The organism is Pseudomonas sp. GW822-FHT06D10 (assembly GCF_058799535.1).
In genome coordinates this window covers 456,814-679,328 of record NZ_JBXALN010000001.1, presented here as the reverse complement: position 1 = coordinate 679,328, position 222,515 = coordinate 456,814, and the positions used below count along the sequence as shown (strand labels likewise).

The 222,515-nt window shown below is 64.0% G+C and carries 213 protein-coding genes, 1 tRNA gene and 3 pseudogenes (1 of these 217 running past the window's edge); 116 read left to right on the top strand and 101 right to left on the bottom strand.

Translation table 11 applies throughout. From position 1 onward, the window contains the following. Positions 1-65, bottom strand: partial view of a CheR family methyltransferase gene (locus tag AC1RL5_RS03035; RefSeq protein ID WP_011061533.1) — the beginning only. Its footprint begins 751 nt before the window's first position; only the first 65 of its 816 coding nucleotides appear in the window; the start codon lies at positions 63-65; its stop codon lies beyond the left edge, outside the window. Then, complete coding sequence (locus AC1RL5_RS03030) at positions 65-3,559, bottom strand: response regulator (RefSeq protein WP_145711951.1); 3,495 nt, start codon at positions 3,557-3,559, stop codon at positions 65-67. Before AC1RL5_RS03030 ends, AC1RL5_RS03035 begins: the two co-directional genes overlap by 1 nt. A 256-nt stretch (positions 3,560-3,815) precedes the next feature. Here AC1RL5_RS03030 and AC1RL5_RS03025 point away from each other — a divergent pair, with 256 nt between their 5' ends. From AC1RL5_RS03025 to AC1RL5_RS02990, 8 genes are all read left to right on the top strand, one after another. Further along, positions 3,816-4,175: a response regulator gene (locus AC1RL5_RS03025; RefSeq protein ID WP_011061535.1), complete on the top strand. Its 360-nt coding sequence runs from the start codon at positions 3,816-3,818 to the stop codon at positions 4,173-4,175. An 83-nt stretch (positions 4,176-4,258) separates the two neighbouring features. Then, positions 4,259-5,557, top strand: coding sequence for a glycosyltransferase (locus AC1RL5_RS03020; RefSeq protein WP_072450217.1), 1,299 nt, complete (start codon positions 4,259-4,261; stop codon positions 5,555-5,557). A 243-nt stretch (positions 5,558-5,800) separates the two neighbouring features. Then, positions 5,801-6,706, top strand: coding sequence for an AraC family transcriptional regulator (locus AC1RL5_RS03015; RefSeq protein ID WP_072450216.1), 906 nt, complete (start codon positions 5,801-5,803; stop codon positions 6,704-6,706). 283 nt (positions 6,707-6,989) lie between these two features. Further along, complete coding sequence (gene efeU / locus AC1RL5_RS03010) at positions 6,990-7,838, top strand: iron uptake transporter permease EfeU (RefSeq protein WP_492588949.1); 849 nt, start codon at positions 6,990-6,992, stop codon at positions 7,836-7,838. A gap of 8 nt (positions 7,839-7,846) precedes the next feature. After that, complete coding sequence (gene efeO / locus AC1RL5_RS03005; protein WP_041118440.1) at positions 7,847-9,046, top strand: iron uptake system protein EfeO; 1,200 nt, start codon at positions 7,847-7,849, stop codon at positions 9,044-9,046. A 15-nt stretch (positions 9,047-9,061) separates the two neighbouring features. Next, complete coding sequence (gene efeB, locus AC1RL5_RS03000) at positions 9,062-10,372, top strand: iron uptake transporter deferrochelatase/peroxidase subunit (protein WP_011061540.1); 1,311 nt, start codon at positions 9,062-9,064, stop codon at positions 10,370-10,372. A 35-nt stretch (positions 10,373-10,407) separates the two neighbouring features. After that, entirely contained in the window at positions 10,408-11,232 is an 825-nt protein-coding gene (gene efeO / locus AC1RL5_RS02995; protein ID WP_011061541.1) for an iron uptake system protein EfeO, read from the top strand. Positions 11,233-11,417: 185 nt separating this feature from the next. After that, on the top strand, positions 11,418-12,623 hold the full coding sequence (locus tag AC1RL5_RS02990) for an MFS transporter (protein WP_053151872.1): 1,206 nt from the start codon (positions 11,418-11,420) through the stop codon (positions 12,621-12,623). Between the two features lie 212 nt (positions 12,624-12,835). On the opposite strand, the gene pssA is transcribed toward AC1RL5_RS02990, so the two are convergent. Further along, complete coding sequence (gene pssA, locus AC1RL5_RS02985; RefSeq protein ID WP_072450213.1) at positions 12,836-14,179, bottom strand: CDP-diacylglycerol--serine O-phosphatidyltransferase; 1,344 nt, start codon at positions 14,177-14,179, stop codon at positions 12,836-12,838. A gap of 275 nt (positions 14,180-14,454) precedes the next feature. On the opposite strand from pssA, the gene AC1RL5_RS02980 reads away from it, so the two are divergent. Both AC1RL5_RS02980 and AC1RL5_RS02975 read left to right on the top strand, forming a co-directional pair. Next, positions 14,455-15,018, top strand: coding sequence for a TetR/AcrR family transcriptional regulator (locus tag AC1RL5_RS02980; RefSeq protein ID WP_065364165.1), 564 nt, complete (start codon positions 14,455-14,457; stop codon positions 15,016-15,018). Positions 15,019-15,076: 58 nt separating this feature from the next. Beyond that, positions 15,077-15,556, top strand: a complete 480-nt coding sequence (locus AC1RL5_RS02975) for a nuclear transport factor 2 family protein (protein WP_011061545.1) — start codon at positions 15,077-15,079, stop codon at positions 15,554-15,556. 207 nt (positions 15,557-15,763) lie between these two features. On the opposite strand, the gene sfnG is transcribed toward AC1RL5_RS02975, so the two are convergent. Further along, positions 15,764-16,858, bottom strand: coding sequence for a dimethylsulfone monooxygenase SfnG (gene sfnG, locus AC1RL5_RS02970; protein WP_011061546.1), 1,095 nt, complete (start codon positions 16,856-16,858; stop codon positions 15,764-15,766). A 334-nt stretch (positions 16,859-17,192) separates the two neighbouring features. Here sfnG and AC1RL5_RS02965 point away from each other — a divergent pair, with 334 nt between their 5' ends. Further along, complete coding sequence (locus tag AC1RL5_RS02965) at positions 17,193-18,428, top strand: acyl-CoA dehydrogenase family protein (protein ID WP_011061547.1); 1,236 nt, start codon at positions 17,193-17,195, stop codon at positions 18,426-18,428. Positions 18,429-18,716: 288 nt separating this feature from the next. Next, on the top strand, positions 18,717-19,496 hold the full coding sequence (locus AC1RL5_RS02960) for a TSUP family transporter (RefSeq protein WP_011061548.1): 780 nt from the start codon (positions 18,717-18,719) through the stop codon (positions 19,494-19,496). On the opposite strand, the gene nudC is transcribed toward AC1RL5_RS02960, so the two are convergent. The 5 genes from nudC to AC1RL5_RS02935 form a co-directional block, all read right to left on the bottom strand. Then, a complete protein-coding gene (gene nudC / locus AC1RL5_RS02955) occupies positions 19,464-20,294 on the bottom strand; it encodes an NAD(+) diphosphatase (protein WP_492588950.1) in 831 nt (276 codons plus the stop codon). The two genes, AC1RL5_RS02960 and nudC, sit on opposite strands and share 33 nt — an antisense overlap. A gap of 6 nt (positions 20,295-20,300) precedes the next feature. Beyond that, positions 20,301-21,113, bottom strand: coding sequence for a crotonase/enoyl-CoA hydratase family protein (locus AC1RL5_RS02950; protein WP_492588951.1), 813 nt, complete (start codon positions 21,111-21,113; stop codon positions 20,301-20,303). Between the two features lie 198 nt (positions 21,114-21,311). Further along, positions 21,312-22,088 carry a class I SAM-dependent methyltransferase gene (locus AC1RL5_RS02945; protein WP_492588952.1) on the bottom strand — a complete coding sequence of 259 codons (777 nt, stop codon included), beginning with the start codon at positions 22,086-22,088 and terminating at the stop codon, positions 21,312-21,314. Between the two features lie 190 nt (positions 22,089-22,278). Beyond that, positions 22,279-23,583, bottom strand: coding sequence for an ATP-binding protein (locus tag AC1RL5_RS02940; RefSeq protein ID WP_011061551.1), 1,305 nt, complete (start codon positions 23,581-23,583; stop codon positions 22,279-22,281). A 4-nt stretch (positions 23,584-23,587) separates the two neighbouring features. Then, positions 23,588-24,289 (bottom strand): response regulator, encoded by a 702-nt coding sequence (locus AC1RL5_RS02935; protein ID WP_011061552.1) that lies wholly within the window; start codon positions 24,287-24,289, stop codon positions 23,588-23,590. 202 nt (positions 24,290-24,491) lie between these two features. Between AC1RL5_RS02935 and AC1RL5_RS02930 the strand changes: the two genes are divergently transcribed. Both AC1RL5_RS02930 and AC1RL5_RS02925 read left to right on the top strand, forming a co-directional pair. After that, complete coding sequence (locus tag AC1RL5_RS02930) at positions 24,492-25,646, top strand: efflux RND transporter periplasmic adaptor subunit (protein ID WP_011061553.1); 1,155 nt, start codon at positions 24,492-24,494, stop codon at positions 25,644-25,646. Positions 25,647-25,655: 9 nt separating this feature from the next. Beyond that, complete coding sequence (locus AC1RL5_RS02925) at positions 25,656-28,754, top strand: multidrug efflux RND transporter permease subunit (RefSeq protein ID WP_015635799.1); 3,099 nt, start codon at positions 25,656-25,658, stop codon at positions 28,752-28,754. Between the two features lie 60 nt (positions 28,755-28,814). On the opposite strand, the gene AC1RL5_RS02920 is transcribed toward AC1RL5_RS02925, so the two are convergent. From AC1RL5_RS02920 to AC1RL5_RS02885, 8 genes are all read right to left on the bottom strand, one after another. Continuing rightward, positions 28,815-29,075 carry a hypothetical protein gene (locus AC1RL5_RS02920; protein WP_072441682.1) on the bottom strand — a complete coding sequence of 87 codons (261 nt, stop codon included), beginning with the start codon at positions 29,073-29,075 and terminating at the stop codon, positions 28,815-28,817. Then, complete coding sequence (locus AC1RL5_RS02915; protein ID WP_041118455.1) at positions 29,072-29,251, bottom strand: hypothetical protein; 180 nt, start codon at positions 29,249-29,251, stop codon at positions 29,072-29,074. Before AC1RL5_RS02915 ends, AC1RL5_RS02920 begins: the two co-directional genes overlap by 4 nt. A gap of 112 nt (positions 29,252-29,363) precedes the next feature. Next, complete coding sequence (locus AC1RL5_RS02910) at positions 29,364-29,489, bottom strand: hypothetical protein (RefSeq protein ID WP_015635802.1); 126 nt, start codon at positions 29,487-29,489, stop codon at positions 29,364-29,366. A 196-nt stretch (positions 29,490-29,685) separates the two neighbouring features. After that, positions 29,686-29,865, bottom strand: coding sequence for a hypothetical protein (locus AC1RL5_RS02905; protein WP_492588953.1), 180 nt, complete (start codon positions 29,863-29,865; stop codon positions 29,686-29,688). A gap of 155 nt (positions 29,866-30,020) precedes the next feature. Further along, positions 30,021-31,199: a lactonase family protein gene (locus tag AC1RL5_RS02900; RefSeq protein WP_019094608.1), complete on the bottom strand. Its 1,179-nt coding sequence runs from the start codon at positions 31,197-31,199 to the stop codon at positions 30,021-30,023. Beyond that, on the bottom strand, positions 31,186-31,479 hold the full coding sequence (locus tag AC1RL5_RS02895) for a DUF5629 family protein (RefSeq protein ID WP_015635805.1): 294 nt from the start codon (positions 31,477-31,479) through the stop codon (positions 31,186-31,188). Before AC1RL5_RS02895 ends, AC1RL5_RS02900 begins: the two co-directional genes overlap by 14 nt. Positions 31,480-31,693: 214 nt before the next feature. Beyond that, positions 31,694-34,069, bottom strand: coding sequence for an efflux RND transporter permease subunit (locus AC1RL5_RS02890; RefSeq protein ID WP_011061561.1), 2,376 nt, complete (start codon positions 34,067-34,069; stop codon positions 31,694-31,696). A 32-nt stretch (positions 34,070-34,101) separates the two neighbouring features. Continuing rightward, entirely contained in the window at positions 34,102-35,151 is a 1,050-nt protein-coding gene (locus AC1RL5_RS02885) for a WD40/YVTN/BNR-like repeat-containing protein (RefSeq protein ID WP_011061562.1), read from the bottom strand. Between the two features lie 346 nt (positions 35,152-35,497). Here AC1RL5_RS02885 and AC1RL5_RS02880 point away from each other — a divergent pair, with 346 nt between their 5' ends. Further along, complete coding sequence (locus tag AC1RL5_RS02880) at positions 35,498-37,159, top strand: SulP family inorganic anion transporter (RefSeq protein WP_207239261.1); 1,662 nt, start codon at positions 35,498-35,500, stop codon at positions 37,157-37,159. A 152-nt stretch (positions 37,160-37,311) separates the two neighbouring features. Here the strand turns inward: AC1RL5_RS02880 and pepN are convergent, their stop codons facing one another. From pepN to AC1RL5_RS02850, 6 genes are read right to left on the bottom strand one after another with little or no spacing between them, the layout of a single operon-like run. Further along, entirely contained in the window at positions 37,312-39,969 is a 2,658-nt protein-coding gene (pepN, locus tag AC1RL5_RS02875; RefSeq protein ID WP_492588954.1) for an aminopeptidase N, read from the bottom strand. Between the two features lie 12 nt (positions 39,970-39,981). Beyond that, entirely contained in the window at positions 39,982-40,812 is an 831-nt protein-coding gene (locus tag AC1RL5_RS02870; protein ID WP_492588955.1) for a DUF2797 domain-containing protein, read from the bottom strand. Beyond that, positions 40,809-41,069 (bottom strand): YeaC family protein, encoded by a 261-nt coding sequence (locus AC1RL5_RS02865; RefSeq protein WP_011061566.1) that lies wholly within the window; start codon positions 41,067-41,069, stop codon positions 40,809-40,811. The genes AC1RL5_RS02870 and AC1RL5_RS02865 overlap by 4 nt, the downstream gene beginning before the upstream one ends. A 15-nt stretch (positions 41,070-41,084) precedes the next feature. Further along, positions 41,085-41,951: a rhomboid family intramembrane serine protease gene (locus AC1RL5_RS02860; protein ID WP_072450206.1), complete on the bottom strand. Its 867-nt coding sequence runs from the start codon at positions 41,949-41,951 to the stop codon at positions 41,085-41,087. Further along, positions 41,948-42,922: a metallophosphoesterase gene (locus AC1RL5_RS02855; RefSeq protein WP_169891843.1), complete on the bottom strand. Its 975-nt coding sequence runs from the start codon at positions 42,920-42,922 to the stop codon at positions 41,948-41,950. The genes AC1RL5_RS02860 and AC1RL5_RS02855 overlap by 4 nt, the downstream gene beginning before the upstream one ends. Next, positions 42,919-43,809, bottom strand: a complete 891-nt coding sequence (locus AC1RL5_RS02850) for an NAD(+) kinase (RefSeq protein ID WP_007920913.1) — start codon at positions 43,807-43,809, stop codon at positions 42,919-42,921. The genes AC1RL5_RS02855 and AC1RL5_RS02850 overlap by 4 nt, the downstream gene beginning before the upstream one ends. 162 nt (positions 43,810-43,971) lie before the next feature. Here AC1RL5_RS02850 and AC1RL5_RS02845 point away from each other — a divergent pair, with 162 nt between their 5' ends. Beyond that, a complete protein-coding gene (locus AC1RL5_RS02845; protein ID WP_015635810.1) occupies positions 43,972-44,925 on the top strand; it encodes a DUF1853 family protein in 954 nt (317 codons plus the stop codon). Between the two features lie 87 nt (positions 44,926-45,012). Here AC1RL5_RS02845 and AC1RL5_RS02840 read toward each other — a convergent pair whose 3' ends face one another. Together AC1RL5_RS02840 and AC1RL5_RS02835 are read right to left on the bottom strand one after the other, a co-directional pair. Next, entirely contained in the window at positions 45,013-46,299 is a 1,287-nt protein-coding gene (locus AC1RL5_RS02840) for an arsenic transporter (protein WP_492588956.1), read from the bottom strand. Between the two features lie 113 nt (positions 46,300-46,412). Further along, positions 46,413-46,970, bottom strand: coding sequence for an NADPH-dependent FMN reductase (locus tag AC1RL5_RS02835; protein WP_011061571.1), 558 nt, complete (start codon positions 46,968-46,970; stop codon positions 46,413-46,415). 228 nt (positions 46,971-47,198) lie between these two features. On the opposite strand from AC1RL5_RS02835, the gene AC1RL5_RS02830 reads away from it, so the two are divergent. Both AC1RL5_RS02830 and AC1RL5_RS02825 read left to right on the top strand, forming a co-directional pair. Then, positions 47,199-47,435, top strand: a complete 237-nt coding sequence (locus AC1RL5_RS02830; protein WP_011061572.1) for a hypothetical protein — start codon at positions 47,199-47,201, stop codon at positions 47,433-47,435. Between the two features lie 93 nt (positions 47,436-47,528). Continuing rightward, the gene (locus tag AC1RL5_RS02825) at positions 47,529-48,422 is read left to right on the top strand and encodes a LysR family transcriptional regulator (RefSeq protein ID WP_011061573.1); all 894 of its coding nucleotides are present in this window, start codon (positions 47,529-47,531) and stop codon (positions 48,420-48,422) included. Here AC1RL5_RS02825 and AC1RL5_RS02820 read toward each other — a convergent pair. The 3 genes from AC1RL5_RS02820 to dnaQ all read right to left on the bottom strand — a co-directional run bounded on the left by AC1RL5_RS02820 (position 48,419) and on the right by dnaQ (position 52,329). Continuing rightward, positions 48,419-49,006 carry a GNAT family N-acetyltransferase gene (locus tag AC1RL5_RS02820; RefSeq protein ID WP_015635812.1) on the bottom strand — a complete coding sequence of 196 codons (588 nt, stop codon included), beginning with the start codon at positions 49,004-49,006 and terminating at the stop codon, positions 48,419-48,421. The two genes, AC1RL5_RS02825 and AC1RL5_RS02820, sit on opposite strands and share 4 nt — an antisense overlap. A 14-nt stretch (positions 49,007-49,020) precedes the next feature. Continuing rightward, positions 49,021-51,276: an Orn/Lys/Arg family decarboxylase gene (locus AC1RL5_RS02815; protein WP_015635813.1), complete on the bottom strand. Its 2,256-nt coding sequence runs from the start codon at positions 51,274-51,276 to the stop codon at positions 49,021-49,023. A gap of 303 nt (positions 51,277-51,579) precedes the next feature. After that, on the bottom strand, positions 51,580-52,329 hold the full coding sequence (dnaQ, locus tag AC1RL5_RS02810) for a DNA polymerase III subunit epsilon (protein ID WP_015635815.1): 750 nt from the start codon (positions 52,327-52,329) through the stop codon (positions 51,580-51,582). 196 nt (positions 52,330-52,525) lie between these two features. Between dnaQ and AC1RL5_RS02805 the strand changes: the two genes are divergently transcribed. After that, on the top strand, positions 52,526-52,849 hold the full coding sequence (locus AC1RL5_RS02805; protein WP_492588957.1) for a DUF2388 domain-containing protein: 324 nt from the start codon (positions 52,526-52,528) through the stop codon (positions 52,847-52,849). 146 nt (positions 52,850-52,995) lie between these two features. Further along, positions 52,996-53,946, top strand: coding sequence for a glycerophosphodiester phosphodiesterase family protein (locus AC1RL5_RS02800; RefSeq protein ID WP_492588958.1), 951 nt, complete (start codon positions 52,996-52,998; stop codon positions 53,944-53,946). A 16-nt stretch (positions 53,947-53,962) separates the two neighbouring features. Here the strand turns inward: AC1RL5_RS02800 and rnhA are convergent, their stop codons facing one another. Both rnhA and AC1RL5_RS02790 read right to left on the bottom strand, forming a co-directional pair. Then, positions 53,963-54,415: a ribonuclease HI gene (rnhA, locus tag AC1RL5_RS02795; RefSeq protein ID WP_019092917.1), complete on the bottom strand. Its 453-nt coding sequence runs from the start codon at positions 54,413-54,415 to the stop codon at positions 53,963-53,965. Positions 54,416-54,524: 109 nt separating this feature from the next. Beyond that, positions 54,525-55,283 (bottom strand): methyltransferase domain-containing protein, encoded by a 759-nt coding sequence (locus AC1RL5_RS02790; protein ID WP_011061580.1) that lies wholly within the window; start codon positions 55,281-55,283, stop codon positions 54,525-54,527. Between the two features lie 65 nt (positions 55,284-55,348). Here AC1RL5_RS02790 and gloB point away from each other — a divergent pair, with 65 nt between their 5' ends. From gloB to AC1RL5_RS02745, 9 genes are all read left to right on the top strand, one after another. Further along, a complete protein-coding gene (gene gloB / locus AC1RL5_RS02785; RefSeq protein ID WP_093404038.1) occupies positions 55,349-56,116 on the top strand; it encodes a hydroxyacylglutathione hydrolase in 768 nt (255 codons plus the stop codon). A 99-nt stretch (positions 56,117-56,215) separates the two neighbouring features. Further along, positions 56,216-57,643, top strand: a complete 1,428-nt coding sequence (locus tag AC1RL5_RS02780) for a transglycosylase SLT domain-containing protein (RefSeq protein ID WP_011061582.1) — start codon at positions 56,216-56,218, stop codon at positions 57,641-57,643. Between the two features lie 171 nt (positions 57,644-57,814). Beyond that, on the top strand, positions 57,815-59,644 hold the full coding sequence (locus AC1RL5_RS02775; RefSeq protein ID WP_011061583.1) for an extracellular solute-binding protein: 1,830 nt from the start codon (positions 57,815-57,817) through the stop codon (positions 59,642-59,644). Continuing rightward, on the top strand, positions 59,641-61,494 hold the full coding sequence (locus tag AC1RL5_RS02770; RefSeq protein WP_492588959.1) for an extracellular solute-binding protein: 1,854 nt from the start codon (positions 59,641-59,643) through the stop codon (positions 61,492-61,494). The genes AC1RL5_RS02775 and AC1RL5_RS02770 overlap by 4 nt, the downstream gene beginning before the upstream one ends. A gap of 2 nt (positions 61,495-61,496) precedes the next feature. Next, positions 61,497-62,570 carry a microcin C ABC transporter permease YejB gene (locus AC1RL5_RS02765; protein WP_011061585.1) on the top strand — a complete coding sequence of 358 codons (1,074 nt, stop codon included), beginning with the start codon at positions 61,497-61,499 and terminating at the stop codon, positions 62,568-62,570. 1 nt (position 62,571) lies between these two features. Continuing rightward, positions 62,572-63,591, top strand: coding sequence for an ABC transporter permease (locus tag AC1RL5_RS02760; RefSeq protein WP_011061586.1), 1,020 nt, complete (start codon positions 62,572-62,574; stop codon positions 63,589-63,591). Position 63,592: 1 nt separating this feature from the next. Beyond that, positions 63,593-65,203: an ABC transporter ATP-binding protein gene (locus AC1RL5_RS02755; protein ID WP_011061587.1), complete on the top strand. Its 1,611-nt coding sequence runs from the start codon at positions 63,593-63,595 to the stop codon at positions 65,201-65,203. 22 nt (positions 65,204-65,225) lie between these two features. After that, complete coding sequence (gene fabI / locus AC1RL5_RS02750; RefSeq protein WP_015635823.1) at positions 65,226-66,020, top strand: enoyl-ACP reductase FabI; 795 nt, start codon at positions 65,226-65,228, stop codon at positions 66,018-66,020. 70 nt (positions 66,021-66,090) lie between these two features. Then, positions 66,091-66,966: a hypothetical protein gene (locus tag AC1RL5_RS02745; RefSeq protein WP_492588960.1), complete on the top strand. Its 876-nt coding sequence runs from the start codon at positions 66,091-66,093 to the stop codon at positions 66,964-66,966. 63 nt (positions 66,967-67,029) lie between these two features. Here the strand turns inward: AC1RL5_RS02745 and AC1RL5_RS02740 are convergent, their stop codons facing one another. The 3 genes from AC1RL5_RS02740 to AC1RL5_RS02730 form a co-directional block, all read right to left on the bottom strand. Next, the gene (locus tag AC1RL5_RS02740) at positions 67,030-67,998 is read right to left on the bottom strand and encodes a sensor domain-containing diguanylate cyclase (protein WP_072450199.1); all 969 of its coding nucleotides are present in this window, start codon (positions 67,996-67,998) and stop codon (positions 67,030-67,032) included. 98 nt (positions 67,999-68,096) lie between these two features. Next, a complete protein-coding gene (locus AC1RL5_RS02735; protein WP_492588961.1) occupies positions 68,097-69,269 on the bottom strand; it encodes an NnrS family protein in 1,173 nt (390 codons plus the stop codon). Further along, positions 69,256-69,513, bottom strand: coding sequence for a transmembrane sensor/regulator PpyR (locus AC1RL5_RS02730; RefSeq protein ID WP_065364180.1), 258 nt, complete (start codon positions 69,511-69,513; stop codon positions 69,256-69,258). The genes AC1RL5_RS02735 and AC1RL5_RS02730 overlap by 14 nt, the downstream gene beginning before the upstream one ends. 335 nt (positions 69,514-69,848) lie before the next feature. Between AC1RL5_RS02730 and AC1RL5_RS02725 the strand changes: the two genes are divergently transcribed. Further along, the gene (locus tag AC1RL5_RS02725; protein ID WP_492588962.1) at positions 69,849-72,293 is read left to right on the top strand and encodes a hypothetical protein; all 2,445 of its coding nucleotides are present in this window, start codon (positions 69,849-69,851) and stop codon (positions 72,291-72,293) included. 9 nt (positions 72,294-72,302) lie between these two features. Here the strand turns inward: AC1RL5_RS02725 and AC1RL5_RS02720 are convergent, their stop codons facing one another. Further along, positions 72,303-74,390 (bottom strand): EAL domain-containing protein, encoded by a 2,088-nt coding sequence (locus AC1RL5_RS02720; RefSeq protein ID WP_123577893.1) that lies wholly within the window; start codon positions 74,388-74,390, stop codon positions 72,303-72,305. 326 nt (positions 74,391-74,716) lie between these two features. Between AC1RL5_RS02720 and AC1RL5_RS02715 the strand changes: the two genes are divergently transcribed. From AC1RL5_RS02715 to AC1RL5_RS02695, 5 genes are all read left to right on the top strand, one after another. Continuing rightward, the gene (locus tag AC1RL5_RS02715) at positions 74,717-75,250 is read left to right on the top strand and encodes a sigma-70 family RNA polymerase sigma factor (RefSeq protein ID WP_072441648.1); all 534 of its coding nucleotides are present in this window, start codon (positions 74,717-74,719) and stop codon (positions 75,248-75,250) included. Positions 75,251-75,253: 3 nt separating this feature from the next. Then, positions 75,254-76,231 carry a FecR domain-containing protein gene (locus AC1RL5_RS02710; RefSeq protein ID WP_492588963.1) on the top strand — a complete coding sequence of 326 codons (978 nt, stop codon included), beginning with the start codon at positions 75,254-75,256 and terminating at the stop codon, positions 76,229-76,231. 98 nt (positions 76,232-76,329) lie between these two features. Continuing rightward, entirely contained in the window at positions 76,330-78,804 is a 2,475-nt protein-coding gene (locus AC1RL5_RS02705; protein WP_103407974.1) for a TonB-dependent siderophore receptor, read from the top strand. Between the two features lie 85 nt (positions 78,805-78,889). Then, positions 78,890-79,393: a VOC family protein gene (locus AC1RL5_RS02700; RefSeq protein ID WP_015635832.1), complete on the top strand. Its 504-nt coding sequence runs from the start codon at positions 78,890-78,892 to the stop codon at positions 79,391-79,393. 25 nt (positions 79,394-79,418) lie between these two features. Next, positions 79,419-80,297 (top strand): AraC family transcriptional regulator, encoded by an 879-nt coding sequence (locus tag AC1RL5_RS02695; protein ID WP_492588964.1) that lies wholly within the window; start codon positions 79,419-79,421, stop codon positions 80,295-80,297. Positions 80,298-80,310: 13 nt separating this feature from the next. On the opposite strand, the gene AC1RL5_RS02690 is transcribed toward AC1RL5_RS02695, so the two are convergent. From AC1RL5_RS02690 to AC1RL5_RS02680, 3 genes and pseudogenes are all read right to left on the bottom strand, one after another. Further along, positions 80,311-80,895: a LysE family translocator gene (locus AC1RL5_RS02690; protein WP_072450192.1), complete on the bottom strand. Its 585-nt coding sequence runs from the start codon at positions 80,893-80,895 to the stop codon at positions 80,311-80,313. 143 nt (positions 80,896-81,038) lie between these two features. Further along, on the bottom strand, positions 81,039-82,112 hold the full coding sequence (locus AC1RL5_RS02685) for a methyl-accepting chemotaxis protein (protein ID WP_419957112.1): 1,074 nt from the start codon (positions 82,110-82,112) through the stop codon (positions 81,039-81,041). 180 nt (positions 82,113-82,292) lie between these two features. After that, positions 82,293-82,604 (bottom strand): annotated as a pseudogene (locus tag AC1RL5_RS02680) (PAS domain-containing protein); the annotation flags it as partial. A 348-nt stretch (positions 82,605-82,952) separates the two neighbouring features. On the opposite strand from AC1RL5_RS02680, the gene AC1RL5_RS02675 reads away from it, so the two are divergent. Both AC1RL5_RS02675 and dapA read left to right on the top strand, forming a co-directional pair. Next, on the top strand, positions 82,953-83,492 hold the full coding sequence (locus AC1RL5_RS02675) for a GNAT family N-acetyltransferase (RefSeq protein ID WP_492588965.1): 540 nt from the start codon (positions 82,953-82,955) through the stop codon (positions 83,490-83,492). Between the two features lie 343 nt (positions 83,493-83,835). Further along, positions 83,836-84,684 carry a 4-hydroxy-tetrahydrodipicolinate synthase gene (gene dapA / locus AC1RL5_RS02670; protein WP_093403465.1) on the top strand — a complete coding sequence of 283 codons (849 nt, stop codon included), beginning with the start codon at positions 83,836-83,838 and terminating at the stop codon, positions 84,682-84,684. A gap of 114 nt (positions 84,685-84,798) precedes the next feature. Here the strand turns inward: dapA and AC1RL5_RS02665 are convergent, their stop codons facing one another. The 3 genes from AC1RL5_RS02665 to nosR all read right to left on the bottom strand — a co-directional run bounded on the left by AC1RL5_RS02665 (position 84,799) and on the right by nosR (position 87,723). Then, a complete protein-coding gene (locus tag AC1RL5_RS02665) occupies positions 84,799-85,455 on the bottom strand; it encodes a ribonuclease T2 family protein (protein ID WP_072450189.1) in 657 nt (218 codons plus the stop codon). 171 nt (positions 85,456-85,626) lie between these two features. Further along, on the bottom strand, positions 85,627-86,262 hold the full coding sequence (locus AC1RL5_RS02660) for a LysE family translocator (RefSeq protein ID WP_011061605.1): 636 nt from the start codon (positions 86,260-86,262) through the stop codon (positions 85,627-85,629). 129 nt (positions 86,263-86,391) lie between these two features. Continuing rightward, a complete protein-coding gene (gene nosR / locus AC1RL5_RS02655) occupies positions 86,392-87,723 on the bottom strand; it encodes a response regulator c-di-GMP phosphodiesterase, NosR family (RefSeq protein ID WP_072450187.1) in 1,332 nt (443 codons plus the stop codon). A 201-nt stretch (positions 87,724-87,924) separates the two neighbouring features. Between nosR and AC1RL5_RS02650 the strand changes: the two genes are divergently transcribed. Genes AC1RL5_RS02650 through AC1RL5_RS02630 form a run of 5 tightly spaced genes read left to right on the top strand, consistent with a single transcriptional unit; the run spans position 87,925 to position 95,512 of the window. Continuing rightward, entirely contained in the window at positions 87,925-89,850 is a 1,926-nt protein-coding gene (locus AC1RL5_RS02650) for a putative bifunctional diguanylate cyclase/phosphodiesterase (protein ID WP_492588966.1), read from the top strand. Beyond that, complete coding sequence (locus AC1RL5_RS02645) at positions 89,840-90,835, top strand: cytochrome-c peroxidase (protein ID WP_492588967.1); 996 nt, start codon at positions 89,840-89,842, stop codon at positions 90,833-90,835. Before AC1RL5_RS02650 ends, AC1RL5_RS02645 begins: the two co-directional genes overlap by 11 nt. Continuing rightward, positions 90,832-92,637 (top strand): DAHL domain-containing protein, encoded by a 1,806-nt coding sequence (locus AC1RL5_RS02640; protein WP_072450184.1) that lies wholly within the window; start codon positions 90,832-90,834, stop codon positions 92,635-92,637. The genes AC1RL5_RS02645 and AC1RL5_RS02640 overlap by 4 nt, the downstream gene beginning before the upstream one ends. Continuing rightward, positions 92,637-94,055: an ATP-binding protein gene (locus tag AC1RL5_RS02635; RefSeq protein WP_123577902.1), complete on the top strand. Its 1,419-nt coding sequence runs from the start codon at positions 92,637-92,639 to the stop codon at positions 94,053-94,055. The genes AC1RL5_RS02640 and AC1RL5_RS02635 overlap by 1 nt, the downstream gene beginning before the upstream one ends. 44 nt (positions 94,056-94,099) lie before the next feature. Beyond that, positions 94,100-95,512 (top strand): DUF2252 domain-containing protein, encoded by a 1,413-nt coding sequence (locus AC1RL5_RS02630; protein ID WP_072450182.1) that lies wholly within the window; start codon positions 94,100-94,102, stop codon positions 95,510-95,512. A 9-nt stretch (positions 95,513-95,521) separates the two neighbouring features. On the opposite strand, the gene AC1RL5_RS02625 is transcribed toward AC1RL5_RS02630, so the two are convergent. The 7 genes from AC1RL5_RS02625 to AC1RL5_RS02595 all read right to left on the bottom strand — a co-directional run bounded on the left by AC1RL5_RS02625 (position 95,522) and on the right by AC1RL5_RS02595 (position 104,046). Next, the gene (locus AC1RL5_RS02625) at positions 95,522-98,089 is read right to left on the bottom strand and encodes a bifunctional diguanylate cyclase/phosphodiesterase (RefSeq protein WP_492588968.1); all 2,568 of its coding nucleotides are present in this window, start codon (positions 98,087-98,089) and stop codon (positions 95,522-95,524) included. A 192-nt stretch (positions 98,090-98,281) separates the two neighbouring features. Then, positions 98,282-99,235, bottom strand: coding sequence for a GDP-mannose pyrophosphatase NudK (gene nudK / locus AC1RL5_RS02620; protein WP_492588969.1), 954 nt, complete (start codon positions 99,233-99,235; stop codon positions 98,282-98,284). Beyond that, on the bottom strand, positions 99,232-100,221 hold the full coding sequence (locus AC1RL5_RS02615; protein WP_492588970.1) for an SMI1/KNR4 family protein: 990 nt from the start codon (positions 100,219-100,221) through the stop codon (positions 99,232-99,234). Before AC1RL5_RS02615 ends, nudK begins: the two co-directional genes overlap by 4 nt. Positions 100,222-100,288: 67 nt before the next feature. Continuing rightward, complete coding sequence (locus AC1RL5_RS02610; RefSeq protein ID WP_011061615.1) at positions 100,289-100,600, bottom strand: AzlD domain-containing protein; 312 nt, start codon at positions 100,598-100,600, stop codon at positions 100,289-100,291. Continuing rightward, positions 100,600-101,298 carry an AzlC family ABC transporter permease gene (locus AC1RL5_RS02605; RefSeq protein WP_072450178.1) on the bottom strand — a complete coding sequence of 233 codons (699 nt, stop codon included), beginning with the start codon at positions 101,296-101,298 and terminating at the stop codon, positions 100,600-100,602. Before AC1RL5_RS02605 ends, AC1RL5_RS02610 begins: the two co-directional genes overlap by 1 nt. 243 nt (positions 101,299-101,541) lie before the next feature. Further along, positions 101,542-102,738 carry an enoyl-ACP reductase FabV gene (fabV, locus tag AC1RL5_RS02600; RefSeq protein WP_011061617.1) on the bottom strand — a complete coding sequence of 399 codons (1,197 nt, stop codon included), beginning with the start codon at positions 102,736-102,738 and terminating at the stop codon, positions 101,542-101,544. A 276-nt stretch (positions 102,739-103,014) separates the two neighbouring features. After that, positions 103,015-104,046 (bottom strand): lysozyme inhibitor LprI family protein, encoded by a 1,032-nt coding sequence (locus AC1RL5_RS02595; RefSeq protein WP_072450177.1) that lies wholly within the window; start codon positions 104,044-104,046, stop codon positions 103,015-103,017. Positions 104,047-104,231: 185 nt separating this feature from the next. On the opposite strand from AC1RL5_RS02595, the gene AC1RL5_RS02590 reads away from it, so the two are divergent. The 4 genes from AC1RL5_RS02590 (at position 104,232) to AC1RL5_RS02575 (ending at position 106,792) form a co-directional block, all read left to right on the top strand. Beyond that, a complete protein-coding gene (locus tag AC1RL5_RS02590) occupies positions 104,232-104,969 on the top strand; it encodes a substrate-binding periplasmic protein (protein WP_177190960.1) in 738 nt (245 codons plus the stop codon). A gap of 7 nt (positions 104,970-104,976) precedes the next feature. Then, positions 104,977-105,570: a hypothetical protein gene (locus AC1RL5_RS02585; RefSeq protein ID WP_072450175.1), complete on the top strand. Its 594-nt coding sequence runs from the start codon at positions 104,977-104,979 to the stop codon at positions 105,568-105,570. Between the two features lie 23 nt (positions 105,571-105,593). Next, positions 105,594-105,863, top strand: coding sequence for a hypothetical protein (locus AC1RL5_RS02580; protein WP_011061621.1), 270 nt, complete (start codon positions 105,594-105,596; stop codon positions 105,861-105,863). A gap of 116 nt (positions 105,864-105,979) precedes the next feature. Continuing rightward, the gene (locus tag AC1RL5_RS02575; RefSeq protein WP_015635853.1) at positions 105,980-106,792 is read left to right on the top strand and encodes a DeoR/GlpR family DNA-binding transcription regulator; all 813 of its coding nucleotides are present in this window, start codon (positions 105,980-105,982) and stop codon (positions 106,790-106,792) included. 76 nt (positions 106,793-106,868) lie between these two features. Here the strand turns inward: AC1RL5_RS02575 and AC1RL5_RS02570 are convergent, their stop codons facing one another. The 6 genes from AC1RL5_RS02570 to ltnD form a co-directional block, all read right to left on the bottom strand. Beyond that, positions 106,869-107,936, bottom strand: a complete 1,068-nt coding sequence (locus AC1RL5_RS02570; protein WP_072450174.1) for an alpha/beta fold hydrolase — start codon at positions 107,934-107,936, stop codon at positions 106,869-106,871. Positions 107,937-108,165: 229 nt separating this feature from the next. Continuing rightward, complete coding sequence (gene otnI / locus AC1RL5_RS02565; RefSeq protein WP_072450173.1) at positions 108,166-108,948, bottom strand: 2-oxo-tetronate isomerase; 783 nt, start codon at positions 108,946-108,948, stop codon at positions 108,166-108,168. Positions 108,949-108,969: 21 nt separating this feature from the next. Continuing rightward, the gene (locus AC1RL5_RS02560; RefSeq protein ID WP_011061625.1) at positions 108,970-110,433 is read right to left on the bottom strand and encodes a GntP family transporter; all 1,464 of its coding nucleotides are present in this window, start codon (positions 110,431-110,433) and stop codon (positions 108,970-108,972) included. Between the two features lie 186 nt (positions 110,434-110,619). Further along, complete coding sequence (otnC, locus tag AC1RL5_RS02555; protein ID WP_492588971.1) at positions 110,620-111,258, bottom strand: 3-oxo-tetronate 4-phosphate decarboxylase; 639 nt, start codon at positions 111,256-111,258, stop codon at positions 110,620-110,622. Next, the gene (gene otnK / locus AC1RL5_RS02550; protein ID WP_492588972.1) at positions 111,255-112,547 is read right to left on the bottom strand and encodes a 3-oxo-tetronate kinase; all 1,293 of its coding nucleotides are present in this window, start codon (positions 112,545-112,547) and stop codon (positions 111,255-111,257) included. Before otnK ends, otnC begins: the two co-directional genes overlap by 4 nt. 10 nt (positions 112,548-112,557) lie before the next feature. Further along, entirely contained in the window at positions 112,558-113,463 is a 906-nt protein-coding gene (ltnD, locus tag AC1RL5_RS02545) for an L-threonate dehydrogenase (protein ID WP_072450172.1), read from the bottom strand. A 546-nt stretch (positions 113,464-114,009) separates the two neighbouring features. On the opposite strand from ltnD, the gene AC1RL5_RS02540 reads away from it, so the two are divergent. The 7 genes from AC1RL5_RS02540 (at position 114,010) to AC1RL5_RS02510 (ending at position 121,313) form a co-directional block, all read left to right on the top strand. Beyond that, positions 114,010-114,360 (top strand): hypothetical protein, encoded by a 351-nt coding sequence (locus AC1RL5_RS02540; RefSeq protein ID WP_011061629.1) that lies wholly within the window; start codon positions 114,010-114,012, stop codon positions 114,358-114,360. A 410-nt stretch (positions 114,361-114,770) separates the two neighbouring features. Then, a complete protein-coding gene (locus tag AC1RL5_RS02535) occupies positions 114,771-115,061 on the top strand; it encodes a hypothetical protein (protein WP_072450171.1) in 291 nt (96 codons plus the stop codon). Positions 115,062-115,344: 283 nt separating this feature from the next. After that, entirely contained in the window at positions 115,345-118,056 is a 2,712-nt protein-coding gene (mgtA, locus tag AC1RL5_RS02530; protein WP_047287087.1) for a magnesium-translocating P-type ATPase, read from the top strand. Between the two features lie 124 nt (positions 118,057-118,180). Then, on the top strand, positions 118,181-118,381 hold the full coding sequence (locus AC1RL5_RS02525) for a hypothetical protein (RefSeq protein ID WP_019095481.1): 201 nt from the start codon (positions 118,181-118,183) through the stop codon (positions 118,379-118,381). 28 nt (positions 118,382-118,409) lie between these two features. Further along, entirely contained in the window at positions 118,410-120,113 is a 1,704-nt protein-coding gene (locus tag AC1RL5_RS02520; RefSeq protein ID WP_093403492.1) for a Na/Pi cotransporter family protein, read from the top strand. Beyond that, positions 120,101-120,451 carry a DUF2493 domain-containing protein gene (locus tag AC1RL5_RS02515; protein ID WP_492588973.1) on the top strand — a complete coding sequence of 117 codons (351 nt, stop codon included), beginning with the start codon at positions 120,101-120,103 and terminating at the stop codon, positions 120,449-120,451. Before AC1RL5_RS02520 ends, AC1RL5_RS02515 begins: the two co-directional genes overlap by 13 nt. A 76-nt stretch (positions 120,452-120,527) precedes the next feature. Then, positions 120,528-121,313 carry a PA4824 family protein gene (locus tag AC1RL5_RS02510; protein WP_065364195.1) on the top strand — a complete coding sequence of 262 codons (786 nt, stop codon included), beginning with the start codon at positions 120,528-120,530 and terminating at the stop codon, positions 121,311-121,313. A 101-nt stretch (positions 121,314-121,414) separates the two neighbouring features. Here AC1RL5_RS02510 and AC1RL5_RS02505 read toward each other — a convergent pair whose 3' ends face one another. From AC1RL5_RS02505 to AC1RL5_RS02495, 3 genes and pseudogenes are all read right to left on the bottom strand, one after another. After that, the gene (locus tag AC1RL5_RS02505; protein WP_492588974.1) at positions 121,415-122,593 is read right to left on the bottom strand and encodes a pyridoxal phosphate-dependent aminotransferase; all 1,179 of its coding nucleotides are present in this window, start codon (positions 122,591-122,593) and stop codon (positions 121,415-121,417) included. 84 nt (positions 122,594-122,677) lie between these two features. Continuing rightward, positions 122,678-123,541 (bottom strand): methyl-accepting chemotaxis protein, encoded by an 864-nt coding sequence (locus tag AC1RL5_RS02500; protein WP_370059506.1) that lies wholly within the window; start codon positions 123,539-123,541, stop codon positions 122,678-122,680. Next, a pseudogene (locus AC1RL5_RS02495) lies at positions 123,536-124,303 on the bottom strand (MCP four helix bundle domain-containing protein); the annotation flags it as partial. The gene AC1RL5_RS02500 and the pseudogene AC1RL5_RS02495, both read right to left, overlap by 6 nt. 380 nt (positions 124,304-124,683) lie before the next feature. Between AC1RL5_RS02495 and hpaB the strand changes: the two are divergent. The 6 genes from hpaB (at position 124,684) to AC1RL5_RS02465 (ending at position 131,488) form a co-directional block, all read left to right on the top strand. Further along, positions 124,684-126,246, top strand: a complete 1,563-nt coding sequence (gene hpaB / locus AC1RL5_RS02490; protein WP_015635861.1) for a 4-hydroxyphenylacetate 3-monooxygenase, oxygenase component — start codon at positions 124,684-124,686, stop codon at positions 126,244-126,246. 141 nt (positions 126,247-126,387) lie between these two features. Continuing rightward, complete coding sequence (gene hpaC, locus AC1RL5_RS02485) at positions 126,388-126,900, top strand: 4-hydroxyphenylacetate 3-monooxygenase, reductase component (protein WP_011061639.1); 513 nt, start codon at positions 126,388-126,390, stop codon at positions 126,898-126,900. Between the two features lie 203 nt (positions 126,901-127,103). Further along, positions 127,104-128,081, top strand: coding sequence for a helix-turn-helix transcriptional regulator (locus AC1RL5_RS02480; RefSeq protein WP_015635862.1), 978 nt, complete (start codon positions 127,104-127,106; stop codon positions 128,079-128,081). Between the two features lie 135 nt (positions 128,082-128,216). Beyond that, positions 128,217-129,089 (top strand): transporter, encoded by an 873-nt coding sequence (locus AC1RL5_RS02475; protein ID WP_015635863.1) that lies wholly within the window; start codon positions 128,217-128,219, stop codon positions 129,087-129,089. A 24-nt stretch (positions 129,090-129,113) separates the two neighbouring features. Then, entirely contained in the window at positions 129,114-130,277 is a 1,164-nt protein-coding gene (locus AC1RL5_RS02470) for an MFS transporter (RefSeq protein ID WP_492588975.1), read from the top strand. A gap of 89 nt (positions 130,278-130,366) precedes the next feature. Then, a complete protein-coding gene (locus tag AC1RL5_RS02465; RefSeq protein WP_492588976.1) occupies positions 130,367-131,488 on the top strand; it encodes a class II histone deacetylase in 1,122 nt (373 codons plus the stop codon). A 168-nt stretch (positions 131,489-131,656) separates the two neighbouring features. On the opposite strand, the gene AC1RL5_RS02460 is transcribed toward AC1RL5_RS02465, so the two are convergent. Further along, positions 131,657-132,703, bottom strand: coding sequence for a helix-turn-helix domain-containing protein (locus AC1RL5_RS02460; RefSeq protein WP_072450165.1), 1,047 nt, complete (start codon positions 132,701-132,703; stop codon positions 131,657-131,659). A gap of 326 nt (positions 132,704-133,029) precedes the next feature. Here AC1RL5_RS02460 and AC1RL5_RS02455 point away from each other — a divergent pair, with 326 nt between their 5' ends. The 5 genes from AC1RL5_RS02455 to AC1RL5_RS02435 are packed head-to-tail and all read left to right on the top strand — an operon-like array spanning position 133,030 to position 138,997. Continuing rightward, the gene (locus AC1RL5_RS02455; protein ID WP_011061645.1) at positions 133,030-133,563 is read left to right on the top strand and encodes a 2,4'-dihydroxyacetophenone dioxygenase family protein; all 534 of its coding nucleotides are present in this window, start codon (positions 133,030-133,032) and stop codon (positions 133,561-133,563) included. A 34-nt stretch (positions 133,564-133,597) separates the two neighbouring features. Next, positions 133,598-134,878 carry an MFS transporter gene (locus tag AC1RL5_RS02450; RefSeq protein WP_492588977.1) on the top strand — a complete coding sequence of 427 codons (1,281 nt, stop codon included), beginning with the start codon at positions 133,598-133,600 and terminating at the stop codon, positions 134,876-134,878. After that, entirely contained in the window at positions 134,878-135,942 is a 1,065-nt protein-coding gene (locus AC1RL5_RS02445) for a 2,3-butanediol dehydrogenase (RefSeq protein ID WP_145712217.1), read from the top strand. Before AC1RL5_RS02450 ends, AC1RL5_RS02445 begins: the two co-directional genes overlap by 1 nt. A gap of 56 nt (positions 135,943-135,998) precedes the next feature. After that, complete coding sequence (locus AC1RL5_RS02440; protein ID WP_103290953.1) at positions 135,999-137,300, top strand: carbohydrate porin; 1,302 nt, start codon at positions 135,999-136,001, stop codon at positions 137,298-137,300. A gap of 35 nt (positions 137,301-137,335) precedes the next feature. Next, a complete protein-coding gene (locus AC1RL5_RS02435) occupies positions 137,336-138,997 on the top strand; it encodes a GMC family oxidoreductase N-terminal domain-containing protein (protein ID WP_145711918.1) in 1,662 nt (553 codons plus the stop codon). A 9-nt stretch (positions 138,998-139,006) separates the two neighbouring features. Here the strand turns inward: AC1RL5_RS02435 and AC1RL5_RS02430 are convergent, their stop codons facing one another. Beyond that, positions 139,007-140,098, bottom strand: a complete 1,092-nt coding sequence (locus AC1RL5_RS02430; RefSeq protein WP_123577910.1) for a DUF1176 domain-containing protein — start codon at positions 140,096-140,098, stop codon at positions 139,007-139,009. A 114-nt stretch (positions 140,099-140,212) separates the two neighbouring features. Continuing rightward, positions 140,213-141,142 carry a 4-hydroxyphenylacetate catabolism regulatory protein HpaA gene (gene hpaA / locus AC1RL5_RS02425; RefSeq protein WP_011061651.1) on the bottom strand — a complete coding sequence of 310 codons (930 nt, stop codon included), beginning with the start codon at positions 141,140-141,142 and terminating at the stop codon, positions 140,213-140,215. Positions 141,143-141,340: 198 nt separating this feature from the next. Here hpaA and AC1RL5_RS02420 point away from each other — a divergent pair, with 198 nt between their 5' ends. From AC1RL5_RS02420 to hpaI, 8 genes are all read left to right on the top strand, one after another. Continuing rightward, a complete protein-coding gene (locus AC1RL5_RS02420; RefSeq protein ID WP_492588978.1) occupies positions 141,341-142,000 on the top strand; it encodes a fumarylacetoacetate hydrolase family protein in 660 nt (219 codons plus the stop codon). Between the two features lie 9 nt (positions 142,001-142,009). Further along, positions 142,010-142,810 (top strand): fumarylacetoacetate hydrolase family protein, encoded by an 801-nt coding sequence (locus AC1RL5_RS02415; RefSeq protein WP_019095470.1) that lies wholly within the window; start codon positions 142,010-142,012, stop codon positions 142,808-142,810. After that, a complete protein-coding gene (gene hpaE / locus AC1RL5_RS02410) occupies positions 142,811-144,271 on the top strand; it encodes a 5-carboxymethyl-2-hydroxymuconate semialdehyde dehydrogenase (RefSeq protein WP_015635872.1) in 1,461 nt (486 codons plus the stop codon). It abuts the gene before it with no gap. A 54-nt stretch (positions 144,272-144,325) separates the two neighbouring features. Further along, positions 144,326-145,183 (top strand): 3,4-dihydroxyphenylacetate 2,3-dioxygenase, encoded by an 858-nt coding sequence (gene hpaD, locus AC1RL5_RS02405; protein WP_210670963.1) that lies wholly within the window; start codon positions 144,326-144,328, stop codon positions 145,181-145,183. Positions 145,184-145,248: 65 nt separating this feature from the next. After that, positions 145,249-145,638, top strand: coding sequence for a 5-carboxymethyl-2-hydroxymuconate Delta-isomerase (locus AC1RL5_RS02400; protein WP_072450159.1), 390 nt, complete (start codon positions 145,249-145,251; stop codon positions 145,636-145,638). Between the two features lie 135 nt (positions 145,639-145,773). Beyond that, positions 145,774-147,081, top strand: a complete 1,308-nt coding sequence (locus AC1RL5_RS02395) for an MFS transporter (RefSeq protein WP_011061657.1) — start codon at positions 145,774-145,776, stop codon at positions 147,079-147,081. 2 nt (positions 147,082-147,083) lie between these two features. Beyond that, on the top strand, positions 147,084-147,887 hold the full coding sequence (gene hpaH / locus AC1RL5_RS02390) for a 2-oxo-hept-4-ene-1,7-dioate hydratase (protein ID WP_072450158.1): 804 nt from the start codon (positions 147,084-147,086) through the stop codon (positions 147,885-147,887). A gap of 10 nt (positions 147,888-147,897) precedes the next feature. Further along, a complete protein-coding gene (hpaI, locus tag AC1RL5_RS02385; protein ID WP_053158925.1) occupies positions 147,898-148,698 on the top strand; it encodes a 4-hydroxy-2-oxoheptanedioate aldolase in 801 nt (266 codons plus the stop codon). A 99-nt stretch (positions 148,699-148,797) separates the two neighbouring features. Here the strand turns inward: hpaI and AC1RL5_RS02380 are convergent, their stop codons facing one another. Continuing rightward, positions 148,798-149,937 carry a glycerate kinase gene (locus AC1RL5_RS02380; protein WP_041118529.1) on the bottom strand — a complete coding sequence of 380 codons (1,140 nt, stop codon included), beginning with the start codon at positions 149,935-149,937 and terminating at the stop codon, positions 148,798-148,800. Between the two features lie 307 nt (positions 149,938-150,244). Continuing rightward, positions 150,245-151,366, bottom strand: coding sequence for a sugar diacid recognition domain-containing protein (locus AC1RL5_RS02375; protein ID WP_011061661.1), 1,122 nt, complete (start codon positions 151,364-151,366; stop codon positions 150,245-150,247). 191 nt (positions 151,367-151,557) lie between these two features. Here AC1RL5_RS02375 and AC1RL5_RS02370 point away from each other — a divergent pair, with 191 nt between their 5' ends. After that, positions 151,558-152,868, top strand: coding sequence for an MFS transporter (locus AC1RL5_RS02370; RefSeq protein ID WP_011061662.1), 1,311 nt, complete (start codon positions 151,558-151,560; stop codon positions 152,866-152,868). A 78-nt stretch (positions 152,869-152,946) separates the two neighbouring features. Here the strand turns inward: AC1RL5_RS02370 and AC1RL5_RS02365 are convergent, their stop codons facing one another. Beyond that, entirely contained in the window at positions 152,947-153,357 is a 411-nt protein-coding gene (locus AC1RL5_RS02365) for a VOC family protein (protein WP_072450157.1), read from the bottom strand. Then, positions 153,354-154,085, bottom strand: coding sequence for an SDR family oxidoreductase (locus AC1RL5_RS02360; protein WP_072450156.1), 732 nt, complete (start codon positions 154,083-154,085; stop codon positions 153,354-153,356). Before AC1RL5_RS02360 ends, AC1RL5_RS02365 begins: the two co-directional genes overlap by 4 nt. A 100-nt stretch (positions 154,086-154,185) precedes the next feature. Here AC1RL5_RS02360 and AC1RL5_RS02355 point away from each other — a divergent pair, with 100 nt between their 5' ends. The 3 genes from AC1RL5_RS02355 to rarD all read left to right on the top strand — a co-directional run bounded on the left by AC1RL5_RS02355 (position 154,186) and on the right by rarD (position 157,412). Further along, positions 154,186-155,085 carry a LysR family transcriptional regulator gene (locus AC1RL5_RS02355; RefSeq protein WP_492588979.1) on the top strand — a complete coding sequence of 300 codons (900 nt, stop codon included), beginning with the start codon at positions 154,186-154,188 and terminating at the stop codon, positions 155,083-155,085. Between the two features lie 227 nt (positions 155,086-155,312). Next, the gene (locus AC1RL5_RS02350; protein WP_072450154.1) at positions 155,313-156,326 is read left to right on the top strand and encodes an aldo/keto reductase; all 1,014 of its coding nucleotides are present in this window, start codon (positions 155,313-155,315) and stop codon (positions 156,324-156,326) included. 204 nt (positions 156,327-156,530) lie between these two features. Then, positions 156,531-157,412: an EamA family transporter RarD gene (gene rarD, locus AC1RL5_RS02345; protein WP_015635880.1), complete on the top strand. Its 882-nt coding sequence runs from the start codon at positions 156,531-156,533 to the stop codon at positions 157,410-157,412. 48 nt (positions 157,413-157,460) lie between these two features. On the opposite strand, the gene hpaR is transcribed toward rarD, so the two are convergent. The 3 genes from hpaR to AC1RL5_RS02330 form a co-directional block, all read right to left on the bottom strand. Then, positions 157,461-157,883, bottom strand: coding sequence for a homoprotocatechuate degradation operon regulator HpaR (gene hpaR / locus AC1RL5_RS02340; protein ID WP_011061668.1), 423 nt, complete (start codon positions 157,881-157,883; stop codon positions 157,461-157,463). A 128-nt stretch (positions 157,884-158,011) separates the two neighbouring features. Continuing rightward, on the bottom strand, positions 158,012-159,088 hold the full coding sequence (gene hppD / locus AC1RL5_RS02335; protein ID WP_011061669.1) for a 4-hydroxyphenylpyruvate dioxygenase: 1,077 nt from the start codon (positions 159,086-159,088) through the stop codon (positions 158,012-158,014). Between the two features lie 251 nt (positions 159,089-159,339). After that, a complete protein-coding gene (locus AC1RL5_RS02330; protein WP_093403529.1) occupies positions 159,340-160,296 on the bottom strand; it encodes a DMT family transporter in 957 nt (318 codons plus the stop codon). Positions 160,297-160,381: 85 nt separating this feature from the next. Here AC1RL5_RS02330 and AC1RL5_RS02325 point away from each other — a divergent pair, with 85 nt between their 5' ends. The 3 genes from AC1RL5_RS02325 (at position 160,382) to AC1RL5_RS02315 (ending at position 163,490) form a co-directional block, all read left to right on the top strand. Then, positions 160,382-161,254 carry a LysR family transcriptional regulator gene (locus tag AC1RL5_RS02325; RefSeq protein WP_072450152.1) on the top strand — a complete coding sequence of 291 codons (873 nt, stop codon included), beginning with the start codon at positions 160,382-160,384 and terminating at the stop codon, positions 161,252-161,254. Between the two features lie 88 nt (positions 161,255-161,342). After that, entirely contained in the window at positions 161,343-162,881 is a 1,539-nt protein-coding gene (locus AC1RL5_RS02320) for an EAL domain-containing protein (protein ID WP_072450151.1), read from the top strand. Between the two features lie 243 nt (positions 162,882-163,124). Then, positions 163,125-163,490: a histone-like nucleoid-structuring protein, MvaT/MvaU family gene (locus AC1RL5_RS02315; RefSeq protein WP_015635884.1), complete on the top strand. Its 366-nt coding sequence runs from the start codon at positions 163,125-163,127 to the stop codon at positions 163,488-163,490. Between the two features lie 230 nt (positions 163,491-163,720). Here AC1RL5_RS02315 and AC1RL5_RS02310 read toward each other — a convergent pair whose 3' ends face one another. Further along, positions 163,721-164,248, bottom strand: a complete 528-nt coding sequence (locus tag AC1RL5_RS02310; protein WP_072450150.1) for a DUF4946 domain-containing protein — start codon at positions 164,246-164,248, stop codon at positions 163,721-163,723. A gap of 198 nt (positions 164,249-164,446) precedes the next feature. Between AC1RL5_RS02310 and gloA the strand changes: the two genes are divergently transcribed. Further along, positions 164,447-164,968 carry a lactoylglutathione lyase gene (gene gloA, locus AC1RL5_RS02305; protein WP_011061675.1) on the top strand — a complete coding sequence of 174 codons (522 nt, stop codon included), beginning with the start codon at positions 164,447-164,449 and terminating at the stop codon, positions 164,966-164,968. A 172-nt stretch (positions 164,969-165,140) separates the two neighbouring features. On the opposite strand, the gene ahpF is transcribed toward gloA, so the two are convergent. From ahpF to AC1RL5_RS02290, 3 genes are all read right to left on the bottom strand, one after another. After that, the gene (gene ahpF / locus AC1RL5_RS02300; protein WP_053158939.1) at positions 165,141-166,706 is read right to left on the bottom strand and encodes an alkyl hydroperoxide reductase subunit F; all 1,566 of its coding nucleotides are present in this window, start codon (positions 166,704-166,706) and stop codon (positions 165,141-165,143) included. A 124-nt stretch (positions 166,707-166,830) separates the two neighbouring features. After that, on the bottom strand, positions 166,831-167,394 hold the full coding sequence (gene ahpC / locus AC1RL5_RS02295) for an alkyl hydroperoxide reductase subunit C (RefSeq protein ID WP_011061677.1): 564 nt from the start codon (positions 167,392-167,394) through the stop codon (positions 166,831-166,833). Between the two features lie 151 nt (positions 167,395-167,545). Beyond that, on the bottom strand, positions 167,546-168,484 hold the full coding sequence (locus AC1RL5_RS02290; RefSeq protein ID WP_492588980.1) for a site-specific integrase: 939 nt from the start codon (positions 168,482-168,484) through the stop codon (positions 167,546-167,548). A 180-nt stretch (positions 168,485-168,664) separates the two neighbouring features. On the opposite strand from AC1RL5_RS02290, the gene AC1RL5_RS02285 reads away from it, so the two are divergent. Beyond that, positions 168,665-169,672 carry a DNA-binding protein gene (locus AC1RL5_RS02285; RefSeq protein ID WP_492588981.1) on the top strand — a complete coding sequence of 336 codons (1,008 nt, stop codon included), beginning with the start codon at positions 168,665-168,667 and terminating at the stop codon, positions 169,670-169,672. Here AC1RL5_RS02285 and gorA read toward each other — a convergent pair whose 3' ends face one another. Continuing rightward, a complete protein-coding gene (gene gorA, locus AC1RL5_RS02280) occupies positions 169,673-171,031 on the bottom strand; it encodes a glutathione-disulfide reductase (RefSeq protein ID WP_492588982.1) in 1,359 nt (452 codons plus the stop codon). 130 nt (positions 171,032-171,161) lie between these two features. After that, positions 171,162-172,001: a UTP--glucose-1-phosphate uridylyltransferase GalU gene (gene galU / locus AC1RL5_RS02275; RefSeq protein WP_011061681.1), complete on the bottom strand. Its 840-nt coding sequence runs from the start codon at positions 171,999-172,001 to the stop codon at positions 171,162-171,164. A 465-nt stretch (positions 172,002-172,466) separates the two neighbouring features. Here galU and AC1RL5_RS02270 point away from each other — a divergent pair, with 465 nt between their 5' ends. Beyond that, on the top strand, positions 172,467-172,748 hold the full coding sequence (locus tag AC1RL5_RS02270; protein ID WP_011061682.1) for a hypothetical protein: 282 nt from the start codon (positions 172,467-172,469) through the stop codon (positions 172,746-172,748). A 14-nt stretch (positions 172,749-172,762) separates the two neighbouring features. Here AC1RL5_RS02270 and AC1RL5_RS02265 read toward each other — a convergent pair whose 3' ends face one another. The 4 genes from AC1RL5_RS02265 to AC1RL5_RS02250 all read right to left on the bottom strand — a co-directional run bounded on the left by AC1RL5_RS02265 (position 172,763) and on the right by AC1RL5_RS02250 (position 175,279). Further along, positions 172,763-172,993, bottom strand: coding sequence for a hypothetical protein (locus tag AC1RL5_RS02265; protein WP_011061683.1), 231 nt, complete (start codon positions 172,991-172,993; stop codon positions 172,763-172,765). Positions 172,994-173,062: 69 nt separating this feature from the next. Further along, positions 173,063-173,914 (bottom strand): c-type cytochrome, encoded by an 852-nt coding sequence (locus AC1RL5_RS02260; RefSeq protein ID WP_373366096.1) that lies wholly within the window; start codon positions 173,912-173,914, stop codon positions 173,063-173,065. Positions 173,915-173,979: 65 nt separating this feature from the next. Then, positions 173,980-174,630 carry a c-type cytochrome gene (locus AC1RL5_RS02255; RefSeq protein ID WP_072450143.1) on the bottom strand — a complete coding sequence of 217 codons (651 nt, stop codon included), beginning with the start codon at positions 174,628-174,630 and terminating at the stop codon, positions 173,980-173,982. A 298-nt stretch (positions 174,631-174,928) separates the two neighbouring features. Beyond that, a complete protein-coding gene (locus AC1RL5_RS02250) occupies positions 174,929-175,279 on the bottom strand; it encodes a hypothetical protein (RefSeq protein ID WP_072450142.1) in 351 nt (116 codons plus the stop codon). A gap of 211 nt (positions 175,280-175,490) precedes the next feature. Here AC1RL5_RS02250 and AC1RL5_RS02245 point away from each other — a divergent pair, with 211 nt between their 5' ends. The 5 genes from AC1RL5_RS02245 (at position 175,491) to ada (ending at position 178,654) form a co-directional block, all read left to right on the top strand. Continuing rightward, the gene (locus AC1RL5_RS02245; protein ID WP_011061687.1) at positions 175,491-175,793 is read left to right on the top strand and encodes a DUF1883 domain-containing protein; all 303 of its coding nucleotides are present in this window, start codon (positions 175,491-175,493) and stop codon (positions 175,791-175,793) included. Positions 175,794-175,822: 29 nt separating this feature from the next. Beyond that, the gene (locus tag AC1RL5_RS02240; RefSeq protein WP_015635890.1) at positions 175,823-175,993 is read left to right on the top strand and encodes a hypothetical protein; all 171 of its coding nucleotides are present in this window, start codon (positions 175,823-175,825) and stop codon (positions 175,991-175,993) included. 103 nt (positions 175,994-176,096) lie between these two features. Beyond that, positions 176,097-176,813 (top strand): 2OG-Fe(II) oxygenase, encoded by a 717-nt coding sequence (locus tag AC1RL5_RS02235; protein ID WP_072450141.1) that lies wholly within the window; start codon positions 176,097-176,099, stop codon positions 176,811-176,813. Beyond that, complete coding sequence (gene alkB, locus AC1RL5_RS02230) at positions 176,803-177,483, top strand: DNA oxidative demethylase AlkB (protein ID WP_011061690.1); 681 nt, start codon at positions 176,803-176,805, stop codon at positions 177,481-177,483. The genes AC1RL5_RS02235 and alkB overlap by 11 nt, the downstream gene beginning before the upstream one ends. Positions 177,484-177,568: 85 nt before the next feature. Further along, a complete protein-coding gene (ada, locus tag AC1RL5_RS02225) occupies positions 177,569-178,654 on the top strand; it encodes a bifunctional DNA-binding transcriptional regulator/O6-methylguanine-DNA methyltransferase Ada (RefSeq protein ID WP_492588983.1) in 1,086 nt (361 codons plus the stop codon). Here the strand turns inward: ada and AC1RL5_RS02220 are convergent. Continuing rightward, complete coding sequence (locus tag AC1RL5_RS02220) at positions 178,606-179,094, bottom strand: GyrI-like domain-containing protein (RefSeq protein WP_072450138.1); 489 nt, start codon at positions 179,092-179,094, stop codon at positions 178,606-178,608. The genes ada and AC1RL5_RS02220 overlap by 49 nt on opposite strands. Before the next feature lie 214 nt (positions 179,095-179,308). Here AC1RL5_RS02220 and AC1RL5_RS02215 point away from each other — a divergent pair, with 214 nt between their 5' ends. From AC1RL5_RS02215 to AC1RL5_RS02185, 7 genes are all read left to right on the top strand, one after another. After that, a complete protein-coding gene (locus tag AC1RL5_RS02215) occupies positions 179,309-180,373 on the top strand; it encodes an NAD(P)H-dependent flavin oxidoreductase (protein ID WP_011061693.1) in 1,065 nt (354 codons plus the stop codon). Between the two features lie 174 nt (positions 180,374-180,547). Next, positions 180,548-181,315, top strand: a complete 768-nt coding sequence (gene modA / locus AC1RL5_RS02210) for a molybdate ABC transporter substrate-binding protein (RefSeq protein ID WP_011061694.1) — start codon at positions 180,548-180,550, stop codon at positions 181,313-181,315. Beyond that, positions 181,316-181,996 (top strand): molybdate ABC transporter permease subunit, encoded by a 681-nt coding sequence (modB, locus tag AC1RL5_RS02205; RefSeq protein ID WP_015635894.1) that lies wholly within the window; start codon positions 181,316-181,318, stop codon positions 181,994-181,996. A gap of 4 nt (positions 181,997-182,000) precedes the next feature. Beyond that, positions 182,001-183,083 carry a molybdenum ABC transporter ATP-binding protein gene (gene modC / locus AC1RL5_RS02200; protein ID WP_492588984.1) on the top strand — a complete coding sequence of 361 codons (1,083 nt, stop codon included), beginning with the start codon at positions 182,001-182,003 and terminating at the stop codon, positions 183,081-183,083. 80 nt (positions 183,084-183,163) lie between these two features. After that, entirely contained in the window at positions 183,164-184,201 is a 1,038-nt protein-coding gene (locus AC1RL5_RS02195; protein ID WP_015635896.1) for a DNA topoisomerase IB, read from the top strand. 178 nt (positions 184,202-184,379) lie between these two features. Beyond that, on the top strand, positions 184,380-186,020 hold the full coding sequence (locus AC1RL5_RS02190) for an ABC-F family ATP-binding cassette domain-containing protein (protein ID WP_492588985.1): 1,641 nt from the start codon (positions 184,380-184,382) through the stop codon (positions 186,018-186,020). Positions 186,021-186,108: 88 nt separating this feature from the next. Further along, complete coding sequence (locus AC1RL5_RS02185; protein ID WP_123577922.1) at positions 186,109-186,501, top strand: VOC family protein; 393 nt, start codon at positions 186,109-186,111, stop codon at positions 186,499-186,501. A 20-nt stretch (positions 186,502-186,521) separates the two neighbouring features. Here the strand turns inward: AC1RL5_RS02185 and AC1RL5_RS02180 are convergent, their stop codons facing one another. Both AC1RL5_RS02180 and AC1RL5_RS02175 read right to left on the bottom strand, forming a co-directional pair. Continuing rightward, positions 186,522-186,842, bottom strand: coding sequence for a YbjQ family protein (locus tag AC1RL5_RS02180; protein WP_011061700.1), 321 nt, complete (start codon positions 186,840-186,842; stop codon positions 186,522-186,524). Positions 186,843-186,965: 123 nt separating this feature from the next. After that, positions 186,966-187,124 (bottom strand): hypothetical protein, encoded by a 159-nt coding sequence (locus tag AC1RL5_RS02175; RefSeq protein WP_011061701.1) that lies wholly within the window; start codon positions 187,122-187,124, stop codon positions 186,966-186,968. A 179-nt stretch (positions 187,125-187,303) separates the two neighbouring features. Here AC1RL5_RS02175 and AC1RL5_RS02170 point away from each other — a divergent pair, with 179 nt between their 5' ends. After that, positions 187,304-187,588, top strand: coding sequence for a hypothetical protein (locus AC1RL5_RS02170; protein ID WP_015635899.1), 285 nt, complete (start codon positions 187,304-187,306; stop codon positions 187,586-187,588). A gap of 193 nt (positions 187,589-187,781) precedes the next feature. Here AC1RL5_RS02170 and AC1RL5_RS02165 read toward each other — a convergent pair whose 3' ends face one another. Next, complete coding sequence (locus tag AC1RL5_RS02165) at positions 187,782-188,168, bottom strand: MliC family protein (protein ID WP_047337039.1); 387 nt, start codon at positions 188,166-188,168, stop codon at positions 187,782-187,784. Between the two features lie 269 nt (positions 188,169-188,437). On the opposite strand from AC1RL5_RS02165, the pseudogene AC1RL5_RS02160 reads away from it, so the two are divergent. Continuing rightward, positions 188,438-188,954: pseudogene (locus AC1RL5_RS02160) on the top strand (polysaccharide lyase family 7 protein). A gap of 59 nt (positions 188,955-189,013) precedes the next feature. On the opposite strand, the gene AC1RL5_RS02155 reads toward AC1RL5_RS02160, so the two are convergent. Beyond that, positions 189,014-189,613, bottom strand: a complete 600-nt coding sequence (locus AC1RL5_RS02155; RefSeq protein ID WP_492588986.1) for a GNAT family N-acetyltransferase — start codon at positions 189,611-189,613, stop codon at positions 189,014-189,016. Positions 189,614-189,830: 217 nt separating this feature from the next. On the opposite strand from AC1RL5_RS02155, the gene AC1RL5_RS02150 reads away from it, so the two are divergent. Further along, a complete protein-coding gene (locus tag AC1RL5_RS02150) occupies positions 189,831-190,778 on the top strand; it encodes a hypothetical protein (protein ID WP_019094151.1) in 948 nt (315 codons plus the stop codon). Between the two features lie 71 nt (positions 190,779-190,849). Here AC1RL5_RS02150 and AC1RL5_RS02145 read toward each other — a convergent pair whose 3' ends face one another. From AC1RL5_RS02145 to AC1RL5_RS02120, 6 genes are all read right to left on the bottom strand, one after another. Next, a complete protein-coding gene (locus AC1RL5_RS02145) occupies positions 190,850-191,233 on the bottom strand; it encodes a c-type cytochrome (protein ID WP_093403553.1) in 384 nt (127 codons plus the stop codon). Between the two features lie 483 nt (positions 191,234-191,716). Then, a complete protein-coding gene (locus tag AC1RL5_RS02140; RefSeq protein ID WP_041774282.1) occupies positions 191,717-192,037 on the bottom strand; it encodes a hypothetical protein in 321 nt (106 codons plus the stop codon). A 265-nt stretch (positions 192,038-192,302) separates the two neighbouring features. After that, the gene (locus AC1RL5_RS02135) at positions 192,303-192,935 is read right to left on the bottom strand and encodes a hypothetical protein (protein ID WP_239692717.1); all 633 of its coding nucleotides are present in this window, start codon (positions 192,933-192,935) and stop codon (positions 192,303-192,305) included. A gap of 635 nt (positions 192,936-193,570) precedes the next feature. Continuing rightward, positions 193,571-193,657, bottom strand: a tRNA-Leu gene (locus AC1RL5_RS02130). A 356-nt stretch (positions 193,658-194,013) separates the two neighbouring features. Then, positions 194,014-194,214 (bottom strand): hypothetical protein, encoded by a 201-nt coding sequence (locus AC1RL5_RS02125; RefSeq protein ID WP_015635906.1) that lies wholly within the window; start codon positions 194,212-194,214, stop codon positions 194,014-194,016. A gap of 268 nt (positions 194,215-194,482) precedes the next feature. After that, positions 194,483-194,746 (bottom strand): DUF1652 domain-containing protein, encoded by a 264-nt coding sequence (locus AC1RL5_RS02120; protein ID WP_015635907.1) that lies wholly within the window; start codon positions 194,744-194,746, stop codon positions 194,483-194,485. 352 nt (positions 194,747-195,098) lie between these two features. Between AC1RL5_RS02120 and AC1RL5_RS02115 the strand changes: the two genes are divergently transcribed. Beyond that, on the top strand, positions 195,099-195,587 hold the full coding sequence (locus AC1RL5_RS02115; RefSeq protein WP_015635908.1) for a P-loop nucleotide/nucleoside kinase family protein: 489 nt from the start codon (positions 195,099-195,101) through the stop codon (positions 195,585-195,587). A gap of 608 nt (positions 195,588-196,195) precedes the next feature. Here the strand turns inward: AC1RL5_RS02115 and AC1RL5_RS02110 are convergent. After that, positions 196,196-196,804: an NAD(P)H-dependent oxidoreductase gene (locus AC1RL5_RS02110; protein ID WP_145711888.1), complete on the bottom strand. Its 609-nt coding sequence runs from the start codon at positions 196,802-196,804 to the stop codon at positions 196,196-196,198. A gap of 93 nt (positions 196,805-196,897) precedes the next feature. Between AC1RL5_RS02110 and AC1RL5_RS02105 the strand changes: the two genes are divergently transcribed. The 3 genes from AC1RL5_RS02105 to AC1RL5_RS02095 all read left to right on the top strand — a co-directional run bounded on the left by AC1RL5_RS02105 (position 196,898) and on the right by AC1RL5_RS02095 (position 198,960). Continuing rightward, on the top strand, positions 196,898-197,539 hold the full coding sequence (locus AC1RL5_RS02105) for a TetR/AcrR family transcriptional regulator (protein WP_072450128.1): 642 nt from the start codon (positions 196,898-196,900) through the stop codon (positions 197,537-197,539). Between the two features lie 54 nt (positions 197,540-197,593). Then, on the top strand, positions 197,594-198,130 hold the full coding sequence (locus AC1RL5_RS02100) for an HD domain-containing protein (protein ID WP_072450127.1): 537 nt from the start codon (positions 197,594-197,596) through the stop codon (positions 198,128-198,130). A gap of 95 nt (positions 198,131-198,225) precedes the next feature. Further along, positions 198,226-198,960, top strand: a complete 735-nt coding sequence (locus tag AC1RL5_RS02095; protein WP_072450126.1) for an HAD family hydrolase — start codon at positions 198,226-198,228, stop codon at positions 198,958-198,960. Positions 198,961-199,085: 125 nt separating this feature from the next. Here AC1RL5_RS02095 and AC1RL5_RS02090 read toward each other — a convergent pair whose 3' ends face one another. Then, positions 199,086-199,571: a winged helix-turn-helix transcriptional regulator gene (locus AC1RL5_RS02090; RefSeq protein ID WP_072450125.1), complete on the bottom strand. Its 486-nt coding sequence runs from the start codon at positions 199,569-199,571 to the stop codon at positions 199,086-199,088. 116 nt (positions 199,572-199,687) lie between these two features. Between AC1RL5_RS02090 and fabF the strand changes: the two genes are divergently transcribed. Beyond that, on the top strand, positions 199,688-200,956 hold the full coding sequence (gene fabF / locus AC1RL5_RS02085) for a beta-ketoacyl-ACP synthase II (protein WP_072450124.1): 1,269 nt from the start codon (positions 199,688-199,690) through the stop codon (positions 200,954-200,956). 64 nt (positions 200,957-201,020) lie between these two features. Here fabF and AC1RL5_RS02080 read toward each other — a convergent pair whose 3' ends face one another. The 3 genes from AC1RL5_RS02080 to AC1RL5_RS02070 all read right to left on the bottom strand — a co-directional run bounded on the left by AC1RL5_RS02080 (position 201,021) and on the right by AC1RL5_RS02070 (position 202,427). Further along, positions 201,021-201,488 carry an anti-virulence regulator CigR family protein gene (locus AC1RL5_RS02080; RefSeq protein WP_492588987.1) on the bottom strand — a complete coding sequence of 156 codons (468 nt, stop codon included), beginning with the start codon at positions 201,486-201,488 and terminating at the stop codon, positions 201,021-201,023. Between the two features lie 132 nt (positions 201,489-201,620). After that, a complete protein-coding gene (locus tag AC1RL5_RS02075; RefSeq protein WP_011061717.1) occupies positions 201,621-201,854 on the bottom strand; it encodes a YceK/YidQ family lipoprotein in 234 nt (77 codons plus the stop codon). Positions 201,855-201,923: 69 nt separating this feature from the next. Then, entirely contained in the window at positions 201,924-202,427 is a 504-nt protein-coding gene (locus AC1RL5_RS02070; protein WP_492588988.1) for a hypothetical protein, read from the bottom strand. A 196-nt stretch (positions 202,428-202,623) separates the two neighbouring features. Here AC1RL5_RS02070 and AC1RL5_RS02065 point away from each other — a divergent pair, with 196 nt between their 5' ends. Both AC1RL5_RS02065 and AC1RL5_RS02060 read left to right on the top strand, forming a co-directional pair. Beyond that, complete coding sequence (locus AC1RL5_RS02065) at positions 202,624-202,869, top strand: hypothetical protein (protein WP_011061719.1); 246 nt, start codon at positions 202,624-202,626, stop codon at positions 202,867-202,869. A gap of 105 nt (positions 202,870-202,974) precedes the next feature. Continuing rightward, complete coding sequence (locus AC1RL5_RS02060; RefSeq protein ID WP_492588989.1) at positions 202,975-203,616, top strand: hypothetical protein; 642 nt, start codon at positions 202,975-202,977, stop codon at positions 203,614-203,616. A 134-nt stretch (positions 203,617-203,750) separates the two neighbouring features. Here the strand turns inward: AC1RL5_RS02060 and AC1RL5_RS02055 are convergent, their stop codons facing one another. Next, complete coding sequence (locus AC1RL5_RS02055) at positions 203,751-204,719, bottom strand: threonine ammonia-lyase (RefSeq protein WP_492588990.1); 969 nt, start codon at positions 204,717-204,719, stop codon at positions 203,751-203,753. A 227-nt stretch (positions 204,720-204,946) separates the two neighbouring features. On the opposite strand from AC1RL5_RS02055, the gene AC1RL5_RS02050 reads away from it, so the two are divergent. Beyond that, a complete protein-coding gene (locus AC1RL5_RS02050; protein WP_072450120.1) occupies positions 204,947-205,420 on the top strand; it encodes a hypothetical protein in 474 nt (157 codons plus the stop codon). 90 nt (positions 205,421-205,510) lie between these two features. Here AC1RL5_RS02050 and AC1RL5_RS02045 read toward each other — a convergent pair whose 3' ends face one another. Continuing rightward, positions 205,511-205,648, bottom strand: a complete 138-nt coding sequence (locus AC1RL5_RS02045; RefSeq protein WP_011061723.1) for a PA0050 family protein — start codon at positions 205,646-205,648, stop codon at positions 205,511-205,513. A gap of 61 nt (positions 205,649-205,709) precedes the next feature. After that, the gene (locus AC1RL5_RS02040; RefSeq protein WP_003083582.1) at positions 205,710-205,850 is read right to left on the bottom strand and encodes a PA0050 family protein; all 141 of its coding nucleotides are present in this window, start codon (positions 205,848-205,850) and stop codon (positions 205,710-205,712) included. Between the two features lie 291 nt (positions 205,851-206,141). On the opposite strand from AC1RL5_RS02040, the gene AC1RL5_RS02035 reads away from it, so the two are divergent. The 6 genes from AC1RL5_RS02035 (at position 206,142) to AC1RL5_RS02010 (ending at position 210,600) form a co-directional block, all read left to right on the top strand. Then, a complete protein-coding gene (locus tag AC1RL5_RS02035) occupies positions 206,142-206,615 on the top strand; it encodes a hypothetical protein (RefSeq protein ID WP_015635918.1) in 474 nt (157 codons plus the stop codon). 120 nt (positions 206,616-206,735) lie between these two features. Beyond that, a complete protein-coding gene (locus AC1RL5_RS02030; protein ID WP_072450119.1) occupies positions 206,736-206,897 on the top strand; it encodes a DUF2986 domain-containing protein in 162 nt (53 codons plus the stop codon). Positions 206,898-207,340: 443 nt separating this feature from the next. Further along, entirely contained in the window at positions 207,341-207,904 is a 564-nt protein-coding gene (locus tag AC1RL5_RS02025) for a hypothetical protein (protein WP_011061726.1), read from the top strand. Between the two features lie 25 nt (positions 207,905-207,929). Next, the gene (locus AC1RL5_RS02020) at positions 207,930-208,325 is read left to right on the top strand and encodes a hypothetical protein (RefSeq protein ID WP_011061727.1); all 396 of its coding nucleotides are present in this window, start codon (positions 207,930-207,932) and stop codon (positions 208,323-208,325) included. A 531-nt stretch (positions 208,326-208,856) separates the two neighbouring features. Then, entirely contained in the window at positions 208,857-209,543 is a 687-nt protein-coding gene (locus AC1RL5_RS02015; protein ID WP_492588991.1) for a class I SAM-dependent methyltransferase, read from the top strand. Positions 209,544-209,550: 7 nt separating this feature from the next. Beyond that, on the top strand, positions 209,551-210,600 hold the full coding sequence (locus AC1RL5_RS02010) for a hypothetical protein (protein WP_093403572.1): 1,050 nt from the start codon (positions 209,551-209,553) through the stop codon (positions 210,598-210,600). 260 nt (positions 210,601-210,860) lie between these two features. Here the strand turns inward: AC1RL5_RS02010 and AC1RL5_RS02005 are convergent, their stop codons facing one another. Together AC1RL5_RS02005 and AC1RL5_RS02000 are read right to left on the bottom strand one after the other, a co-directional pair. Next, positions 210,861-212,354 (bottom strand): DUF1254 domain-containing protein, encoded by a 1,494-nt coding sequence (locus tag AC1RL5_RS02005; RefSeq protein WP_093403576.1) that lies wholly within the window; start codon positions 212,352-212,354, stop codon positions 210,861-210,863. Positions 212,355-212,389: 35 nt separating this feature from the next. Then, on the bottom strand, positions 212,390-213,844 hold the full coding sequence (locus AC1RL5_RS02000) for a DUF1254 domain-containing protein (RefSeq protein WP_065364231.1): 1,455 nt from the start codon (positions 213,842-213,844) through the stop codon (positions 212,390-212,392). Positions 213,845-214,171: 327 nt separating this feature from the next. On the opposite strand from AC1RL5_RS02000, the gene AC1RL5_RS01995 reads away from it, so the two are divergent. Both AC1RL5_RS01995 and AC1RL5_RS01990 read left to right on the top strand, forming a co-directional pair. Then, on the top strand, positions 214,172-215,215 hold the full coding sequence (locus AC1RL5_RS01995; protein ID WP_011061732.1) for a hypothetical protein: 1,044 nt from the start codon (positions 214,172-214,174) through the stop codon (positions 215,213-215,215). A gap of 154 nt (positions 215,216-215,369) precedes the next feature. After that, positions 215,370-215,750, top strand: a complete 381-nt coding sequence (locus AC1RL5_RS01990) for a hypothetical protein (protein WP_011061733.1) — start codon at positions 215,370-215,372, stop codon at positions 215,748-215,750. A 27-nt stretch (positions 215,751-215,777) separates the two neighbouring features. On the opposite strand, the gene AC1RL5_RS01985 is transcribed toward AC1RL5_RS01990, so the two are convergent. Together AC1RL5_RS01985 and AC1RL5_RS01980 are read right to left on the bottom strand one after the other, a co-directional pair. Continuing rightward, positions 215,778-217,010: an NADH:flavin oxidoreductase/NADH oxidase family protein gene (locus AC1RL5_RS01985; RefSeq protein WP_072450116.1), complete on the bottom strand. Its 1,233-nt coding sequence runs from the start codon at positions 217,008-217,010 to the stop codon at positions 215,778-215,780. Between the two features lie 89 nt (positions 217,011-217,099). After that, the gene (locus tag AC1RL5_RS01980; RefSeq protein WP_492588992.1) at positions 217,100-218,179 is read right to left on the bottom strand and encodes a saccharopine dehydrogenase family protein; all 1,080 of its coding nucleotides are present in this window, start codon (positions 218,177-218,179) and stop codon (positions 217,100-217,102) included. A 194-nt stretch (positions 218,180-218,373) separates the two neighbouring features. On the opposite strand from AC1RL5_RS01980, the gene AC1RL5_RS01975 reads away from it, so the two are divergent. Continuing rightward, positions 218,374-219,204, top strand: coding sequence for a type 1 glutamine amidotransferase domain-containing protein (locus tag AC1RL5_RS01975; RefSeq protein WP_377706295.1), 831 nt, complete (start codon positions 218,374-218,376; stop codon positions 219,202-219,204). A gap of 88 nt (positions 219,205-219,292) precedes the next feature. After that, positions 219,293-220,219 (top strand): acetoacetate decarboxylase (ADC), encoded by a 927-nt coding sequence (locus AC1RL5_RS01970; protein WP_492588993.1) that lies wholly within the window; start codon positions 219,293-219,295, stop codon positions 220,217-220,219. Between the two features lie 15 nt (positions 220,220-220,234). Here the strand turns inward: AC1RL5_RS01970 and AC1RL5_RS01965 are convergent, their stop codons facing one another. Beyond that, positions 220,235-220,714: a MerR family transcriptional regulator gene (locus AC1RL5_RS01965; protein WP_019092743.1), complete on the bottom strand. Its 480-nt coding sequence runs from the start codon at positions 220,712-220,714 to the stop codon at positions 220,235-220,237. A 235-nt stretch (positions 220,715-220,949) separates the two neighbouring features. On the opposite strand from AC1RL5_RS01965, the gene AC1RL5_RS01960 reads away from it, so the two are divergent. Beyond that, complete coding sequence (locus tag AC1RL5_RS01960) at positions 220,950-221,780, top strand: alpha/beta fold hydrolase (protein WP_492588994.1); 831 nt, start codon at positions 220,950-220,952, stop codon at positions 221,778-221,780. 286 nt (positions 221,781-222,066) lie between these two features. Here AC1RL5_RS01960 and AC1RL5_RS01955 read toward each other — a convergent pair whose 3' ends face one another. Next, positions 222,067-222,426, bottom strand: a complete 360-nt coding sequence (locus AC1RL5_RS01955) for a hypothetical protein (protein ID WP_125063882.1) — start codon at positions 222,424-222,426, stop codon at positions 222,067-222,069. Positions 222,427-222,515 lie beyond the last annotated feature (89 nt).

Here is a 222,515-nt window from a genome sequence, read left to right as displayed (position 1 = left end):
TAGCTGTACTTGAGGTAAATAGCTTCGATCAGCAAACGCAGTTCGATCTCGGTATTACGCTCCACTAAATTCTTTCCATCTTGGGTAGCCACACACGGATAAGGGAAAACAGCCGGTCCAGGTCAATGGGCTTGGCCAGGTAATCGTTGGAGCCGGCCTGCAGGCAGCGCTCCTGGTCATCCTTCATGGCCTTGGCGGTGACCGCGATGATCGGCAGCTTGCGCCAGCGCGGGTCCTTGCGGATCTGCACCGTGGCTTCGAAACCGTCCATCTCCGGCATCATCACGTCCATCAGCACCAGGTCGATATCCTCGACCTCATTGAGCCTGGCAATGGCTTCATGGCCGTTACGGCCGATCACCACTACCGCGCCCTTGTGTTCCAGGGCGCTGGTCAGGGCAAAGATGTTGCGCACGTCATCATCCACCAGGAGGATCTTGCGGCCCTCGAAGACCTTGTCGCGGCTGCGAGCGGTCTTGAGCATCTTCTGCCGTTCATGGGACAGCTGGGATTCGACTTTGTGCAGAAAAAGCGTCACTTCATCCAGCAGGCGCTCCGGCGAGCGCGCCCCCTTGATGATGATCGAGCGCGAATACTTGCGCAGCTCGGCCTCTTCATCCCGGGTCAGGTTGCGCCCGGTGTAGACGATCACCGGCGGGAAGGAGCAGATATCCTCGGTGGACATGCGCTTGAGCAGGTCGTTACCGAGCATGTCCGGCAGCTTGAGGTCGATGACCATGCAGTCGTAGACGTTCTCGCGCAGCAGGTCCAGAGCCTCCTGGGCCAGGCCCACGGCGGTGATCTCGATGTCATCGTCGCCGATCAACCGGGCAATGCTGTCGCGTTGCAGGTCGTCGTCCTCCACCAGCAGCACGCGCTTGACCTTCTGCGTCAGCTTGGCTTCCAGGCGGGCGAAGACATCCTTGAGCTCCTCGCGGGTGGTGGGTTTCACCGCATAGCCCACGGCGCCCATGTGCATGGCCGCTTCCACCCGGTCTTCCACCGAAATCACGTGCACCGGGATGTGCCGGGTCTGGGCGTTCTCCTTGAGGCGCTGCAACACGGTCAGGCCGGAGTGGTCCGGCAGGCGCATGTCCAGCAGGATGGCGTCCGGGATGAACTGGGCAGCCAGGCTGTAGCCTTCGTCGGCGCCGTGGGCCACCAGGCAGTGGTAACCCAGCTCGTGGGCCAGGTCGAAGAGGATGTGGGCAAAGTTCGCCTCGTCTTCCACCACCAGGATGCAACGACTGCTGAACGGCGCCTTGTCGCGGTCATCGGCGAAGCGCGGAATGTCCGCCCCCGGGGCCTCGGCCACCGGCTGCGGCAGGCTGGCAGGCTGAGGCGCGGCCACGGGCGCGACTGGGGCCGGCGGCGCCACCAGCGGCTCGGCGGCCTCCTGGTACTGCTCTGGCAGCACCAGGGTGAAGATACTGCCGCGGCCGGGTTCGCTGCTGACGCTGATGGAGCCGCCGAGCAGGGTCGCCAGATCCCGGGAGATCGACAGCCCCAGGCCGGTGCCGCCATAACGCCGGTTGGTGGTGCCGTCGGCCTGGCGGAAGGCCTCGAAGATGCTTTGCTGCTGATCCTGGGCAATGCCGATCCCCGAATCCTGCACCGCAAAGGCGATACCGGCCCCCGGCTGAGCGGACACCGTGAGGCTCACCTGGCCCTTCTCGGTGAACTTGACCGCATTGGACAGCAGGTTCTTGAGAATCTGCTCGACCCGCTGGCGGTCGGTGAACAGCATCTGCGGCGCTCCCGGTTGCAGCTCCACCTTGAATTCCAGGCCCTTGTCCTGGGTCAGCGGCTGGAACAGGCTGCGCAACCCGTCCACCAGGCGCGGCACGCTGGCGTTCTCCGGGCGCACTTCGAGCTTGCCGGCCTCGACCTTGGAGATGTCGAGGATGTCGTTGATCAGGTTCAGCAGGTCATTGCCCGCGGAATAGATCGACTCGGCGAACTTGACCTGCTCGGGGCTGAGGTTTTCCTGGGGGTTTTCCGCCAGCAGCTTGGCCAGGATCAGCGAGCTGTTGAGCGGCGTGCGCAGCTCGTGGGACATGTTGGCAAGGAACTCGGACTTGTACTTGCTGGAGCGCTGCAACTCTTCGGCGCGCTCCTCGAGCTGGGTCTGGGCCTCGTTGAGCTCGTTGTTCTTGCGGTCCATGGCGTCGCGCTGATCGGCCAGGATCTGCGCCTGCTCCGCCAGTTGCTCGTTGGTCTGCTCCAGCTCCACCTGCTGGGTTTCCAGGTGCACCTGGGATTCCTTGAGGATCCGCGACTGCTCTTCCAGCTCCTCGTTGGCGGTCTTGAGCTCTTCTTGCTGCACTTGCAGCTCTTCATTGAGCTGCTGGGTCTCGGCCAGCACTTCCTGCAGGCGCTGGCGATAACGCGCGGCCTCGATGGAGGTGCCGATATTGCCGGCGATCAGTTCCAGCAACTCGACGTCGCGCTCGCTCAAGGCCCGCAGGAAGCCCAGCTCGATCACCCCGTTGACCCGATCGTCGTCACGGGTCGGCACCACCAGCACGCTGCGCGGCGAACCATCGCCCAGGCCGGAGCTGACCTTGAAGTAATCGGCGGGCACCTCGTCCAGACGGATCAGACGCTTGTGCTGCGCGGCCTGCCCCACCAGCCCTTCGTCACTGTACAGCGACTGTTCCTGGGTTTCCTGTTCCCGGGAGAAGCCATAGGACGCCACGCGCCTGAGGCCACCGTGCTCCTCACGCACATAGAGCGCCGCCACCGGTGTGCCCAGGTACTGAGCGCAGAATTGCAGGATGTTGCGCCCCAGCAAATTAAGGCTCAGCTGGCCGAGCATCTGCTCGGCCAGTTCGGTCTGGCCGTTGCGCAGCCAGGCCTGCTGTTCCAGGCGCCGGGCGCTCTTTTCCTGGGCTTCGAGGTTGTCGCTGTAGCTCTTGGACAGTGCCAGCAGGTCACGACGGCCGATGTAGGCCAGCAGCGCGCTGATGCCTACCACGAACAGCAGGTACAGCACCACGCTGAAAATGGTGGTGCGGGTAACGTTCTCGTTACGCTCCAGGCGCAACTGCTGCTCCATGGCCACCGCGTCGTCGTATTCCTTGCGGATCTCGTCAGTCAGGCGCTTGCCACGCCCGGCCTGCACCGCGCCGCGGTAATCACCACTCTGGCGACGCAGGTCGATCATGCCCTGGGCAAAGTTGTTCCACTCCATCTGCAGGGCTTCCAGGCGCTTGAGCCGGTCCACCTGCTGCGGGTTGTCCGCCACCAGTTCCTGCAAGCTGCGCAGTTCGCTGACGATACGCGGCTTGGCCACTTCGTAGGGGTCCAGAAAGTGCTCGTCGCCAGTGATCAGGAAGCCGCGCATGCCGGTTTCCAGGTCGATGGTCAGGCGCGCCGACTCGTTGAGGTTGTTGATCACTCGATCAGTGTGCTGCACCCACTGGATGACCGAGAGCAGGTAGGTGATCAGGGACACGAAAAAAACCGCGCTGAGTACACCGACACCCAGCGGCAGGCTGATGTTGCGGGTCAGCAGCTTGCGGAAACTCTGTTCATCAACCGAGGACGGACGAATCATTTGATGGGCCTTGGCGCTGGTGAAAAAAAACGAAGTTTGCCCCACATTCAGCCAGGACAGCTATTTTTTATAACCAAGGTAGCGCTCGCTTGCGATTTGTCCTGCCGTGGGACAAAGGAAGCGGTTATTCTTGCCGACGCTTGTACAAGGGGAATTTTTTGTACAGCTTCGGGAACTTGTGGCAAGCCGGCACTTACTGATGCACAGGGCTGCCTGCCGCACTGCCCCGCCGAATTCATTTCTTGAGAGTGTCCCTATGCCCGCCAGCGCCTCCACCATCCTAGTCGTCGAAGACGATGCCATCGTGCGCATGCTGATTGTCGATGTCCTTGAAGAACTGGAGTTCAGCGTGCTGGAGGCCGACGGCAGCGAAGCGGCCCTGAGCCTGCTGGAGGACGCCGGGCAACATATCGACCTGCTGATGACCGATGTCGGCCTGCCCGGGATGAACGGCCGCGAGCTGGCGGAGCGTGCCCGCACCCTGCGGCCGCAGTTGCCGGTGCTGTTCGCCAGTGGTTACGCCGAGTCCATCGAGGTGCCGGCCGGCATGTCGGTCATCGGCAAGCCGTTCTCCATCGACCAACTGCGCGACAAGGTGCGCAGCATTCTCGGCTGAGGGCAGGCAGCCTGCTCGGGCGCTGGCGCGCTGTGGTTTAATGGCGGCCTTTTTTGCCCCCCGCCTGCCAGGAATGCCCGCTCATGAGTCCCACCGCCGCAACCAAAGTCCTGATCATTGGTTACGTCTGGCCCGAACCCCGCTCCTCCGCCGCCGGCGGGCACATGATGCAGATACTCCAGAGCTTCCTCGAACAGGGCTGGGAGCTGACCTTCAGCAGCCCGGCCAACGAGGGCGAACACAAGGAAGACCTGACGGCCCTGGGCATTCGTGAATGCCCGATCGAACTCAACAACGCCAGCTTTGACCGTTTCGTCGCCGAGCTGGCACCGGACATCGTGCTGTTCGACCAGTTCATGATGGAGGAACAGTTCGGCTGGCGGGTGGAGCAGCATTGCCCGAATGCCCTGCGGGTGCTGGAGACCTCCGACCTGCAATGCCTGCGTCATGCCCGGCACCAGCGCCTCAAGGATGTTCTCAAGGAGGGCACCGAGGAAGACGACTTCAGCCCGCTGTTCGCCCAGGCGCCGGAGCAGGAATTCCAGCACATGGCCGTCACCGACCTGGCCAAGCGCGAGATCGCCGCCATCTATCGCTGCGACCTGAGCCTGATGATCTCCGAGGTGGAACTCGAGCTGCTGGTGCAGCAGTTCCACTTGCCGCCGGCCCTGCTGCACTGGTGCCCGCTGATGCTCGAGCAACTGCCGCAGGGCTTTGCTCCCTTCGAGCAGCGGGCGCACTTGCTGAGCATCGGCAACTTTCGCCATGCGCCGAACTGGGACGCCGTGCTGTGGATGAAGAACCGCGTATGGCCGCTGATCCGCCAGCAATTGCCCGGCGCGCAATTGCACCTGTACGGCGCCTACACCCCGCCCAAGGCCGCGGCGCTGCACAACCCGGCCCAGGGCTTTCACATCATGAACTGGGCCGAGGATGCGCTGCAGGTGATGAGTGCAGCGCGGATCTGCCTGGCGCCCCTGCGTTTCGGCGCAGGGATCAAGGGCAAGCTGCTCGATGCCATGCTTTGCGGCACGCCCAGCGTCACCACCCCGGTGGGCAGCGAATCCATGTCCCAGGACGGCCTGCCATGGCCGGGGGCGGTGGCTGAATCCGCCAGTGGCCTGGCGGCGGCCGCGGTGCGCCTCTATCAGGACCGGCAGTTGTGGGAGCGGGCCCAGGCGGATGGCCGGCAGTTGCTCGAAGCGCGCTACCGCCAGCAAGTCCACGGCCCGGCGCTGATCCAGCGCCTGCAACACTGCCGCCAGCACCTGGAGCAACTGCGCCGGGACAACTTCACTGGCGCCATGCTGCGTCACCACCATCACAAGAGCACCCAGTACATGGCGCAGTGGATCGAAGCGAAAAACCGCCCGGCCTCCTGACCTTTCTTCGCTGACGCACTACCGGCGGTGCGCTTGCCGGCGAACAGGCCCTGGGATTTGCGCCGAACGTGAGGCCGCCTTCGCTGGCAAGCCAGCTCCTGCAGTTGGCGTGATATCGGCGGTGTTCTTGTAGGAGCCGGCTTGCCGGCGAACAGGGCGCCAACCCTGAGCACGCCTTCTCTGGTGCGCGAGCGGGCCACGAGGCATTATCAGCCGGGCCTACAACAAGAACAGGCCCGCGCCATGAGCCGACCCGGCAAGATCACCGACCCCTCCTATGAGTTGATGGACGACCACAACGGCCTGTCCATCATCTATCGCCAGCACGGCTTCCCCTGCCCTCTGGTGCGCTGGCATTTCCACAAGGAATACGAGCTGCACCTGATAGTCGCCAGCTCCGGCAAGGTGTTCATCGGCGACTACATCGGCAACTTCTACCCGCAGACGCTATTTCTCACTGGCCCCAACCTGCCCCACAACTGGATCAGCCAGGTGGCCGAGGACGAAGTGGTGGCCAAGCGCGACATGCTGGTGAACTTCACCGATGAGCTGTTCGACAGTGGCAGCCAGGTGTTCGCCGAGTTGAAGAACCTCAGCCCGCTGCTGGATCGGGCGCAGTACGGCATCGAGTTCCGCTGCCCGCAAACCATCGCCCAGGCCCTGCCACTGATGCAGCGCATCGCCGACTCCAGCGGCATCACCCGCCTTGGCCACTTCCTCATCCTCATGGAGCTGCTGGCGGCCTGCGACGACTACCAGTTGCTGTCCGGCGCCACCAGCGTGCAACTGGCGGACGAACACAGCGTCGACCGCACCAACCGCGCGGTGGACTACATCTTTGCCCACTACGCCCGGGAGTTGCCCCTGGAGGAAGTGGCCGACTACCTGGGCATGAAGCCCAGCTATTTTTCCCGGGTGTTCAAGCAGGCCACCGGGCGCTGCTTCGTCGAGTTCGTCAACCGGCTGCGCATCAGCAAGTCCTGTGAACTGCTGGCCGACGGCGACAAACCGGTGACCGACGTGTGCTTCGAGTCGGGCTTCAACAACATTTCCAACTTCAACCGGCGCTTCCAGCAGCTCAAGGGCATGACCCCCTCCCACTACCGTCGCCTGGCGGTGCAACGCCTGACCGAACAGAACCTCGGCTAAGGACCCACGCTCGGCGCAGGGCTCAAGGGCTTCTTCGCCGGCAAGCCGGCTCCTACAAAAGCCCCCCACCAATATCACGCCAGCTGTAGGAGCTGGCTTGCCAGCGAAAGCGCCCCCACGCCGGGCGCCAGGAACAATCGCCCCCCAGAGCCAACAAACCGGTCCAGGCTTGGTAAACGAGACCCGTTCAGCTTCCGTTCAGCAGTTGTCAATAATCTTCATTTAGCAATGAGTATCATTATGTTACAAATTACCCCCTAGCCTATTTGCCCACCGGTGCTGAATGCTCGTTCCATTTCTGATCATGTTGCGCGAAGGGATTGAAGCCGCGCTTATCGTTGGCATCATCGCCAGCTACCTGAAACAGACTGGCCGTGGCCAGTGGATGCCCGCCGTGTGGATCGGGGTTTTCCTCGCCGCGGCCCTGGCCCTGCTGGTGGGCGGCGGCCTGGAACTGATGAGCGCCGAATTCCCGCAGAAGCAGCAGGAACTCTTCGAAGGCATCGTCGGCCTGGTGGCCGTCGGCATCCTCAGTTCCATGGTGTTCTGGATGCGCAAGGTGGCGCGTTCGATCAAACATTCCCTGCATGCCTCCCTGGACCACGCCCTGGCCGGCTCCAAGCACCAGATCACGGCGCTGATCGCCATGGTGTTCTTCGCCGTGGCCCGCGAAGGCCTGGAAACCGTGTTCTTCCTGCTGGCGGTGTTCCAGCAGAGCGAAGGCCCGGGCGCGCCCATAGGCGCCCTGCTGGGCCTGATCTCAGCGATCATCGTCGGCTTCCTGATCTACACCGGCAGCATGCGCCTGAACCTTGGCGCCTTCTTTCGCTGGACCGGGCTGTTCATCCTGGTGGTGGCCGCCGGCATCCTCGCCAATTCGGTGCAGGCCCTGCATGAAGCCGGGGTCTGGAACCACCTGCAGGCCGTACTCTTCGACTTCAGCGCCAGCCTGCCCATGGATGGCCCGGTGGGTTCGGTACTGGCTGGCATGTTCGGCTACCAGGACGCCCCCACCATCAGCACCCTTGGCGCCTATGTGCTGTACCTGGCCGTGACCCTGGTGCTGTTCTTCCTGCCCGGCGGCGCCCCAGCCAAGGCGCCCGGCTCAACGTCTTCCGCTTCCAGTCAGTAAGGCTCCCCATGACCCAGCAAGCCTCTCCCCAGGCCTCGCCTCCCCGCGCTCTGCGCTGGGCGGTTGCCGGTTCGGTGATCGTCATGATCGCCGCCGGCGGGCTGTTCTACTACGCCTCGCAACTGGCCGCCAGCAAGCGCCAGGCCCACCAGGGCGAGATCACCGTGACCATCCACCCCAAGAGTTGTGAACCCAACGCGCTGACAGTCCCGGCCGGGCGCGCCAGCTTCCGCATCGTCAACCGTTCGGATCGCGCCGTGGAATGGGAAATTCTCGACGGCGTGCTGGTGGTGGAGGAACGGGAAAACATCGCCCCGGGCCTGAGCCAGGTGATCAACGCCAACCTGCAGCCAGGGGACTACGCCATCACCTGCGGGCTTTTGAGCAACCCCCGCGGCACCCTGCACGTGACCCCGACCGCCGAGTCCGACGCCCAGGCCAAGGCGCGGCCATCGATGGTGGCCTTTATCGGCCCGCTGTCGGAGTTCCGGGTCTACCTCAGCACCCAGGGCAGTGCCCTGGTCAAGGCAGTGAACGCCTTGCAGCAGGCCATAGACGCCGGCGACCTGAAACAGGCCCAGGCGCTGTACCTGCCGGCCCGCGCAGCCTATCAGCGCCTGGCCCCGGCGGCCCAGCGCCTGGCCGAGCTGGACAACACCATCAACGCCCGTGCCGATTATTTCGAACAGCGCGAACAGGATCCGGGCTTCAGCGGTTTCCACCGCCTGGAATACGGCCTGTTCCAGAAAAATGACCTGGCAGGCCTGGCTCCCGTAGCTCAGCGCCTGTCCAGCGACGTGGTCAGCCTCAAGGAACAGTTGCTGGCCCAGACCCTGCCACCGGAGCAATTGGTGAGCATCGTCGCGCGCAACATGCGCAGCCTGGCCGACCTGCGGGCCAGCAGCGGTGAAGAAGAACGCTACAGCCACAGCGACCTCAACGGCTTTGCCGCCAACCTGGAAACCACGCGCAAGGTCATCGACCTGCTGCGGCCGCTGCTGGCCAAGTCCGCGGCCCAATTGCTGCCCCAGGTGGACAGCGCCGCCGATGCCCTGGCCACTCGCCTGGCCAGCCTGCGCGACGGCTTCGGCTATGTGGCCTACGACCAGGTCGACGCCCGGCAGCGCAAAGAGATCGCCGACAAAGCCAAGGCCCTGGCCGACGCCCTCGACGCTATTGATCCCGCACTTGGCCTTTCCGGCCTGTAACAAGACGAGTTTTCAATGAACGATTCAGATCAGCCCAATCCGTCTTTTTCCGCCCAGCGTCGGCGCGTGCTGCTGGGCATGGGCGCCGCCGGCGTGGCCCTGGCCGGCAGCAGCCTGAGTTGCCCGGCCATGGCCGCCGCGCCCGCCCAGGTCACCGAAGCCCCCAGCAGCGACAAGACCCAGGACCGCCACGACTTCCATGGCCAGCATCAGAGCGGCATCGTCACCCCGCGCCCGGCCGCGGGCATGCTGGTGTCCTTCGATGTGCTGGCCAGCGACCGCGACGACCTGGAGCGGCTGTTTCGCACCCTCGACCAACGCATTGCCTTTCTCATGCGCGGTGGCCCGGTGGCCCAGGTGGACCCGAAGCTGCCGCCCCTGGATTCCGGCATCCTCGGCCCGGTGGTGACCCCGGACAACCTGACCATCACCGTCTCGGTGGGCGAATCGCTGTTCGACGAGCGCTTCGGCCTGGAGGCGGCCAAACCCAAGCGCCTGATCCGCATGGTGGGCTTCCCCAACGATGCCCTGGAGCCCGCCTGCTGCCACGGCGACCTGAGCCTGCAGTTCTGCTCCAACACCGCCGACACCAACATCCACGCCCTGCGCGACATCGTGAAGAACCTGCCCGACCTGCTGCTGGTGCGCTGGAAACAGGAAGGCAGCGTACCGCCCCAGGCCCCGGCCAAGCCCGGCGAGCCGGCGCAGAGTGCGCGCAATTTCCTGGGCTTTCGCGATGGCTCGGCCAACCCCGACTCCAACGACCCGAAGGCCATGCAGCAGATCGTCTGGGTCCAGCCCGGCAGTGACGAACCGGCCTGGGCGGCCCATGGCAGCTACCAGGCAGTGCGGATCATCCGCAACTTCGTCGAACGCTGGGACCGCACCCCGCTGCAGGAGCAGGAAAGCATCATCGGCCGGATCAAGACCAGTGGCGCGCCCATGGACGGCCAGAAGGAAAGCCAGGTGCCCGACTACGCCCGGGACCCCCATGGCAAGGTCACCAAGCTCGACGCCCACATCCGCCTGGCCAACCCGCGCACTGCCCAGAGCCAGCAGAACCTGATCCTGCGCCGGCCGTTCAACTACTCCAATGGGGTCAACAAGAACGGCCAGCTGGACATGGGCCTGCTGTTCATCTGCTACCAGGCCGACCTGGAGAAAGGCTTCATCGCCGTACAGACCCGTCTGAACGGCGAACCCCTGGAGGAGTACCTCAAGCCCACTGGCGGCGGTTACTTCTTCACCTTGCCGGGGGTCACCGGCGAAGAGGATTTCATCGGGCGTTCGCTGCTCGATGCCACCCGGCCTAAAAGCACTGCCTGACCCCCATGACACAACAACCCCCACGGAAAAGTCCCATGAAAAAGTCGCCTCTCGCTGTGTTGCTGACCCTTGGCTTGCTTCACGCGCCGCTTTCGGCGTTCGCCGCAACTGCGCCCCTGGAGCTGGTGGGGCCGATCTCCGACTACAAGATCTACGTCACCGAGCAGCTCGACGAACTGGCCAGCCACACCCAGCAGTTCACCGATGCGGTGAAAAAGGGCGACCTGGCCGCCGCCAAGAAGCTCTACGCGCCGACCCGGGTCTACTACGAGTCGATCGAACCGATCGCCGAGCTCTTCAGTGACCTGGATGCGTCCATCGACTCCCGGGTCGACGACCACGAGAAAGGCGTCAAGGCCGAAGACTTCACCGGCTTCCACCGCCTGGAATACTCGCTGTTCTCGGAAAACAGCACCGAAGGCCTGGGCGAGCTGGCCGACGGCCTGAACAAGGACGTCAAGGACCTGCAGACCCGCGTCGCCGGCCTGACCTTCCCGCCGGAAAAAGTCGTGGGTGGCGCCGCCGCGCTGCTGGAAGAAGTGGCCGCAACCAAGATCTCCGGTGAAGAAGACCGCTACAGCCATACCGACCTCTACGACTTCCAGGGCAACATCGACGGGGCGAAGAAAATCGTCGACCTGTTCCGTCCGCAGATCGAGAAGCAGGACAAGGCCTTTGTCGCCAAGGTGGACAAGAACTTCGCCACGGTGAACAAGATCCTGGCCAAGTACAAAACCCCTGACGGCGGCTTCATGACCTACGACAAGGTCAAGGAAAACGACCGCAAGGCCCTGGTAGGCCCGGTCAATACCCTGGCCGAAGACCTCTCCACCCTGCGCGGCAAACTGGGCCTGAACTGAGCCCGGAACCCAACACGCCATCCTCCCTGTAGGAGCTGGCTTGCCAGCGAAAGCGGGCCCAGGGCACAACCCCCGCCTCAAGGCCCTCTTCGCCGGCAACATCATCACGAATGCAGATAAGCCTGGGCTGTGACACGTTATCCCGTTAACGTTCACGGCCCATCGACTTTCATGGAAGACCCTTCATGCCTCGCTCCACAGCCGCCAGCGCGCCGCTGACCGTCAGACCCTTCTCGCTGGTTCCACTGATGGCCGCCTATATGGCCTGCACCATGTCGATGATGGCCTTCGTCTCGCTGATCGGCCCGATCTCCCGGGCCCTGCACCTGGAAACCTGGCACGCCGGCGCGGCCGTCACTGTTTCCGGGGTGATCTGGATGCTCCTGGCACGCCCCTGGGGCCAGGCCAGCGACCGCTTCGGCCGGCGCCGGGTGCTGCTGCTGGGCACCGCCGGCTTCACCCTCGCCTACTGGGCCTTGTGCCTGTTCATCGACCTGTCGCTGCAGTCGCTGCCCAGCGTCGCCATGGCCTTTCTCGGCCTGATGCTCGGCCGCGGCCTGATCGGCGCCTTCTACGCGGCGATCCCGGTGGGCGGCTTCGCCCTGATCGCCGATAACGTCGAGCCTCAGCACCGCGCCCGTGCCATGGCCACCCTGGGCGCCGCCAACGCCGTGGGCCTGGTGGTGGGCCCGGCGGTGGCCGCGCTGCTGGCGCGCTACAGCCTGAGCCTGCCGTTCTACGCCATGGCGGTGCTGCCGTTGCTGGCATTCCTGGTGCTGCGCTACCAACTGCCGCGCCAGGAACTGCACCTGGCCCAGGCCCCGACCCGGGTACGCCTGGGCGACCCGCGACTGCGCCGGCCCATGGTGGTGGCCTTTGTCGCCATGCTCTGTGTGTCGGTGGCCCAGATCACCGTCAGCTTCTATGCCCTGGACCGGCTGCACATGAGCCCCGCCGATGCCGCCCAGACGGCCGGGGTGGCCCTGGCCATGGTCGGCGTGGCGCTGATCTGCGCGCAGTTGGTGGTGCGCAAGCTGGAATGGCCGCCGCTGCGGATGATCCGCTACGGCGCCCTGCTGTCCGCGCTGGGTTATGCCGGCAGCATGCTGGTGGACAGCGCCTGGGGCTTGTGGCTGGCGTTCTTTGTATCGGCGGCAGGCATGGGTGGGGTGTTTCCGTCGTTCTCGGCCCTGGCGGCGAATGCCGTAGAGGCCTCGGAACAGGGCGCGACTGCCGGCAGCATCGGCGCCGCCCAGGGCCTGGGCGTGGTCATCGGGCCCATGGCCGGCAGCCTGATCTACGCCATCGAACCGCGCCTGCCCTACCTGCTGGCGGCGGTGCTGCTGGTACTGATCGCGATCTGGCCCGCCCCGCAGCCCAAAGACCTGTAGCCGCTGCTGCAGGCTGCGAACGGCTGCAAATCAGACGCCGCTCTTGAGGTTGCTGAAGGCCCTGCGGACCTTTGCGCAGCCTCGCAGGCTCGGCAGCGGCTACAGGTACTGCGCTGCTTTTGTAGCCGCTGCTGCAGGCTGCGAACGGCTGCGAAGCAGACGCCGCTCTTGAGATTGCTGAAGGTCCTGTGGACCTCGGCAGCGGCTACGGGTTAAAGCATGCGGTAGAGCAAGCGCTCGATGCGCACGCGGCTGACCCGGCGCAGGAACTTGCTCACGGCCTCGGGATAGTCCACCAGGCTGTCCAGGTACTGAAAGTGCTCGATGCGGCGGGTGTGGCGATAGATCTCGGCCTGTTCGGCGTTGCGCGCCTGCAGCAGCTCGCCCTTGGGGTCGTCCAGCAACAGGGCGTTTTCCAGGTCCAGGCGGAAGGCCCGCGGGTTGAGGTTGTTGCCGGTGAGCAAGGTATAGCGCTCATCGACCCACATGCCCTTGAGGTGGTAGGTGTTGTCGCCGTCACGCCACAGGTGCAGGTTCAACTGGCCGTTGTCGATCACTTTCTGATGCCGCTTGGCAAAACGCCGCAGGCTGATCTCATACAGATAAGGCAGCGCCGCGATCACCTTGAACGGCTCGCTGGGGGGGATATAGAAGTCGTTGGCGGTCTTGTCGCCGACGATGATGTCGATCTTCACCCCGCGCTCCAGGGCCCGGTTGATCTCCCGGGTCACCGGCAGCGGCAGGTTGAAATACGGGGTGCAGATGGTCAGCTGGCGCTGGGCGCCGGCAATCAGCTCGCAGATCACCCGGTTCAACGGATTGCCCTTGCCCACCCCGAGCAACGGGCTGACCGACAGCCCGCTCTTGTCCAGGCCACCGGCAGTGGTGTCGTAGGTGGCGTGCTTGAGGCGGCTGCGCAGATCGCCGATGTCGTTGCGCAGGCTGCGGGTGGTGGGCAGGTTCGGCAGATCCAGGCGGTGCACTGCCCGTGACTCCACCAGGCCGTGCTGCACCAGGTGGTGCATGGAGTCGGCCAGCGCCTGGTTGTGCAGCAGGTGGTAACGGTCGAAGCGGTACTTGTCGAACTTGTGCAGGTACACGTTGTTCAGGCTGGCGCCGCTGTAAAGCACGCAGTCGTCGATGACGAAACCCTTGAGGTGCAGCACCCCGAACAGCTCGCGGGTCTGTACCGGCACGCCGTAGATCGGCACCTCGCTGGCGTGAGTGCGGGTCATCTGCTGGTACCAGGCCGAGTTGCCCGGCTGCTTGCCGGCACCGATCAGGCCGCGCTGGGCCCGCAACCAGTCCACCACGACCACCACTTCCAGCTCGGGGCGGGCGGCCTTGGCGGCGTGCAGGGCATCGAGGATTTCCTGGCCGGCTTCATCCTGTTGCAGGTACAGCGCGACGATATAGATGCGCCGGCGGGCCTGGGCAATCTGCTCCAGCAGCGTGCGGCGAAACTGCGCAGCGCCGGTCAACGTGGTGAAAGCCTCGGCGGCCAGTGGGAAGCTGCGCAGCTTGGGCAGCAGGGAACGTTTGAAAAGCGACGGCATTAGGGCTCGCAGTGGCTCAAATCCAAAGAGCGCAAGAGCTTACACCATGGACCGGCCGGAGTCCCCTGCCTGGCATGTATAACGCCCTCCCTCAGCAAAGCACCCGCCCGCTGTGCGCAGGAGCCGGCTTGCCGGCGAATGGCCCCCCAAGCCCTGCACAAGGCGCAATGACACCTTCGCTGGCAAGCCAGCGCCTACAAAGGGTAATGGCCAGCTTCGAAGAAAAACAAAAAATGTAATTGACCAAGGAGAACGATCGTTCTACTGTTCGCCACATGAACGAAAACATGCACTCTGAAACCCGAGACATCATCCTCGATGTCACCGAGAAACTGATCTACCAGAACGGCATTGCCGCCACCGGCATGGATCTTCTGGTGAAGACCGCCGGCGTCTCGCGCAAGAGCGTCTACCGCTATTTCACCAACAAGGACGAGTTGGTGGTGGCCGCCCTGGAGCGTCGCGATCAGCGCTGGATGCACTGGTTCTGCAGCGCGGTGAACCAGGCCGCGACCCCGGCCCTGCGCCTGCTGGCGCTGTTCGACGTGCTCAAGGACTGGTTCGCAACCCCCGGTTTTCGCGGCTGCGCCTTTATCAACACCAGTGGCGAAACCGGCGACCCGCAAGACCCGGTGCGCCAAGTAGCAAAACGGCACAAGCAGAACCTGCTCGACTACGTGACCGAGCTTTGCCAGGAACATGGCGTGCAACATCCTGAGGAACTGGCAGCGCAACTGCTGATCCTGATCGATGGCGCCATTACCGTTGCCCTTGTGATGGGCAATCACAGTGCTGCTGATAATGCGCAATGCATGGCGCGAAAGTTATTGGACCTCTGATTGTTTTACACAAGAGCAGCTTCTTTGTTTGAACAGCAACTTTCATTGGAGACAGATCATGTCGTCTAACGCTCAAGTGCGCCCGCCCCTTCCGCCTTTCACTCGCGAGTCGGCGATTGAAAAGATCCGCCTGGCCGAAGATGGCTGGAACTCCCGGGACCCGGAGCGGGTATCCCTGGCCTATACCCTGGATACCCAATGGCGCAACCGCGCCGAGTTCGCCCACAACCGCGAAGAGGCCAAGGCGTTCCTGACCCGCAAATGGGCCAAGGAACTGGATTACCGCCTGATCAAGGAACTGTGGGCCTTTACCGACAACCGTATTGCCGTGCGCTACGCCTACGAATGGCACGACGACTCGGGCAACTGGTTCCGTTCCTACGGCAACGAAAACTGGGAGTTTGACGAACAGGGTTTGATGGCCCGGCGCTTTGCCTGCATCAACGACATGCCGATCAAGGCCCAGGAGCGCAAGTTCCACTGGCCCCTGGGCCGCCGGCCCGACGATCACCCGGGCCTGAGCGAACTGGGCCTGTAATCACCACCGCCTCTGCCCTTGTAGGAGCTGGCTTGCCAGCGAAAGCGCCCTCCAAGCCCGGCACAAGGCTGCGAGACCCGTTCGCCGGCAAGCCGGCTCCTACGAAAAAACACACCACCTCTGCCCCTGTAGGAGCTGGCTTGCCAGCGAAAGCGCCCTCAAGCCCGGTACAAGGCTGCGAGGCCCATTCGCCGGCAAGGGGCGGCTTCAGGCGGCAGCTTCCTGTTCCTTGGACCGCGCCCGAGCCTCCAGCTCGCGTACCAGGGGCAGCACGCGCTGGCCGAAATACTCCACCTCTTCCTGGAAATGCAGGAACCCGGCCAGTACCAGGTCCACCCCCACCGCCTTCAACTCCACGATGCGCTGGGCAATCTGCTGTGGCGTGCCGATCAGGTTGGTCTTGAACCCGTCGTTGTACTGCACCAGGTCCTCGAAACTCGACTTGGCCCAGTTGCCCTCGCCTTCGGGGGACGCCTTGCCGGCCTGCCGGGCGGCGTCACCGAAGGCATTCACCGCCTCCGGGTCGGCCTGATCGATGATTTGCTGCAACACCGCCCGCGCCTCCTCCTCGGTGTCCCGGGCGATCACGAAGGCGTTCACTCCGATCTTCACCGAGTGCTGGTTGGCCGCGGCCTTGGCGCGGATGTCATCGACCTGGGCCTTGATCCCCTCGACACTGTTGCCGTTGGTGAAGTACCAGTCCGAAACCCGGGCCGCCATGTCCCGGGCAGCCCGCGAGCTGCCACCCTGGAAGATCTCCGGCTGGCCCAGGGGCTTGGGCTTGAGGCTGTAGTGGTCGAAGCGATAGAAATCGCCCCTGAAGGTGAAGGCATCCTGGCTCCAGACCCCGCGCAGGCAGCGAATGAATTCCTCGGACCGGCGATAGCGCTCGTCGTGCTCCAGCCAATGCTCGCCAATGGCCTGGAACTCACCCTTGAACCAACCGCTGACGATGTTCACCGCAATACGGCCATTGGTCAGTTGGTCGATGGTCGCCAGTTGCTTGGCCGCCAGGGCCGGCTGCCAGGGCCCGGGCAGGATCGCCGCAATCACCTTGAGCTTGTCGGTGGCCGCCAGCAGTGCGTGGCTGAAAGCCACCGACTCGTGCTGGTACTCGGCGCCATAGCCAGCGGTGAAGCGGATCTGGGTCAGGGCGTATTCGAAGCCGGCCTGCTCGGCGATCTGCGCCAGCTTGCGGTTGTAGTCGATGCCCCAATGGGTGCGTTGCTCGATCTTGCTGACCACCAGCCCACCGCTGACGTTGGGCACCCAGTAGGCAAATTTCACGGCTTGCTGACTCATGGTTCGGTCCTCGGGACTTGGGAAAGTACCCCGGAGCAGAGCAGCAAGCGTGCCAGGGCCTGAAAGCCCTCGGCGCGTAGGCCGCCAGACGCCGTGTGGAGCCTCAAGCACGCCCTCTCCCGGGCAATGGCTGAGGCTCGCTGCCTGCGGCGGCGCGGGACCGGCCAACCCTGGAAACGGGCTGTTTTGTTGATGAACTGTTGGCGGAGCAACAGTTGCAGGCGCTCTGCCGGAGCCCTTGCCCCGGCAAACCGGCGTTTGCGGCTTCGGCATGGTGTGTGCAATCGGCCTGGACCCTGCAGCGCTTTTTTCTGCCGAACCCAGGAGCTACACCATGACTGAACACCAGGTAATCAATCCGCTGTCCGTGGGGGTCGACTACGAGACCCTGGCCGCAGGCTTTCGCCCGATCTTCCAGCGCATCGCCAGTGGCGCGGTGGAACGGGAACAGCAACGCAAATTGCCCTACGAGCCCATCCAGTGGCTCAAGGAATCCGGATTCGGCGCGGTACGGGTGCCGCTGGAATATGGCGGTGGCGGCGCTTCCCTGCCCCAGCTGTTCCAGCTGCTGATCGAGCTGGCCGAGGCCGACGCCAACGTGCCCCAGGCCCTGCGCGGGCACTTTGCCTTTGTCGAGGATCGGCTCAATGCCACGCCCGGGCCGGGCCGGGACCTGTGGTTCAAGCGCTTTGTCGAAGGCGATATCGTCGGCTGCGCCTGGACCGAAATCGGTGCCGTGGACATCGGCCAGGTCATCACCAAAGTCTCTCCAGATGGCGAAAAATGGCGCCTCAACGGCGAAAAGTTCTACAGCACCGGAAGCATTTTCTCCGACTGGATCGATGTCTATGCCCAGCGCACGGACACCGGCGGCGACGTGATTGCCGCGGTGCGCACCCGCCAGCCGGGCATCGAGCAGAGCGACGATTGGGACGGCTTCGGCCAGCGCACCACCGGCAGCGGCACCTCGCGCTTCCAGGACGCTGAAGTGGACGCCGAGAACATCATCGACTTCGCAACCCGCTTCAAATACCAGACTGCTTTCTACCAGCTGGTGCTGCTGGCGACCCTGGCCGGCATCGGCCGCGCGGCGCTACGTGATGTGGCCCACGAAGTGCGGGTGCGCAAGCGCATCTACAGCCACGGCAACGCGCCCCAGGCCAGCGCCGATGCCCAGGTGCAGCAGGTGGTGGGCGAGATCGCGGCCCTGGTGTATGCCGCCGAAGCCGCCGCCCTGCGTGCTGCAGCCCCTGCGCAACAGGCCTACCTGGCGCGCTTTGCCGGGGATCCGGCCCAGGAGCGCGCGGCCAATGTGGCGGCGGAAATCGAATCGGCCACGGCCCAGGTGGTGGTCACCGAACTGGTCCAGCGCGCCACCAGCGAGCTGTTCAATGCCCTGGGGGCTTCGGACATTCGCCAGGGCAAGGCCCTGGACCGGCACTGGCGCAATGCGCGCACCGTGTCTTCGCACAACCCGGTGATCTACAAGGCGCGGATCGTCGGCGACTGGAAGATCAACGGCAGCGAGCCACCCTTTGTCTGGCAGATTGGCAACGGCCCCCAGCGCTAACCTCAGGCACCGCCCCCCGTAGGAGCTGGCTTGCCAGCGAAGGCGTCATCCAGGCGAGCGCTCGGCCCAGCGGCCTCTTCGCCGGCAAGCCGGCTCCTGCAGCGAAATCTCGGCGCACCGCCCCGTAGGAGCTGGCTTGCCAGCGAAGGCGTTATCCAGGCGGGCGCTCGGTTCAGGGAGAGGCATCCGACCAAGGTCGAGGCGGTCGCGCGGCGGGCTGGGTTGCAGGTAATATGGCGGACTTTCGCGCAGCCCCCTTTGCGCTTCTCGCCGAAATAAGCCGACCCCATGCCCTTTGAACTCAGCGTAGACCTGACCACCCTCGCCATTCTCGCCCTCGTGGCCTTCATCGCCGGTTTCATCGACGCCATTGCCGGCGGCGGCGGCCTGCTCACCACCCCGGCCCTGCTCACCGCCGGCCTGCCGCCGCACCTGGTGCTGGGCACCAACAAACTCAGCTCGACCTTCGGCTCGGCCACCGCCAGCTTCACCTTCTATCGGCGCAAGCTGTTCCACCCCAGGCAGTGGACCCACGCCATTGTCGGCACCCTGGTGGGCGCCCTGACCGGGGCCATCGTCGCTCACTACCTGCCGGCGGAATGGCTGAACAAGATGCTGCCGGTGATCGTCTTCGCCTGCGGCCTGTACCTGCTGTTCGGCGGCACGCCCAAGGCGCCACTGGACAGCGACGCACCGATCAAGAAGAAGTGGCAATCGAGCCAGGGCTTCAGCCTGGGCTTCTATGACGGCGTAGCCGGCCCCGGCACCGGGGCGTTCTGGACCGTGAGCAGCCTGCTACTCTACCCCATCGACCTGGTCAAGGCCAGCGGCGTGGCCCGCAGCATGAACTTCGTCAGCAACATCGCGGCGCTGTCGGTGTTCGTGTTTTCCGGGCAGGTGGACTGGATCATCGGCCTGTGCATGGGTCTGTCGGTGATGGTCGGGGCCTTCTTCGGCGCACGCACCGCCATCAGCGGTGGTGCCAAGTTCATTCGCCCGGTGTTCATCACCGTGGTCCTCGGGCTGACCGTGCGCCTAGCCTGGCAGCACTGGTTCAGCGTGGCCTAGGCGGCGCGCCACATAGAGATCGATCAGGTAGCGGGCAATCGAGCGCGAGGCCGGCAACGGCGGTAGCGCATGGACGCTGAACCACTGGGCGTCCTCGATCTCGTCTTCCTGGGGAATGATCTCGCCGCCGGCGTATTCGGCGTGAAAGCCCAGCATCATCGAATGGGGGAACGGCCAGCATTGGCTGCCCACGTACTGAATGTTCCTGACTTCGATGCTCACCTCTTCGCGCACCTCGCGAATCAGGCAGTCCTCCGCCGACTCGCCCGGCTCGGCAAAGCCTGCCAGGGTGCTGTAGACCCCGGTGACGAAGCGCGGCGAACGAGCCAGGAGGATTTCGTCACCGCGGGTGATCAGCACGATCATGCTCGGTGAAATGCGCGGGTAGCTGCGCAGGTCGCAAGGCTGGCAATACATCGCCCGCTCCCCCGGCACCTGGGCCATGGGCCGCCCGCAACTGCCGCAGTACCGGTGCTCCCGGGCCCAGGTGCCGATCTGCGCGGCATAGCCCAGGACCTTGTACAGGGTGTGATCGCCCTCCAGCATGAAGGCCCGCAGGCCTTTCCAGCCGCAGCCCGGCACTTCGGCGCGGGCGCTCAGTTCCAGCAGGTACACCGGCTCGCCATCGAGATGGCCGATGCCGTGTTCCGCCAGCAGCGGCAGGTCCTGGCCCTTGAGCCAGCGCCGGGGGAACAGCGCGCCGTTGTCGTCATAGAGAAAGCCGTCCGGGCCGCGGGCCACGGCCCAGCCGCCGGGAAGGTCGGTGTTGAGTACTGCGGTGGTCCAGCGTTCAATCATCGTCAATCAATCCAGAAATTCGGGTTTCTGTTTGCTCATGTGGGCGGCGATGGCCACGCGCAAGTCGTTGGACTGCAACATGGCAGCGTTCCAGGTGGCGACATATTCCAGGCCGTCATCAATACGGTGGTCACGCATGTAGCTGAGCATTTCCTTGGTGCCGCTGACCGCGATCGGCGACTTGGCAGCGATCTCCCGGGCAATTCCCATGACCCCGTCCAGCAGGCTTGCGGCATCGCTGTAGGTCCGGTTAACCAGGCCAATGCTGCGTGCTTCATCGGCACCGAAGGTGCGCCCAGTGTAGGCCAGCTCGCGCAGCATGCCGTCGCCGATGATACGTGGCAAACGTTGCAGTGTGCCGACATCCGCAGCCATGCCGATATCGATTTCCTTGATCGAGAATTGCGCATCGTCCGCGGCGTAACGCATGTCGCAGGCGCTGATCAGGTCGATGGCGCCCCCCAGGCAATAGCCCTGGATCGCCGCCAGCACTGGCTTGCGGCAGTTGTCCACGGCGTTGAACGAGGCTTGCAGCTGGAAGATCTTGCGCCGCAGCAGGCGCGCGTTGCGGCCCACATCCTTGCCCAGTTCGTTGGCCACCCCGGCCAGCATCATCAGGTCGATGCCCGAAGAGAAATGCTTGCCGGCACCGCTGAGCACCACCACGCGCACTGCGTCGGTGTCGTCGATCCATCGGAAGATCTCGACGATCTCACTCCAGAACGCGGCGTTCATGGCGTTGATCTTTTCCGGGCGGTTGATCTGCACATGGGCGATGTTGTCAGCAAGTTCGACGCGAAAGGCTTGGTATTCGGACATGGCAGTGATCCTTTACTGGGCAGAAAATGAGGGCCGAACTATAGCAAGTGGCGGCGGCGGGCCGTAAGGCAGCGCATCGGCCAAAAGCGGGACTGGCCACCGCCCCTGCAGGCGCCGGCTTGCCGGCGAAGAGGCCCCTGAATAACGCCTTCGCTGGCAAGCCAGCGCCTACATGGGGGCGATGTGGGGGTGATGAGCTCAGACTTGCCGGGTGCAATAGAAGGCGGCGGTCGTGTAAGGCACGGTGACCTGGGCCTTGCCCCGCAGCTGCGGCTCGCTGTCGATCAGGGCGGCGATCTGCCGGTCCACGGCCTCGCGCTCGGCCTGGGGCAAGGCGGCGATGAAGCTGGTGGAGCGCACACGGTTGAAGATCACGTCCTCCGGCGTGCCGCTGTGGCCCTGGGTGAAATGCTGTTCCTGCAGAGGCCCGAAACCCGGGTGGGGAAAGGCCTGGCGCCAGGCACCGGTGTAATAGCGCGGGGTATCGGCCTGCAAGGCATTGACGATGGCGTCCAGGCGCGCCACCCAGGGCACCCGGGCATCCCGCAGGTTCCACACCAGGGCCAGCTTGCCGCCGGGCTTGAGCACGCGATGGATTTCCTCCAGTGCCGCGCGGTGGGCAAACCAGTGAAAGGCCTGGGCACAGACCAGCACATCCACCGAGGCATCCTTGAGCGGCAGCGCCTCGGCGCTGCCCTCCAGCACCTGGGCCTCGGGCTGGGCCGCCGCCAGCCTGGCGCGCATTTGCTCGACTGGCTCCACCGCGATCACCTGGGCCCCGGTGGCCAGCAAGCGGCCGGTGAACTTCCCGGTGCCAGCGCCCAGGTCCACCACCACTCTGCCCGGCCCGAGGCCCAGCGTCTCCCGCAGCCAGGGCTCAAGGGCTGGCGGATAGTCCGGCCGGCCCCGCACATAGGTATCGGCGGCCTGTTGGTAGCCGTCGGCCGCAGCATGATGAATCGCCTGATCGTTCATGGATGAACCTCCTCATTGCGGGTGAGTACGAACAGGATAAACCGTGCCCGACAACAGGCAGCATGAAACTCCTGTCAGTTGCACCCCCGCCGCAGGAGCAGGCTACAGGAGCTGGCGTGCCAGCGAAGGCGTTATCCGCAGGGGCACTCGGCTCAGGGGCCTCTTCGCCGCCAAGCCGGCTCCTACGGATTCAGGCCCTGGGCGGGGGCGGCAGGCTCAGGCGAAAACGCGCGCCGCCCAGGGGCGAGGCTTCCACGGTCAGGGTGCCGTCCTGGGCTTCCAGGGCCCGGCGGCTGATGGCCAGGCCCAGGCCGAAGCCGCCGGTGGCGCGGTCGCGGCTGCGGTCCAGGCGGTAGAACGGCTCGAACACCCGCTCGCGCTCGTCGTCGGGAATGCCGATGCCGTCATCGTCGACCCAGATCTCGCAGCCGTCGTCGCTGACCAGCACCCCCACCTGGATGCGCTTCTCGCAATAACGGGTGGCATTGCGCAGCAGGTTCTGCAAGGCCCGGGCGGTCAGCCGCGGGTCCAGGGTGAAACGTTCCAAGGCACCGTGCAGCAGAACGTCGATGACGATATCCGACTCCAGCTCATCGTCGACACTGCCCAGGATGCTGTCGATGAACTCGTCCAGGGACACCTCGATCTGCTCCGGCAGGCACGCCGGGTTCTGCAGGCGGCTGTAGGACAGCAGCTCCAGTACCAGTTCATCCAGTTCGCGAATGTGCGCCACCAGCCCTTGCAGGCGCTCGCGGCTGGCCGCCGGCAAATCGTCGGAGAGCGCCAGGGCCAGGCCGAAATCCAGCCGGGTCAGGGGCGTGCGCAGTTCGTGGGACACCGCGTTGAGCAGGTCACGCTGCTGGTTCAGGAGTTTTTCGATATCCCCGGCCATGGTGTCGAAGACATTGGCCAGGCTGCCGATGTTGGAACTGGCGGGCAGCTGGGTGCGCTCGCCCAGATGGCCCTTGCCGAAGCGTTCGGCGGTGCGCTTGAGGCGCTCCAGGTCACGCCAGTGCGGGCGCACCCAGAGCAGCAGGCAGGCCAGCAGCACGGCGACGATCAGGACATTGATGCTCCAGTACAGCAGGTTGACGTCCAGCGGGTCCGGCGGCACCACCAGCTTCACCGCCAGTTGTTCATCCAGCGGCGACACCGCCAGGGTGCGCCAGCCCCAATCGCCCAGGCGCACCACTTTCTCGCCGCGTTGCAGGCGCTCACGCTCGTAATCGCTGAAATCCGGGTCGTCGATGCGCACCAGGGCTACCTGCAGCGGGTGGAACTCCTCGTCCATTTCCTTGACCAGGGTCGGCCACTGCTGCGCCGGCAAGGCGCGGAACTGCTTGACGATCAGGCTCTGCAGGCCCCGGGACTGGTCCAGGTTGTAGTCCAGGAAACGCTCGTGGAAAACCTTGATCACCAGGTCCGGGATCAGGTAGATCGCGGCGCTGAAGGCAATGATGGTGATCAGGTACAGACGGACCAGGATGCGCAGCATGGAATCAGCATTCCCACTCGGAACGGCTGAACAGGTAACCCTTGCCCCACACGGTCTTGATCTTGCGCGCCTCGCCGGCGTGATCATCGAATTTGCGCCGCAGCTTGGAGATCGCCACGTCCACCGAACGATCGGTGCCGTTGAACTCGATGCCCCGCAGGCGCTGCAGGATCTGGTCGCGGCTCAGCACTTCACCGGCGTGCCGGGCCAGCACCACCAGCAGGTTGTACTCGCCGCTGGACAGCTCCACCAACTGCTCGCGCCAGGTCACGGTGCGCTCCGACAGGTCGATGCACAGATTGCCCATGAGGATCTGGTCGCTGGCGCTCTGCGGCTCGCTGAGGCTGCTGCGGCGCAACAGGGTACGGACCCGGGCCAGTAGCACTCGCGGTTCGCAAGGTTTTGTCACATAGTCGTCGGCGCCCATTTCCAGACCCAGCACCTGATCATGGCTATCATCCCGCGCGGTCAGCATCAGGATCGGCAGGGTCGCCGAGTCGGCGCGCAACAGGCGGCAGACTTGCAGGCCATCCAGGCCCGGCAGCATCAGGTCGAGGATCACCAGGTCCGGGGGGCTGGCCTTGGCCCGCTCCCGCACCTGGTCACCACGGCTGATCACGCTGACCTGATAGCCATTGCGTTCCAGGTAGCTGGCGATCAGTTCGGACAGCGCGGTGTCGTCTTCGACAAGAAGAATATTGGGCATGGAGAGCGATCTTTATTGAAGAAATACAGAATACCGGCGTTCTTTATAAGGCACCGGGCAAAACCAGCAAGGCGCCAAGGATATACAACCCTGGCCGCACCGGTGCGCAGGCTTCACACTTTTTCACACAGCACCTACACAGCTTCACAGCGGGCCTTGACCCATGCCCTTAGCATGCCGAGGTCATTATTGGGGTATCAGCATGTCGAATAAACTCTTTGCGCCATTCTGCCTGGTCGTTCTGGCAGCGGCGCTGAGCGCGTGTGGCAAGACCGAAGGCGAGCAGACGCCGCCACCGGCCAAGGTACGAATCGAAACCGTACAGAGCCAGGCCCTGTCCATCACCAGCGAACTGAGCGGGCGCATCGCCGCGCCACGGATCGCCGAAGTCCGCGCCCGGGTGGCCGGGGTGGTGCTGCAACGGACCTTCCGCGAAGGCTCCGACGTCAAGCAGGGCGAGGTCTTGTTCCGCATCGACCCGGCCCCGTTCAAGGCTGACCTGGACAGCGCCCAGGCCAGCTTGCGCAAGGCCGAGGCCACCGCCTTTCAGGCGCAGTTGCAGGAGCAGCGCTATTCCAAGCTCGTCGCCGACCAGGCCATCAGCGGCCAGGAATACGACAATGCCCGGGCTGCGGCACGCCAGGCCAGCGCCGACGTCGCCGCCAACCAGGCCGCGGTGCAGCGGGCCAAGCTCAACCTCGGCTATGCCACCGTCACCGCGCCGATTTCCGGCCGGGTCGGCCGCGCCCTGGTCACCGAAGGCGCCCTGGTGGGCCAGAACGAGACCACGCCGCTGGCGCTGATCCAGCAACTGGACCCGATCCACGCCGACCTGACCCAGTCCACCCGTGAACTCAACGACCTGCGCCGGGCCTTCCGCGCCGGCCAGTTGCAGCAGGTGGGCAAGGACCAGGCCAAGGCGACCCTGATCCAGGACGACGGCAGCCTCTACCCGCTGCCGGGCAAGCTGTTGTTCGCCGATATCAGCGTTGACCCGAGTACCGGGCAGATCATCCTGCGCAGCGAGTTCCCCAACCCGGACCTCGACCTGCTGCCCGGCAGTTTCGTGCGCGTGCGCCTGGAACAGGCAGTCAACCAGCAAGGCATCAGCGTGCCGCAGCGGGCCATCCAGCGCGACAGCGCCGGCATCGCCCAGGTGCTGCTGGTGGATGCGCAAAACAACGTGGTGCAGCACCCGGTGCAACTGGGTGGAGTGCAGAACGATCGCTGGATCGTCACCGAGGGCCTCAAGCCCGGTGACCGGGTGATTGTCGAAGGCCTGCAACACGCCCGCCCCGGCGAGCCGGTGGAAATCGACGCCAGCCCCCTTGCGCACGTCCAGAACCCTGGCCAGTAGGTAGTACACATGCCGCAATTCTTTATTGACCGCCCGGTATTTGCCTGGGTGGTCGCCTTCTTCATCCTGTTGGCCGGTGCCCTGGCGATCCCCCAACTGCCGGTGGCGCAATACCCCACCGTGGCCCCGCCGCAGATCGAGATCTACGCCGCCTACCCGGGCGCCTCGGCGCAGACCCTGGACGAATCGGTGGTCAGCCTGATCGAGCAGGAGCTCAACGGTGCCGACCACCTGCTGTACTTCTCGTCCCAGAGCAGCCTCGGCAGCGCCACCATCACCGCCACCTTCCAGCCGGGTACCAACCCGGAACTGGCCCAGGTGGACGTGCAGAACCGTCTCAAGGCGGTGGAGCCGCGCCTGCCCCAGGCGGTGACCCAGCAGGGCCTGCAGGTGGAGAAAGTTTCCGCCGGCTTCCTCTTGCTGATCACCCTGACCTCCAGTGACGGCCGCCTGAACGATGTCGCCCTCAGCGACTACCTGGCGCGCAACGTGATGAACGAGATCCGCCGCCTCGATGGCGTCGGCAAGGCCCAATTGTACGGTGCCGAGCGGGCCATGCGGATCTGGCTCGACCCGCAGAAGCTGATCGGTTTCAACCTGACCCCGGCCGACGTCAACGCCGCGGTGGCGGCGCAGAACGCCCAGGTTCCGGCCGGCAGCATCGGCGACCTGCCCAACCCCGCCAGCCAGGAAATCACCGCGACCATCCTGGTCAAGGGCCAGCTTTCCAGCCCTGAAGAGTTTGCCGATATCGTCCTGCGGGCCAACCCCGACGGCTCCACGGTACGCATCGGCGATGTGGCCCGGGTGGAAGTCGGCAGCCAGGAATACCAGTACGGCACCCGCCTGAACGGCAAGCCGTCCACCGCGGTGGGCGTGCAGTTGTCCCCCGGGGCCAACGCGTTGAATACCGCGACCTTGATCCGCGCCAAGATGGACGAGCTGTCGCGCTATTTCCCGGCCGGCGTGGAATACAAGATCCCCTACGACACCTCGCCCTTCGTCAAGGTCTCGATCACCAAGGTGCTCTACACCCTGGCCGAAGCCATGGTGCTGGTGTTCCTGGTGATGTTCCTGTTCCTGCAGAACATCCGCTACACCCTGATCCCCACCCTGGTGGTGCCCGTGGCCCTGATGGGCACCTTCGCCACCATGCTGGCCCTGGGGTTCTCGATCAACGTGCTGACCATGTTCGGCATGGTGCTGGCCATCGGCATCCTGGTGGACGATGCCATCGTGGTGGTGGAGAACGTCGAGCGGATCATGGCCTCCGAAGGCCTGTCGCCCAAGGAAGCCACGCGCAAGGCGATGCAGCAGATCACCGGGGCCATCATCGGCATCACCCTGGTGCTGGTGGCGGTGTTCATCCCCATGGCCTTCATGCCCGGCTCGGTGGGGGTGATCTACCAGCAGTTCTCGCTGTCCATGGCCACCTCGATCCTGTTCTCGGCGTTCCTCGCCCTGACCCTGACCCCGGCCCTGTGCGCCACCCTGCTCAAGCCCATCGCGGCGGGCGAACACCATGAACGCACGGGGTTCTTCGGCTGGTTCAACCGGCGCTTCGAACGCCTGAGCGACAGCTATCAGGGCGGCGTGACCTATGCCCTCAAGCGTACCGGCCGCTACCTGCTGATCTACCTGGCGCTGCTGGCGATCATGGCGCTGCTGTTCAGCCGCCTGCCCTCCTCCTTCCTGCCCGTGGAGGACCAGGGCTACACCATCACCGACATCCAGCTGCCACCTGGTGCCAGCCAGAACCGCACGATCAAGGTGGTGGAGCAGATCGAAGCGCACAACGCCAGCGAACCGGGAGTCGGCGACAGCACCATCATTCTCGGCTTCAGCTTCTCGGGTAACGGGCAGAACGCCGCGCTGGCCTTCACCACGCTCAAGGACTGGTCGCAACGGGGCAGCGAGGATTCGGCGATGTCCATCGCCGACCGCGCCAACGCCGCCCTTGGCGCGATCAAGGATGCCGTGGTGTACGCCGTGCTGCCGCCGCCGATCGATGGCCTGGGCACCTCCAGCGGCTTCGAGTTCCGCCTGCAGGACCGTGGCGGCGTCGGCCACGCGGCCCTGATGCAGGCCCGGGACGAGCTGCTCAAGGCCACGGAAAAGAGCCCGATCCTGGCCAACGTCCGGGAAAGTGCCCTGGCCGAAGCGCCGCAGGTGCAACTGGAGGTCGACCGCAAGCAGGCCAACGCCCTGGGCGTGTCCTTTGCCGATATCGGCAGCCTGCTGTCCACCGCCCTGGGGTCGTCCTACGTCAACGACTTCCCCAACCAGGGGCGGATGCAGCGGGTGGTGATCCAGGCCGAAGGCGACCAGCGCAGCCAGGTCGAAGACTTGCTGCGCCTGAACGTGCGCAACAGCGCCGGCAAGATGGTGCCGCTGTCGGCCTTCGTCCGCGCCAGCTGGAGCCTGGGCCCGGCGCAACTGACCCGCTACAACGGCTACCCGGCCATTGCCGTCTCCGGCGAGCCGGCCCCTGGCCACAGTACCGGTGAAGCCATGCAGGAAATCGAACGGCTGGTGGCGCAGTTGCCCACCGGGCTGGGCCTGGAATGGACCGGCCTGTCACTCCAGGAACGGCTGTCCGGCAGCCAGGCGCCGATGCTGCTGGGCCTGTCGCTGCTGATCGTGTTCCTGTGCCTGGCGGCGCTCTACGAGAGCTGGTCGATTCCCACCTCGGTGCTGCTGGTGGTGCCCCTGGGGGTACTGGGCGCAGTGCTTGCGGTGAGCCTGCGCGGCATGCCCAACGACGTGTTCTTCAAGGTCGGCCTGATCACCATCATCGGCCTGTCGGCGAAGAACGCGATCCTGATCATCGAGTTCGCCAAGAGCCTGTACGACGAAGGCCACGACCTGATCGATGCCACGGTGCAGGCTGCACGCCTGCGCCTGCGCCCCATCGTCATGACCTCGCTGGCGTTCATCCTCGGGGTGGTGCCCCTGGCCATCGCCACCGGCGCCAGCTCCGCCAGCCAGCAGGCGATCGGTACCGGGGTGATCGGCGGCATGATCACCGCAACCCTGGCAGTGATCTTCGTGCCGGTGTTCTTCGTGGTGGTGATGAAACTGGTGAAACGCGGTTCGTCCAAGGACTGACATCGCTGCATGGGGCCCCGGTTCCGGGGCCCCTTCTTCTCTTGCCCGCCTCTTCTCGTCTCAGGCCGCCATGGCCGGGCATACCCGTGCCTGTGGGCAATCCAGGGCGAAAGGCCCGGGAAAGGCCGCAGCGGATTTGCCCGGTGGATTGCCCGCCAGCAGCGCCGGAACCTTGGCCGCCTGGCTGTGATGGGCGATCTGGTGATTGCATTCGATGGCCCGCGCCAATGCTCCGGCCGAGCCCTGGCCCAGCCCCAGCAGGCTGGTGCCATTGGTGAAGAACGCGAGGAAGGCGGTGATCATCAGACGGCGCCCTTTCATGGCCGTCTCCCCGCTTCGGCATGGAGTACCGGGCCCTGGCCGCTTGCCGCGCCGGAATCAATCAACGCAGCGCTCGGCAGGCCCGCAGCCAGGCTGGCCCAGAGCATCAGAAGCAGATAAAGCCCCAGCGCCAGGTAGGCGCCGTGCTTGGCGGAACTGAGGATCGAACGGGCCATGGTGATCTCCTGAGGCGTTTTCGTGCCCAGAGGATCTATCAATCAAACGCCAGTAAAAAGACGTTTATATCCATAGCCATCATCAATTTTCTTGATGCTTTAAACTCGCGTCTCAGTCCTGCAACAGGCTGGTCAGACGCTCGCGGGAAGTCTCCGGCTCGCCTTCGACAGGCTGGGCAGAGGACAGGATGGGGGTGGAGTAGAGCAACAGCAGAACCACGGTCAGACGCATCACCATGCTATCGATCCTTGCTCGGGAAAGAGTCAATAATTCAGCGTCAAATTTAAACACATGGCTATATGACACTACCAAGCAAAATTTGCCTGGCGGGAAGAATAAGTCGCAAACAGGTGATGCAGGAGCGACATCACTGCTTCAGTGACTTCGCTCCTGCATACCTTGGGTTTGCTGCTTGCGGGGTGATCCGGAGCGCTCATTGCTGGGCTTTGTGATCCAGGGCGGCGTAGAAGTTGGCGCTTTGTTGCAGGTACTTCTGGGTGTAGGTGTTGGTGTTGGATTTCTTCTGGCTGATTTCCACGCTGGCGCTGGCAGGCAGTGCCACGGTGGCGGAAATGGCGGAGGCTGCGATCACGGAGAAGAGATTGAAGTTCATGGCGGTAACCCTCGTATTCAGTTGGCTTGCTTGCCCGTGTGGGCCGTGAAGCAAACTTACTCCCGAGGGTTGGCGGGAAAAAATTCTTTGCGGCAGTAGCCATTATCAGCGTCGTTAATAGAAGGAGTCAGGCCCCGGATGCCGGGGCCTGCGGTCTATTGACGCACCAGGAATTTGATATCGCTTGGGGAATCGAACGGCAGTTTCTGCACGGTCTTGCCCAGGAAACCGGTCTTGGCGTCGCGCTCGATCACCACGATCTCGTTGCTTTTCTGGTTGCCGATCAGCACATAGCGGTTGCTCGGGTCGAGGCTGAACTCCCGTGGGTGATCACCTTCCACCGAACGCCGCTGGATTTCCTTGAGCTGGCCATTGGCCGGGTCGATGGCAAATACCAGCAACTGGTTGGCGGTGCCCCGGTTGCTGACATACAGGTACTGGCCGTCCTTGGAAGCATGCAAGGCCGCGGCGGCCTTTTTCTCCTTGGAGCCGTTGGCCGCCAGGTCGAGCATCTGACGCTGAGTCAGCTTGCCGTCCTGGTAGTCGAACACCGCCAGTTGAGCGCTCATTTCCATGGTCAGGTAGGCATGCTTGCCATCGGCGCTGAACAGCAGGTGCCGCGGGCCGCTGCCCGGCGGCAGCTGGACGAAGGCCGGATCGGCCGGGCTCAGCGGGTGTTCCGCATTGGCCTTGGGGTCATAGCGATAGACGAAGATCTTGTCCGCACCCAGGTCGTTGGCGAACAGGAACTTGCCGTCCGGGGACGGCACCGACGAATGCACGTGGGCCGATTGCTGGCGCTCGGGGTCGACCCGGCTGGCCGGATGACTGGTGAGCTGCACCACCGGCGACAAATGACCGTCATCGCTGACCGGCACCACCGCCAGGCTGCCGCCCGGATCCACATCCACCGAATAGTTGCTGACGAACAGGTAGTTGCCGTCGGCACTCAGGCTGGAATGGGTGGGCTCGTTACCCTGGCTCTGCACCTGGTTGATCAGGCTCAGTTGATGGGTTTTCGGCGCCAGGCTGTAGCTGCTGACACGACCGATGGGGTCGGCCTGCCCCGGGCTGTTCTCATTCACCGCGAAGACGAACTTGAGGTCCTTGGACAAGGTCAGCCAGGACGGGTTGGAGCTCTTCACCACCTGCAGCGGCTTGGGGTCGATCTGCCCGGTGCGCTCATTGAATTGCAGGCGGTACAGACCCTGGCTCTGGCCCTGGGTATAGGACCCCACCAGCAGCTCATGGGTTTCGGTGGCCGGCGCGGCCTGGACCGCCATGGCACCGACACTGCCGGCCATCAGCAGGGGCCAGAAATTACGCATCTTCATGTTCACCTTCCTCTTCGTCGCGGGCACTGAACGCGCTCATGCACACCAGGCGGTGCTCACCGGAGTCGCCTGCCAGGGTCCAGCTCTGCAAGTCCTGGTCGAAGGTCGCGGCCTGGACCTGGGCCAGGGTAAAGCTCCAGCGCTTGGCCGCGCGGCCGTCCATGCACTCGATCAGCAGGCGCTGCTCGTCGAGGGTGAAATCGAAAGCGTGCAGGCCGTCGATTTCCAGCATGTCGCAGGCTTCAAGGGCGCAGAGCAAGGTGTCGGTAGCAGCGGTCATAGCGATCAATCATCAGATGGAAAGGCGCAATGATAGCTGATTGGCGCTGCCGGGTTGGGCCAGCATTGCGCCGCGCAAGCGGCTGCCCCGGATACATCCTCCGACAGGCACTGCCGGGGCCGCCCGGTTCTTCAGCACCACCTGCTTTCCCCTCGGAACACCGGGCATGAAAAAGCCGCACCCGAGGGTGCGGCTGAGTACTCATGCAACGGGATCAGTGGGCGAACAGCGAGTTGCCCTTCTGCCCCGCCAACTTCTCCGGCTTGATCAGGAACCGCGCCAGGGCCGGCAGCAGCCACAGGGCACCGAACATGTTCCACAGCAGCATGAAGGTCAGCATCAGGCCCATGTCGGCCTGGAACTTGATGGCCGAGAAGATCCAGGTGCACACGCCGATGGCCAGGCACAGACCGGTGAACAGCACGGCCTTGCCGGTGGAGCGCAGGGTCTGGTAGTAGGCCTCCTGCAGCGGCAGGCCGGCCCGCAGGAAGCTCTCCAGGCGGCTGTAGATATAGATGCCGTAGTCCACGCCGATGCCCACCCCCAGCGCCACCACCGGCAGGGTCGCCACCTTGACCCCGATGCCCATGAAGGCCATCAGCGCGTTGCCCAGCACCGACGTCAGCACCAGTGGCAGGACGATGCACAGGGTCGCCGCCCAGGAGCGGAAGGTGATCATGCACATGCCGGCCACGCAGATGTAGACCAGGATCAGGATGGTCAGCTCGGACTCCTTGATCACCTCGTTGGTCGCGGCCTCGATCCCGGCGTTGCCGGCAGCGAGAATGAACTCCAGGCCGTCCTTGTTGTGCTGCGTGGCGAACTCCTGCACCGCATGCACCGCGCGATCCAGGGTCGCGGCCTTGTGGTCGTTGAGGAACACCAGCACCGGCGCCAGGGAGCAGTTGTTGTTGTACAGGCCGTCGGCCCGGGCAATGGAGTTGTTCAGCACGTCAGGGTTGCGCGACAGGGTTTCCCACTTCAGGTTGCCCTCGTTCATGCCCTTGATCATCTGCTTGGAGACGGTCACCAGGGAAATCGCCGACTGCACGCCCTCGGTGTTCTGCATCTTCCACATCAATTCGTCGATCGGCGCCATGGCCTCATAGCGCGAGCAACCTTCGGCCGCGGTCTTGACCATCACCACCAGCACGTCGGAACTGGTGGAGTAGTTGCTGATGATGAAGTTGTTGTCCTTGTTGTAGCGCGAGTCGGGACGCAGCTCCGGGGCGCCCTGGTCGAGGTCGCCGATCTTCAGGTTCTGGCTGTACCAGAGGCCGCCGGCAAAGGCCACCAGGGCCAGGGCGATGGAAATCGGCGCGACTTTGGGGCTGGCAAAGTTAGACAGCAGGCGCCAGAACGGATGCTCGCGGGAAGCGTCCTTCTTGCTGCGTTCGATGGCGCGCTTACTGATGCCGACGTAGGAAATCGCCACCGGCAGCAGGATCAGGTTGGTGAACACGATCACCGCCACACCGATGGAGGCACCGATGGCCAGCTCGCGGATCACCCCGATATCGATGATCAGCAAGGTGATGAAGCCCACGGCGTCGGCGAGGATCGCGATCATCCCCGGCAGGAACAGCTGGCGGAAGGTGCGCCGCGCCGCGGTCAGGGCATTGTCGGCATCACTGGACTGCAAGGCGATGCCGTTGATCTTCTGCACCCCGTGGGAAATGCCGATGGCGAAGATCAGGAACGGCACCAGCATTGAATACGGGTCCAGGCCAAAACCGAAGGCGTGCATCAGGCCCAGTTGCCAGACCACCGCCACCAGGGTGGTGATCAACACCGCGATGGTGCTGCGGATGCACCAGGTGAACCAGTACAGCAGCACCAGGGTGATGATGAAGGCCACGCCGAAGAACATCACCACCATGATCAGGCCGTCGATCAGGTCGCCGACCTTCTTGGCGAAGCCGACGATGTGGATCTTCACATTGGGGTTCTGCGCCTCGAACTTGTCGCGGATCTTCTCTTCCAACTGGTGGGAGAATTTCTGATAGTCCAGGGCCAGCAGCTTGCCCTGGTCCTGCGGGTCCGGGTAGGACTCCAGCAGCGGGATATCAACGATGCTGGACTTGAAGTCGTTGGCCACCAGGCGCCCGACCTGGCCGGACTTGAGCACGTTGTTGCGCAGCTGTTCGAGGCTGTCGGCCGAACCGTTGTAGCTCTGGGGAATCACCTCGCCGCCGGCGAAGCCCTCTTCGGTCACTTCGGTCCAGCGCACGCTGGGGCTCCACAGCGACTTGAGCCCGGAGCGATCGACGCCGGAGATGTAGAACACCTCGTCGTTGATCTGCCGCAGGGTTTCCATGTAGTCCTTGGTGAAGATGTCGCCGTCGCGGGCCTCCACCGAGATGCGCACGGTGTTGCCCAGGTTCGCCAGGTCGTTGCGGTGCTCCATCATCCGCTCGATGAACGGGTGCTTGAGCGGGATCATCTTCTCGAAGCTGGTGGACGGCCGGATCAGGGTCGCCTGCCAGAACAGGAAAGCGCTGACCAGCAAGCAGATGAAGATCACTGCCGGGCGGTTATTGAAAATCAGGCGCTCAAGAAAGTTCGCCTTGTCCTGGTGATGACTGCTCATGGAATTCCCCACCTTCTTATTATGTGCCCGGCTTATTGGCCGAGTTCAGCGCCCGTTGCTGCAGAAACCCGTACACCGCCCTGCCCGGCCAGGATCAGGTCGCCGTTGCCGGCAGCGGTGACCGCCGACAGCGAGATGCGGTCCGCACGGTTGAATACGCTGAAGGTCTGGCCGTGGTCGGTGCTGCGGATCACGCTGCCGCCGTTGCCGACGATCACCAGCGAGCCATCGTCCAGCAAGGTCGCCCCCGACAGGCCGAACTCCAGGGCGCCACGGGCGGCGTTCAACTCCACCTGTTCCCAGGTGCTGCCAAAATCCGTGGAGCGGTAGAGATTGCCGCGCAGGCCATAGACCAGCAGAGTGGCCGGCTGGCCGGTGCCGATCACGCCGAACAAGGAGCCTTCATAGGGGCCTTCGAGGCGCTCCCAGGTCTGCCCGTCATCGGCGGAGCGGAACATGCTGCCCTGCTCACCGACAATGAACAGCCCCGAATCCTTGACCTGGGCAATGGCGTTGAGGTGGAACTGGTCCTCGTTGTCGAGGCGGTCGCTGACGTCCTCCCAATGCTGGCCGCCATCGCTGGTTTCCAGCAGGGCCCCGTAGGCGCCCACGGCGTAGCCGGTCTGGGTGTCCTTGAACCATACATCGAGCAAGGGTGCCTCGCGCTTGAGGTCCTGGAACTGCCGGGTCCAGGTGGCACCGCCGTCGCTGCTGGCCAGGACCTGAGCATCGTGGCCCACCGCCCAGCCGCGCTTATCATCGACGAAGTACACCGCCGTCAGCAGTTGCCGGGTCGGCACCTTGGCCTGGACCCAGGTCTGGCCCTGGTCGTCGGAATAGAGAATGTGCCCGCGATCGCCCACCGCCACCAGGCGCTTGCCGGCGTGGACCACATCGAGCATCAGGCTTTTCGCCGCCTTGGGCGATTCGATGGAATAGACAGAATCCGCTGCAGTGGCAGCGGCCAGGACTGGCGTCGACAGCGTCACGACGCCCAACAGCGAGAGCGCTGTAGCCAACAGTGCGAACGTGCGCAGCGCCGGCGGGCGGCCAACAACCACACCCATGACAGGCTCACTCATAGACCATTCCCCCATTATTATTGTCAGGTCATTCAACCTCTCAGGGCGCCTTGAGGGGGCTGCGCAGGCCTGGGCGATCATGACGATCGTCCTGGAAACTGCAATCTAGAGCCCCTTCGGCTGCGGGCTATCCTATCGGGCTTTGGAAAGGTCTGACAATCGACGCCACGTTATCTTTTGTTAACCATCAGCCCCTGCCGAAACCCTGCATGATCGGCCATTCGCAAGACTGATGGATGTGTCTAGGCCGCGTCTGCGCGACAGTGGGACAAAGCCTGATCCAGGACAGGAGCCGACACTCCCCGGCCGGGGCTATGATGAGCCGGACAGACTTCAGGACAGAGCCATGATTGCCATACGCGAGGCGTGGAAAGCCGGATTGCTGGGACGTGCACACTGGGGCCGCAACCTGGTGTCCGGGGTGATTGTCGCAGTGGTGGCGCTGCCCCTGGCCATGGCCTTCGCCATCGCCTCCGGGGTCAAGCCCGAACAGGGCATCTACACCGCCATCGTCGGCGGCCTGCTGGTGTCGCTGTTCGGCGGCAGCCGGGTGCAGATCGCCGGGCCCACCGGGGCCTTTATCGTGATCCTTGCCGGGGTCACCGCCCAATACGGGGTCGGCGGCCTGCAACTGGCGACCCTGATGGCCGGGTTGATCCTGTTCCTGCTGGGCATCAGCCGCCTGGGCGCCCTGATCAAGTTCATCCCGGACCCGGTGATCCTGGGTTTCACCGCCGGTATCGGGGTAATCATCTGGGTCAGCCAGTGGAAGGATTTCTTCGGCCTGCCCGCGGTCGGCGGCGAGCACTTTCATCAGAAACTCTGGCACCTGCTGCAAGCCCTGCCCCAACTGCACCTGACCACCACCCTGCTGGCCCTGCTGAGCCTGGCGCTGCTGCTATGGGTGCCGCGCATCCCCCAGCTCAAGCGTTTGCCGGCCCCCCTGCTGGCCATGACCCTGGCCACGGCCTTGCAGTCGCTGTTCCAGTTCCAGGGCGTGGCCACCATTGGCAGTGCCTTCGGTGGCATTCCCCAGGGCTTGCCGGCGTTGCAGTTTCCAGAGGTCAGCCTGCCGCAGGTCCTGGACCTGATCGGCCCGGCCTTCGCCATCGCCATGCTCGGGGCCATCGAATCGCTGCTGTCGGCGGTGGTGGCCGATGGCATGGCTGGCACCCGCCATGACTCCAACCAGGAACTGATGGGCCAGGGCATCGCCAACCTGGTCACCCCGCTGTTCGGCGGTTTCGCCGCCACCGGCGCCATTGCCCGTACCGCCACCAATATCCGCAACGGCGGCAGCAGCCCGCTGGCGGGTATCGTCCATGCCCTGGTGCTGCTGCTGATCATCCTGTTCCTGGCGCCGCTGGCAGCGAACATTCCGCTGTGCGCCCTGGCGGCGATCCTGTTCGTGGTGGCCTACAACATGAGCGAGCTGCACCACTTCAAGCGCATGCTGCAACGGGCCCCCCGGGCCGATGTGGCGATCCTGCTGTGCACCTTTGTGCTGACCGTGTTCAGCGACCTGGTGATCGCGGTGAACATCGGCGTGGTCCTGGCCATGCTGCATTTTCTGCGGCGCATGGCCTCCTCGGTGGAAGTGCAACAAGTGGTGGAACAGGATCTGCAGCAGGAACTGCACCGCAGTGGCCAGCAGCACCTGCCACCGGGCGTACTGATCTACACCATCGAAGGGCCGTTGTTCTTTGGCGCCGCGGAGACCTTCGAACGGGCCCTGGCCCAGACCCACAGCGACCCGCAGGTGCTGATCATCCGCCTCAAGCATGTGCCGTTCATGGACATTACCGGGCTGCAGACCCTGGAAGAAGTGATAGGCCAGCTGCACAAGCGCGCGATTGTGGTGAAGCTGTGCGAAGCCAACCTCAAGGTGCACGGCAAGCTGGAGCGGGTCGGCATCCTGCACGCCATCGGCGCGCAGAACTATCACCGCGACTTGAGCGAAGCGCTACAGAGCCAAATCCCCCCTGCCTCGCCACCACCGCTCGCGTAGGAGCTGGCTTGCCAGCGAAGGCAATGCCGAGGGCGGTACAAGGCTTGAGGGCCTCTTCGCCGGCAAGCCGGCTCCTACGGGGGGATATGCGGTGGCTTGGGTCCGTAGGAGCTGGCTTGCCAGCGAAGGCGATGCCGGGGGCGATACAAGCCTCAGGCGAGGCTTTTGCTCACCACCTCGAACACATCGCTGGACAGCTCGCCGGAGGCGCGGATGCGCTCCAGTTCGCCTTTCATCAGTGCCTGGCGGGCACTGTCGTATTTGCGCCAGCGAGTCAGCGGCGCCAGTTGCCGCGAGGCAATCTGCGGGTTGAAGCCGTTGAGCTGGATCACCAGGTCCGCCAGGAAGCGATAGCCCGAACCATCGGCGGCGTGGAAGTTGATCAGGTTCTGCCCGGCAAACGCCCCCACCAGCGCCCGCACCTTGTTCGGGTTCTTGATGTTGAACGCCGGGTGCTGCATCAGTGCCTTGACCCGCTCCAGGCCACCAGGCAACGGGCTGCCGGCCTGCACGCTGAACCATTGGTCCATGACCAGGGCGTTGTCCTTGAAGTTCTCGGCGAATACTTCTAGGGCCTTGGCCTTCTCGGCCTCGAACGGCGAGTTGACCAGGACCGCCAGGGCGGTCAGGCGCTCGGTCATGTTGTCGGCGCTGTCGAACTGTTCGATGGCCGCAGCCAGTACCTCGGGCTTGTGGGTCAGCATCAGGTACGACAGGGCGATGTTCTGCAGCGCGCGACGGGCAAAATGCTCGGACTCGGCCACATAGGCGGTGGCCTTGGACACCTGCCGATTGGCCTGATAGCGCTTCCACAGGGCATCGAACAGACTGTCAGCCAGTTGCTGACGGGCAAACTCGCGAGCCGCGTGGATCGCCTCGACATCCGCCACTTCGCTGATCTCGGTGAGGTAGGCCTCGCCCGGCAGGGACAGCATTTCGGCGACCATGGCCTGATCCAGGCTGTCATCGGCGAGCACAGTGCCCAGGGCAGCCACCAGACGTTCGTCCATCGCCAGCGCCCGGCCCTGTTGGTGCTGGGCGATCAGTTCCTGCAACACCTGCACCGACAACTGCTGGCCGGCGTCCCAGCGGTTGAAACCGTCGCTGTCGTGCTGCATGAGGAACATCAGCTGGTCACGGTTGTAGGGGAAGCTCAGCTTCACCGGCGCCGAGAAACCCCGCAGCAGCGAGGGCAGCGGATGTTCGGCGATGTCGACGAAGGTAAAGGTCTGCTCGGCCTCGGTCACCGACAACACGCGGGACGAGCCCTGGGCGGCGGCTTCACCAGCCAGGCGCAAGGCCATGTCGGCACCGGTGCTATCGAGCAGGCCCAGGGCCACCGGAATCACGAACGGCAGTTTCTCGACCTTGTCCGGGGTTTGCGGGCAGCTCTGGTGGAAGGTCAGGCTGTAGGTTTTCGCCGCTGCGTCGTAGGACTCGCTGACCGCCAGCCGCGGCGTACCGGCCTGGCTGTACCAGCGCTTGAACTGGGTCAGATCGACGCCGTTGGCGTCTTCCATGGCCTTGACGAATTCGTCGCAGGTCACGGCCTGGCCGTCATGGCGCTCAAAGTACAGGTCGCTGCCCTTGCGGAAGCCTTCGGCGCCGAGCAAGGTGTGGATCATGCCGACAACTTCCGAACCCTTTTCGTACACGGTCAGGGTGTAGAAGTTGGAGATCTCGATAAAGCTTTCCGGACGCACGGCGTGGGCCATGGGGCCGGCGTCTTCGGCGAACTGATGGGTCCGCAGGTACGCCACGTCCTGGATGCGCTTGACCGTGGCCGAGTTCATGTCCGCGGAGAAACCGGCGTCGCGGAACACTGTGAAGCCTTCCTTGAGCGACAGCTGGAACCAGTCGCGGCAGGTCACCCGGTTGCCCGACCAGTTATGGAAGTATTCGTGGGCAACGATGGCCTCGACCCGCTGGTGCGCGGCGTCGGTGGCGGTTTCGGCACGGGCCAGCACGGCGCTGGAGTTGAAGATGTTCAGGCCCTTGTTTTCCATGGCGCCCATGTTGAAGTCGTTGACCGCGACGATCATGAAGATGTCCAGGTCGTACTCGCGGCCATAGGTCTCTTCGTCCCAGCGCATGGACTTCTTGAGGCTGTTCATCGCGTGCTGGCACTTGTCGATGTTTTCCGGCTCGACATAGATGCGCAGCGCCACGTCGCGACCGCTCTGGGTGCGGAAGCTGTCTTCCACGCACCACAGGTCTCCGGCCACCAGGGCGAACAGGTAGGCCGGTTTCATGAACGGGTCTTCCCAGGTCGCCCAGTGCCGGCCGTCTTCTCCCGGGCCGCTGGCGATCGGGTTGCCGTTGGACAGCAGCACCGGGTAGCTGTGCTGCTCGGCGACCACGGTGGTGGTGAACTTGCTCATCACGTCCGGGCGGTCGAGGTAATAGGTGATCTTGCGAAAGCCCTCGGCCTCGCACTGGGTGCAGAACATGCCGCTGGACTTGTACAGGCCTTCCAGGGCGGTGTTGCTTTCCGGGTGGATGCGCACGCTGGTGTCCAGGGTGAAACTGGCGCTGGTGGGGTGCAGGGTCAGGTGGCTGTCGTCCAGCTGGTAGTCGTCAGCACTCAGCGGCTGATCGGCGAGGCTTACCGACAGCAGTTCCAGTTGCTGGCCGTCCAGCACCAGGGGCGGCAGGCCGGCGCCCCGGGCCGGGTTGCGACGCATCACCAGCTGCGCATGGACCAGGCTGTGGTCCTCGAACAACTCGAAGGTCAGGTGGGTCTCGTCGATCAGGTACTCGGGGGCCTGATAGTCCTTCAGGTAGATCATCTTCGGTTGGTCGGTGCGCATGGCGAATTCCTTCTACTGATGCACGGCGAGCTGGTACGCCGTGTATTTGCGAATGTTGATCACGCCGGTGTCGAAGATCAGGTACTGGCCCTTGATCCCCAGCAACGTGCCTTCGGCGATCGGATTCTTGTCCAGGTTGAAGCTGACGATCTTGGTCGGGTACTCCACGACCGGATAGCGGATTTCCAGAGGCTCGATATCGGTCACCGGCTGGATCGCCTGCAAGCCGAAACGCTCCTGCAGGGCCAACAGGCCCTCGGCGCAGGCGGCGAACAGCTGCTCGCGCACTGCCACCAGGTCCACCGCCTGGGCATCACCCTTGAGCAAGGCGCGCCAGTTGGTCTTGTCGGCCACCTGGGAACGGAACAGATCTTCGACGAAGCCCGATTGCTGGCGGGTCGCCATGCGCATGATCGGCAGCGCCTGACTGGCCCCCTGGTCGAGCCAGCGGGTCGGCAGTTGGGTGGCGCGGGTGATGCCGACCTTGATCCCCGATGAGTTGGCCAGGTAGACCACGTGGTCGGTCATGCAGAACTGCTCGCCCCATGACGGATCGCGGCAAGTACCGGCGTCGTAGTGGCAGCGTTCCGGGCTCATGATGCAGATATCGCACTGGGCCAGCTTGGTCATGCACGGGTAGCAGTAGCCCTGGCTGAAGCTGGTCTTGGTCTTGCGCCCGCAATGGCTGCAGTGGATCGCACCCAGGTATTCCAGGCGCAGCGTGGTGCCGATCAAGGGGTTGACCGGTACCTCGCTGTCGCCCAGGCGAAAAGCGTATTCAACGTTCGACCCGTCAAGGCGCGCCGACATTTTACTGATGGAACCGCGGCCAATCTCGATCAATGGATGGCATCCGACTTGAACAGGATGTTCGGCACCGGCGCCGACTTCGAGGCGCATTCCTGCGGGCCCATGTAGCCGGTACGTTGATCCTCGGGCAGATTCTGCATTTCCCAGGCGATCATCGCCTGCAGGGACAGTTCACGCTGTTCGGCGGTGAGTTTGCGGCCATCGGACCATTTGCCGATCTCTACCGCCAGTTTCAGGCTCTGGTAGATCTCGGGGGTGATGTTTTCGATCATTTCAACAAAGGACGACATACAAGACTCCAGCGTTTAAAGGGCCCGTCGGCGGCTGTACAAGCCGCCCAACAGGCCGGTGAGGCATCCGATAAGCAACCCGCCAACGTGGGCGGCGTTGGCGATTTCACCGAAACCGATCATCGAGACCAGCCCGGACAGGCACAGCAGCAGCCACACCAGCATCATCACCAGCACGCCCCGGGGCAGGCGGTAGATGGGGTTGGGGGCCAGCAATTGATAGATCCAGCAATGCCCGAGCAGGCCGTAGAGCACCCCGGACAGGCCGCCGAACAGGGTCGGCCCGCTGAAGTAATACTGCGCGTAATTCGACACCAGGCTGAACAGCAGGGTCAGGCCCAGCAGGTTGATGCCGCCCTGGCGCATTTCGATGCGCCGCCCCAGCTCCCAGTACCACATGCCGTTCATGGCGATATGCAGGAAGCCGAAGTGGATCAGCATCGGCGTCACCAGGCGCCACCACTGCCCCGCTGCCAGGCTGTCGGCCAGGGAGCTGAACTGGATGTAGTCGCCAACCACGCGGAACTCGAGGAAGGTGAACCAGCTCAGGGTCTGCAGGTTGTCGCCGAGCAAGGTGATACCGCATACCGCCAGGCTCAAGAGCAGGATCAGCGCGGTGACCGGGCTGCTGCGCAGTTGCTGGACGAAGCCGGGGCGCGCCGGGGCACCGGCCTGGGGAATGTCCAGCTGCTGCTCGGGGTCGCCCTGGGGAAAGCGCTGGTACAGGCCACGCACGTCCTCGCTGATGGATTCCGGCACCCAGAGCACCTGCTCCCCCGCCTCCTCGCTGACCCGGTGAGGCACCTGCATGCGTTGCAGCAGCTTGACGAAGCCGCTCAGGTCCGTCGCCAGGGGCAGGCGCAATACCGCTACCGCACTCATCGCACTACCTCGGGCCGTTCAACGTCGACCCAGACAAATTTATTCGGATCCAGGCGGGTTTCCTGGTCCAGCCGATACGCGGCGAGCTTGCCGTAGAGCACCGCGCTGTAGTCCAGGCACGCCAGGTTGGGACGGATCGGCGCCGGCTTGCCGCTGCGCCAGTAGTGCCCGACGAACAGCATCGGTTCCTCGGCGCCATAACGCAGCAGGCTGTTCTTCTCGGCCGGGGACAACGGCGTGCGGGCCACAGGCTCGGGCAAGGCGTCGGGCTGGAACACGATGTCGCCGTAGGTCTGCGGGTCGTCTTCCCAGAACTTGGTACGGAAGAAGGCGCGGGTCAGGCCGTCGCCGCTGGTCATGGTCAGGCCATGGGGCAGGCGCATGTCGGTGCCCCGCAGCAGGCGGTCGAAGGCGGTACAGGCAAAGCTGTCGGGAACGGCCGCGGACTGCAGGAACTCGCGGTCGATGCAGCCGTTGGGGTACTGCTGGCGCAGCGGCGCGATCAGGCCGGCATCCCAGCAGGCGTGCACCACGCGAAAGCGCCCGGCGTCGACGAACAGCGGCAACTCATAGAACCACTGCAGGAAATCGTGCCAGTCACCCGGGTGCTGTTCGAACTGGGTCAGGGTCTCGTGGATCAGCCGGGCATGGCGCGGGGTGTGCTCGCGCACGAACTGCTTGCCGCTGCCTTCGGCCGCCGGAGTGCTCCAGCCCAGGGCATTGAACTCGTGGTTGCCCATGATGCACAGGGCCTGACCGGCCTCGACCATGTCGTGGACGATGTGCAGGGACTCACGGATACGCGGGCCGCGGTCGATGATATCGCCGAGGAACACTGCCATGCGCGACGGGTGCCGCCAGACGCCGGCCTGCTTGTGATAACCGAGCCGATCCAGCAAGTGCTCCAGGGTCAGGGCGCAACCGTGCACGTCACCGATCAGGTCGTAGCTACGCGCGGGATCGAGCATCAGTCGCCTCCACCGCCCAGCCGGCTGCCCCAGCCGAGTTTGGTCCGGCAGACCTCGTAGTAGTTGTGGTCCAGCGGGTGGATCAGGCGCAGTTTCTGCGCCTTCTTGCTGACCGTGATGGTGTCGCCCGGGGCACAGGTGAAATGGTTCTGCCCGTCACAGGAAACTTGCGGATAGATCTGCATATCTTTGGACACGACGATTTTCAGCTCGCTGTTGCCATCGACCACGATCGGTCTTCCCGACAAGGTATGGGGGTACATCGGCACAATCACAATGGCATCCAGCTTGGGATGCATGATCGGCCCGCCGGCGGACAGGGCGTAGGCCGTGGAACCGGTGGGCGTGGCGACGATCAGGCCGTCGGCCTTCTGGCTGCAGACGAACTGGCCGTCGATGTAGATCTCGAACTCGATCATCCGCGTCGACTTGCCCGGGTGCAGCACCACATCGTTCAGCGCATCGCCCTGGCCGATGGCCTCGGCATGGCGGCGCACCTCGGCCTGCAGCAGGAAGCGGTTCTCTACCAGGTAGTGGCCGTCCAGCACCTCGGCGACCTTGACTTCCAGCTCGTCGGGGCGGATGTCGGTGAGAAAGCCCAGGCTGCCGCGGTTGATCCCCAGCACCGGGATGTTGTGCCGCGCCAGGGCCCGGGCGGCGCCCAGCAGGCTGCCGTCGCCACCGACCACGATGACCATGTCGCAGACCTCGCCCAGCAACTTGCGCGAGGAAGTCTGCAGGCCGTGGCCGGGCAGCACTTCGGCGATGGTGTCCTCAAGGATCACGTGCAGGTGCCGCGCCAGCAGAAACTTTTTCAGTCGGCGAACTGTGTCCAGCACCTGGGAACTGCCCAGGCGACCGATAATGCCGATATTGCGAAATTGCTCCATGGGGCTCCTGCGGGGTTCGGGTACGGGCGAAACGGAGGATTATGGGCGAAACCCGGCGTTAGACAAAATCCTTTCAGCCACACGGGCTTAGCCAGCCCTGCCGCAACTGCGAGTGGCACGCATTTATCGCGATCGGCCCGGGTTTGCGTCTATGCTCGCAAGATGCTCCTGTTCCCTGATCTGCTCGGCCTTCCCCGCCAGTTGCGTCAACCTGAAGTCCGCGACCTCGCCTGGGTCATCCTCGCGCCGCCGATGCTCAGCCACACGCCCTGGCCACAGCGCCACCCGCTCGCCGGCAGCGACTGGGTCCAGGCGCCGCAACTGCTGGCCCACTGGCTGCGCTGCCAGGACCTGGACAGCCGCGCACTGCGCCAGTGGCTGGCCGAAGGCCCGACCCGGCGCCTGGGCCTGTATTACGAACGCCTCTGGCAATTTGCCGTCCGCCACGCCCCCGGGGTCGAGCTGCTGGCGGCCAACCTGCCAATCCGCCGCGGCGGCCACACCCTGGGCGAACTGGACATGCTGCTGCGCGACCGTGACGGCGTGCACCACCTGGAACTGGCGATCAAGCTGTACCTGGGCCCCCAGGCCGGCAATGGCCAGGACAGCGCCCAATGGCTGGGCCCCGGCTGCCATGACCGCCTGGACCGCAAGCTGGCGCACCTGGATGGGCACCAACTGCCGATTTCCGCCCGGGACGAAAGCCGCGAAGCCCTGGCGGCACTGGATATCCACCAGTTCAGCGCGCACCTGTGGCTGGGGGGCTACCTGCTGTACCCCTGGCCGGGTCGCGCCGAACCGCCCCAGGGCGCCCACCCGCAACACCTGTGCGGGCGCTGGCTGCATCAGCGCGACTGGCCGGCATTTTTCGCCCAGAGCGCCCCGGGGCGCTGGCAGCCCCTGCCCCGCCACGCCTGGCTGGCGCCGGCCCACTACCCGGCCGAGCAGGCCTGGACCGCCACGCAACTGCAGCAATGGCTGGCGGAACTTGCCCCCCAGGCCCCGGCGCAGTTGCTGGTACGCCTGGAGCAAACCCCTGAAGGCGGCTGGGAAGAAGCCGAACGCCTGTTCCTGGTGGCCGATCTCTGGCCCCACGTCCCCCCGCAGCCCTCCTGACAATCTGCCGCAGGAGCGGGCTTGCCGGCGAAGACGCCCCTAAGGGCACCACAGGACTCAAGGGCCTGTTCGCCGACAAGCCGGCGCCTACATCAGCGACAGGCGCAGCGCCAGGGCCGCCAGGGTCGCCAGCAACACCGGCAGCGTCAGCACGATGCCGACCCGGAAGTAGTACCCCCAGCCAATGTGAATACCCTTGCGCTCCAGTACATGCAGCCAGAGCAGGGTCGCCAGGCTGCCGATGGGGGTGATCTTCGGCCCCAGGTCGCTGCCGATGACGTTGGCGTAGATCATCGCGTCCCTGACCACCCCCGTGGCCTGGCTGGCATCGATGGACAAGGCGCCGATCAGCACCGTCGGCAGATTGTTCATCAGTGATGACAAGCCCGCCGTGAGCAACCCGGTGCCCAGGGCCGCGCCCCAGATCCCGCCGCCGGCAAAGACATCCAGCCAGCCGGCCAGGTACGCCGTGAGCCCGGCATTGCGCAGGCCGTACACCACCAGGTACATGCCCAGGGAAAAAATCACGATCTGCCAGGGCGCTTCCCTGAGCACCTTGCGCGTGGAGATCCGGTGCCCGCGGGCGGCAATCGCCAGCAGCAGCGCCGCGCACACCGCGGAAATAGCGCTGATGGGAATGCCCAGCGGCTCCAGGGCAAAACAGCCCAGCAGCAGGATCAGCAGCACCCACCAGCCGGCCATGAAGGTCGCCCGGTCATGGATGGCGCTGGCGGGCTCGGCCAGTTGCCGGGGGTCGTAATCCAGCGGGATATCGCGGCGGAAGAACCACAGCAGCACCACCAGGGTGGCGGCTACGCTCACCAGGTTGACCGGCAGCATCACCAGCGCATAACGGTTGAAGCCAATCTTGAAGAAGTCCGCGGAGACGATGTTCACCAGGTTCGAAACCACCAGTGGCAGGCTCGCGGTGTCGGCAATGAACCCCGCGCCCATGACAAAGGCCAGGGTCGTGGCCGGTGAAAAGCGCAAGGCCAGGAGCATGGAAATAACGATGGGGGTCAGGATCAGCGCGGCGCCGTCATTGGCGAACAGTGCCGAGACCAGCGCCCCCAGCAATACCATGAAGGCAAACAGCCGCCTGCCCCGCCCTCGCCCCCAGCGCGCCACATGCAGCGCGGCCCAGGCAAAGAACCCGGCCTCGTCCAGCAGCAGGCTGATGATGATCAGCGCGACAAAGGTACCGGTGGCATTCCAGATGATCTGCCAGACCACCGGGATATCCGCCCATTGCACCATCCCGAACAACAGCGCCAGGGTTGCGCCGAACACGGCGCTCCAGCCAACGCCCAGGCCCTTGGGCTGCCAGATCACCAAGGTAATGGTCAGCAGGAAAATCGATACGGCAATCAACATGAGAGTGGGTCTTGAGTATGCAGGAGCCGGCTTGCCGGCGAAGGCGCCCCACGGGACTCAAGGGCCTCTTCGCCGGCAAGCCGGCTCCTGCGACAGCAGGGAATGGTGGGGAATCAGGCCTTGCGTTGCTGCTCTACCCACTGCCCGTAGGCGTTGATGAAGCCCTGCAGGAACGGCCGGGTTGCTTCGGACAGTTTGCCGGCCTCGTCGAATGCCGAGCCGGCGCCACCCAGGTAGGCCTCGGGCTGCTGCATGCAGGGCACATTGAGGAACACCAGGGACTGGCGCAGGTGGTGGTTGGCGCCAAAACCGCCAATGGCCCCCGGAGAAACGCTGATCACCGCCCCCGGCTTGCCGCTCCAGGCACTTTTACCGTAGGGCCGCGAGCCGACGTCGATGGCATTTTTCAGCGCCGCCGGTACCGAGCGGTTGTATTCCGGGGTAACGAACAGCACCGCGTCGGCACCGCTGATCTGTTCGCGAAAACGGGTGTAGGCCGCCGGTGGCGTGGCATCGATGTCTTCGTTGTAGAGCGGCAGGTCACCGATCTCGACGATGTCCAGCTGGAGGCTGGCAGGCGCCAGCTCGGCCAGGGCCAGGGCGACCTTGCGGTTCAGGGACTGCTTTCTCAGGCTGCCGACCAGTACTGCGACCTTGTAGACATTGCTCATGGGAGTTTCCAACCGTTGGCGTAAAGAAGGTGTTAGTTATAGATGACCCGAGGTGATGTCTGCTACCCCACCCCGATAATTCCCAAGCCATGGCCTGTTGCCAGAGAGCCCGTGATAAAGGGGCTGGCACCGGTAGCGGATTATTTTTTTCCCGGGGTAAAACTTCCCCTGGGGACACCGGGTCTACACCACCGAATTTGCGTGTTTTATCTCCAGAGGCTCTAAAGAATGGCAGCAGTACTTGTCGGACAATTCCATGCAAGAGATGCCGAGGGGCGGGTGTACTCAGTGCACGAATTCCAGGAATCCATGCCCCCGGAGGACGGCGCGGCCGGATCGGAGCCCGTGACCACCTACCGCCTGGCCATCGGCGACCGGGTCAAGAAACTCGATGACAACCAGTTCCTGCTGGTGCAGTCGGATGTAACCATCGTGCGCGAACCCGAGACCTATGTAGCTCAGTGATTCTGCGCGAGCATCATCGCCAGCTGTTGTGTCGCCACACTTGGGTTAGGATTCGTTGCTTGACCCCTCGACGGCTGGAGATGGACTTCAAGCATGCGTTTACGTCATATCGAAGTGATTCAGGCGCTCCTGCAAACCGCTCACCTGGGCACTGCCGCCGAACTGCTGCAACTTTCGGTGGCCGAGGTCGAGGCCCTGCTGCGCGACGCCGAGAGCCAATTGGGCTTCATGCTGTTCGCCAGTGTTCGCGGCCGTTTGCAGGCCACCCGTGAAGCCCGGGAGCTGCAGGGAGCCATCACCCGGGTGTATGACGCTTTCGAGCCCGTGCAGCGCCTGGCCGACAGCCTGAGGTTCCACCAGGCGCCACCGCTGCGCCTCGTCGGCACCCCGCCGCTGGTTCAGCAACTGCTACCCCAGTGCATCGCCGCCCTGCGCCGGCGCTTCGCCGACACCCCTTGCAGCCTGCTCGGCCAGAGCACCCGGGACATGGTCCACAGCCTGCTGCTGCGTGACTGCGATCTGGGCCTGAGCCTGCACGATCCGCAGCACCCGGACATCCACAGCCAGGCCCTGGCCCAGGGCAAGCTGTTTCTCCTGGCGCCCCACGGCTGGCTGCAACCCAAGCAGAAATACGTCGCCCTGCAGGATCTGGCCGGCCAGGCCATGGTCGGCCTGGAGGGCCAGGACCCGCTGAGCGTGATGCTTGCCAGCAAATTGCAGAACCTGCGCCCCAGCCCGGTGATCCAGACCCGGGTGCAGACCTATCAGATGATGCGCAGCCTGGTGGAAGCTGGCGAAGGTCTGGCCATCGTCGACCCCTTCACCGCCGTCGGCGCCCGCAGCGCCGGGCTCGATGTGTGCCCGCTGTCGCCCCCCATCAGCGTCACGCTGTACGCCTTGCGGCGCCACGGCAGCGACAGCTCGCCGCTGACCACTGCCCTGCTGGAGCTGCTCACGGAACAGGCCGAGGCCCTGCTGGCAGGTTAAAGCGCCGGCCCCTCCAGCTCATTGGCGAACAGCCGGTACCAGAAGATCGCCACCTCGGCGGTCTGCGGGTCGATACCGCGGTAACGCAGGTGGTCCACGCCCCCTACCACATAGCCGCATTGCTCGTAGAGACGGCAGGCCCCCAGGTTGTTGTTCTGGGTTTCCAGCATCATCCCCGGCAGTTTTTTCCTGCGGCTCCAGAACTGCGCCACATCCAGCAGCGCCCTGGCTACCCCGTGGCGCCGCGCCGGCGCATGCACCGCCAGCTCATCGATATGGGCGTAACCGTTCCAGTTGGTGCTGACCACCACATGGCCCACCGGCTGGTCGTCCAGATAGGCCATGAAGATCTCGCTGTCCGCGGCATTGCGGTAGCTGCTGAACTCCTCCGGGTCGATGCCATAGCATTTGCGATAGGGCACGATCCGTCGCAGGGCCCAGTCCGCCACCGGCACTTCGCGTTCGGCCACGGCATAGGCGCTGACCTCAAAGCTGAAGTCGCTGCCCCAGATATAAGCGGCAAAGCCCTCATCGGCGACTCGCACCGCCAGGCCCGGATAACGGGGATTCACAACAGGTTGCATGGCCGGGAAGCTCCTCATGCCTTGATGCAATCGACGGTGTACTGGCGCCCGTCGCCCAGATCGTCATGCTGCAGCCCGTGCACATCGGCGACAAACCCCGGGAAGCTGCTGTCAAAGGCCCGGGCAAAGGCCAGGTAATCGATGATCGATCGGGTGGAATCGGTGAAACGCTCGCCCGGCATGATCAGCGGAATGCCCGGCGGATAGGGCACCAGCATCACCGCAGCGATACGCCCCTGCAACTGATCGATGGAAACCGCCTCGACCTCGCCCCGCACCAGATGGTCATAGGCATCGGCAGGCTTCATGGCCACCTCCGGCAGCACCGTGTACATGCGCTTGAGGTGCTTGGCCGTGGCGTTGCTGCGGTAGCAGGCGTGCAACTGGTCGCACAGGTCCTGCAGGCCCATGCCCTGGTAGCGCTGCGGGTCCTGCCCGGCCACGCTGGGCAGGCAGCTGGCCAGGCTGACATTGGCGTCGTAGTTGCGCTTGAACTCCAGCAGTTCGGTGAGCAGCGTGCTCCACTTGCCCTTGGTGATGCCCATGGAGAACAGCACCAGGAACGAATAGAGCCCGGTCTTTTCCACCACCAGCCCGCGCTCCCAGAGAAACTTGCTGACCACCGCCGCCGGGATCCCGTGCTCGCTCAGGGCGCCGCCCGCGGTCAGGCCGGGCATGACCAGGGTCACCTTGATCGGGTCCAGCAGCACATAGTCATCGGTGACCCCGGCAAAGCCGTGCCACTCGCCTTCAGGTTCCAGCAGCCAGTCTTCGGTGCGCACCTGGTCGATGCCCTCGACCCGCTCCGGTTGCCACACCGAGAACCACCAGTCATCGGCGGCGATGTTCTGCCGCAGGTTGGCCAGGGCCCGGCGAAAGCTCAGGGCCTCGTCGAACATTTCCTGCAGCAGCGAGCGCCCTGCCGGCCCTTCCATCATCGCCGAAGCCACGTCCAGCGAGGCGATGATGCTGTACTGCGGCGAGGTGGAGATATGCATCATGAAGGCTTCGTTGAAGCGGTCGCGGTCCAGTTGCCGGGCGCCGCCATCCTGCACGTGAATCATCGAGGCCTGGCTGAAGGCCGCCAGCAGCTTGTGGGTAGAGTGGGTGGTGAACACCAGCGGGCTGTCGGCGCTGCGGGACGTGCCCATGCCGTAGCGCCCGGCAAAGAACTCATGAAAGGCCGCATAGGCGTACCAGGCTTCGTCGAAGTGCAGCACCTCGACACTGTTGCCCAGGCTCTGCTTGATCAGCTCGGCGTTGTAGCACAGGCCGTCATAAGTGGAGTTGGTGACCACCGCCAGCTTGACCCTGGGCGGCCGGCCGCGGGTCAGCGGGCTGGCATCGATCTTGGCCTGGATCGACTCGGCGCTGAACTCGCTCAGGGGAATCGGCCCGATGATCCCCAGTTCGTTGCGCTCCGGGCACAGGTACAGGGGAATGGCCCCGGTCATGATGATCGAGTGCAGCACCGACTTGTGGCAGTTGCGGTCCACCAGCACCAGGTCATCGCGACCGACCATGGAATGCCAGACGATCTTGTTGGCGGTGGAGGTGCCATTGATCACGAAAAAGGTGTGATCGGCGCCAAAGTTGCGCGCGGCACGGGCCTCGGCTTCCGCCAGCGGGCCGGTGTGATCCAGCAGCGACCCCAGCTCCGGGACCGACACCGACAGGTCCGAACGCAAGGTGTTCTCGCCAAAGAACTGGTGAAACGCCTGCCCCACCGGGCTCTTGCGATAGGCCACGCCACCGCCGTGCCCCGGGGTGTGCCAGGAATAGTTGGAGTCGGCGGTGTGCTGTACCAGGGCCTTGAAGAACGGTGGCAGCAAGCCATCCAGGTAGCCCCGCGCGGCCCGGGCCACTTGCCGGGCCAGGAACGGCACCGTGTCCTCGAACAGGTAGAGAATGCCCCGCAGCTGGTTGAGTTCGCTCATGGCGTCGGCGGGGGCGTTTTCCAGGGTCACCTGCTCGCCCAGGGCAAAGATCGGCAGCAGCGGCGCACGTACCCGCGCCAGGCGGATCAGTTCCACCATGTTCTGCAACAGGTGCTTGTTTTCCCCGGCCCCTTCGGCGGCGATCAACATGCAGGCCAGGCCGTGATGGGTCGAAGCCACCAGCCGCCCTTCGGCATAGTCCACCGCGGAAAAGATGCTGAACCCGTCCTTTTCCAGTTCCCGGGCGATCCCCCTGACCCGGTCCCCCGCGACCGTATCGGCCTTGATGTCGCGATGCACGATCAGGATCGGAAACTGCAGGTCTTTATACATGGGGCTCAGTGTCCTGAAACGGCGGGCAGGCCCCGCCAATCAACTCAGGGTAGAAGCTGCGCACGCTTCGTGTCACCCCAGGCATGGGCTGGGTGTAACAAAACGTCGCTCTGGAACAATTGCCGGTCCATTCCCAGCCACGCCCCAACCACGCCTGTAGCCGCTGCTGAGCCTGCGAAGCTGCGATAAGGAACGAAGGGCCTTGCCTGGCGATCTCCCTCCAGGCAAGGCCCTTCGTTCCTCAATATCGCGGCGCCTCCTACGGCGCCGTTCGCCGCCTGCGGCAGCGGCCACCGCAAAGGCTTACTGCTGGGTTTCGAGCAACTGGGTCCAGAGCGCCGGGGCACCGGCGGACTTGGCGATGATTTCCAGGCGCACCTGGTGCTCGGCCAGTTCGGCCTCGCTGGCCTGGATGATCCGCCCGCGCGGGCGATCGGCCGGCAAGCGGCGGATTTCCGAAGCCTGGCCGGCCCCCTCGCCAGAGCCGTTGCCGTCCGAGGCATTGCCGGCCAGCGACAGGCTGGTCTGGCCACCGGTCATGGTCAGGTAGACGTCGGCCAGGATCTCCGAGTCGAGCAAGGCGCCGTGCAGTTCACGGCCGGAGTTGTCGACGCCGTAGCGTTTGCACAGGGCGTCGAGGCTGTTGCGCTGCCCCGGGTGCCGCTCGCGGGCCATCATCAGGGTGTCGAGGATGGTGCAGTGCTGGGTGATGTCGGCCCGTTCGTGCTGGCCCATCAAGGCGAATTCGTTGTTGATGAAGCCAACGTCGAACGCCGCGTTGTGGATGATCAGCTGCGCGCCCTGGATGAAGTCGAAGAACTCGTCGGCGACTTCGGCGAAACGCGGCTTGCCCACCAGGAATTCGTTGGTGATGCCGTGGACGCCGATGGCGCCCTCATCGCTCTCGCGATCCGGTTGCAGGTAAACGTGGAAGTGCCGGCCGGTCAGGCGCCGACCGATCAACTCGACGCAACCGATTTCAATGATCCGGTGGCCGTCGGTCACCGGCATGCCGGTGGTTTCGGTATCGAGTACAACAGATCTGTTGGCCATCAGGGGTCAGTTCTCAACGGTGGAAGTGTTTCAAAGCGCGGGATTTTAGCACGCTCTGGCGGCAGGACACCCATGGCGGATTCATCAGCCCCCAGCCTGTGCAGTTTTTAACAATCCTTAGCAAAGCTGCTGCAGTTCGCTGCAACGCAAAGCGCTAGGGTGCCCGACGATATTTTCCGCCGGACCCAGCCCTGCCATGACCCCCAGCAAAACCCGACTGGCCTGCGTGCTCTGCGCCTGCCTGTTCGCCGACCTCGTCCAGGCCAGCGCCCTGGTGATCAGCACCGACATCAGCATGAGCCTGACCCTGAGCTCAACCGAGGGCAGCTCCAAAGCCAGCAGCTCATTCAAGGACGACAAACTTGTGCTCGCCGCCCAGAGCGATGCCGCAGCCTTCGTGGCCAGCGCCGGCGAGATCCGTGGCGCCCGGTTGGAAGCCGCCCTGATGCACATTCGCCAGGTGCTCGGTGCCCCGCCCGTTAGCGACCTGCAACTGGCCAGCGCCATGCTTGCGCTCTGAGCTCCCAGGCGCATCCGCAGCTAATTCATCGCGCGCCGCAGCCGTTTCTTTATGCGAACAAGGCTATTGCGTTACCGTGCGGCCTCACCCAGGCGCGCGGGTGCTGATACCCGGCGTTGCACTCACTCCACAGGAACCGCCCTCCCATGCTCAAGACTCGACAGATGCTCCCACTGCTGCTGGCCTTGGCCTGCATCAGTGGCTGCTCTTCCCTTGCGCACACCGACAGCGGCAGCCGACAACGGCCGCTGATCGTTGCCCATCGCGGCGGCGCCGCGGACTTTCCCGAGAACACCCTGCTGGCCATCGACAACGCCCTGCGCAATAACGTCGACATGCTCTGGCTGACGGTGCAGCTAAGCCGCGATGGCGTACCGGTGCTGTACCGACCGGCCGACCTGAGCGCCAATACCCAGGCCACAGGCGCAGTCAACCAGCACACCCTGGCGCAGTTGCAGGCACTCAATGCCGGGTGGAATTTCAAGCAGACAGCAGCCGACGGCCAGGTGACCTTTCCCTATCGCGCCCAGCCGGTGAGCCTGCCGTCGTTGCGTCAGGCGCTGATGGCGATCCCCGAGTCGGTGCCGGTGATTCTCGACATGAAGGCCCTGCCGGCTGCCCCCCAGGCCCAGGCCGTCGCCCGCTTGCTGGAACAGCTGCACGCCTGGAACCGGGTGCTGATCTATTCCACCGATGCCGGCTACCAGCAGGCTTTCGCGCCCTATCCCCAGGCCCGGCTGTTCGAATCCAGGGACAGTACCCGGGACCGGCTGGCCAGCGTCGCCCTCGCCCACCACTGCAACGCACCACCTGCACCCGGCAGTTGGGTGGCTTTCGAGTACCGGCGCCCGGTGCAACTGGTCGAGACCTTTACCCTGGGCGAGGCGCGCTCCCAGGTCGATGCCCGGCTGTGGACACCCGCTGCGGTGGATTGCTTTCAGTCACGGGGCAAGGTGCGGATGCTGGCGATCGGCGTCAATACAGCCGAGGACTATCAGGCGGCCGCTTGCCTGAAGATGGATGCGGTGCTGGTGGATTCGCCCCGTGCGATGGGGGAAATGAAGCAGCGACTCGAACGGCCGCTGCCTTGTCGCTGATTGGCCGCTCAGGGCATCAGGACTGCTTGTAGCCGCGGACCTCGTCGACACCGCGGTTGGCCAACTGGTCGGCCCGCTCGTTGCCGTGATGGCCAGTGTGGCCGCGCACCCATTTCCAGGTGACGTTGTGGCGGTTGACCTGTTCGTCGAGCTGCTGCCACAGGTCGGCATTCTTCACCGGCTCCTTGGCGGCGGTCTTCCAGCCGCGCTTCTTCCAGTTGGCCATCCACTCGTTGATGCCCTTCATCACATACTGCGAGTCGGTGACCAGTTGCACATCGCACTGGCGCTTGAGCTCTTCCAGGCCGCGGATCGCCGCCATCAGCTCCATGCGGTTATTGGTGGTGTTGGCTTCGCCGCCCCAGAGCTCCTTTTCGACGCCCTTGCACACCAGCAGCGCGCCCCAGCCACCGGGGCCGGGATTGCCCTTGCAGGCACCGTCGGTAAAGATTTCTACGCTATCGCTCATCCACGCCTTCCATCAGAAAATTGCCATTAGCCCGCCGACCGCGATCGACCGGGCCCAGGGCCGGGCTACGCCGGCCGGGAGTGTATAAAAAGAGGGTTTCAACAGTTCATCAAGGCTCGGCGTTGCGGCGGTTGACCTTGGCCATGGGCAGCGGTACCAGCTTGCCCATCGGCTCGCGCCGCACCTGGCGCACCGGGCGCAGGCCCACGGCGATCTTGCGCGCCACCAACAGGTAGAAGCCGCCGCCGGACAGTTGCCAGTGCCCGGCCCTGCGCTCCCAGCCGGCCAGCCGCGCCTGCCATGCCGTTGAAGCAAGCGGCGGACGATAGCACCCGAAGCGGCGTTTCTCCAGCGCGAAGCCCAGCAGGTTGAGCCAGTCGCCGACCCGCGACGGGGAGATGCAGCGGGCCAGGCGCAACGCATCATGGGCGAACACATGGCGCAGGCCCCAGGTGCTCCAGGGGTTGATGCCGACAATCAGCAGATGCCCCCCAGGGCGCACGCTGCTGGCCGCCTCGCGCAGCAGGCCGTGGGGCGACAGGCAGAAATCCAGGCCGTGCTGCAGCACCACCACATCGGCGGCGTGCTCGCTCAGGGGCCAGGCCTGCTCCTCGCAAACGATCTCCACCCCGGGCAAGGGCGCGCCGAGACGCACGTTGCGTTGCACCTGGGGCGCCGCCGGCGGAGTTTGCGCCGAGGGCCCGTAGTGCACCAGGTAGCCGCCGAAGAAACGCCCCAGTTCCTCTTCGAGCATGCGCCGCTCTTCATCCAGCAGAAATTGCCCCAGGGGGCCGGACAGCCACTCCCGTGCCGCACTGATCAGGGCCAGCCAGTCGGGATCTGCCTGAGCGAAGGCTTTATCGGTCATTGCATTCTCCAACGCGCCAAGAAGCTCTAAGATGCGCCATTGTTTTCCGCTTGGCGAATCCGAAGATGATACAGATCAGTGCCCTGCCCGCCTTCACCGATAACTACATCTGGTTGTTACAAGATCATCGCAGCCAGCGCTGCGCAGTCGTCGATCCGGGGGATGCAGCGCCGGTACTGGCCTGGCTGGAACAGCACCCGGGCTGGGTGCTCAGCGACATACTGATCACCCACCATCACCACGATCACGTCGGCGGCGTCGAACGCCTCAAGCAGCACAGCGCGGCCACGGTCTATGGCCCGGCCCGGGAAAAGATCCCGGCCCGCGACATCGGCCTCGAAGACAACCAGCGGGTCAGCATCCTCGGCTGGGAGTTCGAGGTGTTCGCCGTGCCCGGCCACACCCTGGGGCATATCGCCTTCTACCACCATGGCCTGCTGTTCTGTGGCGATACCCTGTTCGCGGCCGGTTGTGGCCGACTGTTCGAGGGCACCCCGGAGCAGATGCACCACTCCCTCGGCCGCCTCGCCGCGCTGCCGGACGACACCCTGATCTACTGCACCCACGAATACACCCTGAGCAACCTGCGCTTCGCCCAGGCGGTGGAACCGGCCAACCCGGACATCGCCGAACGCCTGACGAAGGTCACGCAGATGCGTGAGCAAGGGCGCATGACCCTGCCCTCGACCCTGGCCCTGGAGAAATTGACCAACCCGTTCCTACGTACCGGTGAAACATCCGTTAAACAAAAAGCGGACGAACGGAATGGCCAGGATAACCAGTCGCAGAGTGCGGTCTTTGCGGCCCTGAGGGCTTGGAAAGATAAGTTCTAAGCAGGCTATCGATTGGTACAAAAATTCTGAATGGTTGACCGCACCCCGGGTGCTTTCTAGAATCGCCCGACATTTTTGCCCGGAACTTACTTCCAGCCAATGTCGTCATCTATTCGTTATTCCATCAGTTCAGACGCATTGACGCGCTTGGCCCAGGCCATCGCGGTAGCTGTGTCAGCGACTCTTGCGGGCTGCCAAAGCACCGGCCATGCCCCGCAGAGCGACGCGACACACACACAGAATTTCAACGCCCGCATCAAGCAGAAACCCATCTGGCTGAGCAACCAGCCCAGCCCGCAAGTACCCCAGGACGTCTGGGAACGCATGCGCCAGGGGTTCCAATTGCAAGAAGGCCTGGGCGTCAACCCGCGTATTGAACAGCAGCGCCTGTGGTTCGCCAGCAACCCTTCCTTCCTGGAAAATGCCGGCGAGCGCGGCAGCCTTTATATCCACTACATCGTCGAGCGTCTCGAAGAGCGCAACATGCCGCTGGAACTGGCCCTGCTGCCGGTCATCGAAAGCGCCTACAACCCCCTGGCCTATTCCCGGGCCGATGCGGTGGGGCTGTGGCAGTTCGTCCCGGCCACCGGGCGCTACTTCAACCTGCGCCAGACCCGCTTCTACGATGGCCGCCGCGACATCACCGCGTCCACCACCGCGGCCATGGACTACCTGAGCCGCCTGCACGACATGTTCAACGGCGACTGGCTGCTGGCACTGGCCGCCTACAACGCCGGTGAAGGCACGGTGAGCCGGGCCATCGAGCGCAATGAAAAGCTCGGCCTGCCCACCGACTACTGGAACCTGCCGCTGCCGGCCGAGACCCAGGCCTATGTGCCCAAGCTGCTGGCCCTGTCCCAGGTGGTGCTGGCCCCGCAGGCCTACGGCGTGAACCTCAACCCGATCGCCAACGAACCCTACTTCCAGGTGGTGGAGATCAACCAGCGCATGGACCTGTCCAAGGTCGCGGCGGTGGCCAACATCGACGAGGACGAGCTGTTCCAGCTCAACCCGGCGTTCAAGCAGCGCACCACCATCGACGGCCCCCAGCACCTGCTGGTGCCGACTTCCAAGGCACAGTTGCTGACCACCAGCCTGTCCACCATGAAACCCGAAGAACTGATCAGCAAGCGCTCCCTCAAACCGGTCTTCGACCGCGACGAAGGGCGTGATTCGCTGCGGGCCAAGCGCATCTACCGGGTCAAGAATGGCGACAACCTGACCCTCATTGCCAAGGCCAACAAGGTCGACGTCCAGGACCTGCAGCGCTGGAACAAGCTCAGCGGCAAGAACCTCAAGGTCGGCCAGACGCTGGTGATGCAGGACACCCGCAAGGTGGCCAGCAAGAAAACCAGCCTGGCCAGCAACAAGAAGAAGTCGACTCAGTACAAGGTCAAGCAGGGTGACTCGCTGTACATGGTGGCCAAGCGCTTCAATGTCGAGATGCAGCACCTCAAGCGCTGGAACCCCCGCGCGGCCCAGGCCCTCAAGCCCGGCCAGATGCTGACGGTGTACCTGCCGCACTGAAATCTCCCCTGTAGGAGCCGGCTTGCCGGCGAACAGCCTTCGCCGGCAACCCGGCTCCTACAGGAAATTTCAATTGCACGAAGCGCGCGCCAGCGAGCTTTTTCCTGCTGATACAAGCTGTTACTGTACGGAGCACAAAGCCCAAGCCGCCTGGATCGGATCTCTGTCTCGATGCGTCCCCTGCTCCTGCTCTTCATCAGCCTGGCCTTGAGCTTTCCCGCAAGCGCGACGATCACCGAAAGTCACGGTTACGCGCAGTTTGGCACGCTCAAATACCCGGCAAAGTTCACCCATTTCGATTGGGTCAACCCCGCTGCGCCCAAAGGCGGCACCTTGCGGGTCATGGCCTTTGGCACCTTCGACACCCTCAACCCCTACACCTTCAAGGGCACCAGCCCGGTCGCCACGCCGAATTTCCTGCAATACGGGGTCAACGAGCTCAACGAACCCTTGATGGTGGGCACCGGCCTGTATGCGCCTTCCGGTGATGAGCCAACTTCCAGCTACGGCCTGATCGCCCGCTCGGTGGAATACGCCGAGGACCGCAGTTGGGTGGTGTTCAACCTGCGCCCCGAAGCACGCTTTCACGATGGCAAGCCGATCACCGCCTACGATGTGGCGTTCTCCTATCGCCTGTTGCTCAAGGAAGGCCACCCGCAATACCGCACCAACCTGCAAGAAGTGCAGCGGGTGGATATCCTCGGCCCGCAGCGCATCCGCTTCGTGTTCAAGCGTGCCGGCAACCCCTTGCTGATCCTGCGCCTGGGCGAACTGCCGGTGCTGCCCCAGCATTACTGGAAGGATCGCGACTTCAAGGCCACCACCTTCACCCCGCCCCTGGGCAGCGGCCCGTACCGCATCACCCAGGTACAGCCCGGGCGCCAGCTGGTGTTCGAACGGGTCAAGGACTACTGGGGCAAGGACCTGCCAGTCAACCGCGGCTTCAACAACTTCGACCGGGTCGAAGTGGAGTTCTACCGCGACAGCGACGTGGCCTTCGAAGCCTTCAAGGCCGGCGAGTTCGACATCTATATCGAGCACCAGGCCAAGAACTGGGCCAACGGCTACAACTTCCCGGCGGTCAACCGCGGTGAGGTGATCAAGGCCCAGGTGGCGCACCAGATCCCGACCCAGACCCAGGGTCTGTTCATGAACACCCGCCGCGCCACTTTCGCCGACGTGCGGGTGCGCGAGGCGCTGGGCATGATGTTCGACTTCGAGTGGACCAACCGCACCCTGTTCAGCGGCGCCTACCAGCGCGCCCTGAGCTACTACCCCAATAGCGAGTTCTCCGCCACCGGGGTACCGCAGGGCCATGAATGGCTGCTGCTCTCGCCCTACCGCGAGCAATTGCCCGCCAGCCTGTTCAGCCAGGCCTTCAGCCTGCCGCGCACCGACGGCCGCGGCATCCCGCGGGACACCCTGCGCAAGGCCCTGGGGCTGCTCGGCGAGGCGGGCTGGAAGCTCAATGGCCAGCGCCTGCAGAACAGTGCCGGGCAGCCGCTGCGCTTCGAACTGATGCTGGTCAACCCCAACCTGGAACGGATTCTCCAGCCCTACGTGGAGAACCTCGCGAGCATCGGCATCGACGCCCGCCTGCGCACCGTGGACCGGGCGCAATACAAGCAGCGCCTGGACCAGTTCGACTACGACATGATCCTCATGACCCTCAACCAGACCCTGAGCCCGGGCCTTGAGCAATGGCAGTACTTCCACTCCAGCCAGGTCTCGGTCAAGGGCAGCAAGAACTACGCAGGCATCAACAACCCGGTGGTCGATCACCTGCTGGAACAGCTGCTGGCCGCCCAGACCCGCGACGACCAACTGGCCGCGGGCCGGGCCCTGGACCGGGTGCTGCTGTGGCAGCACTACATGATTCCCAACTGGTACCTCAACTATCACCGCCTGGCCTACCGTAACCGGTTCGCCTTCGTCACCACGCCGCCCTATACCCTGGGCCTCGGCGCCTGGTGGCTGAAGTCCATGGAGAACGCCCAATGATGCCCCTGCGTGCCCTGCTCCTGCGCACCAGCGGCCTGTTGTTCAGCGCCATCGCCTGCTATGCCCAGGCTGCGCCGCAACACGCCGTGACCCTGTACAACGAAGCGCCGAAATACCCGGCGAACTTCCAGCACTTCGACTTCGTCAATCCCGACGCGCCCAAGGGCGGCACCTTCCGCATGGCCGGCTTCGGCAGCTTCGACAGCCTCAACCCGTTCATCAGCAAGGGCGTGCCGGAGCTGAACATCGGCCTGGTCTACGACACCCTGATGGCCCAGAGCCTGGATGAGCCGTTCACCGAGTACGGCCTGGTGGCCAGCAAGATCGAGAAAGCCCCGGACAACAGCTGGGTGCGCTTCTATCTGCGCCCCGAGGCGCGCTTCAACGACGGCCAGCCGATCCACGCCGAAGACGTGGTGTTCAGCTTCCAGACCCTGATGAGCGCCGGCTCGCCGCTGTACCGCGGCTACTACGCCGATGTCGACCAGGTGATCGCCGAAGACCCGCAGCGGGTGCTGTTCAAGTTCAAGCACACCAACAACCGCGAGCTGCCGCTGATCCTCGGCCAGCTGACGATCCTGCCCAAGCACTGGTGGCAAAGCCGCGACTTTGCCAAGAGCAACCTGGAGATTCCCTTGGGCAGCGGCCCTTACAAGGTCACCGAGGTCAAGGCCGGGCGCTCGATCCGCTACGAGCGGGTCAAGGACTATTGGGCCAAGGACCTGCCGGTCAACCGCGGCTTCTACAATTTCGACGTGATCACCAGCGACTACTACCGCGACAACACTGTGGCCCTGGAAGCGCTCAAGGCCGGCCAGTTCGACTACTGGCTGGAAATGAGCGCGAAGAACTGGGCCAACGCCTACAACATTCCGGCCGTGGCCCAGGGCCGCCTGATCAAGGAGCAGATCGCCAACGGCAATCCCACCGGCATGCAGGGTTTTGTCTTCAACACCCGCCGGCCGATGTTCCAGGACGTGCGAGTGCGTCACGCGCTGAGCCTGCTGCTGGACTTCGAGTGGAGCAACAAGCAGCTGTTCAACGGTGCCTACACCCGCACCCGCAGCTACTTCGAGAACTCGGAAATGGCCGCCACCGGCCTGCCGGGGCCCGAGGAACTGGCCATCCTCGAACCGCTGCGGGGCAAGATCCCCCCGCAGGTGTTCGACCAGGCCTTCTCCCCTTCGGTGTGCGACGGCAGCGGGATGATCCGCGCCCAGCAGCGCCAGGCCTACCAGCTGTTGCAGGAAGCCGGCTGGCGCATCGTCGACGACAAGATGGTCGACGCCCAGGGCAAGCCGGTGGTGATCGAGTTCCTGCTGGCCCAGACCGAGTTCGAGCGCGTGCTGCTGCCGTTCAAGCGCAACCTGGCCGACCTGGGCATCGACCTGGTGATCCGCCGGGTCGACGTGTCCCAGTACATCACCCGGGTGCGCTCGCGAGACTTCGACATGATCGTCGGCAGCTTCCCCCAGTCCAACTCCCCGGGTAACGAGCAACGCGAGTTCTGGATGTCCTCCAGCGCCGACAAGCCCGGCAGCCGCAACTACATCGGCCTCAAGGACCCGGCCATCGACAGCCTGGTGGAAAACCTGATCAACGCCGATTCCCGCGCCAGCCTGGTGGCCCACGCCAAGGCCCTGGACCGGGTCCTGCAATGGGGCTACTACGTGATTCCCAACTGGCACATCAAGACCTGGCGCGTGGCCTACTGGGACCATATCGGCCACCCCAAGGTCGCGCCCAGGTACGACATCGGCGTCAACACCTGGTGGATCAAGCCCGGCGCCAAGCCGGCCGTTGAACCGACCCCGGACAACCAGGCGGCCCCGGCCGAAGCGGTGTACTGACCATGCTGGCCTATATCTTTCGCCGCCTGCTGCTGATCATCCCCACGCTGCTGGGCATCCTGCTGATCAACTTCGTGATCATCCAGGCCGCACCCGGCGGCCCGGTGGAGCAGATGATCGCCAAGCTCGAAGGCTTCGACGGCGCCACCAGCCGCATCGCCGGCGGCGGCGCCGAAGTCTCGGTGGCCGGTTCCAGCTACCGCGGCGCCCAGGGCCTGGACCCAGCGCTGATCAAGGAAATCGAGCACATGTACGGCTTCGACAAGTCGGCGCCGGAACGCTTGTGGATCATGATCAAGAACTACGCCACCCTGGATTTCGGCAACAGCTTCTTCCGTGACGCCAAGGTGGTGGACCTGATCAAGGAAAAGATGCCGGTGTCCATCTCCCTCGGGTTGTGGAGCACCCTGATCATGTACCTGGTGTCGATCCCCCTGGGGATCGCCAAGGCCACCCGCCACGGCAGCCACTTCGATGTCTGGACCAGCTCGGCGATCATCGTCGGCTACGCGATCCCGGCCTTCCTGTTCGCCATCCTGCTGATCGTGGTGTTCGCAGGCGGCAGCTATTTCAACTGGTTCCCCCTGCGCGGCCTGACCTCCAACGACTTCGACCAGCTGAGCTGGGGCGGCAAGATCCTCGACTACTTCTGGCACCTGGCGCTGCCGGTCACCGCCCTGGTGATCGGCCACTTCGCCACCATGACCCTGCTGACCAAGAACAGCTTCCTCGACGAGATCAACAAGCAGTACGTGGTCACCGCCAAGGCCAAGGGCCTGACCCAGCGCCGGGTGCTCTACGGCCATGTGTTCCGCAACGCCATGCTGCTGGTGATCGCCGGCTTCCCCTCGGCCTTCATCGGCATCTTCTTCACCGGCTCCCTGCTGGTGGAAGTGATCTTCTCCCTCGACGGCCTGGGCCTGATGAGCTTCGAGGCAGCGATCAACCGCGACTACCCGGTGGTGTTCGGCACCCTGTTCATCTTCACCCTGCTGGGGCTGGTGGTGAAACTGATCGGCGACCTGACCTACACCCTGGTCGACCCTCGCATCGACTTCGACAGCCGGGAGCATTGAGATGAACCTGTCCCCCCTCAATCGCCGGCGCTTCGAGCGTTTCAAGGCCAACAAGCGCGGCTGGTGGTCGCTGTGGCTGTTCCTGGTGCTGTTCGTCCTCAGCCTGGGCGCCGAGCTGATCGCCAACGACAAGCCGCTGGTGGTGCACTACGAAGGCGGCTGGTACTTCCCGGCCCTCAAGCGCTACCCGGAGACCACCTTCGGCGGCGAATTCCCCCTGGAAGCCAACTACAAGAGCCCCTACATCCGCGAACTGCTGGCGCAGAAGGATGCCTGGGTACTCTGGGCACCGATCCCCTTCAGCTACCAGAGCATCAACTACGACCTGCGGGTACCGGCCCCGGCGCCGCCCTCGGCGGACAACCTGCTGGGCACCGACGACCAGGGCCGCGACGTGCTGGCCCGGGTCATCTACGGGTTCCGGGTGTCGGTGCTGTTCGCCCTGACCCTGACCATTCTCAGTTCCATCATCGGCGTCATCGCCGGCGCCCTGCAGGGCTTCTACGGCGGCTGGGTGGACCTGGTGGGCCAGCGCTTCCTGGAGATCTGGTCCGGCCTGCCGGTGCTCTACCTGCTGATCATCCTCGCCAGCTTCGTGCAACCCAACTTCTGGTGGCTGCTGGGGATCATGCTGCTGTTCTCCTGGATGAGCCTGGTGGACGTGGTGAGGGCCGAGTTCCTGCGCGGGCGCAACCTGGAGTACGTGCGGGCCGCCCGGGCCCTGGGCATGCAGAACGGCGCCATCATGTTCCGCCACATCCTGCCCAACGCCATGGTCTCCACCATGACCTTCATGCCCTTTATCCTCACCGGCGCCATCGGCACCCTCACCGCCCTGGACTTCCTCGGTTTCGGCCTGCCGCCGGGGGCGCCATCCCTCGGCGAGCTGGTGGCCCAGGGCAAGTCCAACCTGCAGGCGCCCTGGCTGGGCATGAGCGCCTTCGCCGTGCTGGCGATCATGCTCAGCCTGCTGGTGTTCATCGGCGAATCCGCCCGCGATGCCTTCGACCCGAGGAAATGACATGACCCAGGACAACCTGATCGAAGTCCGCGACCTGGCGGTGGAGTTCGTCACCGGCGAGCACCGCCAGCGGGTGGTGCAAGGCGTCAGCTTCGACATCAAGCGCGGCGAGACCCTGGCCCTGGTGGGCGAAAGCGGCTCGGGCAAATCGGTCACCGCCCACTCCATCCTGCGGCTGCTGCCCTACCCTCTGGCGCACCACCCCAGCGGCACCATCCAGTATGCCGGGCACGACCTGCTGACCCTCAAAGAGAAGACCATCCGCCATATCCGCGGCAACCGCATCGCGATGATCTTCCAGGAGCCCATGACCTCGCTGAACCCGCTGCACAGCATCGAGAAGCAGATCAACGAAGTGCTGGGCATCCACAAGGGCCTGACCGGCAAGGTCGCCACCCGGCGCACCCTGGAACTGCTGGAGCTGGTGGGCATCCCCGAACCGCACAAGCGTCTCAAGGCCCTGCCCCACGAGCTGTCTGGCGGCCAGCGGCAACGGGTAATGATCGCCATGGCCCTGGCCAATGAGCCGGAACTGCTGATCGCCGACGAGCCCACCACAGCCCTGGATGTCACCGTGCAGCTGAAGATCCTCGAGCTGCTCAAGGAACTGCAGGCGCGCCTGGGCATGGCGCTGCTGCTGATCAGCCACGACCTGAACCTGGTGCGGCGCATTGCCCACCGGGTCTGTGTCATGCAGAAGGGCTGCATCGTCGAACAGGCATCCTGCGAAGATCTGTTCCGCGCGCCGCAGCATCCCTACACCCGGGAACTGCTGGCCGCAGAACCCAGCGGCCTGCCGGCGGCCAACGAGATTGGCCCGCCGCTGCTGGAGGTTAACAACCTCAAGGTCTGGTTCCCGATCAAGAAAGGCCTGCTGCGCAGCACCGTGGATCACGTCAAGGCAGTGGACGGCATCCACTTCAGCCTGCCCCAGGGCCAGACCCTGGGCATCGTTGGTGAAAGCGGCTCGGGCAAGTCGACCCTGGGCCTGGCGATCCTGCGCCTGATTGCCAGCCAGGGCGGCATTCGCTTCGAGGGCCAGCAACTGGACAGCCTGACCCAGCAACAGGTTCGGCCGCTGCGGCGGGAAATGCAGGTGGTGTTCCAGGACCCTTTCGGCAGCCTCAGCCCGCGCATGAGCGTGAGCCAGATCGTCGGCGAGGGCCTGCGCATCCACAAGATAGGCAGTGAGCAGGAGCAGGAACAGGCCATCATCGAAGCCCTCAAGGAGGTCGGCCTGGACCCGGACACGCGGCACCGCTACCCCCATGAGTTCTCCGGCGGGCAGCGCCAGCGCATCGCCATTGCCCGGGCCCTGGTGCTCAAGCCGCGGCTGATCCTGCTGGACGAACCGACTTCGGCCCTGGACCGCACGGTGCAGCGCCAGGTGGTGGAACTGCTGCGCACACTGCAAAGCAAGTACAACCTGACCTACTTGTTCATCAGCCACGACCTGGCGGTGGTCAAGGCCCTGAGCCACCAGTTGATGGTGATCAAGCACGGCCAGGTGGTGGAACAGGGGGACGCCGGGGGCATCTTCGACGCCCCGCAACACCCTTACACACGGCAATTGCTGGAAGCCGCCTTCCTGGCTCCGGCAAGCGCCGAATAACCTGAAACAGGAGTAGCAACATATGGGTTTTCTCGCTGGGAAGCGTGTCCTGATCGTCGGTGTCGCCAGCAAGCTGTCGATCGCCTCCGGCATCGCTGCCGCCATGCATCGTGAAGGCGCCGAGCTGGCCTTCACTTATCAGAACGAAAAACTCAAGGGCCGGGTCGAGGAGTTCGCCGCAGGCTGGGGCTCCAGCGCCGAGCTGTGCTTCCCTTGCGATGTGGCCAGTGACGAGCAGATCGCCCAGGTCTTCACCGCGCTGGGTAAAAAATGGGACGGCCTGGACTGCATCGTCCACTCCGTGGGCTTCGCACCTGGCGACCAGCTCGAAGGCGACTTCACCGATGCCACCACCCGCGAGGGCTTTCGCATTGCCCACGACATCAGCGCCTACAGCTTCGTGGCCCTGGCCAAGGCCGGTCGGGAAATGATGAAGGGCCGCAACGGCAGCCTGCTGACCCTGTCCTACCTGGGCGCCGAACGCACCATGCCCAACTACAACGTGATGGGCATGGCCAAGGCCTCCCTGGAAGCCGGCGTGCGCTACCTGGCCGGCTCCCTGGGCCCGGAGGGCACCCGGGTCAACGCCGTTTCCGCCGGCCCGATCCGCACCCTGGCCGCCTCGGGGATCAAGAACTTCCGCAAGATGCTGGCGGCCAACGAGGCGCAAACCCCGCTGCGGCGCAACGTCACCATCGAAGAAGTCGGCAACGCCGGCGCCTTCCTCTGCTCGGACCTGGCCTCGGGCATCAGCGGCGAGATCATGTACGTGGACGGCGGTTTCAACACCACCGCCATGGGCAACCTCGACGAGTGATCTGCGGCGGTGGCGAGGGGGCTTGCGCCCTCGCCACCCTGCCCCTTCCTGCTCATTGGAAAGGCCAAACATGAAGCTGTGCTATCTGTTGCTCGTACTTTTTCTAGCCGGCTGCGACAACAATCAAGATAAAGCCCCGAATAAAACCCGGAGCAGCGTTGCACGCCTGCACATCCCCTTGGGAACACCGGTTGCCGAGTTCCTGGAAAAGAGCCCGGTGAGCTTTACCGCCGACTGCCTGGATGCGGTCAACCTATGTTGGTATGAGGCGGATCGTCAGGGAGCACTCCTTGACCTGAGCCTGGCCCAGCCCGAGGGCACGCTTGAACTGGATCAGGTGGCCGGGCTGCTGATTGCCGTTGATGGCAATACCTCAAACGCCATCCAGGAATTGAACATCGACCTTCGCGGGCTGCCGGACAACAGCACTCACAAGGCCAACAAGGCGCTTGTCTATAACCTTCTCAGGACGTTGAAGAACGCTGGATGGCAAAAATACTACTTCCCTTCCGACCCCCGAATAGCCGCTGGCGAGTTGCACAAGCTGGACTGGAAGGAAAGCCTCCTGGGTACCCAGCCACTCAGCCACCCGCTGTTCGATGCCAACCATGAGATGAGCCTTGAGCAGTGGCTGGGCAACAACATGTTCTATGACTGGTATCTCTATCACGGCAACTACATTGCGCATGTCCGAGCCCTGCGCTACGACTCGAAAAGCGCCCCCCTGCAAAGCGCTGTCTACTTGATAAGCCTGAACCTGATATCCCTGGACATGTTCTGGACCCGCGACTTTGCAGAGGCACAAAGAGCCCAATGGAGAACCCTGTTCCCTGCGCATTTGAAAGAACGGCTGCAACGTCGCTCAGAAGTTGAAAGCCGAGCCAGGGCGGCCGGGGTCGACATCGAGGAAAGCTATAGCCCACCGCTGATGGAGCGCGGCCAATAGCGCCCTGCCACTGACGCCCTTCCCTGCCCCGCGTCACCGGGCAGGGCTTGGCGGCAGCAACCCTCAGCGAGCCCGCTTGCCCGCCTGCTTGTGCAGGTACATGGCCTTGTCGGCGTCTGCCAGCAACGCCTCGATGTCGGGATGGCGTTCGGTGTCGTATTCGATCTGGCCGACGCTGAAGCGGATGTCATAACCCCGCTTCAAGGTGGCATTGCGCTCGTCGAGAATCTCCCGCAGGCGCGCCATGATCGCCGAAGTCTCGACATGGTCGGCAGCGGTCAGCAGGGCCACGAACTCATCGCCCCCCAGGCGGCCGATCACGTCGCTCTCGCGAAAGGCGATGCGCAGCACGTCGGCGAAGGTCTTCAGGGCACCGTCGCCTTCGGCATGGCCGTAGGTGTCATTGATCTGCTTGAAGTCGTTGAGGTCGAAGAACAGCAGGGTCGCCGGTTTTTCCAGGCGCTTGCACACCCCCAGGGCATGCCGGGCCAGGGCCTCGAAGCCGCGGCGATTGGACAGCAGGGTCAGCTCGTCCATGCTGGCCATCTGCACCGCCGCGAGTTCCTGCTCGGCCATGCGCGCCAGGTCCCGTAGCAGTGCCCGATCCTCGTCGTCCAGGTCGCGGGGCTTGATGTCGATCAGGCACAGAGTGCCGAGCTTGCTCCCATTGGTGACCGTCAGCGGGCAACCGGCATAGAAGCGGATGCCCGGCGCGCCCACCACCAGCGGGTTGTCGTGGAAGCGTTCGTCCAGGCCGGCATCGGGCACGGTGAGGATCTGGTCGCCGAGGATCGCGTGGCCACAGAAGGAAATGTCCCGCGAGGTTTCGCTGACGTCGAGCCCCACGCAGGACTTGAACCATTGCCGGTCGGCATCCACCAGGCTGACCAGGGCAATGGGCACGTTGAACAGACGCTTGGCCAGCCGGGTCAGGCGGTCGAAACGCTCCTCAGGTGAGGTATCGAGCACATTCAGCTCCCGCAGGGTCTGGATTCTCAAGGCCTCATTGTTGGGTTTGCTGGGATACAACATCGCTGACTCCATTCGCGGCTAAGATCCCAAGCGTAGTCCAGAATAACGACGGTTTATCATCTAAAGCGGCGCGGCAGGAGCCAGTGAGCAGGTGGCCCTCACAACCGGGGGGTCAACAGAATCCTCCCGTAGCCAGCCACGAACACGGCAAACGCCAGGCCTGCCAGCAGCGCTGAAAAGCCCAGCCCCAGGCTGCTGAACGGCACCAGCAGGACCCGGCACAAGGCCGCCAGGAACAGCAGCGCAAAGCCACCGGCCATGGCCCGCGAAGCCTGCAGGGGCCGGCCACTGTGGCCGAGGCTGACCCGCGCCACCATGCCCAGCACCAGCCCGCCCAGGCCACCCACCGCCAGGGCATGGGTCACCAGGCTCTGGGGTATCGACCAGCCCAGGTGCCAGAGGGCCATGCCCAGGGTTGCCAGGGCCAGCCACCCGTAGGCCAGGTACAGCGACCAAAGCAACGGCACCCGCCACAGCCCCGGCCGGTGCCAGCGCCACAAGCGCCAGCCTTGCAGCCCCGCCAGCAGGGCGAACAGCGGCGCCAGCCACCCGCGGGGAGCATCACCGCCGCCCAGGGCCATGGACAACGCGGCCAGCAGGCTGCCCACCAGCAGCACCCGGGTCGGCCAGGGCGATGTCGGCGCCTGGGGGGGCAGTTGCAGCCCGCGCTGGATGAAGAAGGGAATCACCCGGCCGCCGATCACCGTCATCAGGGTCGCCACCAGCCACAAGGCGCCCAGTTCGCCGCGCCGCTGCCAGCTGTCCTGGTGTTCCAACAGGCCCCACAGGGTCAGCCCCTGAAACAGCGCCAGCAGCCCCAATACCAGGACCATGGGGTAGTTCTCGCGCTTGCCGGCGCACCACAGCTCGCGCCCGATCACCGCCGCCAGCAACGGCATGAACGCCAGTTGCACCACAACGAACAGCGGGCCCGGCAGCGGCAGCCACCAGGCCAGGCGCCCCGCCAGCCACAGCAGCCACAGCAACAGCAACGGCGTACGGCTCAGGCCCGGGCGGCCGGTCCAGTTGGCCACCGCCGTCAGCAGGAAGCCGGCAACGATCGCCACGGCAAAGCCGAAGAGCATTTCGTGACGGTGCCAGGCCAGCATCCCGGCCACCGGTTGCAGGCCCGCCAGCGCACCATGCAGCCACAGGCCCCAACCCATCAGGGCAAGGCAGGCGAAGCCGGCGCCGGCGAGGAAGAACGGGCGGAATCCCAGGCTCCAGAGGGGCTGGCCGGTCCAGCGGTGCCAGGCTTCAGGCAAAGACACAGGCAGCCCTCCCCTGGCACTGGGCCATGCGCCGCTGGGCCAGCAGGCGCATGACATAACCGATCTTCAACAGGGTCGGCCCGATAATCACCAGGCTGTGCATCAGCACCAGGGTGGCGATAGGCAAATGCCCGGAATGGACATAGGCGGCGTACACCCCCAGGCCCAGCAACAGGCTGCCCGACCCCAGCAGCGCATTGGACAGGTGCAGTACATGCAGCGGCGAATCGAAGTAACGGCTCATTTCTACAACTCCTCGAACACACAATGGCATGACTGCCCCCTTCACGTTTCATGCCAGCGCACAGAGCCCGTAAAACCGGGCCCTGCCACCTCAAGAGTCTTTATGACCAGATAAAGAAGAAGTCATAAAGACCGCCAACGAAGTCAATATGACTGCATTTTTCCCCGCTGCCCTTTTTCGCCGGCAAGGGCAGATTGCCCCCCTTGAGCCAATCCCCCCTCTGCAGGAGCGAGCTTGCTCGCGATGCATCGGAAAACGCCGCGCACTTCCTGTAGACCCGCGTTATCGTTGACGCCCATCGCGAGCTCGCTCGCTCCCATACAAGGATGTCGCCGATGCCCGAAGCTTCCTCCCCCGCATCCGAGAAGAGCCTGTCACGCCTGTTGCTGGAGTTGCTCTGGCAGTTGGCCGCCCTGCTCATCCCGATCTTCTTCGTCACCCTGCTGCCGCCCCCGGCGGCCCTGGGGGTGTTGCTCGGCTGCGCAGCGGCGATGACCCTGGCGGCGCGCCTGGGCTGGCCTAAAACCGCCCGCGGCCTGGCGCGGCTGATGATCAGCGCCGCGTTCGGCCTGGGCTTCAGCCTGGGCCGGGCCCTGCCGGCCTACTGGGATATCGCCGCCGCCTTCACCAGCATCTTTGCCGGGCTGGCAGCGGTCAGCCACCTGGAACGCCGCCTGGGGCTGGTGCAGCCGAGCCCCACACCGATCAGCGCCTGGGGCGGCAACGAACCACAACAGACCCCGGAGGGCCAGCCGATCCGGGTGTTCAACCACGGCGAGATCGCCATGGGCGGGCCCACCTATTGCGACTACCTGTTCCCCGATGGGGTGCTGCTGCAAGGGCTGGGGTCCTCGGCGCGGTTTTCCAGTGACGGGCGCTACTTCGCCGCGCCGCTGCCTTCCAGGCAACACTGGGGGCTGGCCATCCTCGACCGTGAACAGCGCCGCCTGTACCGCTGCAACCGGGAACACTTCTGGGAGCTGGACGCCTTCAGCGCCGACACCCTCAGCGGCCGCCACAGCCCGCTGGTGGACAACGGCCAGCACCAGGCCAGCCTGAACAACCTGCTGCAGGAGGCCGCATGCGTCGAACTGGTGGCGGTAGCCGATCTCTGGCTGGAGCCGGGCCAATGGCTGGAGGCCCTGGCTCGCCAGGATCTCGAAGAAAGCGCACCCCACGGCAGCCACCGGCTGCACGCCAGCCTGGCGCTGCCGGCCAGCCTCAGGGCCCTGGAGCAACCCCTGGAACCCCTGCGCACGCCGCCCTATCGCATAAGCATCGACGGCCAGCCCAGCGGCTTGCTGCTGCGGGCGGACGCACCCCGCATCTGGCGCGACGATGGCCGGGCCCTGGCCTGCATCGCCCACGAGCAGGCGCAGCCTGAGGCCGCGTGCTGCTGGCTGTGGCAGGCCGACAAGGGCTGGCGGCCATTGCCCGCGCCCTGGGTCGCCAGCCATGCCGAACCATCCTTCTACCCTGGCCCGCTGCTCAGCCTGGATCGCCACTGGCTGGGCTACAGCGCATACCTGGACCTGGCCGAGGCGGACCACGGGCGCTACGGCTATCGCTTGCACAGTACCCACAGCGACAGCGAAACCGGCGTCGGCCACGACCGGCAAGGCTGCCTGCAAGTGGCGCCGCTGCCGCTGACCCGCACCCAGTTGCTGCAGCCCCTGGACGGCAGCGGGGCCCGGGGCGAAAGCCGGATCCAGTCCCAGCCCCTGCTGGGCGAGCAGCGCGCGCTGTTCAGCTGGCTGACGGACAACCCCCGGGGCCTGGGTGCCTACCGATGCCAGATCGGCACCTGGCAACTGGCCGGGTGCTGGTTGCTGGACCATCGGGTTTCCGATTGCCAGCGCTACCTGGCCCTGCTGCCCTGGAGCGAGACCCTGGAGCTGGCCCCCCAGGTGGTGGTGGCGGACCTGCAACAGCAGCGCCTGATCTACAGCCCGGCACTGCTGGCGGCGCGCCTGCTGGACTTTCGCCAGGGCCGCCTGAGCCTGGCCGTGCTGGTCGGGCGCCTCGACCCGGACCACGCCAGCAGCCCGCTGCAACGCTTCAACCGGCCGGCGCCCGCACCTGAACACACCGCGGCGTTCTGCACTGAGGGCCCGGCCTCGCAACCCTGCTATGAGCGCCAGGACTGGCTAGTGATCGATGACCAATTGCAGCCCGTGGCGCCCTGGCGCCTGGTGGATCGGCCTCAGGCCGCGGTCGCCGAGGGTGACTTTATCCAGCCTGCCCCCGATGGCCGCGACGCCGCGTGGCTGTTTGGCAGCGAAACCGAGTACGCCGACAGCTGGCTGCGGGAAACCAGCCCGCGGCTCGGCGGCCACCTGCTCACCGCCTCCGGCTGTGCAGTAGGCGATCTGGCCCCGTCGCTGATCTGGTCCACCGACGCCCGCTACCTGGCCTTGACCCGGCTCCGGCTCGGCGCCGGCGACCCGCAGCAGGGCTACCGCGCCTGGCAGTTGCTGCTGCTCGATGTGCAGGAACGCAGCCTGCGCATCGCCCCCGACTGGCTGCGCCACCGCCCGCTGTTCCAGCACTTCGATGCCCGGGGCCTGGCGCTGCAGCTGTTCGAGCGGGATTGGCAGGCGGCGGACGATCCCGATCCGGGCCGCAGCCTGGAGTGGGCACTGGAAGACCTGTTGCGCCTGCCTGCCGAACCCTTGCGTGAACACCAGGGGCTGTGGCTGAGCGCCGCCGACTGGCCCCAGGCCCGGGCGTGGCAGGCGCTGCGCCGCCCGGCGCACCCGGCCTTCCGCGCCGGCGCTTGAGCCCCGGGGTCAATCGGCCTTCAGTGCCTGGGCGTCCCGCGCGCGCTGGCTGACGAAACCGGGGATCTGCTCCCCGGGCAGGGATTTGCTGTAGTACCAGCCCTGGATGGTCAGCTCGGCACTCGATTGCAGGAAATCCAGCTGCTCGCGGGTCTCCACCCCTTCCACCACCACTTTGAGCTTGAGGGTTTCGCAAAAACGCAGCAGGCCGTTCAACACCTGGGCGCCCTTGGGTTCGCGCTGGGCGAGGACAAAGCTGCGGTCGATCTTGATCCCGTCCACCGGGAACTGGTGCAGGTAGCTCAGGGCGGAAAAGCCGGTGCCGAAGTCATCGATATAGACCCGGGCGCCCAGCGCATGGAGCTTGCCGATCCATTGCTGGGTCAGCAGCGCATCGCCCACCAGGGCATCCTCGGTAATCTCCACCGACACCTGGCCCTGGGCCCGGGCCAGAATCTCCAGCAGGCGCTGGCCATGTTCCCGGGAAGCCAGGGTGGCGCTGGAGATATTGATGGTGATGGGCAGCTCGAAGCCGACCTTGCGCCACGCCAGGTACTGGCGCACCGCCTGGGACGCCACCCAGAAATCCACCTCGGGCATCAGCTTGGCCTGGCCCAGCCACTGCAGCAGTTCCCAGGGCGACTGCACCTTGCCCTCGCGATCACGGGCGCGGATCAGCGCTTCGCAACCGCTGCACAAGCCGCTGTCCTTGATCACCTGGGGCTGATACTCCAGGTGGAAGTCGTAGTCGCTCAACTGCTGGATACGGGCTAGCTGCAATGACTGCTGGGCGGCCTGCTGGTAGGACGCCACCATCGGGTCCAGCTCGAACAGCCGGCCCCGCTCCTCCAGGCCATGGAAGGTGGTGTCGAAGGTTTTCAGGTAGACCTGGGCACTTTGCTCGCCCTGGCGCTGGATACTGCGCACATAGGGCATGTAGATCAGGATGCCGACCCCCAGCAGCAGCCCTTGCAGCAGCACCGCGCCCCAGTCGCCCTGGGTGCTGAGGTAGGCATTGAGCAGCACCGGCGAGGTAAAGGGCAGGCTCACCAGCGCCGGGCTCACCCACCCCAGTTGCACCACCAGCAGCGCCAGGCAGGCATTGACCATCGGCACCAGCATGAACGGTACCAGCAGGCGCGGGTTGAGGATGATCGGCACACCGAACAGCAGCAGTTCGTTGACGTTGAACAGCGACAGCGCCAGGCTCGCCAAGGCCAGCAGACGCATGGAGCGGTTGCGCGAGAAACCGAGGATCGCCAGCACCAGCGCCAGGGAACCGCCAGAGCCGCCAATGAAGGCAAAGCAGCCCAGCAGGCCGCTGTTCAAGGCATAGCGCAATGGCCGGCCAGCGGCCTGATCCGCGGCGTTGAGCGTCACGGCCTGGTCCATCACATCCATCAGCGGCTGCATGGCATGGGCGCCATGAATGCCGAAGAACCACAGCAGCGAATTGGTCGAGGTCAGGAAGATCGCGTTGAGGTAGGGGTTGTCCAGGTCGTCGATATCGATCGGCCGCTCGACGTAGGCAAAATCATGGAACTGCAGCAGCAGTTGCAACACGCAGACCAGCACCAAAGAGGTCACCATCCCCGGCAGCACCATGTTGATGGTGCCCTTGAGGTTGTGCCCCACCAGCCCCTCGTCCACCAGCCGGGTCCAGCGCTGGCGGTGCAGCCGGGCCATCAGCGGCACGTTGACCAGGGGCGAGGCGATGGCGATGAACAGCACGAAGGTCGCCGCAGCCCGCGGGTAGTCGCGCAGCAGGTAGATGGCGATCACCACATGGGACAGGCAGAGGAAGGCCACCGGCAGTTGGGGCAGGCGGTATTTTATCGCCAGCATGTAGCCGATGGACGCCGCCACCAGCAGGGGAATGATCGAACTGATGCGGTTGTGCAGGCCGGTCAGCAGCTCCACCAATGCTGGCGGCGCACCCAACGCCTGGGCGCACTGGCCGAGGATCAGCAGCAGCGCCGAGACCAGCAGGCATGGCAGCAGCCACAACAGGCCTTCGCGGATCGAGCGTAATGACTCGGCACCCGCCAGGAGTGCCAGACGATGGGTGAAAAACAGCTTGAACCCCACGTTTCGCATAAGCCCCGCCCCTTTGCCGCTGCGCGTCCGATACCCCCCCGGACGTTGCCGCCCGCCCCCATGGATACGCAATGCAGCGCCAGGCCATGACAAGCGAATACCAGCGAAGATACCACTGAAGAAACCCCATTCAGCAAGCACTGAATGGTCCCGATCCCAGTCTTTTATCGTCCTGTTCGCGCCAGGCTTGACTGCCTGCGCGACCACCCGCTCAAGCACGGTCGATTGCGCCAGGGCGCGGCGATATCGTTTGCAGGGGCCGATGGCTTTTGCTTTAATCGCGATCAATTCCCATTTACAACCAGAACGCCAGCGGACACGCCTCCTTGCCCTCCACGCCTCTCGCCAGCCCGGACTCGGTCCACAGCCTCTACGACGCCCATCACCGCTGGCTCTACGAGTTGTTGCGCCGGCGCCTGAATCACGCCTGGGACGCCGCCGACCTGGCCCACGACATCTTTGTCCGGGTGCTCAAGCGCCCGCCGGTGCTGCGTGACGAGGTCCACCAGCGTTCCTACCTGGCCACCGTGGCCCGGGGCTTGTGCATCGACCACTGGCGGCGCCGGCAACTGGAGCAGGCCTGGCTGCAGGCGCTGGCTGCACGCCCGCAGGCGGTGCAACCCTCGGCGGAGCAGCAGGCAATCATTGTCGAGACCCTGTACGAAGTGGACGCCATGCTCAGCCGCCTGCCGGCCAAGGTGCGCACGGCCTTCATCCTCGCTCAACTGCACGGCCGGCCCTACCAGGCCATCGCCGATGAGCTGGGGGTATCGGAGCGCATGGTGAAGAAGTACCTGGCCCAGGCCCTGCTGCATTGCGCACTGCTGGAGGCTGAACTCGACGGCCTGCTGGTGGACTGAACCATGGACCCTCGACCCGGCGGCCGGCTCAGCCACGCCTGCCTGCAACAGGCCGCGCACTGGTACGTGCAACTGCAGGACCAGGGCAGCAGCGACGAACAGCGTCGCCAGTGGCAGGACTGGTTCGAGCAGAGCGCGGAGCACCGCCAGGCCTGGAGCTATGTCGAGCGGGTCAGCCAGCGCCTGCTGCCATTGCAGGAGGCCAACACCCGCCCATCCGCCAGCCGCGCCCTGAGCGCCGCCCGACGTCCAGCCCTGGCACGGCGCCAGGTGCTCGGTGCACTGCTGCTGGCTGGCCTGGGCTGGGGCACCTGGCGCAACAGCCCGTTGCCCCAGGCCCTGAGCCGCTGGCGTGCCGACTACGCCACCGGCACCGGGGAAGTCCGCGACACGCTGCTCAGCGACGGTACGCGCCTGTGGCTCAATGCCCTGAGCGCGGTGGATGTGCGCTACAGCACCGAGCAGCGGCTGCTGGCGTTGCACCTGGGGGAGATCCTCATCGACACCGCCAAGGACCCGCGCCGGCTATTCCTGGTGCAGACCGAACACGGCCGCCTGCGCGCCCTGGGCACGCGCTTCAGCGTGCGCTGCGGCGCCAGCGACAGCCTGCTCAACGTCTACGCCGGCGCGGTGGAGGTACGCAGCGCCAGTGGCTTGCAGGTGCAGGTGGTGAATGCCGGCCAGCAGCTGCGCTTCGATGGCCGCACCCTGGGGCCGCTGCAGGCCGCCAGTGCCGCCCGCGAAGCCTGGAGCCACGGCCTGCTGCTGGCCGACAACCTGCCCCTGGAGCAACTGCTGGAGGAACTGGGGCGCTATCGCAACGGCCACCTGGGTTGCGACCCGGCCATCGCCCAACTGCCGGTGATGGGCTCTTTCCCCTTGCACGACTCCGACCAGGCCCTGGCCCTGCTGGAAGCGGCGTTGCCGGTGCGGGTCAAGCGCCTGGCGTCCTGGTGGGTGACCCTGGAGCCACGTACCTAAAGCCGGAAAAATTTTTTCACCTGGCAGGTTCCCTTTTTCCGACGCCCTTCGGTTAACCCGGTAACAGTCCTCACATTGCCGACCCACAAGGGAACCCCATGCCATCACCCCGTCGTTCGCGCCTGCCCTTTCATACCCTGCCCCTGTGCACCGCACTGCTGTGCGGCGCCGCGCCCTGGGCCCACGCTGCTGCCGATGCGGGCCAGAACCAGCCCCAGGCTGAACGGCGCAGCTACAGCATCGGCCCCGGGCCGCTGGTCACGGTGCTCAACCGCTTTGCCGAGCAGAGCGCGGTGTTCATTGCCGGGCACAACGACCTGGCTGCCGGCAAGCAGAGCCCCGGCCTGAACGGCCGCTACAGCGTCGCAGAGGCCCTGCAACTGCTGCTGGCGAACTCCGGGCTGCAAGCCCAGGCGGTCAGCGGCGGCTATGTGCTCAAGGCACTTCCCGCCACCAGCGGCCCGCTGCAACTGGGCACCACGCAGATTTCCGCCCAGGGCCTGGGCAGCGTCACCGAAGGCAGCCAGAGCTACACCACCGGGGCCAGCGCCTCGGCCACCGGCCTCAACCTGTCGCTGCGCGAAACCCCGCAAACGGTGACGGTGATCACCCGCCAACAGATGGACGACCAGGGCGCCACCAGCATCGCCGACACCCTGCGCCGGGCCCCCGGGGTCAGCGTGCAGAACTACGACAGCGAGCGCTGGGAGTTCTCCAGCCGCGGCTTGCCCATCACCAATTTCCAGTACGACGGGGTCAACGCCACCTACGACGGGGTCTACGACTACGGCACCACCAGCACCGACATGGCGACCTTCGACCGGGTGGAAATCATCAAGGGCGCCACCGGCCTGATGACCGGCTCCGGTGACCCGTCGGCCACCGTCAACCTGATCCGCAAGCGGCCGACCAAGGCGTTCAAGGCCTCGGTCACCGGCACCGTCGGTTCCTGGGACAACTACCGCAGCGAAGGGGACATTTCCGGCCCGCTGACCGAAACCGGCAACCTGCGCGGGCGCTTTGTCGGGGTCTACCAGGACCGCAGCTCCTACCTCGACCACTACCAGAACACCAAGGACATCGCCTACGGCGTGCTGGAGGCCGACCTGACCCCCGACACTCTGCTGACCCTCGGCCTGGACCAGCAGAACACCCGCTCCCGGGGCGCCACCTGGACCGGCTTCCCGATGTACTTCAGCAACGGCTCGCGGACCCACTTCTCCCGCTCGTTCAACCCGGCCACCGACTGGAGCCGCCGCGACTTCAAGAACCAGACCCTGTTCACCTCCCTGGAGCAGCAACTGGCCAATGACTGGACCTTGAAGGTCAGCTACGACCACCTGCGCCGCCAGCACGACACCCTGCTGGGCTCGGCCAGCGGCGGCAACCCGGACCAGGCCAGCGGCGACGGCATGTTCATGTACATGGGCAAGTTCAAGGGCGACCAGCGCCAGGACAACCTCGACATCAACCTGCACGGCCCCTTCAGCCTGTTCGGCCGCGAGCACGAGCTGATCGCCGGCTTCATGCTGATGAACGCCAGACAGGACATCCCGGTCCACGGTTCGGTGTACCCGCCAGTGGGCGGCAGCATCTACGACTGGCGCGGCGAGTTCGCCAAGCCGGACATCCCGAAGATCGGCGACAACGACATCCTCCAGCGCCAGACCGGCGCCTACCTGGCCACCCGCCTCAAGCCCACCGACGACCTGGCGGTGATCCTCGGCACCCGGGTCAGCGACTTCAAGGGCATCGACAACACCCGCTACCTCGACCCCAACAGCCCCGACGCACGCCAGCGCTACCAGCAGACCGGCGTGGTCACCCCCTATGCCGGGCTGGTCTACGACCTCAACGACAGCTACTCGCTGTACACCAGCTACACCAGCATCTACCAGCCGCAGATGAGCAAGGACGTCGACGGCAAGATCCTCGACCCGGTGCAGGGCGACAGCTACGAAGCCGGGATCAAGGCCGAGTACCTGGATGGCCGGGTCAACGCCAGCTTCGCGGTGTTCCACACCGAGCAGGACAACGTCGCGCAACTGGTGGACGGCTGGGGCATCGACGCCATCTACCGTCCGACCAAAGGCGCGACCACCAAGGGTTTCGAGGTGGAGGTGGCTGGCGAGCTTAGCGAAGGCTGGAACCTGTCGGCCGGCTACAGCTACAACCACACCCGCGACGCCAATCACGACTACGTCTACGGCTCGGTGCTGCAGAGCACCGAACCGCAGCAGGTGGCGCGGCTGTTCAGCACCTATCGCCTGCCCGGTGCCTGGGACCGCCTGACGGTGGGCGGCGGGGTCAACTGGCAGAGCCAGTTCTTCGGCAAGGTGCTCCAGCCCGACCCGAGCGATACGGTCAATGGCGGGCATGATTCGCGCATCACCCAGGACGGCTACTTCCTGGTGGATGCCATGGCTCGCTACCAGTTCAGCCAGCACCTGAGCTCGACCCTGAACGTGAAGAACCTCTTCGACAAGAAGTACTACACCGGTATCGGCAACTTCAGCACCGGCTTCTACGGCGAGCCGCGCAGCCTGCAACTGGCCACCCGCTGGGACTTCTAGACCCGCGCCGATCCACGGTAGCCCGCTCCGGCTGCGGGTTGACTACGCTTGTGCGAGCGTGCTCAACCCGCAGAGGAGCGCCCCCATGCAACGCATCCAGACCATCACCCCGTGCCTGTGGTTCGACCATCAGGCCCACGAGGCCGCACAGTTCTACTGCTCGATCTTCGAGCACTCGCGCATCACCCACGTCAGCCACTACGGCAAGGCCGGCTTCGAGTTCCATGGCCGCGCCGAAGGCTCGGTGATGAACGTGGCGTTCGAGCTTGACGGCCAGGGCTTCAGTGCCCTCAACGGCGGCCCGGCGTTTACCTTCAACGAAGCGGTGTCGCTGCAAGTGCACTGCCGCACCCAGGCCGAACTCGACCACTACTGGAATGCCCTGGGGTTTGGCGGCCCGAAACAGGCCCAGCAATGCGGCTGGCTCAAGGACCGCTTCGGTCTGTCCTGGCAGATCGTGCCGCAGACGCTCGCGCAGATGATGTGCGACCCCGACCCGGCCCGTTCCGAGCGGGTGATGCAGGCCCTGCTGGGGATGAAAAAACTCGATATCGCGACGCTGCAACGCGCCTTCGACGCGCGAAGCTAATACACTCGTGGCCGGTCCTTGAGCGATGGATATGGCCTTGACGAAAACCTCCCCGCCCTCTGCAGACGCCCCCCTCTTCTGGCGCGATGCGGCCCTGCCCTTCATCGAGGCCCGCTCCATCGCCGACGGGCGCAAGGTCTGCTATTGCGCTCATGCCCATGAGCAGTTCTCCATCGGCTGCATCACCGCAGGTGTCAGTACCTACGTCAGCGAGCAGACGCAAAGGCAGGTGGGCGCCGGCACCGTGGTGCTGATGAACCCCGGCGTGGTCCACGCCTGCAACCCCGTCGACGACCAGCCCTGGTCGTACCGTATGCTGTACGTCGACACGCCCTGGCTGACCCGCCTGCAACATGAACTGGGCGTGAGCCCCGAGTTGCAGTTCCAGCCCTTCGAGGAAACCAGCAGCGACGACCCGCAACTCTTCGCCGACCTCGAGCAGCTGTACCACGCCCTCGTGGACCCACAGGCCGAGACGCTGCACAAGCACAGCTGCGTGGTGGCGTTCTTCAGCGAGCTGCAACAGCGCCTGAACCCGGCCAAGGCCCCGCCCCGGGAGAACAACCACAAGCTTGAGCGGGCCGCGCAGTTCATCCGCCAGCACTGTACCGAGCCCCTGGACCTGGAACAGATCTGCCAGGCTGCGCAGCTTTCGGCCTCCTACCTGATCCGCGCCTTCAAGCAGCAGTACGGCATGGCGCCCCATGCCTACCTGGTCAACCGGCGGGTGCAGTTCGCCCAGGCCCGCCTGCGCCAGGGCGTGCCGATCGCCGAGGTGGCGCAGGCCGCGGGCTTCGCCGATCAGGCGCACTTGCAGCGCGCGTTCAAGCAGCATCTGGGGGCCACCCCGGGCCAGTACCAGGGGCCGCGACGGGCCAGGCGCGGCGAACCCCAGGCCCACTGACGCCCAGCTGCGCTCAAAGCAGCAGGCAGGCCGCGCTGACTGCCAGCAAGGCGGCCATGGCCCCGTTGAACAGGCGCATGCCCGCCGGGTTGCCCAGGTAATGGCGCAAAAAACTGCCGGCATAGGCCCAACAGGCCACCGACAGGTAGCAGATGACCAGGTACACCGCCGCGAACAGCCACACCAGCCGCGCCTCGCCATCGGCGGCGAAGGCCCCCATGCCGGCCACGCAAGCCAGCCAGGCCTTGGGGTTGAGCCACTGCATCAGGGCGCCATACCAGGCCGACGGCGCCCGAGGCTGGCCCTCGGTATCCAGCCGGCCATCGTCCCGGGCCAGCTTCCAGGCCATGTACAGCAGGAAGGCCACGCCGGACAGGCGGATGCCCTGGGTCAGGGCCGGCCACTGGCGCAGCAGTTCGTGCAGCCCCAGGCCGACCAGCACCAGCAACAGGACAAACCCCAGGGTGGCCCCGGCCACATGGCGCAGGCTGGCCCGGAAGCCGAACCGCGCACCGCTGCCCAGGGCGACGATGTTCACCGGCCCCGGGGTAATGGAGGCCGCCAGGGCAAAGGCCGCCATGGAAAACACTACGCTCATCACTTGCCTCTTTGTCTCTGTGGGTTGGAGCTGCACAGACTACGAGGCCGGGGTGAGGCGGTATTGAACAAAACTACCCTGCCGGTGGCGGGCTGTCGTGACACCGGGCAGGCCGCGGCGAACTTGTGGATCGCGCCCGGCAATCAACTATTGAATCGGGTCACCAGTGCATTGAGTTCATGGGCGGTGGATTCAAGGTCGCCACCAATGCTGCAGGAGTGCACGGCAATATCGGCATTCTGGTCCGAGACCCGGGCGATATTGCTGATCTGCTCGGAGATTTCCTCGGCCACATGGGCCTGCTGCTCCGACGCCGCGGCCATCTGCTGGCTCATCTGGTGAATGCGCTCCACCGCCGAGTTGATGCCGTCCAGCGCCTGCTGGGTGCTGACTACCTGGGCCACCCCGGAGCGCGCCTCCACGCTGCCCTGGCGAGCCACTTCCACAGCCTGGCCCGCCACCTGCTGCAGGCTCTGGATGATGCGCTGGATGCTCTGGGTCGATTCCCGGGTCTTCGACGCCAGGGCCCGCACCTCATCGGCGACCACGGCGAACCCCCGTCCCTGTTCGCCGGCCCGCGCCGCCTCGATGGCTGCGTTCAAGGCCAGCAGGTTGGTCTGCTCAGCGATCGAATGGATCATGTTCGCCGCCACCTGGATCGACTGGGTTTCCTGCGCCAGGCCTTCCACCGACTGGCTGACCGCATCCACCGTATCCGCCAGTTTCTCGATCACCACCCGGGAACGGCGCGCCTCCTGGGAGCCCACCTGGGTCAGCTCGTTGACCTGGTCGGCCGCGGCGGCGGTGTCATGGATGTGCACCGAAACCTCGGCGATCGACGAAGCCATCTGGTTCATCGCCGTGGCCGCCATGTCGGCTTCGTCGCGCTGCTTGCCCAGGGCCGACTCGGCCTGGCGCGACAGGTTCTGGCTGGTGGAAGCCAGTGACGCCGCCTGGTTGGCGTAATCCCCCAGGCGGCTGAGGGCGGTACGGATCTTCGCCGCCTCGCTGATCAGGATCATCTGCAGGCGTGCCACCGGGCCTCGCTCATCGGTATAGGTGCGGGCAATCAGCTCGCTGTCGAAACTGCCCAGGGACACCGCGCTGATGCGCCCCAGCAACTGCCCGGTGCGGTAGGCGCCGTGGGCCTGCACGGCAAAGAGCCCGAGCAGCGCCACTCCCAGCCCGGCCCAGGGCCCGGCCAGCCAGCCGGCCATGGCGCTGACCAGTACCGCCAGCAGCGGCGGCAGCACAAACACCCCGGCGCCCAGCAGCCGATGGCGCCAGGGCGTGGCCAGGCGGGTGCTGCGCAGGTGCGAGTACAGGGCGGCGGCGCGCGCCACCTGCTGGCGCTCGGGCTTGACCCGCACCGATTCGTAGCCGGCAATCACGCCCTGGCTGAATATCGGTGTGACATAGGCGTTGACCCAGTAATGATCACCGTTCTGGCAACGGTTCTTGACGATGCCCATCCAGCTCTTGCCGTCCTTGAGGTAGGACCACATATGGCCGAACACCGCTTCGGGCATGTCCGGATGGCGCACGATGTTGTGCGGGCTGCCAATCAACTGTTCGCGGCTGAAACCGCTGACCGCAACGAACTCGTCATTGCAGTAAGTGATCTTGCCATGGGTATCGGTGGCGGAAATAAGCCGTTGTTCGGCAGGAAACACTCGCTCACGCTGCGTCACCGGGAGATTGTTTTTCATTTGAAAAACCTCGCAGGAAGTCTGGTAATTGCTCGTCATGATCAAACAGCAACTGGCGCATCCTGCGATTACCCGAAGACTTCTTCTGCGTACCTGCAGAACTTTCCCGAGCCTGATGAGCAATCCACTACAACAACTGCCCAGCGCCCGACCGAATCGAGTTTAGATAGCACTTTTAATCGCGCTATTGCCTCCAGGGAAATAACTTCCCTGGCAACGGAACTAGATTCAACATTCTTGACCTGGATCAATACTTAGCCTGGCAAGCAATGCCCCGACCGCCCCTGGTTGAGAACCGATGGCCCATCACCTACCTTCTCCAGGCCCCTAAGCCATAGAGCCGCGCCAATGCCTGCCTCCTGCCAAGAAACCGCCCGCCTGCTACTGCGCGCCCCGACCCTGGACGACCTGCCCCAGGCCTGTGCCATCCATGGCGACCCGCAGACCAACCGCTTCAACCCCAACGGCCCGATCAACGCTGCCACCTGCGCCGACAAGCTGCATGGCTGGATCGAACACTGGCAGCAGCACGGTTTCGGCTACTGGGCCATCGCCCTGCGCAGCGACCCGCAGCGGCTGATCGGCTTCGGCGGGATCATGCAGGGCTTCTTCGGCCACGAGCCGGGGCTGAACCTGTACTTTCGCTTGCGCCCCGAGGCCTGGGGCCAGGGCTATGCCGCGGAAATGGCCCGGGCCGCCCTGCACCTGGCGTTCAGCGAACTGCATGCACCGCGGGTCACTGGCCTGGTGCGCCCCGACAACCTGCCCTCGCGGCGCGCCCTGGAGCGCCTGGGGCTGAGCCTGGACGGCGAACTGGATGATTTTCCCGGCCAGGCGCCGAGCCTGCTGTACCGCATCAGCGCGCCGGACAACCCAGGCCCGGGCTAAGCCTCAGGGCAGGCACCCTGGAAGCCTGCGCGGCGGATTCAACGGATTCGAGGATTGACAAAGCGATCGCCGGCTTTTAAAACTGGGCGCCTGATTCTTGAGCCTGCAGCGACCATGTCCCCAGCCACGCCCTTCATCCTTCGCACCATTGGCCTGTCGGCCAAGGTCGAGGCGCGCGTGGCCTGCAGCTCTAAATCGAAGAAACAGTCGCTCATGTGACCGGGGCGCTGTGTCCCGTCAGATGAGCTGACAGGACCTCAAGCGCTACGGACACCCTCCCCCTGCTTACCGCCCTTCTACTCTTCTGACGACGACCCGACGGTCAACCATCAGGAGAACACGCATGTCATCGTTTCAAGGTATCTGGGTCCCTATCGTCACCCCTTTCATCGACGGTGCCGTCGATTTCGCCGCCCTGGGGCGCTTGACCACTCACCTGCTGGAAAGCGGCGTAGCCGGGCTGGTGGTTTGCGGCACCACCGGCGAGGCCGCGGCCCTGGACAAGGACGAGCAGTTGGCGGTGCTCGATGCGGTGCTGGAGCGAGCCCCCGCCGGGAAGGTGATCATGGGGCTGGCGGGCAATAACCTGAAGTCGCTGCTGAGCCTGCAGGAACAGATTCTCGAGCGTGCGGTGGCCGCCTTGCTGGTGCCCGCGCCCTATTACATCCGGCCGTCGCAAGCAGCCCTGGAGAGCTTCTTCGCCACCGTGGCCGATGCCTCCAGCGCGCCGCTGATTGTCTACGACATTCCCTACCGCACCGGGGTGAGCCTGGACACCGCCACTTTGCTGAACATCGTGGCCCATCCACGGATCGCGGCGGTCAAGGACTGTGGCGGCAACCTGGAAAAGACCCTGGCGCTACTGGCCTGCGGGCAGATCGAAGTGCTGTGCGGCGAGGACCTGCAATTGTTCAACGCCTTGTGCCTGGGCGCCCATGGGGCCATTGCGGCCTCGGCGCATATTCACCCGCAACGGTTCGTCGCCTTGCTGCAACAGGTCCGGGCCCAGCAACTGGACGCGGCCCGGAGCACCTTCATGCAACTGGTGCCGCTGATCAAGGCGCTGTTCGCCGAACCCAACCCGGCGCCGGTCAAGGCACTGCTGGCCCACCAGGGGTTGATCGGAACGCAGTTGCGAGCACCGATGCACGATTGCAGCGCCGCCCTGCAAACCCTGCTCCGCACCCTGTAGGAGCGGGCTTGCCGGCGAAGAAGCCGCCACGGCTTGCACCCGCCCCAGGTAGGCTTTCGCTGGCAAGCCAGCTCCTACAGCGATGCGACATGGGTGGGGTTCTTGCAGGTGCCTTCAGCGGATGGGCGGAATGCGGATCTGCCCGGCGCGGCACTGGTTCTTCACGCCTTTGCCACAGGCGCCGAACTCCAGGTCCTTGGTCAGGCAAACACGAACCTCGGACAGCTCGGGGCCGCTGCACAGAATGGCGATGCCGTTCTCGGCGACCCCCGGGTTGCTCTGGCGAAACTGCTGGGCAATCTGGCTGGCCTCGAAATAGCGCACCGTGGTCGAAGGCTGCAGCGCCTCGGGAATCTGTACCCTGGCCAGGGCCTTGTCCGCGGCATCCAGGTACCCCATGGCCCCCAGGCCGCTGCAGGTGCCGTGCTTGCTCCATTCATGGTTCATCAGCTTGGCGGTGGGAAACAGGGTCAGGCCCTTGGCCCGCTCCTGGGCATTGAGCTGGGTCAGGGGTGGGCAGGACTCGGGCCAGCCACCCTTGGCGTATTGCGGCCACAGACCGTGCAGGACAAAACCGTAGCCCTTGCCCGTGCACTGCTCGTTTTCCGGGTGCATCAGGCAGAAGGTCGGCGACCAGGACAGGGTCAGCAGGTAGTAGTCGAAGGTACCCGCCACCGAATCGCGCTGCTGCTTGGGCTGACGTGCGTCGCTGATGCCCACCATCCCCAGGGTCAGCACCAGGGCTGCCATCAGGGTAAAAAACTTTCTCATCGTGACCTTCTCCTTGGGAAAGCGCATCGTCCTGGCCCCGCCATCGGGGTGGAACGGATTGAAAACAACCTGATCTTTCTGGCAGGCCGGCGTTGCCGGAACATGACAGCAATTGCCCGGTGTCCCGCAGAAGCCGGTCAGGCAGCGGCCCGGAGAATACCCGGCAATGCCCTAGGCGGCAGCGCCCTCACTGCGCCGATACAGGCCGACACCCAGCGCCAGCACCGCCAGCAGGCCGGCACAACTGCGGTTGATCCAGCCCATGACCCGAGCGGAAAAGCGCGCCATGGCCCGCCGGCCACCCACGGCATAGAGGCTCATCATCAGGCAGTCCACCAGGGCGCTGACCACGGCCAGGATCAGGTACTGCTCGGCCACCGGCTGCTCCGGGCGCACGAACTGCGGCACGAAGGCGGAGAAAAACAGCAGGCCCTTGGGGTTTGACAGCCCCACCAGCAACGCCCGGCGAAACGCCGACCAGCCGCTGGCCGAGGCCCCGCCCACCGTACAGGCCAGGGCACGGGTCGGCGCCCGCCACAAGCCCCAGGCCAGATACAGCAGATAGGCCGCGCCGCAGCTCTTGACCACCACGAACAGCTCTTGCGAGGCCTGCAGCAACGCCCCCAGGCCGCAGCCCACCGCGCCGATCAGCAGCAGGTCGGACAACGCCGCGCCGGCGATGCCCCAGCCAGCCACCCGCATGCCATGCACCGCGCCATTGTTCAAGGCCAGCAACATCGAGGGGCCGGGGGTAATCATCACCGCGCTGACGGTGACGATGTACAGCAGCAGGGTTGGTATATCCATGGGTTCGCTCCAGGGTCATCCGCCGCGATCCGAAATCGCCCGGAGCACCTCATGGCGCCCACTACGCGGGGGGCAAAATATGACGGATCACTGCGGCACCGGGCAAGCACGACGGACCGCACACACCACTCAGGCGTCAGGAACGCTGACGAAGATGCTGTAGCGGGCCCCTTCCATGGCTTCGAAGGCGATCAGTTTCTGCACCAGCGGTTCGCTGAGCACCTTGCCGGCATTGAGCAGCAACATGCCGTTGTCGGCATTCAGGTTGCGCCGCAGGACCATCCCGGCCTGCAGCTCCCGGGTTCCCAGGACCTTGACCGTCGGATCATCGACGGTGACATCGCTCTGGTAGGCGGCACAGACCTGGACAAAGTCTTCCACCAGATTCGGGTCGTACAGGCGGCCCGCGTACTTGCGAATGAACAGTAGGGCTTCATCGCTGTTCATGTGCCGCTCCAGAATCAGCCCGCACTGCAACTCGATGAAATCCACCGCCAGCTTCAACAGCCGGGAGCCCCAGGGAATCGCCTCGCCCTTGAGGCGCTGGGGAAAGCCGCTGCCGTCCCAGCGCTCCTGGTGATGAAGGATCAGCCGCGCGGCATCCTGCATCGGTTCCAGTGCCATCAGCACCGATTCGCTCTGCTCGGGGTAGGCGCGGTAGCGCGCCTGATCGGTATGGCGCAACAAGTCCGCCGGCGCCAGCAGCATGGCATCGCTCCAGCTCAACTTGCCGATGTTGTACAGGGCCGCCGCCATGGTCAGGTCGCGGCTGCTGGCCTCGTCCAGGCCGTGCCTTTTGCAGCAGGCACGCACCAGTTCGATGATCTTGCGGTTGGTTTGCTTGTCCGCGGGCAGCCGCAGGTTGGCCAGCAGCGAAAACACCTCGGTGGCGGTCACATAGCTGTGCTTGAGCTCTTCGTAGGCCAGGTCGAGCATGTCGGCAGTCTGCTGCAGCTCCGCGGTCCGCGAGGCCACATGCCGTTCCAGGCTGGCGTTGCTGGCCTTGAGTTGCTGGTTCTGCTCCAGGACCAACTGCTGCAAACGCTTGAGCTCACGCTCGGCGAACTGGTGCTCCAGGGTCTGGCGCAGAATCAGCAGCAGCTCTTCGTCATTCCAGGGCTTGCTCAGGTACTGGTGGATCTGCCCGTCGTTGACGGCCTTGATGATGGTGTTCAGATCGGCATAACCGGTGAGCAGGATTCGCCGCACCGCCGGGTACTTCTCCCGCACCCGGGCCAGCAGGGTCGCGCCGTCCATGCCGGGCATGCGCGCGTCGCTCATCACCAGGTCGACGGGGCCTTCGGCGAGGATCTCCAGCGCTCTGGCGCCGCTGTTGGCCAGCAGCACTTCATAGGGCTCGGGACGCAGCAGGCGCTTGAGGCTGTTGAGAATCGACTCCTCGTCGTCCACCAGCAACACACGTGGACGCCTACCCGGCTCAACCGGCTGCGGATCTTCCATGGGGCTCTCCCTGTGCGGCATAGGCTGCCCCGCTCCGTGCTCACGGACGGCTCGGCAGCGGCGGTTTTTCCCAGACAATCCTAGATGAGTTTTTTATTTTCACGCCATTGCCCCCCGCGAAATAAATTCGTCAGCCGCGGCACTGCGCAATGACTATGCTGACAACGTTGCAAGGCGGGCTCAGGGTACTAGGGAAGGTCTATGGACGCTGGCAGTGACGCACAGACAAAGGCACAAGACGCCTCGGACCAGCCCCCAGGGCGGGCCAACCGACGGATCCTGATTGTCGATGACAGCCCGGCAATCCATGAGGATTTCCACAAGATCCTGGCGCCGCGCCAAGCCCCGGACCTGAGCCTGGCCGAGCAACAGTTGTTCGGCCAGGCCACGACGCCAGCGCAGCTAGCGCCCTTCTGCCTCGACTCGGCGTTCCAGGGCCAAGAGGCCCTGGCCCGGGTCGAAGCGTCCCTGGCCCTGGGCCTGCCCTATGCCATGGCGTTCATCGACATGCGCATGCCCCCCGGCTGGGATGGCCTGGAAACCATCGAGCGCTTGTGGAACGCCGACCCGGACCTGCAGATCGCCCTGTGCACCGCCTATTCCGACTATTCCTGGGAAGCCATGGCGCAACGCCTGGCATTCGGCGACCAGTTGCTGATCCTGAAAAAACCCTTCGACAGCCTGGAAATCCGCCAGATGGCCAGCGCGCTGACCTGGAAGTGGCAGATGGCACAGGACGCCCGGCAGAAACTCGACGACCTGCAACAGACCATCGAAAGACGGGTGGCCGAACTGCTCAAGGTCTCCCACCTGCTGCACTACGACGTGCTCACCGGCCTGCCCTCCAGCACCTTGCTGGGGGACCGCCTGGGCCAGGCCATGGCACGGGCCCGCCGTTATGAGCAGCGGCTGGCGGTGATGTTCTTCGGCCTGGACCGGTTCAAGCGGATCAACCATGCCCTGGGATACCCGGCCGGGGACGAGTTGCTCAAGAGAATCGCCCGGCGCCTGGAACAAGGCATGCGCGAGTCGGACTCGCTGTTTCGCTACGGCTCCGACGAGTTCGTGGTGGTGCTCCATGACCAGCAGCATCCGGCACAGATACGCGCGCTTGCGCAAAAGCTGCTGGCCACCGTGAGCCAGTTCGATGACATCGCCGGGCACGACCTGCAGGTGACGGCCAGCCTGGGCATCAGCCTGTACCCCGAAGATGGCCAGGATGCCCTGGCGCTGATCAAGAAAGCCGAGATGGCCATGCACACCAGCAAGGAGCAGGCACCGGGCAGCTACTGTTTCTTCACCGATGACATGACGCACCGGGCCCGGGAGCAGCAATACCTGGAATCGGGGATTCTCCAGGCCCTGGAACGCGGGGAGTTCCACCTGCATTACCAGCCGAAAATCCACCTGGCCTCGGGCAATGTGGTAGGCGCTGAAGCGCTGATTCGCTGGCAACGCCCGCAACAGGGCTGGATCAGCCCCGAGCAGTTCATTCCAGTGGCCGAAGACAGCGGCTTGATCACCCGCATCAGCCAATGGGTCCTGAGGGAAGCCACTCGCCAGTGCCGGGCCTGGCAGAACGCCGGCCTGCCCCCTGTGCCGTTGTCCATCAACCTGTCGGCGGCTGACTTCAGACAGCCGCAACTGCTCCAGCAACTGCGCGACGCGCTCAGCGACAACGCCCTGGACCCGGCCTGGCTGGAACTGGAAATCACCGAAGGCGTACTGCTGCAGAACGTCGAGGTCACGCTGGCTACCCTGCTGGCGATCAAGGCCCTGGGCGTGCGCCTGGCCGTCGATGATTTCGGTACCGGCTATTCGAGCCTGAGCTACCTGCGCAAGTTTCCCGTGGATGTGCTCAAGATCGACCAATCCTTCATCCACGGCCTGAGCCACGAACACAAGGACGCCGTACTGGTCAGCGCCATCATCAACCTGGGGCGCAGCCTGAACCTGAAGGTCATCGCCGAAGGGGTGGAGACGCACCAGCAACTGACCTTTCTCCAGCAGCAAGGCTGCGAGGAAGCCCAGGGCTACTACTTCAGCAAGGCCCTGCCCGCCGAAGACTTCGCTCGCCTGCTGGGCAAGCACAGGCCGCAGTTCCAGGTTACGGACCATGACCACTGAACAACCGCGCCATCCGCCGCGCCGCCGCGCACGGGTACTGCTCCTGCTGCTCTGGACAGGGCTGGGCGCCACCAGCCCGAGCGCTTTCGCCGCGCCCCTGGACGAACCGCTCAAGCCGTTGCCCGCACCGCCGGCACTCGACCCCCAGCGGGTCGAGCTCGGGCGCCAGCTGTTCAACGAACCGCGCCTGTCCCAGGACCACAGCCTGTCCTGTGCCAACTGCCACCGGCTGGACCAGGGCGGGGCCGACTCCCAGGCAAAATCGCCGGGTTTCAAGGGGCAGCTCACCCGGGTCAACACCCCCAGCGTATTCAATGCCGCGCTGAATTTCCGGCAGTTCTGGGACGGGCGCGTCGAATCCCTGGAAGCGCAGATCGACAACGTCGTGCAAAGCCCCAGCGAGATGGGCAACACCTGGCCGGCGCTGATCCGCACCTTGAGCGATGACAGCGCCTACCAGAAGTCCTTCGGTGCCCTGTACCCGGACGGTATCACCGCAGCCAACGTGCAAAATGCCCTGGCCACCTATGAAAAGACCTTGCTCAGCGCCAACTCGCGGTTCGACCAGTACCTGCAAGGCAATACCGACATCCTCAGCCTGGAAGAAAAATACGGTTACCAGCGCTTCAAGGATTACGGCTGCATCGCCTGCCACCAGGGGGTCAATATCGGCGGCAACATGTTTCAGAAGTTCGGCGTGATGGGCGACTACTTCGCTGCCCGCGGCAACCCCACCGACGCCGACCTGGGGCGCTTCCTGATCACCGGCGACGAACAGGACCGCAACGTGTTCAAGGTGCCCAGCCTGCGCAATGTCGCAGTGACTGCGCCCTACTTCCACGATGGTTCGGCGCCGACCCTGGAGCAGGCAGTGGAAGTCATGTTCAAGTATCAGCTGGGGCGCCCGCCCAATACCCAGGACATCAGCCTGATCGTCAAGTTTCTCAAGACCCTGACCGGCGAATGGCAGGGCAAGCCCTTATGAAGCTGTCCCGACGCCTGCCGATCATGCTGCTGTCGCTACTGACCCTGAGCCTGGTGCTGGGGCTGGCCTTTCTCTACTTCAAGACGGTGGTCGGCCAGCCCTCGAACTACGTACTGGCGCGGGACCTGATCAGCCATATCAAGCAGTTGAATGCCCAATGGGAAACCGAGGTGCTCAAGGCTCGGATCGCCATCACCCACGACTACGATCCACTGGTCATGCCGGTGCAAGAGATCAACCAGCTGTGGAACCGCTTCGATCAGCTTTCACAACAGAACCACAATGACCCGGCCGCCTGGACGGCCGGCCACCAGGCGTTCATCGAGGCCTTCCAGGAAAAGGCCGGCCTGGTGGAGCGTTTCAAGACCCACAACGCGGTGCTGCGCAACTCCCTGGCGTTCCTGCCCACTGCCGAAGACGATATCCAGCGCCGCCTGGCCGGCCTTGACGACCAGGCGCGGCTGTCAGAGCAGACCATTGCCATCGATACCTATGACCTGCTGCTCAGCAGCCTGGAGTTCGCCCAGGTTTCCAGCGACGACCGGGCCGCAGACATCCTGGTGGGGCTGAACAAACTGGCGGTCAACAAGGAGCGCCTGCCCGAACCCATGCATGAGCCGGTGGAGATCCTCAGCAACCACGTCTCGGTGATTCTGCGGGAGCAGCCGGTGGTCAACGAACTGCTGGAGCGCATCACCTCGATCCCCATCGCCCAGCGCCTGGACGAAATCACCCATCTGCTCAACGCCGATCAGTCGCAGTCCGACCTGCAGGACCAGAAGGCCCACCAGTACCTGCTGCTCTTTGCCGCCTTGCTGGTGATACTGATTCTCTACCTGGCCGTCAGGCTGGTACGCAGCTACGCGGTCATCCGCCGGGTGAACACGGCCCTGCAGAGCGCCAACGAGCACCTGGAACACCGGGTCGAGGAACGCACCCGGGAGCTCAAGGAAGCCCAGAGCGAACTCATGGACAGCGCCCGCCAGGCTGGCATGGCGGAAATTGCGACCAACGTCCTGCACAACGTGGGCAACGTACTCAACAGCGTGAATATCTGCAGCGAAGTGCTCAGCCGCACCCTGCGCTCCAGCAAGGCACAAGGGCTGGGCAAGGCCATGCAGTTGATCAACCAGCACCAGGATGACCTGGGGCGTTTTTTCACCGAAGACGACAAAGGCAAGCTGCTCCCCGGCTACCTCAATCAATTGGTCGAAGCCATAGCCACCGAGCAGCAGGGCATGGGCGAAGAACTGGCTCAGTTGGCCCGCAGCGTCGACCACATCAAGGAAATCGTCGCCACCCAGCAATCCTATGCCGGAGCCTCACGGCTGATAGAACCCCTGCGGGTCGCCGAGCTGATCGAAGACGCCCTGCGCATGAACTCCGGCGCCCTGGCCCGGCATCAGGTCACGGTGGTCAAGGACTATGGTCCGCTGCCCCCGGTGATGGGCGACAAGCACCGCATGCTGCTGATCCTGATCAACCTGATCAGCAACGCCAAGTACGCCATGTCCAACCTCGATGATCACTCGCGGACCCTGACCCTGAGCGCCAGAGTGCTGGACGGCCAGACCCTGAGCATCAGCGTCAAGGATGAAGGCGAAGGCATCCCCGCGGAGAACCTGACGCGAATTTTTTCCCACGGCTTCACCACCCGCAAGGACGGCCATGGCTTCGGCTTGCATAGCTGCGCCCTGGCGGCCATGGAGATGGGTGGACAATTGAATGTGCACAGTGATGGCCCCGGCCTGGGTGCCACCTTCACTCTGGACATCCCGCTGATCAGCGCAGAGGACCCATGATGGACCAGTTGAACAATCGCCGGATCCTGCTGATCGACGATACCCCGTCGATCCACGAGGACTTTCGCAAGATCCTCACCCCGCCCGAGGCAGACGACAACGGCCTGGATGACCTGGAGGCACAGCTGTTCGGCGCCACGGCCAAGCCCCGGCAACAGCCTTTCGAACTGGATTCGGCCTACGGCGGCGAGGAAGGCCTGGCCATGGTCTGCCAGGCCCAGGAGCGGCAGCGTCCCTATGCCCTGGCGTTTGTCGACATGCGCATGCCCCAGGGCTGGGACGGCGCGCAGACCATCGAACGCCTCTGGCAACAGGACCCGCGGCTACAGGTGGTGGTGTGCACCGCCTACTCCGACTATTCCTGGGAAGAGCTGCTGGAGCGCCTGCAGGGTCATCATCGCCTGCTGATCCTGAAGAAGCCCTTTGACAACATCGAAGTCCAGCAGATGGCCAACACCCTGACCAGCAAGTGGGAAATGACCGCCCGCGCGCTTTTGCAAATGCATCACCTGGAGCACCTGGTGCAGCAGCGCACCGAAGACCTGAGGCAGGCCGGGGCAGCGCTGCAACTGGAGATCGACGAACGCAAGCAGTTGGAAAACCAGCTGGTGCAATCGGAAAAACTGGCCTCCCTCGGACAACTGGCCGCCGGGGTCGCCCACGAAATCAACAACCCCATCGGTTTCGTGTCCTCCAACCTCGGCAGCCTGGCAGGCTACCTGCAGCAGCTCGACCAGATGCTCAGCGCCTATCGCCAGGCCGAAGAAGCCATCGCCGCGCCGGAACTGCGCAAGCACCTGCAGAGCCTGCGCGAGAGCATCGACCTGGACTTCCTCCAGCAGGACATTCCGGTACTGATCAGGGAGTCCAAGGAAGGCATCGGCCGGGTGGCGCAGATCGTCAAGGACCTGAAGAACTTCTCCCGGGTCGACAGCGACCAGCAATGGCAGCTGGCGAGCCTGCAACAGGGCATCGACTCGACCCTGAACATCGTTGCCAACGAACTCAAGTACAAGGCCGACCTGGTCACCGACTACCAGCCGTTGCCGGATATCGAATGCCTGCCCTCCCAACTCAATCAAGTGGTGATGAACCTGGTGGTCAACGCGGCGCAGGCCATAGGCCCCGAGCGCGGCACCATTACCCTGCGCAACGGCGTGGACGGCGAGCGGGTCTGGCTGGAGGTCAGCGACAGCGGCTGCGGCATCGACCAGGAGCACCTGGCCAAGATCTTCGACCCCTTCTTCACCACCAAGCCGGTGGGCCAGGGGACCGGCCTGGGCCTGTCGCTGTCCTACGGCATCGTCAAGAAGCACGGCGGGCAGATCAGCGTGCAGAGCCAGCCCGGCGTCGGCAGCACCTTTCGCGTGGAACTGCCGATCCGGCAGGCGCGTCAGGAGTTGCCCGCACAACCCTAGCCAAACCTCCCCCCTACCGCTAAGGCCTGGTACAGGAGCTGTCCATGAACCGCCCCGACGATTCGATCAAGCTCGGCAAGCAAGCCCGCAAGGACTGCCCCCGCAGCTCCCATTCCGATCCCGGGCAGATCAAGCGCGACCCCTTGCCGTTGATCGAGGCCTCCAGCCAGGGCCGGGTCCAGTCCCTGGTGGCACTGCGCTACGGGCGCATGCTGGTGTCGCCCTTCACCTTCTACCGTGGCAACGCCCTGCTCCAGGCCCACGACCTGGCCAGCACCCCGGACATGGGCCTGCGCTCGACCATCTGTGGCGACTGCCACCTGATGAACTTCGGCGGCTTTGCCACCCCCGAGCGCAACCTGCTGTTCAGCGTCAACGACTTCGACGAGGTCCATCCCGGCCCCTGGGAGTGGGACCTCAAGCGCCTGGTGGCGAGCTTCCTGATTGCCGCCCGGCACCTGCGCCACGGCCCGGGGGTCGAAGAGGCCCTGTGCCGCGAACTGGTGGGCGCCTATCAGCGCAGCATGGCCACCTGCGCCGGGCAAAGCGCCCTGGAGATCTGGTACGACGCCCTGACCTACGAAGACCTGCTGCACCAGGCGCGCTCCAACAGCGACACCCTGGAGCATGTGCAACGGGCCATCGACAAGGCCGCCCGGCGCACCCATGCCGAGCTCCTGCCCAAGATCAGCGAGCGCGACGCCCGGGGCCGCCTGCTGATTCGCGACGACCTGCCGGAAATCTTCCACCTGCACAACACCACCAGCCTGCTGGACCCCGACGATGACTGGATGCGCCTGGAAGACTGGCGGCCGCTGTACGACACCTTCATGCGCGACTATCGCGGCACCCTGCAGGCCGACCGCCGCGACCTGCTGGCACGGTTCCAGCCCTGCGACCTGGCCTTCAAGGTGGTGGGGGTTGGCAGCGTCGGCACCCGCTGCCTGGTGGCGCTGCTCACCGACGCCCAGCAGCGGCCCCTGTTCCTGCAATTCAAGGAAGCCCGGCGCTCGGTGCTCGCCGACTATGTGCGCGAACGCTCAAAGCCAAGGCACAACGGCCAGCGGGTGGTGGAAGGCCAGCGCCTGATGCAGTCCGCCAGCGATCTGTTCCTGGGCTGGACCACCGGCCCCAACGGCCGTCATTTCTATGTGCGCCAACTGCGCGACATGAAGGTCTCGGCGGAACTTGAGACCTTCGACGAGGACACCTTCGCCGCCTATGCCAGGATCTGCGGCCGGGCCCTGGCCCGAGCCCACGCCAAGGCTTCGGGCCAGGCCGCGCGGATCAGCGGGTACATCGGTAAGAGCGAAACCCTGGCCGAAGCCCTGTGGCACTACGCCCAGGCCTATGCCACGCAGAACGAACGGGATTTCGAGCGCTTCCAGCAGGCCTGCCGCAAAGGCCGCCTGCAAGCGCGCTCGGAGGCCGACTTCGCCGCCGACCACCTGCCCTGAAACACAGGCTCAGGTGATCGGGCGCGAGGCCCGGGCGGCTTCGCCATAGAGTTCCAGCAGAGCCTCCTGGTCCAGCGGCGGGCTCAGGTGCGGGCCCTGCACCTCATCGCACTGAATGTCGCGCAAGACCCCGAACTGCGCCGCGGTCTGTACCCCCTCGGCGACCACCCGCAAGGACAATGCATGCCCCAGGTCGACAATCGCCTCGACAATGGAGCGCCCGGCATCGTTGTGGTTGAGCCGGGCGATGAAGCTGCTGTCGATCTTCAGGCCATCCAGGGGGAAGGTCTGCAGGTACTGCAGCGCCGAGTAGCCGGTGCCGAAATCGTCGATCAGCAACTGCACCCCCAGCGCCTTGAGCCCCTGCATGATGGTGAGCACGTGGCGGCTGTCGTCCAGCAGCACCTTGTCGGTCATTTCCAGCTCCAGGCGTGACGGCTCCAGGCCGCTCTGCTTGAGCACCGCCGCGATCCGCGCCACCAACTGGCCGCGCAGGAATTCCGCCGGTGACAGCTTGACCACCAGCAGTCGGCCTTCCGGCCAGGCTCGCGCCGCACGACAGGCTGCGTGCAGTACCCAGTTGCTCAGCGGCAGGATCAACCCGGTGTCCTCGGCAATCGGCACGAACACGTCCGGCCCCAGCAAGCCATGCTGGGGGTGCTGCCAGCGCACCAGGGCCTCGGCGCCCATCAATTGGCCATCGAACACGCGGTAGCGCGGTTGGAAATGCAGGAGCAGCTGGTCCTGCTCGATGGCATGGCGCAGGTCACGCTCCAGGCGCCGCCGTTCGATGATCCGCACATTCATGTAGGGCGCATAGAAACGCCAGGTGCTGCGCCCCGCCGCTTTCGCCTCGTACAGGGCGATGTCGGCAAAGCGCAGCAGCTCTTCGGCCTGGGAGGCGTCGCCCGGGGCCCGGGCAATGCCGATGCTGGCGCTGATGAAGACCTCGTGCCCGGCGATATAGAACGGTTCCTCGAGCCGCTCGATCAGGCGCCGACACAAGCCTTCGATCTCGTGGCCGGCCACCTGGCCGGTGACCACCAGGACAAACTCGTCGCCGCCGACCCGGGCCACCAGGTCCTCGCTGCGCAGGCACTGGGCCAGGCGCTGGGACACCTCGTGCAGTACCTGGTCGCCAGCGGCGTGCCCCAGCAGGTCGTTCACCGGTTTGAACCGGTCCAGGTCGACGCTGAGCATCAGCAGGGGTTCCTGCAGGGTCGGCGGGGCCTGCAGCCGGCCTTCGAGAAACTCCTGCATGCGGGTGCGGTTGGCAAGGCCGGTCAAGGCATCGTGCTGGGACAGGTACTCGACCCGCCTTCGAGCCGCGACCTCCTCGGTGATATCACTGGCGGTGCCGCGAAAGCCCCCGGCGGCCATGGCCCGCACCGACAGGCGACAGACTCGCGACTGCCCCTGGCCATCCCGGTACAGGCACTGCTGGATCGCCTGGGAACGCCGCTCCGGGGCCGCCAGCCACTGGCCCAGCGAACCCTGTTCGCAGCTCAGCAGCTCGGTCATCGGCCGCCCCAGGGTCGACTCACGGGTCAACCCGGTGACCGCCTCGAAACGTTCGGACAGGTAGGTAAAGCACAGCTGCCCGTCGACTTCCCAGATCCAGTCGGACGCAGCTTCAGCCACATCGCGAAAACGCTCCTCGCTCGCGGCCAGGGCCCAGCGGTTGGCGCGCAGCGCCTGGACCTGCCGGTCCATGGCCTGCGCTGCAGCATCGGCGCGGCGCAACAGGAACACCGCCATCAGGCCCACTAGCAGGCCGGCCAGGAGCAACAGCGGCATCACCAGCACCAGCAACTGGTGCCCGGGGCGCGCCGGCCGCCATTGCAGGGTTCCGGCGCCGTCGGGCAAGTCCAGGGTCGGCAAGCTCTGGTCCGTGGCGGCACGGGCCACCTGCAGATGCTCGATGTCCAGGCCTTGGCCCAGGGCCAGTAACCGCGGCGGGTCGAAACGGGCGACGAAGATCAGCACCGACTGCGGCCCGGCATCAGGGCGCACTTGCGGGTCGTTGCCCGGGCCTATGACAGCGGCGAGCACCAGCGCCGGGGTGCCGGCAATCGACTGGTAACGGTCCACCACCTTGCCGCCGGCCTCCCGCGCTGCGCTGACCAGGGGCGGCAACGCCTCGCCCAGCCAGTCGCGGGCATCCATCTCGCTGAGGTCGCCGGCCACCAGGGAGTACACGGTGTGGCCGGCCGGGTTGATCACGAACACCCCGTCAAAGCCCAGGTCGCGGTACAGCGTGGGGCCGAAATTCTGCCGGGTGAAGGCCCAGTCCAGGTCGATCTTAAGGTGCAGGTGCTGGTAGGCATCGCCCCAGAGGGCGTAGTCCTTGAGGGTGGTGCGGGCATTGCCGGCAAAGGATTGCAGGGCCTTGTCGATGTCCAGGCGGTTGTGCTGCTCGGCCTCGAGGTTCTGGTCGAGGGCGATGTATACCAGCAACACACCGGTGAAGAGAAACAGCGCCAGCAGCAGCCCCGAGCAACCCAGCAAGGTGGCGCGGGTCAGCGCCTGATTGGAGGTGCTGCGCCCTTGAGACGGATCAAGACCGAAGTTTTCCATAGTGCTCCAGGCGCCATAACGACAAACCGACCGGTGCGACCCTGCCTCACGCGGCCTTCGACGAAGCTCCCGCTTGCCTATTGACGATAGACAGTTTTTCCCCGCAGGGCCTGAAGAAAAGCCCCTGGCGGGGCCTGTGCGGATATTCCCCCGGCGCCGATTGCCGGCGCCGGGGCATCCTGGAGCGGCGCGTCAGCCAGTGCCGCCGGGCACCACCGGCAGTTGCTCCACCCGGTAATAGAGGGCCAGGCCCAGGCGCTGGCCGACCTCGACCATGGCATCGCAGCCCGCCGACGGCCCGCCGATGCGCAGCACCGCATCGCAGCGTTCCAGCAGGCGCTCGGCGTAGGCATGAAAGCGCTGGTTGTAGATCTCGTCGCCCACCGCCCGGGAACCCGCCAGCCGGGTCATGGGCAACGCCACCCATTCCCCCAGTACCGGAAAGTGCCCCGCCGCCAGAACCTGCGCCGCGCAGTGCTCCATGGCCTCGACATTGCGCGCCAGCAGCGCCGGGTCATCGTCGGTACCAGAGCGATAAGGGCCGGCCACCAGCACCATCAGGCTGCGGGGCTTGAGCACATGCAGTTGCAGGTATTGCAGGAGCATGATGGTCTTGCCGTCGGCGATCTCCCCGCTCTTGATCATGCCCAGGGCCTGGTCGATATCCAGTTCCAGGACCTCGATGTCCTCGCCTTCGTGCTCCAGCCCGCCGCCTGCGTCGATCCGGTCTTCGGCCTGGTAATGGCCAATGAAGAAATGCACCCGCTCGGTCACCGAACCCGGGCTCATGAAGGCATCGAAGACCTTCTGCACCTCGCCGACCCGGTAGCCGGTTTCCTCCTGGGCTTCCTGGCGGATGCGCACCTCTGGGCTGGCGTTGTCCAGGAGCCCGGCAGCGGTCTCGATCAGGTAGCCGCTGTGGCCGTTGACGAAGGCCGGCATGCGGAACTGCCGGGTCAGCAGCACCGTGCGCTGTTGCAGGTTGTACAGCAGGATGGTTGCGCCATTGCCCCGGTCGTAGACCTCGCGGTCCTGGGCCTGCCAGCTGCCGTCGCGGCGGCGCAGCTCGAAGCTGTACTTCTTCAGCACGTACCAGTTGTCGGAGAGGGTCTGTTCGGCGGTGATGCGGATGGTTTCCTCGCTCATGGCTGCTCCTGGGCGTGAAGGGGTGCGGGGCGAAACCCGGCCAGTTGTTCCAGCAATTGCGCCTGGTAGGCCGGGGCCAGGGCGAACCCGCCCGCCGCCTGCCGGAGCTGGCCGCCTGCCAGGCGGTTACGGAACCAGTCGCGGATGAAGTCCGGGGCGTAGCCGCCGGTGCCGAAGCCCCTGGCGAAGGCGATCATGTCCTGATAGACCAGCAGGTACGCCTCTTTGTCGGGGACCGGGTAGCGATTCTGGTACAGCCAGAACTGCAGGTCATAGAGCAGTTGCGACAGTGGATCGGCATGCAGGGCGAAGTAGCGCTTCTCATGGACGATGCGCAAGGCGATCTGGCGGATCAGCGGCCCCAGGTCGGGGACTGCGCTGAAATGGCCGAGCAGTTCCTCCAGCAGGGGCGAGAACGGCGCGTGGGCGACCTTGTCCAGATCATCCAGGTAATCCTGTTCCGAGGTGTCGTAGACCTCGGGCGACACCAGCCCGCGGACAAAGGCCTCGAAATCCGCTGCCAGCACTGTCACCGCGTAGTCGGCCTCCTGGTCCACATGCACCACCCGCGGCTCGCCCTCGGGCCCGCACTCGCTGTAGTCCAGGGCAACCATGTCATGGCCGGCGGAGGGGCAGTCGCAGATGTACACCCCCAGGTCCGGGTAGCCCCACTCCTCGATCATGAAACGGCTGCCCAGGCCACCGCCCAGGGAATAGTCGCCATCGCAGCCGATGCTTAGAAAGCTGTCGATCGCGCAGTGGTCCTCGGCCCAGGAGGTGCCCTGCCCGGTGGGGAAACAGCTGAGGTGCGGGCGCCCGCCGTTGTAGCGGTTCATGAAGGCCACGTAGGACAGCGGCAGGCGATAGCCCAGTTGCGCCTGCAACTGGGCTATGACGGCAGGGCTGGCGGGGGGCTGGTTGATCTTGCTGCTGGTGGCCCGGTCCCAGAACGCGTCCAGGTCGATATCGTGGGGAAACTCGCTCATCCGATGCATCCGTTGCGGTTGAAGGTCGGCCGGTGCCGAAAGCTGCACAGGCTACCGCAAACGGCCCTCAGAACCACCAGCGCAGGAGGAAAAAGAACCCCATGCTCAACAGCATGCTGAGCAGGGTGTTGCGGGTGTAGATCACCAGCGCAATGGCCACCAGGGAGCTGAGCAGGTAGGGGTTGCTCCAGTGCAGGTTCAGCTCGTGGTCGGGCATGAACACGATGGGGCCGCAGATCGCCGTGAGCATGCCCGGCACCGCAAAGCCGAGGAACTGCCGGGCATTGCTGCTCAAGCGCAACGGCAGGCGCGGTTCGAGAAACACGTAGCGATTGAGAAAGACCAACAGGCCCATGCCGAAGATGACTGCCCAGACCATCATGCTTGCCCCCGATAGAGTTTGTTGCAGACAAAACCTGCGGTCATGCCCGCCAGCCCCGACAGCACCAGCGCCGATCCCCAGTGCCAGTAGCTGAACAGCACCGAGCAGAACAGCGACACCGCGACGCAGACCACGGTGGGCACATTGCGCACCAGTGGCGTGATCAGGGCGATGAAGGTGGCGGCGATGGAGAAGTCCAGGCCCAGGTGCTCAAGGCCGGGAATGTTCTTGCCCAGCACGATGCCCAGCAGGGTGAAGAGGTTCCAGGCCACATAGAAAGTCAGCCCGACGCCCAGGGCGTACCAGCGGTCGAACTGCTGCTTGTCGTGGGCGCTGGTCAAGGCGAACAGCTCGTCGGTGAGCAGAAAGCCCAGGCCCACCCGCCAGCGGCCCGGCAAGGGTGAAATCACCGAGCGCATGCTCATGCCGTAGAGCAAATGCTGGGACGTGAGCAGCAAGGTGGTGAGCAGGATCGAGAAGATCCCCGCCCCGCCCTTGAGCATGCCGATGGCCACCAATTGCGCGGCCCCGGCGAAAACGATGCTCGACAGGCCCTGGCCCTGCAGCGGCGTGAGATTGGCCTCGATGGCCATGGAACCGGCCAGCAGCCCCCAGGGCGCGGTGGCCAGGGACAGCGGCATGATGGCGATGGCGCCACGGATGAACGCGGCACGGGGTAAGAGAACGCTGGACATAAAACCCTGCACACAAGTAACGGACGCTGACTGTGCCATCTGCCGGTGCCCCTGGCTTGAACGATCTTGCGCAATTGCCCCGCCCCGCCCTCGTAGGAGCTGGCTTGCCAGCGAAGGCGTCTCCAAGACCAGCACAAGACCTGCGGGCCTCTTCGCCAGCAAGCTGGCTCCTACGGGAAATAGGGGGATGCAAACGACAGCGCCCCTCACGAGGGAGGGGCGCTGGCTGATGCTACGAGCGGATTACAGCTGGATCAGGTTGCTGATCTTCACGTCCGGATCGACGTCGGCTTCGTAGTCGACACCTTCGATCTCGAAACCGAACAGGCGCAGGAACTCTTGCTTGTAACCGACGAAATCGGTCATCTCGTAGAGGTTCTCGCTGGTCACCTGGTCCCACAGCTGCTTGACCCGGTCCTGGACCGCCGGTTGCAGTTCCTTGTAGTCGGCACGCAGGCGGCCTTCCTGGTCGATCACCGGCTCGCTGTTGTACAGGCTGTCCTTGTACAGGCCGTAGACCTGTTCGATGCAACCTTCGTGGCTGCCCTGCTCCTTCATCACCTTGAACAGCAGCGACAGGTACAGCGGCATGATCGGGATCGCCGAGCTGGCCTGGGTCACCACGGCCTTGAGCACCGACACCCGGGCGTCGCCGCCCAGGCCAGCCAGTTGCTGGCGCATGCCGATGACTTTCTGGTCCAGGTCCTTCTTGGCTTCGCCAATGGAACCGTTCCAGTAGATGTCGTGGGTCAGCTTCTCGCCCAGGTAGGTGAAGGCGGTGGTCTTGGCGCCTTCGGCCAGGACACCGGCTTCGTGCAGCGCGTCGATCCACATCTGCCAGTCTTCGCCGCCCATCACCGCCACGGTGCCGTCGATCTCTTCCTGGGTCGCCGGCTGCAGGGTGGTTTCCTTGACGATTTCCTTGTCGGTGTCGACACCGCGCAGGGTCACGGACTTGCCCAGTGGCTTGAGGGTCGAGCTCAGCACTTCACCGGTCTTGGGGTGGGTGCGGCGCGGTGCGGCCAGGCTGTAGACCACCAGGTCGATCTTGCCCAGGTCGCGCTTGATGGTCTCGATGGTCTCGGCCTTGACCGCATCGGAGAAGGCATCGCCGTTGATGCTCTTGGCGTACAGGCCCTTTTCTTCGGCGAACTTGTGGAACGCCGCGGTGTTGTACCAGCCGGCGGTGCCCAGCTTGCCGTCAACGCTGCCGCGCTCGAAGAACACCCCGAGGGTGTTGGCGCCACAGCCGAACGCTGCGGTGATCCGCGCTGCCAGGCCGTAGCCGGTGGAAGCGCCGAGTACCAGTACGTTCTTCGGCCCTGCGTCGATGGCGCCCTGCTGGGTGACGTAATCGATCTGTTGCTTGACGTTGGCTTCACAGCCGACCGGGTGGGTCGTCACACAGATAAAGCCGCGAACGCGGGGTTTGATGACCATACATACTCTCCCAATTTCAAAGTGCCAGGCGCCGATGACGGCGGCGGCAGTGTCACTTGCACTAGTCGTAGACGCTCATATTCGCTTCGCGTCACCAACCTGAGGAATTTGCCCGTCAGGCCCCGGTTCCAGGGGGCATGATGGTGGTGTTGCGCGTCCGCCAAGCGCGATTGCGCACAGCCCGGGGCGAGACTCTAGCAGGTGCGCCGATGCTGTCGCCTGTCCGTCCGGCGAAATCTCTTGCGCGCCCTGCCCCTGGCCGCTCGCCGCGCCGGCTCAGGGCATCATGTCCAGCGGCAGCTGCTTGTCCTTGCTGCGCGCTTCATACCAGCTCTGCACCACATCCGGCAGGCTGTGCTTCCACTCAGGCTCGGTGGTGTAGTAACGCACCCGTACTTCATCCTTGGGCCCTGCCACCACCAGCAGCGCGACCCACAACTGGCCCTGGGTACCGCGCACGAAAATCGCCGCATTGGTAGTGGCCAGGCCCGGCAGCCACATATCGGTGACCTCGGCGCCCTTGAGTTCGGCCGAAGTATCCGCGGAGAACGACGAGCCACTGTCGAGCAGGGTCTGATAGTCCTTCTTCAGCAGTTTCCGGGCGCGCCGGTCTTCTTCCTCGGTGCGCACCAGCGCCGTGGACAGCAGGTCGTAATGGCTCTCCAGGGCTTGCTTGGAGGCCACATAGAGCCCGTCGTAATACACCCCTGAACCGGCGCCGCAGGCAAAGGAGTCGCCCTCCTGGCTCACCTGCAACAGGCCGTTGCGCTGCGTGAAGCGCAGGTTGCAGCCCTCGACGCTGTAGCGGGCCTCACCGCCCTTGATCTGCGCCTTACCCGCGAGCGAGCCGGAGTTGGCGCCGCCCATGGCCGACAGATCGAAGCTCAAGCGATCCTCGCCAGTGCGCCGGATCACCAGATCACCGGCGTAGAACGGGCTGACCGAGACCCGCTGCCAGGTGCCCTGCCACTCGAACGGCACATTCACATAACGCAACGCGACCAGGCGGCTCAGGTACTTGCTGCGCAGGCAGCCCAGGTCGGCTGCGCACTGATCCCGCTCCTTGAGCCATTCACGCTGGTCCAGGCGCAGCGCCTTGGGGTCCTTGGCCTTGGCCAGGGTCGCCTTCCAGGCCTTGCCCAGCTGGCTGTCCAGCGAGGCGGTATAGGGGTCGGCACACAGGGCCTTTTCACTGCTGCTGGCGGCCTTGGCGCAGTCGAAACTGCTGGCCTGCACGCCCTGGGAACAGGCCAGGACCGCGAACAGCAAGCCAGTGGCTCGCAAGGGACGAACAAGGGGAGCGAACATGGGTCGATTCCATTCTGAAAAGGCGGCGCAAGAATAACTGCAGTGGAGTGTTTTCAGCGATATCCCGACGAAAAAAGCCCCCGGGCATCCCCCTCTGAAGCCTGGCACGGAGCCGGCAGCTTTTATCGCGACAGGCGGCAACCAGTCGTACTAAGCTCTGCGTTTTCAAACTCCAAGGGCACTGCATGAAATGGATGCTGCAGGCACTGTTGCCGCTATTGAGCCTTGCGGCCCACGCTGGCGAGTTGCGCATGCTGACCGACAACCACCCGCCGCTGCACTTCCAGCAGGGCGAGCGGATGGTGGGGTTTGGTGTCGATGTGGTGCAGGCCCTGGCGCAGCGCAGCGGCGACACGGTGAACGTGCAGCTGCGGCCGATGCTGCGGGCCCTGCGCGATGCCGGAAGCGATGACGACACGGCGGTGTTCACCATACTGCGCACCGGCGAGCGCGAGTCGCGCTACCAGTGGGTAGGCCCATTGATGCGCACCGAAACCGCCCTCTATACCCGCAATGGCGACAGCACGCCGGTCACCGACCTGCACCAGACCCGGGGCCAGATTGCCGTGCCGCGCAAATGGCTGGTCTACAGCTACCTCAAACAGCAGGGGCTGGACAACCTGTGGGGCGTCGACAGCCCGGAAATCATGATGCGCCTGCTGCAGGTCGGCCGCGTGCAATACGTGGTGGCCGACACCATGAGCGTCGGCACCTTCGCCGCCGAAGAGGGCCTGGCCCTCGACCAGTTGCGCTACCAGATGCCACTGATGCACCAGGACGCCTACATCGCCTTTTCGCCCAAGGTCGATGCGGCCCAGGTGGCCCGCTGGCAGCAGGCCCTGGACGGCATGAAGCGCGATGGCAGCCTGCAGCAGCTCAAGCGACGCTGGCATATCGACCAGGCCACGCCACAGGTAGATTGATTCACCCATGACCAGCCTTGCCCCCTGGAGCCCCATGCCCCATCAGTTGGCGCTCAGTTGCCCGCAGTGCGCAGGCCAGGCCTGCTTCGACTTCGTCGTGGCCAGGCCCATCGAACGCAAGGCCGATGTGCCGTTCTTCCAGGCCCACCCGCTGCTGGAGTACTGGAAAGAGCAGGACAACTGCGGCCACTATCACCACTACGCCCTGTACTTTCCCGGCCTGCATGGCGACCCGATGCAGAGCCTGGGTCCGTTGCCCGATGGCTACAGCCCCAGCCACTGGCAGCGTTCAGCCTACTGGTACCGCGATCACGGCCTGGACCTGGGTTCGGTACGCTGCGAGCACTGCCACTACGCGGCGCGCCACCACCTGAACTGGCCAGGCGAAGCCTATTTTTCCGTATTCTACAAAGGCCAGATGCTCTGGGCCTTCAACCGCGAATCGGCCCTGGCCCTGCATGATTACCTGGGTTCCGCGGAGCGCAATCCCGGTGGCTACCCCTGGCGCAGTTTCCTGCTGCACATCCCGGGGCCGTTCAAGAGCCGCAAGGCACGCCAGCCGCTGACCCGCTCGCTCAAGCGCCTGTTGACCCCGGGCTGAGGCCCCTGACCTGGAGTTCCCCTATGCCGACCTTTACCCCTGCCCGCCCTTTGTATCGCCTCAATTGCACCGGCTGCGGCTGGGACCTGGCAATACTCGGCCAGAACGATGCAACCGTGCGCAAATGCCCCTGGTGCGGCTGCAATGAATTCAGCGAGCAACAGCCGAACCGCAGCGGCGCCGGGCAGATCCTGGAATGCAGGCACCATGGCCCGGTGGTGGTACAGGTGCTGGACGCCAACATCGACAGCCAGGACTTTCTCGACAATCTGTATTGCCCCTTCTGCCCCTGACCGATGGCCATGTTTTCCTGACTTGCACACGGCACTAAATCTCGTCCGCGGCGGCTACTTTCGCTACTATGGCCTGCCGATTCCTGCCTTTGCCGACCCGCCAGACCGGAGCTTCAATGCCTACCCCCAAGGACCTTGCCAGTGACAGCGGCGCACCGATGATTCCCGAGCAGCGCCGCGAGCAGATCCTGCGCCAGTTGCGCAAGCACCAGGTGCTCAGCGTGCATCAGTTGATGGAGATGTTCGACTGCTCGCACATGACCGTGCGCCGGGATATCGCCCTGCTGGAGCAGGAAGGCCGCGCCCACTCGGTAACCGGCGGGGTGCGCATCGCCAGCCAGTTGCACAGCGAGCCCAGCCATCAGTCCAAGGCCGTGGTGGAGCTGCCGCAGAAGCAGGCCATGGCCAAGCTGGCGGCGAGCCTGCTGCACGCGGACATGACCGTCTACCTGGACGCCGGCACCAGCACCCTGGAAATCGTGCCCTACATCAAGGCGCTGTCGGGGATGACCGTGGTGACCAACGATTTCGGCGTGGCCCAGGCCCTGATGGACGCGCCCCAGGTGACGGTGATCCATACCGGCGGGCAATTGGACCACTCCAACCATTCCTGTGTCGGCGGGCTGGCGGTGGCCACCCTGCGCCAGGTGGTGACCGACGTGGCCTTTATCTCCACCAGTTCCTGGGACCTGCGCCGGGGCATCACCACGCCATCGGCGCTGAAGGTCGAGGTCAAGCAGGTGGCGATGCAGTCGGCGACCCAGGTGGTGCTGGTGGCCAGCAGCTCCAAGTACGGCACCTTCAGCATGTACAAGATCGCCGGGCTGGAACAGTTCGACATCATCATCAGCGACGCCGCACTGGCCCCTGCGGCGGCGGACGGGATCCGCAAGCACGGTGTGGAACTGCTGCTGCCGGCACAATCCTGAGCCAGCGATAGCCCCGGCCCACAGCAGCCCGTGGCGCAGGACTTGCTCCCGGGCGACGAAGAGACCGCAGTAGCCACTAGCGGTTTTTTTCAGTCTCGGCCATGAACTGCCCCAGTTCGCGGGCGTAGAACCGGGCCATGCCGGTGGTGCCGTGGCCACGGGTTTCGGCGCTGGCGGGAATCAGCAGCAGGCGGGCATTTTTCACCTGTTTGAGCGCCGCTTGCAGGGTGCCGGTTTCCGGCGGGTTGCGCTCGTCGTCCGCGGCGTTGATCACCAGCACCGGCGCCTGGATCCTGCCCAGACCCGGCATGGCGTTGTAGTCCGCCGAGGACTGCCACTGGTAGATGAAATCATTGGCATCGGCACCCTGGCTGGCCTTGAGGCGCTCCTGCACCAGCTGGTCAGCCTGGGCCCGGGTCGGCGCCAGAGCCTGATAGGCCAGGGTGCCGCCGCTGGTGCCGGTGGCGAACAGCGCGTTGGCCAGGCGCAGCGACGGCGGCTGTTGCCGGTAGTTGCCCTGCTCCCAGGCCGGGTCCTGCTTGATCGACTCCACCAGCAGGCGGCGCATCATCCAGTTGCGCGAAGACATTTCCCCCGGCTGGGAGGCCATGGGCACCAGGGCGTCCATCATCTGCGGCCACTTCTGGCCCCAGATCCAGGCCTGCATGCCGCCCATGGAATTGCCGATGATCAGCCGCAGGTGCTTGACCCCCAGCCCTTCGGTCAGCAGCCGGTACTGGGCCTGGACCATGTCCTCGTAGTTGTACTGGGGGAACCGCGCCCGCAGGCCGTCCGAAGGCTTGCTCGACTGGCCGACGCCGATGCCGTCGGTGGCGATGATGTAGTACTTGCTGGCATCCAGGGGTTGCCCGGGGCCGAACAGTTCACCGCCAAAATCCTTGCTCAACAGGTCGCTGGCCGGCCGATAGGTGCCATGCAGATAGAGGATCGCCGGGTGTTTGGGGTCCCCCAGGGTGATGTAGTGCAGCTTCAGGTTGGCCAGCTGCTCACCGTTGTGGAAGGTGAATTGCGGGGCCACCCAATCCCCCTCGGTGGCCGGCGGCAAGCTCGCGGCCACGGCCAGGGACATACCGCCCAGGGACAAAATCAGGCCGAGCGCGGCCCGGCAGGCAAAACGCTGCATGGGAAAACTCCTGTGTTTATCGCTACGTATCATCTGTAGCCGCTGCCGCAGGCTGCGCAAGGCACCGCAGGGGCCTCGACGGCCGGGGAGTCGCTGCGAGCCTGCGGCTCGTTCGCAGCCTGCGGCAGCGGCTACATAAAGCGATGCGCGAAGGCCCCCAGGGCCTTGCACGACGCTCCCCAGATACCTTTTGCTTCGCAACCTGCAGTGGCGGCTACACCGCCGAGCCTTAGCGCGCCTGCCAGTCCCGCAGCCACTGCAGGCCGGCGGAGGTGTTGCCGCGCGGGCGGTATTCACAACCGACCCAGCCGTCGTAGCCAAGGTCGTCCATCAGCTGGAACAGGTAGGGATAGTTCAGTTCCCCCAGGTCCGGCTCGTGACGATCCGGCACCCCGGCGATCTGGATGTGGCCGATCCCGGCCAGGTCGCGGCGCAGTTTCACCGCCAGGTCGCCTTCGACGATCTGGCAGTGATAGCAGTCGAACTGCACCTTGAGGTTGGCCGCGCCGACTTCCTTGCAGATGGCCTGGGCCTGGTCCTGGCGGTTGAGGAAGAACCCCGGCATGTCCCGGGTGTTGATCGGCTCCAGCAGCACCGTGACCCCGACCTTGGCCGCCTGGGCCGTGGCGTGGGCCAGGTTCTCCAGGTAGACGCCGTGGTGCCGCGGGCGATCGTTCTCGGACGCCAGCAAGCCGGCCATCACGTGGACCCGCGAGTTGCCCAGCACCGCGGCGTATTCCAGGGCCTTGTCGAAACCCTGGCGGAACTCCTGCTCGCGCCCGGGCAGGGAAACGATGCCCCGCTCCCCCGCCGCCCAGTCGCCAGGCGGAGCGTTGAACAAGGCCTGTTGCAGGCCGTGGTCGTCCAGGCGCTGCTTCAGCTCCTGGGGGCTGTAGTCGTAGGGAAACAGATACTCCACGGCCGTGAAGCCGTCGGCCGCAGCGGCGGCGAAACGTTCGAGAAAGTCATGTTCCGGGTAGAGCATGCTGAGGTTGGCAGCAAAACGAGGCATGGGAACTCCTGGGACAAAGGGTCAGACAAATGGCCAGATCAGCAGGGTAATACAGAACCCCAAGGTGCCGAGCAAGGTGGTGATCACGGTCCAGGTACGCAGGCCGTCCGCGACGTTGAGGCCGGCCAGCTTGGTGAATATCCAGTACCCGGCGTCATTGATATGGGACATGGCCAGCCCGCCACCGCCCATGGCCAGGCACAGCAGGGCCATGTGGTTGGGGCTCAGGTTGAGGGTGGCGATCAGCGGCGCGATGATGCCCGCCGTAGTCACCAGGGCCACGGTGGTGGAGCCCTGCACGGCGCGCAGCAGCATGGTCAGCAGAAAACCCAGGGCCAGCACCGGCAGGCCGGTGGTGCGCAGCAGGTCGGAGACCACCGCGCCGATCCCGGTATCCACCAGCACCTTGCCGAACACCCCGCCGGCCCCGGCGATCAGGATCACCATGGCCACCCCGGGCAGCGCCGAGCCGATCACGTCGGACACCTGGCTGCGGCTCCAGCCGCGGCGCGAGCCCAGCAGCCAGGCACACAGCAAGGTGTCCAGCAGCAGCGCCACCAGCGGCGCGCCAAGTACGGTCAGCACCCCGCGCAGGGTGGATTCCAGGGGCAGCAAGGAGGTAGCCAGGGTGCCCAGCAGGATCAGCACGATGGGCAGCAGGATCAGGCTGACGATCAGGCCGAACCCCGGTGGCGGCGCCGGTGGCAGTTTCGCCGCCAGGCTGCCGGTGGATTCTTCCAGGCCCATGTGCGCCACTGCGGCCACCGCCTGGGGGCTGGCAGGCTGCTCGGAGCCGTTGTTCCAGGCGGCGAGGTCTTCATTGGTGACGTGCGGGCCGTAGACTTCGGCGCGGATGTCATCGGTCATCGGGTAGTTGCGCCGGGTCATGCGCCCCGCCACGCGGTAGCCCACGTAACACAGCAGCGCGGTCAGCGGCAGGCCGAACATCAGCACCCGGCCCAGGTCCGCGCCCAGCTGGCTGGCCGCGGCCACCGCTCCAGGGTGCGGCGGCAGGAAGGCGTGCACGGTGAGGAGCGCGGCGCACATCGGCAAGGCGAACACCAGCAGCGGCTTGCGCGCACTGCGGGCCACGCCATAGGCCAGGGGCATGAGGATGATCACCCCGACCTCGAAGAACACCGGCACGCCGATGATGAATCCGGCCATGGTCAGTGCCAGGGGCGTGCGCCGATTGCCAAAGCGCTCGATCAGGGTCTTGGCCAGCGCCTCGGCGCCGCCGGAAAGCTCGATGATGCGGCCGATCATCGCGCCCAGGGCGATGATGATGGCGATGTGGCCGAGGGTCTTGCCCATGCCGCCCTCGATGGTGGCCACCAGCTCCGCCGGTTTCACCCCGGCCACCAGCGCCACCAGGATGCTTACCAGCATCAGCGCGACAAAGGGCTGGAACTTGTACTTGAGCACCAGGAACAGCAACAGGGCGATACCGGCCCCGGCGGTGATCATCAGAATCAGCGGGCTCATTGCACAAGCCCTCCACCCAGTGGCTGGCAGGGAGTGCTGGTGGTGCGGGAACCCGTAAAGCAAATGCAGTCATTCATCTCGGGAAATCCTGTTGTTATTGTTTTTCAACGGCAAGCCGCTCCCCGCGAAAGCCTCATGAAGGCTTCCGTGGACTGGCGTGCATGAAACGCTGGCAGTGTCGCGGGCTTACCAGGTGGCGCCGAAAGCGTCCCGCAGCTCATCCAGGGCGGCCTGATCCAGAGGTGCCGGGCGCGGCTGGCTCATCAGCCACAGGCGCGCGGTTTCCTCCAGCTCTTCCAGGGCGTAGCTGGCCTTGGACACACTGCTTTCCCAGACCACCGGGCCCAGGCGTTCGAGCATCACCCCACGCACCTGGTTGGCCAGTTGCGCCACTTGCTCGGCGACCTTGGGCGAACCCGGGCGCTGGTAGCCGATCAGCGGGATATGCCCGACCTTCATCACCTGGTACGGGGTCAGCGGCGGCAGGATGTCGTCCTCGCGCCAGACCCCGGCCAGGGTCAAGGCCACCAGGTGGGTGGAATGGGTATGCACCACCCCGCCCACCCCGGGATTGCGGTCATACACCTGGCGATGCAGGGCCAGGGTCTTGGACGGTTTGTCGCCGCTCACCCACTCCCCCGCCAGGTTGACCTTGGCGATGGCTGCAGGGTCGAGCCGGCCCAGGCAGATATCGGTGGGGGTGATCAGCCAGCCATCATCGAGCCGCGCACTGATGTTGCCGGCGCTGCCCACGGTGTAGCCGCGCTGATAGAGGCTGTGGCCGACATCACAGATTTCTTCGCGCAGAGCGTTTTCCCGGCTCATGCCTGACCTCCCGCCAGTTGACCCAGGGCCTTGCTGAAAAAGTCGCGACCACCGAAGTTGCCGGACTTCAGCGCCAGGGCCAGGGGCTCGCCGCCACTGCTGACGGTGGCCGGGACCCCGGGATCGATTTGCGCGCCGATCTGCAGCAGGCGCACGTCCAGGGCCTTGACCACGGCGCCGGAGGTTTCCCCGCCAGCCACCACAAAGCGCCGTACGCCGCTGTCGCGCAGGCCCCGGGCGATCTCGCCCAGGGCATTCTCCACCAGCGCTCCGGCACGTTCGGCACCGAGCTGACGCTGCACCGCCTTGACCTCTTCCGGCGTGCTGGTGGCGTAGATCAGCACCGTGCCTTGCTGCTCCCGGGCAAAGGCCAGGGCCTGTTCCACCACCGCCTCGCCGGCCGCCAGGGCCAGCGGGTCGATGCGCCAGGCCGGGCGCTCGGCTTCCAGCCAGGCATCGACCTGGGCATTGGTGGCCAGGGAGGCACTGCCGGCCAGCACCACTTCGCCACCGCCTACCTTGGGCAGGCTTGCAGCGTCGAGGTCGCGCAGCTTGCCGGCGCGACGGAAGTTTTCCGGCAGGCCCAGGGCCAGCCCGGAACCGCCAGTGAGCAGCGGCAGGTCGGCGCAGGCGGCGCCAAGGGTATAGAGGTCGGCATCGGACAGCGCGTCGGCAATCGCCAGGGCAACACCCTGCCCGCGCAGTTCGGCGATCCTGCTGCGCACCGCCTCCACGCCCTGGGCGATGCTGTCGTAGCGCAGCAGGCCTACCGGCAGCCGGGTCTGGGATTGCAGGACCCGCACCAGGTTGGCATCGGTCATCGGCGTCAGCGGGTGATGCTGCATGCCCGATTCGCTGAGCAACTGGTCCTGGACGAACAGGTGGCCACGGAAAATGGTCCGGCCGTTCTCCGGGAACGCCGGGCAGGCCAGGGTGAAATCGCTGCCCAGGGCCTCGAGCAAGGCCTCGCTGACCTGACCGATGTTGCCCGCCGCGGTGGAATCGAAGGTCGAGCAGTATTTGAAGAAGATCTGCTCGCAGCCCTGGTCCCGCAGCCATTGCAGGGCGGCCAGGGATTCGGCCACCGCTTCGCTGGCCGCAGTGGTACGCGACTTCAGCGCGATCACCACGGCGTCGGCGTCCAGCCCGGCAGCCACTTCAGCGCTGGGAATGCCGATGCTCTGCACAGTGCGCATGCCACCGCGAACCAGCATGTTGGCCAGGTCCGTGGCCCCGGTGAAATCGTCGGCGATGCAGCCCAGCAACGGGCGTGGATTGGAAATCGTCATCACGGGTTCCTCACTCGGCATCGGGCTTGGCCACGGGCAGGTCGATGCCCGGGAAGATCTTGATCACCGCCGAGTCGTCCTCGCGGCCAAAACCGGCGCTGGAGGCCTGCATGAACATCTGGTGCGCGGTGGCCGACAGCGGCAGCGGGAATTTGCTGGCCCGGGCGGTATCCAGCACCAGCCCCAGGTCCTTGACGAAAATGTCCACCGCGGACAGCGGTGTGTAGTCGGCCTTGAGGATATGCGGAACGCGGTTCTCGAACATCCAGGAGTTGCCCGCGCTGTGGGTGATCACCTCGTACAGGGCATCGGCGTCCACCCCTTCGCGCAGCCCCAGGGCCATGGCTTCGGCGGATGCCGCGATATGCACCCCGGCCAGCAACTGGTTGATGATCTTGACCTTGGAGCCCAGGCCATGGGCATCCCCCAGGCGATAGACCTTGCCGGCCATGCCCCCAAGAATCGCCTCGGCCCTGGCGTAAGCGGTGGCCGGGCCGGAGGTCATCATGGTCATCTCGCCGGCGGCGGCCTTGGCCGCGCCACCGGAAATCGGCGCGTCCAAGTACAAAAGGCCCAGGGCCTCCAGGCGCTGGCCCAGCTCCACGGCATAGGTCGGAGCCACGGTGGCGCAGCCGATCACCAGGCTGCCGGGACGCAGTGCCGCTGCCGCCCCGCCCTCACCGAACAGCACGCTTTCGGTCTGCTCGGCGTTGACCACCACGGTGACAATCACATCGCATTCGCCGGCCAGTTGCGCCGCCGAGGCGCAAGCCACGCCGCCTTCGCTGGCGAACTGCTCGGTGACCGCAGCACGGACGTCACAGGCATGCACCTTGAAACCGCTGCGCAGCAACGACCGGGCGATGCCCAGGCCCATGGCGCCAAGACCGATGACACCGACATTGTTGTTATTCATGGGGGACTCCAGAAATAGACCAGGACTGTGCCGCGCCAGACAGGCGCCGGGCAAGAACCGGGCAGGACAGGGAAATCCGGATTGCAGGTCCGGCAAATGCAACACAGGCAGCAACAGGCGCAGCGCCAGACGGCAAGCCCGGAAGGTGCATGGCACCGTGGGCAGGTGCCGAGAGAGGCAGGAGCGAATCGATCATCATGGCCATCCTGTTGCTGTTGTTATCAGGTTGAGCGTTGGCTGTGAACGATCATCCACCAATGAACGGATTATGTGAAGAAGTTTTTCAATCTAACATTTTTTAACATCGCCTAGAGCGCCCGGCCCCGGCCAGCCGCTGGTCGGAAGCCGACGGCCGGTGCCCCGTGGGCTGCTACAACCCTTCACAGCCCTGATCTGGATCAGCATGGCCCGGGGTGACCTGGCCGAGGCTGAATGAACGAGGGCTGCTGACTGGCGGTAGCACCCTTCATCGCAACCCCGTTGACGCTCCCCCTGGCGGAGAGCTCAATGGCCTGTCTGGTTATGCTTGGATAAGGATGATTCAACATGGCAAAGATTGAGGTTTTATCAGGTGATTTCCTGCAAGGCGCCGGCGAGTACCGGCACGGCACCTTCAGGCTCAAGACGGTATTCAACAGCAACGGCGTCGAGGTCAAGGCATCGGCCTTCAAGACACTGGAGATCGCCAGCGAAAGCCCCATCACCAACAAGGACGCCCTGGGCTACGGCATTGCCGGCGCCATGCTGTTGGGCCCGGTGGGCGCCCTGGCCGGGTACCTGATGGCGGGTACGGAAAACGAAGTGACCTTCATCGGCACCCTCAAGGATGGCCGGCAGTTGATGGCGGCCACCGATAGCGCGACCTACAAGGATATCTCCCAGCACTTGCTGCACTGATAATCCTCGTCGCTATATTCAGTGCTCATGACATCCCTATCTGTCATGGGCACTTTCTTTATATGAAACTTATATATATCCGCCTCTCGCATCAGCTAATTCCCACCCTTAGCTGAACCTCACCTGAAACTTCGTAACTGATCAATGATTCAGGGCAATTTAACCTTGACTCCAGCACCCCTCCTGAGTAAATTGCGCGGGCCGGTAATTACGGCCCTTTGTTTAACTCACTAAAGAAGCCAATGGACACAGTATCTAGACGCTGTCTGGTCACTGCCGCTGCGCAGAGCCAGGCACTTAACCCTGAAAATGACGGGACTCGACTCCGCGGTCGGGTAAGCTGCGCTAGGGCTTGACGCTCCAACGTAACTTGCCTCCCCCGGAACCAGTCCGGTCGCGAGGCAAATGTTATGCACTTCACTTCCTCTGTAATGCCAGGCGTTCGCGCCTTCGCCGCCACCATGCGAGTCAAGCTGTGCCGTGAGCCCAAGGTTCTGGCGCGCTCGCCGTTTTCTCGTGCCGCCCCCGCCCCCTCGACCGCCCTGCGAGCCAATTGGCGCGTCTGCCCGATGACCGGGCAGTTGCAGCAACGCTGGAGCTTCGACGATAGCCAGGACCCGCAGAGTCGGGGCGCTGCCCTGCTCCTGCAGCAGGCCGGACTGATCTTCGGCCTGTACCTCGGGGCACGCAGCTCAGCCTGAACCAGCGGTAACTTTCCGTTGTTTGCAAACGAACTTTAAAAGTTTAAGTTCGGCGGCGTGCTAGTGCCTGTCAGTTAATAAAGTTACTGGAGAAAGTTATGGAAGAGGCCAGTAGTAGGTTCGCTGCCCATACAACTTCATTGTTTGAGCAGCGAACGTTAAAACCTGAAAAACGCCAAGATCAAAATCGATCGCTAACCTGCGGCTCGACATGTTTTCGCTCGCCTTTAATTAGTTGAGTGTTGCTGTGTCGTGCCGCAAGCAGGCGGCAGGAGCACAGACCATGACTGTAAAAACCCCAACTTCCCGCAACACCAGCGCCACCAGTGACAGCAACAAGCTGTCGATGCGTGCCGCCCGCGAAGCCCAGAACGGCCTGGCCGTCACCCTGGCCAACGTCAACTCCACCACCGCCGGCCTCACTGAACTGGATGCCGAGGGCCGCCTGCAACGGGACGGCCACAACGAGGTCGCCCACGACCGTCCGCCACACGCTCTGGTGCAGCTGCTCCAGGCTTTCAACAACCCCTTCATCTATGTGCTGATGACCCTGACCGGTATCAGTTTCTTCACCGACTTCTGGCTGCCGCTGCAGGCCGGCGAAGAAACCGATCTCACCGGGGTCATCATCGTCCTGGTGATGGTGCTGGCCAGCGGCCTGATGCGTTTCTGGCAGGAACACCGCTCGGCCAAGGCCGCCGAAGCGCTCAAGGCCATGGTACGGACCACCGCCGCCGTACTGCGCCGCGAGCAGATGGGCATGCAGGCCCGAGTGCGTGAAGTGCCGATGCGCGACCTGGTGGTGGGCGACATCATCCAGCTGTCCGCCGGTGACATGATCCCTGCCGACATCCGCCTGATCGAATCCCGCGACCTGTTCATCAGCCAGGCGGTGCTCACCGGCGAAGCCTTGCCGGTTGAAAAGTACGACACCCTGGGCGCCGTCCAGGAAAAGTCCGCCACCGCCCAGGCCGCCGATCAGCAAGACCTGCTGGACCTGCCGAACATCTGCTTCATGGGCACCAACGTGGTCAGCGGCACGGCCACCGCGGTGGTCGTGGCCACCGGCTCGCGCACCTACTTCGGTTCCCTGGCCCGCTCCATCGTCGGCTCCCGCACCCAGACCGCCTTCGACCGCGGGGTCAACAGCGTCAGCTGGCTGCTGATCCGCTTCATGCTGGTGATGGTGCCCATCGTCCTGCTGATCAACGGATTCGCCAAGGGCGACTGGGCCGAAGCCTTCATGTTCGCCCTGGCAGTGGCCGTCGGCCTGACCCCGGAAATGCTGCCGATGATCGTCAGCGCCAACCTGGCCAAGGGCGCCTCGGCCATGGCCAAGCGCAAGGTGGTGGTCAAGCGCCTCAACGCGATCCAGAACTTCGGCGCCATGGACGTGCTCTGCACCGACAAGACCGGCACCCTGACCCAGGACCGGATCATCCTCGAACATCACGTCGACATCAGCGGCAGCCGCTGCGATGAAGTGCTGCAACTGGCCTGGCTCAACAGCTACCACCAGAGCGGCATGAAGAACCTGATGGACCGCGCAGTGGTCAGCTTCGCCGAGGAGAACCCGCACTTCACCCCTCCTGCCGCCTGGCGCAAGGTGGATGAGCTGCCGTTCGACTTCGTCCGGCGGCGCCTGTCGGTCATCCTCGCCGATGCCCGCGGCCACCACCTGCTGGTGTGCAAGGGCGCGGTGGAGGAAATGCTGGAAACCGCTACTCGGGTCCGCAAGAACGGTGTCACCCAGACCATCGACGCTGCCCTGCGTGCCGAGTTGCTACAACTGGCCGAAGACTACAACCGCGACGGTTTCCGCGTGCTGCTGGTGGGCACCCGTGACATTGCCCGGGACCAGATCAAGAACCAGTACAGCGCCAGCGACGAACGTGAGCTGGTGATCGAAGGCTTCCTGACCTTCCTCGATCCGCCGAAGGAAACCGCCGGCCCGGCGATTGCCGCCCTGCGCGACAACGGCGTCACCGTGAAGGTACTGACCGGTGACAACGCCATCGTCACCGCGAAGATCTGCCGCGAGGTCGGCCTGGAAGTCGGCGAGCCGCTGCTGGGTCGTGACATCGAGCGCATGGACGACGAAGTGCTGGGGCGCCTGGTGGAAGAGCGCACGGTATTTGCCAAGCTCACCCCGCTGCAGAAGTCCCGGGTGCTCAAGGCATTGCAGGCCAACGGCCACACCGTGGGCTTTCTCGGCGACGGCATCAACGACGCTCCGGCGCTGCGCGATGCCGACGTCGGCATCTCGGTGGACAGCGGCACCGACATCGCCAAGGAATCGGCGGACATCATCCTCCTGGAAAAGAGCCTGATGGTGCTGGAGGAAGGGGTGATCAAGGGTCGCGAGACCTTCGGCAACATCATGAAGTACCTGAACATGACCGCCAGTTCCAACTTCGGCAACGTGTTCTCGGTGCTGGTGGCCAGTGCCTTCATTCCGTTCCTGCCGATGCTGGCGATCCACCTGCTGCTGCAGAACCTGATGTACGACTTCTCCCAGCTGGCCCTGCCGTGGGACAAGATGGACAAGGAATACCTGAGCAAGCCACGCAAGTGGGACGCCAAGAACATTGGGCGCTTCATGCTGTGGATCGGGCCGACCTCGTCAATCTTCGACATCACCACCTTTGCCCTGATGTGGTACGTGTTCGCCGCCAACAGCGTGGAAATGGCCGCCCTGTTCCAGTCCGGCTGGTTCATCGAAGGCCTGCTCTCCCAGACCCTGGTGGTGCACATGCTGCGCACCCGCAAGATCCCGTTCATCCAGAGCACCGCGGCACTGCCGGTCATGCTCGCCACGGGCCTGGTGATGGCACTGGGTATCTATGTGCCCTTCTCGCCTCTGGGCAGCATGGTCGGCCTGGTGCCGCTGCCGTGGGAATACTTCCCTTGGCTGGTGGGTACCCTGCTCAGCTACTGCGTGGTCGCCCAGACCATGAAGACCCTGTACATCCGCCGCTTCAAGCAGTGGTTCTAAGGGCCTGAGCCCGGTGCGGCCGCCCCACGGCGGTCGCACCAGATACAGCAAACCAACGATGCCACCGTCGGCGCGGCCAGCGCCCTGTCGACGGCGACGCTGTTCGCCCGAAAGGAGCATCGCCATGTTTTTCAAACCTTTTTCGCTGTTGCAACGCGGCCTGAAGGCCTTGCTGGTCTGCGGCCTGTGCGCCTGCGCCAGGCTGCTCGCCCGCCTGAGCATCCGCCTCTATGTGCGGGGCCTGCTGAGCGCCGTTGAAATGCGTTTCCTGCTGGGGTTCAGCGCCGCCATCACCCGCGCCTCGCTGCGCCTGGCGATTGCCTGAAACCTGTCACAGTCCCGGGAGAATACTCATGTCGGGCACTACTCTTCTGATCAACCTGGCCGGCGCCATCGCGCTGTTGCTGTGGGGCTCGCAGATGATCTGCGGCTCACTCCTGCGGGGCTTCGGCAGCCCGCTGCGGCACTGGCTCGGGCAACACCTGAACAACCGCTGGCTGGCGCTGCTGTGCGGCGTCGGCATCACCGGCGTGGTGCAAAGCAGCACTGCGGTGAGCCTGATGGCCAGCTCCTTCACCGCCGCCGGTACCCTGGGCCTGGCCCCGGCGCTGGCGGTGATGCTGGGGGCCAATATCGGCTCGACCCTGGTGGTCCAGCTGCTCAGCCTCGACCTCTCGCTGGCGGCACCTGTGGCATTGCTGGCGGGCTTCCTGTGCTTTCGCCTGCGGGACGATTCGCGCTTTGAAAGCATCGGCTGCGCACTGATCGGCCTGGGCCTGATGCTGCTGGCCCTGGGCATGCTCGGCGCGACCCTGGGGGCGGTGGAAGGCACCCCGGTGTTCCAACTGGTGATGACCAGCCTCGACGGCGACCTGCTGCTGGCCCTGCTGGTGGCGCTGCTGCTGACCTGGATGTGCCACTCCAGCGTTGCCGTGGTGCTGCTGATCGCCTCGCTGGCCGGCACTGGGCTGCTGTCGCCGGCCACCAGCATGGCCCTGGTGCTGGGGGTCAACCTCGGCAGCACCCTGCCCTCGCTGCTCAGCGCCAGCGGCAACGTGGCCCGGCGCCTGCCCCTGGGCAACCTGCTGGTGCGCCTGTCGGGAGCGGCGCTGCTGATGCCCTGGATCGCCACCCTGGGCCAGTGGCACGTCATCGAGCAACTGCCTCCGGCACTGCTGGTGGTGGCCCTGCACACCGCCTTCAGTCTGGTGCTGGCGCTGCTGTTCATCGGTTTCACCGGGCCAATGGCCAGGCTGCTGACCCGGCTGCTGCCGGCCCCGGCCGCGGTGACCGACCCGGGCATGCCGCTGTACCTGGACGAAGCCGGCCTGGAAGTGGCCAATATCGGCCTGTCCAACGCCGCCCGCGAAGCCTTGCGCATGGCCGACATGCTCTCGGGCATGCTCGACCGGGTGCTGCAGCTGTTTCGCACCGCCAACCAGGCCAATGCCGATCAGGTGCGCCATATCGATCAGTCCCTGGACCTGCTCAGCGCGGCGATCCGCGCCTACCTGGCGGATATCGGCAAGGAAGGCATCAGCGACCAGGATGCCGACCGCTCCCAGGAAATCCTGCTGCTGGTGATCAACCTGGAACATGCCGGGGACATTCTTGCCACCAGCCTGGCGCACCTGGCCGCGCGGCGCTTGCGCCGTGGCGAGCCGTTTTCCGAGTTCGAGCTGAGCACCCTGTACCCGCTGCACCAGGAACTGCTGGACAGCCTGAGCCTGGCCATCACCGTGTTCCTGCGCGAAGACCTGCCCACCGCCCACCAACTGGTGGCGCGCAAGGAAAACGTGCGGCGCCTGGAAGCCGCCGCCAGCCGCGAGCACTTTCGCAAGTTGCGCGAAGACCGTGGCGCCTGGGCCGAATCCGGGGACATTTTCCAGCGCTTGCTGCGCGACTACCGGCGGGTTCACCACCACATCGCCGCCCTGGCCTACCCGGCCCTGGAGCGCGCCGGTGAACGGGACATCGAGCACGCTTACCTCAACGAACCGCTGCCCGGCGAGACCAGCATCAGCCCGGTAAAGGAGAACAGCCCATGCGCGTCCTGATCTGCGCCGGCCGCTACTACGCCGACGACCGCCGGTGCCGCCAGGTCCTCGACGCCTTTCAGCGCCTGCATGAAACCCGCGTGGTGATTCATGGCGGCAGCCAGTTCCTCGGCGCCCATATCGAGGACTGGGCCCGGGACATCAGCGCCGACATCGTCCGCTACCCGCCCAACTGGCAACGCCATGGCAAGCACGCCGAACGCCTGCGCAACGCCTTCATGCTGGCCGACAGCCGCCCCGACATCGTCCTCGCCCTGCCCGGTGGGGAAGACACCGAAGAACTGCTGGCCCAGGCCCGGGCCCGGCAGATCCAGGTTCTGTCGATGGCCGACCAGTAAGCCTCCCAAGCCGCCACCCTCTGCACCGGCCCGCACGCCAGATGCACCGGTGCCCCAACCCAGAACGAGATCCGCCATGTCCAAGCACACCCCACATCGCCCCTCGCGTTCCAGCGCCTTTGGCCACCCTCTGCCTGCCGCGAAAAGCCGCATGCTCAAGCGCAACCTGCTGTTCCTCGCCCTCACCGCCAGCGCGACCGCCACCCTGGCCCTGTGCTCCAAGGCCCAGGCCGCCGGCGGCGCCTACGTGGTGGATGACGGCGCCATCAACGCTCCCGGGGAATGCAATGTCGATGTCTGGTACCAGAGCACCCGCCACCAGGGCTCCAGCCACACCAGCGTGGTGGCCCCGGCCTGCACCTTCAGCCAACTGCCCTGGGTGCAACTGGGGGCCGCGGTGCAGCGCCAGCAGGCCGACGGCCAGGGCGAGACCCAGCTCAGCCCCCAGGTCAAGCTGGCCCTGCTGGACCGTGAAGACCTGGGCCTGCAACTGGCCCTGGCCGGCTCCGCCCACTGGGCCCTGAACCGCAGCCACAGCTTCGACGGTGGCGACCTCGCCCTGCCACTGACCTTCAGCCCTGTTGCCAGCCTGCGCCTGAACCTGAATGCCGGCTGGGCCCACGCCTATGACGACGGCGACCAGAGCCACCGCTGGGCCTGGGGCAGCGGGCTGGAGTACGACCTGGCCCAGAGCCTGACCCTGATTGCCGAGCGCTACGGCCAACGCGGCGGCGAACAGGGCTGGCAGGCCGGCCCGCGCCTGCACCTGGGCCAGCACCTGGACCTGGACCTGATCGTTGGCCAGCACCTGACCGAAGACCGCGATCGCTGGCTGACCACCGGCGCGACCCTGCGCTTCTAACCCCCCGAAAGCGCCCCACCTCTATAGGAGCTGACTTGCCAGCGAAGGCATCGGCAAGGGCGATGGAAGACTCAAGGGCCTCTTCGCCGGCAAGCCGGTTCCTACAGGGCCAGGAGTTGCGCGGTGCACTGGGCGATGCGGCGGCAGGCTTCGGCCAGCCGTTCGCGGTCCAGCACCAGGGCAATGCGGATGTGCCCGACCACGCTGGGGCCGAAGGCTTCGCCCGCCAGCACCGAAACCCCATAACCCTCCAGCAGTCGCTCGGCGAACACCTGGGCGCCCAGCCCGGTGCGACGTACGTCGACCATGACGAACATGCCGCCATCGGGCAGCACTGGCCGCAAGCCCGGGCACTGCCCGAGCAGCGTGCACACCAGGTCGCGGCGCTGGCGGTACTCCTCGCGCATCCGTGGCAGTTCCGGCAGTTCGCGGGTCAGCGCCACCACTGCCGCATTCTGGATGAAGTCCGGCAGGCCATAGAGCATGCACAGGGCCAGATTGCTCAGGTGCCCGGCCAGCACCGGCGGAGCGATCACCCAGCCCACCCGCCAGCCGCTCATGGCATGGGACTTGGACAGGCTGTTGATGGTGGCGGTGCGCCCGCCCATTCGCGGCAGACCGCCCGGACTCAGGTGCTGGCCTTCGTACAGCAGGTCGCCGTAGACCTCGTCGGAAACCAGCCACAGGTCATGCTCCATGCACAACCGCGCCAGGACCTGCCAGTCATCCAGGGACAGGCTGGCCCCGGAGGGGTTGTTGGGGCTGTTGATGAGCATGGCCCGGGTCCGCGGGCTGATGCGCACCGCCACTTCCTGCGGGTCCAGGCGAAAGCCCTGTTCGGCCCGTACCGGCACCGGCACCACGGTGGCGCCACAGGCACCGAACACCCCTTCGTAGGTGACGTACATGGGCTCGGCCACCAGCACCTCGTCCCCAGGGCCCAGCAGGCACTGGGCCACCGAGAACACCGCACACTGCGCCCCCGGCAGCACCACCACGTGCTCGGCATCGACGATCTGCCCGGTGCGCTGGTGGTGGCAACGGGCGATGCAACTGCGCAACGCCAAGTTGCCGCGCACATCCGAATAGTGGGTGTCACCGGCCAGCAGGCTGTCGATGGCCGCCTGGACCACCGGCCGGGGGGTGTCGAAATCCGGATCGCCGATGGTCAGCAACAGTACATCGCGCCCCTGCTCGCGCAAGGCCAAAGCTCGGTAATGGATATCCCAGGCGGCGGAACCTTCTCCGGCAATCCGTTGGGTCAGGGCTGAATAGCGCATCGCTTTCTCCATGAAAGATGCTTCAGCCAGAACCCTAGGTGCTGGCGCGGCACTCGTCGAGCGAGCGCCAGCGCCGTTGGACGCTTAGATCACAAAACGCGCCACCAGAGCGTTCAGGTCCACCGCCAGGCGCGACAGCTCATGGCTGGCGGCGCTGGTCTGGTTGGCCCCGGCCGCCGACTGGGTGGCCAGGTCGCGGATGTTCACCAGGTTGCGGTCCACCTCGCGGGACACCTGCGCCTGCTCTTCGGAGGCGCTGGCGATCACCAGGTTGCGCTCGTTGATCTGGTTGATGGATTCGGCAATCTGCTCCAGGGCCACGCCCGCGGCACGGGCCAGTTCCAGGGTGCTCTGGGTACGCTGGTTGCTCTGCTGCATCGACTCCACGGCGTCGCCCGTGCCGTTCTGGATGCCAGCCACCATCTTCTCGATTTCCTGGGTCGACTGGGCGGTGCGATGGGCCAGGGCCCGCACCTCGTCGGCCACCACCGCAAAGCCGCGCCCGGCCTCACCGGCACGAGCCGCCTCGATGGCCGCGTTGAGGGCCAGCAGGTTGGTCTGCTCGGCGATGGCACGGATCACGTCCAGCACCTTGCCGATATCCCGGCCCTGGGTCGCCAGGCCTTCGATCATCACCGAGGTGCTCTGCACGTCGTGGGTCATGGTCTGGATCGCGTCCACGGTTTCCACCACCCGGTCGCGACCTTCGCGAGCGGCCTGGGTCGACTGCCGGGAAGCCTCGGAAGTGGACACCGCGTTGCGCGCCACCTCCTCCACCGCGGCGGTCATTTCGTTGACCGCGGTGGCCGCCTGTTCGATCTCGTTGTTCTGCTGCTGCAAGCCGCGGGAAGCCTCTTCAGTGACCGCGCTGAGTTCTTCCGAGGCCGAGGCCAGCTGGGTCGCCGAGCCGGCGATCTGCTCGATGGTGCGGCGCAGGCTGGCCTGCATCTCGGCCAGGGCCTGCAGCAGCCGCGCCGGCTCGTCCTTGCCATCGACCTCGATGGCCTGGCGCAGGTTGCCGCCGGCGATCACCTGCGCGGCATTGAGGGCCTTGTTCAGGGGGGTGACGATGCTGCGGGTGAGCAACAGCGCCAGAACAATGGTCAGCAGCGCGGCAAGCACAGCCACCGCCACAATCCCGGCGATGGCGCTGCTGTAGTGCTCGCCGGCAGCCTTGGAAGCGCTCCTGGCGTCGGCGGCATTGATCGCGATCAGTTGGTTCAACTGCTCGCCCATCTGGTCTGTGCCTTCCTTGATCCGCGAATTGATCAGGCTGCGCATTTCATCCAGCTTGTTCTGGCGCGACAGTTCGAGCATCTCGTTCTGCGCCTGCAGGTAGTTGTCCAGGGTCGTAGCGAAGTTCTTGTACAGCGCCGCCTCCTGCGGCCCCGCCGGCAAGGCCGCATAGCTGGCCTGGGCCTTCCTGGCGTTGTCCACCAGCACGCCGATGCGCGTCTGGGCTTCGGCCAGGCCTGCCGGCTCGCGGTTTACCAGCACACGGAAGGAAAGAATCCGCAGGCGCAGCACGTTCTCGGTGAGGTTGCCGAGAAAGCCGACACTGGGCAGCTGGTTGCTTTCCATGTCCACCGAGGCTTCGCGGATCACCGCCATGCGATTGACCGCAAACACCCCCAGCACCACGACCAGCAAGGCAATGAAGGCAAAACCGAGGAAAGCACGAGGGGCGATATTCAGGTTACGCAAGGACATAGGACGACTCTCGAGGGAGAACGGGCGACGGGCATCCATGCCGTTGAGCCGTCGGCGCATCAGGGGCTGTGCCGACGTGGGGCGCCGCGCTGTTGGAAGTCCGCGGGCCTGTCAGAGATATCGGCCGAACTTGAGCTTTCATATGGCTGATTGTTAAAAATATTTCTGAATGTGACCGGTGTATCACTGCTGATACAACACAACGCGAAGTGAATCGATAAAGCGCTACAGCGTCGCCCCTCAGCCACCGTTTTCGACCCTGGCTCCGGGCACCCGCCTCCCTATGAAAAGTGCAATTCATTCGCCGGAAAAGCCATTTAGTCCAATCCCGCGGCTGCCCATCATGGCCCCAGTCAATAAAAACAACGCTGAGACTGGATATGAAACCTGAAGACTTTCGTGCCGCAACCGACCGCCCGCTGACCGGTGCCGAATACCTGGCCAGCCTGCGCGACGACCGTGAAATCTACATCTATGGCGACCGGGTCAAGGACGTCACCACCCACCCGGCCTTCCGCAACTCCGCGGCCTCCATGGCCCGCCTGTACGACGCCCTGCACGACCCGGCCACCAAGGAGCAACTGTGCTGGGACACCGACACCGGCAACGGCGGCTACACCCACAAGTTCTTCCGTTCGGCGAAAAGCCCCGATGAACTGCGCCAGCAGCGCGACGCCATCGCCGACTGGTCGCGCCTGACCTATGGCTGGATGGGCCGCAGCCCCGACTACAAGGCCGCCTTCGGCAGCGCCCTGGGGGCCAACCCGGAGTTCTACGGGCGCTTCGCAGACAACGCCCGCACCTGGTACAAGCGCATCCAGGAAGCCTGCCTCTACCTCAACCACGCCATCGTCAACCCACCCATCGACCGCGACAAACCGGTGGATCAGGTCAAGGACGTGTTCATCTCGGTGGACGAGGAAGTCGAAGGCGGGATCATCGTCAGCGGCGCCAAGGTGGTGGCCACCAACTCGGCCCTGACCCACTACAACTTCGTCGGCCAGGGCTCGGCCCAGTTGCTGGGGGACAACACCGACTTCGCCCTGATGTTCATCGCACCGATGAACACCCGGGGCATGAAGCTGATCTGCCGCCCCTCCTATGAACTGCAGGCCGGCATGACCGGCTCGCCTTTCGACTACCCGCTGTCGAGCCGCTTCGACGAGAACGACGCGATCCTGATCATGGACAAGGTGTTCATCCCCTGGGAAAACGTGCTGATCTACCGCGACTTCGAGCGCTGCCGCCAGTGGTTCCCCCAGGGCGGTTTTGGCCGGCTGTTCCCGATGCAGGGCTGCACCCGGCTGGCGGTCAAGCTCGATTTCATCACTGGCCTGCTGGTCAAGGCCCTGCAATGCACCGGCTCCCTGGAGTTTCGCGGGGTCCAGGCGCAAGTTGGCGAAGTGGTGGCCTGGCGCAACCTGTTCTGGTCCCTGACCGACGCCATGCATGGCAACGCCAGTGAATGGATGAACGGCGTCTACCTGCCCAGTACCCAGGCGCTGCAGGCTTACCGGGTGCTGGCGCCCCAGGCCTACACCGACATCAAGAAGATCATCGAGCAGGTGGTGGCCAGCGGCCTGATCTACCTGCCCTCCGGCTCCCGCGACCTCAAGGACCCGGTGCTCAACCAGTACCTCGGCACCTACTGCCGGGGCTCCGGGGGCATGGGCCACGAGGAGCGGATCAAGATCCTCAAGCTGCTGTGGGACGCCATCGGCACCGAATTCGGCGGCCGCCACGAGTTGTACGAGATCAACTACGCCGGCAGCCAGGACGAGATCCGCATGCAGTGCCTGCGCCACGCCCAGGCCAGCGGCTCGATGAAAGCCATGACCGACCTGGTGGACAAGTGCCTGGGGGACTACGACCTCGACGGCTGGACCGTGCCGCACCTGAGCAACCCGGATGACATCAACATGCTGGACCGCATCCGCCAATAGCCTACGCCACATGCAGGAGCGGGCTTGTGCAGGCGCTGGCTTGCCAGCGAAAACGCCCGCCAGAACGCCACCAGGCCCAGGCCCCTTCGTCGGCAAGCCGGCTCCTGCAGCGCAATGCCCTGCGTCCACGAGGAATTCGTCATGTCTGTACTCGATCCCAAGCAACTCGCCTTTCGCAACGCCATGGCGCACATGACCGCAGCGGTCAACGTCATCACCAGCAACGGCCCCGCCGGCCGCTGCGGCATCACCGCCACGGCGGTCTGCTCGGTCACCGACAGCCCGCCGACCCTGATGGTCTGCGTCAACCGCAACAGCGCCCTGAACCCGGTGTTCAAGGGCAACGGGCGGTTGTGCGTCAACGTCCTCAGCGGCGAACACGAAGAAGTGGCCCGGCACTTTGCCGGCATGACCGGCGTGGCCATGGACCAGCGCTTCGGCCTGCACCCCTGGCGCGACGGCCTGCAGGCCCTGCCGGTGCTGGAGGGCGCCCTGGCCAGCCTGCAGGGGCGCATCACCGAGGTCCAGGAAATCGGCACACACTCGGTAATGCTGGTGGAACTGGATGAAATCGGCGTGCTGGAGCACGGCGACTCACTGGTGTACTTCAGCCGTTGCTTCCATCGCCTGGCCCACCCTTGCCGGGCGGCCTGAACCCTTCCCTCCTGGCCGTCATTTCCCGCGCCTGGATGCCCGCCGGCATCCGGGCCAAGGGCCACCTCCTGCATCTGTAGGATGGCGCGGCTCTTCCAAGCCATCGATACTCGAACCAGGCCCTGCCCACGTCCCCTGACGTACCGGTCCCAAACCCCTTCCGTGACGAAAACAATAACAACGTCGCACAGAGGTACAGACCCATGAACCACCCCGAGCGTGCCCCGGCCAGCCTGTTGCAGGCCTTCAGCGAACTGACCCTTGAACTGCAGCAACTGGCGCAGAACAGGGACATCGAAAACCTGCACCAGCATGCACTGGCGCGCATCAGCAGGCTCCTGCCCTTCGACAGCGCCTGGTGGGGCCGTGCCGCACTGGTGGATGGCCTGCCGGATGAACACAGCTGCTACCTGTACCGCTTGCCACCGAGCTACCTGCCGGACTGGCAATCGATCCGCCACATCGATGTCACGGTGAGCCGGGTCCACGAGGTGCCGGGCCGGGCGGTGATCGTCGACATGGCCGATCCGGACAACGGCCCCGGCCTCAACTGGCTGGGCCGCCAGTACAACATCGGCGAACTGCTGTGCGTGGTGCACATCGACCCACACACCCACCTGAACAATCACCTGGCGCTGTACCGCGCCCCGGGAGCGCCGCGCTTCAACCAGGGCGACTGCCACCTGCTGAACAACCTGATGCTGCACCTGGTGGCCGCAGTGTCGGCCAACCAGATCCGCACCCTGGTGGCCATGCGCGAGAAACTCACCGGCCCGCGCAACCTGGCCCTGGCCGTGTGCGACCAGCGCGGCGTGCTGCAATGCGCCGAACGCGGCTTCGTCGACCTGCTGCTGCATGAATGGCCGCAGTGGAGCGGCCCGCAACTGCCCATGGCGCTGGACCCCGTCGGCTTCGAAGGCAAGTCCCTGCAGGTGGAATCCTCGGCGGTAGGCGACCTCTGCCTCCTGGCGGCCCGCAGCCGCAACCTGCTGCCCCGGCTCAGCCCACGGGAAAATGCCGTCGCCCAGTGCTTCGGCGAAGGCAAGACCTACAAGGAAGTGGCCCGGGACCTGGGCATGTCGCCCAACACCGTGCGCCATCACATTCGGGCCATCTACAGCAAGCTCGGGGTCAAGGACAAGGCCCGCATCGCCCAGTTGCTGCATGCCCCTCCCGGCTGATTCCGCCCCCTGACCACCCTTGATCAGTGCCGTCGAATGTGACGGCCACGGGCAGCCTTTGCCCTTTTTCCAGCCCCTGCCGTGTGCCGGCGAGCCGTTCGCCGAACAACAACTCCAACAAGAGACGCACCGCCCATGACCACGCCCGTGCCCCGCATCACCCTGGCCCTGACGGCTACCCTGGCCAGCCTTTCACTGAACGCCGCCGACCTCAATGCCCGGGACTTCTTCGCCGCCCCAGCGGGCACCAGCCTGGGCGTGCTGTACCTGCCCGCCACCCGCGCCGGTGATTTCCACGGCCCGGCCGACAGCACGGGCAAGGCCGAGCTGCGAGTCAATGCCATGGCCTACCGCCAAGTGTTCTTCAGCGACCTGTGCGGCACCCTCTGTACCCCGCAGTTCATCGTGCCCTTCGCCGATATCGACGCGCGCCTGCCCGGCGCCGAACGCCACACCGGCGAAAGCGGCTTTGGCGACCCCCAGGTGGGCGGCACGCTGTTCTTCATCAACCAGCCGCAAACCCGCACCTACAGCGGCCTGCTGACCCTGATCACGCTGCCCGTGGGCGAGTACCACGGGCGCAACCCCGACGTCTCCCCCGGGGCCAACCGCTGGGGCGCGACCTTTGTCTACAACTACACCCAGGGCCTGGGGGAAAAGTGGGTGCTGGAGGCCAACCTGGAAGCCCAGCTCTATGGCACCAACGACGACTACTTCGGCAGCGACCTCAAGCAGGACCCGCTCTACCGCCTGCAGGCCTTCGCCTCTTACGACTTCACCCCCGCCACCTATGGTGCCCTGCGCCTGATCCACGCCGATGGCGGCGAACTGCGGATCAACGACCGGCGCATCGACGACACCCACAAGCGCTACACCCAGGTCGGGTTCGAGCTCGGCCACTGGCTGGACAAGCAGAACCAGCTGATGTTCGGCCTGTCGCAGAACGTCGCCACCCAGAACGGCTTTGCCGGCACCGACGCCCTGCTGCGCCTGGTCCATGTGTTCTGACCCCCTTGCCTTAGGAGCCTGTCCATGAACACCCAGAACCCCGCCTTGAGCCAGAACCCGCCGATCACCCGCCAGCCCCTCGGGCTCCAGGCGGCCATCGTGCTGTTCGCCGCCATCACCCCCGCGGTGCTGCTGACGGCCCCGGCCATTGCCGCGCAACTGGCCAGCCAGTGGCAACTGAGCCCGACCCAGATCGGCGACCTGTTTTCCGCCGAGCTGGGGGCCATGAGCCTGGCCACGCTGCCCGCCATCTGGTGGCTGAAACACATCGACTGGCGCCGCGCGGCGCTGTGCAGCGCCCTGCTGTTCATCCTCGCCAACCTGCTGTCGATGCTCGCCAACGACTATTCCCTGCTGCTGATCGCACGCTCGTGCAGTGCCCTGGCCGGCGGCTCGCTGATGATCATCTGCCTGGCCAGCGCCGCCGCCAGCCCCAACCCCAGTCGCGCCTACGGCTTCTGGGTGATGGGCCAGCTGGTGCTGGGGGCCATCGGCCTGAGCCTGCTGCCCATGCTCTTCGAGCGCTTCGGCCTGGGTGCCTGTTACCTGATCATGGCGCTGCTGATGCTGCTGTGCCTGCCCCTGGCTCGCAGCTTTCCAGCGGGCGCGGCGAAGGCCGCCAGCCATGAAGCCAAGGCCCCGCCGGTTTCCAGGGCCAAGGCCACCCTGGGGATTCTCGGCATCCTGACCTTCTACATCAGCCTCAGCGGGGTCTGGACCTTCATCGGCGCCATCGGTGGCCAGTCCGGCCTTTCGGCACAGACCAGCGGCGACGTGCTGGCCATCGCCACCCTGATGGGCATTGCTGGCGCCCTGTGCGCCACCCTGTTCGGCGATCGCCTGCCCCGTAGCGCCCTGCTCCTGCTGGGCTACGGCCTGATGGCCGGCTCGGTGCTGCTGCTTCTGGGCCAGCCGCAACTGGCGCGCTTTGCCCTGGCGGCGCTGGTGTTCAAGTTCACCTGGACCTTCATCCTGCCGCTGATCCTCGCGCGCATGGCCGAAATGGATCGCAGCGGCCGCCTGATGAACGCCTCCAACCTGGTGATCAGCGCCGGCCTGGCCATAGGCCCGACCATCGCCGGGCGGCTGATCGAAGGCAGCGGCGGCTTCCACGAGCTGCTGCTGGCGGGCGCCGCAATCACCCTGCTGTCCATGGCCCTGGTACTCAGTTGCCGGCCTGCACGCTAACGCTCTCGGTGCCCTGGTGCCCCTGGCACCGAGGGCCTGGGCCAGCCGCTGTCGCGTTGTAAATTCCACCCTGAAAAATGGATATCACCATGACCTGTAAAAGCGCGTTTTTCTTCGACGAACTCAGCCTGTGGCACAGCGGCGGCCCCCACGTCCTGACCCTGCCGGTGGGTGGCTGGGTACAGCCGCCAGCCGCCGCCGGGCACGCCGAATCACCGGAAACCAAACGCCGTTTGAAAAGCCTGATGGATGTCTCCGGCCTGACCCGACAGTTGCACCTGCGCAGCGCCGCAGCGGCCACCGAAGACGACCTGATGCGGGTCCACAGTGCTGCCTACCTGCAGCGTTTCAAGGCCTTGAGCGACGCCGGTGGCGGTCACCTCGGCGACGAGGCGCCGGTGGGCCCGGGCAGCTATGAAATCGCCCAGCTGTCCGCCGGGCTGGCCATGGCCGCCGTAGACGCCGTGCTCAGCGGCGAAGCCGATAACGCCTATTCCCTGTCCCGTCCACCGGGACACCACTGCACCCGCGACCAGGCCATGGGCTTCTGTTTCCTGGCCAACATCGCCATCGCCATCGAGGCCGCCAAGGCCCGTCATGGACTGGGCAAGGTAGCGGTCATCGACTGGGACGTGCACCACGGCAACGGCACCCAGTCGATCTTCGAGGAGCGGGCCGACGTGCTGACCCTGTCCCTGCACCAGGACGGTTGCTTCCCTCCGGGCTATGGCGGTGAACAGGACCGCGGGCGCGGCGCCGGCCTGGGCTGCAACATCAATATCCCGCTGCTGCCGGGCAGTGGCCACGACGCCTACCTGTACGCCATGCAGCGCATCGTGATACCGGCCCTGGAGCGCTTCGAGCCGGAACTGATCATTGTCGCCTGTGGCTATGACGCCAACGCCGTGGACCCCCTGGCGCGGATGCTGCTGCACAGTGACTCGTTCCGCGAGATGACCCAGTGCCTGAAGGATGCTGCCGAGCGCCTGTGCCGAGGGCGCCTGGTGCTGGTGCATGAAGGCGGCTACTCCGAGGCCTACGTACCGTTTTGCGGCCTGGCCACCCTGGAGGCGCTGTCGGGAATCCGCACCGCCGTCGCCGACCCGATGCTGGAGTTCGTACGCCTGCAACAGCCCAAGGAGCCATTCGTGACCTTTCAACGCCAGTTGCTCGACCTTCAAGCCCAAGCCATGGAGGCTGCCGGGCGCTGACCCCCGCTCTGGCGCCGGAACGGGCAAGCCCCGCCACCCGAGCGGCGGCATCCACCAACGGCGTTCCCCGGAGCCCGGGCTCCAGCCAGCGGAACGCCGCCCTGCCCAACCGGCCATTCTTCCCCCGCTCCCCTGGGCTACTTGCTGCAACAGTGTGGCCCGGGCGGGTCAGTTGCCTTGCTCCAGGCCCCGGAGATTGTCGCCACAGGCTTGACCGACGCTTTCGGCTGCCGGGCTTGCCAGGGTTGCGGCTACCCCAAGGGCGCGTGCCTCACTGGGGGTTTGCTGGAAGCGGCTCTTGAAGGCCCGGGCAAAATGCGCCTGGCTGGCAAAGCCGTGCCGGTAGGCGATCTCGCTGATATCCAGGCCCGCTCCCTGGCTGCTGCACAGCAGTTGACGGGCCTGTTGCAGGCGTTTTTCCAGAATGAAGCGGCTGGGTAGCGTTTCTTCCAGGGCGAACAACCGGGCCAGGTGCCGGGTGGAAATGCCGGTCTGGGCCGCCACCCGCTCGCAGCTCAGGGTCGGGTCGGCCAGCTGTTCATGGATGCATTGCTTGGCCGCCAGCAGGTAGGAGGCGCTCAGGGCGTTGATTGGCCGTTCCCCCACATGCCCGGCAATGATGCTGGCCAGAAGCTCGAAGGCCTGCTCCTGATAAGCCTCGGCCTCGGCGCACAGGGGCTGCTGGAAAAAGCCCCGGGTACGTTCGCCCAGGGTGCGCAGCAACAGGCGCTGGACCCCGCTTTCGACGCTGATCCGCAAAGGCCGGTCGAAGCGTTTCAGGCAGCGTTCGGCGAACTGCTGCTGGGGAATGTCGAAGATGAACTGGCGCATGGCCCCGGAAAAGCCGAACAGGTAGGGCTTGTCGGTGCGGTAGACCACCAGCTCCCCCGGCTCCAGCACCTGGCAGGCGCCATCCTGGTAGAAGAACGAACCGCTGCCGGTGACCAGGGACACGAAGATCGACTCCTTGGGCACGCCGCGGATCATCGAGGTGTCGCGCTCCACCACGTGTTCGTTGCCGACGATGCGGGCCAGGCGCATGGCGCTCAATTGCAGGTTGTCCTGGCTGGCGGCGAAACCGCCCTCGGCGTAGGAGTTGCACTTGAGCCCCACCAGGGTGCTGGCGTTGTAGTCCTCCCAGAAGGCCAGGCGTTGATCCAGGTCGACGGCCTGGGTGCTGGCATGCCGGGTTTCGAGCAAGGCGCATGGAGACATTGTTGTTCTTCTCATGGCGGCGGGATGTTCCCCGGACGGCAAGGCAGTGTCCGGACACCTGGGGCCGCAGGCACTGCGGGCTGCGGCCATTCATTAACATCTGAACTATATAGCCTGTCAACTTGAAACGCAGTGGGACCCGGTCGCTTTGAGCGCGTCATCGGCTCTCTATCGGCCGTAGGAAAAAAGCCGTCCGAAACAGACAAACAACCAGTCCGATCCGTGCAAACCCTTGCCCCGCTCCCGACCTAAAGTCTGCGCCGTACCCCCATGGCCGCCCTGCCCGGCTGCCCAGGCTCCTCCCATAACAACAACCGAGGCCCACCATGCCCGAAGCCGCCCACCGTGAATTCTGGAAAGACCTGCAACCGATCGCCAACTGCTTCAAGCCCGACGCCAAGCCGGAGGTCTACCTGCCCGACGCCGCCAGCGACGACCTGAGCCTGTACGTGCCCTTCACCGAGACCGTGTCCTCACGGCCACTGTGGATCTCCCCCAGCGAAAACCGCTGGTGCGACATTCTCCTGGCCCGCAGCGCCGGGCTGGTGAACCGCCACTACCACCCCCACGAAGTCTTCGCCTACACCCTGTCCGGCAAATGGGGCTACCTGGAGCACGAGTGGACCGCCACCGCCGGGGACTTCGTCTACGAGACCCCGGGCGAAGGCCACACCCTGGTGGCCTATGAGCATGAGCAGCCGATGCGGGTGTTCTTCATCGTCAAGGGTCCGCTGATCTGGCTCGACGAACAGGGCGAACCCGACGGCTACTTCGACGTGCACTCCTACATCGCCATGTGCCGCGCCCACTACGAAAAGATCGGCCTGGGCGCCGCCCATATCGACACCCTGTTCCGCTGACCGGCGCTGCCCACGCCTCCTTCGGAGAACCACCATGGCTTATAAAAACAACAAGGCCGGTTACGAGAACACCTTGCTGGGGGTGCTGTTCCTGACCTTCGGTTTCGTCTTTTTCGATCGTCTGGCGCTGTCCTTCCTGTTCCCCTTCATGGCTGACGAGTTGCAACTGAGCAACAGCCACCTGGGCATGCTGTCGTCGATCCTGGCCCTGGCCTGGGCGGTGTCCGGGGCCCTGGTGGGTGCCTGGTCGGACCGCCGGGGCGTGCGCAAGCCGTTGCTGATCGTCGCGGTGATCCTGTTTTCCCTGTGCTCGGCGCTGTCCGGGCTGGTCACCGGCTTTCTCAGCCTTTTGCTGTTCCGCGCCATCATGGGGCTGGCCGAGGGGCCGATCCTGCCGCTCTCCCAGTCGCTGATGGTGGAAGCCTCCTCGCCCCATCGCCGGGGCCTGAACATGGGCCTGCTGCAAGGGTCGGCGGCGGGCCTGTTGGGCGCGGTGATCGGCCCGCCGGTGCTGATCGCCCTGGCCGAAGCCTACGGCTGGCGCCACGCCTTCATCATTTCGCTGATTCCCGGGCTACTGATCGCCCTGCTGATCTGGCGCTACGTGCAGCCCGACCCACCGCGACACGAACCGCGAGCGCACACCCCGTCCAGCCCGGGTGGCAGCCATCGCCTGGCCCTGCTCAAGAGCCGCAACATCGTGCTCTGCACCCTCATCAGCTGCGTGTTCCTGACCTGGTTCATCATCCTGATTTCCTTCACCCCGACCTTCCTGGTCAAGGTTCGCGACTACAGCCCGGCCAGCATGGGCACGGTGATGAGCTGCCTGGGAGGCGCCTGGGTGCTCTGGGGCTTCGGCGTGCCGGCAATCTCCGACCGCCTCGGCCGGCGCCCGACCCTGGTGCTGTTCTCGCTGATTGCCGCTTGCTGTCCCATCGCCCTGCTCTACGCCTCGTCGCCCTGGATGCTCGGGGTGCTGATGCTGCTGACCTACACCGGCCTGGGCTGCTTCACCCTGTTCATGGCCACCATCCCCGCGGAAACCGTGCCCCGCGAAGTCATGGCCACGGCCCTGGGCATGATCATGGGCATCGGCGAGCTGGTGGGCGGCTTCATCGCTCCGACCATTGCCGGCTTCGCCGCCGACCGCTTCGGCCTGTCGATCGTCATGTGGATGTCCTGCACCGGCGCATTGCTGGCCGCCGTGCTGGCCCTGTTCCTCAAGGAAACCGCCCCCGCGGTACTGGCCCGCCAACAACGCCGGCACCCCGGCCCCAACCCTGCACCCAGCCCGAGCCTGGGAGGAAACCCATGATCAAAGCACTGCAATGGCATGCCGCCCGCGACCTGCGCCTGACTCAGCTGGAACCGCGCCAGCCCGGCCCCGGCGAGGTGCTGCTGCAAGTCGCCTACTGCGGCATCTGCGGCAGCGACCTGCATGAGTACGCCGACGGCCCTCACTCCATACCTCAGCAGGTGGCTCACCCGCTGTCCGGTTGCCGGGCGCCGCTGACCCTGGGCCACGAGTTCTGCGGCCAGGTAGTAGCCCTGGGCCAGGGCGTGGATGCACGGCTATTGGGCCAGCGGGTGGCGGTGGAACCCGAATACCGCTGCGGCGAGTGCTCGTACTGCCAGATGGGCCAGTACAACCTCTGTGAATCCATGGGCTTTATCGGCCTGATGGGCGACGGCGGCTTTGCCGAACAGGCGGTGGTACCGGCCTACATGCTGCACCTGCTGCCGGACAGCGTCAGCTTCAAGCAGGCCGCCGTGCTGGAGCCGGCAGCGGTGGCCTACCACGCCTTGAACCAGAGCAGCCTGATGGCCGGCGACAGTTGCGCGGTGTTCGGCCTGGGGCCCATCGGCCTGCTGCTGGTGCTACTGGCACGATTGCGGGGGGTGGAACGGATCTACGCCGTGGACCTGGACCCCGAGCGCCGGCGCCTGGCCCTGGAGTTCGGCGCCTCTGAGGCCCTGGACGGCGCCGACCCGCAACTGCAGGCACGCCTGCGGCAACTGAGCGCCGGTGGTATCGACAGCGCCTTTGAGGCCGCCGGCAGCCAGCAGACCCTGAGCCATGCCCTGCACTGCCTGCGCAAGGGCGGCGAAGCGGTGCTGGTGGGCTTGATGGGCGACGTGCAGTTCGATGCCTTCCACCTGGTGAACAACGAGTTGCGCCTGCTCGGCAGCGTCGGCTACCGCCACGTGTACCCCGAACTGATCGAGCTGCTGGCCAGCGGGCGCCTGGACCTGAGTCGGGCGGTCACCCGCTGCCTGGCCCTGGAACAGGCGGTGGAACAAGGCTTCCAGGCGCTGTTGCAAGACAAGAGCCAGATCAAGGTGCTGGTCAACCCGACCCCGGCCCTGGCCGATGCCTGAACAAACGATGTGCAACCGACACTCAAGACAAAAACAACAAGAAACGAGTACCCGACATGAATGCAACCTATGCGCTGTGCCCGCTGCTGGCCGCCTTGCTGCTGCCCCTTGATTGCCTTGCCCAGACGCCGCCCACGCCGCGTACCGGCCCGCTGTCCGGCCTGGGGGACTACCTGGCCGATCATGGCATCACGCCCCATGTGCAGTTCCTCAGCCTGGCCATGAAGAACCTGGACACGGGCCCCCGGCCCCATAGTTTCGGCAACAGCGGCGACCTGTTCGTCGGCGCCGATATCGATCTGGGGACCTTCGCCGGCCTCGACGGCGCGGCCCTGCACTTCGAGCAGACGCTGTTCATCCTCGACCACGAGACCGGCGTGCCCACCTCGCGCAACTGGCAGGGCGCCGCCGGCAGCTACTTCGGCGGCGCGCCGATCCACAACGACCTCACCAGCAACCAGTTGAGCCTGCTGACCTACCAGCAGACCTGGCTCGACGGCCGGGTCGACCTGAGCCTGGGGCGGACCAACGCCCGGCGCTACTTCTATATCTACAACTGCGAAAGCACGGTGACCTGCAACGACCCGATCATCGACTCTTCCACCGGCATCCTGCCGCCGCCCTACGGCAGTTGGGGCGGCTACCTGAAATACCAGCTGACGCCCCAGTGGTACGTACATGGCGGCGCCTTCGAGTCCAACCCGGTGGACTACCTGAAGGAGCGCAAGGGCCTGGATTTCAGTACCGACGACGCCAGCGGCACCAGCCTGCTGCTGGGAATCGGCAGCCAGAACCGCGATGCCTACAGCTCCCACTACGAGCTCAACGGCTACTACAACACCTCCAAGCAGGTGGACCCGCTGACCGGGGCCATGGACTTCGGCACCGGCGGTGCCTTCTTCAAGTTCCAGCAGGCACTGTGGCGTGCCGACGCCGGTACCGGCAGTGCGCCCCAGGCCCTGCTGCTGTTCGGTTCGCTGTCGGCGGCGGCCGATGACAAGCAGCCCTTCAGCCAGTTCGCCGAGGCCGGGCTGACCTACCTCGCACCCTTCGACCGGCCCCAGGACAAGCTCAACCTCAAGGCCAGCTACCTGCGCCTCAACGACCACCAGCTGCGCTTCCAGCAGCAGGCCCGCATCGCCAACGGCGGCGACCCGCGCCTGGGCGAACGCAATGTCTACGCACTGGAAGCCAACGCCCATATCGCCCTGACCCGGCAACTGGCCCTGGAGCCCAGCGTCCAGTACCTGGTCAACCCGGACAACTTCTACAACCCCGAAGCCCGCGAGCTGAGCGGCAACGGCTTTGTCGTCGGCCTGCAAGTGACCCTCGACGTCGGCTCGCTGCTGGGGCTCTGAGATGGATTTCTGTGACTGCCAACGAGGTACCTCCGATGAGTGAAACAACCACGCAGACCTTCGACTACATCGTGGTGGGCGCCGGTTCCGCCGGTTGCGTGCTGGCCAACCGGCTGTCCGCCGATCCCAAGGTCCAGGTGTGCCTGATCGAAGCCGGGCCCAGCGACCGCACCCTGCTGCCCGCTGCCTATGTGCGTACCCCGGCAGGGATCATCCGCCTGATCGCCAACCCGCGCTGGAACTGGATGCACCAGTTCAGCCCACAGACCAGCAGTGGCGACGTGCCGATCCCCTGCCCCCGGGGCCGGGTCTGGGGCGGCTCCAGCGCGATCAACGGCATGATCTATATCCGCGGCCATCGCCTGGACTTCGACCGCTGGGCCGCCGCCGGCAACCAGGGCTGGAGCCATGACGAACTGCTGCCCTACTTCAAGCGCTCGGAGCATTTCGAACCCGGCACCTCGCCGTGGCACGGCCAGCACGGCGAGCTCAACGTCGCCGAGCAGCGCAGCCCGAGCCCGGTCAATCAGGTGTTCTACCAGGCCGCCACCGAGCTGGGCTGGAGCTACAACCCGGACTTCAATGGCCCGGAGCAGGAAGGCTTCGGGCCCTTCCATGTCACCCAGATCAACGGCGAGCGCTGCAGCGCGGCACGGGCCTTCCTGCACCCGATCCTGCACCGGCAGAACCTGACGGTACTGAGCAGCACCCTGACCCACCGGGTGTTGCTGCAAGGCACTCGTGCCAGCGGTGTGGAAATCAGCCAGGACGGCCGGGTCTGGCAACTGCAGGCACGCCGGGAAGTGATCCTGTGCGCCGGGGCGATCAACTCACCGCAACTGCTGTTGCTCTCCGGCATCGGCCCGGCCGAGGAGCTTGCGCGCCACGGGATCGTTTCCCGCCACCCGCTGCCAGGGGTCGGGCTCAACCTGCAGGATCACCAGGACATCGTGCTGATGTACCGCAGCGACCCCGAGCTGGGCTACGGCATTTCCGCCAAGGGCCTGCTGCCCCTGGCCCGCTCACCCTGGCAGTACCTGACCCGGCGCCAGGGCCCGCTGACCTCCAACACCGTCGAGTCCGGAGCCTTCCTGCGCCTTGCGCCCGAGGACCCGGTGCCGGAACTGGGGCTGATCGTCGCCCCGGCCCTGAAGAACCAGCCCCAGCGCCTGATCCCCGTGGGCCATGGCATCAGCCTGCATGTGGCGGTGATGCACCCGCAGAGCCGCGGCCGGGTGCGCCTGAACTCCGCCGACCCGCACGACAAGCCGCTGATCGACGCCAACTTCCTCAGCCACCCCGAGGACCTGCGCAAGCTGGTGGCCGGCTTGCGCCTGGTGCGCCAGCTGGCAGCGACCCGGGCCTTCTCCCAACGCCTCAAGGGCGAGCTGGTACCCGGCCCGCAGGTGCAGAGCCAGGAGCAGATCGAGCAATGGATCCGCCAGCACCTGGGCACGGTGTTTCACCCGGTGGGCAGCTGCAAGATGGGCCACGACGAACAGGCGGTGGTGGACGACCAGTTGCGGGTCCACGGCCTGCAGGGGCTGCGGGTGGCGGACGCCTCGATCATGCCGAGCCTGATCACCGGCAACACCAATGCGGCGGCAATCATGATCGGCGAAAAGGCCGCGGACCTGGTGCTGGGCACGGCACCGGCGCAACCGAGCAACGTGCTTCAAGGCGAAGCTTGCACCTGATGCCGGGGCTCAGGGGCGCTTGGGTGCCTCGGCGCTCCAGAGCACCGGCCAGTCTTCGTAGCCCAGGCCGCTGCAGGTGGGCATGCGCCGATAGTCGGTGAGCTGGAAGGCCTGGCCATCGAAGTGCCAACTGGCCATTTCACCGCAGTCGCCTATCCCGCGGCCCATGAGGAAACTGCTGAGCTCGCCGGTCTCGGGGTAATAGTTGAGGCCCCCGGCATGGTCGACGCTGCCGGCCGGCAACGCCTGCATCTGCAGGGGCTGCAGCGCATAGGGCGCCGTGCGCGAGCGGCTGCTGATATCGAACAGGCAGATGTAGGCACCGCAATCGGAGAACTCGAAGACCAGCGCCTGCTGCGCGGTCAGCGGATAGACCTCGATCCTCGGTGGCATGACGTAGTCGTCGGCATCTTCGGTCTTTGCCGGCGGCAAGGTTTTGCGCACCGCCGCCAGCAGCCCGATGCGCTCTCGGGCGCCGAGGGGTTTCACCCCGGGATAGGGGCGCAATGCCGCGGCCGGCTGCAACCCGGGCACCGCGCTGGCCGGCTGTTCGCCGGGCGCCGCCAGGGCGCTGACCGTGCCCTGGCGCTGCTGCACCTGGTCCACCCGTTGCAGCAAGTCCGGCAACCCCTTGAGCAGTACCTGGGCCGGCTCCTCTCCCGGCAGCTCCAGCACCTGCCCGGCCCGCAGCCGCGCCAGCCATTGCCGGGCCAGGGGCTGGTCATCAACCCGGTAGTACTGTTGTTCACGGGTGCTGTCGGGGGCTTCCACTTCCTGGACCAGCGCCGCCAGCAAGCCGGGCTCCAGCGGCTGGCCATCCAGGCGCAATGCACCGAGTTCCAATGGCGCGCCCTGATGCTCCAGTTGCAGTTGCAACGGGCCTTCGGGGCCGGCCTGGCTGCGGATTTTCAGGGTCAGGTGGTTGACCCGCTCGGCAAAATCGATGTTCGGCGCGTAGAGCAGTTGGCAGTCGCGGCGGTTGTCGCACGCGCCGATCCAGCCCTCCTGTTGCAACCACAGCGGCGTCAGCTCCGGCAGCTCCCGGGCCAGGCACGGCAAGGCGCCAAGCACCAGCAGGGGCAACACAACGGTACGCAGCATGACGACGCTCCTTGTCGGGCAAAGGCGCGGATTCTGCCACGCCCGCCAGGCGGCGAATACCGCCAGGGTCAGTTGCCTGGGCGCGGCTCCATGGCATCAGCCCTGCCCCAGGGATCAGGCACCCGGCGCATTTGCGCCAGGGGCAGGCGCCTGCCCCTGGCGCAAGCGGTATTCCCCCGGCGCGGTCTTGGCGTAACGCTGGAAAAACCGGCTGAAATAGGCCGGGTCCTTGAAGCCCAGCTGGTAGCAGATTTCGTTGATCGAGCTGCCAGTGAACAGCAGCAGGCGTTTGGACTCCTGCATCACCCGTTCATGCACCAGGCGCTTGGACGGCAGGTCGGCGATGCGCCGGCAGACATCATTGAGCCGCGCCTCGGTCACTCCCAGGCTGCTGGCGTAGCGGCCCAGGGGCCAGTGCTCCAGGTAGCGGGCCTCGATCAGCTCGTTGAAGCGGTGGAAGATCTGCAGGTCTTCATGGCGTGCCGGGCGCGCCGTCAGGGAGTTGGCCGACAACCGCAGCAGGCTGATCATCAGCAGCCGGGTCAGGGCTTCCAGCGCCGGCTCGCGCCCCGGGCCCTGCCCGGCAATCTCCCGCTGCAATTCATGGAACAGGCCCTCCAGGCGTCGTACTTCGCCGGCGAACTGCGGCCCCAGGCGCGCCAGGGCCACGCACACCGGCGGCACCTGGGGCGCCGGGGCCAGTGCCGGGTCGGCGCCGATCAACTCCCACACCAGTTGCTGGCGCACGGTCAGCACATGGCCTTCGCTGTCGGCCTCGGTGACGAAGGCGTGGGGAATGGTCGGCGGGGTCAGGAAGAACATCGGCCCCGACTCCAGATACTGCTGGTCGTCGAGGTAGACCCGCACCGCGCCGCTCTGCACGTAATGCACCTGGAAGAAACGGTCGTGGCGATGCACCGGCATGTTGCGACCGAAGAAGCCGGCCAGGTTGCTGAGCTTGTCGTAGTGCACCTGGGCATCGGCGTAACGCTGGTCGTAGACCTGACCGATGTTGATGTTGGGAATCGGTTGGCGTGGGTTCATGGCGCCCTTCTGTTTTTTATTTTGATCCACGCGGACCCTGCGCATCCTGCGTGATTCGCGGCTTGCCCGCCACTGCGGGATGGAAGCGGGCAGTCCATCGCTTGACGATCGTTAACATATTAAATATAACGTTAACACATTAACGAAATCGACCCGCCAGCGGCAAGCCGCTACGGGTACGGACACCAGGAGAGCCCGATGAGCCGTGCACTGAACGATCACGCCGGCGGCACCCTGTTCGGCGTTGCGCTGAACTACCAGGGGTTGCTGCAGAGCCATCTGCAGAGCTTCACCCAGCCGCCCTACCAAAAGCCGCCGGTGAAGCCGGTGCTGTTCATCAAGACCCCCAACACCCGCAACAGCCATGAGGCGCCGGTGGTGTTTCCCCAAGGTGTGGAGCGCCTGCAGCCCGGCCCGGCCCTGGGCGTGGTGATCGGCAAGCGCGCCAGCCGGGTGCGCCTGGAAGACGCCCTGGAACACGTGGCCGGCTACACCATCGTCAACGAATTCAGCCTGCCGGAAGACAGCTACTACCGCCCCGCGGTCAAGGCCAAGTGCCGGGACGGCTTCTGCGCCATGGGCCCGGAACTGGTACCGGCCGCCGAGGTGGCCGACCCCCATGCCCTGAGCCTGGAGCTGTGGGTCAACGGCGAGCGGGTGCAGCACAACAGCACCGCCAACCTGGTGCGCAGCATTCCCCAGCTGATTGCCGAGATCAGCGAGTTCATGACCCTGCACCCCGGTGACGTGCTGATCACCGGCACTCCGGAAGGCCGGGTCGATGTACGCCCCGGCGATCGGGTCGAAGTGCAGATCAGCGGCCTGGGCCGCCTCGCCAACACCATCGTGGCCGAATAAGGAACCGACATGAAACATGCACGCATTCGTTATCAGGGCCAGGTCCACCAGGCCCTGGTCACCGGCCCCAACACCCTGCAACTGGAAGACGGCCGGGTCCTGGCCGAAGACCAGGTGCAGTGGCTGCCACCGGCCACCGGGACCATGTTCGCCCTGGGCCTGAACTATGCCGACCACGCCGCCGAGCTGGCCTTCAAGCCGCCCACCGAACCGCTGGTGTTCATCAAGTCTCCCGGCACCTACACCGGCCACAAACAGGTGACCTGGCGCCCGGACAACGTCGCCTACATGCACTACGAGTGCGAGCTGGTGGCGGTGATCGGCAAGACCGCGCGCAACGTCAAGCGCGAGGATGCCCTGGACTACCTGGCCGGCTACACCCTGTGCAACGACTATGCGATCCGCGACTACCTGGAGAACTACTACCGGCCCAACCTGCGGGTGAAGAACCGCGATGCCACCACCCCGGTAGGCCCGTGGATCATCGACGCGGCCCAGGTACCCGAACCCAACAACCTGACCCTGCGCACCTGGGTCAACGGCGAGTTGCGCCAGCAAGGCAGCACCGCCGACATGATCTTCGACATCCCCTACCTGATCGAATACCTGTCCGGCTTCATGACCCTGCAACCGGGGGACATGATCGCCACCGGCACCCCCGAAGGCCTGTCCGACGTGGTGCCCGGCGATGAGGTGGTGGTGGAAATCGAAGGCATCGGCCGGCTGGTCAACCGCATCGTCAGCGAAAGCGAATTCTTCACCCATCACGCCCACCCGGAGCCCACTGCCGTGGCCAAGGAGCACGCATAAATGATCAAGCACTGGATCAACGGCCGCGAAGTCGAAAGCCGCGAAGTGTTCACCAACTACAACCCCGCCACCGGTGAAGCCATTGGCGAGGTGGCCAGCGGCGGCGCCGAGGAAATCGCCCAGGCGGTAGCGGCGGCCAAGGACGCCTTTCCGAAATGGGCCAATACCCCGGCATCGGTGCGCGCCCGGCTGATGCGCCGCCTGGGTGCGCTGATCGAAGAGAACGTGCCGCACCTGGCGGAGCTGGAAACCCTGGACACCGGCCTGCCAATCCACCAGACCCGCAACGTGCTGATTCCCCGGGCCTCCCACAACTTCGATTTCTTCGCCGAGGTCTGCACCCGCATGGATGGCCACAGCTATCCGGTGGACGACCAGATGCTCAACTACACCCTGTACCAGCCGGTGGGCGTCTGCGCCCTGGTGTCGCCATGGAACGTGCCGTTCATGACCGCCACCTGGAAGACCGCGCCGTGCCTGGCCCTGGGCAATACCGCGGTGCTGAAGATGAGCGAACTGTCGCCGCTGACCGCCAATGAGCTGGGCCGGCTGGCGGTGGAAGCCGGGATTCCCGCCGGGGTGCTGAACATCGTCCAGGGCTATGGCGCCACCGCCGGCGATGCCCTGGTGCGCCACCCGGACGTGCGGGCGATTTCCTTCACCGGCGGCACCGCCACCGGCAAGAAGATCATGCAGACCGCGGGCCTGAAGAAGTACTCCATGGAACTGGGCGGCAAGTCGCCGGTGCTGATCTTCGAAGACGCCGACCTGGAACGGGCCCTGGACGCCGCGCTGTTCACCATCTTTTCCCTGAACGGCGAGCGCTGCACCGCCGGCAGCCGGATCTTCATCCAGGAAAGCGTCTACCCGCAGTTCGTCAAGGAGTTCGCCGCCAGGGCCAGGCGCCTGATCGTCGGTGACCCGCAGGACCCCAAGACCCAGGTCGGCTCGATGATCACCCAGGCCCACTACGACAAGGTCACCGGCTATATCCGCATCGGCCTGGAAGAAGGCGCGACCCTGCTGGCCGGCGGCCTGGAACGCCCGGCCAACCTGCCGGCGCACCTGGCCCGCGGGCAGTTCATCCAGCCCACGGTGTTCGCCGACGTGGACAACAAGATGCGCATCGCCCAGGAAGAGATCTTCGGCCCGGTGGTGTGCCTGATCCCGTTCAAGGACGAGGCCCAGGCCCTGCAACTGGCCAACGACACCGAGTACGGCCTGGCCTCCTACATCTGGACCCAGGACATCGGCAAGGCCCATCGCCTGGCCCGTGGCATCGAGGCCGGCATGGTGTTCATCAACAGCCAGAACGTGCGCGACCTGCGCCAGCCCTTCGGCGGCATCAAGGGTTCGGGCACCGGTCGCGAAGGCGGCGAATACAGCTTCGAGGTCTTTGCCGAGATCAAGAACGTCTGCCTCTCCATGGGCAGCCACCACATACCGCGCTGGGGCGTGTAAGGTTCAGAACCGTCCCGGATCACCCCAACAAGAAGATGTTTCAGGAGAAGCACCATGGGCGAAGTCGTCATGGCCGCCAAGGTCTGCCACGTACCATCGATGTACCTGTCCGAACTGCCGGGCAAACACCACGGCTGCCGTGAGGCGGCCATTGCCGGGCACAAGGAGATCGCCCGCCGGGCCCGGGAGCTGGGGGCCGACACCGCGGTGGTGTTCGATGTGCACTGGCTGGTCAACAGCGGGTACCACATCAACTGCGGCGAGGCGTTCAACGGCACCTACACCAGCAACGAGCTGCCGCACTTCATCAAGAACATGACCTACGACTACCAGGGCTGCCCGGCGCTGGGTGAGCTGATCGCCGCCGAGGCCAATGCCGCCGACGTGCGCACCCTGGCCCACAACATTCCCAGCCTGGAACTGGAGTACGGCACCCTGGTGCCCATGCGCTACATGCACATGGACGTGCCCGCTGTCGAGCACTTGAAGGTGGTGTCCATCGCCGCCTGGTGCGCCTGGCACCGCCTCGAAGACAGCTTCACCTTTGGCGCCGCGGTGCGCCGGGCCATCGAGAAGAGCGATCGCAAGGTCCTGGTGCTGGCGTCGGGTTCCCTCTCCCACCGTTTCTCCAACGACCGCGAGGCCGAGGCCAACATCCACAACTGGACCCGGGAATTCGACAAGCAGGTGGACCAGCGGGTGGTGGAGCTGTGGCAGCAGGGCCGCTTCCGCGAGTTCTGCGCCATGCTCCCGGACTACGCCAGCAGCTGTCATGGCGAGGGCGGAATGCACGATACGGCCATGCTCCTGGGGCTGTTGGGCGGGCCTGAATACAACCGCCCAGCGGAGATCGTCACTCCGCTGTTCGGCAGCTCCGGCACCGGCCAGATCAACGCCATCTTCCCTGTCTAGGCCCAGCTGCCACCCTGACTCGCAAGCGGCCGGGTTCCCGCCGGCCACTTGCGAAGGAGTTCCCCATGCCGCATTTCATCGCTGAATACACCGACAACATCGAACAGGCCGCCGACCTGCCGGGGCTGTTCGAAAAGGTCCATGACTACCTGGGCGCCACTGGGGTGTTCCCCCTGGGGGGCATCCGCAGCCGCGGAGTGCGCCTGGACACCTGGCGCATGGCCGACGGCAAGCACGACTACGCCTTCGTCCACATGCGCCTGCAAGTGGGAGCCGGCCGCGACCTGGCCACACGGCGCCAGGTCGCCGAGGGCCTGTTCGAGATCATCAAGGCGCACTTCGACAAGCTTCAGGGCCAGCGCCTCTTGGCCCTGTCGTTCGAAATGAGCGAGCTGGATGCCGAGCTGAACTTCAAGCACAACAACGTGCACGAGTTCCTGCGCGGACAAGCCTGAGGGTAGCCGCCGGTAGGAACCGGCTCGCCAGCGAAGCGGCCCTCAGGCCTTGTGCCAGCCCCGGATCCGCCTTCGCCGGCAAGCCGGCTCCTGCAGGCCGGCCACCCACACAAGAACAATAACGAGATCATTGCCATGCCCCACTCAACCCTTGCCACGGCGCCGGTCGCCGAGGTCGATGACTGCTATCGCAAGATCACCTGGCGGCTGATGCCGCTGTTGTTCGTCTGCTACATCTTTGCTCACCTGGACCGCATCAACATCGGTTTCGCCAAGCTGCAGATGACCCAGGACCTGGGCTTCAGCGACAGCGTCTATGGCCTGGGTGCCGGGCTGTTCTTCGTCGCCTACGCGCTGTTCGGGGTGCCCAGCAACCTGGCCCTGGACCGGGTCGGCCCACGGCGCTGGATCGCCTTCCTGATGCTGGTCTGGGGCCTGCTGTCCAGCGCCCTGATGCTGGTGGACAGCGCCTGGGGCTTCTATGTTTTGCGCTTTCTGCTGGGGGTCGCCGAGGCCGGCTTCTTCCCCGGCATCCTGGTGCTGCTCAACCGCTGGTTCCCGGCCAGCCGCCGCGGCCAGGTCACCGCCCTGTTCGCCATCGCCGTGCCCATGGCCGGAGTCATTGGCGGCCCCCTCTCCGGGTGGATCCTGGAAAGCTTCCACGACTTCGGCGGCCTGCGCGGCTGGCAGTGGATGTTCCTCATCGAAGGCCTGCCGGTGGTGCTGCTGGGCCTGGTGGTGCTCAAGGCCCTGCCGGAAAGCATCGAACAGGTGGGCTGGCTGACCCCGGCGCAGAAGACCTGGCTGCTGCAGGCCCTGCAACAGGAAGAACAGCACAAGTCCATCACCCGTTTCAGCGGCATCCTCAGGGACCGCCACGTCTGGCTGCTGGTGTGCATCTACTTCGCGGTGATGCTGGCGGTGAACACCATCGCCTTCTGGATGCCGACCCTGATCCACCACGCCGGCATCGCCCGGGACAGCAATGTCGGCCTGCTCAGTGCCCTGCCCTACCTGGCAGGCTGCCTGTTCATGCTCGGCGTCGGCCGCTCCTCGGACCGCCTGCGCGAACGTCGCTGGCACCTGGGGGTGCCGCTGCTGATGTCCAGCCTGGGGCTGATCCTCACCGGGCTGGCCCCGGACAACCCCTGGCTGGTGATGTTCGGCCTGCTGGTGGCGGGCATGGGCGCCAGCGCCGCCTTGCCGATGTTCTGGCAACTGCCGCCGGCCTTTCTCGCCAGCAGCACCCAGGCCGCGGGTATCGCCCTGATCAGTTCCTTCGGCAGCGTCGCCGCGTTCCTTGCCCCTTACCTGATCGGCGTGGTGCGCGACGCCACCCAAAGCGCCAGCCTGGCCCTCTACGCCCTGGCCCTGCTGATTGCCTGCGGCGCCTGGCTGGTGCTCCAGGTGCCGGCTCATATCGTCAACCCTCGGGAGAAATAACCATGCTCAGCCCCTCGGATATCCAGGACGCCGCCGCGCGCCTCAACGCCGCCGAGCGCAGCCGTGAACAGATCGGCCAGCTGTCCCTGCAATACCCCGCTATCAGCATCGAAGATGCCTACGCCATCCAGCGCAGCTGGGTGGAACAGAAAATCCGCGACGGGCGCAAGCTGGTGGGCCACAAGATTGGCCTGACCTCACGGGCCATGCAGGTTTCCTCGAACATCACCGAGCCGGATTTCGGCGCCCTGCTGGACGACATGCTGTTCGACGAAGGCAGCGACATTCCCTTCCAGCGCTTCATCGTGCCCCGGGTCGAGGTGGAACTGGCGTTCATCCTCGGCAAGCCGCTCAAGGGGCCCCACTGCACCCTGTTCGATGTGCTGGACGCCACCGACTGGGTGATCCCGGCGCTGGAGATCATCGATGCGCGCATCCAGCAGGTGGACCCGCAGACCCAGGCCACCCGCAAGGTCTTCGACACCATCTCGGACAATGCCGCCAACGCCGGGGTGGTGATGGGTGGCCGCGCCGTGCGTCCAGGGGATGTGGATTTGCGCAAGGTGCCGGCGGTGCTCTACCGCAATGGCGTGATCGAGGAGTCCGGGGTCTCTGCCGCGGTGCTCAACCACCCGGCCAAGGGCGTGGCCTGGCTGGCCAACAAGCTCGCGGCCTATGACGTCGGCCTGGAGGCCGGGCAGATCATTCTTGGCGGCTCCTTCACTCGCCCGGTGGCCGCCCGTCCCGGAGATGTATTCCACGTGGACTACGATCAGTTGGGCAGCATTGCCTGCCGTTTCGTCTGAGGAGACTGCCATGGACATGCCACTGAACCTGTTCAAGCAACGCCTGCAACAGCGCGAACCGCAGATTGGCCTGTGGCTGGGCCTGGCGGACGGCTACTGTGCCGAGCTGGCGGCCAACGCCGGTTTCGACTGGCTGCTGCTGGACGGCGAACACGCGCCCAACGATCTGCGCAGCCTGCTGGCGCAGTTGCAGGCCATTGCCCCTTACCCAGCCCAAGGCATTATCCGCCCGCCCATTGGCGATACCGCGCTGATCAAGCAATTGCTGGACATCGGCGCCCAGACCCTGTTGATCCCCATGGTGGAAAGCGCCGAGCAGGCACGCCAGCTGGTGCGCGCCATGCGCTATCCGCCACTGGGGGTTCGTGGCGTAGGCAGCGCCCTGGCCCGGGCGTCGCGCTGGAACAGCATCGCCGGCTACCTGGATCAGGCGGACGAGCAGATGTGCCTGCTGGTGCAGATCGAGAACCTCGAAGGCCTGCGCAACCTGGATGAGATTCTCGCGGTGGACGGGGTCGACGGGGTGTTTATCGGCCCGGCGGATCTGTCGGCGGCCATGGGCCAGCGGGGCAACCCCGGGCACCCGGACGTGGTGGCCGCGATTGAAGACGCCATCGTGCGGATTCGTCGGGCGGGCAAGGCCGCAGGGATTCTCAGTGCCGATCAGCGACTGGCGCGGCGCTGCATCGAGTTGGGGGCGAATTTTGTCGCGGTGGGCGTGGATACCACCGTCCTGATGAAGGGCCTGCAGAGCCTGGCCGGCCAGTACAAGACCCTGGACACCCCCACCAGCGAAGGCGGGGTTTACTGACGGGCGATGGCTGTAGGAGCCGGCTTGCCGGCGAAGGCGTTCTTGCGCGCGGCAAGGCTTGAGGGCCTATTCGCTGGCAAGCCAGCTCCTACGGGGTGCCTAGTGGTTGCTGGCCAGGCGCCAGAGGCGGGCGATGTCGGCGGCGCGTTCGCGCAGCAGGCGCGGGGCTTCGCGGCAGGCCTGTTCCAGGCTCATGGGGCCTGAGGTCAGGGCGAAGGCCGCATCCACGCCGTGGGCGTACATCTGCTGGTAACCCTCGCCCAGGGTGCCGGCAATGACAATCACCGGAACCCCCTGCTCACGGGCGATGCGCGCCACGCCAAAGGGGGTCTTGCCGCGCAAGGTCTGGGCGTCGAAGCGACCTTCACCGGTGATCACCAGATCGGCACCGCGCACGGCCTGTTCCAGGCCCACCAGTTCCGCCACCACTTCCACCCCGGGACGAAATTGCGCGCCGAGAAACGCCTTGGCGGCAAACCCCAGGCCACCGGCCGCGCCGCTGCCAGGTTCATCACGCACATCCTTGGGCAGTACCTGGGCGCACAGGTCGGCGAAGTGTCCCAGGGCCTGGTCCAGTTGCTGCACCTGCTGCGCCGAGGCGCCTTTCTGCGGGCCGAAGATGGCTGAAGCGCCGTGCTCGCCGCACAGGGGGTTGTTGACGTCGGCGGCGATGTCGAAGCGCACCTGGGCCAGGCGCGGGTCCATGGCATCCAGCTCGATGTGGGCGAGGTCGGCCAGGGCCAGGCCGCCGCGAGGCAGTATCCGGCCCTGGCGGTCCAGCAGCTTGACCCCCAGCGCCTGCAGGGCCCCCGCGCCGCCGTCGTTGGTGGCGCTGCCGCCGATGGCCAGGATGATGCGCCGGGCACCGGCCTCCAGAGCGGCCTGGATCAGCTCCCCGGTGCCGAAGGTGCTGCTGTTGCACGCATCGCGCTGCTCCAGCGCCAGCAGTTGCAGGCCACTGGCCTCGGCCATTTCGATGATTGCCGTGTGGCTCTGGGGCAGCCAGCCCCAGCGCGCCTCCACGATCGCTCCCAGCGGCCCCTGGACCCGGTTGCTGCGCAGTTGCCCGTCACAGGCGGCGAGAATCGATTCCACCGTCCCTTCGCCACCGTCGGCCATGGGGCATTGGCACAGCTCGGCGTCGGGCCACACATCCGCCAGCCCCTGGGCAATGGCCTGGGCCACGCCTTCGGCACTCAGGCTGTCCTTGAACGAGTCGGGGGCGATGATGATCTTCATGGGTTTTCTCCGGTTCTTGTGCCGCCATGCTGCCATCTGGCGCAGGCGCTGACCCCGGGCCACTGCACAAGTCCGAGGGCGCTTTATTGTTCATTGCTACAACCGCGCAACCTCGCCTAGCGTTGAAACCGCTGCCGCAGGCTGCGAACGGGCGCGTAGCGCTCGCGAAGGTCTTGGAAGCGATACAGGTTTAGCTGGAGATTGCCAGGCAAGGCCCTGCGGGCCTTTGCGCAGCCTCGCCAAGGCTCGGCAGCGGCTACCCCCCTGTTGGATCGGGATAGGCGATGGTGGAGATCGGCGCGATAAATCAGGCCGGCTCGCTGCGGTGGGGCAGCAGCTGGACGCCAAGATAAAGAGCCAGCATGCCGTCCAGGCGCAAGGGGTCGACGCCGCTGAGCTCGGCTATCCGTTCCATGCGGTAGCGCAGGCTGTTGCGGTGGATGCCCAGGGCATCGGCGCAGGCCTGGCTCTGGCCGTCGTGGTCGCACCAGCTGCGCAGGGTCGCCAGCAACTGGCCGTTGCTGTCCTTGGCCAGGACCTTGCGCAACGGCGTCAGCAGTTCGTCCAGGGCGTCATCGTTGCGGTGGCGCCAGAGCATCACCGGCAGCCGGTAGCGGTTGAGGGTGAGCAATCGCGCGTCCGGCAGGATATCCCGGCCGTAGGCCAGCAGGTCGCCGACCCGGCGGTAGCAGCGGCGCAATCCGGCCAGGCCCTCGGCCTGCCCGCCCACCGCCACCCGCAGGATGTTCCAGCCCTGACCGTCGAGCTTTTCCAGCAGCCGCGGGTTGTCCAGACTCAGGCTCGCCGGGCGGCACCAGAGCAGGGAACTCTTCGACGAGCTGACGCACCAGCTGTCCGGATAGCGGCTCAGCAACCAACTGCTGAGGCTATCCACGCCCTGCCCCGAGGCCGGTTCCTGGGCCAGTTCGAACAGATAGGGCGTACGCGCCAGCTGTGGCTTGAGGCCCATCTGCTGGGCTTCATCCACCAGCCGCGGTGAGTCGCCGCCGTCGCTCAGCAGCAGGGCCAGCAGGTCGTCGCAGCGCTGGCGCCGCCATTGCTGCTCGGCCTGCTGGTGGCGCTGGCCCACCAGCATCTCGGCGGTCATGCGCACCAGTTCGGCATAGGTGCGCAACTGCGCCGGGTCGCCGGTAATGCCCAGCACCCCGATCAGCCGCTGGTCATGCAGCAACGGCAGGTTGATGCCCGGCTGCACGCCCTTGAGCTGGCGCGCGGTGGGTTCGTCGATCTCCACCACCCGGCCGTTGGCCAGCACCAGTTGCGCGCCTTCGTGCCGGGTGTTGATACGCTCCGGCTCGCCGCTGCCAAGGATCAGGCCCTGGCTGTCCATGACGTTGACGTTGTAGGGCAGGATCGCCATCGTGCGGTCGACGATATCCTGCGCCAGGTCATGATCCAGTTCGAACATGGGGGGATGATCCTTGACGGCTACAGCTGCGGGGACGGGCCGCGGGGTACGCGGCGTTGTTCAGTGGCACAGGGCCCGGGGCCAATCGCTGTGCGCCGGCACAAAGACAGGCCCGCGCCGGTGACCGAGACTCTCAGGGCGGTCAACGTTACCCTTGCACCGCAAAAAATCATAATAAAGAGAGACACACCATGTCACAGAGCGCCGCTGCCCCACTGGCCCAGGCTGACGACAAGAACGCCGTCTACAAGCGCATCACCCTGCGCCTGATCCCCTTCATCTTCGTCTGCTACCTGTTCAACTACCTCGACCGGGTCAACGTTGGCTTCGCCAAGTTGCAGATGCTCGATGCCCTGAAATTCAGCGAAACGGTCTACGGCCTGGGCGCCGGGATTTTCTTCATCGGCTACGTGCTGTGCGGCGTGCCGAGCAACCTGGCACTGAACCGGTTCGGCCCGCGGCGCTGGATCGCGCTGATGATGATCACCTGGGGCACCTTGTCCACCTGCCTGCTGTTCGTCACCACGCCGACCCAGTTCTACACCCTGCGCCTGTTCACCGGCGCCGCCGAAGCCGGCTTCTTCCCCGGCGTGGTGCTGTACCTCTCGCAGTGGTTCCCGACCTTCCGCCGTGGCCGGATCATGGCCCTGTTCATGTCGGCGATCCCGGTGTCCGGCCTGCTGGGCAGCCCGTTTTCCGGCTGGATCCTCAACCACTTCGCCGCCGGCCAGGGCGGCCTCGCCGGCTGGCAGTGGATGTTCCTGCTGCAGGGCATTCCTACCGTGATCCTCGGCGCCCTGGCGTTCTTCCTGCTCAGCGACAGCTTCGCCCATGCCAAGTGGCTGACCCCGACCGAACGCGCAGTGCTGGAGGCCGACCAGGCCAGCGACCTCGCCAACCAGCCCAAGACCGCCAGCGACTCCCTGGCCGCGGTGTTCAAGAACCCGGCGATCTGGGCCTTCGGCCTGATCTACTTCTGCATCCAGAGCGGGGTCTACGCGATCAACTTCTGGCTGCCGTCGATCATCAAGAACCTGGGGTTTGCCGACAACCTGGTGATCGGCTGGCTGAGCGCTATTCCCTACCTGCTGGCGGCGGTGTTCATGCTGCTGGTGGGGCGCTCGGCGGACCTGCGCAAGGAGCGCCGCTGGCACCTTGTGGTGCCGATGCTGATGGGCGCCGTGGGGCTGCTGATCGCGGTTAACTTCGCCGCCAACCCGGCCATCGCCATTCTCGGCCTGACCCTCGCCACCATGGGTGCCCTCACCGGCCTGCCGATGTTCTGGCCGGTGCCCACTGCCCTGCTCAGCGCCGGTGCAGCTGCCGGTGGCCTGGCGCTGATCAACTCCATGGGCCAGATGGCCGGTTTCCTCAGCCCCTATATCGTCGGCTGGGTCAAGGACAGCACCGGTTCCACCGACGCCGCGCTGTACCTGCTGGCCGGGGTGATTGTTGCCGGCAGCCTGCTGGCGCTGCGCATGACCCGCACCCTGAACCGCTAAGCCGCGGCACTACACGGCCCCGGCCACGACAAAAGCCCGTTCGAGCCTCGGCTCCAACGGGCTTTTTCATGGCTGGGCTCAGGCCGGTGCCCCACCTTGTCCGGCGTAGTCGTGGCTGATGCTCAACGCCCCCATCGCCGGAGCATCCAACTCCAGCACCAGGTCGCCGGGCAAGCGGACGAAGATCTGCCAGATGCCGTCTTCCGGCACCTGCGCCACTTGATGCTCCAGGCCACTGGCCTGCACCCGGCGCAACACGGCTTCGGCTGCCTCCTGGGTACTGAAGGCGATGTGGCTCAGTTGCGGCTCAGGGCAATGGGCCTGTTCGATGACGTGCACCAGCGCCGCCTCGCCCTGGTACAACCAGCGCCCGGGAAAGGGAAACGGCGGCCGCCGGCCCGTTTGCAGGCCCAGCAGATCGGCGAAGGCCTGCTGCAACGCCTCGCCCTCGGCGCAGTTGAACGCCAGGTGATCGAAGCGCCAGTTCATAGCAGGCCTCCACCATCGACATCGATCAGGCTCCCGCTGATAAAGCCGTTCTCCATGGCCAGGATAAAGGCCGCCGCCACCTCATCCGGCTGGCCGACGCGGCCCACCGGCAGGTTGGCACCGGTGCGGGCGAACATGGCTTCGCGGGCGTCCTCGGGCATCCCGGCATAGGCTTCGGTGGCGGTGACCCCGGGGCTGATGACATTCACCCGGCGTGGCGCCAGCTCCTTGGCCAGGTGCTTGCCCAGGGCTTCGAGGGCGGCGTTGAGGGTGGTCTTGAGCACTTGCCCGGGGACCATTTTGCGCGACAGCAGGCCCGAAGTCAGGCTGATGCTGCCTTGCGGCGCGAGTGTCGGCAGCGCCGCCTGGACCGCGCGCCACACGCCCCAGAACTTCACCTCGAAAGCCCGCTGGGCATCCAGCAGATCGGTGTCGGCCAGGGGCTTGGCGGCAATGGCCGGACCGGCGCTGATCACCAGGTGATCGAAGGCCCCCACCCTGGCGAACAAGGCCTTGAGACTGGCGGCATCGGTAATGTCCACGGCGATGCTGCAGGCCGATTCCGGCAGCTGTGCCTGCTGGCGCTGCAAGGCCTCGAGGCTGCGCCCCGCCAGTACCACCCGAGCGCCACGGGCCGCGGCCTGGCGCGCCACTGCGGCGCCAATGCCGCTGCCGGCGCCAATCACCACCAAGGTTTGCTGGGCCAGGTTTGAGTTGGAAAGAGTCATTGCGATCACCTGCTGCGATTGAAAGTGATTACATCTTCCCAGCTTGCCAATCGAGGAAAAATCCAGCTAAAACGCAAAGATCTTTAAAGGATTTTTATTAATGAGCTCGATACTGGACCTGGAAATCTTCGTACGCACTGCCGATGCCGGGAGCATTTCCGCCGCGGCCCGCTCCCTGGGCCTGACCGCCGCAGCCGCCAGCATCGCCCTCAAGCGCCTGGAAACCCGCCTCGGCAGCCGTCTGCTGGCGCGTTCCACCCGCAGCATGCGGCTCACCGAGGAAGGCCGCCGCTACCTGGAAAGCGTGCGCCTGGCCCTGGCCACCCTGGAGGACGGCGAGCTGGCGCTCAAGCAGCAGAGCCAGGGCCTGGCCGGGGTGCTGCAACTGTCGGCGCCCTCGGACTTCGGGCGCAATGCCCTGCTGCCCTGGCTCGATGAATTCAAGGCCGAGCACCCGCAACTGCGCCTGCAACTGCGGCTCGATGATCGCCACGCCGACCTGTTCCGCGACGCTGTGGATGTGGCCCTGCGCTTTGGCGTGCCCGAGGATTCCAGCCTGGTGGCCTTGCCGATTCTCCCCGGGCACCGACGCATCGCCTGCGCCAGCCCGGCCTACCTGGCCCGTTGCGGGGTGCCGCAAAACCCCGAGACGCTGGCCGGGCACAGCGCCCTGCTGTACCTGCGCAATGGCCAGCCCTATGACCGCTGGCGTTTCAGCCGCGACAGCGAAACCCGCGAAGTCCTAGTGCGGGGCGATTACCTGTGCGACGACGGTGAGGTGGCCCGGCGCTGGGCCCTGGCCGGCCACGGCATTGTCTACAAGGCCCGGCTGGATGTGGCCGAGGACATCCGCGCCGGGCGCCTGGTGCCGCTGCTCGGCGACTGGCAAGGGGAACCGGCCCCCTTCAACTTGCTGTGCCCCCATCGCCTGCAGGTTTCCCAGCGAGTGCGCCTGCTGCACAGCTTTGTATTGCAGCGCTGCCGGGCGCTGTGCCCCTGACCCGCAGCGGCTCCGGGACGGCTGGCCGCTGCACGGTTCGCCGGCAAGCCGGCTCCTACGGAACCTCCTTGCAGGAGCTGGCTTGCCAGCGAAGGCGACCTCACGGGCACCTGTGCCGGCAAGGGAGCGCCATTCAGGCATTGCAGAGGCCCGGGGTTGTGGTATTTGATGGTCGCCCCAATGGCCGGAAATGCCCTGGCCAGCCCTCTAGCACAAGGATTCCGCCCATGAGCTATCGCACCCTCGGCCATTCCGGTCTCAAGGTTTCCAGCCTGACCCTGGGCACCATGATGTTCGGCGAGCAGACCAGTACCGAAGACTCGCTGCGTATCATCGACAAGGCCTGGGACCAGGGGATCAACTTCATCGACACCGCCGACGTCTATACCCAGGGCCGCTCCGAGGAGATCGTCGGCGAAGCCATTGCCAGCCACCGCCATGAGTGGGTGCTGGCGTCCAAGGTCGGCTTCGGTCCGGTGGACGGCGTGCCCAACCGCAGCGGCCTGAGCCGCAAGCACATCTTCAACGGCATCGAGGCCAGCCTGACCCGCCTGGGCACCGATTACCTGGACATCTACTACCTGCACCGCGAAGACCACAACACGCCTCTGGAAGTGAGCATCTCGGCCATCGGCGACCTGTTGCGCCAGGGCAAGATCCGCTACTGGGGCCTGTCCAATTATCGGGGCTGGCGGATTGCCGAGGCGATTCGAGTCGCCGACCAGCTGGGGGTGGACCGCCCGGTGATCAGCCAGCCGCTGTACAACATCGTCAACCGCCAGGCCGAGGGCGAGCAGATCACCGCCGCCCGCGCCTATGGCCTGGGCGTGGTGCCCTACAGCCCCCTGGCTCGTGGTGTGCTCAGCGGCAAGTATGCGCCGGACGTCGCCCCGGACGCCGCCAGCCGCGCCGGGCGCCAGGACAAACGCATCCTGGAGACCGAATGGCGGGTCGAATCCCTGCGCATCGCCCAGCAGATCCAGGAATACGCCCAGGGGCGCGGGGCCGGGATCGTCGAGTTCGCCATTGCCTGGGTACTGAACAACCAGGCGGTGAGCTCGGCCATTGTTGGCCCGCGCACCGAGGCCCAGTGGGACGCCTACACCCGGGCCCTGGAGGTGAAGATCAGCCCTGAGGACGAAGCCTTCATCGACGCGCTGGTGACCCCGGGGCACGCCTCGACACCCGGTTTCAATGATGTCGGCCATTTTGTCTCCGGACGTTTTGCGCACCTGGGCTAAACACGGGCCCTGGCCGCGCAAACCCGCCGGCCATCGCAGTCCGGCCTTTCTCTGGAAGGCCGGGCCGCGCCACAAACGAGAAATTTTCCCGCCGGGGTGTCGCAAACAGAGCAAAAATCCCGGGGCAAACCCTCTATATTCCCCCTCGCTCCACTCTCCCCTTCTTTTTGTGCATCCCGAGCGTTCGGGTTCTACGAGGACTGCGTGTCTAAAGGTATTGCGTTATCGGTTCTGGCGTCGGTGCTGTTTGCCGTCATGTATTTCTACACCTCGCTGCTGGCGCCCCTGACCGGGGTGGAGATCTTCGGCTGGCGGATGTTGCTGACCCTGCCCTGCATGACCCTGTTCATGCTGCTGGCCGGTGAATGGCATCGGGTCGACGAAGTGCTGCGACGGGTGCGCAGCAAGCCCGTGCTGGGCCCGGCGCTGCTGCTGTCGTCGGCGCTGGTCGGGGTGCAGCTCTGGCTGTTCATGTGGGCACCGCTCAACGGCCACAGCCTGGATGTATCCCAGGGCTATTTCCTGCTGCCGCTGACCATGGTCCTGACCGGACGCATCGTCTATGGCGAACGTCTGTCGCGGCTGCAGAAGCTGGCAGCGGTGCTGGCCTGCATCGGCGTGCTCAACGAGCTGTACCAGGTGGGCAGCTTTTCCTGGGCGACCCTGGTGGTGGCCCTGGGCTACCCGCTGTATTTCGTCTTGCGCAAGCGCCTGGGCACCGACCACCTGGGCGGCCTGTGGGTGGACATGGCCCTGCTGATGCCGGTGGCACTGTGGGTGGTGCAGAGCGGCGAACAGGGCATTGCCGTGGTCGCGGCCCAACCCTGGCTGTACCTGCTGATTCCCGTGCTGGGGGTGATCAGTGCCTCGGCGCTGGTGTGCTACATCATTGCCAGCCGCTTGCTGGCCTTCAGCCTGTTCGGCCTGCTCAGCTATGTGGAACCGGTACTGCTGCTGTTGGTGGCGCTGCTGCTGGGGGAAAGCATCAAGGCCGGGGAATGGCTGACCTACGTGCCGATCTGGCTGGCGGTGCTGGTCCTGGTGCTCGAAGGCGTACGCCATCTGCTGCGCCAGCGCCGGGGCTGAGCCCGGCTGCGGGGATATCTCGCGTGCATCAAGGCCTGCGGTACGGGCTCAGGGCTTGATCTGCTTCAGTTCGTTGAGCAGGGCCAGCAAGGCCTGCATCTTGTCTTCGCCGAACTGCTGCTGGATCTTCTGGTAGTTGATTTCCATGTCGCCGCTCATGGATTCGAAACAGGCCTGGCCCTTGTCGGTCAGGGTGATGAACAGGCGGCGCTGGTCTTCCGGAGACTTGCGCCGGCTGACGTACTGGTCGCGCTCCAGGCGGGTCAGCACGCCAGTCATGCTCGGCGGCAGGATGCAGGCCATCTTCGCCAGCTGATGGCTCTCCAGCTCGCCGTTCTGGCGCAGGATGCGGATCACCCGCCATTGCTGCTCGGTCAGGTCGTGCTGGTTCAGCGAGGGACGGAAAAACGCCATGGCGGCCTCACGGGCCTGCAACAGGGTCAAGGTCAGGGAAGGTCTGGGTGTGTTCATCGAGGCATCGGTCAGGGGCTGGGAATCGGGGGCGAAACATTAACACATTCACAATCGCCAACCGACAGGCAAAATAAAGCCCGACCAGAAACCTCCTGATCGGGCCTTGGACTCAAGCGTGCCGGGGCTTACTCGGTGGCGAGTACGCCACGACGCACCTGGTCGCGTTCGATCGATTCGAACAGCGCCTTGAAGTTGCCCTCGCCGAAGCCATCGTCGCCCTTGCGCTGGATGAATTCGAAGAACACCGGGCCCATCAGGGTTTCCGAGAAGATCTGCAGCAGCAGGCGCTTGTCGCCGGCTTCCGAAGAACCGTCCAGCAGGATGCCCCGCGATTGCAGCTCGTTGACCGGCTCGCCGTGGTTCGGCAGGCGCCCTTCGAGCATTTCGTAGTAGGTGTCCGGTGGCGCGGTCATGAAGCGCATGCCGATCTTCTTCAGAGCGTCCCAGGTCTTGACCAGGTCGTCGGTGAGGAAGGCCACGTGCTGGATGCCCTCGCCATTGAACTGCATCAGGAACTCCTCGATCTGCCCGGCGCCCTTGGACGATTCCTCGTTCAGCGGGATGCGGATCATGCCATCCGGAGCGGTCATGGCCTTGGAAGTCAGGCCGGTGTACTCGCCCTTGATGTCGAAGTAGCGGATCTCGCGGAAGTTGAACAGCTTCTCGTAGAAGCCGGCCCAGTAGGCCATGCGCCCGCGGTACACGTTGTGGGTCAGGTGGTCGATAATCTTCAGGCCCGCGCCCTTGGGGTTGCGGTCCACGCCTTCGAGGAACACGAAGTCGATGTCGTAGATCGAGCTGCCCTCGCCGAAACGGTCGATCAGGTACAGCGGCGCGCCGCCAATGCCCTTGATCGCCGGCAGGTTCAGTTCCATCGGGCCGGTTTCAATGTGAATCGGCTGGGCGCCCAGTTCCAGGGCGCGGTTGTAGGCCTTTTGCGAATCCTTGACCCGGAACGCCATGCCGCACACCGACGGGCCGTGCTCGGCCGCGAAGTAGGAAGCGACGCTATGGGGTTCGTTGTTGAGGATCAGGTTGATCGCACCCTGGCGATACAGATGCACGTCTTTGGAACGATGGGTCGCGACTTTGGTGAAACCCATGATCTCGAAGATCGGTTCGAGGGTGTTGGGGGTAGGCGATGCGAATTCGATGAATTCAAAGCCCATCAGGCCCATTGGGTTTTCGAAGATATCTGCCATGGTTGGCGCCTCATCATATTTTTAGAATTAACGGATCGTTAGTTACTAGCAATGCTGAGGAGGGACGGTGGCGCACAGGAGATACCGCGCACGCTGCGGGCGAGGAAGTCACCATAGATCAGTTGAAACCCGAGAATCTTCATTTCGACCCTGTCTTACAGGCTGGGGGGCGAGGCTTCTGCTGCCAGAAGACTTTATTATTGTATGCGTAACCGGATTCTACACAGCGTAAAAGCCTTTGTCCGCATTCTCTATAAAATCGCCTTTTTTGCCCCGCCCGCAAGGGGTTTGTTGCACTGGTAGATACCGCCGAGAATCAGCGCCCCGCCCACCCCCACCACCGGGCTCAACTGTTCTCCCAGCACGAGCGCGCCGAGGATCACCGCAGTCAGGGGATTGAGGGCGATGAATACACCGCAACGGGTGGCACCGATCCGCCGCAAGCCGTCGTAATACCAGATATAGGCCAGCGCCGAACCCAGCACGCCCAGGTACAGCAGGCTCAAGCCCTGGGCCAGGTTCAGGCGGGCCACCGCCTGCAGGTCGAACTCGCCACGGATCAGGGTGGCGGCGCAGAGCATCAGGGTGCCCAGGAGGATCGAGCAGGTCACGGTTTGCAATGAGCCCAGGCTGTGGTTCAGCCCCCTGGAGAACAGCGAATACACGCCCCAGCCCAGCACGCAGCCAAGAATCAGCAGGTCGCCTTGCCAGCTCCCGGCCTGCGCCGCCAGGGCCGAAGGGTCACGGCTGCAGATCACCAGGGCCGCGCCACAGAGGCACAGGGCAATGCCCAACAGCTTGCGCCGGCCCAGGCGCTCCTTGAACAGCGCCCAGGACGCCAGGGCAATCACTGCCGGGTTCAGGGCCACGATCAACGATGCCCGAGAAGCCTTGACCTGCTCCAGGCCGAGGAAGAAACACAGGTTGTAGAAGAAGATCCCGAAGAACCCCAATAGTGCCAGTTGGCCAAACTGCCTGAGGCTGGGCCGCACCAGGGGAATGCGCGCCACGGCCATGAAGCCGAGCAAGGCCAGGCTGGCCAGCAGGAACCGCAGGCTGGCGGCCAGCAAGGGCGAGAGCCCGCCGGCCAGGTAGCGCCCGGCAACGAAGGTGCCGCCCCAGATCATGGTGACTGTCGCCAGGCGGCTATACACCGCCAGGTCCCGGTATTCGCCCGCCAGGGGGCCGCTGATATTGCTTTCACTCATGGTCAAGACGCTCTGAGGCAATGGGTTTGTACTGCACGACCATTTTTTGTCTAATGCCTGATCATCGTAAAATGAGCTTTTACTCATGACCCTGACCCAGCTGGAGATCTTTTCCCTGGTGGCCGAACTCCAGGGCTTTACCAGCGCCGCCACGCGCCTGGGCATCACCCAGTCGGCGGTGTCTCATGCCATCAAGTCACTGGAGCAGGAGCTGCAGGTGGACCTGTTTCGGCGGCACCAGGCCCAGGTCGAACTCACCGACATCGGCACCCAGTTGCTGCTGCGCGCCCGGGCCATGCTCGGCCTGGCGGCGACCCTGGCCCAGGAAGCCGCAGATGCCCGGGGCATGAAGCGCGGCACCTTGCGCATCGGCTCGTTCGGCCCCACCTCGTCGATCCGCCTCCTGCCCCGGATTCTTCACGACTACCGCCGCGAATATCCGGACATCGAAGTGCATATCGACGAAGGCCCCGATCGCCAGGTCCTGCAATGGCTGGAAGAACGACGGGTGGACCTGGGCTTCGTGGTGCTGCCCCAGGAGCGCTTCGACACCGTGCCTGTGGTCGAGGACCAGTTGCTGGCATTGATTCCAGCCAGCCACGCCCTGGCCAGTGAAGCGCAACTGCGCCTGGACCAACTGTGCCATGACCCCTTCGTGCTCACCGAAGCCGGCTCGGCGGAGTTGGTGTCACGCCTGTTCATCGGTGCCGGCCTGCGGCCCAATATCCGCTACCGCAGCACCCAACTGCTGAGCACCCTGGAAACCGTGGCCCGCGGCGATGCCTTGAGCATCGTTGCCGAGTTGTCCCTGCCCCAGGCCGCGGACCCGCGCTACACCAACCGCCCCCTGGAGCCTGCCGTGCGCCGCCAAGTGGGGATCGCGATGCTCGACCGACGCCAGGCGTCGCCGGCGGCCCTGGCCTTCATCCAGCACGCGCAGCGCCTTTATCGACGGTAAAAGCCGGCTATCCTGCGATGATCAAGACAGCCGCAGGGGCCATGCCCCCGGTGCCATCCTCCCCCTCGCCCGCCCACAGGTCCGATCCATGCCCCTGACCGCCAAAGGTCCATTGAAGCGTTCTACCCGTACCTTCTGGACATTGCTGGCCATGCTTCTTCCCATCGGGCTCGGCACCCTCATCCTCTACGCCCAGGCCGAACGAACACTGATGCACAGCAGCCTGGAAACCGCCGAAGAGGCCATCCGTCAGTTCGACCTGATGCTCGACAACACCGACATCGCCGCCAGGGCGCTGCTGCCCCAGGTGGGCCGCGATTGTGATGAGGTCCGGCAACTGGCCCTGCGCGAACAGGTCACCCGCCGGCCGTTCGTGCGCTCGACCAACCTGGTGTGGCGCAACAACAACTATTGCAGCTCCCTGCTCGGCAGTTTCGCAGTCCCGCTCAACCCCCTGGACTACGTGGACGGCCGCCTCTGGCTGATGAGCGGCAACCCTGTCACCCCCGACACGGCCCTGCTGGTCTATCGCTGGAGCGAGGGCGATCGCGCCGCCCTGGCCACCATCGACGGCTATCACCTGACCAATGCCCTGCGCCTGATCAGCCGCTTCGCCGACCTGCAATTGCAAGTCGGCGGGCATTGGCTGTCCAGCGACGGCCGTGTCCACGAGGGCAGTCCGCCACTGGCGGCCGTGGCCAGCCAGCAACTGAGCTCATCGCGCTATCCCTACAGCGTCAGCTCGGGGTTTCCCGAGGGCGACGTGTGGAACTACATGAAGAGCCAGTACCCGGCGCTGTTCAGCCTGCTGGTGTTTTTCGGCGCGGCGGCGGGCGTACTTGCCCACTGGCTGCAAAAGCGCTCCGCCTCCCCCACCCACGAGCTGCAACGGGCACTGGGGGCCCAGGAGTTCATTCCGTACTTTCAGCCGGTGGTGCGCGGGGACACCCTGGCGTGGGCCGGCATCGAAGTCCTGATGCGCTGGCAGCATCCGAAAGAGGGGCTGGTACGCCCGGACCTGTTCATCCCCTTCGCCGAGCATTCGGGGCTGATCGTGCCCATGACCCGCTCGCTGATGCAGCAGACCCAACAAGCCCTGGCGCCCCATGCCGCGCACTTTACCGACGGTTTCCATATAGGTATCAACATCACCGCCAGCCATTGCCACGACCTGCAGTTGCTGGAGGACTGCCGGGAGTTCCTCGCCGGCTTCCCCCCAGGCAAGGTGATCCTGGTGCTGGAGTTGACCGAACGCGAACTGATCGAGCCCACGACCACCACCCACCAGCTGTTCGCCGCCCTGCACGAACTGGGTGTGATGATCGCCATCGACGACTTCGGTACCGGGCATTCCAGCCTGGGTTATCTGCGCCAGTTCAATGTGGATTATTTGAAGATCGATCAGAGTTTCGTCGCCATGATCGGTGCCGACGCACTGTCCCTGCATATACTCGACAGCATTATCGAACTCTCGGCCAAACTCGATCTGGGCATTGTCGCCGAAGGTATTGAAACTGCGGAACAGCGGGATTATCTAGCAGCTAAAGGGGTGGATTTCCTGCAAGGTTATTTATTCGGACGGCCCATGCCCAGTGCCGAATTTGTTGCAGCCCTGGCGCGCCATTAAATAGCCATACCCGAACAAAAAGTGCTGGATCTAACAACTCGGGGCTTGCACCAATTTGAATCAATTGGTCAATTTCGCATTTAACAAGAACAACCTGATTTACTCTTGATGCATTAACTACTACAATTTTTCCCGCCTGTACAAGATTCACAGGTAGGCCACTTAATCGAGCCTTAATCGGCTCATGGCTTATAGCTTTGTTTGTGGTTTGTATCAGCCAAATAGACTATTGGAGTGAAGATATTGTCCAGACTTGCTGAGTTTCGTGCTGCAGAAAAAGCACTTCAAGAACAGCTCGCGCAGCTTGAATCCCTGAAAAACGACGCCGGACTCAAGAAGGAAATCGAGTTCGAAGAAAAGCTCCAGGCCCTGATGAAGTCCTACGACAAGAGCCTGCGTGACATCATCGCCATCCTTGATCCCAACCAGGGCAAGGCCGGCCTGCCACAGGCCAACGCCCCCAAGCAGCGCCGTGCCCGCGTGGTCAAGGTCTACCAGAACCCGCACACCGGCGAACTGATCGAAACCAAAGGCGGCAATCACCGCGGCCTGAAGGCCTGGAAAGAACAGTACGGTGCCGCCACTGTGGATTCCTGGCTGCGCGCTTGAACAAAGCCGCACACCGAAAAAGGCCCTGCATATGTAGGGCCTTTTACATTGAATAAGAAAATTCTTATTACGACTTGCATCTAAGGGAAGAGCCGAGCGAGATCCCACCCCTCTCCCTAGCTGATACATCGTGCAATAACGCCTGATTCCCAAGCAACTTCAGGCTTAATGCCTTTTCGCTAACGAACGGGTAACCCGCAGAAAGCGAACCGATTGGTTCAGATTTTTCCTTAAAGTTTAAGGCCGTTTCGTACAGCGAGTATTTCATCCTGGCTCTCGGCAAAAGCCGCAGCCTGGCCGGCGTATGAAAGTACATAAGCCTTATCCCCATTCAGTGCCGCCACCAATGTCTGCGAGAGCACATGCCGGCCATTCTGGGTAATGGTGCAAGTAGTTTCCAGCGCCTCGAGACGACTCAACTGCGCGGCATGAATCTTGTTACAGACACTCTGATAACCGCCCAGGGCAAAGTCCTTTTGCACCGACTTGCGCATCTCCAGCAATACCCCCTGCAGATTGACTACATGCCCACTGTCTACCTGAGTCATGGTCAACTCCATGACCATGAGTGGATTGCCAGCGGTATCGCTCTTGACCGCTCTCTGCCGGGACACCTTGGCGGCCTCTTCGCCTTCTTGGGCCGGCAGCGGCTCCACCGTCCAGCCCTGGGGCCAGGTCACTTGCGGCTCGGCCTCTGCAACACCGGCCAGCGCCAGTAGCAACAAAGCTGCGGTGCGGAACTTAAAAGACTCGATCATGCGTTTGCACACTGAGGTAAAGGGGCCTGGAAGTCTGAGCCCGGCGCCAGGAATGGGCAATAGATCAGGAGCTTTGGGTTTGGCGCCAGCCGACCCACTTGCGTATCATTGCCCGATCCCAAGGATGTCCGAACCATTGCCAGCCAAGGCTGCTTGCCCCGGCAAGCAGTCTTGGCCGCACTTTCTTCTGGAGGGCCCATGAGCCTCAACGAACTCAATACCTTTCCCGGCGTGACCGCCCAACCGGATGCGGCCACTGCCCGTTTCGTGTTCAACCACACCATGTTGCGCGTCAAGGACATCACTCGCTCCCTGGACTTCTACACCCGGGTCCTGGGCTTTTCCCTGGTGGAAAAACGCGACTTCCCTGAAGCCGAGTTCAGCCTGTACTTCCTGGCCCTGGTGGACAAGGCACAGATCCCGGCAGACGCTGGCGCGCGAACCGAGTGGATGAAGTCGATTCCCGGCATTCTCGAACTGACCCACAACCACGGCACCGAGAACGATCCAGCCTTCGCCTACCACAACGGCAACAGCGACCCGCGCGGCTTCGGCCACATCTGCATCTCGGTACCGGACATCGTCGCCGCCTGCGAGCGCTTCGAAGCCCTGGGCTGCGATTTCCAGAAGCGCCTGAACGATGGCCGGATGAAAAGCCTGGCCTTCATCAAGGACCCGGACGGCTACTGGGTCGAGATCATCCAGCCAGCACCGCTGTAAACCTATGCAGGTGCGAAGCCGGCCTGTGTAGAAGCTGGATTGTCAGCACTCCCCTTCTCAAGGGCGGCGCAAGACCCAGCGGCCACTTCAGCGACAAGCCGGTGCCTGTGAGCACAGCAATAAAAAACCCCATGAGCCAGGCTCATGGGGTTTTGTTTTTCTAAGCGACCGATCAAGCCGGTGCTGAGGTACGGATCAAGTGATCGAATGCACTGAGGGAAGCCTTGGCGCCCTCGCCCACGGCTATCACGATCTGCTTGTAGGGCACCGTGGTGACGTCACCCGCAGCAAATACCCCAGGCAGCGAAGTCTCGCCGCGGGCATCGACGATGATCTCGCCACGAGGCGACAGCTCAACGGTACCCTTGAGCCAATCGGTGTTGGGCAACAGGCCGATCTGCACAAAGATGCCTTCCAGGTCCACCGTGTGGAACTCGCCCGAATCACGGTCCTTGTAGGCCAGGCCGGTGACCTTCTGGCCGTCACCCTTCACCTCGCTGGTCAAGGCGCTGGTAATGACTTTGACGTTGGGCAGGCTCAAGAGCTTGCGCTGCAACACCGCATCCGCCCGCAGCTTGCTGTCGAACTCCAGCAGGGTCACGTGGCTGACGATACCCGCCAGGTCGATGGCCGCTTCGACACCGGAGTTGCCGCCGCCAATCACCGCCACACGCTTGCCCTTGAACAGCGGGCCGTCGCAGTGCGGGCAGAAGCACACGCCCTTGGCCTTGTACTCCTGCTCACCCGGCACGCCCATCTCGCGCCAGCGGGCACCGGTAGCCAGGATCACCGACTTGGCCTTGAGGCTGGCGCCGCTTTCGAACTGGATCTCGTGCAAGCCGCCGACTTCCTTGGCCGGCACCAGGGCACTGGCCCGCTGCAGGTTCATGATGTCCACGTCGTACTGCTTGACATGCTCTTCCAGGGCGGCGGCCAGCTTCGGCCCTTCAGTTGCCTGCACCGAGATGAAGTTCTCGATCGCCATGGTGTCCAGCACCTGGCCACCGAAACGCTCGGCAGCCACACCGGTACGGATGCCTTTGCGAGCGGCATAGATGGCTGCCGAAGCACCCGCTGGACCACCGCCGACCACTAGCACGTCGAAGGCTTCCTTGGCGTTGAGTTTCTGCGCCTGCTTCTCCACCGCACCGGTGTCGAGCTTGGCGAGGATTTCCTCCAGCCCCATGCGCCCCTGGCCGAAGTTCACGCCATTGAGGTAGACACTGGGCACCGCCATGACCTTGCGTTCATCGACTTCGGCCTGGAACAGCGCGCCATCGATGGCCACGTGACGGATGTTGGGGTTGAGCACCGCCATCAGGTTCAGCGCCTGGACCACGTCCGGGCAGTTCTGGCAGGACAGCGAGAAGTAGGTTTCGAAATTGAACTCGCCCTTGAGCGAGCGGATCTGCTCGATCACCTCGGTACTGGCCTTGGATGGATGGCCACCTACTTGCAGCAGGGCCAGCACCAGGGAAGTGAATTCGTGGCCCATGGGAATACCGGCGAAACGCAGGCTGATATCACTTCCCGGGCGATTCAACGAGAACGAAGGCTTGCGCGCGTCGCTGCCGTTATCGAGCAAGGTAATCTGGTTGGAAAGACTGACAATGTCTTTGAGTAACGCGAGCATTTCCTGGGATTTCGCACCGTCGTCGAGGGAGGCTACGATCTCGATCGGCTGGGTGACCCGTTCCAGGTAAGACTTCAACTGAGCTTTAAGATTGGCATCCAACATACGGGCGATCTCCTGTTTTGATTCGGTAGAAAAAACAACGCCCGAGCGAATCTCGCCCGGGCGTTGTTTGAGGGCGGTGCAGCTGACTTAAGTGCGGATCACCGCCCTTGGGTAATGCATGGACTTAGATCTTGCCGACCAGGTCCAGGGACGGAGCCAGGGTGGCCTCGCCTTCTTTCCACTTGGCTGGGCAGACTTCGCCTGGGTGAGCAGCGACGTACTGAGCAGCCTTGATCTTGCGCAGCAGCTCGGAAGCGTCACGGCCTACACCACCGTCGTTGATTTCAACGATCTTGATCTGGCCTTCAGGGTTGATCACGAAGGTGCCACGGTCAGCCAGACCGGCTTCTTCGATCAGCACATCGAAGTTGCGGGAGATGGCCAGGGTCGGGTCGCCGATCATGGTGTACTGGATCTTGCCGATGGCTGGCGAAGTGTTGTGCCAGGCAGCGTGGGCGAAGTGGGTGTCGGTGGAAACGCTGTAGATCTCGACGCCCAGCTTCTGGAATTCGGCGTAGTTGTCGGCCAGGTCTTCCAGCTCGGTTGGGCACACGAAGGTGAAGTCAGCCGGGTAGAAGAACACGACAGACCATTTGCCTTTCAGATCGGCGTCCGACACTTCGACGAATGCGCCGTTTTTGAATGCGGTAGCTTTGAAGGGTTTAACTTGGCTGTTGATGATAGGCATCGTTGACTCTCCATCAGTGGTTGAGAACATTGGGTGAAAACTTGATGGGGAGAATCCTAACCAATGAATCGCCCCTTGGCTCATTGGCAAACCTGATGCTGTCGATTGGTTTTGACTATCAGCCAACAGTATTAATAGAAGAAACCTTAATCTACTGCTGTACCGGCTTCTCGCCGATGCGCGCCATGCCCATGAACGGGTTGGCCTCGACGTAGCGCATGGCGGACTGCATGTCCTTCCAGCCGACATAGCTCATCAGTGATTTCAGATCCCAACCGCTGCGGTGCGCCCAGGTGGCGAAGCCCCGGCGCAGGGAATGGCTGGTGTAGTGTTCGCCAGCGATACCGGCACGCTCCAGGGCTTGGCGCAGCAACGCGATCACGCTATTGGCATGCAACCCCTGCTCGCTCAGTTGCCCCCAGCGGTTGATGCCGCGAAACACCGGCCCGCGCACCAGCGCCGCGCTGTTGATCCACTCGATATAGGCCTGCACCGGGCACAGGCGCAGCAAGGCCGGGGTGTGAAAGGTCCGCCCAAGGTTGTCACGGTCACTCTTGCTGCGGGGCAGGTAGAGGCTGATGCCCGACCCGGCCACCGCTTGCACATGCTCGATCTGCAAGCGGCACAGCTCATCACTGCGAAAGCCGCGCCAGAAGCCCAGCAAGATCAGCGCCCGATCACGCCGGGCACGTAACAGATCCCCCTGGCGCTGTTCAGCTGCGGCACTCGCCACCTCCTCATCTAGCCAGGCGACGACCTGTTCCAGGTGCTGCAGCTCCAAGGGTTGCGCCTGTTTTTCCTGTACCGGGTGCAGCGCACGGATGCCCTTGAACACCTGGCGCACCACCGGTGCCTTGGTCGGGTCGGCAAAGCCCTGGCTGCTGTGCCACTGGGCCAGGGCCGACAGGCGCAACCGCAGGGTATTGATCGACAGCTCACCGGCATAGGTGGCCAGGTAGCGGGCCACGCTTTCGGCCGTAGCCGGAAGGAAACCGCCCCACTGCACTTCGAAATGCTCGATGGCCGCCCGATAGCTGCGACGGGTGTTGTCGCGGGTGGCGGCTTGCAGATAACGATCCAGCTCGCTCATGGCAGCTCAACTCAGGCAAATGTACGGCGATGGCTGGCGAAAACCGCCCTCAGCGCCTATCACACGGGGTAATACCATAATATCCCATGTCAGTTTCAGGCTTTTGATAAATTCACATCTGCTGTACAATTCAATGTAATTACATACCACGTAACACAGTACTAAATCGTCGGAGGATGCATGGCTCGCGGAGGCATAAACAAGGCGGTGGTGAAGAAAGCGCGTCAGGCGATTCTTGCCCGCGGCGAACACCCCAGCATCGACGCAGTACGCATCGAAATGGGTAATACCGGCTCGAAAACCACCATCCACCGCTATCTCAAGGAGCTGGATGACGGCGCCAGCCGGCGTGACAGCGGCCCTGCCCCCCTGGACCAAGAACTGGGTGAACTGGTGGGGCGCCTGGCGCAACGCCTGCAGGAGCAGGCCCAGGAACCCCTGGAGCAAGCCCTCGCCCACTTCGAAGAACAGAAGCAGGTGCTGGAACACCAGTTGCACGAAGCCCACCAGCTTCAGGAGCAGTTGCAACAGCAGTTGCAGATTCAGGCCAGCGCCCTGGCCGGGGAAAGCGCCGCCCTGCAAGACACTCGCTCCATGCTGCAGAGCGAACAGACCCGCAACGCCGAACTCAACCAGGCACTCAAGGGCCTTGAGCTGCGGCTGGAGGACAAGGAGCAGCAGATCCACTCCCTGGAGGAAAAGCACCTGCATGCCAGGGACGCCCTGGAGCACTACCGCGCGGCCAGCAAGGAACAGCGCGAGCAGGAGCAGCGCCGCCACGAAGGGCAATTGCAACAGATCCAGATGGAGCTGCGCCAGGCCCAACAGAGCGCGCTGGTACGCCAGGACGAGATCACCCAACTGCATCGCGATAACGAGCGCCTGCTCAGCGAACAGCGCGCCATCCACAAAGAGCTCAAGCAAGCCCAGGATGCCGCCAGCAAGAACTCGGCGCTGCAAGCCCGCCTGAGCGAACAGGTCGCCCGCCAGGACAGCGAAAGCACCCTGCTCCAGGAACGCCTGCGCGTTGCCCAGGAAGAAGTTCAGGCACTCAAGGAACAAACCAGGAAACAGGCTCGATCGAGCAAGGAGATGGAGTTGCGCGCCACCAAGGCCGAGGCCGGCCTGGAGGCGTTGCGCCTGGCTGCTGCCACCAAGGCCCAGCCAGACGCACCTGCGAAGGTTTGATCAGCCCGCGACAGGCGTACGCATGGTGACGAACTCTTCGGCGGCCGTCGGGTGCACGCCGATGGTTTCGTCGAAGTCGCGCTTGGTCGCCCCCGCCTTCAGGGCAATTGCCAGGCCCTGAACGATTTCACCGGCATCCGGGCCGACCATGTGGCACCCCAGGACCTTGTCGCTGTCGGCGTCCGCCACCAGCTTCATCAGGGTGCGTTCCTGGCAGTCGGTCAGGGTCAGCTTCATCGGCCGGAAGCGGCTCTCGAAGATCTGCACCTTGTGCCCCGCTTCTCGCGCCTGCTCTTCGGTGAGGCCGACGGTACCGATGTTCGGCAGGCTGAACACCGCCGTAGGAATCATCTGGTAATCCACGGGACGGTACTGCTCGGGCTTGAACAGGCGCCGAGCCACGGCCATGCCCTCGGCCAGGGCCACCGGCGTCAGTTGCACGCGGCCGATGACATCGCCAATCGCCAGGATCGACGGCTCACTGCTCTGATACTGCTCGTCCACTTCGATGAAACCACGCTTGTCGAGCTTCACGCCGGTATTCTCCAGCCCCAGGTTGTCCAGCATCGGCCGGCGCCCGGTGGCATAGAACACACAATCGGCGGCCAGCTTGCGACCATCCTTGAGGGTGACCTCAAGACTGCCGTCGGCCTGCTTGTCGATGCGCTCGATGTCGGCATTGAACTGCAGGCCCAAACCACGCTTGGTCAGTTCCTCCTGCAAGTGCTTGCGCACTGCACCGTCGAAACCGCGCAGGAACAGCTCACCGCGATACAACAGCTGGGTATCGGCGCCCAGGCCATGGAAGATCCCGGCAAACTCCACCGCGATGTAGCCACCGCCCACCACCAGCACGCGCTTGGGCAGCTCCTTGAGGAAGAAGGCCTCGTTGGAACTGATGGCATGCTCACGCCCCGGGATATCCGGGATCTGTGGCCAGCCGCCGGTGGCAATGAGGATGTGCTTGGCGCTGTAGCGCTGGCCGTTGACCTCTACCTGGTGCGGATCGATCAGCCTGGCGTGGCCTTCATGCAGGGTCACGCCGCTGTTGACCAGCAGATTGCGGTAGATGCCGTTGAGGCGATTGATTTCGCGATCCTTGTTGGCGATCAGGGTCGCCCAATCGAAATTCGCCTCACCCAGGGACCAGCCGAAACCCGAGGCCTGCTCGAAGTCTTCGGCGAAGTGCGCGCCGTACACCAGCAGCTTTTTCGGCACGCAGCCGACGTTGACACAGGTACCGCCCAGATAGCGGCTTTCAGCGACCGCGACCTTCGCGCCAAAACCCGCCGCGAATCGCGCACAGCGCACACCGCCGGAACCGGCACCAATTACATAAAGATCAAAATCGTAGGCCATTTCACTCTCCCAGGCAGGCTGACAAGCATAACCGCAGATGGCGATCGGGTCAGCGCAGAGGTCTACATAAGGGCGACAAATGAAAAAGCCACCCGAAGGTGGCTTTTCCGAAAAACCCGTGCAGCGGCTATCAGTAAGCCTTGCCGGTCTTGTAGAAGTTCTCGAAGCAGAAGTTGGTTGCGTCGATGTAGCCTTCGGCACCACCGCAGTCGAAACGCTTGCCCTTGAACTTGTAGGCCATCACGCAACCGTTCTGCGCCTGCTTCATCAGGGCGTCGGTGATCTGGATCTCGCCACCCTTGCCCGGCTCGGTCTGCTCGATCAGGTCAAAGATGTCCGGAGTCAGGATGTAACGACCGATGATCGCCAGGTTCGACGGTGCGTCTTCCGGCTTTGGCTTCTCGACCATGCTGTGAACGCGGTAGATGTCGTCACGGATCATCTCGCCAGCAATCACGCCATACTTGTTGGTTTCCTGCGGATCGACTTCCTGGATGGCCACGATCGAGCAGCGGAACTGCTTGTACAGCTTGACCATCTGGGTCAGTACGCCGTCGCCTTCGAGGTTGACGCACAGGTCGTCCGCCAGTACCACGGCGAAGGGTTCGTCACCGATCAGCGGGCGGCCAGTCAGAATGGCGTGGCCCAGGCCTTTCATTTCGGTCTGGCGAGTGTAGGAGAACGAGCACTCGTCCAGCAGCTTGCGGATACCGACCAGGTATTTCTCCTTGTCGGTGCCCTTGATCTGGTTTTCCAGCTCGTAACTGATATCGAAGTGGTCTTCGAGGGCGCGCTTGCCGCGGCCGGTCACGATGGAGATTTCATTCAATCCGGCATCCAGCGCTTCTTCAACGCCGTACTGGATCAGTGGCTTGTTCACCACCGGCAGCATTTCTTTAGGCATGGCTTTAGTCGCTGGCAGGAAGCGAGTACCGTAACCGGCTGCTGGGAACAAGCATTTCTTGATCATATGAGTCCTTAAAAAGGCTGTGTGTACGAGTTTCGGCGCAGTCTAATGAGGGCGCGAGCGCCTTACAATGCCCCGCGCTGGCTAACCGCTGCCATCATAGAGAAATAAAGTGACGGATAGTTCCGCAGCATCCTCCAGATAGCCTGCCAGGTAAACCTCCATCACCGCGCAGCGCTTGTAAACCGGCACCTGCACAGGGTTGCCGGAATGCCCCAGGCATCGACCAGGCACACCCTCGACTCAACGGCCAAGGCAGGTCATCCAGACTCCATGATGGCACCGTTTTCGCCCTGGCGATGTTCACCCGCAGGCACCACAATCCCCTCACCCAGAGGGGCTGCGGCACTTTTGCAGGCCCGCGGAGGACTAAGGTGACGTGCTGTACCGAAATGGCCATTAGCTATAGCATCGCCACTGGCATGCACGGTCACTTCACCCCCTCCCCCTCAGATGACGAAATCCCCCATGAACAGACTTTTCACTGTTACCGCAGTACTGGCCCTGAGTGGATGTGCCACCGCCTCCAATACCTACCTGGCCAATGGCGAACAAGGCCTGAGCATCGATTGCTCTGGTGAGGCCAGCTCTTGGGCCAGCTGTTACGAGAAAGCCGAGGCGTCCTGCGCCGGCACCGGCTATCGGATCGTCAGCACTGTCGGCACGCCCGCCACCAAGGAAAGCGACAAGACCCTCGGCGTCGATGTTGGCAATTATAAAAGCCGCAGCGTGGTGGTGGTCTGCAAGTAGAAGGCGCACGCCCTCTACATATGAATTTCGGCAAACTTGATGCCCAGACCTCGAATGGTTTCGATCAGGTCGTCGAGACGGCAGAAAGATTCCACCTCGTCGCTGTCGTCCACCAGAAAATAGCTGCGCCCGGCGCTCTTCTTGAAAAACACAATCCATTCCCCTGAATTGGCCGGGTTCTGGATCACGTGGGTGGCAGAGATCAAGCCCTCTGCATGCTTTGCCCTGACATCTTCCCGCTTCATGCTTTCTCCCAAAAAATCGATGCCGCCCAGGCGTGAGCCCGGGCGGCACCGGCAACAATGGGCGCTAGTTTATCGGATGCCCTGGCCTATCAACACGCCTTCTACCGTCTGACCGTACAAATTCACCCCATCATTGGCGTGGAACTTGACCCGGGTCTTCTCGATGGAACCCTCCACCAGGCGCGGGTCCTGAGGCCGCTCGTGGCTGTTGACGAACGCCGCCACGTCCCAGGCCTGCTGATCGCTCAGGCTGCCGCCCTTGCCCAGAGGCATGTTGTGCTTGATGAAGGACGCCGCAGTATTGATCCGGTGCATCCCTGCACCCCAGTTGTAGGAATCCTTGCCCCAGAGTGGCGGCATTACGTAATCCGCACCGGCCTTCTGGCCCTGGCCGTTGTCACCGTGGCAAACCGCACACTGCGCCTGATACACCGCCGCACCCTGCTTGAGGTCGTAGCCTTTGGCGGGCTGCGCCACGTCGGGATACCCACGCCCAGGCAGCTCGACGCCCAGCGGCGCCTTGCTCGCCAGCCAGTAGGCATACACCGACAGCGCGGTAATCTGCGGACTGTCCGCCGCCGGCGGCTTGCCACCGTTCATACTGAACTGAAAACAGCCTTGCAGGCGCTCGGCAAAGGTATTCACCTTGTCGTTCTTCTTGCGATAGGCCGGGTACATCGGGTACGCGCCCCACAGTGGCGCCGAGTTGGCCAGGCGCCCCTGATCAAGGTGGCAATTGCTGCAATTGAGGCCGTTGCCAACGAACTGCGGCGCCAGGCGCTTGGTATCGACGAACAGGGCGTAGCCTTCGCGTACCAGCTTGCCGTAGGCGTTGTCCGGCAGCTCGCTTTCAGCCGGCGGCTTGAAGTACTCGACATGGGCGGAAGCGCTCGGCGCCGGGATCTGCGACTGGTCCTCCATGGCGATGGTGGCCGCCTGGACCTGGATCGCGAGCAGGCTCAGCAGCGCCCCTGGAATCAATAGTTTCATGGGCGCGCCTCCTGGGAGTTCAAGGTTGCAAAGTAGTCCGCCACGGCAGCCACTTCTTCGGCGCTCAGGGATTTGGCGATGTGCCCCATCAAGTCATTGGGGTCGTTGTGGCGGGTACCTTCACGCCAGGCGTTGAGCTGTGCCACCAGGTAGCTGGCAGGCTGCCCGGCCAGGGGTGGGAAGGCGGTACCGACGCCCACGCCGCCCGGTCCGTGGCAACTGACGCACTCGGGCACCTGTCGTTCCCAGGCACCACGCAGGGCCAGGCGCTCACCGACACCGGTGGCCACCTGGCTACGGCTGACAGGAACCAGCTTGGGCGCGGGCATGGCGGCCAGGGTCGTGGTGACCGCGGTGATTTCCTCTTCACTCAAGACCTTGGCCAGGGGTTGCATCACAGGGCTGGTGCGGGCGCCGCTGCGAAAGTCGTGCAACTGCTTGCTCAGATAGCCCGCTGGCAACCCGGCAAGGCGTGGAAACCCGGCCGGAGCCAGGCCCATGCCATCGGCGCCATGGCAGGCCAGGCAAGCCGTTGCCCCTGGCTGGGCGCCTCCCTGGGTAAAGACTTTCTGCCCCTCCACGGCATGGGCAGTTTGAACCAACAGCAGCATCAGGCCACTCAATAGCATTCGATCCAGTGGGATCATATGGACTCCATTATTCTAGTTATATGCTTAGACCTGCATGGCATAAGCACACAAATAGTAGGTCAATTGATCCACCGGGACAACGCGAAATTGCCCCGCGCCTATCGAATACCGAACAGCAAAACAAGGTTTTACCAGGCGAAAAAAATGCGGCTAATCGCCGCGGTACAACAAGGCTTCTACCCACGCAAAAGCAGCCCCGGGCGGCGCTTGGCGGCACTACCCGGGGCCTGGGGCAACGTCTGGAGAAGGGATGCAAGCGGGTAACCGGGGACGGTCACCCGCATGGAGCAACGGCTCAGCCGGAGATACAGGACTCACCGGCCTTGCGCACATCCTGAGGGCGCAAGGGGTTGTTGCTCATCTGTTCGTGCAGCTTGATGCTGCTGCCGCCGGAACGCGCTTCAATATAGAACACCGCAGCCGGGGCCGGCGACAGGCTCTGGGGCACTAGTACCCGAAAGCCGTCCTTGTGTGGCTCGACCTGCAGCGCGCCGCGGCTGCCGGAGAGTTTGTCGGTCAGGCACTTGGCGTATTCCTGAGGCTTCTTGCCGGAAATCACGCTCAGGGTTGGCGGCGTCTGGTTGATGTCCGAGACGCTTGCGCAACCGCCGATGGCCAAGACCAGAACCCACACCCAGCGCTTCATGTAAAAACCTCCAATAAAGTCCCTCCGACAGCAAAGGCGCTGTTTTTCTCCGGAGGCACGGCTTTATCGCCGATAAAAATCCAAATAACTGTTTTAAATTGTCAAAGCTCGACGCCGGGGCCGAATAATACTCCTTTGGGCCTGATAAACTGCACCACCGCCCACGCAAACGTTTTTTGCTTTTGTAGCTATAGCCCTTCTGGAGGCGCCCATGAAATTCATCCACCAGCGCGAGCACCTGAACGAAGACGATATCGTCGTCATCGAATGCTCCCAGGTCTGCAACATTCGCCTGATGAGCGACGCCAACTTCCGCAGCTTCAAGAACGGCGGCCGTCACACCTATCACGGCGGCGCCTTCGACAAGTTCCCGGCAAAGATCACCGCCCCCAGCACCGGTTTCTGGAACATCACCATCGACACCGTCAACCGCCGGCCCATCAGCGTGACCCGCAAGCCGAACCTGACGCATTCGATCCGCATCATTCGCCGCTCCAGCTCGAAACTGCGCTAAGCCCTCCCCTCGCGACAACAGGTAGCCCCGTGCCCCAGACCACCAAGTACGTCATCAAATACAAGCTCAACGGTGAGCGCCGCTTCGAATTCGCCCAGTTGCAGACCGGTTCCGAGGAAGAAGCCCGGGCCGCCCTCGAGGCGCTGCATGGCCAGTCCGACGATGTCATCAGCGACGTCAGCGTCAGCAAGGCCTTGTAAGGCGCCGCTGCGCACCACCGATTCAAGCGCAAGCAACGGAGTGTTCGGCGGCCAACCGTGCCGCAGACTGGCCGGGTTCCCTACCGCCCAGGACACTCCCGCCATGCCTGCCCCCTCGCTACACGATCGCCTGCAACAACTGGATTGGGCCCGCATCGAGCAGGCCCTCGACCAGGACGGCTGCGCCCGCCTCGAAGGCCTGTTGACCCCAGCGCAATGCCAGGCCCTGAGCCGGCTTTACCAGAGCCCCGAGTTGTTTCGCTCGAAAGTGATCATGGCCCGCCATGGCTTTGGCCGTGGCCAGTACCAGTATTTTGGCTATCCGCTGCCGGAGCCCGTGGCGCAATTGCGCCAGTTGCTCTACCCGCGCCTGGTGGACCAGGCCAACCGCTGGAACCGCCTGATGAATATCGACGTCCAATACCCGACGCAACATGCCGCCTTCATCCAGCGCTGCCACGACGCCGGGCAGATGCGCCCGACGCCCTTGCTCTTGCAATACGGCCCCGGGGACTACAACTGCCTGCACCAGGATCTGTACGGCGAGCACGTATTCCCCTTGCAAGTGGCCTTCCTGTTGTCGCAGCCGGGAAGCGACTTCAGTGGCGGTGAACTGGTGCTCACCGAACAGCGCCCACGCATGCAATCGCGGCCGCAGGTCATTGGTCTGAAGCAGGGTGATGGGCTGGTTTTCGCCGTGCATCATCGCCCGGTAGCCGGAGCGCGCGGGCACTATCGGGTGACCTTGCGCCACGGTGTCAGCCGCGTTCACAGTGGCCAGCGCCATACCCTTGGAGTGATTTTTCACGATGCACTGTAATGATGGCGGCCCAGCCACCCTCGGGCTGTTCAGTGACAGCGACCTGCAGCAGCCTGCCCGCGTCGAGGTCTTGGGCCCACAATCCCGGGTCTTGCGCGGCTTCGCCCTGCCCTGGGTCGAAGCGCTGCTGCCGCAACTCGATGCCGTGCTCGCCGCCGCACCCTTTCGCCAGATGCAGACGCCCGGCGGCTTCACCATGTCGGTGGGCTTAAGCAGTTGCGGGCAGCTGGGCTGGACCACCGACCGCAGCGGCTACCGCTACAGCCCCATCGACCCGCAAAGCCAGCGCCCCTGGCCAGCACTGCCCAAGGTATTCCAGGAGCTGGCCGAAGCCGCGGCCGAGGCGGCCGGCTTTCCCGGGTTCGCCCCGGACTCCTGCCTGATCAACTGCTACCGGCCAGGGGCAAAGATGTCACTGCATCAGGACAAGAACGAGCGCGACTACTCGGCCCCTATCGTGTCCCTGTCCCTGGGCCTGCCGGCGATCTTTCTCTTCGGCGGCCGGCAGCGCAGCGACAAGAGCCAGCGGGTCGCGCTGCTGCATGGCGATGTGGTGGTCTGGGGCGGCGTCGACCGCCTGCGCTATCACGGAGTGCTGGCCCTCAAGGACGGCCACCACCCGCTGTTGGGCCAGCAACGGATCAACCTGACCTTGCGCCGGGCCGGCTGACGTTGAGAATTCAAGCGCAAGACCCGGAGTGCCGAACGGCCCCAGCTTGGTTAATCTGGCCGCCACCGCTTACCGAGTACCGACCATGACCGCCTTGTCGCGCAAGCACCGCATCGAACAGGACCCCCGCTGGCAAGCCGTGCTCAAGCGCGATGCCAGCGCCGACGCCAGCTTTGTCTACGCCGTGCGCACCACCGGCGTCTATTGCCGCCCCAGCAGCCTGTCGCGCTTGCCCAAGGCCGAGAATGTCGAGTTCTTCGACAGCGCCGAGCAAGCCGAAGCCGCCGGCTACCGCCCGAGCAAGCGCCTGGCCAGTGACCAGACCCAGGTCGCGGCGCACCATGCCACGCTGGTGGCGCTGGCCTGCCGGCAGATCGAGGGCGCCGAAACACCGCCCAGCCTGGGCCAGCTGGCGCAGCAGGCCGGCATGAGCAGCTATCACTTTCACCGAGTGTTCAAGGCCGCCACCGGGCTGACCCCCCGGGCCTATGCCAACGCGCAACGCTCACGCAAGGTGCGCTCCCACCTCGAGCGCGGCCAGTCGGTCACCGAAGCCCTGTATGACGCCGGCTTCAACTCCAACAGCCGTTTCTACGAAGCGGCCGACCAGTTGCTGGGCATGACGCCCAGCGACTACCGCGCCGGCGGCCCCAACACCGATATCCGCTTCGCCCTCGGCCAGTGTTCCCTGGGGGCAATACTGGTGGCGCAAAGCGCGCGCGGTGTGTGTGCGATTCTCCTGGGGGATGACCCCGGCCCGCTGCTGGAGCAACTGCAGGACAAGTTCCCCCGGGCCAACCTGATCGGTGCCGACCGCGATTTCGAGCGCCTGGTCGCCCAGGTAGTGGGGTTTATCGAGGCCCCGGCCATTGGCCTGGACCTGCCCCTGGATCTGCAGGGCACGGTGTTCCAGGAGCGGGTATGGCAGGCCCTGAGGAGCATTCCTCTGGGCAGCACCGCCAGCTACGCCGAAATTGCCCAGCGCATTGGCGCCCCCAAGTCCATGCGCGCCGTGGCCCAGGCCTGCGCGGCCAACAGCCTGGCGGTGGCCATTCCCTGCCACCGGGTGGTACGCAGCGACGGCAGCCTTTCAGGCTACCGCTGGGGTGTGGAACGCAAGCGTCAGTTGCTCGAGCGCGAAGCATCCTGCGAGGCCTCGATGCCGATGTAGATCGCCACCGAATCGGCACTGGTGTAGACCTCGAAATCCGTGGCGAAGGCGCGCCGGACCTGGGGGTTGTCCTGGAAGTAGGCCCAGATCAGCCCCCAGGTCTGGATCACGCAATCGGGCATCGCGCCCTTGGCACTGAACACCAGGTAGTCCCCGCCCTGGACAGCCACGCTCGGGTAGTCGGCGCAGGCACCTTCCAGCGCCACGCCGGCGGTCACGTCGAAGTGCCCGCTGGCATCGGACTCGTAGTTGGAATAGACGCCGTAGACGAACGAATCAGCCTGGCGAGGGCTGATCTTGTCGAACAGCCCCTCGACATAGAAGCGCTGCCACATCGGCCCGATCCGGGCGCTGTCGGCCTGTTGCTCGGCGGCGTTGAGGGTCCTTACTTGCAGGCCTGCAACGCTGAACGGCAGTACTTCACGCAGTTTTACATCCATGGTCAGCCTTCCTTGAGGGGTGCGATGAGGAAAAATATCCGCCGCAGTCTAGCGCCGGATCGACGCCGCCGACAGCCGTCGGCAGCGGCCGCCGTATCGGTTGCAAAGGCCTGGAATCGAGCCCCGTGGAAAAGTCAGCTGGCCTCGGGGCGCCATCTCCTGATAAAAACCACGGGCTGCATCGTCTAAACCTGCCGACGGAGAATTCCCGCAAATGAGCCAATGGACTGATCGCCGCCTCTTAGACCTGCTGGGTATCGCCCTGCCCATCATCCAAGCGCCCATGGCCGGTCCCTCCGGCTCCGCCATGGTGATCGGCGCCTCCCGGGCCGGTGCTCTGGGCTCCCTGCCCTGCGCCATGCTCGACGCCGGGCAGATCCGCCAGGAAGTGCAGGTGATTCGCTCAGCCACGCAGAACCCGTTGAACCTGAACTTCTTCTGCCACCAGGTGCAGCCCGTCGATGCCGAACACGAGCAACGCTGGAAGAACGCCCTGGAGCCCTACTATCGCGAGCTGGGCGCCGACTTCGATGCTCCGACCCCGGTCAGCAACCGCGCGCCCTTCGATGAGAGCACCTGCCAACTGGTGGAAGAGTTGCGCCCTGAAGTCGTGAGTTTCCACTTCGGCCTTCCAGAGCCTTCGTTGCTGGCCCGGGTCAAGGCCACCGGAGCCAAGGTGCTGTCCTCGGCCAGCACCGTCGATGAAGCGCTCTGGCTGGAGGAGCGCGGCTGCGACGCGATCATCGCCATGGGCTACGAAGCCGGCGGCCACCGGGCAATCTTCCTCGGCGACGATCTCAACAGCCAGGTCGGCACCATGGCCCTAGTGCCGCAGATCGTCGACGCGGTGCAACTGCCGGTGATTGCCGCCGGCGGCATCGGCGATGCCCGGGGCATCGTCGCGGCGCTGGCCCTGGGAGCCTCGGCGGTGCAACTGGGCACTGCCTACCTGTTCACCCCGGAAGCCAAGGTCAGCGCCGCCCACCACCATGCCCTGCGCCACGCCAAGGAAAGCGAAACCGCGTTGACCAACCTGTTCACCGGGCGCCCGGCCCGGGGCATCGTCAACCGCGTCATGCGCGAAATCGGCCCCATCAGCCCGTTGGCGCCGGCCTTCCCCCGGGCCGGCGGCGCCTTGATGCCGCTGCGTGCCAAGGACGAGGCAGGCTTCGCCAACCTCTGGTCCGGCCAGGCCCTGCGCCTGGGGGTGGAACTGCCCGCCTACGAGTTGACCCTGCGCCTGGCCGAACAAACCCTGGCACAACTGCGCAGACGCTGATTCACTAGAGCCGCGATCCACATCGCGGCCCGGGCAACAAGCGCTGGCAACAGAGTTCCGTTCATCGACAAATCGCTATATATTCCGCTATATAGCGATTCCCCCTCGCCTTGGTGCAGGCCCCTTCCAATAACTCACTGCCCAACGCATCCGTCCCCCCAATGGAGCTGTTTGATGAACCTTCGCGCCTCAGGTTTTGCCCCGACTTGCCTCGCCGCCCTGCTCGCTGTCTTCGCCCTGGGTTCGGCCCAGGCCGATGAAGTACAGGTCGCGGTGGCCGCCAACTTCACCGCACCGATCCAGGCGATTGCCGCCGACTTCGAGAAAGACACCGGGCACAAACTGGTGGCCGCCTACGGCGCTACCGGGCAGTTCTATACCCAGATCAAGAACGGCGCGCCTTTTGAAGTCTTCCTCTCCGCCGACGACAGCACCCCGCAAAAGCTCGAAAGCGAAGGCGACATCGTCAAGGGCTCGCGCTTCACCTACGCCATCGGCACCCTGGCCCTGTGGTCGGCCAAGGACGGCTACGTCGACGCCAAGGGCCAGGTGCTCAAGGACAACCAGTACCAGCATCTGTCCATCGCCAACCCGAAAGCCGCGCCTTACGGCCTGGCCGCAACCCAGGTACTGGCCAAGCTGGGCCTGACCGACAAGGTCAAGGACAAGATCGTCGAAGGCCAGAACATCACCCAGGCCTATCAGTTCGTTTCCACCGGCAATGCCGAGCTCGGCTTCGTCGCCCTGTCGCAGATCTACAAGGACGGCAAGGTCACCAGCGGCTCGGCCTGGATCGTCCCGGCCCAGATGCACGACCCGATCAAGCAGGACGCGGTCATCCTCAACAAGGGCAAGGACAACCCGGCCGCCAAGGCACTGGTGGACTACCTCAAGGGGCCAAAAGCCGCCGCGGTGATCAAGTCCTACGGCTACCAACTGTAAATGAGCCTGTCGAGTGCCGATTTTTCCGCCATCTGGCTGACCCTCAAGCTGGCGTCCCTGACCACGCTGATCCTGCTGGTGGTCGGCACTCCGATAGCCCTGTGGCTGTCGCGCACCCGCTCCTGGCTGCGGGGGCCGATCGGCGCCGTGGTGGCTCTGCCCCTGGTGCTGCCACCGACGGTGATAGGTTTCTACCTGTTGCTGGCCCTGGGGCCCAACGGTTTCTTCGGCCAGTTCACCCAGTCCCTGGGGCTGGGCACCCTGACGTTCAGTTTTGCCGGCCTGGTGCTGGGCTCGGTGATCTACTCCATGCCCTTCGTGGTACAGCCGTTGCAAAATGCCTTTTCTGCCATTGGCAGCCGTCCCCTGGAAGTGGCCGCAACCCTGCGCGCCAACCCCTGGGACACCTTTTTCACGGTGATCCTGCCCCTGGCGCGGCCAGGCTTCATCACCGCCTCGATCCTCGGCTTTGCCCACACCGTCGGCGAGTTCGGCGTGGTGCTGATGATCGGCGGCAACATCCCCAACAAGACCCGAGTGGTCTCGGTGCAGATCTACGATCACGTCGAGGCCATGGAATACGCCCAGGCCCACTGGCTGGCCGGGGCCATGCTGGTGTTCTCGTTCCTGGTGCTGCTGGCGCTGTACTCCAGCCGCAAGACCAAAGCCGGCTGGAGCTGAGCCGATGAGCATTCACGTCAAGCTGCACCTGGGCTACCAGGACTTCGCCCTGGATCTCGACCTGCAACTGCCAGGGCGCGGGGTAACAGCCTTGTATGGACATTCGGGCTCGGGCAAGACCACCTGCCTGCGCTGCATCGCCGGCCTGGAAAAAGCCGGCCGCGGGCGCATCCAGATCAATGACGAAGTCTGGCAGGACAGCCAGCGCAAGCTGTTCGTCCCGCCCCACAAGCGCTCCCTGGGCTATGTGTTCCAGGAGGCCAGCCTGTTCGCCCACCTGTCCGTGCAAGCCAACCTGGAATTCGGCCTGCGGCGCATTGCCAAGGCACAACGCCGGGTGGACATGGCCCAGGCCACTGAACTGCTGGGCATCGGCCACCTGCTGCAGCGCCACCCGCAGCACCTTTCCGGCGGCGAGCGCCAGCGCATCGGCATTGCCCGGGCGCTGCTCACCAGCCCGCGGCTGCTGCTGATGGACGAGCCCCTGGCGGCCCTGGATTCGAAACGCAAAAGCGAGATCCTGCCCTACCTGGAACGCTTGCACGACGAACTGGATATCCCGGTGCTGTACGTCAGCCACTCCCAGGATGAAGTGGCGCGCCTGGCCGACCATATCGTCCTGCTCAGCTATGGCCGGGCCCTGGCCAGCGGCCCCGTGGGCGAGACCCTGGCGCGCCTGGACCTGCCCCTGGCCCTGGGTGACGACGCGGGCGTGGTGGTGGAAGGCCGGGTCAGCCATTACGACCCGGACTACCAGTTGCTGACCCTGCAACTGCCCGGCAGCCAGCTGACTATCCGCGTGGCCCACGAGCCTCTGGCACTGGGCAAGGCCTTGCGGTTCAAGGTCCAGGCCCGGGACGTCAGCCTGAGCCTGCAGGACAGCGAGCACAGCAGCATCCTCAACCGCCTGCCGGTAACGGTGCGCGACGAAATCCCCGCGGACAACACCGCCCATGTGCTGGTGCGTCTGGACGTGGCGGGCAGCCCGTTGCTGGCGCGCATCACCCGCTTCTCCCGGGACCAGTTGAGCCTGCACCCCGGGCAGCAACTCTGGGCACAGATCAAGGCAGTGGCCGTCCTGGCGTAAACCGCAGAGAAAATCGGCACCCTTGGCCGAGGCCGCGGTCCATGGTCTACCGGCCCGCACTTTGCCCAGGACCTGCCGCCATGCCCGACGCTTGCGATACCCCCGCCCTGCCCGCCGACCTGCACTACACCGACGACCGCCAGCCGGGCATCCGGCGGCGCAAGCTGCGGGGCAAGTTCGTCTACTACGACGCCCAGGGCCAGCGCCTCACCCAGGCCGCCGAGGTACAGCGGATCAACGCCCTGGCGATTCCCCCGGCCTACGCTGAGGTGTGGATCTGCCCCGACCCCAAGGGCCATCTGCAGGCCACCGGCCGCGACGCAAGGGGCCGCAAGCAGTACCGCTACCACCCGCGTTGGCGCGAAGTGCGCGACGGTGACAAGTACGCTCGCCTGCTGGCGTTCGGCAACGCCTTGCCCAAGCTGCGCCGGCAGTTGCAGGCGCAATTGGCGGTGCCCGGCTTCAGCCGGGAAAAGGTCATGGCCACCTTGATCCTGCTGCTGGATGAAACCCTGATCCGCGTCGGCAACAGCCAGTATGCCCGGGACAATCGCTCCTACGGCCTGACCACGTTGCGCAACCGCCATGTACAGGTCAGCGGCAGCGCCATCCACTTCCAGTTCCGTGGCAAGAGCGGGGTCGAGCACCAGATCACCGTCAAGGACCCGCGCCTGGCACGGGTGGTCAAACGCTGCCTGGAGTTGCCTGGGCAGCAGCTGTTCCAGTACCTGGACGAAGACGGTCAACGGCACCACGTCAGCTCGTCGGACATCAACGCCTGCCTGCAGCAACTGACCGGAGCCGACTTCACCGCCAAGGACTACCGCACCTGGGCCGGCAGCGTCCTGGCCCTGGAGCGGTTGCGCCAGCAGCCTTGGGAGCCCCAGGCCGAGGCGAAAAAACACATAGTGGCAACGGTCAAGGAAGTGGCCCGGGAACTGGGTAACACTCCGGCGGTGTGCCGCAAGTGCTACATCCATCCGGCGCTGCTGGAGCGCTTCGTCCTCGGTGAGTTGGCGCAGTTGCCCAAGGCCCGGGCCCGCCAGGGCCTGAAGGCCGAGGAAGCGGGCCTGGCGAACTTTCTGCGGCGCCTGGCAAAGGAGGCCCAACCGGCCTGACGACGGCCACCTTCGAATTTGCGTACTTGTCAGTCAGAGAATTCTGAGGTTAGGCTACGCACCTTCTTTCCCGCCCAAGGACGATTGCCGACGTGAACAACTAAGCCTTCCAAAAATGTATCCGCGATGAGCACTGCTAGCGCTCATTGGCCTGTTGCCACATTTTCCGGAGGTGCTGATGACTCACGTCACCCGGCTGCCCGCACTGGTTTCCCTGAACCAGCTGACCTATCAATTCGCCAATGGCGAAACCCTGCTTGATGCCCTGAACCTGAGTTTCGATCGCCTGCCCACGGCCATCGTCGGGCGCAATGGCGTGGGCAAGTCCCTGCTGCTGCGCCTGATCGCCGGCGAGCTGCAACCCTCCTCCGGGAGCATCAGCCGCACTGCCAGCCTGGCCTATGTGCCCCAGGACCCGCAGGTACAGCCGGGGCAGAGCGTGGCCCAGATCGCCGGCCTCGCCGAGACGCTGGGCGCCCTGGAGCGCCTGGCCGACGGCAGCGCCAGCCTGGAAGACCTGCACCTGGTGGATGATCGCTGGGACCTGGCCCAGCGCCTGCGCCTGGCCCTGGATGAAGCCGGCCTGGAGCACGTGGAACCGCAGGGCCCGGCGGACGTCCTCAGCGGCGGCCAACTGGCCCGGGTGGTGCTGATCGGCGCCCTGCTGGGCAACGCCGACCTGCTGCTGCTCGACGAGCCCAGCAATCACCTGGACCGCCACGGCCGGCGCTGGCTGACGGAACAACTGCAAGGCTGGCGTGGCGGGCTGATCCTGGTCAGCCATGACCGCCAGTTGCTCATGCAGGTGCAACGCATCGTCGAACTCGGCCCCCAGGGCGCCCGGGTCTATGGCGGCAACTATGCGCTGTACCAGGCGCAGCGCCAGGCCCACAGCGAGGCGGCGCAGGCGGCGCTGGACCATGCGCGTACCCAGCGCAGCCGCGAGCACAAGCGCCTGCAACGGGAACACGACACCATCCAGCGCCACGCCGCGGCCTCGCGCCGGCACGCCAAGACCGCCAACGTCTCAGGCTTCGAACGGGCCAAGCTGCTCGGCGCCGCGCGGGACATCATGGGCCAGGTACGCCACGCCCATCAGGGCCACAAGAGCGAGCTCGACGAGCAGGTGCGCGACGCCTTTGCCCGGGTCGGCGCGCAGTCACCGACCTTGCTCACTCTGCCCGCCACCACCTTGCAGGCCGGCCAGCCGGTATTCAGTCTGCTGCAGGCGCAACTCCCCTGGCTGGACCCGCAAGCCCCGGCCAGCCGCCTCACCTGCAACGTCGTCGGCCCGGCGCGCATCGCCCTGGTCGGCCCCAATGGCTGCGGCAAGTCCACCTTGCTGAAACTGCTGGCCGGCCAGTTGCAGCCACTGAGCGGCGAATGCCGAGTGGCGGTAGCCAGTGCCTATCTGGATCAGCATCTGGCGCAACTCGATCCCGCACACTCACTGCTCGAACAACTGGGCAACGCCGCCACGCCCCTGGAGGAAAGCGCCTTGCGTACCCGCCTGGCACGCCTGCAACTGGATGCCCGGCGGGTGCTGCAACCCTGCGCGCAACTGAGCGGCGGCGAGCGCCTGAAAGCCGCCCTGGCCCTGGCCCTGTGGGGCGGCAACCCAGCCCGACTGCTGTTGCTCGACGAGCCCACCAACCACCTGGACCTGGAATCGGTGCAGGCCTTCGAATGCGCCCTGCGGGACTTTCCCGGTGCCCTGGTGGTGGCCTCCCACGATCAGGCCTTTCTCCAGGCCCTGGCGCCGACCCATGAGCTGCAATGCTCGGCCCTGGGCTGGCACCTCAGGGAGCAGCAGCCATGAAACAGCGGCTTACAACGACGGGCCCTGCGCAGCCGCAGGCCCGTGCTAGATTCGCCGCCTCACAATCCATGGACAGGAGCGTCACGCCATGCAGTTCGGATACACCATCATCTACGTACCCGAAGTCGAAGGTTCCTTGCGCTTTTTCGAGCAGGCCTTTGGTTTCAAGCGGCGGTTTCTCCACGAATCCGGTACCTATGGCGAGCTGGAAACCGGCAGCACTACCCTGGCCTTCGCCGACCATGACCTGGCAGAAATGAATTTCCCGGCCGGCCATGTGGCGGCTCACTCCTCGCCCAAGCCCCTGGGCATGGAACTGGGGCTGGTCACCGCAGACGTGCAGGCGGCCCATGCCCGGGCCCTGGAGCACGGTGCCCGGGAACTGGCGCCCCCCACAAGCAAGCCCTGGGGGCAGACGGTGTCCTATGTGCGCTGCCCGGACGGCACTTTAGTGGAGCTGTGCACCCCGGCCGCGCCCTGAACGCCCGGAGGAGTTGAACGCTACTTGAGCCTGACGGCGGTGCCGGTGGCGAAGACCACTACCATGCCACCGCGCCCTGCCGGCATGCTGATCTCGAAATCCACGCCGACCACCGCATCGGCGTTGCACTGCCGGGCGCGCTCCTTGATTTCATTGGTGGCCTGTATCCGCGCTTCCTTCAGGGCGCGCTCCAGGGTCTGGGAGCGGCCGCCGAAAAAGTCGCGCATACCGGCGAACAGGTCACGGACCACGTTGATGCCGTGGACCGATTCGGCGCTGACGATGTCCAGGTAGCTGGCAATTTCCCGGCCTTCGATATGGGCGGTGGTGGTGACAATCATGTGTTTCTCCCTTGAACGGACCACTCGCCCCGGCGCTTCGGGGCGGCAAAACCGGGGATGGTAACAGAGCCCGCCCAAGGCTTTGCCACAAACGACAGCCCCGCTCTGGAGCGGGGCTGTGGGTCACGGTTTCAAGGGACGTTCTTCATCCAGTTCCGACAGGCTTTTGCCATCATCCGGATGCTTCCAGGTCTGCGGAGGCGGCTCCTTGTGTTCAACCTCGTAGGGTGCCGTCTCATCGCTGCGTTCCTGCTCGTAAGGGCGTTGCTGTTGCGTTGCCATGCCCACCTCTCTTCCTGAAGGGATTTTTCACTCGCCTTAGCAGGTTAGAACAGATCTGCCGGGGGCTCGGGGTTTGCCGACAAAACAACGAACGTCGCCTGTGCCCTGCGGTCGTAAAAGTATGGAGACGCATCGAACACACGACGCGTGCTCCGTACTCACTCCGAAGGAGAAACGCGATGGTTACTCACTTCAAGGTCGCCGGGCATCTGGCCTGCGGTCATCACGGCACCCAACTGGCCTCCACCGGCGAACTGAACCGGGTCAAATGCCGCAGTTGCCGAAACACCGAGGTCTACAAGGAGGCCCGACGCAACCAGCGCAACGCCGCTCGTCGGGCTGCACGCAAGGCCAAGGCCAGCCATGGCGGCCAACTCTGGCGTAACGCCTGGACCGAACGCCTGACCGCCCTGCCGGGCCTGCAGCGTCTGCCACGGGGCTTTCACGGCCAGCCCTTCGTCTGAAACCGAAGCACGCCAGCGTGCCGGCCGAGTACGGGACTGGGCAAGGCCGGCCCCCTGAGGCGCAAGATGAAACTTCTTTCACCCAGCGGCGAAAAAGCGCTGTGTATAGTCGCCTCGCTCATTCAAGCAACTACGTTCGCCCGCACTCCCCGCGGGCTTTTTTTTGCCCTCGGGAAAGTGCGCAGGCGGTTTTTCAGTCCTGCTCGAGTTCCTTGCAGTCCTTGAGCAGGGTTTGCTCCGTGGCGGTGTGGTCCGCCTCCAGGAACGAGAGCACCCCCATCTTGCCCTTGGTGTGCCAGCGGAAGCTGTTCTGCTCGTCGTCCGCCACGTACAGGGCGCCGGAAGCGGAACGCGCGATGTGCATGGGGATCAACTGGTCCTTGTAATACAGCGTGGCAAACGAGGAGCCGTTGTCGATGTTCAGGTAGGCGGCGTCGATGCGTACCTGCCCTTCACACTGGTAGCGCGCTACCTGGCTCTGGTAGGCCGGCTCGGCGGTAGTGGTCTGGGCAGCCTGTGCCAAGAGCGCCTGGCTTGAAGCCAGAACTGCGGCGCAGAGCATTGCAGGATGAATTTTCATGGTGTTCCCCCAGTCGTTCAAAGATGCCCAATGGGACTGGCAGGGGCGTTTTTAGTTCAGGCTGATCAAGCCCCTCGGACCACGGTGCGGCAAAGCTCGAGATAGAACTGCGGGTCGGTGAGGAACGGGGTCGACAGTCACATCGGCACCGCGGTCTAGCGGCTCCGGGGGCGCTCCGGGAAACAGCTCCCGCTGATGCCGCGGCCCCGCAGCCGCGAGCATCGCCCTGGACGCTGGCCCACCGACCGCCCCGACAAGGAAACCTCCACATGCCGGTAGACATCAGCACACTCGACATCGCCACCCCACTGCCCACCTCGGCCAGCAACCCGCTGGCACTGGAGCTCAACGGCAACCTCGCCCTGGCCCAATGCCCGAGCGTGATCTCGCGCCTGGCAGATGGCTCGATACAACTGTGCGCGCCGACCCGGGGCGCGGCGAGCAAAAGCACCCATCGAACCCGCTGCGAGTGGAAGGAATCCCGCTACTGGGCCCTGAGCAGCGCCGCCGATCATTGGAACCGCCAGCAGATGACCCTGACCAAGGTCAACTCGGCGCAGAAAGTGGTGGTTGCGCAAATACATGTACGCTGGGCTGATTACCATCGGCGCCAGTTGCAATGGCCAGCAAGCCAGCTCTCCCCCGCACGCCCTGGACTCGACCTGGAATGGCCAGGTATTCGACTTTCATGGCGGGATCTACAACCAGGTCGATTTCACCCCCAGCACTCCGGCGGAGGATGGCTCGGCCTGCATCATCAGCCAGTTGTCGCTCAGCCACGCCTAGCACCTGGCTGGGGGGGTGCCTTGCGGTAGTCACGCCGTCCGGATGCTCCTGGCACCTTGTCAGGAAGGTACCTGCTCCTCGCTGCGATCACGGGGCATCAGGGCCAGGTAGTCGGCCAGCGCATCCCCGGCCAGGGGCTTGATCATGATCCGCACCTGGTGCTGCAAGCGCCCCAGCTCGATCCCGTCACGGGTACGCACCTGGGCATAACCGCAGGCATTCCAGAAGCCCTGTGCCCGGGCATTGTCCTGGACCACGCTCAAGCGCAACCAGCGTGCGCCCTCGCCCACCGCCCAGGCCTCAAGCTCAGCGTGCAACTGCCGGGCAAGGGAGCTGCCGTGACAGGGGGTAGCCAGCATGAACAGGCCTATGTGCCAGACCCCTCGTGCCAACAGGTCGCTGACAATGCTGACGAACGCCAGCAGGCGCCCTTCGCTGTCGAAGTAACCGATTTTCCACTTGTGGGTGTAGGACCAGCCCGCTGGCAGTGCATCATTGATCTCGTCGCGCGCCTCGTCCGGCTGCGGCGCTGCACCGTGGACGATATGGAAATACTCCGGGTTCTCGACAAAGAAACGCTGCAACAGCGCTGCGTCATCCAGGGTGATTTCCCTGGGCGCGAGCCCGGTTGCTGATGACGGCAGTAGCCTTGATTGCATGCTGTGGAGCCCCTGGAAGACGCTAGGCCGGCAGGTCGGCGACGGATCCTAGCGTCCGGCCAGGCCCTGACGACAGAGTTTATTTGTTGGAAAAATGTGTACCGCCCAGCGCTCGCTTCACAGCGGGCCGCCCTCGCCGCTTTGTTATGATCGGCCCTCACCATGCCCAGCGTTTATCCAGCAGGCCCGCGCCTGCGTTACCCGCGGAATCCACCCCATGTCCAATCCCTTGTCTTCCCCTGGCTACCAGCGGCTGCTGGCCCTGCAGCAACGCATCCATGAGTTCACTCGGGAGCAGGCCGCCGAGCACGACGACACCGGCGAAGACCCCGCCGGCCCATTGTGGGCCAGCGACTACAACTACCTGGCCCTGGCGCCGATGCGTGACGGCCTGCATCTGGAGTACTACGGCGAGCTATGGGACGAGCCCTTTGCCTGGACCCTGGAATGCCTGGCAGAGCAGAGCGTGGCGGACATCCTCAGCTCGCTGCTGTTTTCCGGTGCCGATGAAGGCGCGAACGGTACCCGCGAGTGGGAGTTCAGCCCCTTGCTGGACAGTGCGGTGCAATTTCCCCGCCTCAGGTCATTGGCGATTCGCCCCACCGAACCTCAGGACCATAACGTTTCGTTGATCCAGAAGGCCGGCACCATCATGGAAGAGGCCGGTGAAATTGCCCGCTGGGTAGCAAAGACCCCGTACCTCAGCGAACTGACCCTGCCCAATGCCCCCAACGCGGACTTCTTCCAGGTCGACCTGCCACACCTTGCGCAACTGCGTATCGGCGCCCATTTCGACACCCAGGGTTTTATCGACAACCTCGCAGGCTCCAGCAACCTGCCGCGGTTGAGCAGCCTGGATTTCAGCGAATCCAGCGCACTTCAGCAAAGCTGGGCAAAAGACCGCGAGGAGCACGCCATCACGTCTTTTACCAGCTATGAAAGATTGTTTGCCAGCCACGCGTGCGACCCATTGCGGGCGCTGCGCTTGCGCAATACCTGCCTGAGCCTGGAACAACTCGAAGCCCTGCAGCGCCAGCGACCCAAACTGCCGATCATGGTGATCCAGGCCACCACTGGCGGTTACGTGAAGAATTTCGCCCGACAGGTATTTCCCTGGCAGCACCTGGTGCAGCCCGACCCGGGCAGCGATGAGCCTCAAGGCTAAAGCCAAGATTGATTGGCCACCGTCTCGGAGCAAGTGGCTCTTGGAACGCTGTGCCTGCGCATATACAAGACTCATCGAGTCTTTGAAATCACGTCACTCATGTATTGATTCAAATCGCGAAAATCCTTAACGCTCCAAGCATGCGGGGGCACCTTCACACCGTTCTCCCGCAAAGTTCTGGGAATCAAGTCTCCATTGGGGCGCAGTATTACCGACGACACAATCACCCCCGGATACTCATTGAGTCGTTTTTTGAAAGCAGGGGTCGTCAGATCAGGTGTAGGAGGATGGCTCTTATTGGCCAACGGCCCAGTTCCCTTGATATCGGCGCCGTGACACATGGCACATCGTTGCACATAGAGACTCTTGCCATTGGTGTTGTCCGCAAAGGAAAGCGTTGCTTGAATCAGCGAGAGCCCTCCCAGCAAAGCGATGAACAATGCGTTTATTTTCATTTTTGCATCTGGCCTCGTTGTAGAAATCAAATCCCGGAGGCAGCACAGCAACGCTCTGACTCACATCTGAAACGAGAGTCTTAGTCAGCAACAAACATGTGTTTGCCAGAGGTGAACTTCAGCTCAAACGCAGTTCCGCATGTCCTATGCACCCGCGGGGTGGGAAAACACCCCAAAAAACTGTGTATGCAACCAGCGTAATGTGTCCGGTGCTCTATCTCTCCTGCCCAGAAGGATCCAGATCCGTGCCAGGAAGAACAGCCTCCCCCATCGCACACGCCGATGCATGGGTTGAAGCGTCCCGCAGGCGAATACATCCGTTAAGTACTACTGGGGGCTTCTCGGAGGTAGTCCTCCATACGCTTAAACCGCTCCGCCAACCTTGATCTCGGCACCTTCGAGCGGGCATTCCCCAACAGCAGACCGCACCAGCCCTGGCCATAAGGGCTGGAGTGGTATTGGAACCGTAAATGCGCTGTAGGATTACTGCAGGAGGTTAGGCTGGGTGGGAATCAGGTCCTGAATTTGAGCACAAGAGTAGGTGTTGGAGTAGTCATGGAAACGTGGCTTTATTTCGGCGCCATAGGTCACGCACTGGAACGCCGACGACCCTTTTTGCAAGATCAGAAAGTGCACCAGGCCGACTCGTGCTGGCGCCTGGTAGGCCGCCTTGACTTCATAGCCGCTACGCAGCAACTCGCTCACCGGAGTGGTGTCGTCCGCCAGGGAGAATGGGCTAGCGCCTACGAGGCCCAGCAGGGAGATGCTCAGGGAGATTTTTGCAATACGCTTGGTGATTGGCATGAATCCGTCATCCATGAATGGAAAATGCCAAGTTACCTAAATTCAGCAACCCCGTCACGATCCCTGCCCGACCGAATTGCAGAGTTTGGCGACCTGTGGAGCAGTTTGAACAGTCCAGCCCCGGATGCGATCAGCATCCTATGAAGCATGCCAATTGGCGCTCGTCCCGGCCGGTGCAGGCCGTTCGAGAATCCGTTTGAAACACCCCGGCCAGTCGAGCGCAGAGCCGCCTCACCTCGATAGTGGCTGGAGAGACGTGCTTCGTTCATTTATCCAGATTCAATAGTTCCTGCATCCGGTCCCCTATCATTCCCCGCAACCACGCAGCATGAAACTCCATCTCCTCCAGAGAAGTGCCCTCGGCCAATCGATATACGAGCTCCTTGCCCCTCGGCCCCTGGCACACGACACTAAAATGGCCATCGCGGTCATAACTGGCGAGCACGTAAGGGCAGATACAAATGATGTCGCTAAATGGCACTTGCACTTCGGCGGGCTTGCGAGCGCGACGGGTGACCGTGAGAGTAAGCAGTTGCTGGTTTTCGTCGAACGTGAAGGCCAGCACTCTAGATGCAGAAAAAATCCACGCGAAGACCAGCCCCATGAGCACAACAGACCCACACAGGAGCTGGATGAACGACGACGTTGTGAGGCTAGACCCATCGCCGCTCGGTTCACCTGGCATCGCTTCGAACCCGAGTAGGAGCAGTAGCGTCAGCACCAAGCCCGGCAACAACCCAAGCACCACAAAGCAGAAACCCAAAATGGCCGCCCCCGTGCTTCCAATGGTCAGCAAGTCCGGGCCGCGATGCCAAACAGGTGGGTGAACGGCAGGGTTTTCAGCGCTTGACGCAACTAGAGGCGTTGCGATGCGGTGAGGTGGACTTTGACCATCCATCTAGCAGGCTCCAGAGATGTAGCGCCGACGGTTCCACTACTGCCAGATAGTTCTGGCCTAGAGTTACCAGGCTTTTTTCACCACCTCTACTTGCGAACTTCCCCCAAAGAACCACCGGCAAATACCTGCCGATCAGGGCGCCAACAAATAGACGCACATAGCGGATTCATCGATGCTGAAGGGGCGCAAGCCCTTCTCTGCCGCAAGAGCATGCCAAGTATCCGAGCGCTGAGTTGATTTACCCGCCTACTCGACAACTAGTGACAGTGTGATCTATCAATCAAGATCAAGTTGCCGCCATGCTATCCGGCACACGCTCTTGCTCGCCTGATCAAGTAGTAGGCGATCCCCAAGGCAATGATTGCGGGCCCCACGTTATCGAGCTTTGTAGCACCATCGGCCAAATGTCGCCCGGCCTGCACGAGCATGAGGACAGCACCGACATACAGGATCGCCACCTTAAAACGCTTCCAGCTCATTTAGCCCTCCCGCTTTGGAGATGACCGAACAGTGCACGCGCAATCGTAAGGGCAAGAAGGTCTCACCCACAAAGTGAATTGCGGAGCAGTATTTGAAGTTGCGAATTGATTCAGAGTAAGGCTCACTCACAAAACCGTGCAAGCCCTTGAAATAGATGGTGCCCGAAGCCGGAATCGAACCGGCACGCCCTTACGAGCGGGGGATTTTAAGTCCCATGCGTCTACCAGTTTCGCCATTCGGGCGGTAGCGCGATAACGCGGCACTGGAACATTCAATCGGCATCAGGCCGTCCAGTGCTTGAAGCAGGGAGTGGAATATATACATCCAGTCCTTGTGAAGCAAGGTCGAAGCCGGCAAAAAAACCCGGTTCCCAACTCGCTGTCGAGGGTAAAAAAACACGATAAATCAGAGATCTACAGCGTCATTCCGAGGTTCAACCAGGGGCCGCACAGCCTCTCGCCAACTCCCTCAGCGGCGGCAAGACTAACATGGCGCCATAAGCCAACCAACTGATTTTTAAAGACTTATCCTGAAGTGACAGCCTCGGACGAAGCTCCTGCCAGCAATGTCCAGGAAGAGCTTCCTCCCCTGGCAGCCCTCAAGCTTGCGCGGAAAAACTCAATGAGAGTTTGAGCGCGTCGTCCTTGGCGACCGCCTGCTCGGCCTCCAGATGCGCCGCGAACTCCTGCTCCACAGGCGCCTCGGGACCTTTGACTTGAGCAACCGAGCGGTTGTGTTCCAGTACTTTCGAGAGTTGGGCGTAGCTGTAGTTGGCGGGAGGCGTATTGCCGATGTTCATGAAGACCTTCCTTGAATGGGTAAAGACCAAGCCAGGTGCAGAAAGCCTCGGGTACCGCCCGAGTTGCGCACCCTTGGGTGAAAATGGCGAGGGAGGTTAACAGCTACAACCGCAAAGACGTACATCAAGCGCCTGTGGAGTTCGCCCAGTACAGATGACCTCGCCATCCATGAACCGGTAAAGAGTCATAGATACTGGGCGAACGCTGTAACGCTATGCCCTCGCAATGACATGTTCAACTGTCAGCAATGCGCGCCTCCCCGCCCCCTCAGCCGGCGTAGTGGGTGAAGGCCCCGGCAAAGGCTCGGCGCCCTGCCCGCAATTCGGTACGCAGCTCGCCAATCAGATTGGAAATGTCACGCACGCTGGTGAGTTCGGCAGTGGAGACGCCGGTGAGCAGCAAGTCCACCCGGCCCGACTCTGCATCATAGATCTTGATGGTCAGGGAGCCGTTGGGGTTCAGGGCGCAGGCGCAGGACAGCGGGAGAAAGCCGGACTCCAATATGTGGCAAAGCTCGCTGGTAGAGAGCATGGCTTCTCGCCTGTATGGGGGAGGTGAAGTTTGCCCGTTCAGGATAGGCCTATATGCGCGTTTGTGTATCAGAAAAAACACAGAGAAATGTTAACTACCCCGCAGTTATCGAATGCCTGCGCAATGCCTCAGCGCTTCGAAATGATGGAGGCTTGTGCATGGCCGGGCTGTTTTTTTTCGTGGCGACTCTGTAGTTTCCACAACATGAACCCGATCCCCCGGCCTGGCCTCGCAGCGATTATTACCCCCTTCATCAGCAAGGTGGGCTAGCGGCCGTCCAGGCTGTCAAAAACCCGCCTCGGAGGCGGGGTTGACCACCACTCTTCTGAGGCAACTACCCCAGGAGAAAACCATGAAGCACTCATCACCCGCCGTACTGCATTTACTGTGCGGCAAGATCGCCTCGGGCAAGTCCACCCTGGCCAGGCAGCTGGCAGAGGCGCACGGCAGCGTCCTGATCTCTGAAGACCAGTGGCTGGCAGGCCTGTATCCGGAGCAGATTCATTCGATTGCCGACTACCTGCTCCACGCCCAGCGCCTGGCAAGTGTGCTGGAACCGCTGGTGATCGCCATGTTGCGTGCTGGAACCTGTGTCGTCCTGGACTTTCCCGCCAATACCGTCGCCCAGCGAACCTGGCTGCGAGCGCTGGCGGACCAGGCCGGCACCCCTCATCAATTGCATGTACTGGATGTAGATGAAGCCCAGTGCAAGGCAAGGCTGCGCGAGCGCAATCGTCTGGGCGATCACCCGTTTGCCGCCAGCGACGAGCAGTTCGAACGGATTAGCCGCTACTTCGTGCCGCCTCAGGAGGAGGAAGGGCTGCACATCGTCCGGCACTAGGCGTATCGGCAGTCACGGTCGGGTGAGCCAGGCGCCCGATCGTGAATCCTGTGCATCCAGCCCATGGGAAAAAGCGGCCCGTGACAAATTCCAGGCAAAAAAAAGCCCAAGTAGCTGATGGACACTTGGGGCTAAAAATGCATAAACCGTGGTAGGTGAACGCAGGGCTATAGTAACGGAATCGTACATTCTGTAACAACATATTTTGAGAAAAAAACCACAAATAAAACCACCTAAGTCATTAAATATCCACACTTTTTTTGAGTCTTTGGATTTCAGGACAGATTTCTGGAAGGCCTCCACCAGTGTTGGAGCCGCGAAAAAAAGGTGCCAGCCATGCACCTGCAATGCTTCGTGAAGCATTCAACAAAATAGCGTTGAAAATTCACAGAATCGCAACAGACAGATAACAGCAGCCACCTTAAATTGCCGGCACCCGTCCGAATGGAATGTGCCGGTATGAATGAATTTCTTGATGCCCTGCCCTTGCTGCTCTGCCTGACGACCTTCGCCTGGTGCTGCTGGGGCTAGAACCAGCCCGACCTTCGACCGCGACCACCGCCCGCCCCCCTTCCCACCCTGCCCCTCTGGATATGCCTGGCAAAGCCTTACGCCGGCTCGGCGAGCCTGTGGGCACTGAACAAGGCCTGCCCGATAGCCCGGGCCCTTTGCAGATTGGCGGCTTGGGCGCCGGACTCCGATTCGTACAGCAACTGCGACGTCAGCACACTGGCCCCGCAGTAATCGAAGATCCCGTGATCAATCTGAGCCTGCATCGCTTCGAGGTAGCGGTGACGCTCATAGGTACCGGCATCAGCCCCAGCCACCCCCACCAGATGCACCCGAAGGCGCCCCAGCTTTTTCACCAACCTGGCATCGGCCTGGAAATCAAACGCCCAGCCATTGCTGAACACCCGGTCGATCCACCCCTTGAGCAGCGCTGGCATGGACCACCAGTAGACCGGATAGACCAGTACCAGAGCATCAGCGCGATCGATCCGGGCCTGCTCGGCGAGAACGTCCACAGGAGGGGTGACCTGGGTTCTGTGTACCGCAATATCTGCGGCGCCGAAGCGCGGCTCGAAGCCTTCGCTCCAGAGATCGGCAATCTCGAAGGAGTGCTCCGCAGACTCGGCCAGGCCTTCGGCAATCTGCCGGGCAAGGCTGTGGGTCAGGGACCTGGGGTCGTGATGGGCAAAGACAAGAAGTGCGTGCATGGCGACTACTCCCACAAGCGCATTGCGCTGATTGCAGAGGGTTTATATACTTTTAGTAAGTTACGACCAATAACCTACCTTTGGTATATAAGCATGTCAAGCCGCCAGAACACCGATACCTCACCGCGCCGTCGCCTGACACGGGAACAGCGCCTGCAGCAGTTGATGGGCGTGGCCTGGCAGATAGTTCGCGAACAAGGCACCGAGGCCCTGACACTGGGGCACCTGGCAGAACAGGCCGGTGTCACCAAACCCGTGGTCTACGATCATTTCGACACTCGGGCGGTACTCCTGGCGGCCCTCTACCAGGACTACGATCAGCGTCAGACCGCACTCATGGAGCAGGCGCTGGAGACCGCCAGCCCCACGCTGGCGGCTCGCGCCGATGTGATTGCCGCGTCCTATATGGATTGTGTGCAACGCCAGGGCCGCGAAATCCCTGGGGTGATCGCCGCCCTGGCCAGCTCGCCGGAGCTGGAACAGACCAAGCGTGAATACGAGGCCACCTTCCTGGAAACCTGTCGAGGTGCCCTTGAGCCCTTCGCGAACGGCGCCGTGATAGGCACCGCGGGCCTGCGGGCCATGCTCGGCGCCGCCGAAGCGCTGTCCCATGCCGCCACACTGGGAGAGATCAGCTTCGGCCAAGCCCAGGAAGAGCTCTGCGACACCATCGTGGCCATGATCGAAAGAGCCCGCGCCAGGCAACGCACGCCGGCATCCGGCGCTTCCCGTTAATTGTGAACCGACTCTTGAAAACGCGCCCCGAAGGGGTACCGCAAGGACGCTGCAATGCTATTGACCCAACTGGAACTGCTGGACGAACTGCTGCAACGCTATCGCGGCGAGCTGGGCAAGGATTTCACCGGCTATCGCAACCATGTGTACCGGGTCATCAACTTCTGCCACCTGCTTACAGGCACTGATGCCCTGCAGTTGCAGAAACTCTCCATTGCCGGAGCCTTTCATGATCTGGGGATCTGGACCGCCGGGACCTTCGACTACCTGCCACCCTCGTTACACCTGGCCGAAGCCTATCTGGAGGAAATCGGCAGGCTGGAATGGGCAGCCGAGGTGCTGCCAATGATTGAACTGCACCACAAGATCACCCCTACTGCCGCGCAGCCGGATAGCCTGGTGGAAGGCTTCCGCCGCGCCGACTGGATTGATGTCTCCCTGGGCATGCTGAGCTTCGGTCTATCGCGCCAGGATCGGCGTCGAGTGTTTGCCGCATTTCCCGATGCCGGCTTTCATCTGCGCCTGGTTCAATTGTCCGCCAGACGGCTGTTGACCCGTCCCTGGAACCCCCTTCCCATGCTGCGTCTGTAGACCTGTAGCAGAAGCCTCCACTCGGAACGCGTAGACTGCAGCAATCCCAGGCAAAACCGGCCGCGTATCCACGGCCGCCATCAATGAGAACACCCATGCCGCCCCACCCGCCAACCGGCCCCCTCGCCCCCACGGGCTTGCCATCCCAGGCCCCACAATCCGTAGCCCAGGCGCTTGCCCCGGACACCATCGGGATCAACCCCGATGCCAGCCAGGTGCTCTCGGTGTTCGATTTCGACGGCACCCTGACCCGCCATGACAGCTTCGTACCCTTTCTCAGGTTCGCCTTCGGCCACCGCCAGTTCAACCGGCGGATACTCGGCCTGGCCCTGCCCAGCCTGAGGTTCCTGGTACGCCGGGTCGATCGCGACCAGCTCAAGGCGCAACTGATCAGCACCTTCCTCACAGGCGTCGAGGCCGCCTGGCTCCAGCAGCGGGCAGAAGCTTTCTGCCAGCAGGCCTGGAACCGACTGATGCGCCCGGCGGGCGTGCAGGCGGTGGCCCAGGAGCTGCGCTCAGGCGCCCTGGTAACCCTGTGTTCTGCCTCCCCGGCCCTGGTCCTGCAACCTTTCGCCACACGCCTGGGGATCAGCTTGATCGGCACCGAACTGGAGGTGGTCGACGGCATACTGAGCGGGCGTATCACCGGCAACAATTGCCGTTGCCAGAACAAGGTCCTGCGCCTGGAAAGCGTCTACGGTCCGCTGAACCAGTATCGACTCCGGGCCTGGGGCGATACCCGCGGCGACCGTGAGCTGCTGGCTGCAGCCCAGGACGCCCACTGGCGGCACTTTCACCCTTCCTGGCGGCGCGGGCAGCGGGCACGCTGAGACGCCGGCCAGCCTGCGGGCGATAACGCCCTGGCGGCCACCAGCCAGAATCTGCTGGATACCCCAGAACCTGGCCGCCGCATAGCAACCCGCCACACCCGCGGCATCGAACCAGGCGCCAGGGCTCAGACAGCCGTAGCCCCCAGGCGCTGGCGCATGCTGGCACTGGCCGCGGGCCCGGCTTGCACCGTGCACGCCTGCAATGCCACCAACCGGCCGCTGGCGACCTCCGCCATCACAGGCTGTACCGCAAGCCCGGTTTCCCGCTCGACAAGTTGCACGCTCTCACCTTCGGGAGCGTAGTGACGATTGCCCCAGGCCACGAAAGCCATGAGCACCACGCGAAAGTCCTCGCCCTTGGCCGTGGGCACATATTGATAGCGCAGAGGGCGCTGGCTGTAGGCCTCACGCACGAGCAACCCATCCTCCACCAGGGAATTGAGACGCCGGGTCAGCATGTTCGGGGCGATCTCCAGGCTGCGGGCAAACTCGTCGAAGCGCCGCAAGCCATGCAAGGCATCGCGCATGATCAAGATGCTCCACCACTCCCCCACCCGCTCCAGGCCTCGGGCGATCGGACACTCGGCGTCAATCAGACTCTTTCGTTGCATGGCTGGCTCCTGCACTGCACCTCGGTAATTATGGATTCGGATGTTACTTTCATGATGATAGTATCGTCCACGCTTCGTTGTTCCCCAATCACGTACGCTGAAGGAGCAGGATCCGCATGAGCAAACGCATCGTAGTCACCGGCATGGGCGCAATCACGCCACTGGGTTGTGGAGTCGAACAGGTATGGCGGCGCCTGCTGGCAGGCCAGTCCGGCATCCGCTCGTTACCGGAAGAACTCATCGGCGAGCTGTCGACCACCATCGGCGGCCAGGTGCCCGACTCGCTCCAGGACCCGGAGGCCGGCTTCGACCCGGACCAACTGCTGGCCCCCAAGGAACAGCGCAAGATGGATCGCTTCATCCTCTTCGCCCTGGCCGCGGCCGAGGAGGCCCTGGCCCAGGCCGGCTGGAAGCCGGATACCGCAGAAGCCCAGGAACGCACGGCCACCATCATCGCCTCCGGGGTGGGCGGCTTCCCGGCCATCGCCGAAGCGGTACGCACCACCGACAGCAAGGGCCCGCGCCGCCTGTCGCCGTTCACCATTCCCTCGTTCCTGAGCAACATGGCCGCCGGGCACGTGTCGATCCGCCATGGTCTAAAGGGCCCCCTGGGCGCGCCGGTGACCGCCTGTGCCGCCGGGGTCCAGGCGATTGGCGATGCCGCGCGAATGATCCGCGCCGGGGAAATCGACATCGCAGTGTGTGGCGGTGCAGAGGCGGCCATCCACCGGGTCAGCCTGGGCGGCTTCGCCGCAGCCCGCGCCTTGTCCAGCGAATTCAACGACACCCCGGAACGCGCTTCCCGTCCGTTCGACCAGGCTCGGGATGGTTTTGTCATGGGTGAAGGCGCCGGCCTGCTGGTCATCGAGGAACTGGAACATGCCCTGGCCCGCGGCGCCCGGCCCATCGCCGAGCTGGTGGGCTACGGCACCAGCGCCGACGCCTACCACATGACGGCCGGCCCGGAAGACGGCGACGGCGCCCGTCGCGCCATGCAGCAGGCCCTGCGCCAGGCCGGTATCCAGGCATCCCAGGTGCAGCACCTCAATGCCCACGCCACCTCCACCCCCGTGGGTGACAAAGGCGAGCTGGCTGCTATCAGAACGGTGTTCGGCACCGACAGTGGGCTGGCCATCAGCGCCACCAAATCCGCCACTGGCCACCTGTTGGGTGCGGCCGGAGGAATAGAGGCGATCTTCACCATCCTCGCCCTGCGCGATCAGATCGCCCCGGCCACCCTCAACCTGGAAAACCCGGACAGCGCCGCCGCAGGGCTGGACCTGGTCAGGGGGCAGGCTCGCCAACTGGCCATGCAATACGCACTGTCCAATGGCTTCGGCTTTGGCGGGGTGAATGCCAGCGTGCTGTTCAAGCTCTGGGAATAGCCCTTCGGGTCAGGGCTCCCTGCCGGGGTTTGAGTTGCGATTGGTTGAAACCCCGGCAGCCCCATCAGTTCAACACGTCATTCAGCACTTCGTAGATAACCCCGCTGGCAATGGCCACCAGGATCAGGTCTGTACCGGCCTGCCGCCACTCATACCCCTCATAGCGTGGCAGTTGCCCGAGCAGCCGGCTATCCAGCTTCTTGGCTATGCCTGGTGGAAGGGGCTTGCCACGGGCCAGGTTCTTCTGGATACCGGGAGGCAACGCCGGTCCCGGGCTCCAGTAATCACGGTGCCCACCCAAGATGCCGAGCACGTTGCCACGATCAATGCTCGGGCCATGGCTCCAATCGTCAGCAGCAGGTTTCTTGCCCTTGCCGTGGCCCTCCCGGTTGCCCTGGCCACGATCATCCTGGGCGCCCTGCTTGGAATGGCCTTGCCCCTTGCCCCCGCCCGGATCGGCCAGTACCAGGGGGGAAGCCGCAGCCAGGAACAGGCAGACAAGAACGGTAACAAGCGGACGCGATGTGTGCATGGTGGTTCTCCTCAGGCAGCGATTGCCAGAATCAACTCTAGACGGCCTTTCTAACCTCGGGTCGCCCCCGCTCCTGAGCACGGATCGGCCCGCCCACTCACCTGACCGTTCAGCCCAGCTGAACCTCCAGAATCAAAGGCTGCAACTGTGCTGGTATTCAAAGGGAAACATCAGCGTATCCACCACCCCGGAAAACGGCGCATCCAGCGCCAGAAACGGCCAGAGCACGCCGTTGTTTTCCTTTGCCAGCGCCCAGTCCATGCGCACGCCGATATAGGGACAGGTGTAGGGAGTGGTTCGGGTCATCAATGCCGTGCACCCGCTCAGCCCCAGGGTCAGCACCAGCCACAACAGACTACGCAACACGTAACGTCCTTAATACTTGCGTCGGAAAGCACCATGGGTGCTGCATGACCAACGCTTCAGAGATCGAGATCAAGCCTTGTAGTCGCAATGGATCTGCAGGCTTTCGGTAGGGTTGCGATGAATCTGAAAACCGCACTGCCCCAGGGTGGCCTTGACCTCCTCCACTACCGCCGAGTAACGCGCCTTGCGCTGTTCCTGGCGGGCCGGCGAGGTAAACACACCCAAGGGCAGAAAGCGCAAGCGCTTGCCATCGAGGACGATGGACAGGTCGACATGAGTGCCGTCCACGTCATGGCCATTGGAGCCGAAAATATCCTCCAGCTCCTGCTTTCGCCGCGGGTAACACAGGCAGAAAAGCCGGATGCCCAGCCAGCGCGACAGGGTTCTGAAAAACCCCAGGTAACTGCTGTTGGGTTCGTAACCCCGGGTTACCAGCAGTTGCACGGCGCGAGGCAATCTCGACTGCACCTCAAGCAGTTGGGCGAAGACCCGGGCATCTATCGAGACCTCTGAAGATGGCCAGCGTGGCCCTATCTTCAAGCCCTGGTGATCACCCTTTTTCAAAATCAGCATGCAGATCAAATCTGGTTTCCAGGCGGACCAGAATGGTACACAGAGCGGCCCCTGAGCGCTGGAAAATCGCCGTACAAAAAACCCGCTCACCGACGCAAATCCCCCCTTTTCTCCCCGTGACAGCCCACCGACGGTTTAGTTAAACTGCTAGTGGCTCATAGCCATTACCCTTCATCACAGTGACCGCAGGGGCTGTATGTACGACTTAACGAATCTGGTCATTGTCGATAGCCGCTTCGGCTTGAACGTCTTGCAGGTCACCGCGGACCTGGTCGCCGGGGCACTGGAAGAACTGCTGCAAAATTGCGCAAGCGGCGCGAACATCACCCAGAAACTGGATTACTCCATCCTGAGCATCTACCAGGACAAGCTTGAAGCGGCCATCCGCGATATGAGCCTCCCGGTCCTCCCCATGCTCAGTGCGGCCGACAGCCTTTGCTGACAAGCCGCCAACAGGGGATGGCCGGGCTGAGGTTTCCTGGCAACGCCTGAGCAAACCCTTTACATTGCTCGCCGGCCCCCCCCTCTTGATTAAGGACAGATCAACATGAAGCTTGTTTACGCCCTCTCACTTGCAGCGCTGGCCCTGGTTGGATGCGACAAGAAACCCGAGCCGGTGGCAACCGGCCAGGCAGGCACTGCCGCCCAGTGCTTCAAGGACACCGATTGCAAGGGTGATCGGATCTGCGAGACCGGCAAGTGTGTATCGCCACAGGCGGCTCCTGCCCTCGGCGAGCGCCCCGCCCCGACAGTCGCCACCCAACCGGCCCCAGAAGCGCCCCGGGTCAGCTACGTACCGCTGATCATCAGCGGCGACGACATCGGTGGCGTATTCACCACCAGCACCCGCGAAATGGGCGGTTCGGCCATCAACTATGTATCCCGCGCCGGTGTCGTCAACGTGATGGACTACGTGGTTGAAGACCCGGACCTCACAGGATACGTCGCCGTCGAGAAAGCCTATGCCTTCGGTGGCAAGTATCTGCTGGTGGTCTCCACCGGAGAAGGTGGCGCCAGCTGCCCCGCCACCACCTACGCCTTCACCTTTGACAGTGCCTCGGAATCGGTGACCGGCAAGATGGAAATCAACAACTGCTCGGAGCTGGTCGAAAGCCTGGCCGATGGCAACAAGCTGATCGTCAAGAAAGAAGACGTGCAGCACGTTTTCTACAATGGCGATGTGAAGTAGGACCTGCACGGCTGGCTGGCCAACCTGGTGCGCTGAGAGGGCTGCTCGCCCCCTCTCAGCGCCGGAGCGCGTACGTCAGCCAGCACTCGCTTTCGATAGCGAGCGACCTGTTACAGACATCACCCTGGGAATGTTCAGGAAATTCCCGCATAGGTAGCCCATTTCGTCATGTCTTGAAGGGATATGTTCCCACCACAGACGACAAGGCCAATAACCGCGTCGGCAGGCAGCCTGGGCGCGGTGGCAATGACCGCGGGCACAAGCGCGCCAGAAGCCAGCTCAACCCATTGCCTTGCCCCTTGCGCAAAGGACAGCATGCCCTTGATCGCCTCTTCGTCAGGGACCACAACCATGTCTTCGACATAGTGGCGAGCGTGGGCAAACATCAGCTCGTCGATAATCGGAACGCCAAGGGTGGAGACGATCGAACTGACGTCGATATCCACCGGCCTGCCCGCCTGCAAGGCCTGGCTCATGGAGTGTGCGCCGGCGGTCTCTACGCCCCAGACCCGGATCCCCGGCTTGATCGCCTTCAAGGCCGTGGCCACCCCCGCCAGCATCGCCCCGCCGCCGACCGCGACAAACACGTCGGTCAGGGACGGGCAGTCGGCAATGAACTCAAGGGCCAGTGTTCCATGCCCCTCGGCAATCAGCGTGTCGGCGCAATCGTCGATCACCACATAGCCCTCTGCCTCCAGGGCCTTGGCCCGGGCAAAGGCGGCATGCACATCCGGTTCGACAATGACCGTACTGCCGGAGGCGCGAATGCGTTCGACCGACGAAGACGGCGCGCTCTCGGGCATGATCACCGTCACCCTGGCGCCGAAGCGCTTGGCCGCCTCGCCGATGGCAATGCCGAAGTTACCCCCACTGACGGCGACGAAGTGGCTATCGCCCAGGCCCTCCTGCAACGCCGAGAACTTGTTGAGTACCCCGCGGGCCTTGAATGAACCACCGGCCTGCAGGTTTTCAAGCTTGAGAAAGACAGGTCGTTCAACCATGCCTGCCAGCATTGAACTTTCCACCGTCGGCGTACGAACTACCGATCCATCTATCCGCTGCGCTGCTGCAACGATGGATTTGAAATCAATCAGCTGAGTCATCTGGGGCCAATATCCTTGGTCTGAATGTGTGCTGGACTCCCAACGTCCGTGCCTGGCCAGCTTCGCCAGCCGCGATGAACGCTACAGGACAAATCGGGGAATGCGCCACCTATTCAAGAGTTATGGACAGCCGATGAGCCACCTGGAGTAACTCATGGATCATCGCTGCAAAAACAGCGTCGCCCAGTGGTAGGCTACCGGCCCTCCACCATCAGGAAGCCTTCCCAGTGACGCCCATCATCTGCGCCAACGAGTTCGACATCTGTGTTTCCATGCCTGACTTCGTCACCTGGGCGCAGGACGAGCCTGTTCCCAACGCCGATCTGGCGGCGGCATTGAACACCCTGGGAATCGCTCTCGACATTCGCAAGCTGTACACCAGCTACTTCGACGAAACCCCGGTTGGCGCTGGCGACGTCCACATTTATCCGGGTACCGAAAGTGCAAGCCTGCTGGTCATCGATCTCTACCGAGACCCCACCGACCAACTGGATATCGTCAGTATTTCGTTGAAGATAGAACCTCTGTTGCTGCCCTTGGTCCTGCCTCATCTACGAGGTTTTTTTGATGCTGCCGAGTGCCAGGTCGCCTTCAGGCAGTCCAGCCATTCACAGCAGTTGCGCGCGCTGATCGATGAAACCCGATACCCCGCCCCAGCCGATGAAAACGGCTATCGGCAGCAGCTGATCGCCCATCTTTGAAGAACCGGCCACAGGCGCTTCGGCACCTGCCGATCAGGCCCAAGGCAGAAGCAGGCCCGACCTGGGCCGGGCCTGCCATTGGCAACTAGCTCAAGGGCATTCGCAGGTGGACGGACCGAATACCGGGCCGCTGCACGGATCTTCGGACGGGCCGAACACCGGGCAAGAAGCCTGGGCCGTCAGGGTGAAGCCCCACAGCAGCAATACCGCCAACATCACTTTTTTCATTTGCGACCTCCTGGTCAGTCATCCAGTCACCCATGCCCCCTGACGAGGGCACGGACATTCATCAAGGGCATTCGCAGACCGTAGGCCCGAGCACCGGGCCAGCGCACGGATCCTCTCCCGGCCCCAGCACCGCGCAGTCGGCTTGCGCCGTCAGCGAAAACATCCACAGCAGCAGCGAAGCCGCCAGCATTTTCCTTTTCAACCTGACCTCCTTGGTCGAGACCTCGATAGTGTTCTGTGCCCTGCTCCGTCACCAGAGGCGGACACAGGCCCCCTGTATGGCATGACGCAGGCTCAGTCCGCGCGCCCTGCCGCCGGGCCCGAGACAGCAAAGACCACTGCCGGCGATTGCGCCAGTGTGGCGTGTTGTCGCGCCTGTATGGCCGGCGAAAATCAGCGCACGGCGACTCTTCAGCACAACCTTGCACTGGCCATGCCGATATTTTTCAGATTATCTTTTGCCGAAAATCCAGGAACACAAGGAATCTGTGTCATGCCTTCACTCAAGCTCGTATGCCTTGCCCTCACGGTTCTGACCATCAGCGCCTGTGCCATCCCAACAGCGAAGACCGAACCCAACGACGTCGAGATCGCCGCCCAGAAACTGGTGGGGCAGCCGGCCAAGAATGCGTTTCAACTGTTCGGCAGGCCCGACCAGGGCATGGGGCCTTCTTCCTACGGCAGTGGAGGTTTCTACCTGTGGAACCGGGTGCAGACCCATACCACGCCAGAGAAGGTCTTCGTGCAGACCGGCGTCGAGTACGTCGGCCAGAAGGAGACCTGGGTAGGCATTGGCGGTGGCGGGGTCGGCGGCATGATGCCGGTGGGGAGCGAAGCGGTCTATCGCAAGACCGGGTATGAGGAAAACCGGACAGTGCTCGATTACTTCTGCAGCATCACCCTGTACACCGATAGCCAGAACATCATCACCGATGCCAGCGTAATCGACTGCAACAGCAAGAAGTGATCGGGTGCTCCAGCTAAACAGGGCCGCCACCCAGTCTTGTGCAACCAGGGTTCACCCCGGGTGGCCGGCCTGCCCCCCTTAGCTGATATCATTCGGCAACTTACCCGCCGAGTCGCACACATGAACCGCCGCAAGAAAATCAACCAACTGCTGAAGGCCAACGCCAAGAAGGCCAGCGCCAAACTGGCACCGAAGAAGAAGTGCACCTACATCAGCAAGGCCGATCGCTTGAAGCTGGCGGCTGAAGCCGCTCAAGACCCGGTCATCGCACCCGAAAGCTGATCCAGCCCCCCCCAACTGCCTTGGCCGCCGTAGCACACTGCCCCCTCCCTGAGCGGCCCTGGCCTTTACCTGAATTCACCCTGCCCCCTCAAGCCTGAGCGCTCCATCGACCTCCTGCGGCCTGCCCTGGGATAGCTGCAAGCTGCAGTTTCCGCGGCCCTGCTCGATAGCAGCAATACGCCATTAGCACATTTGCCCTAATCGACCCACGACGCCCGGCGCACCTATATTTCTACCCTTGAGCGGCCCACCTGCTGCCACGAACAAAAAACTCGAGGAGCGCCCTCTGGTCATGGCAGCCACTCACCAGAGTTCGCCCTGCCCATCGCCCGATACAGCCCCTGAGCTTGGCCACTCACTGTCTTGCCAACGGACTGAGTTGATTTTTCTTCACCCGCAAGCACCGCCTCCAGGTGCCCACCACAGCAAAGGATTGTTGCCCTATGCTCACCTCCCTCAGACCCTGGCTGCCCGCCTTGCTGCTGTGCAGCCCGCTGGCTGCACAAGCGGAAAGTGCCCCGGCCGGCGACTTCTGGATGATTCATCACCAGGGCAGCCTCAACAAGAACGAAGCCTTCATCGTCGACGGTGAACCTTCCAACATCTTCCTGCGCAAGGGCGGTGTCCGTTCGCTGGGCGTCTATCAGCTCTACGAAGAAGGCGGCAAGCCAACGATGACCGCGTATGACGTCGAAGTCGACTGCGCGAAGAACCGGGTGCGCCTGAACGGCGCGCAGAACTACAGCAAGTTCTTCAACGACTTGCGCCCGAAGAAGGTTTCCACTCAATGGCAAAAGCAGCCCGAGCCCTGGATAGCCCAGACCCGGGACTTCCTCTGTCATCCGGAGCAGCGCCAGGCGAAGCAGATGTATCCGCTCGGCAAGATGCCTACCTCGCAGATGATTTCGGCCGCTCCGGGGCTGTTCCAGTTAATGAATCACGAGCACACCAAGACGGCCATCCTGAAGATCGTCGACCAGGCATTCGATCAAATGCCCGCCAAATGAACGCACTATTTATGGAGAACGTGCGATGAAAAGACTGCTCGCACTGGGAATAGCCGCCATCCTGCTCAGCGGATGCTCGGCCATTCCGACCCTGCCCGAAGCCCAGGCCCGCAACTACTGGAAGAACCGCCCGGTTGGCGAGGCGATCGAGCACTTTGGCGTCCCCAACCAAGTCGCCACCGCCCCCGAAAAGGACTGGGTGGTACTGATCTATAAACGCGACACCTCGTACACCTCACGCGAAGCGCTCGGCACCTACACCGGCCCACAGAACGGCCAACTGGTACACGCTGAATACTGGGGCGACGTGACCAACTCAGCCAGCTGCGAAATCCGCGTCGCCATCAACCGCGCCAGGCAAGTGGACTACCTGCTGACTCGAGGCCGATGCGCCGGCATAAAGCTCAAGCCAGAAGCCTGACCCTCCTTGACCCGCCCCGGGTGGCCAGAGCCACGCCGGGCCAGGGGGCTGTTCCTGGCCCATGACCCACCTCCATAGAGGCGGCACCAGCCGATCTACTGGGCGGTATAGCTCGCATGGCATCGAACAACCATTCCAAATTTGACCTGTCGCCACTGCTACAGCACTATCCGCCTGCCGAAAAACGTGTAGGGGTCGTGCTCGATGGCAGGGCGGCGAATTACGCTGCCACGAGCTACTCCCGCAGGTTCAAATGGCGGGCTACCGGCTGATCAATCTGCAGTCACCCCGGACAGCGCAGGGGAGGCTCGCAGGGGAGTATCGCAAGACCCAAGGTTGGCTTGGCCAGTGTCGCCTTGCCCGGCACGGTAGCGGGCGAACACTGCAAATGATTGTTGGGAGCTGTACGTGGGCGACAGTTACCTGGCAACAGTTTTTATGACAAGTTGAGCCCCCTAGGCCCCAGGGTGTTCACGTACTAATCATTTATTTACGGTGCCTGGAGTCCGGGCATTTAGTGCCGAGGTATTTATGGGATTGCTTGATAGAGATTTTAGGTTGGACAGTGGTGAACGACTCACCGCATTGCACCCGGATGCACTCCCGCCCGATGCCATCGCTCGCTATGAATTCGCACGCGAGGTCCTCGCCGACCTGCCGGGGCCGCTGCTGGGCGCCGATATCTTTTGCGGCAATGGCTATGGCACTCATCTGCTGGCGCAATCCCTGCCCTGCTTCATGCACGGCATCGACGGCTCGGCCGAGTCCATTGACCTGGCTAACCGCAATTATGTCGATTTGAACGTACTGTTCAGCCAGAAATTTTTCCCGTTTTCACTGCCAGCCAACCACTTTGATTTCATTGTGTCGATCGAGTCCATTGAGCACGTCGAGCAGGGCGAAGCGTTCTTTGGGCTGATGGTCCATGCATTGAAGCCCGGCGGCCGATTGATTATCTCCGCACCCAACTCACAGGTTGTGGACCTGAGCAAAAACCCCTACGCGTGGCACTACAAGCACTACACCGTGGAAGAGTTCCTGAGCTTGGGCGAACGGCATGGTTTGACCCTGATGACCTGGCTGGGGGCCGACTGCACGTTGGTCAATCCAAATAGCGGAAAGGTGGTCTCGGGCAATTACTACAGCCCCCATAGCGGTGCTTTGACCGCAGGCCGTATCGGCGATACGCAAACTTTTTACTTCCAGAAACCACAGTGAGCCCGGCATGACTGTTCGCAAGAAACTCTACTTTATCGGTTGGGATTACAGTACGCCGCGATCAGTGCCCTTCAAGCGCGCGTTGCAGGATCTGGACTTCCCTTGGGAACCGGTGGCGTTGGTGCACGACAAGGTACTGATTGATGCCGTTGATGGCATTCAACTGATGACCACTGAAGACTTCCTGGCGCAATGCATTCCGGGACAAACGACGGCCCTGCTGTTTTCTCACGATGAGCAGCAACGCAGTCTGTGGCAACGCCGTGGTCGTGACCACGGTATTCAATGGGTCGACCAGGGCGAGTTGCTGATGGACTACGCCGCGCTGTTGAGCGACAGCGGGCGATCCCGGGATCTGGGGACGATGATCCTGCCGCAGGCATTCGACTCGGCAGCCCGTGACGCACTCAGGGCTTTTTGCGGGTGCTGGCCTGACGCGAAGTCCAACCAGACCTTCGAGGCGTATCTGAGCTTTCTTGATACCGGGTTGGCCACTCGGCTGTCCGAGGTCATGCAGCCCCTGAGTGAGCATCCGTTTTATCAGGCTGCCGCTCAAAGGCAGTCCATGCAGCCTTGCGAAACTGAAAACACCCTGGTTTGGGAGATCGCACCCAAGCGTACGGCCTTTCTTGAGCAAGCCGTATTGCAGTCCCCGAGCAAGCGCGTCAATTACGCATTCTCTGCCATGAATGCCGCAGGCATTGCCGGCGAGGCTGCCAGGCTTAAATTGCTACTGCAGGGCCTGGGTATTTCACCTGCTGCGTCCTCCGTTCACAGCGAGGGTGGGGAGCTGTTCCAGACAGGCGTCGACGGCTTCGATTTGCCGGATATCGCGGCGCCGCGCAAATGGTTGCATCTGCAGGTTGATGATCCCGTCACCCTGCTACAAGCGCTGTCTCAGCACACTCGCGAGTTGCTGGCACATGTGCGAGTAGGTCTGCGCCCGACGCAACTGCTTCAATTGCTGGAGCGTCATCCCATCGACAGCATGACATTGATCTGCGACAGGCCTGGCCCACTGGGATTACAGGTGACAATCAATATAAAGGGGCAGTGAGCGAACTCCCCGCTCTGTGCAAATCACCCACGGGTCGACAGTCACTATGGCTGTAATCGTCCGGCCTGATCCCAACGTTCAGGGAAATGGTGTCCACCTATTGAAGTGGGCACCATTTAGCCTGATTCAGACATAGCTGACGGCTATTAATGAATGCTCAACGCTATCGCGCAGAGGATTCAACGTACCGCTCACCGGCTATCATTCGAAAAGCATTGCTCGCATTGGCCGTCTTATCGGGCACGACACGAGCACACTCATCACTGCTTGAGCAAATCACTCGGTTTCCAGCTCTGGTCAAAGAATGCCTGCTTGGGCCCGTAAAGCCGCACGATCACCAGGAAGCCCTTGTCCGGTACGGTCTTGATCCAGTTCTTGCCCTCGCCCGGAGATTTCGGGCCAAAGTAGATATCGGTGGAGCCGTCGCTGTTCTGCACCGGCTTATCCATCTGATTGAGAGACGGGAACGGCTGGCCGTTGTCCAGGCCCGAGGCGGTCAGGTTGTCGTAGGCGGTCACCGACCAGAACAACGCCGCAGGTACATTTGCCGGCAGGTTGAGCTTGTAGGTCTGGGCACCGTCGAGGAACTTGCCGTCGGCATCACGGGTGGTCGCGGGATACTTGGCACCGGCACCGACCATGTTCATGACCATGCCGGGGCTGTCCGAGTAGGCCGAAGTGAAGAACGCCACACGCTGCTCAAGATTGGTGAAGCTGCCACTGGACTGAAACTCGGTGTTTTCCCCGGCGAAGGTATTCACGTATTGCCGATCTTTGTAATACAAGCCGCCCGGTTCCTTGAGCAGCAAATGGCTGGTCACCACCTTGCTCATCTTGAACGCGGTGCGCGCCGCTTCATCGAGCAATTTGCGCCGTTGCGCATCCGGAGCGAAGGGCTTGCCCTTCTCGATGCCCAAGGTGTGCAGGAAGCCACGCATGTCCATGTCTGCCGGGTCCACCGCTTCGGCGTCAATGAAGCGCGACAGCATGTCGAAATAGCGACCATCCTCGGGAAATAGCATGTTGATCGGTGCGCCGGTGGCATCGGGGAATTGCATCGGCAGCGCCGAATCCTTCTTGCCCAGCGGATAGATCTTGGTGCGCTCGACTTCAGCCACCGGCACGCTGAGGTCTTTCGGATCCTTGAAAAAGGTGCGCCAGAACAGGAACACGTTGTTGGTGCGCGAACGATAGACGTATCCCTCGGTCGGCTCCGGCCCCTTGTAGTCCGGCGGCAACAGCACGTAGGTGCCGCCCTTGCCCTTGTCGGGGCCAGCCAGGCCGACGTCACCGCGCCAGGTCTTGCCGTCGATGGTCGGCCCAACGATCGGGCGCTGGAAGAAGTCGTCGAACATGCCCTGTACACCGGGCGGTGCTTCGACCACCAGGGGACCGTACTTCTGCAGGTCCAGATAACTCATGGCGTAGACCAGATCGGAGTTCGGCGTGGTCACCAGCGTCTTGGCATTGATGCGTTTTTTCCAGGTGGGCAGGATGTTGTAGCCAGCACCGAACTGTTTTTCCGAGGCCTCCTTCATCGACCAGATGTTGATCGCCGGCAAGGCCCACAGGTACGACTGCACGGCGCGCTGGAATACCAGCTCATCGATCAGGTTGCGTGCAGTTGTCTCAGTCGGGAAGCCCTTTTCAAAGGGCTGGTTGGCCAGTTCCTCATAACGCGTCGCAGCATTGGCCAGGCCGCTCAGGGTAATGGCTGCGGCCAGGGCCGTCAGGGAAGTGCGCAAACGGTTCATGGGCTGTCCTTATGAAACGCAGTTGGAAAATCGGTTCAGTTGACCTTGACCACCGCCGGTGGTGTCCACTGGCCGTTCATCGCAGCGGCTTCCGGCCAGTAGGCGCGAACGTATAGCGAGAAGTCGGCGCCCTGGGGCGCGGGGAGCCAGTTGCTTTCCTTGTCCGCGCCCGGCGAGTCGCTCTGCACATAGAGTGTCAGCGAGCCATCGGCATTGCTCTTGAGCGCTTTGTTCTTGGTGCCGAGGGAATAGCGTCCCAACGGGTTTTCGGCGAAGAAATGCTGTTGGTTGTACAGCGTCAACGACCAGAAGCCCTTGACCGGCGGCAGCGCACCTTTGGGGAAGGTCACGCTATAGCGCTGGGCGCCATTGAGCCGAGTACCGGCCTCGTCCAGGTCCTGGTAGAAATACTTGGTCTCGATCTGCTTGTTGACGAAGATATTCGACCGGGCGACTGCCGTGCGCAGGAAGTAATCGGTACCAAACGCCGCGCCGTTGCTGATGGTGCTCCAGTGATGCGGCAATTGCTGGCCGTAGTTGCGAAACTGCAACAGCGGCTTGACCACCTCGCTGTCAGCCTTTTGCGCTTCGTCGATCATGGCTTTTTTCAGCTCGGGGTCGCGCTGGGCGATTTGCGCCAGCACCGCCAATTGCGCATAGCGCGCCTCTTCACCCGGTAGCGGCCTGGCGTCCTTGAGAATCGCCGGCAGTTCATCAAAGAACTTTTCCGGGAGCACCCAGCGGGTCTCCTCGTCTCCCGATGCCTCGGCAGGGAATTTCGGCGACTTGCTCCAGTCACGCTGCTTGAGTTTGCCGTCGTACTTGGACAGCGGGTACATATCGATGCCTGACAGATAGGGCTGGATGGCCTTGCGATCTTCGGCGGTATCGTCCTGGAATACCCGCGGGATCACGAAACCGGTGTTGGTCTTGGCGCGAAACACCTGGGCAATGCCTTCCGGTACCTTGCCATTCCAGTCCGGCCCCACCAGTAGATAGAAGCCCGGCTTGGTACCGTACATCTTGCCCAGTTCGGCGAAGCTGTCGGAGCGCAGGTCCACCAGTTGATACACCCAGAAACGGTCGCCGAAGTCCGGCACCTGAATCACCACAGGCTCGATATCCAGGGCAATGCTGCCCGCACCGTAGACCACATCCTGGTTCGGGCAGGCCACCAGTCGCTCGCCAGGGGAAATGTAATCGGTGAGCATCGACAGATGGTTGATCGGTGCTACGGGCACGATACCGCCCATCAGTCCCGGCTCCGGCAGGTCCTTGAACTTCTGCCGGCGGTTGAAGATATTGGCCATCGGCCAACCCCAGAAATACGCTTCCCGCGCCATCATCCGTACGTAGGTTTGCGTGACCTTCACATCGGCTTCAGGCCCGGAGACCTGCGCCATCGGCGAGGTTTGCGCCTGCACAAGCATCGCGGCGAGCATCACTGACGTAGCAATCAAGCCACTGATGAATACGGGGGCTTTCTTCATGCGGCTGCTTCCTTGCTTGAGTGTTTTTTTGGCGAGCGAATCTTTTGCGGCAAGATTGATCGTTGAAAAAACTAGCAGAGGATCCGGGTTCTGCCAGAGAAACGGACAGCAATTCGCCCTCTCCCTGCCTCTAGCTGCGCAGGTCGTTATGGGCCTGCGAAGTCGAATTCGCACAGCGTTCAGAGTTCGATATGTGAGGTGAATCACAGCGTATTCTTGCTCTTTGCGCATGCCATCGGACCGGCCTTCCTAAATATTGCGCTCTACCCTCAAACCATTAATATTGCTGTTCAACACCCCCTGCCAACGCCCATCAAGGATTGATACATGAAACTGTTCCGGCAGCGCTCTGCCCTACCCGCCGCGTTGCTCCTCGCTCTTTCCCTCTCCGGTTGCGTCTCCGATCTCGATTCGGGTGCCTACGGCAGCATGGACGATCCGCGCTACGCGCAGCTGTTGGACCAGGTGGACGCAGCACTCAAGGCGAACATGGCGGTGGTGCTGGTGGCGGACGTGATGCCGCACAAGTCGCTGAGCGATGCGCTGACCATGACTCAATGGACGCCGACAGTGATCTGGGAATACGAGAAGGATCCGAAGGTGACCTTCGGCCGCAAGTTCCAGACCAACGCGCTGCAGAGGCCGCCTGGCGAAACCTATCTGTTCAAGGCCTTCGAGGTGCACATCCTGCCACCGGGCAAATACTTGCTGACCGGCGGCGACGACTACCAGATCCACGGCTTGCTCGACCAGGTCGGCGCCCGCAGCGGCCCACCCGGTTCGGGCCATGGCGCCAACGGGACCGCCTACCTGTCCCCCGAGCTGTACCGCGAGTACTACAGGGAAGAGGTCTGGAAGGACGCGACCTATGGCAGCGAGACCAAGACCGAAGGTGTCTGTACCGCCGTGCTCAGGGCTTCGGGTGCCTGCGTGAGCTGGGGTGAACAGCAATATACCCAGACAACGGCGCTCTCCCCGGGCGGCTATTACCAACAGACCGATTCTCGCGACGTTCCCGCGATCAAGGTCCAGGCGCGCCTGCCGGTCGACAAGGCGCTTGCCAGTTTCACCATCCAGGGCGGCCAATTGCTGCTGGCCCCACGCATGCACCTGAAGACCCCTGGCTACAAGTACCAGCAGTCGAAGTGCCGGGCGATTGACCCGAAGAAAATCGAGTGCCCTCTCGACAACCTGACCGTCTATACCTGGCCGGCGCCCATGAGCTTTACGCAGAATCTCATCGAGCAGCGCAACCTGAGCGAGAAGCACCGGCAGTTGCTGTCCAGGCTCCAGCCCATGCAAATCACGCCGCTGGGCAAGCAAGGCATGGAAGATCCCATCTGGGGCGTGCCGTTGTCACTGGCCAAGTAAGACAAGTCCGGGGGTATGGGCGTCTCATCGAATACCGTGTCGAGCATGCGCTCGGGGGCCTGTTTGCCTGAATTCGGCACGCCCCCAGTGCAGGCCCTGCCACCCCGATGGGGCCGACTGCCCACTTGCCCCTCCTGGCAATTGGAACGCTGCTATGAATAAACGTGTCCCCGCCCTGATTTTCTCATCCGCCTTGCTGGCCGCATGCGGCCCCAACAAAATTGTCTACGACCTGCCTTCACCCAGCGGGAAATATCATGTGCAAGTACGCCAGTGCCCGCAAAGCGGATCCATCACTTGGAGCGAGAAGCTCCAGGTCTCGGTACTGGAATCCGGCGTATCGGCAGCCTGCCAATCTGCGGTGCAAGCCTTGGCTCAGTTCGACGCCAATGAGGCCGCAAGCCAGCTCCAGCTCGAATGGATTTCAGATACTGAACTTAGGGCCTGGCTGCCAGGCTTCAACCTCGACTACGGGCCATCATCGGCAACCTACAAACACGACAATCCGGTCAAGGTGACTTTCTCGCCCAAATAATGAGCGCTGGGTTTGCGAGGTATCGACTTACATCGAACGCTTCTCTACCCAACGTCGATATTGGCGGGTGCGAAAGGCCATGGCGAGTTGTTGCAGCACCAGCGCACGCAACGGCGACACGCTCGGATCGGTTTTTTTGGCCCGGCTGAGTTTGCGTAATTGATACTTGACCACCGCCATATTGGCCAAGGCCGCAATGGCCTTGTTTTTCCAGGTGATCGGCGGCAGTTGCGGCGTACTGTCTTTGCCCAGCAGCCAATCACGGGGCAGGTGCGGATCGATGGCCAACGCCGTGCCGATCCCCACCATGTCCACGCCACTCTGGACGACCATTTCAGCGATCGGACGTCGCCGCACTCCCCCTGTGACCATGACCGGCATCCTGGCGACGGTGCGGATGTCACGCGCAAACTCAACGAAATAGGCCTCGCGCGCCAGGGTACGACCGTCACGGGCTTCGCCCTGCATAGCCGGCGCCTCGTAGCTGCCGCCTGACAACTCAACCAGATCCACCCCCAGCTCGTTGAGCAGTTCAACCACCTTCCGGGCATCGTCGGCGGTGAAGCCTCCCCGTTGAAAATCGGCGGAGTTGAGTTTGACCGCCACCGCAAAATCGGCAGACACCACGGACCGTACCGCCTTGACGATTTCCAGCAGCAGGCGCGCGCGGTTTTCCAGGGAACCGCCCCATTCATCGGTTCTTTGATTGGTCAGCGGCGAGAGGAACTGACTCAGCAGATAGCCGTGTGCGGCGTGGATCTCCACACCAGTGAACCCGGCCTGCTCACCCAGACGCGCGGTACGGGCGAAACGCTGGATGACATCATCGATCACACTCGCAGTCATCGCGTGAGGCGTTGCGAAACGTTTGGACATCTTGCCCAGGTCCAGCGGTATGGCCGAGGGTGCCCAGGTTTTCTGCCCGAGGTTTGCCTGCATCTGGCGGCCAGGGTGGTTGATCTGCAACCAGAACTGCGCGCCGCCGGAACGGCCAATCCGCGCCCAGCGCTTGAACTTGTCCAGTTGCTGCTCATCTTCCAGCACCACACCGCCGGGCCCGGTCATGGCACGGCCATCGACCATCACGTTGCCGGTGATGATCAGGCCCGCGCCACCCTCGGCCCAGGCCTGATACAGGCGCATCAGTTCTTCGGAAGGTGCCTGGTCGGCATCGGCCATATTCTCTTCCATGGCGGCCTTGGCGATACGGTTCTTGATGGTCGAACCGTTGGGAAGCATCAGGGTATCGAACACATTCATGGGGGTAGCCCTCAGTGGAGATGGGGCCACCTTAAGATTGAAGTGAACTTTAAGGTCAATAGCCTTTTTGCAACTTCACCCAAGAATCTTTACTCGATGTTCAAGGCGCCCGAGCCGGGCAGCTTGGTCACCAGATCAGCCCCCAGCAGCTTGGCGGGCGTGTAGGCCCCACCCATCGGACGCACCTGCAACAGGTGACTAACCACACTCAAGGCGGCATGAATCGTCAGGCTGTAGACGTTGGTGGTATGCACCCGCGCGACCTTGCGATCGCCCCGAGCGTTACGGGCCTCGCCCCACACATAGGTGCCTTGGTCGGCACGCTTTTGTTCGTCCGGACCCACCACTGTCTTGCCGATGCGCTCCTTGAGCAGCCTCTGTACCCAGGGCCACTCCAGCAACGGGCGGATGAGGTTGGCAAATCTGGCACCGCGGATCATGCCGGCAGAGCCCGGTATGAACACTTCGATATTGGGTATGCCGGTGGTGTGATAGGCCGTCGAGATATCGCCCCAGGGAATAGTCATCGAAAGTTTCTCACCGGCGCCGAAGTCGATACGCCGTACCCGATACGCCAGCGGCACCGAGACGATCCTACCGTCACGACGGACCTTGCCGCCCTGCGCCATGCCCTCGATGGAGGTCTTGGCAGTACCGGGCGAAAAGCTGGAACGGGAATCGAAGCCCAATGCCAGGTGCGTGGCATCCGGCAGCGCGTCTTTCAGTGCGGCGGCGACACAATCGGTCGGGACTACGTCGAAGCCGACGCCGGGGCAAATGACCACGCCCGCGGCTCGCGCCCGCTCATTCAGGGATTGGGCATGTTCGAATACGGCGATCTCGCCGGTGATGTCCAGGTAGTGCGCACTGGCCCGCAGGCAGGCTTCGATCATCGGTGCGGCGGTGGCTGAAAACGGCCCCGCGCAATGCAGCACCAATCCAAGTCCCTTGACCTGCGCAAGCAAGCGCGCATTGTCATCCAGCCCGAACACCCGGGCCTCAAGACCCAGCTCCCGGGCCAAGGCTTCGATCTTGTCGCGATTGCGCCCGGCCAGCACCGGCCTGAGCCCGCGCTTGACGGCGTCGCGAGCGATCAACTCGCCGGTATAGCCATTGGCGCCATAGATCATCCATTTCATCTGCGTATCCGGGTTGTCTTGCTGACTCATGCGTTGCTCCAGACTGGATTGATAACGTGCGTTATTGCCTTGCCCCTTGCGCATCAGACGCTAGCGTTAAAGTCAGGTTGAGGGTCAAGCAGAAGTACGAGCGCATCCGCAAAAATTATTTGCCGTCGCGGGGTTGACCTTAAAGCCAGGTTTAAGGTGAGCATGCGCCGAACTGCTCGCCTGATGAAGCCGGAATGATGATCAAGCCCCTTGTTTCCTGTGTATTGATATTGATAGGTGGTGCTTTCATGACAAGTGCAAATGCTCAGCCGAACTCCTCGATAGCAGGTTCCAGGGAGCACCAGATACTGGTGATCATGACCAACCACGCCAGCTATCCCTCACGCAGCGACACCACCGGGTTGTGGCTGACGGAGCTGACACATTTCACCGATGTGGTGGAAGCTGCCGGCTACACCACAGTATTTGCCAGCCCCAAAGGGGGCGCGGTGCCTCTGGACGAGCGGAGCCTGGGGTGGTTGTACATGGACAAGGCCGCCCGGCGGCATTTGCAGTCCGCAACCTTTCGCGCTCGGCTGCAGAACACGCTGCCGATCGCTGACGTGGACCCTTCCCGCTTCAGCGCCATTTATTTCACCGGGGGCCACGGGGTCATGTGGGATTTTCCCAACAACCCTGATCTGCGGCGCGTGGCCGAAACCATCTACAACCAGGGTGGCATCGTCTCAGCCGTGTGCCATGGCGTAGCGGGCCTCCTGGATCTGAAAGATGACCAGGGCCGGTTGATCATCAAAGGCAGAAACATCACCGGATTCTCTGATCGCGAAGAGTGGCTATCGGGAATGAAAAGCCAGGTGCCCTTCTTCCTTGAGGACCGTCTCGTAAGCCAGGGCGCGCGTTACCACAAGGGCTGGCTGCCGTTCACTTCCTTTGCCCTGACTGATGGAAGGCTGGTGACCGGCCAGAACCCGCAATCGCCTCGGGCCGTAGCTGAAGCCGTGACCGCCGCGCTCTGCGCGAGCGACGTAACTCGCTGCCCCCCAGGGTCGATCCCGGCCCCTTGAAAAAGAGCGACTGAAACTCGCAACCGAGCTTTCGACTGCATTGCTGTTCAACCCATTTGCCAACGCAGCGTTGGCGGAGACGCCTGAAATGCCCAGTCCGACCGACACCACCCTCATCGATATCGCCGGCCATCAGGTGCCCGTCGTCAAAGGCGGTCTCTACGACCGCTTTCGGTCCAACCCGCCACTGTCGGTAATCGCCGCCGAAATACCAGGCGTTGATCTGAGCTGGTTCAAGAGCCTGGAAAAGAACAAGGTCGAGATAGGCTTCCAGTCGTTTTCGCCCAACTTCTACTACCAGAACAGCCAGGTTACGGCTGTCTACACGGCCGACCTCGACCGGCTCCGGGCGCTGATGCCGCCCGAACTGGCAGCAACGGTGCAACCGCTGCAGATCTGGCCGGGGCGTGGCCTGATCGCGTTCACCGCGTATACCTACGAGCATTGCGAAAACGACGCCTACAACGAGATGGCCGTGTCGATCATCACCAACAAACCCGGCAAAGCCAACCTGGGTCCGCTCACATTGATTGGCCAGTCAATCTCGGGAGACTTCTGGGGCTACGTGCTCAAGTTGCCGGTCAATACAGAGTTGGCACGGGTGCGCGGTGTCGTCGGTTACAACCTGCCGAAGTGGCTGACCGGCATTGACCGCAAAGAGAGTGCGCAATCGGTGGTCTATGACATCACCGACAGCCAGACCGGCAAGCTGGACCTCTCCTTCACCGCGAAAAAGCTCGAGAAGTTATCCCGCAGTGTCAAAATCATCACCAACAGTTTCACCAACCTCGATCACCAGGGCCAACTGGCCTACGGGTACGCTGTTTCCCGCCAGCTCAGGCACGGTTCCAGCCGTGACGCCGATGCGGCCATCCTCACATTGGGCGACGGCAGCCTGTCGAACTACATCCGCTCCCTGAAGCTGGGGAAACTGCTGAAGTACGAATACGTACCGCAGTTCCAGAGCGCGCTCTATGCGCCAAAACCGCTCGCTACGCTGGTTGGCGAGCGCTGAGAGCTGGGGTGCCCGTCAGGCCCCGTACGCCTGGCGGGTGGTTCTCTTCCTGGCGGCCCCTGCCGCACGTTTGCCCGAAGCAGGCGCCACGCCCTCTTCGCGCAAACGATTGATCAGCATTTGCGCATTGTCCGCACACGCCATGCCCTCGGGTTTGCCCTCGATGCCCTTGATGACCAGCAGCAGTTGCTCCTTGTTCTGGGCCAGCCGCTGCTGCAGGACTTCAATTTCCTCGACCTTTTGCTTGAGGCCACCCAGCAACTGATCGTGTTGCCAGCCACTGGCATTCATCGGCATCAACTGGCGGATTTCATCCAACGAAAAGCCCGCTGCCTGGGCGCCGGTAATGATCTCGAGAACCCATTCGGTATCCGGTGCGTAATCGCGATATCCATTTGCCTTGCGCTCGACCGATTTGATCAGGCCACTGGCCTCATAAAAGCGGATGCGAGAAGGCGCCAACCCGCTGATTTTCGCCAATTCACCAATTCTCATACCTCACCCCTAAAAACCGTTGACCTTGAAGTTGACTTTAAACCTAAAGTCATAAAGCGGCCAAGCTGCCCAGGTTCAATGCATTGCTCCACCGTCATGGGCCCATGGGTAGACGCAGATCAATCGACAAACACAGCCTCTGCAACACCTATGGAATGGGCTGTACTTCGTTCATCAGGGCCAAGGCCGAATCTCGAGTCGGTCGAGGCCATACCTTCACTCGGGAGATACGAACATGGGATACGTCACTACGCGGGACGGTGTTGAAATCTTTTACAAGGACTGGGGGCCAGGTGATGCCCAGGTCATCTTTTTCCATCATGGATGGCCGCTCAGCGCAGACGATTGGGACGCGCAGATGCTCTTTTTCCTGGACCACGGCTATCGGGTCGTTGCCCACGACCGACGGGGGCATGGGCGCTCCAGCCAGGTCTGGGACGGCCACGACATGGATCACTATGCCGACGACGTCGCCGCCGTGGTCGATCACCTCGGCGTACAAGGCGCCGTCCATGTCGGACACTCCACAGGCGGGGGTGAGGTCATCCATTACATCGCGCGCCACGGTGAAGACCGGGTGTCGAAGGCCGCCATCATCAGCGCCGTGCCGCCGCTGATGGTTCAGGCTGCGAACAATCCTGGCGGTTTGCCGAAATCGGTTTTCGACGACCTGCAGAGCCAACTGAAAGCCAACCGCGCACAGTTCTATTACGACGTTCCGGCAGGACCTTTTTACGGCTACAACCGCCCAGGTACGAAACCGTCCGAGGGCATCGTGTGGAACTGGTGGCGACAAGGCATGATGGGCTGTGCCAAGGCACACTATGACGGGATCGTGGCGTTTTCTCAGACCGACTTCACCGAGGATTTGAAGGGTATAAAGATCCCCGTACTGGTGATGCACGGGGACGATGACCAGATCGTGCCCTATGAAAATGCCGGAGTTCTGTCCGCCAGACTTCTGCAAAACAGCACCCTGAAAATCTACCCCGGCTTCCCCCACGGAATGCCGACAACTAATGCCGATACGATTAACGCTGATCTACTGGCGTTCGTGCGTAGCTAAACCACTGGGGCGGGTAAAGACCCGCCCTTGCTGGCTTAAAACCAGTAAATCGCCGGGGCAAAGACCGAGTCGCCGCCCTCGCCCGCGAGCCACGCTCAATGAAGTTGCAAGGCAGCTAAATAGCCGCCCTCAGAAAACACTGGACTACGAAACACCCACCGAACGATTTAGCCAATCTGTTGCATCGACCGGTTGAATCCACAGCCAGAAGCGGTCACTGCATAAACTCGGCGCACGCGAACCGGCAAACCGGAACGCCTGCGGTGTCCACGCTCTGGAAAAAGACTCAGGTGCCCAAGTACTTTAACAACAGGGCCAACACCCAATCCTCTTGCGAGGCCAATGCCGTGCTGATCTCCTCGCATCTCCCATTCAGAGACAGCAGGTTGCCAGCCAGTACTTCTCCACTGGACATGCACATATCCAAAACAATACTAAAAACCCCGTTACCTACCTGCTTGCTTTCAAAAACAAGCTCAACCTCTTTAGGGAAGATCGTCACGTAGACGAAGAGTATTCCATTCGCGTATGTGTAGTGGCCATGATTTCTTTTGAGTAAAACATTCTGGCTTTTCGAAGCCTTCACATAAACATTATCTAAAAACCTTTGAAGGATGAGCAAAGGCTCTGGCTTTTCAGTGCTCATTGGGTTTCCTTGCGAGCAGTAGACTTCAACACGCCATTCTAACCAACATCGACGGCGCCCGAGCTGCACGATGCGCAGGGGCGGCCATC

What these genes read in the sequence shown, in the direction of transcription:
- AC1RL5_RS02945 (WP_492588952.1), bottom strand. Translation starts at nt 22,088, where the DNA reads ATGAACGATCAGGCGATTCATCATGCTGCGGCCGACGGCTACCAACAG.
- AC1RL5_RS02890 (WP_011061561.1), bottom strand. Translation starts at nt 34,069, where the DNA reads ATGAGCAGTCATCACCAGGACAAGGCGAACTTTCTTGAGCGCCTGATT.
- hpaD (WP_210670963.1), top strand. Translation starts at nt 144,326, where the DNA reads ATGGGCGAAGTCGTCATGGCCGCCAAGGTCTGCCACGTACCATCGATG.
- AC1RL5_RS02610 (WP_011061615.1), bottom strand. Translation starts at nt 100,600, where the DNA reads ATGGTCTGGGCAGTCATCTTCGGCATGGGCCTGTTGGTCTTTCTCAAT.
- sfnG (WP_011061546.1), bottom strand. Translation starts at nt 16,858, where the DNA reads ATGAGTCAGCAAGCCGTGAAATTTGCCTACTGGGTGCCCAACGTCAGC.
- AC1RL5_RS02830 (WP_011061572.1), top strand. Translation starts at nt 47,199, where the DNA reads ATGGCAGCAGTACTTGTCGGACAATTCCATGCAAGAGATGCCGAGGGG.
- AC1RL5_RS02535 (WP_072450171.1), top strand. Translation starts at nt 114,771, where the DNA reads ATGCACTTCACTTCCTCTGTAATGCCAGGCGTTCGCGCCTTCGCCGCC.
- AC1RL5_RS02215 (WP_011061693.1), top strand. Translation starts at nt 179,309, where the DNA reads ATGAGCCAATGGACTGATCGCCGCCTCTTAGACCTGCTGGGTATCGCC.
- AC1RL5_RS02805 (WP_492588957.1), top strand. Translation starts at nt 52,526, where the DNA reads ATGACCCCCAGCAAAACCCGACTGGCCTGCGTGCTCTGCGCCTGCCTG.
- AC1RL5_RS01975 (WP_377706295.1), top strand. Translation starts at nt 218,374, where the DNA reads ATGATGATCAAGCCCCTTGTTTCCTGTGTATTGATATTGATAGGTGGT.
- AC1RL5_RS02635 (WP_123577902.1), top strand. Translation starts at nt 92,637, where the DNA reads ATGGACCAGTTGAACAATCGCCGGATCCTGCTGATCGACGATACCCCG.
- fabF (WP_072450124.1), top strand. Translation starts at nt 199,688, where the DNA reads ATGAGCAAACGCATCGTAGTCACCGGCATGGGCGCAATCACGCCACTG.
- AC1RL5_RS03030 (WP_145711951.1), bottom strand. Translation starts at nt 3,559, where the DNA reads ATGATTCGTCCGTCCTCGGTTGATGAACAGAGTTTCCGCAAGCTGCTG.
- AC1RL5_RS02845 (WP_015635810.1), top strand. Translation starts at nt 43,972, where the DNA reads ATGCTCCTGTTCCCTGATCTGCTCGGCCTTCCCCGCCAGTTGCGTCAA.
- AC1RL5_RS02325 (WP_072450152.1), top strand. Translation starts at nt 160,382, where the DNA reads ATGACCCTGACCCAGCTGGAGATCTTTTCCCTGGTGGCCGAACTCCAG.
- fabI (WP_015635823.1), top strand. Translation starts at nt 65,226, where the DNA reads ATGGGTTTTCTCGCTGGGAAGCGTGTCCTGATCGTCGGTGTCGCCAGC.
- AC1RL5_RS02500 (WP_370059506.1), bottom strand. Translation starts at nt 123,541, where the DNA reads ATGCAGGCCAGCCTGCGCCGCACCATCGAGCAGATCGCCGGCTCGGCG.
- AC1RL5_RS02975 (WP_011061545.1), top strand. Translation starts at nt 15,077, where the DNA reads ATGTCGTCTAACGCTCAAGTGCGCCCGCCCCTTCCGCCTTTCACTCGC.
- AC1RL5_RS02355 (WP_492588979.1), top strand. Translation starts at nt 154,186, where the DNA reads ATGAGCTCGATACTGGACCTGGAAATCTTCGTACGCACTGCCGATGCC.
- AC1RL5_RS02120 (WP_015635907.1), bottom strand. Translation starts at nt 194,746, where the DNA reads ATGCTCTCTACCAGCGAGCTTTGCCACATATTGGAGTCCGGCTTTCTC.
- AC1RL5_RS02720 (WP_123577893.1), bottom strand. Translation starts at nt 74,390, where the DNA reads ATGCGAAACGTGGGGTTCAAGCTGTTTTTCACCCATCGTCTGGCACTC.
- otnI (WP_072450173.1), bottom strand. Translation starts at nt 108,948, where the DNA reads ATGCCTCGTTTTGCTGCCAACCTCAGCATGCTCTACCCGGAACATGAC.
- gorA (WP_492588982.1), bottom strand. Translation starts at nt 171,031, where the DNA reads ATGGCCTACGATTTTGATCTTTATGTAATTGGTGCCGGTTCCGGCGGT.
- AC1RL5_RS02880 (WP_207239261.1), top strand. Translation starts at nt 35,498, where the DNA reads ATGATTGCCATACGCGAGGCGTGGAAAGCCGGATTGCTGGGACGTGCA.
- hpaR (WP_011061668.1), bottom strand. Translation starts at nt 157,883, where the DNA reads ATGAACACACCCAGACCTTCCCTGACCTTGACCCTGTTGCAGGCCCGT.
- AC1RL5_RS02745 (WP_492588960.1), top strand. Translation starts at nt 66,091, where the DNA reads ATGAAGCTGTGCTATCTGTTGCTCGTACTTTTTCTAGCCGGCTGCGAC.
- AC1RL5_RS02915 (WP_041118455.1), bottom strand. Translation starts at nt 29,251, where the DNA reads ATGGCCCGTTCGATCCTCAGTTCCGCCAAGCACGGCGCCTACCTGGCG.
- AC1RL5_RS02370 (WP_011061662.1), top strand. Translation starts at nt 151,558, where the DNA reads ATGTCACAGAGCGCCGCTGCCCCACTGGCCCAGGCTGACGACAAGAAC.
- AC1RL5_RS02660 (WP_011061605.1), bottom strand. Translation starts at nt 86,262, where the DNA reads ATGGATATACCAACCCTGCTGCTGTACATCGTCACCGTCAGCGCGGTG.
- AC1RL5_RS02580 (WP_011061621.1), top strand. Translation starts at nt 105,594, where the DNA reads ATGCCGACCTTTACCCCTGCCCGCCCTTTGTATCGCCTCAATTGCACC.
- pssA (WP_072450213.1), bottom strand. Translation starts at nt 14,179, where the DNA reads ATGCCGTCGCTTTTCAAACGTTCCCTGCTGCCCAAGCTGCGCAGCTTC.
- AC1RL5_RS02585 (WP_072450175.1), top strand. Translation starts at nt 104,977, where the DNA reads ATGACCAGCCTTGCCCCCTGGAGCCCCATGCCCCATCAGTTGGCGCTC.
- ahpF (WP_053158939.1), bottom strand. Translation starts at nt 166,706, where the DNA reads ATGTTGGATGCCAATCTTAAAGCTCAGTTGAAGTCTTACCTGGAACGG.
- AC1RL5_RS02770 (WP_492588959.1), top strand. Translation starts at nt 59,641, where the DNA reads ATGATGCCCCTGCGTGCCCTGCTCCTGCGCACCAGCGGCCTGTTGTTC.
- AC1RL5_RS02465 (WP_492588976.1), top strand. Translation starts at nt 130,367, where the DNA reads ATGACCTGTAAAAGCGCGTTTTTCTTCGACGAACTCAGCCTGTGGCAC.
- AC1RL5_RS02060 (WP_492588989.1), top strand. Translation starts at nt 202,975, where the DNA reads ATGAAGCTTGTTTACGCCCTCTCACTTGCAGCGCTGGCCCTGGTTGGA.
- AC1RL5_RS02625 (WP_492588968.1), bottom strand. Translation starts at nt 98,089, where the DNA reads ATGGAAAACTTCGGTCTTGATCCGTCTCAAGGGCGCAGCACCTCCAAT.
- AC1RL5_RS02015 (WP_492588991.1), top strand. Translation starts at nt 208,857, where the DNA reads ATGGGATTGCTTGATAGAGATTTTAGGTTGGACAGTGGTGAACGACTC.
- AC1RL5_RS02020 (WP_011061727.1), top strand. Translation starts at nt 207,930, where the DNA reads ATGAAAAGACTGCTCGCACTGGGAATAGCCGCCATCCTGCTCAGCGGA.
- AC1RL5_RS02420 (WP_492588978.1), top strand. Translation starts at nt 141,341, where the DNA reads ATGAGCCGTGCACTGAACGATCACGCCGGCGGCACCCTGTTCGGCGTT.
- AC1RL5_RS02705 (WP_103407974.1), top strand. Translation starts at nt 76,330, where the DNA reads ATGCCATCACCCCGTCGTTCGCGCCTGCCCTTTCATACCCTGCCCCTG.
- galU (WP_011061681.1), bottom strand. Translation starts at nt 172,001, where the DNA reads ATGATCAAGAAATGCTTGTTCCCAGCAGCCGGTTACGGTACTCGCTTC.
- AC1RL5_RS02865 (WP_011061566.1), bottom strand. Translation starts at nt 41,069, where the DNA reads ATGTCGTCCTTTGTTGAAATGATCGAAAACATCACCCCCGAGATCTAC.
- AC1RL5_RS02000 (WP_065364231.1), bottom strand. Translation starts at nt 213,844, where the DNA reads ATGAAGAAAGCCCCCGTATTCATCAGTGGCTTGATTGCTACGTCAGTG.
- AC1RL5_RS02460 (WP_072450165.1), bottom strand. Translation starts at nt 132,703, where the DNA reads ATGTCTCCATGCGCCTTGCTCGAAACCCGGCATGCCAGCACCCAGGCC.
- AC1RL5_RS02175 (WP_011061701.1), bottom strand. Translation starts at nt 187,124, where the DNA reads ATGGCAACGCAACAGCAACGCCCTTACGAGCAGGAACGCAGCGATGAG.
- hpaB (WP_015635861.1), top strand. Translation starts at nt 124,684, where the DNA reads ATGAAACCTGAAGACTTTCGTGCCGCAACCGACCGCCCGCTGACCGGT.
- AC1RL5_RS02080 (WP_492588987.1), bottom strand. Translation starts at nt 201,488, where the DNA reads ATGCACACATCGCGTCCGCTTGTTACCGTTCTTGTCTGCCTGTTCCTG.
- AC1RL5_RS02030 (WP_072450119.1), top strand. Translation starts at nt 206,736, where the DNA reads ATGAACCGCCGCAAGAAAATCAACCAACTGCTGAAGGCCAACGCCAAG.
- AC1RL5_RS02575 (WP_015635853.1), top strand. Translation starts at nt 105,980, where the DNA reads ATGCCTACCCCCAAGGACCTTGCCAGTGACAGCGGCGCACCGATGATT.
- AC1RL5_RS02780 (WP_011061582.1), top strand. Translation starts at nt 56,216, where the DNA reads ATGTCGTCATCTATTCGTTATTCCATCAGTTCAGACGCATTGACGCGC.
- AC1RL5_RS01970 (WP_492588993.1), top strand. Translation starts at nt 219,293, where the DNA reads ATGCCCAGTCCGACCGACACCACCCTCATCGATATCGCCGGCCATCAG.
- efeO (WP_011061541.1), top strand. Translation starts at nt 10,408, where the DNA reads ATGAAAAAGTCGCCTCTCGCTGTGTTGCTGACCCTTGGCTTGCTTCAC.
- AC1RL5_RS01985 (WP_072450116.1), bottom strand. Translation starts at nt 217,010, where the DNA reads ATGAATGTGTTCGATACCCTGATGCTTCCCAACGGTTCGACCATCAAG.
- AC1RL5_RS02570 (WP_072450174.1), bottom strand. Translation starts at nt 107,936, where the DNA reads ATGCAGCGTTTTGCCTGCCGGGCCGCGCTCGGCCTGATTTTGTCCCTG.
- AC1RL5_RS02505 (WP_492588974.1), bottom strand. Translation starts at nt 122,593, where the DNA reads ATGCGCTATTCAGCCCTGACCCAACGGATTGCCGGAGAAGGTTCCGCC.
- AC1RL5_RS02960 (WP_011061548.1), top strand. Translation starts at nt 18,717, where the DNA reads ATGCCCTTTGAACTCAGCGTAGACCTGACCACCCTCGCCATTCTCGCC.
- hpaH (WP_072450158.1), top strand. Translation starts at nt 147,084, where the DNA reads ATGCTCAGCCCCTCGGATATCCAGGACGCCGCCGCGCGCCTCAACGCC.
- AC1RL5_RS01990 (WP_011061733.1), top strand. Translation starts at nt 215,370, where the DNA reads ATGAATAAACGTGTCCCCGCCCTGATTTTCTCATCCGCCTTGCTGGCC.
- AC1RL5_RS02940 (WP_011061551.1), bottom strand. Translation starts at nt 23,583, where the DNA reads ATGCTGCGCATCCTGGTCCGTCTGTACCTGATCACCATCATTGCCTTC.
- AC1RL5_RS02110 (WP_145711888.1), bottom strand. Translation starts at nt 196,804, where the DNA reads ATGCACGCACTTCTTGTCTTTGCCCATCACGACCCCAGGTCCCTGACC.
- AC1RL5_RS02910 (WP_015635802.1), bottom strand. Translation starts at nt 29,489, where the DNA reads ATGGTGATGCGTCTGACCGTGGTTCTGCTGTTGCTCTACTCCACCCCC.
- AC1RL5_RS02055 (WP_492588990.1), bottom strand. Translation starts at nt 204,719, where the DNA reads ATGACTCAGCTGATTGATTTCAAATCCATCGTTGCAGCAGCGCAGCGG.
- AC1RL5_RS02990 (WP_053151872.1), top strand. Translation starts at nt 11,418, where the DNA reads ATGCCTCGCTCCACAGCCGCCAGCGCGCCGCTGACCGTCAGACCCTTC.
- AC1RL5_RS02760 (WP_011061586.1), top strand. Translation starts at nt 62,572, where the DNA reads ATGAACCTGTCCCCCCTCAATCGCCGGCGCTTCGAGCGTTTCAAGGCC.
- AC1RL5_RS02350 (WP_072450154.1), top strand. Translation starts at nt 155,313, where the DNA reads ATGAGCTATCGCACCCTCGGCCATTCCGGTCTCAAGGTTTCCAGCCTG.
- AC1RL5_RS02835 (WP_011061571.1), bottom strand. Translation starts at nt 46,970, where the DNA reads ATGAGCAATGTCTACAAGGTCGCAGTACTGGTCGGCAGCCTGAGAAAG.
- AC1RL5_RS01965 (WP_019092743.1), bottom strand. Translation starts at nt 220,714, where the DNA reads ATGAGAATTGGTGAATTGGCGAAAATCAGCGGGTTGGCGCCTTCTCGC.
- AC1RL5_RS02330 (WP_093403529.1), bottom strand. Translation starts at nt 160,296, where the DNA reads ATGAGTGAAAGCAATATCAGCGGCCCCCTGGCGGGCGAATACCGGGAC.
- dnaQ (WP_015635815.1), bottom strand. Translation starts at nt 52,329, where the DNA reads ATGGCCAACAGATCTGTTGTACTCGATACCGAAACCACCGGCATGCCG.
- AC1RL5_RS01995 (WP_011061732.1), top strand. Translation starts at nt 214,172, where the DNA reads ATGAAACTGTTCCGGCAGCGCTCTGCCCTACCCGCCGCGTTGCTCCTC.
- modB (WP_015635894.1), top strand. Translation starts at nt 181,316, where the DNA reads ATGAGCCTGTCGAGTGCCGATTTTTCCGCCATCTGGCTGACCCTCAAG.
- dapA (WP_093403465.1), top strand. Translation starts at nt 83,836, where the DNA reads ATGTCATCGTTTCAAGGTATCTGGGTCCCTATCGTCACCCCTTTCATC.
- nosR (WP_072450187.1), bottom strand. Translation starts at nt 87,723, where the DNA reads ATGGAAGATCCGCAGCCGGTTGAGCCGGGTAGGCGTCCACGTGTGTTG.
- AC1RL5_RS02255 (WP_072450143.1), bottom strand. Translation starts at nt 174,630, where the DNA reads ATGATCCCACTGGATCGAATGCTATTGAGTGGCCTGATGCTGCTGTTG.
- AC1RL5_RS02400 (WP_072450159.1), top strand. Translation starts at nt 145,249, where the DNA reads ATGCCGCATTTCATCGCTGAATACACCGACAACATCGAACAGGCCGCC.
- AC1RL5_RS02220 (WP_072450138.1), bottom strand. Translation starts at nt 179,094, where the DNA reads ATGGATGTAAAACTGCGTGAAGTACTGCCGTTCAGCGTTGCAGGCCTG.
- AC1RL5_RS02320 (WP_072450151.1), top strand. Translation starts at nt 161,343, where the DNA reads ATGCCCCTGACCGCCAAAGGTCCATTGAAGCGTTCTACCCGTACCTTC.
- AC1RL5_RS02100 (WP_072450127.1), top strand. Translation starts at nt 197,594, where the DNA reads ATGCTATTGACCCAACTGGAACTGCTGGACGAACTGCTGCAACGCTAT.
- otnK (WP_492588972.1), bottom strand. Translation starts at nt 112,547, where the DNA reads ATGACGATTTCCAATCCACGCCCGTTGCTGGGCTGCATCGCCGACGAT.
- AC1RL5_RS02270 (WP_011061682.1), top strand. Translation starts at nt 172,467, where the DNA reads ATGAACAGACTTTTCACTGTTACCGCAGTACTGGCCCTGAGTGGATGT.
- AC1RL5_RS02070 (WP_492588988.1), bottom strand. Translation starts at nt 202,427, where the DNA reads ATGCTGATTTTGAAAAAGGGTGATCACCAGGGCTTGAAGATAGGGCCA.
- AC1RL5_RS03015 (WP_072450216.1), top strand. Translation starts at nt 5,801, where the DNA reads ATGAGCCGACCCGGCAAGATCACCGACCCCTCCTATGAGTTGATGGAC.
- efeO (WP_041118440.1), top strand. Translation starts at nt 7,847, where the DNA reads ATGACCCAGCAAGCCTCTCCCCAGGCCTCGCCTCCCCGCGCTCTGCGC.
- AC1RL5_RS02650 (WP_492588966.1), top strand. Translation starts at nt 87,925, where the DNA reads ATGGACGCTGGCAGTGACGCACAGACAAAGGCACAAGACGCCTCGGAC.
- AC1RL5_RS02365 (WP_072450157.1), bottom strand. Translation starts at nt 153,357, where the DNA reads ATGAACTGGCGCTTCGATCACCTGGCGTTCAACTGCGCCGAGGGCGAG.
- AC1RL5_RS02515 (WP_492588973.1), top strand. Translation starts at nt 120,101, where the DNA reads ATGCGCGTCCTGATCTGCGCCGGCCGCTACTACGCCGACGACCGCCGG.
- AC1RL5_RS03025 (WP_011061535.1), top strand. Translation starts at nt 3,816, where the DNA reads ATGCCCGCCAGCGCCTCCACCATCCTAGTCGTCGAAGACGATGCCATC.
- gloB (WP_093404038.1), top strand. Translation starts at nt 55,349, where the DNA reads ATGATACAGATCAGTGCCCTGCCCGCCTTCACCGATAACTACATCTGG.
- nudK (WP_492588969.1), bottom strand. Translation starts at nt 99,235, where the DNA reads ATGAGCGAGGAAACCATCCGCATCACCGCCGAACAGACCCTCTCCGAC.
- AC1RL5_RS02185 (WP_123577922.1), top strand. Translation starts at nt 186,109, where the DNA reads ATGCAGTTCGGATACACCATCATCTACGTACCCGAAGTCGAAGGTTCC.
- hpaC (WP_011061639.1), top strand. Translation starts at nt 126,388, where the DNA reads ATGTCTGTACTCGATCCCAAGCAACTCGCCTTTCGCAACGCCATGGCG.
- AC1RL5_RS02765 (WP_011061585.1), top strand. Translation starts at nt 61,497, where the DNA reads ATGCTGGCCTATATCTTTCGCCGCCTGCTGCTGATCATCCCCACGCTG.
- AC1RL5_RS02860 (WP_072450206.1), bottom strand. Translation starts at nt 41,951, where the DNA reads ATGAGTGCGGTAGCGGTATTGCGCCTGCCCCTGGCGACGGACCTGAGC.
- AC1RL5_RS02095 (WP_072450126.1), top strand. Translation starts at nt 198,226, where the DNA reads ATGCCGCCCCACCCGCCAACCGGCCCCCTCGCCCCCACGGGCTTGCCA.
- AC1RL5_RS02840 (WP_492588956.1), bottom strand. Translation starts at nt 46,299, where the DNA reads ATGTTGATTGCCGTATCGATTTTCCTGCTGACCATTACCTTGGTGATC.
- AC1RL5_RS02470 (WP_492588975.1), top strand. Translation starts at nt 129,114, where the DNA reads ATGAACACCCAGAACCCCGCCTTGAGCCAGAACCCGCCGATCACCCGC.
- AC1RL5_RS02665 (WP_072450189.1), bottom strand. Translation starts at nt 85,455, where the DNA reads ATGAGAAAGTTTTTTACCCTGATGGCAGCCCTGGTGCTGACCCTGGGG.
- ahpC (WP_011061677.1), bottom strand. Translation starts at nt 167,394, where the DNA reads ATGCCTATCATCAACAGCCAAGTTAAACCCTTCAAAGCTACCGCATTC.
- efeU (WP_492588949.1), top strand. Translation starts at nt 6,990, where the DNA reads ATGCTCGTTCCATTTCTGATCATGTTGCGCGAAGGGATTGAAGCCGCG.
- AC1RL5_RS02440 (WP_103290953.1), top strand. Translation starts at nt 135,999, where the DNA reads ATGAATGCAACCTATGCGCTGTGCCCGCTGCTGGCCGCCTTGCTGCTG.
- AC1RL5_RS02920 (WP_072441682.1), bottom strand. Translation starts at nt 29,075, where the DNA reads ATGAAAGGGCGCCGTCTGATGATCACCGCCTTCCTCGCGTTCTTCACC.
- AC1RL5_RS01955 (WP_125063882.1), bottom strand. Translation starts at nt 222,426, where the DNA reads ATGAGCACTGAAAAGCCAGAGCCTTTGCTCATCCTTCAAAGGTTTTTA.
- AC1RL5_RS02145 (WP_093403553.1), bottom strand. Translation starts at nt 191,233, where the DNA reads ATGAAAATAAACGCATTGTTCATCGCTTTGCTGGGAGGGCTCTCGCTG.
- AC1RL5_RS02695 (WP_492588964.1), top strand. Translation starts at nt 79,419, where the DNA reads ATGGATATGGCCTTGACGAAAACCTCCCCGCCCTCTGCAGACGCCCCC.
- AC1RL5_RS02815 (WP_015635813.1), bottom strand. Translation starts at nt 51,276, where the DNA reads ATGTATAAAGACCTGCAGTTTCCGATCCTGATCGTGCATCGCGACATC.
- ltnD (WP_072450172.1), bottom strand. Translation starts at nt 113,463, where the DNA reads ATGAATAACAACAATGTCGGTGTCATCGGTCTTGGCGCCATGGGCCTG.
- AC1RL5_RS02235 (WP_072450141.1), top strand. Translation starts at nt 176,097, where the DNA reads ATGCCTGCCCCCTCGCTACACGATCGCCTGCAACAACTGGATTGGGCC.
- AC1RL5_RS02615 (WP_492588970.1), bottom strand. Translation starts at nt 100,221, where the DNA reads ATGAGCGAGTTTCCCCACGATATCGACCTGGACGCGTTCTGGGACCGG.
- AC1RL5_RS02640 (WP_072450184.1), top strand. Translation starts at nt 90,832, where the DNA reads ATGAAGCTGTCCCGACGCCTGCCGATCATGCTGCTGTCGCTACTGACC.
- AC1RL5_RS02480 (WP_015635862.1), top strand. Translation starts at nt 127,104, where the DNA reads ATGAACCACCCCGAGCGTGCCCCGGCCAGCCTGTTGCAGGCCTTCAGC.
- AC1RL5_RS02065 (WP_011061719.1), top strand. Translation starts at nt 202,624, where the DNA reads ATGTACGACTTAACGAATCTGGTCATTGTCGATAGCCGCTTCGGCTTG.
- AC1RL5_RS02435 (WP_145711918.1), top strand. Translation starts at nt 137,336, where the DNA reads ATGAGTGAAACAACCACGCAGACCTTCGACTACATCGTGGTGGGCGCC.
- AC1RL5_RS02155 (WP_492588986.1), bottom strand. Translation starts at nt 189,613, where the DNA reads ATGCAATCAAGGCTACTGCCGTCATCAGCAACCGGGCTCGCGCCCAGG.
- AC1RL5_RS02005 (WP_093403576.1), bottom strand. Translation starts at nt 212,354, where the DNA reads ATGAACCGTTTGCGCACTTCCCTGACGGCCCTGGCCGCAGCCATTACC.
- AC1RL5_RS02825 (WP_011061573.1), top strand. Translation starts at nt 47,529, where the DNA reads ATGCGTTTACGTCATATCGAAGTGATTCAGGCGCTCCTGCAAACCGCT.
- AC1RL5_RS02520 (WP_093403492.1), top strand. Translation starts at nt 118,410, where the DNA reads ATGTCGGGCACTACTCTTCTGATCAACCTGGCCGGCGCCATCGCGCTG.
- hpaE (WP_015635872.1), top strand. Translation starts at nt 142,811, where the DNA reads ATGATCAAGCACTGGATCAACGGCCGCGAAGTCGAAAGCCGCGAAGTG.
- AC1RL5_RS02190 (WP_492588985.1), top strand. Translation starts at nt 184,380, where the DNA reads ATGACTCACGTCACCCGGCTGCCCGCACTGGTTTCCCTGAACCAGCTG.
- AC1RL5_RS02605 (WP_072450178.1), bottom strand. Translation starts at nt 101,298, where the DNA reads ATGTCCAGCGTTCTCTTACCCCGTGCCGCGTTCATCCGTGGCGCCATC.
- AC1RL5_RS02455 (WP_011061645.1), top strand. Translation starts at nt 133,030, where the DNA reads ATGCCCGAAGCCGCCCACCGTGAATTCTGGAAAGACCTGCAACCGATC.
- AC1RL5_RS02590 (WP_177190960.1), top strand. Translation starts at nt 104,232, where the DNA reads ATGAAATGGATGCTGCAGGCACTGTTGCCGCTATTGAGCCTTGCGGCC.
- AC1RL5_RS02105 (WP_072450128.1), top strand. Translation starts at nt 196,898, where the DNA reads ATGTCAAGCCGCCAGAACACCGATACCTCACCGCGCCGTCGCCTGACA.
- AC1RL5_RS02950 (WP_492588951.1), bottom strand. Translation starts at nt 21,113, where the DNA reads ATGTCCGAATACCAAGCCTTTCGCGTCGAACTTGCTGACAACATCGCC.
- AC1RL5_RS02730 (WP_065364180.1), bottom strand. Translation starts at nt 69,513, where the DNA reads ATGAGCCGTTACTTCGATTCGCCGCTGCATGTACTGCACCTGTCCAAT.
- efeB (WP_011061540.1), top strand. Translation starts at nt 9,062, where the DNA reads ATGAACGATTCAGATCAGCCCAATCCGTCTTTTTCCGCCCAGCGTCGG.
- AC1RL5_RS02930 (WP_011061553.1), top strand. Translation starts at nt 24,492, where the DNA reads ATGTCGAATAAACTCTTTGCGCCATTCTGCCTGGTCGTTCTGGCAGCG.
- gloA (WP_011061675.1), top strand. Translation starts at nt 164,447, where the DNA reads ATGAGCCTCAACGAACTCAATACCTTTCCCGGCGTGACCGCCCAACCG.
- AC1RL5_RS02265 (WP_011061683.1), bottom strand. Translation starts at nt 172,993, where the DNA reads ATGAAGCGGGAAGATGTCAGGGCAAAGCATGCAGAGGGCTTGATCTCT.
- AC1RL5_RS01980 (WP_492588992.1), bottom strand. Translation starts at nt 218,179, where the DNA reads ATGAGTCAGCAAGACAACCCGGATACGCAGATGAAATGGATGATCTAT.
- AC1RL5_RS02140 (WP_041774282.1), bottom strand. Translation starts at nt 192,037, where the DNA reads ATGCCAATCACCAAGCGTATTGCAAAAATCTCCCTGAGCATCTCCCTG.
- AC1RL5_RS02980 (WP_065364165.1), top strand. Translation starts at nt 14,455, where the DNA reads ATGAACGAAAACATGCACTCTGAAACCCGAGACATCATCCTCGATGTC.
- AC1RL5_RS02415 (WP_019095470.1), top strand. Translation starts at nt 142,010, where the DNA reads ATGAAACATGCACGCATTCGTTATCAGGGCCAGGTCCACCAGGCCCTG.
- AC1RL5_RS02900 (WP_019094608.1), bottom strand. Translation starts at nt 31,199, where the DNA reads ATGAAGATGCGTAATTTCTGGCCCCTGCTGATGGCCGGCAGTGTCGGT.
- AC1RL5_RS02820 (WP_015635812.1), bottom strand. Translation starts at nt 49,006, where the DNA reads ATGCAACCTGTTGTGAATCCCCGTTATCCGGGCCTGGCGGTGCGAGTC.
- AC1RL5_RS02170 (WP_015635899.1), top strand. Translation starts at nt 187,304, where the DNA reads ATGGTTACTCACTTCAAGGTCGCCGGGCATCTGGCCTGCGGTCATCAC.
- AC1RL5_RS02740 (WP_072450199.1), bottom strand. Translation starts at nt 67,998, where the DNA reads ATGTTGTATCCCAGCAAACCCAACAATGAGGCCTTGAGAATCCAGACC.
- AC1RL5_RS02285 (WP_492588981.1), top strand. Translation starts at nt 168,665, where the DNA reads ATGGCTCGCGGAGGCATAAACAAGGCGGTGGTGAAGAAAGCGCGTCAG.
- otnC (WP_492588971.1), bottom strand. Translation starts at nt 111,258, where the DNA reads ATGAGCCGGGAAAACGCTCTGCGCGAAGAAATCTGTGATGTCGGCCAC.
- AC1RL5_RS02885 (WP_011061562.1), bottom strand. Translation starts at nt 35,151, where the DNA reads ATGAGTGAGCCTGTCATGGGTGTGGTTGTTGGCCGCCCGCCGGCGCTG.
- AC1RL5_RS02250 (WP_072450142.1), bottom strand. Translation starts at nt 175,279, where the DNA reads ATGAAGCGCTGGGTGTGGGTTCTGGTCTTGGCCATCGGCGGTTGCGCA.
- hpaA (WP_011061651.1), bottom strand. Translation starts at nt 141,142, where the DNA reads ATGAACCCACGCCAACCGATTCCCAACATCAACATCGGTCAGGTCTAC.
- hpaI (WP_053158925.1), top strand. Translation starts at nt 147,898, where the DNA reads ATGGACATGCCACTGAACCTGTTCAAGCAACGCCTGCAACAGCGCGAA.
- AC1RL5_RS02045 (WP_011061723.1), bottom strand. Translation starts at nt 205,648, where the DNA reads ATGAAAAAAGTGATGTTGGCGGTATTGCTGCTGTGGGGCTTCACCCTG.
- pepN (WP_492588954.1), bottom strand. Translation starts at nt 39,969, where the DNA reads ATGCGCACCGACCAACCGAAGATGATCTACCTGAAGGACTATCAGGCC.
- AC1RL5_RS02700 (WP_015635832.1), top strand. Translation starts at nt 78,890, where the DNA reads ATGCAACGCATCCAGACCATCACCCCGTGCCTGTGGTTCGACCATCAG.
- rnhA (WP_019092917.1), bottom strand. Translation starts at nt 54,415, where the DNA reads ATGAGCGATAGCGTAGAAATCTTTACCGACGGTGCCTGCAAGGGCAAT.
- AC1RL5_RS02090 (WP_072450125.1), bottom strand. Translation starts at nt 199,571, where the DNA reads ATGCAACGAAAGAGTCTGATTGACGCCGAGTGTCCGATCGCCCGAGGC.
- AC1RL5_RS02010 (WP_093403572.1), top strand. Translation starts at nt 209,551, where the DNA reads ATGACTGTTCGCAAGAAACTCTACTTTATCGGTTGGGATTACAGTACG.
- AC1RL5_RS02525 (WP_019095481.1), top strand. Translation starts at nt 118,181, where the DNA reads ATGTTTTTCAAACCTTTTTCGCTGTTGCAACGCGGCCTGAAGGCCTTG.
- AC1RL5_RS02135 (WP_239692717.1), bottom strand. Translation starts at nt 192,935, where the DNA reads ATGGATGGTCAAAGTCCACCTCACCGCATCGCAACGCCTCTAGTTGCG.
- AC1RL5_RS02850 (WP_007920913.1), bottom strand. Translation starts at nt 43,809, where the DNA reads ATGGAGCAATTTCGCAATATCGGCATTATCGGTCGCCTGGGCAGTTCC.
- AC1RL5_RS02675 (WP_492588965.1), top strand. Translation starts at nt 82,953, where the DNA reads ATGCCTGCCTCCTGCCAAGAAACCGCCCGCCTGCTACTGCGCGCCCCG.
- AC1RL5_RS02755 (WP_011061587.1), top strand. Translation starts at nt 63,593, where the DNA reads ATGACCCAGGACAACCTGATCGAAGTCCGCGACCTGGCGGTGGAGTTC.
- AC1RL5_RS02375 (WP_011061661.1), bottom strand. Translation starts at nt 151,366, where the DNA reads ATGTTCGAACTGGATCATGACCTGGCGCAGGATATCGTCGACCGCACG.
- AC1RL5_RS02475 (WP_015635863.1), top strand. Translation starts at nt 128,217, where the DNA reads ATGACCACGCCCGTGCCCCGCATCACCCTGGCCCTGACGGCTACCCTG.
- AC1RL5_RS02395 (WP_011061657.1), top strand. Translation starts at nt 145,774, where the DNA reads ATGCCCCACTCAACCCTTGCCACGGCGCCGGTCGCCGAGGTCGATGAC.
- modA (WP_011061694.1), top strand. Translation starts at nt 180,548, where the DNA reads ATGAACCTTCGCGCCTCAGGTTTTGCCCCGACTTGCCTCGCCGCCCTG.
- AC1RL5_RS02790 (WP_011061580.1), bottom strand. Translation starts at nt 55,283, where the DNA reads ATGACCGATAAAGCCTTCGCTCAGGCAGATCCCGACTGGCTGGCCCTG.
- AC1RL5_RS02560 (WP_011061625.1), bottom strand. Translation starts at nt 110,433, where the DNA reads ATGAGCCCGCTGATTCTGATGATCACCGCCGGGGCCGGTATCGCCCTG.
- AC1RL5_RS02115 (WP_015635908.1), top strand. Translation starts at nt 195,099, where the DNA reads ATGAAGCACTCATCACCCGCCGTACTGCATTTACTGTGCGGCAAGATC.
- AC1RL5_RS02430 (WP_123577910.1), bottom strand. Translation starts at nt 140,098, where the DNA reads ATGCTGCGTACCGTTGTGTTGCCCCTGCTGGTGCTTGGCGCCTTGCCG.
- AC1RL5_RS02180 (WP_011061700.1), bottom strand. Translation starts at nt 186,842, where the DNA reads ATGATTGTCACCACCACCGCCCATATCGAAGGCCGGGAAATTGCCAGC.
- AC1RL5_RS01960 (WP_492588994.1), top strand. Translation starts at nt 220,950, where the DNA reads ATGGGATACGTCACTACGCGGGACGGTGTTGAAATCTTTTACAAGGAC.
- AC1RL5_RS02035 (WP_015635918.1), top strand. Translation starts at nt 206,142, where the DNA reads ATGCCTTCACTCAAGCTCGTATGCCTTGCCCTCACGGTTCTGACCATC.
- AC1RL5_RS02540 (WP_011061629.1), top strand. Translation starts at nt 114,010, where the DNA reads ATGGCAAAGATTGAGGTTTTATCAGGTGATTTCCTGCAAGGCGCCGGC.
- AC1RL5_RS02260 (WP_373366096.1), bottom strand. Translation starts at nt 173,914, where the DNA reads ATGGAGGACCAGTCGCAGATCCCGGCGCCGAGCGCTTCCGCCCATGTC.
- AC1RL5_RS02360 (WP_072450156.1), bottom strand. Translation starts at nt 154,085, where the DNA reads ATGACTCTTTCCAACTCAAACCTGGCCCAGCAAACCTTGGTGGTGATT.
- AC1RL5_RS02025 (WP_011061726.1), top strand. Translation starts at nt 207,341, where the DNA reads ATGCTCACCTCCCTCAGACCCTGGCTGCCCGCCTTGCTGCTGTGCAGC.
- AC1RL5_RS02710 (WP_492588963.1), top strand. Translation starts at nt 75,254, where the DNA reads ATGGACCCTCGACCCGGCGGCCGGCTCAGCCACGCCTGCCTGCAACAG.
- AC1RL5_RS02195 (WP_015635896.1), top strand. Translation starts at nt 183,164, where the DNA reads ATGCCCGACGCTTGCGATACCCCCGCCCTGCCCGCCGACCTGCACTAC.
- AC1RL5_RS02380 (WP_041118529.1), bottom strand. Translation starts at nt 149,937, where the DNA reads ATGAAGATCATCATCGCCCCCGACTCGTTCAAGGACAGCCTGAGTGCC.
- alkB (WP_011061690.1), top strand. Translation starts at nt 176,803, where the DNA reads ATGCACTGTAATGATGGCGGCCCAGCCACCCTCGGGCTGTTCAGTGAC.
- AC1RL5_RS02645 (WP_492588967.1), top strand. Translation starts at nt 89,840, where the DNA reads ATGACCACTGAACAACCGCGCCATCCGCCGCGCCGCCGCGCACGGGTA.
- AC1RL5_RS02895 (WP_015635805.1), bottom strand. Translation starts at nt 31,479, where the DNA reads ATGACCGCTGCTACCGACACCTTGCTCTGCGCCCTTGAAGCCTGCGAC.
- AC1RL5_RS02310 (WP_072450150.1), bottom strand. Translation starts at nt 164,248, where the DNA reads ATGATCGAGTCTTTTAAGTTCCGCACCGCAGCTTTGTTGCTACTGGCG.
- AC1RL5_RS02450 (WP_492588977.1), top strand. Translation starts at nt 133,598, where the DNA reads ATGGCTTATAAAAACAACAAGGCCGGTTACGAGAACACCTTGCTGGGG.
- AC1RL5_RS02245 (WP_011061687.1), top strand. Translation starts at nt 175,491, where the DNA reads ATGAAATTCATCCACCAGCGCGAGCACCTGAACGAAGACGATATCGTC.
- AC1RL5_RS02800 (WP_492588958.1), top strand. Translation starts at nt 52,996, where the DNA reads ATGCTCAAGACTCGACAGATGCTCCCACTGCTGCTGGCCTTGGCCTGC.
- AC1RL5_RS02965 (WP_011061547.1), top strand. Translation starts at nt 17,193, where the DNA reads ATGACTGAACACCAGGTAATCAATCCGCTGTCCGTGGGGGTCGACTAC.
- AC1RL5_RS02685 (WP_419957112.1), bottom strand. Translation starts at nt 82,112, where the DNA reads ATGGCCGGCTGGCTGGCCGGGCCCTGGGCCGGGCTGGGAGTGGCGCTG.
- ada (WP_492588983.1), top strand. Translation starts at nt 177,569, where the DNA reads ATGACCGCCTTGTCGCGCAAGCACCGCATCGAACAGGACCCCCGCTGG.
- AC1RL5_RS02165 (WP_047337039.1), bottom strand. Translation starts at nt 188,168, where the DNA reads ATGAAAATTCATCCTGCAATGCTCTGCGCCGCAGTTCTGGCTTCAAGC.
- AC1RL5_RS02925 (WP_015635799.1), top strand. Translation starts at nt 25,656, where the DNA reads ATGCCGCAATTCTTTATTGACCGCCCGGTATTTGCCTGGGTGGTCGCC.
- modC (WP_492588984.1), top strand. Translation starts at nt 182,001, where the DNA reads ATGAGCATTCACGTCAAGCTGCACCTGGGCTACCAGGACTTCGCCCTG.
- fabV (WP_011061617.1), bottom strand. Translation starts at nt 102,738, where the DNA reads ATGGTCATCAAACCCCGCGTTCGCGGCTTTATCTGTGTGACGACCCAC.
- AC1RL5_RS02725 (WP_492588962.1), top strand. Translation starts at nt 69,849, where the DNA reads ATGCCCGAAGCTTCCTCCCCCGCATCCGAGAAGAGCCTGTCACGCCTG.
- AC1RL5_RS02935 (WP_011061552.1), bottom strand. Translation starts at nt 24,289, where the DNA reads ATGCCCAATATTCTTCTTGTCGAAGACGACACCGCGCTGTCCGAACTG.
- AC1RL5_RS02630 (WP_072450182.1), top strand. Translation starts at nt 94,100, where the DNA reads ATGAACCGCCCCGACGATTCGATCAAGCTCGGCAAGCAAGCCCGCAAG.
- AC1RL5_RS02905 (WP_492588953.1), bottom strand. Translation starts at nt 29,865, where the DNA reads ATGAACTTCAATCTCTTCTCCGTGATCGCAGCCTCCGCCATTTCCGCC.
- AC1RL5_RS02690 (WP_072450192.1), bottom strand. Translation starts at nt 80,895, where the DNA reads ATGAGCGTAGTGTTTTCCATGGCGGCCTTTGCCCTGGCGGCCTCCATT.
- AC1RL5_RS02125 (WP_015635906.1), bottom strand. Translation starts at nt 194,214, where the DNA reads ATGAACATCGGCAATACGCCTCCCGCCAACTACAGCTACGCCCAACTC.
- AC1RL5_RS03020 (WP_072450217.1), top strand. Translation starts at nt 4,259, where the DNA reads ATGAGTCCCACCGCCGCAACCAAAGTCCTGATCATTGGTTACGTCTGG.
- AC1RL5_RS02595 (WP_072450177.1), bottom strand. Translation starts at nt 104,046, where the DNA reads ATGTTCGCTCCCCTTGTTCGTCCCTTGCGAGCCACTGGCTTGCTGTTC.
- nudC (WP_492588950.1), bottom strand. Translation starts at nt 20,294, where the DNA reads ATGATTGAACGCTGGACCACCGCAGTACTCAACACCGACCTTCCCGGC.
- AC1RL5_RS02150 (WP_019094151.1), top strand. Translation starts at nt 189,831, where the DNA reads ATGTCCAATCCCTTGTCTTCCCCTGGCTACCAGCGGCTGCTGGCCCTG.
- AC1RL5_RS02290 (WP_492588980.1), bottom strand. Translation starts at nt 168,484, where the DNA reads ATGAGCGAGCTGGATCGTTATCTGCAAGCCGCCACCCGCGACAACACC.
- mgtA (WP_047287087.1), top strand. Translation starts at nt 115,345, where the DNA reads ATGACTGTAAAAACCCCAACTTCCCGCAACACCAGCGCCACCAGTGAC.
- AC1RL5_RS02510 (WP_065364195.1), top strand. Translation starts at nt 120,528, where the DNA reads ATGTCCAAGCACACCCCACATCGCCCCTCGCGTTCCAGCGCCTTTGGC.
- hppD (WP_011061669.1), bottom strand. Translation starts at nt 159,088, where the DNA reads ATGGCAGATATCTTCGAAAACCCAATGGGCCTGATGGGCTTTGAATTC.
- AC1RL5_RS02775 (WP_011061583.1), top strand. Translation starts at nt 57,815, where the DNA reads ATGCGTCCCCTGCTCCTGCTCTTCATCAGCCTGGCCTTGAGCTTTCCC.